Origin of the sequence: Paenarthrobacter sp. TA1.8, from assembly GCF_048595705.1 — a bacterium.
In the GTDB taxonomy this organism is placed as follows: Bacteria; Actinomycetota; Actinomycetes; order Actinomycetales; family Micrococcaceae; genus Arthrobacter; species Arthrobacter nitroguajacolicus.
This window is the reverse complement of record NZ_CP184287.1, coordinates 1,484,109-1,713,824: the sequence shown is the minus strand read 5'-3', so window position 1 is coordinate 1,713,824 and position 229,716 is coordinate 1,484,109. Positions and strand designations below refer to the sequence as shown.

The following is a 229,716-nucleotide window of genomic DNA, read 5'->3' as shown; positions in this document are numbered from 1 at the left end:
AGGCAGCTGACCGGATTTCCCGGAAAGCCAAGGAACGGAACACCATCAAAAGTGCCCAATCCCTGCGGTCCTCCTGGCTGCATGGCCACCGGAAGGAAATCCACCGGCTGGTTCGCCATGGCTTGCCGGACCACTTCATAGGCTCCCTTGCTCACTCCCCCGGTGGTAACAATGACATCGACGCGGCTATCCGCTTGCGCGGTGTGACGGCGGAGCACCGCCAGCAGCCTGGAGGGGTCGTCATCGGATATTCCAGTGCGGACCACGTCCAGGCCGGCCTGTCGCATGGAGGCTTCGAGCAGTGTTCCGTTGGAATCGAAAATCTTGCCGGTCGTGAGTTCTTCCCCCGGTTCCACTACCTCGTCCCCGGTGGTGACCAGCAGGACGCACCAAGGTTCGCGGACTTCGACGGTTGTCAGCCCCAACGCCGCCAAAAGCCCCAACTGCGCGGGTCCCATCCGGGTACCGGCAGGCAGCGCCAGTGTGCCTTTCCTGATGTCGCTGCCGCTGTCCCGCACGTAGGTGCCGGGAGCGACCGGAGGCAGTTCCACGACAGCCTCCACTGCGGCAGGGTCCGGAAAAGTGTTTGGCGTCGCCTTTTCAATGGGCACGACGGCGTCGGCTCCGTCGGGGATCATGGCCCCGGTCATGATGGGGGCGGCAAAGCCGGGCTTCAGTGCTTCCGGCGCGGCGCCTGCCGGAACCGGCTCCGCTACCTGGAGCTCCGCACCGCCGTCGGGAATATCTGCTGAGCGGACGGCGAAACCGTCCATTTGGGAATTGGCGAACGGGGGCAAGGAGAGCGGCGCGTAGACATCGACGGCGAGCGCTTTACCAAGCGCCTCCAGCAGTGGCAGGGTGATGTTGCCCTTGCCCGCAGAAACGTCGGTGAGCAGTTCCACCACTGCCTGGCGGTGGACTGCAACAGATCTGGGCACGGACATCCTCCTGGGTGGACACGCTGGCTTCCGGGAAATTCTCCGGACGTACCCAGACTAGGGCCTCAGCCCACCTTGACGTTGATGGTGTGATAGCCCGTGGCGCCATCGGGAGCTACTGGTGCCTTGTCTTCAGTTTGCGGTTCACCCTTGGAATCGGTGGCCCGGACCTGCACTTCGTACTCACCTGGCGTCAGGTCGATGCCGCATTGCCACTGGTACCAAGTGTCGGTGGAGATCGCGCCGGCCAGCGTAGCCTGCTGCCATGGTCCGCGATTGACGCGAAGCTCTACGCCGTTGATGCCCCTGTGCTGGGCCCACGCCACGCCGCCGAATTGGACCCTGCCTGCTTGGACGCTTCGGCCGTTGCGGGGGACATCGATGCGCGATTGCGTCTTGATGGGTCCGTGATCGCTCCAACCCCGAGTCGTCCAGTACGCGGTGTCGTCGGAAAAACGTGTGACTTTCAGTTCGGTTAACCATTTGGTGGCAGAAACAAAACCATAGAGTCCCGGCACAATCATCCGCACCGGGAAGCCATGTTCCAGCGGAAGTGGTTCACCGTTCATGCCGACGGCCAGGAGCGCATCACGGTCGTCGGTGAGGGCCTCCAAGGGAGTGCTGGCCGTCCAGCCGTCGTTACTGGTGGACAGGACCATGTCAGCACCGGCTTTGGGCCCTGCCATTGCCAATAGTTCCCTCACGGGCCAACCCAGCCATAGGGCGTTGCCGATGAGGTCACCACCGACGTTGTTGGACACGCAGGCGATAGTGACATGGCGTTCTGTCATGGGCTTGGCGAGGAGGGTAGCAAAGTCGATTTCAACCTCGCGTTCCACCATTCCGGTGACCCTCAGTTTCCAAGCAGGGGGGTCGATGGCCGGGACGGTCAATGCTGTGTCGATCCTATAGAAATCGGCATTTGGTGTAACCAAAGGGCTGATGCCATCCACGGACAGGGACGCGCCGGCCGGGATGGTTTGCAGCGGTGTGGCGGGTTCCGGGAGCGTCATGGAGCCCCGGAAGCCTGAAGCCACCTCTGTGGCCCGGGTAAGGACGGTGGTCACTGTTCCGGCTACGACGGCGGCAAGGGAAGTTCCAGCCAAGGCGTTCAGGAAGCTCCGCCGAGCCAGTGGCGCTTCCTCACGGCCGGGGGTTTCTTCCGACGGGGCCCAGGTTGCCAGCCGACGCAAGAGGTTTCGCAGCAGCACCATGGTGAGTACCGCGGCAACAATCGGCGCAAGCGCTGCCTGGGGACTGGCCTGGGCCCGGGTCACGACGGCAGTCAGCCCTGCGACACCCGCCAGTCCGGCGAGGGCCAGGCCCCAGCCATTGCGGCGACGCTCCAAGATACCGGCGAGCGCTGCAAGAATTCCTGCCACGCCCACGATGCAAGCTACTAACACGATCTTGTCTGCGGTTCCGAATAACTGCACTGCCAAGTCTTTGACCCCTGGCGGCACGGCGTCGATTACCGCTCCGCCAAGGGCCGTGACGGGCGAAACCAAAGGGCTCAAGAGGCCGGCGGTCAGTTCGCCTGCAGCGATCCCGGCTGCGCCGGCAGCCACACCCGCGGCAGCAGCCCACAGAGCAGGCTTACCCGTGAGGCGCCGCTGCTTGGTGGTACCGGGTGCGAGCGTGCTCATATCGTGCCTCCGAGGCGGTTGTCCATTGCGATGGGTTGATGGTCGGGAGGCATCGAAGACCCGGGTGGGGTTGCCCCGGCCGGAAGTGACAACGCAAAGCGACAGCCACCCTCGACGTTGTCCACTGTGACCGATCCGCCATGAGCTTTGACGATGCCGGCCACCATGCTGAGACCGATGCCGGCCCCGCTGTAGCTGCCCTGTAATGCTTCGCTGGTGCGGCGGGCGGGATCTTTCTGCCAGCCCGTTTCGAACAAGTGCGGGAGGTCCTCGTCCGGGATGCCGCCGCATTGGTCCTGGACGGCGATAACGGCATTTCCAGCGTTCTTCCCTTCAGGGCCGTCCCGTCCGACGCCGTCCCGTCCGACACTGATATGGACGTCGCTGCCTGGCTCGGTGTAGATGATGGCATTGAGGAGTATGTTCCGCACTGCCCGGGCGAGGCTTGGTCCGTCGGCGACGGCCATGCACTCACGTTCCCCGCCGCCGTCGAGCCTGATGCCGCGTTTAGCGGCCAGCGGCGCCAGGTCCGAAAGGGCATCGCTGACGAGGTCGTAGAGGTCCAAGGGTTCAGCGCGCAGGCGGAGGGTGCCGGCCTGGATCTTGGACAGTTCCGAGAGGTCGTTGACCATGGCCGTCATTTGTTCGGTCTGCCCGATGATCTTCCGGTAATAACCTTGCACATCTGATGCCATGCCGTCCTCGAGGGCTTCGGTCATGGCGCGCATGCTGGCCAGGGGTGTTCGGAGGTCATGGGAAATCCACGACACAAGCTCGCGTCGCGCAGTCTCCAGGGCGGCTTCGCGTTCCCGGGACTCGGCCAGGCTACGGCTGCTGGCCTCAAGTTCCTTGGCCAGTTCTGCGAGTTCGGACGTCATGGCCGGAGCGCTCCCCCGCCCCTGGCCCGCTGTGTGTTCCAGGGTTTCGCCTCGGCCCAGTCGCCGGGCGGCGTCAACCAAGTGGGCAGCGTTCCTGGAGACACCGGCACCCAGCATCAGGGACAGTGCAACGGCAACCGCCGAGGCAGTGGCCAGGATGTACCACATGACTTCGAGGTCCCTCGCGGAAATAAACATCGCATTGAAAGCACTGACCATGCCCGCCACCAGCACGGCGACAGTAGCCACAACCACCAAGCAGATCTGGGTGAGTACCGAGGCCCGGCGAAGCAGCCGGAGGAGCACCCATGTGGTGGCCCCGATGAGCAGGGCCCAGAACAGGACCCATGCGAGGATGGTCCACAGCTCACTGCCCTCCATGCTCACCTTCTTTATCGTCCAGGCTCTCAGGCCCGGCGGCATACCGCTTGCCGTCGAAGCGGTAGCCGACGCCCCATACGGTTTTCAGCAGCTCGGGTTTGGTGGGGTTGGCTTCGATCTTCTCCCGCAGGCGCCGGACGTGGACCGTGACCGTGGACAAATCGCCGAAGTCCCATCCCCACACGGCCTTGATCAGTTCTTCCCGGCTGAAGACCTGGTGGGGCCTTCGCATCAAAAAAGCCAGCAGGTCGAACTCGCGGACGGTCAGTGCCAGGGGAACTCCACCATGCGTGACTGTCCGGGAAGCGGGATCGAGCTCGAGACCTGCGGCTTCAACCCGCGGTTCCGGCGCGAATTCCTTGATGCTCCGGCGTAATACCGACTTCACCCGAAGGACCAGCTCCCGGGGAGAGAAGGGCTTGGTGACGTAGTCGTCAGCTCCCATCTCCAAGCCCAGAATCCGGTCGTCCTCGGTTCCCAGTGCCGTGACCATGATGACGGGCACGCTCATGCTTTGGCGGAGTCGGCGACACACCTCAACACCGTCCAGTCCCGGCAGCATCCGGTCCAGGATCACTAGATCAGGTTGTCGCGAGGCTGCCAGCTTGAGGGCGGTGAAGCCGTCCCCCGCCATGTCCACTTGGAATCCTGCTTTGAGCAGGTAATCGCGGACAACGTCGGCTATGGTCTGTTCATCCTCCACCAGGAGGATGCGACGATTCCCGGGCTCCGCTGATGATGCCGTATTAGTGGTCACGCTTTCAGCATAGGTTTGCGGACGTTGCGCAGCACCCGATCCGGGCCCTGAGGGCACAAGTGTATGGAATCCGTAAGAACTCAATGACTGTAATGGGTGTCACTGATCCAGCCGCGGTGGCGTAGCCTGAATTTATGAGTGTTCAGCTGGGCATGCCGGTACCCCCTTCGGGCGGTGCTGTGGGCAGCACGGAAAGCGGCGTGGCAGTTCCGCCCCCACGTCCCGCAGGTACGCCCGCCGGGCTGTGGGACCGCTATGGTCGGCGAGCGACGGATATGCGCCTGTCCCTGACGGACAAGTGCAATCTGCGCTGTACCTACTGCATGCCTGCCGAGGGGCTTGAATGGCTTTCGAAACAAGCCGTGATGACCAGGGACGAAATCGTCCGCATTGTCCGCGTGGGCGTCAATGCCCTGGGCGTTCGGGAGCTCCGGCTCACCGGCGGTGAGCCGTTGGTCCGCGCTGACTTGGTGGACATTATTGCCGGCATCCGGAACGACCACCCGGACCTCCCCATTTCCATGACCACCAACGGTGTAGGACTGGATAAGAAGGCCGCTGCGTTGAAAGCGGCGGGCCTCACCCGGATCAATGTCTCGCTCGACTCCCTCCATGAAGAGACATTTACCAAACTCACCCGACGCCCCTTCCTGGACCGCGTCCTGGCCGGCGTAGACGCCGCCTGGGCAGCCGGGTTGGGCCCGGTGAAACTGAATGCTGTGCTGATGCGCGGGATCAATGACGCGGAGTCACCGGACCTCCTGGCATGGGCTTTGGGCCGCGGCTACGAGCTTCGCTTCATCGAGCAGATGCCGCTGGACGCCGACCACGGGTGGACCCGGCGCAACATGATCACGGCCGCCGAGATTCGTGAACTGCTTTCCCGCGACTTCGTGCTGGACAACGACCCCCGTGAGCGGGATGGCGCGCCAGCCGAGCGCTTTGAAGTACGACGCCGGGACACGGCAACGGGCGTGGCTACGGGTCCGGTCCTCGGTACAGTGGGCATCATCGCCTCCGTCACTGAGCCGTTCTGTTCCGACTGCCGCCGTACCCGGATCACTGCTGAGGGCAAGATCATGAGCTGCCTTTTCTCCCGCGAAGAATTCGATCTCCTGGGCCTCCTCCGTGGGGGCGCCACGGATGACCAACTGGCATCGCGGTGGCAGGACGCCATGTGGGTCAAACCCAAAGCCCACGGCATGGATCACACAGGTCTCGGCGCAGCGGACTTCGTCCAGCCGGACCGCAGCATGAGCGCAATCGGAGGCTAAACCCTTGCTTGTCCGTTACTTCGCTGCCGCACGCGCGGCCGCCGGTGTGGAAGAAGAACTTCACGTCCTCCCGGAAGGCACCAGCCTGGAGGCGCTGCTGGAAGCTGCGCTCGCCGTCGAACGTCCACTGCCTCCCGAAGGCACCCCTCCGCTGGCCAGGATCGTGGCGCGCAGCAGTTTTCTCCGCAACGAGGTGGCTGTCCGGGATCGTGCGGCTCCCCTGGGAAGCGACGATATCATTGACGTCCTGCCCCCCTTCGCCGGGGGCTAGGCCAAGTACAGGCCCACCCACCAAAGACGGCCCGGGCATATCTTCTCCCGCAGCGCAGTCCTACTCTGGAAGCGTCATCAGGCAACGTCCGGGAAGGAACGCCATGTACACGCTCCAGATTGAGCACGGCATCAAAGATTTTGACATGTGGAAGGCAGCCTTCGACCGCGATCCTCTGGACAGGGCCGGTTCCGGTGTTCAACAGTTCCGTGTCAGCAGGCCAGCGGAAGACTCCGGGGTGGTTGTTGTGGAACTGGACTTCGACACGTTCGAAAAAGCCGAGGACATGCTTGTACGCTTACAGTCCACCGTATGGAATTCGACTGAACGCGCCCCCGCCCTCATCGGCGATCCGAAGACGCGCATCATGGAAACGGTTTACACCGGAAGCTATTAACCCGGATTACCGCCAGATCATGCCTTCCGGAACACACTTTTCAACAACGGGCTGAACTCGGCTGTTCCTTCGAGCCTCAAGTCAGCGGTGTGCACCAATACGCCGTCTTCGACGCGGAACGTATGCCTGGCTACGCCGTCGGCCGTTCTCCGGTCCAGGGTCAGCGTTCCTGCGTGCCATGTCCCGCGGACCGGGCTGGCTGGCGGCCGTCCCATGCTGTCCACGTAATACCACAGAGTGTCGCCGTGGTCCCGGTCAACCTTGAACATGCCGTGGCCTTCGAAGTGCGTGCCGTCGGCTTCGCGGTGCCTGTAGCTCTGGACCACGGCATAGCCGCCGGCGGCCTTGGTGAATACCGCTTCGGCCTCAGCTGTCCGCGCTGTTCCCCACGGTGACGCAGCAATCTCCGTAATGCCCCGCCAGTGACCGATGAAGTCCCGCAGCATCTCCGCAGCATGGCCGCTTGAGGGCAGATCCATCAGGTCTCCAATGTAGTCAGGGCAGCATCATCGTGTGATCATGCTGCCCTGTTTACAATGCGCGAGTCCAGAGATTCCGGACGGAATCTACTAAAGTCCGAAGGTCTCGGTTTCTTCGAAGGGACCAACCACGGTGATGGTGCGGGGCGCCGCTGCGAGTTCGCGGGCAAGTTCCTGAACGTCCTCCACCGTGACGGCTTTGATGCGGCCGAGGGTCTCGTCAATGTCCTGGAACTCACCGGACACCAGTTCCGCCCGGCCAAGCCGCGACATTCGCGAACCGGTGTCCTCGAGCGCGAGGACAATCCCGCCGCTGAGCTGACCTACAGCCTTCCGAAGCTCTTCGTCCGTGATGCCTTCCTTGGCGAGCTTATCCAGCTCGAGGCCCAGGAGTTCCAATACCTGGCGAACCTTGGAAGGCGTGCAACCGGCGTACATACCGAAGTATCCGGCGTCCGCATACGCTGCCGTGAACGAGTACGTGGAGTACACCAGGCCACGCTTTTCCCGAATTTCCTGGAACAGGCGGGAGGACATGCCACCACCCAAAACGGCGTTCAGTACGCTCATGACAAAACGGCGGTCATCCGTGGCAACGATCGTGGGGCAACCCACGATGATGTTGGCCTGCTCCACGGGACGCTTCACCACGTGCAGCCCTGATGTACCTGTGATGACTGCCCGGTCAGTACCCCGGCGCTCTACAGGCGCAGCACCATCATCAAGGTTCCACCCGGCAGCCTTGAGGGCATCAAGGACAAGCTGGCAGACGACGTCATGATCGAGGCCGCCGGCCGCGGTGATGACCAGTTCCTCCGGGCGGTAGTAACGCTGATAGTGCGCCCAGACTGAGTCCCTTGCCACGGCTTTGATGGCATCCGGGGTTCCACCGATTGGCCGCGCCAGCGGGTGATTGCCGAGGACGGCCGCTACGAATTTCTCGTGGGCTACATCCGTGGGGTCATCGCTGTCCATGGCGATTTCCTCAAGGATGACGTCGCGTTCCTGCTCCAATTCCGCAGGATCGAGCACCGCACCGGTGATCATGTCAGCGATGACATCAATGGCCATGGGAAGGTCCGTATCCAAGACCCGGGCGAAGTAGCAGGTGCTTTCCTTGGCGGTGGCCGCATTGGATTCGCCTCCTACCTCGTCAAAGGCGGAAGCGATCTCCAGGGCTGTGCGCCTCTTGGTGCCCTTGAACAGCAGGTGCTCAAGGAAGTGTGTGGAACCGTGCTGGCCGTCAGCTTCATCGCGTGAACCCACTGCCACCCAGAACCCGATGGTGGCCGAACGCTGACCGGGCATTGCCTCGGTCAGGACGCGCACGCCGCCGGGGAGGACGGAGCGCCGTACGACGGAACCGCCCTCGGCACCATGGATCAGTTCGCCGCCGGGAAGGGTTTGCTCCAGCGGCAAGGGTACGACAGTCATTAAGGCCTTTCAGGTTAAGGCCGGAAGGGCCGGTGGAGCTTTTTCAAGCCCACCGGCCCTGCCGGGTGTAATGCTTACAGACTACTCTGCGGACTCTTCAGCGGCCTCGGCCGGAGCGTCCTCGGAGGCTGCTCCTTCTTCCTCGGCAACTACCGGGGAGAGGGACAGCTTTCCGCGGTCGTCGATCTTGGTGATCTCGACCTGGACCTTCTGGCCAACGGAGACGACGTCATCAACGTTGTCCACGCGCTTGCCATTGGCCAGCTTGCGGAGCTCGGAGATGTGCAGCAGGCCGTCCTTGCCCGGGGTGAGGGAAACGAAAGCACCGAACGTGGTGGTCTTGACGACCGTACCCAAGTAGCGCTCACCGATTTCCGGCACCTGCGGGTTGGCGATGGCGTTGATGGCGGAACGGGCTGCATCTGCAGACGGACCGTTGGTGGCGCCAATGTAGACCGTGCCGTCATCTTCGATGGAGATGTCCGCGCCCGTGTCTTCCTGGATCTGGTTGATCATCTTGCCCTTGGGGCCGATGACCTCGCCGATCTTGTCCACGGGGATCTTGACGGCGATGACGCGCGGCGCGAACTCGGAGAGCTCGTCCGGGGTGTCGATCGCTGCGTTGATGACCTCGAGGATGTGGAGGCGGGCTTCGCGGGCCTGCTTCAGTGCTGCTGCCAGCACGGAAGCGGGAATGCCGTCGAGCTTGGTGTCCAGCTGGATGGCCGTGACGAACTCGGACGTACCGGCAACCTTGAAGTCCATGTCACCGAATGCGTCTTCGGCGCCGAGGATGTCGGTCAGGGCTGCGTAGCGGGTCTGGCCGTCAACCTGGTCGGAAACCAGGCCCATGGCGATACCGGCAACAGCTGCCTTCAGCGGCACACCTGCGTTGAGCATGGAGAGCGTCGAAGCACAGACCGAACCCATGGACGTCGAACCGTTGGAACCGAGGGCCTCGGATACCTGGCGGATGGCGTACGGGAACTCTTCACGGGTAGGCAGAACCGGTACCAGGGCGCGCTCAGCGAGGGCACCGTGGCCGATTTCGCGGCGCTTCGGGGAACCGACGCGGCCGGTTTCACCGGTGGAGTACGGCGGGAAGTTGTAGTTGTGCATGTAGCGCTTGCGCGTTACCGGCGACAACGAGTCGATCTGCTGCTCCATCTTGAGCATGTTCAGCGTGGTGACGCCCATGATCTGGGTTTCGCCGCGCTCGAAGATCGCGGAACCGTGAACGCGGGGCAGAACCTCTACCTCGGCGGTCAGCTGGCGGATGTCCGTCAGGCCACGGCCGTCGATGCGGACCTGGTCCTTGAGGATGCGCTGGCGCACAACGTGCTTGGTGACCGAGCGGAAAGCTGCGGACAGTTCCTTCTCGCGGCCTTCGAACTGGCCGGCAAGTGAGCCAAGGACCTCATCCTTGAGCTCGTCGGAGGCGTTGTCGCGGTCCTGCTTGTCAGCGATCTGGAAGACAGCAGCCAGCTTGTCAGCGGCAGCGGCTTCAACAGCGGCGTAGACATCGTCCTGGTAGTCCAGGAAGACAGGGAACTCAACCGTGGGCTTGGCAGCGCGGGCTGCCAGGTCTGCCTGTGCTTCGCAGAGTGCCTTGATGAACGGCTTGGCAGCCTCCAGGCCCTCGGAAACAACCTCTTCGGTAGGAGCGGTTGCGCCCTGTTCCTTGATGAGGTTCCAGGAGTTGTCCGTGGCTTCGGCCTCCACCATCATGATGGCGACGTCGTCACCGGCGATACGGCCGGCAACAACCATGTTGAACACGGCGTTCTCAAGCTGGGAGTGCTTGGGGAAGGCGACCCACTGTGAACCCTGTTCGTCGGCGATGAGGGCGACGCGGACGCCACCGATCGGGCCGGAGAACGGGAGACCGGAAAGCTGCGTGGACATCGAGGACGCGTTGATGGCGACGACGTCGTAGAGCTCATCCGGGTTGATGGCCAGAACTGTAACCACGATCTGAACCTCGTTGCGCAGGCCCTTCACGAAGGCGGGGCGCAGCGGGCGGTCCATCAGGCGGCAAGCCAGGATGGCTTCCGTGGAGGGGCGGCCTTCGCGGCGGAAGAACGAACCCGGGATACGGCCGGCAGCGTACATGCGCTCTTCGACATCAACCGTCAGCGGGAAGAAGTCGAAACCTTCGCGCGGCTGCTTGCCCGCGGTGGTTGCCGAGAGCAGTGCGGTGTCTTCGTCGATGTAGACCATCGAGGCGCCGGCTGCCTGCTTGGCAAGGCGGCCGGTTTCGAAGCGAATAACTCGCTTGCCGAAACGTCCGTTGTCGATAATGGCTTCGGAGAACTGGATTTCGGGACCCTCCATAGAGAGTCACCTCCGTTTCTGTTAGCGGAAGTCCGCCGCATCAACCCAGGCCTCTTCTTTATTCCTGGCCTGTACGACACCCGGTCATCGATCGAGATCCACGGGCTCATCGTCACAGATGGCTTCCCGGGAATCACTACCGAGGACCGCGAATGCGCGATGCGGTTGATTCCTGTTTTTAGTTGTTGGTAAAGAAGGCGGCCCGTTCCGATAAGGAGCGGGCCGCCCCTAAAGGCAGACTAGCGGCGCAGGCCGAGACGCTCGATGAGCGCACGGTAGCGGGCGATGTCAGTGTTCTTCAGGTAGGAAAGCATGCGCTTGCGACGACCAACCATGGCCAGCAGACCGCGCTGAGTGTGGAAGTCGTGCTTGTGCTCCTTCATGTGCTCAGTCAGATCCTTGATCCGCTGAGTCAGGACTGCAACCTGAACCTCAGGCGAACCGGTGTCGCCTTCAGAGGTTGCGTATTCCTTGATGATGGACTGCTTTACAGCGGCGTCAAGTGCCACGTGAACTCCTAGAGTTGTGCCGTGCCTCCCGGTGCAGCGCCTCGCTGACGGGTTGTCCTTGGTACGTTGCCGCACACAAAAACAGGTCCAGCCGCCACGGACTGCAGCCGGATCCACTCATCAGTTTACCGGCACGTCAGCGGTGTTGTCGAAATGCCCCTACTGCCGGGTCAACAGCTCATGGGCCTGGGCTACGTCCAGGCACATTTGTTCGACCAACGCTGCCGGCCCCCGGTAGGCCACCATGCCCCGGAGGCGCTGCGTGAATTCGACTGCAACGGTCTGCCCGTAGAGGTCAAAGTCTTCAACGTTCTCTTCAGGACGGTCAATCACGTGTGCCTCAACTTGTCGACTGACGCCATCGAACGTGGGGTTGGAGCCAACGGAGATGGCGGCGGGCCAGCGCGTGCCGGCCTGGTCGATCAGCCACCCCGCATAGATGCCGTCCGCCGGGACATAACCGGTGGAATCATGGGAAAGGTTGGCAGTCGGGAAACCAAGATCCCGGCCGCGGGCAGCACCGTGCACCACTTCCCCGCGCATGCGGTGGGGCCGGCCCAGTATTGCGGCAGCAGTAACCACGTCTCCTTCGGACAAGGCCTCCCTCACCCAAGTGGAGGAACAGCGGCGGTCGGTATCGCCGTCGTCGTGGACCGGAAAGCCTCCCGCGCCGTATTCGTTGACAACCTGCACCCCGAAACCGAGTTGATCACCCAGCTCCTGCATGGTGACTACGTCGCCGGCATTGCCGGCACCGAAGCGGAGGTCGTGCCCTACAACGAGGTGTGCGGCGTGAAGTCCGTCGAGAAGTACCTCCCGGACAAACTCCAGCGGGGTCATCGCAGCGAGGTCCAAGGTGTACTTCATCACCAGGACAGCATCCACGCCGGTATCGCCGAGGGCCTCAAGTTTGTCCTGAAGCCCCATGATGAGCTCCGGAGCAGAATCCGGCCTGTGGACCTGGGCGGGGTGGGGATCAAACGTCACGGCAACCGAGGGAATGTTGTGCCGCTTTGCCTTGTCGGTCAACTGCGACAGAACGTGCTGGTGGCCACGATGGACGCCGTCAAAGTTCCCGATGGTAACGACAGTAGGTCCGAAGTCCTTGGGGACTTCGGTGGGATCGTTCCAGATGTGGACCATCAACCTCGCCTTTTTACTGCAGATGTTCGTTCCGCCCCGGCAACCTCCCGGCGCCGGAACATTCTAAGGTTACCCGCTAGGGTGTTTGACTCAGGACGGCCGGCGTTTGTTGAGCCATAGAAGGCCAAGGACCGGCAGGACGAGCGGGACAAAGCCATAACCGCGGCCAAAGAGGGACCACACAGTGTCATGCGGGAAAGCAACAGGATCAAAGAGGCTGATCGCGCCAACCACCAGCACCCCCACGAGCTCAGTGAGCACGGCCGCCAAGGAAACCTTGAACCAGGTACGGCCCGGCTTTGCGAGCGAGATGGTGGCCACAATGTAAACGACGGCGGCGAACGCCGACAGGATGTGCGCCAACGGAGCTTCGGCGAATTTGGTGGCGATCTGGTAGCCGGCACGTGCCGTCGCGGACAACGCGAACACGGCGTAGACCGCGATCAGCAAGCGTCCGGGTCCTGTGTTCCGGGTGTCCTTCTGCCCGGCCTGCCGGTTCGCCGGATTGGTCTCGGTTCCAGTCACGTTGTGTTCTTCCTTCATGGTCAGTACCAGATCTGGTTCATGCGGGCAGCCATCACCAATGCGGTTATGCCCACCGCCGCAAGGACGAAGTTGCTCCAGCGGGTTCGTTCAAGGATGGCCCAATAGACGGCCCCCAGAGGAATCATCAGGGCAACAATGAGGTAGCCCCAGAACTCCCATGCTTCACCGGCCATCTGCTCACCCATGGCAACACGGACGATCGAGCCCACCAAATACACGACGAGTACAAGCTCGACGGCGAGCACGGAAAAGATGGTGGGGTCATTCGGGGCTTTCTTCATCAAGCCGGCCACGACGCACATGATCGTGGACACCAGTCCAACGATGAGGATGGCGTAGAAGTATCCGTCCATGCCTATTTTGCCTGCCCTGTTCCAGTTCCCGGAGCAAAGACCAGCACGGGTTTAGCGAAGCTGCCCGTGTCTGCCAGCAATGCCACGAGCTCCCCCGACGGCGCGAACGCGGCGGCAGGCTTATCGGCCGTGGCAGCGTCCGGCGTTCCTGCTCCCGGTCCGGCAGCGATGCGGCGGCCAAAAGATATCTCGGTGGTTTCTTCCTCGCTCAACTCCCGGTTGGGCATCAGCGAGCGTGCTGCCAAGGACATCTCCAAAACCTCGAGCTCTTCTGCCAGCTCCTCGAGCGTGCGCGCTTGATCGAGGGAGTACGGGCCAACCTGGGTCCTGCGCAGGGCTGTGAGGTGCCCACCGACGCCCAGGGCGTTGCCGAGGTCCCGGGCCAACGCCCTGATGTACGTGCCGGAAGAACACTCAACGGTGACGTCGACGTCAACTACCCTGCCGCCGTCGATCCTGGTGATGGAGTGGACATCGAAGCGGTGGATGGTGACCGGGCGAGCCGCGAGCTTGACCTCTTCGCCCGAGCGGACACGGGCGTAGGAGCGTTCGCCATTGACCTTGATGGCGCTGACGCTACTGGGAACCTGCTGGATGGGCCCGGTGAGCGCGGCAACCCCGACGGCAACGGCGTCATCAGTAATGTCCGCTGCGGTGCGGGCCTCCGTGACCTCGCCCTCGGCGTCGTCGGTGATGGTGGTTTCGCCCAGCCTGATAGTGGCGGTGTACGTCTTGGACGTGCCCACAATGTAGGTCAGCAGGCGCGTGGCCTTGTTGATGCCGAGCACCAGGACGCCGGTCGCCATGGGATCAAGCGTGCCCGCATGGCCCACTTTCCGGGTGCCGGCCAGCCGCCGCATCCGGCCAACCACATCATGGCTGGTCCATCCCTGCGGTTTGTCAACGATTACCAGTCCAGAAAGCACGCTTACCAGTATATGGGTGGCTAGGATGGCTCCCATGCCTGAGCTTGCCGCGCATGTCCGCGACGTCCCCGTGAACCAGATCCGTGAGATCACCGAAGCTGCGTGGTCCACCCCCGGCGCAATCGTCCTCAGCATCGGGGAGCCGGGCTTTGCCTTACCCCGGCACATCCTCGACGCCGGCATTGACTGCCTGGATCGGGATGAGACCAACTACACACCCAACGCCGGGATCCCCGCCCTCCGTGAAGCCTTTGCCGCCCGCTTCCGGGAACAGCAAAACGTGGATATCGGCGCGGATCGTGTGTACGTAGTGGACGGCGCCCAACAGGGACTGCACTTCGCCATGAGCCTCCTCCTCTCCCCCGGCGATGAGATTCTCATCCCCAACCCCGGCTACCCCACCTTCGCCATGACCAGCAGGTTGCTGCACGCCGTGCCGGTGCAGTATCCGCTATACCCGCAGAACGACTTCCAGCCGCGCATTGAGGACATCGAGGCCCTCATCACGCCAAGCACCCGGGTCCTTATGTTGAACTCCCCGTCCAATCCCTTGGGCGCCGTGTTCAGCGAAGAATCCACGCGCCAACTGGTGGAGCTTGCCGTTCGCCATGACCTTTGGATCATCTCCGACGAGTGCTATGAAGCCTTCACGTTCGATGTCCCCCATGTCAGCCCTGTGCGCTTCGACAGCGACATCCCCGGAGAAGCCCGGGTCTTCACTTCCCTGACACTGTCCAAGACCTACGGGCTAACAGGCCTTCGGATTGGAGCGTTGATCTGCCCGCCCGGGTTGGAGCCGAAGATGAACAACGTTATGGAGTCAATCGTGTCCTGCGTCGCGTCTCCTTCGCAGTACGCCGCCTTGGCCGCGCTGACAGGACCCCAGGACTATGTTTCCCAGGCTCGCGATCACTACCGGAGTAACCGGGACGCAGCCTCAGCTGTTTTGGCGAAGAAGGGAATTCCGTTCCTGGGCGCCCAAGGGGCGTTCTACCTTTGGGCCGACGTCTCGCATCTGAGCGGCGGGGATGTCAGGGCCTGGGTGCGGGCCTTCCTGGCTGAGTCCGGAGTGTCCTTCGCTCCCGGTACGGCATTCGGCTCGATCGGCGAGGGCTGGATCAGGATCGCCCTTTGTGGCGGTCAACAAGACCTGCTCGACGGCGTCAGCCGCCTCCCAGCCAAGGTCTAGTCGCGCTGTTTCTCAGTATCGGGCTCAGTAGCTCGTCCTGTGCGCGTGGCTCCGCCATGCCTCGAAGGGTTCATCTGAAGCGGCCAACTCGGCATGTTCCACGGGCAGCAGCTCCGGCCTGGTGCCTGCGAAGTACTCGTAGAACACAGCGTCGTCGAAGCCCGCCCTGGCCGCGCCGTGCCGGTCTGCCGCGAAATAGACATGTCCGATCCTGGCCCAGAGCGTGGCGGATAGGCACAGCGGGCATGGTTCACAGCTTGCGTAGAGAACGGATCCCGTGAGGTCGAACCTCTTGGTCGCAGCTGCGGCACGGCGGATTGCCACCACTTCGGCATGTGCTGTGGGATCGTGGTCCCGCGTGACCCGGTTGACTCCCTCATGGACGGTTCCGTCCGGGGCGACCACGACGGCGCCGAAAGGGCCGCCGCCGTCGGAAACGTTTTGCACGGCCAGCTTGATGGCCAGGTTCAGGTATTCATCACGTTGCTGAGCACTGTGCGGCGACATGCTCCCGATCATAGCGAGTTTGAGTACAGCAAATGCCCCTAAGAAGGCTTCTTAGGGGCATCAGTTGCTCAAAAACTAGCGGTTGGCGTCTTCGTCGAGTTCGTTATCGCCGGAGAGGTCAGTGTCCTCTTCGTCGAAGTCGTCCTCGTCAACGTCCTCCGGGGAGTCACCCTTGTAAGGGTCTGCCTCACCTGCGTGCTTGGCACTGGCAGCCAAAGCGGCTACCTCTGCGTCGCGACGCTTGGCTTCACGGAGGAGCTCCTCAAGGTTGGAGGCATTGACCGGAATCTGGTCAGCCACGAACTCGAGTGTCGGAGTGAGGCGAACAGTGATGTTGCGGCCGACTTCCTGGCGCAGCACACCCTTGGCCTTCTCCAGCGCCCTGGCAGCATCTGCCTGGGCTACATCGTCACCAAAAACGGTGTAATAGATGGTGGCGTGCTGAAGGTCGTTGGTGACGCGGGCGTCCGTGACCGTGATGGACTCGACGCGCGGATCCTTGACCCGGCGTCCGAGGGCCTCAGCGACGACGACCTTTATCCGCTGTGCCAGCTTGGCAGCGCGTGCGGGATCAGCCATGACTTCCTCCTGGTAAGTAGAAAAGGGGAAGGAACGGGTCCGCCGGGGCTACCCGACGGACCCGTTCCAAACGGAACCTAGCTACGCGGCTTTTCGCGCATTTCGAAGGTCTCGATGATGTCGCCTTCAGTGATGTCATTGAAGGAGCCAAGACCGATACCACACTCGAAGTCGGTGCGGACTTCGGTGGCGTCATCCTTGAAGCGCTTGAGCGTCTCAACGGTGAGGTTGTCACCGATGACCTTGCCGTCGCGGCTGACACGTGCCTTGGTGTTACGGCGGATGATGCCCGTGCGGACGATCGAGCCGGCGATGTTTCCGAACTTGGAAGAACGGAAGACTTCGCGAACCTCGGCAGTACCGAGCTGGACTTCTTCGTATTCCGGCTTGAGCATGCCCTTGAGGGCCATCTCGATGTCATCGATTGCTGCGTAGATAACCGAGTAGAAGCGCATGTCCACGCCTTCACGGTCAGCCAGTTCAGCAACACGCTCGGCCGGCTTGACGTTGAAGCCGATGATGATGGCGTTGTCCACCGTGGCGAGGTTGACGTCGTTCTGCGTGATGGCACCCACACCGCGGTGGATGACACGAAGCTGAACGTCGTCGTCTCCGACGTCGACCTTGAGCAAGGCGTCTTCGAGGGCTTCCACGGCACCGGACACGTCACCCTTGAGGATGAGGTTGAGGGTGTCGATCTTGCCTTCGGCAACGGCCTGGTCGAAGTCTTCCAGGCTGATGCGCTTGCGACGCTTGGCCAGTGCAGCGTTGCGGTCGGCAGCTTCACGCTTCTCAGCGATCTGGCGGGCCGTACGCTCGTCAGGGGTCACCAGGAAGGTGTCACCTGCGCGCGGCACGTTGGACAGGCCGAGGACCTGGACCGGGCGGGACGGCAGTGCGACATCGAGTGCCTCGCCGTTCTCGTCGAACATGGCGCGGACGCGGCCGTGAGCCGTACCGGCCACGATCGTGTCGCCCACTGCCAAGGTTCCGGACTGCACCAGGACGGTAGCAACGGCACCGCGGCCCTTGTCGAGGTTCGCTTCGATGGCAATGCCTCGAGCGTCCTTGTCCGGGTTGGCGCGCAGATCCAGTGCGGCATCGGCCGTCAGCAGGACGGCGTCGATCAGTTCATCGATGTTGAGGTTCTGGCGGGCAGAGACCTCAACGAACATGGTGTCGCCACCGTATTCTTCGGGAACCAGGCCGTACTCGGTCAGCTGGCCCTTGACCTTGTCAGGGTTGGCGCCTTCCTTGTCGATCTTGTTCACGGCGACGACGATCGGCACGTTTGCTGCCTGGGCGTGGTTGAGTGCTTCCACCGTCTGCGGCATAACGCCGTCGTCGGCTGCGACAACCAGGATCGCGATGTCGGTGACCTTGGCACCACGTGCACGCATGGCCGTGAAGGCCTCGTGACCGGGGGTGTCAATGAAGGTGATATCGCGGGCCGTGCCCTCGTGGACGTGGCTGATCTGGTAAGCACCAATGTGCTGGGTGATGCCACCATGCTCGCCGGCCACAACGTTCGAGTTGCGGATGGCATCCAACAGGCGGGTCTTACCGTGGTCAACGTGACCCATGACGGTGACAACCGGTGCGCGGGCCTCGAGGACGTCGTCGCCTTCGGCGTCGAGTTCGTCCTGGATGTTGATGTCGAACTGGTCCAGCAGCTCGCGTTCTTCATCCTCGGGGGAAACAACCTGGAGCTTGTAGCCGAGTTCGGCGCCAAGCAGGCCAAAGGTGTCTTCGTCCAAGGACTGCGTAGCCGTTGCCATCTCACCGAGGTGGAACAGAACGGTCACCAGCGATGCGGGGTTCGCGTCAATCTTTTCGGCAAAGTCCGTGATGGACGAGCCACGACGCAGGCGGATGATGGTCTCGCCATCACCGCGGGGTACTGATACGCCGCCCAGTGACGGAGCACTCATCTGCTCCAGTTCCTGGCGCTTCGCACGCTTCGACTTGCGCTGCTTGCCACGACCGGCGCCGCCCTTGCCGAAGGCACCCTGGGTACCACCGCGACCGCGGCCACCCTTGCCGAAGCCACCGCCGGCGGGAGCTCCGCCACCAGTGCCTGCACCAGGTGCGCCACCGGGACGACCGGGTCCGCCACCGGGACGGCCTGCGCCACCCGGACGGCCTGCGCCACCGGGAGCCGGACGCTCAGTGCGGTTGGGCATCATGCCCGGGGTAGGACGGTTTCCGGCACCCGGACCGCCGGCGGGACGCGGAGCGCCCGGACGGGGTGCTCCGGGACGCGGAGCGCCCGGACGGGGTCCACCGGTACCTGCTGCGGGACGGGGGCCGCCTGCGCCAGCCGCGGGACGCGGACCACCGGGGCGTTCGCCATCGTTGCGGCGTTCGCCCCGGGGCATGCCCTGGGACGGTGCAAACGGGTTGTTACCCGGACGCGGCGGACGGTCTCCGTCGCCACCACGGCCCCTGGGCATGCCCTGGGACGTAGCAAACGGGTTGTTGCCCGGACGGGGTCCGCCGGGACGCGGAGCCTGGCCACCTTGACGTGCCGGAGCCGGAGTCTCTGCCTTGGGAGCAGGACGGGCGCCGGGCTTGGCCGAAACCGGGGTGGATGCGGCAGGAGCCGCAGGGGCTGCCGGCGCGGGTGCTGCCGGTGTAGTGGCGGCCGGAGCTGCCGGAGCGGGGGCTGCAGGTGCCGGGGCCGGAGCCTTCGGCGCTGCAGGACCCGGTGCCGGAGCTGCCGGACGGGATGCTGCGGGAGCTTTGGGGGCTGCAGCGGGCGCGGCGGCTTTGGCAGCGCCGGCACCCGGGTAGGCGTCGCGAAGCTTCTTCACGACGGGGGCCTCAATTGTTGAAGAGGCGGAGCGAACGAATTCGCCCAATTCCTGCAGTTTGGTTACTGCATCTTTGGAAGTAATACCGAGCTCTTTGGCGAGCTCATGTACGCGGACCTTGGCCACATTTCTCCTGTCTCGGTCCGCACCGAGCCAGGCACGAACCGTCTACTTCTTACTGCGGGCCTTCGCCGCTTGCGCGATTGAAAGGCCCATTGCAGAGCGCAACAAAGTTGTCATCGTTACGCACTCATCGCTGGGAACTCATCGGGTTTCCATCAGTTTTCTGACCCGCTTTCAGGTTTGGACGGTTTTCCTGCGGCGGCCTGGGCCTCCACAAGTGGCGTACCGGACATCAGGTATCTCTCTACGGCGCGTGTATCAGATGCACCCGCAAGGGCCCTTCCGAAAGCTCGCCGCTTGATCGCCAATGCCAAGCACTTTTCGCTGGGGTGCAGCCACGCACCCCTGCCGGCCATCCGGCGTCGTTCATCCACCAGGACGGCGGACGAACCGCTGCCTTGGGCGACTAGCCGGACAAGCTCGGACCGGGAGCCTTGCTTCCGGCATCCGATGCACGTGCGAACAGGCCCGTGGCCATGTTCAAGCAGTTCAGCCACGACGTGTCCAACCTGCCTTACGCTACTGGCACCCGACGGGCCCCGGTCCTGCGCATGCAGCTGAGGCACGCCAAAGCGCGCGGATACCGGACGTAAGCCCGGTTCCATCTAGTCTAGCCCCCCGGCCCCGGTCTCCCGAAACCAAGTAAGCCACCAGCGCGGCGCAGAACCGGCGGCACGGCCGCCTGTTGAACCGTTAGTCCGTCTTGGCCGGAGCCGCGTCCGAGACGATATCAATGCGCCAGCCCGTCAGCTTGGCTGCGAGCCGGGCGTTCTGGCCTTCCTTCCCGATCGCCAGTGAAAGCTGGTAATCAGGCACAACCACGCGGGCGGAGCGGGTGGCTTCGTCCGTGATAGTGACGGAATTCACTCGCGACGGCGACAACGAGTTGGCAATGAAGGTCGCGGGGTCATCGCTGAAGTCCACGATGTCGATCTTCTCGTCATTCAGTTCGGTCATGACAGCCCGGACACGGGAACCCATTTCACCGATGCAGGCACCCTTGGCGTTGACGCCGGGAGTGTTTGCCTTCACTGCAATCTTGGTGCGGTGACCGGCTTCGCGGGCCAGGGCCACGATCTCCACGGAGTGGTCCGCAATTTCCGGAACTTCCATTTCGAACAGCTTCCGGACCAGGCCGGGGTGCGAGCGGGACAACGTGATGGATGGTCCCTTGGCCCCGCGGTGTACATCCACCACGAAGGCACGCAAGCGGCTTCCATGGAGGTACTTCTCACCCGGAACCTGCTCGGGCGGCGGCAGCAACGCTTCCACAGCTCCCAGATTGACCTGAATCATGTGCGGGTTGTTGCCCTGCTGAATCATGCCGGCTACAAGCTCGCCTTCACGGCCCTTGAACTCGCCCAGCACGTTATCGTCTTCCACGTCGCGAAGGCGCTGCAGGATGATCTGGCGCGCAGTGCTTGCGGCGATGCGGCCGAAACCGGCCGGGGTGTCCTCGAACTCGCCGATGGGCTCGCCGTCGTCGTCGATTTCCGTCGCCCAGATAGTCACGTGACCGCTCTTGCGGTCCAGTTCAGCGCGGGCCTTTTCGAAGGCGCCGGGCGTTTTGTGGTACGCCACCAACAGCGCCTGCTCGATGGTGGGAATCAGGAGATCCAGCGGGATTTCACGCTCACGCTCCAGGAGTCTCAGTGCGCTCATGTCAATATCCATTAGGCCTCCTCGGAAGGTCCATTGTGCTCGTCTTCCAGCGCAGCCTCGTGGAGGTGGCTGAATTCAATCTCGACTTTTCCTTGGCGGATCCTGTCGAAAGGAATAGTGATGGGTTCGCCCTGCTTGGGCTTCATGCCCTTTTTGACCTCATGCTCGGGGATGAGCGTCACGGCATCATCCCCAACCGATGCGATACGGCCCAGGAGGTTATCCCCTTGGATGACGTTGACCCTGACCATGCGGCCGCGGGCGCGATGCCAGTGACGCGGCTCTGTCAGGGGACGGCCTACTCCCGGGGAAGAAACCTCAAGGTCGTACGGACGGCCGTCGTCATGGGGATCGTTGTCCAGAATATCGGACAAGCCGCGGGAGACTTCCGCGATGGCGTCAAGGCTGACGCCCCCGGTCTCTTCCTGCGGAAGGTCCACGACGACGTGGACCGTGCGGTGTGAACCGGCAACGTGGATGGAAACATCCTCGAGGTAGAGCCTGCTGGCAAGGACAGCCGGTTCAAGCAGCGCCCTAAGCCTGCTCTCTTCCGGGTTGTGGATGGTGGCCGCTGAGTTCGATTCAGAACGGTCTGTTGAAGTCGTGGCTTCCGAGTCACTCACGTTGCCCGCCGCCTCCCTTTAGATGTTGTTGTGACTACTAGCCTAACGATTTTCCCGGGAACATGGTGCACGGACTTCCCTGCCCACGTGACACCATGGTCTGTTGTGAACGGGCAGACAAGCGAAAAAAGACGAACACCACCCTGGGGCCGGGTTTTGCTGGTTGCCGTGGTGGCGCTGCTTGTTGCGGGCACCGGAATGGTACTTATTCCGCGTGATTCCGGCACTCCCCCGGCGGTTCCCTTCTCCGAAAAGGCCCGCGTCGTGGCGCTGGAGGACACGCTCCTGCTGCGGGAATCGGCCGCCATGCTGGCGGACATGCCGGCTCCTGATACCGGAACTTCCACGCTCGGCAACGCTGTGACTTTGCTGACAACCCATGCGCAGGCCTTGCAGGGCCCTCACGCCGCTGCACCGCGCGCCACGTCATCCGGCAGTTCGGCCATTGCTGATCAGGACAGTGCAGCCACACCAACCAGCCGCACCTCTTTCCTGGCCGGGTTGGCCGGCAGCGGCCGGAAGCGACTCGACGACGCCCGCGAGGCCGACGGCGGGATCGCCCGCCTGCTCGCCGCCGTCGGAACCGCGCAACTGCTTCAGGCGGAAAGGCTGGCTGCGAAGTGGCAGCTACCGATTCCACAGCAGCCAACAGCAGCAGGCACCAAAGCTCCTGCGGCAACGCCCCTTGCGGCCTCCTGTCCGTCAGCCAGCCCCACCCCGGAGTCGACCTCCGCCACTACCGACACCGCCCTGGCTGCGGTGGTTCGCTCGCAGCAGGAAGCGATCTACGTTTACCAGGTGGCGCTGAAGCGGCTGGACGCTTCGAACTCGGCGGCTGCTGCCAAGTACTTGCAAATGCACGAGGTACTGCTCCAGCAGGCAGAATCGCTGACCAGCGCCAACTGCGCGGACGCACCTCCAGGCGAGGCGGGCTACCAGCTGCCGGAACAATTCGCCCAAGACCCGGCCGCTTTCCTGGGTTCCGTTGAACTTGCTTCCCTGCCTCGCCTCGGTGACCTGGTTGCCCTGACTACGGACGAGACCCGGACGTGGGCCGTTGACGGCCTCCTGGCCGCTGCCCGGAGGAGCGCTGCCTGGGGCGCGCCCCTGCCTGCGTTGCCGGGACTCATGCTCGACGCCGGCGAGCTGCCTTCCCTGCCCACGCCCACCACTACACCCACTTCCTCTTCCAATGGCGGATAGGCCAGCCTAGCCATGCTGGTCAGGGCGGACTGCCAGTGCTTGGCTTGATGCATGGCTTCCACAGAAACTGCCACCACACACGAGAACGAACCTCACCGGGACGATCTGGCCCACCGGTTGAACTGGTTGCGGGCAGGAGTCCTGGGTGCCAATGACGGCATCGTGTCCGTCGCCGCGATTGTGGTGGGTGTAGCAGGCGCCACGACCAGCACTGGCAGCATCCTCGCCGCAGGCACGGCCGGCTTGGTGGGTGGCGCCATCTCCATGGCTTTGGGTGAATACGTGTCAGTCAGCAGCCAAAGCGACACCCAAAAAGCGTTGATCGAAAAAGAAAAACGAGAACTGGCGGAGCAACCGGAGGATGAACTCGAAGAGCTGGCCGCGATCTACGAGGCCAAAGGGCTCAGCACCAAGACAGCCCGGGCCGTTGCGCAGGAACTGACCGAACACGACGCGTTGGCCGCCCACCTCTCGGCCGAGCTGAATATCAATGAGGACGACATCGTCAGTCCCTGGAACGCAGCCCTGGCTTCTGCCGTGGCATTCACCTTGGGAGCGGTGCTACCTCTGCTGGCCATCCTGCTTCCTCCCCCGGAGTTGCGGGTGCCTTTGACGTTCATCGCAGTTCTCCTGGCCTTGGCAATCACCGGCGCCGTTGGTGCTTGGATAGGCAGCGCTTCCCGCTTCCGCGCGGCAGTCCGGGTAGTGCTAGGCGGTGCTTTGGCGCTGGCCGCTACATACTCGATCGGAACCCTGTTGGGCGCCAGCGGCGTTTTCTAGGAGGCTCGCGTTGACTCGGAGTTAGGCTGTTGGCGTGAGCCTTCACGCGATGATTCCCATTCCGGGCGACCTCCACGCCCGGTACAACCGCGACTCCGCGGGCAGGGATTGGCTGGCCAGCCTCCCGGGGCTTATCGCGGCTGCTTTGGACCGCTGGCAGCTATCAGTGGACCTGGCGCCAGGCACTGAGCCTTGGAACGGTCACGGAGCCTTGGTGGTGCCTGTTCTTCAGAGCGGCGCACCCGCAGCACTGAAGATCGCTTTCCCCCATGAAGAAGCTCTGGTGGAGCGCCACGCGCTGGCGCTTTGGAATGGCCGCGGCGCGGTTCGCCTCCTGGCGTCCGACGACGCAAGTTGCTCCATGTTGCTTGAACGTCTGGACGCCTCACGCTGGCTCCAGGACGCCCCGTTGGACGAAGCCAGGGACGTATGGGGCACCATCATGCGCGAGCTCTCGATCCAGCCCGATGACCGACTTGAGTGGCGGGCTTTCGACCATGTTGCGGCAACCGCCGAGCGGTGGAGCGATGAGCTCCCTGCAGAATGGGAGCGTCTTGACCGCCCCTTCCCGAGGTGGCTCCTTGAAGCGGCACTGGAGGTGTGCCAGACGCGTGGAGCCGTGGGTCGCCGTTCCGGCACGGATGTCCTGGTGCACACTGACCTTCACTTCATGAATATCCTTGCCACCACAACTGCCGAAAGACTTTCCCTCCGCGGAGATTACCTGGCCATAGATCCCCAACCACAGATAGGCGAAGCGGAGTTCGCCGTCGCCCCCATCCTGTGGAACCGCATCCACGACCTTCCGCGGACCGACCCGGAGGCCGGGTTGCTGGAGCGGTGCCATGACTTCAGCCAAGCGGCTGGATTGGACCCTGAGGTTGCCCGGCAATGGAGCATCGCCCGAGAGGTGCAAAACGCTCTGTGGTATGCCGCCAAGCGTTCTGTACCTCACGGCGGTGACCTTGCCCGCTCCCTATGGGTCGCCAGCACCCTCGCCGGCAGCACACTGGACACCTTGCCATCGGCCCATGATCTCCCCGATCCCGGCGAAGCGGCCTGATCCCAAGGTCCTGCCATCCGCAGCGCTGCTACGCTGCGAAGTTCTCATTCCAGACGTCCATGCCAAGTTTGATGATCAGCGCCGCCACCACCACCAGGAAAACGAGGCGCACGAACTTACTTCCCTTCGCAACGGCGGTCCTGGCCCCGAGATAGCCCCCCGCCATGTTTGCCAGGCCCAGGACCAGTCCCACGCCCCAGAGCAATGAGCCGTGCGGGAGGAAGAAGATCAAGGCTCCGGCATTGGTTGCCATGTTGACGATTTTCGCTTTGGCGCTGGCCTCGAGGAAGGCGTAGCCCATCGCCGAAACGAGGGCAATCACCAGGAACGATCCAGTACCGGGGCCGATCAGGCCGTCATAAAAGCCGATGACGCCGCCAATAAGGCAGGCCACCACGTAATGCTTATGGCCATCGTGGCGGAGCGCTGTCAGTTCACCGGCGCCGGGACGCAAGGCCGTGAAAACAGCGACGGCGATCAGCGCCACCACAATGATCGGTTTGAAGACGCTGGCCGGAAGAGACGCAGCAAGGATGGCCCCACCGAAGCTCCCGGCGAGTGCGATGACCGCCATGGGAATCGCGGTCTTGAGATCCGGGCCGACGCGGCGATAGTAGGTGACCGCGCTTGTGGTGGTCCCGAAGATGGAGCCCATCTTGTTCGTGGCCAAGGCCTGGACCGGCGTGATGCCGGGGACCAGCAGCAGGGCGGGGAGCTGAATCAGTCCCCCGCCCCCAACTACGGCGTCAACCCAGCCTGCCGCGAATCCGGCCACCACAATGAGGATGAGTGTGGTGAGCTGGATCGATTCGAAGCCGGAAATCACCGGGTTCGTACAGCGTTGACCACGTAATCCACGGCTTTGTCCACCGAAATGTTCTCGGCTTCGCCGCTGCGGCGGTCCTTGATTTCAACCACACCGTCTACCAGCCCGCGGCCAACGGCCAGGATGGTGGGCACACCTACGAGTTCGGCGTCACCGAACTTCACGCCGGGAGATACCTTCGGGCGGTCGTCGAAAATGACGTCCAAGCCGGCAGCTTCGAGCTCAGCCGAGAGCCTTTCAGCGGTATCGAAGATCTCATCGCCACGGCCGACTGCCACGACATGCACATCTGCCGGAGCCACGGAGCGCGGCCACACGAGGCCGCGGTCGTCATGGTTTGCTTCGGCCAGCGCCGCGACAGCACGCGTCACGCCAACGCCGTAGGAGCCCATGGTGACAACCTGCTGCTTGCCGTTCTGATCCAGGACCTTCAGGTCCAGGGCCTCGGCATACTTACGACCGAGCTGGAAGATGTGGCCCATTTCGATGCCACGCGCGGTTTCCAGCGGTCCGGAACCGTCCGGGGCGGGATCGCCCGCGCGCACGTCAGTGCTCTCAATGACGCCGTCCCATGTGAAGTCGCGGCCGGCGACCAACCCGAAGACGTGCTTGCCGTCAGCGTTGGCACCGGTCACCCAGCTGGTGCCGGAGACAACGCGGGGATCCACAAGGAAGAGCACCTTGGAGGACCCTTCAAGGCCAAGGACGGGTTCGTCGAGGGACAGTCCCGGTCCGATGTAGCCCTTGACCAGCCACGGCAGCTTCTTGAGGTCCTCTTCGTTGGCAGCCTCGAGGCCGATTTCACCGGCGATGGGCAGGTGGGATCCGATGTTGGCTTCCACGCGCTTGAGGTCTACGCCACGGTCGCCAGGAACGCCAATAACCACGATCTGGCGCTCACCCGTGGGCAGCGTGACGGCAAGAACAACATTCTTTAGCGTGTCAGCGGCAGTCCAGGCACCGCCGTCGGCCTCGCTTCGGGGAGCGAGCTGGTTGGCGGCGTCCACCAGAGTATCGATGGTGGGGGTGTTCGGGGTGTCCAGGACCTCAGCCGCCGGAGCGTTGGTGAAGTCGATATCGTCCGGAACCACAGTGGTCACGGCTTCAACGTTGGCGTAGTAGCCGCCGGCCGAGCGTACGAACGTGTCCTCGCCGATCTCGGTGGGGAACAGGAATTCCTCGCTCTTGGAGCCACCCATGGCACCAGCGGTGGCGGCAACAGGAATGACTTCCAGGCCCAGGCGCGCAAAGATCTTCAGGTAAGCACCGCGGTGGGCGGCGTAGCTTGCGTCCAAGCCGGCGTCGTCAACGTCGAAGGAGTAGGAGTCCTTCATGATGAACTCGCGGCCACGGAGGAGTCCTGCCCGCGGACGTGCTTCATCGCGGTACTTGTTCTGGATCTGGTAGAGGCTCAGCGGCAGGTCCTTGTACGAGGAGTACAGATCCTTGACCAAGAGCGTGAACATTTCCTCGTGCGTGGGGGCAAGGAGGTAGTCCGCGCCCTTGCGGTCCTGGAGGCGGAACAGGCCTTCGCCGTATTCGGTCCAACGGTTGGTGGCCTCATAGGGCTCGCGGGGAAGCAGCGCAGGGAAGTGGACTTCCTGGGCACCAATGGCGGACATCTCCTGGCGGATGATCTCCTCCACCTTCCGCAGGACGCTCAGCCCCAGCGGCAGCCACGTGTAGATACCGGGTGCAGCGCGGCGGATGTAGCCGGCGCGCACCAGGAGCTTGTGGCTTGCGACCTCGGCGTCGACGGGATCTTCACGCAGGGTGCGCAGGAACAGCTGGGAAAGGCGAAGGACCACGGGTACGTATCCGTTTCTATGGCAGATGTGGCAAAAACAACTGCCTACTAATCTACCGGCTGACGGCGGGGCCGCTTGAACCGGGCCGCATGACGTTCGGGCAGCCTGAACACAGAAGAGCCACGCCGTCGCGTTTGGAAGCCCCTGGCCGCAACCGGCTGGTCATCCTGCGATGGCGTGGCTCAGCGGCCGGCCGGCCGCAGACTCTGTCCTGGGACTAGATCGCCGTTCCCTCCAGCGGAACGGGATCGCCTGCGGCTGGGAGGTATTGGTCACTGCCGAAAACACGGATGGCGCGGCCGCCAATGGCGCCCTTCAAGGTCTTGGTCATGATTCCCCCTGTACCACCCGCACCCCAACGACACGGCTTGGGAAGAACCTATGTGATAGCAGACACATTTTCAAGGACTGCCTTCTCTGGCGGGCCCCTTGACCTGCATCTTCGCTGGATCTAACTTTAATTCATCAGTTGGTGAATTAATGGAGCCATCGGAGGCCCTCATGACACCCGCACCATCGGCCGTCGAGGCTACCGGACTTCATGTCGCCCGTTCACGCACCAAGATCCTGCGAGGCCTGGACTTCACGGTTGACGCCGGTCGCATCACCGGGCTTCTGGGCCCTTCCGGCAGCGGCAAAACGACGCTCATGAGGGCAATCGTCGGCGTCCAGCGAATCACTCGGGGAACCGTTACCGTCCTCGGCCAGCCGGCAGGCAGCGCACCGCTCAGGCACGACGTCGGATACGTCACCCAAGGCGCGAGCGTTTATGGAGACCTCAGCGTCGAAGCGAACGTCCGGTATTTCGGAGCCATGCACGGCGCAACGGCGGCTGACGCCGCGGAGGCAATTGCCGCCGTCGGGCTTCAGGAGTTTGCCCGCCAGAAGGCGGCGGACCTGTCCGGCGGGCAATTCAGCCGGGTGTCCCTTGCTTGTGCGCTGGTGGGCCATCCGCGGCTCCTGATCCTGGACGAGCCCACTGTGGGGCTGGATCCCGTCCTCCGTGCCGAGTTGTGGGAGCGTTTCGCCGCCAAGGCTGCTGGCGGAACCACCCTGCTGGTGTCCAGCCACGTCATGGAGGAAGCATCCCACTGCTCGTCACTGCTGCTGCTGCGCGATGGCCTGCTCCTGGCGCAACTGACTCCCGCAGAGCTGGCCGAACGCGGCAGGAGCGACGATCTTGAGCGGGCGTTTCTGACCATCATCAAAGCCGCCGATCGTGGCCAGGAAGAGAGCCAGGTGACCCCGTGAATCTCCGCATGACATTTGCCACCGCCACCCGGGTCCTGCGACAACTGAGGCACGACCACCGGAGCGTCGCACTGATCCTCGTGGTCCCGGCGCTGCTCCTGACGGCCGTCTATTTCCTCTTCGAGAACGAAACCCTTCCACCAGGGTTCCCCCGCACCTTCGATCGCGTGGGCCTGATGATGTTGGCGATCTTCCCCTTCGTGGTCATGTTCCTGGTCACGTCCATCACCATGCTTAGGGAACGCACCTCCGGGACCCTCGAACGCCTTCTGACCACCCCAATCCACAAGGCGGACCTGCTGTTCGGCTATGCCGTGGCCTTCTCCATCATGGCCGCCCTGCAGTCCTTGGTGGCGACAGCGGTGGCTTACTGGATTTTCGATCTGGACATCAAAGGAAGTCCCGGCCTGGTGGTGATGATCGCTGTCATCAACGCCGTCCTGGGCGTCGCATTGGGGTTGTTGTGTTCAGCGTTCGCCCGCACCGAGTTCCAAGCCGTGCAGTTCATGCCCGTGGTGGTGGTGCCCCAGATCCTGTTGTGCGGCTTGTTCGTGGCCCGGGACGATATGAACGAGGTCCTGGAAGCGATCGCCGGTGTTTTGCCGCTCACGTTCTCCGTGGATGCCCTAAAGGAGATCGCCGGAAATGCCGACGCCACGTCGGTAATGTGGCAAGACGCCCTGATCATGGGCGGGATTGTTGTTGGAGTCCTGGTCCTGGCATCACTAACGCTTCGGCGGCAAACCCGATGAGCCTCCCGCAGGCGCGTCGGGGCCGCCGAAGTGCAGGAGATCATTCGCGGGAAGCCATCCTCGCAGCTGCACGGAAACTGTTCGCTGAACAGGGATTCGAAGGAACGAGCCTGCGGCAAGTAGCCCGCGAGTCATCGGTGGATCCGGCCATGGTCCACCACTTTTTCGGGGGCAAGGACGAGCTTTTTGCCGCCAGCGTGGAACTGCCCGCGGACCCGGCCGAGGTTCTTGCCGGCGTCGAAACCCTGGACCCGGCCGTAAGGGCGGAAGCGATTGTCCGGGCAGTGCTGCGGCTGTGGGAAAGCCCGGCCCAGCATGGCCTGGTTGCCTTTGTCCGGGGAACCATCGGCTCCAAGGCCAAGACGGCACTCATGCGCGAAATGGTGAACCGCACCATACTGTCCAGGATCATGGCGGGGCTGCCCGGTTCGCCCGAAGAAGTACGCGTGCGCGGCAATCTTGTGGCCACGCAAGTTGTGGGACTCATGCTGGTCCGCTACGTGATCCGGCTCGAGCCCCTGGCCTCGGCGGATCAGGAAGACGTGGTCCGCTTCGTCGCACCAAACATCCAGCGCTACCTCACAGGAGACCTTGACTCGTCCAAGTAGCTGTCAGTTGTGTCTAGAACAGGACCGTCGCGAAGGTGCCCACTTGTTCGAAGCCGACGCGCTCATACGTGGCGCGGGCTTTGGCGTTGTAGTCATTCACGTAGAGGCTCGTCACCGGGGCGAAGGTTCGGGAGAGATTCACGACGGCGGCCATGTAGCCACCGCTTTGGCCGCGGCCCCGCAATTCGGGGTTCATCCACACGCCTTGAACCTGAGTGACGTCCCGCGTGACTGCACCCAACTCGGCTTTGAAGACCACTGTGCCGTTGGCATCGATGTGGACCAAGGAATGGCCCTCACGAATAAGGCCTGCGACGCGCCTGCTGTAGAACTCCTGCCCTCCCAGGAAAGGCGAGTAGCCAACTTCTTCTTCGAACATGGCTGCGCAGGCGGGCAGGATGCGATCGAAGTCCGCCATGGTTCCGAAGGTCAGGGCAGGGTTGGCGCCGATAACCGGTGGGCTGGAAATGGTGAGTAGCGGTTGCTGGGAGCGAACTTCGTGGGCACCGTGACCCAATTGCTCGAACCGCGCATAGAGGGCCAAGACAGTTTCCGCCGGACCAAAAATGGACGCGTAGCGGCGGCCTGTTTCGTGTGCCGCGCCGGCCACATATCCCGCCAAGCCGGGGTCGAGTTGCACAGGGACCAGGTTGGCTCCCGCCCAACACGCGCCAAGGAGAGTTTCGCCGTCGAAGACTCCGAAAATACTGGCGCCGCCGCTGGTGGGCGCCGCTGTTCCGGTGCTTTCCAAGTGGGCGAGGATGAAAACGTTGGCTACCACGTCTTCCCTGGCCAGGGCGCGAAGAGCCAGGGTGTCGGCACTGCCGAGCACCCTGACTCCCAAGCCGTTCTCGTTACGAGACGCTAACCACGGGGCTACCCTTGACAGCATCTTCGCCATCGGCCTCCCCCATCTCTTCGGCGATGCGCATGGCCTCTTCGATCAGTGTCTCAACAATTTCGCTCTCAGGCACAGTCTTGATGACTTCGCCCTTCACGAAAATCTGGCCCTTGCCGTTTCCGGAGGCCACACCGAGGTCCGCTTCACGGGCCTCACCGGGTCCGTTGACGACGCAACCCATGACGGCTACGCGCAACGGGATCTCCATGCCTTCCAAACCTGCGGTTACCTGCTCGGCCAGCGTGTACACGTCCACCTGCGCGCGACCACAGGACGGGCAGGAGACGATTTCGAGCTTGCGCGGGCGAAGGTTCAGGGATTGCAGGATCTGGTTGCCCACCTTGATTTCCTCCACTGGCGGAGCGGAGAGGGAAACACGGATGGTGTCGCCAATGCCGCGGGACAGGAGGGCACCGAAAGCGGTTGCCGACTTGATTGTGCCCTGGAATGCCGGTCCGGCCTCGGTCACGCCAAGGTGCAAGGGCCAGTCGCCCTTCTCGGCCAACATCTCGTACGCGGCCACCATGATCACAGGATCGTTGTGCTTAACGGAGATCTTGAAGTCATGGAAACCGTGCTCTTCGAACAGCGAGGCTTCCCAGACTGCGGACTCAACAAGTGCCTCCGGGGTGGCCTTGCCGTACTTCTTCATGATCCCGGGTTCAAGGGAGCCCGCGTTAACGCCGATCCGAATGGATGTTCCATGGTCACGCGCGGCTGCAGCGATTTCTTTGACCTGGTCATCGAACTTGCGGATATTGCCAGGGTTAACGCGAACCGCCGCACATCCGGCTTCGATTGCGGCGAATACGTACTTCGGCTGGAAGTGGATATCCGCAATCACGGGAATCTGGGACTTGCGGGCAATGATCGGCAAAGCCTCGGCATCGTCGGCTGACGGGCAGGCAACACGCACAATGTCGCAGCCTGAAGCCGTCAGCTCAGCAATCTGCTGCAGCGTGGCGTTGATATCCGTGGTGGGCGTGGTGGTCATGGACTGCACGCTGATGGGCGAGTCAGAACCGACGCCAACGGACCCTACCTTGATCTGCCGCGTCTTACGGCGCGGGGCAAGAACGGGCGGTGGGGCTGCTGGCATTCCCAGGCTGACCGAGGTCACGTGGACTCCTTGGGTTGGGGTGGATCGTTGTGGTGGAGAACGTCCGGACTAGGACGCGTAGGCAGCCAGGACGCCGGTGTTAGGCGCCCATTCCGTGGTGCGGATGCCGGCGACAACTCCGGCTTCGGCGAACGGATCCTGCTTGAGGAGGTCATTGAGTTCGGCTTCGTCCGCGGACTTGAAGATCAGCAGGGCGCCTGCACCGTCACCGTAAGGGCCACTGGCAAGCAGTTTGCCTTCCTCGGCCAGGTCGCCGAGCCAGGCACGGTGTGCGGGGCGGGCTTCATCGCGGAGGGCGTCGGATTCGGCGACGTATACATACTCAACAGCGAAAACAGTCATGGAGCTAGCCTATCCCGCCTACTCAGCCGAAAATGTTCACGGGCTTCACGATGTCCGCATAGATCAGGAGGGCGCCCATGGCCATCAGCAGCGCTGCGACCACATAAGTGGCTGGCAGCAGCTTGGCGATATCGAACGCGCCCGGGTCCGGTTTACCCAGGAGCTTGGCCACCCGGCGTCGGGCCCCTTCGTAGAGCGCGCCTGCTACATGGCCGCCGTCGAGGGGCAGGAGGGGGATGAGATTGAAGATCGCCAGGGCAAAGTTGAGCCCGGCGAGCAACCCGATCAGGGTGCCTATGCGGGCTTGCATGGGTACCTGTTCCATGGCCGCGACTTCACCGGCAACCCGGCCTACACCCACCACGCTGATGGGTCCGTTCGGGTCGCGGGGCTCTTCGCTGAAGGCCGCTTTCGCCACACCAACCACCCTGGCCGGCAGGTTGAAGATCACACCGGATATCTGCTTGATGTTCTCTCCGGCCATGGGCAGAACGGCCGACGCCGGTTGGGGAACCAGTTCGCTTTGGGCCCCGATCCCAAGGAATCCGACTTCCTGGTATTTCAGCACCCCGTTGGAGTCCTGCTCAGGCCGGCCGTCGGTACCGACCACAGGCCGCGAGGAGAGTACGGGCGTCACTGTGGTTTCGACCGTTGATCCGTTGCGCTCCACGGTGATGGGCACGTCTTTTCCGGCGGACGCACGGATCCAGCTGGTGAGTTCGTCCCAGCTGGTGACGGCTTTTCCGTCGAAGGAAGTGATGGTGTCGTTCGGCTGGAGGCCCGCAGCCGCTGCGGGAGTCAGCTTGCAATCGGCCGAGTCGGGGTCAACGGTCTCCCCTGCCGCAACCTGGCACTTGGAAACGTCCGCGATGGTGGTGGTCGCTGTGGCCATGCCGAAGCCCATGAGCAGGACAGCCAGCAAAATCAACCCGATCAGCATGTTCATGGCAGGACCGCCGAGCATGACGATGATCTTTTTCCACACAGGCAGCTTGTAGAAGACGCGGTTTTCGTCTCCGGGTCCAACTTCCTCGTGCGCCATGGAGCGCGCCTCAGTGGCGAGCGTCTGGAACATGCCTGTGCTGGAGGGGCGGACAGCGCCGTCTTCCTTGTTCGGCGGGTACATGCCGATCATGGACACGTAGCCGCCCAACGGAAGCGCTTTGAAGCCGTACTCGGTCTCGCCCTTTTTCTTGGACCACAAGGTGGGTCCGAAACCAATCATGTACTTGGTGACGCGCACTTTGAACAACTTGGCAGGCACCAGGTGGCCCACCTCGTGAAGCGCAATGGAAACAGCTACGCCGATCGCGACGAAGACGACTCCGAGAATGAAGAGAAGGACGGGACTCATGCCGGTGGGACTGCTTCCATAAGGGTTGTGAGCTACAGGGCGCTGCTGGCTAAACGATCAAGGGTACGGGCGCGTGCCCACTTCTCAGCATCCAGCACGGACTCCACTGTTAGCTCAGAAGAGCCTGAATGTTCGCTGAGGACGGATTCAACGGTATCCACAATGTCCGTGAAGCGGATGCGACCGGCATGGAAGGCCTCTACGGCTTCCTCGTTGGCCGCGTTGAACACCGCGGGGAACGTACTGCCCTGCTTGGCAGCGTCCTTAGCGAGGTCCACTGCTGGGAAAGCCACGGTATCCAGCGGTTCGAACGTCCAACTGGTGGCCTGGGTCCAATCGCATGCCTGGGCAGCGTGGGGAACACGGTCCGGCCAGCCCAGCCCGAGCGCAATCGGCAGCCGCATGTCAGGGGGCGATGCCTGGGCAATGATGGATCCGTCCACGAACTGGACCATGGAGTGGACCACCGACTGTGGGTGGACCACCACATCGATCCTGTCCAAGGGAACGTCGAACAGCAGGTGGGCCTCAATGACTTCAAGGCCCTTGTTGACCAGGCTGGCTGAGTTTGTGGTGACCATGAGGCCCATGTCCCAGGTGGGGTGGGCGAGCGCCTCCTGCGGTGTGACGTCGTGAAGTTGTTCCCGTGTGCGGCCGCGGAAAGGGCCGCCTGACGCGGTCAGGATCAGCTTTTCAACTTCCCTGTCCGTGCCCGAACGGAGGCATTGGGCGATGGCGGAGTGCTCGGAGTCGACGGGCACTATCTGGCCGGGGCCGGCAGCGGCTTTGACCAGGGCACCGCCGACAATCAGCGATTCCTTGTTTGCAAGTGCCAGGGTGGCCCCCGTGCCGAGCGCGGCCAGGGTTGGGGCCAGTCCGATGGACCCGGTGATGCCGTTGAGGACCACGTCACACTCAATGGCTGCAATGACCGACGAAGCGTCAGGACCAACAAAAATCTCCGGAGCAAAGTCCCGCACACCAGCAATGGCGGCCTGGGCGTCGATCAGTCGCCGAAGCTCTCCTGGATCTCCTTGGGCAATGCCCACGGCTTGCGCCCTGGTGTGGACGGCCTGCTGCGCAATGAGTTCAAGGTTTCCTCCGCCGGCGCTGAGGGCCACCACCTCGAAACGGTGTGGGGCAGCATCGACGACGTCAATCGCTTGTGTGCCGATGGAACCGGTGGACCCGAGGATGACGATCTTGCGCGGCTGCATTGCTTAAGTATCCCAGTCGCCACCGGGGGCCGCGAACGGAAGCGGGCATAAGTGGAAAACCGGTACCGCTTGACCACCGCGTTCCCCCGCGTACCGTGGAATCGTGGAATGGATGTCCTGGTTTGATGCGCGGGACTACGAGTTCGCCCGGCAGGTCTTGCAGCGCGGCACCGCCGCGCTCTTTGCAGTTGCGTTCCTCTCGACGTTGAACCAGTTCCCGGCACTCCTCGGCGAGCGCGGTCTGTTGCCTGTACCGGCTTTCCTGGACATGGCCCGCAAGCTGGCCAGGCCCACACTGTTCCAGTGGCGTTACTCCGACGCGCTGCTCAAGGCCGTGTGCTGGACGGGGATCAGCGTTTCCATCCTGCTGGTGGCCGGCCTCCCCCAAATGGGTCCTCCGTGGCTGCCTATGCTCGCTTTCCTCGCCCTCTGGTTCCTTTACATGTCGATCGTTAACGTCGGCCAAACGTTCTATGGGTTTGGTTGGGAGATTCTTCTCCTTGAGGCCGGATTCACGGTGGCATTCCTTGGCTCGGACCAGACTCCGCCGCCCACAACCATCCTCATTCTCATTCTGTGGTTGGTATTCCGGCTTGAATTCGGTGCTGGAATGATCAAGGTCCGGGGTGGCCGCGAGTGGCGCGACCTGACGGCGATGTTCTATCACCATGAAACCCAGCCAATGCCTGGCCCGCTCAGCAGGCAGGCGCACCTTTTGCCGCGTCCGCTGCACAAGGTAGAGGTGGTGGGCAACCACTTCGCGCAGTTGGTGGTGCCGTTCTTCCTGTTCGCGCCTCAACCGCTGGCGAGTATCGCCGCGGGCATCATCATCGTGACGCAGCTGTGGTTGGTGGGTACCGGGAACTTTGCCTGGCTGAACTGGGTGGCGATCATCCTGGCTTTCGCTGCCGTCAGTGATCCCGTGGCCCATGCGGTTTTTCCGTTCATCCCGCTGGAGTGGCACCAAGGTGCCGCTACCCCGGTGTGGTGGCTTGCCGTCGTCGTGCTTGTCACTGTTCTGTTGCTGGTGTTCAGCTACCGGCCGCTCCTCAACCTGTTCTCCAGCCATCAGTTAATGAACGCCAGTTTCAATCGGTGGCGCTTGGTGAACGCCTACGGGGCTTTTGGGACGGTGACCAAGCAACGGATCGAGATCGTAGTGGAGGGCACCTTGGCTGAGGAGCCGGACGCACCGGACGAGCACTGGCTTGAGTACGGCTTCAAGGGCAAGCCCGGCGACGTGCGGCGACTCCCCCGGCAATGGGCGCCGTACCACCTGCGCTTGGATTGGCTGATGTGGTTCCTGCCGCTGCGGACCGTCCACGAGGACTGGTTTCATATGTTCCTGCACAGATTATTGGAGTCCGACAAGCCCACGCTTGGACTGCTGCGCCATGACCCGTTCGACGGCGAACGCCCCCACTGGGTGAGGGCGCGTAGCTACCTCTACCATTTCGCCAGCCGCGCGGAGTTCCGCGAGACGGGCGAGCGTTGGGTTCGGGTGCTGCTCTATGACGCGATCCCGCCGCTCTCGCTTAGTCCTCGACGGCGGCGGCTGCCCTAGCGTTCGACGCCCGCGGTGGAGCGGTGGACTCGCGGACAACAAGGTGCGTAGCCAACTCCACTCGTCGCGAGTCGATTTCCTCGCCATTTTTCTGTCGGAGGATAAAGCTCAGGGCCGATCTTCCCATCTCTTGCAAGGGTTGGGACACTGACGTCAGCGGAGGCACTGATTCCTCGGCTTGGTGGGTGCCGTCAAAGCCGACCAGGCTCATTTCCTCGGGAATGCGCACGTTCTGACGCCGCGCTTCAGCGAGCACCCCCAGCGCGATGCTGTCGCTGCCGGCAAAGATCGCCGTGGGTGGATTGTCGAGCGCCAAGAGGGCCTTCATGGCTCGCACCCCGTTTTCCGGCTTGAAGGGACCATCGGAAACGTACTCGTGGTCCACGGCCACTCCCTCCGCCATCAGGGCAGCCATGTAACCGTGCAGGCGGGCTTGGCTGCACTCCGCAGTGGATGGACCGCCGATGTAGGCAATTCTTCGATGCCCCAACTCCAGCAGGTGTGTTGCCGCAGCCTTGCCGCCGGCCCAATTGCTGGCCCCAACACTGAAGACGTCAGCTGGTGGCGGATTGAGCGGATCCACCACCACGATGGGGATCTGGCGCCGCTTGAAGGCCTCCAACTGAGCGGCACCGAAAGCGGAGGTCACCACGATCATGCCGGCACGGCCTTCGTCGATCAGGCGCTGCGCCCGTTCCTCCGGCCCAAGTGGCGAGCCCGCCTGCCTTCCGGTGATGGAGAGGATAACCTCCATGTCCGAAACTGCCGCGTGCTCCATTACCCCGTTAAGGACTTCCACCCCGTAAGCGGAATTCAAGGAATCGAAGACGACTTCCACTGCACGATGTTCGGGGATGCTCTTGCGTTGCAGCGGCGATTTGTAGCCGGTGCGCTGCAAAGCGGCCAAAACCCTGGCCCGGGTGGCTTCTGCCACGTCCTCACGGCCATTGACCACCTTGGAAACAGTGGGCGCGGAGACACCTACCTCGGCTGCCACCGCTGCAAGGGTGAGCTTGGACGGGCGGAGATCTCGTTCCACAATGCTCCTGTTTTCGAAATATTTCGGACGTTTACAGTGTGCGGGATCGCAACGATATCCGTCAATTGAAGCTAACATTCGTCTAAATCCGGAGGCAGATAGCCCTTGACGGTGATGCGGGTCACGGCTAAATTTGGTGGGCACTTCCGAAAGGATGTTCGAAATATTTCGAAATATCATTGGATGCGGGTGGTCGCAGTCGATCCCCTCACCGCGGAGTGTGGCTTTTTACACGCACACCGGGCAATCAGCGTCGAGCCCGAAGGACGAATGGAAACTGCACATGAATAATCTCAAGTTGCGCACCGCCGGAATGGCCGTTTCTGCAGCCGCTATGTCGATCGCGCTCGTAGCCTGCGGGTCCTCTGGCCCGGCCGGAACAGGAGCCTCCGCGGACTCAGCAACCATGTGGGGACTCACCGGTGGTGACCAGCCCGTGTTCCAAGCATCCATTGACTCCTGGAACAAGTCACACCCGGACTCCGCCATCAAGCTCGACTTCTTCGCCAACGATGCCTACAAGACCAAGGTCCGCACCGCCGTCGGTGCCGGTCAAGGACCCACGCTGGTTTACGGATGGGGCGGAGGGGTCCTCAAGTCCTACGTCGATGCCGGCCAAGTGGACGACCTGACGGGATTCCTTAAAGAAAACCCGGACGTCCAGAGCCGCTACCTTCCCTCCATCCTCGAAAGCGGCGTGATCGACGGAAAGACTTATGCACTGCCCAACAACAAGGTGCAGCCCGTAGTGCTCTACTACAACAAGGAAGTCTTCGACAAGATCGGGGCTGTTGCGCCCAAGACCTGGGATGAGCTCATGGCGCTGGTGCCCAAGTTCAAGGAAGCCGGCGTGGCACCCTTCTCCCTGGGCGGCCAGTCCAAATGGCCGGACCTGATGTGGCTTGAATACCTTGTAGACCGTATCGGCGGCCCCGAAGTGTTCGCCAACATCGCCGCCAACAAACCGGAAGCGTGGTCCCACCCCGCCGTGATCGAGGCCCTGACCAAGATCCAGGAACTGGTAGACGCCGGCGGCTTCATCAACGGATTCTCCTCCATTGCCGCCGACAGCAACGCGGACCAGGCGCTGCTGTACACAGGCAAGGCCGCCATGATCCTGCAGGGCAGCTGGATCTACCAAGGCATGAAGAAGGACGCCGCCGACTTCGTCTCCAGCGGCAAGCTCGGATACGTCCCCTTCCCCACCGTTGAGGGCGGCAAGGGTGACCCTGCGAACGTTGTGGGTAACCCGTCCAACTTCTGGTCCGTATCCTCCAAGGCCACCGAGGACCAGAAGAAGACAGCGCTGGAATACGTCAAAGACGGAATGTTCACGGATGAGAACGTTCAAAGCCTGATCGACTCAGGAGCTGTCCCTGTGGTCACCGGCATCGAAGACAAGCTCGCCGCCTCCCCTGACAAGGACTTCCTGAGCTACGTCTATGGCCTGGCCAAGGACGCCCCGGACTTCACCCTGTCCTGGGACCAGGCGCTCAGCCCCGCGCAGGGAGACGCCATGCTGGCCAACCTCGACCAGATCTTCCTGAAGAAGATCACTCCGGAGCAGTTCGCTTCCACCATGAACGCGACGATCGGGAAGTAACACGGTGTCCGTAACTACCACCACTCCACAACGGTCAGTGGGCGCGGATCGCGCCACAGGCACCCGACGGACCCTGGAAAAGGGTCCGTCGGGGTGGCTGGCCGTACCGGCGCTCGCGTTCTTCATGCTCTTCGCCATCCTCCCGCTCCTGGGAGTCCTGTTCCTTAGCTTCACCCGCTGGGACGGGCTCGGCGAGATCAAGCTCGACGGCCTGTCCAGTTGGAACACCGTCCTGGCCGATCCCGTCACGGGCAACGCTTTGTTGGTGACGGCCAAGATCATGTTTTTCTCCTTCATTGTCCAAGCACCCATCAGTCTTTTGCTCGGCGTATTCACTGCGGCCAACCAGAAGTACCGCGCGGCACTGGCCGTCCTCTACTTCGTGCCCCTGCTGCTCTCCTCTGCCGCCGTGGCCATAGCCTTCAAAGCGCTGCTGGATCCCAACTTCGGACTCGGGCCCGGCCTGGGTCTTCCGTTCCTCGCCCAGGACTGGCTGGGCAACTCGGATCTGGTGCTGTTTGTGGTGGTGTTCGTCATCGCCTGGCAGTTCGTGCCGTTCCACACCCTGATTTACCAAGGCGGCGTACGGCAGATTCCTGCCTCGCTGTATGAGGCTGCGCAGATCGACGGCGCCGGCCGTGTCCAGCAGTTCTTCAACATCACCCTGCCGCAGTTGAAGTACACCATGATCACCTCCTCCACCCTCATGGTGGTGGGCTCCCTTGCCTACTTCGACCTGATCTTCGTGCTGACTGCCGGCGGACCGGGCTACTCCACCAGGCTCCTGCCCCTGCACATGTACCTCACGGGCTTCAAAGCGAACGACATGGGAGCGGCGAGCGCCCTGGGCGTCATCCTCGTTGTCATCGGCCTGGCCTTGGCACTGTTCCTTCAACGACTCGGCGGCAAGAACCGCAACGCCAGCCAACTGGAAGGTGCGTAATGGCTTCCACCACCCAACTCCCCACAGCACCGGCAACGCTCCCTGAACCGGTGACCACCCGCCGTCGTCCCCCGAAGCTTGGCCGTTCGCGGCCAAATATCCTGGGCGGCCTGGGCGGCTGGCTCTGGCTGGCGATCATCATCGTGCCTGTGTACTACGTAGTGATTACCAGCCTGAAGAACCAGGCAGGGTTCTTCACGTCAAACCCGATGCTGCCACCTTCAGAGCCAACCCTGGACAACTACAAGCTCGTCCTGGAAAACGACTTCGCCAAGTACTTCACCAACAGCCTCATCGTCACGGTTGGCAGTGTGGTTCCGGCACTGTTCGTCGCTTTCATGGCGGCCTACGCCATTGTTAGGGGCAAGGGAAAGTTCCTCAGCTGGACCAATAACGTTTTCCTCCTGGGCCTGGCCATTCCGCTGCACGCCACGATCATCCCGATCTATTGGATGATCACCAAGGCCCATATGTACGACACCTTGTTGGCGCTGATCCTGCCCTCCATTGCGTTCGCGATCCCCGTGTCCGTGCTGATCCTGTCCAACTTCATGCGGGATGTGCCCAATGAACTGTTTGAGTCGATGCGTTTGGACGGGTGCTCTGACTGGGCCATGATGTGGCGCCTCGCTTTGCCGATGACCAAACCTGCCGTCATCACGGTTGGCATCTACAACGCACTCCATGTGTGGAACGGCTTCCTGTTCCCGCTCATTCTTACGCAAAGCCCGGACACCCGGGTTCTGCCGCTTTCACTATGGACCTTCCAAGGTGAGTTCAGCGTCAACATCCCGGCGGTACTAGCCTCCGTCGTACTGGCTACGCTCCCGCTGCTGGTGATTTACGTAGTGGCACGGCGGCAGTTGCTCAGCGGCCTGACTGCAGGCTTCAGCAAGTAGAAAGGACTTCCAATGACAGACCCTCAATCCCTGCGTGTCGGCATGGTGGGCTATGCGTTCATGGGCGCCGCCCACTCCCATGCATGGAGGACCGCGCCCCGTTTCTTCGACCTCCCGCTCGCTCCTGAATTGACCGCCGTGGCGGGCCGGAACGAGGAAGGTGTACGGGCGGCGGCCAACAAGTACGGCTGGGCCTCCACCGAGACAGACTGGCGCCGCCTCATTGAGCGCGACGATATCGATCTGATTGACATCTGCACTCCGGGCAACACCCATGCGGAGATAGCCATCGCAGCGCTCGAAGCCGGCAAGCACGTCCTGTGCGAAAAGCCATTGGCCAACTCAGTGGAGGAAGCCGAAAAGATGACCCTGGTAGCCCAGGCAGCTGCCGAACGCGGGGTGTTCTCCATGTGCGGCTTCAGTTACCGACGCACGCCTGCCCTGGCATTGGCCAAGCGGATGGTGGATGACGGTCGCTTGGGCGAGATCCGCCATGTCCGCGCCCAGTACCTTCAGGACTGGCTCAGCGATGCGGATGCTCCGCTGACGTGGCGGCTGGACAAGGCCAAGTCCGGGTCCGGATCCCTGGGCGACATCGGCGCGCACAGCATCGACGCCGCGCAATGGATCACCGGACTCAACATCACCGGGGTCTCGGCGCTACTGGAGACGTTCGTGAAGGAGCGCCCGGTGGGCGGCGACTTTGTGGGCCTTGGTGGTCACGGTGGCGCGGGCGGTCCACGCGGTCCGGTGACCGTGGACGATGCGGCGCTGTTCACCGCCCGCTTTGAGCCAACGCACGACGACGGCGCTGACGCAGGCTTACTCCGCAGCGGCGTCTCCGGAACCATCGGAATTTTCGAAGCCACCCGTTTTGCTTTGGGACGCAAGAACGCCATGCGCCTGGAACTCAACGGCACCACGGGGTCCATTTCCTTCGACTTCGAGGACATGAACTCCCTGCAGTTCTACGATTCCTCCCTGGAACCCGACGCAGGCTTCCGGAAAATCATGGTCACCGAACCGTCCCACCCCTACACCGCCAACTGGTGGCCCACCGGTCACGGCCTCGGCTATGAGCACGGCTTCACGCATCAGGTGGTGGACCTCGTGACCGCCATCGGCGCAGGAGAGCAGCCCACGCCGTCGTTCGCCGACGCCTTACAGGTGCAAAAGGTGCTGGCCGCCGTCGAGGCCAGCGCCGATAACGCAAGCCGCTGGCAGAACGTCTGAAAGGAAGCAACATGACAAGCAACAACAAGACAGCGCTGGTGGTTCGCGGCGGTTGGGATGGACACCAACCGGTGGAAGCCACAGAGCTGTTCATTCCGTACCTGAAGGACAACGACTACGACGTCCGCGTGGAGGAATCCCCCAAGATCTACGCCGACCCCGAATATATGGCCACCGTGGACCTGATCGTGCAATGCATGACCATGACCACCATTGAGAAGGATGAGTTCGAGGGCCTGCGCGCTGCGGTCGAAGACGGCACCGGACTGGCCGGCTGGCACGGCGGGATCGCCGATTCCTACCGCAACAACTCCGACTACCTGCACCTGATCGGCGGCCAGTTCGCCTGCCACCCCGGCAAACACGCTGACGAGCGGATCGGCGAGCAGTCAGACAACTACGTCCCCTACACCGTCAACATGCTGCCCGCAGCCTCCGAGCACCCCATCACGCAGGGAATCGGTGACTTCGACCTCGTCACGGAACAGTACTGGGTCCTGTCCGACGACTACATCGACGTCCTGGCCACTACCACCCAGAAAGTCCGCGAGTGGGACCCGTGGAACCGCGAAGTCACCTCACCAGCCATCTGGACCCGTCAGTGGGGCAAAGGCAAGATCTTTGTCTGCACCCCAGGCCACCGCGTGGAAATTCTCCAGGACAGCAACGTCCGCACCATCATCGAAAGGGGCATGCTGTGGGCAAGCCGCTAAATGTAGGGGTCATCGGCTGCGGTGCCATCATCGCCCAGTACCTGGCCAACTTCCGCCGGCTGGATTCCATTAACCTGGTGGCGGTTGCGGACCTTGATCCTGCCCGGGCACAGGCCGTCGCGGACTCATACGAGGGCGTCCGGGCACTGACCGTGGACGACCTCCTGGCCGCGGACGACGTTGACCTCGTCCTGAACCTGACCATTCCCGCAGCGCATGCCGACATCGCGCTCAGGGCTATCGCGGCCGGCAAGTCCGTCTACGGTGAAAAGCCGTTGGCTGCCACCACGGCGGAGGCCCGGGAAGTACTCGACGCTGCGGCAGCGGCCGGCGTTGTGGTTGGTTGCGCACCAGACACTGTGCTGGGTACCGGCATCCAGACGGCCCGGAAGGCGATCGACGACGGACTGATCGGTGCGCCGATATCGGCAACCGCCACCATGGCAACGCCCGGGCACGAACGCTGGCACCCGAACCCGGATTTCTACTACCAACCGGGGGGTGGACCCTTGCTGGACATGGGTCCCTACTACGTCTCGGCCCTTGTCACTCTGCTTGGACCCGTGGTTTCCGTGGTGGGCGCTGCCAGTCACACCCGCAGCGAGCGCACCATTGAGTCGGGTCCCAGGGAAGGCCAGAAAGTCCCGGTGGATATCGACTCGCACGTCACCGGAGTCCTGGTGCATGCGTCCGGAGCTCTATCCACCCTGTTCATGAGCTTCGACGCCGTCAAAACGAAGAGCCCTAACATTGAGATCCACGGTGAAACTGGTTCGCTGATCGTTCCGGACCCCAACTATTTTGACGGCGATGTGCAGTTGTTCGCACTTGGCGCCGAGGATTGGGAGACGCTCCCCGTCTCTGCCGGCTACGTGGATTCAGGGCGAGGCTTTGGAATCGCCGACCTCGCAACGACGCCGGCCGAACAGGAACCCCGCGCCGGCGGCCAACTCGCTTTCCATGCCTTGGAGGTCATGGAATCGGTGCTGGAATCGGCCAAGAGCGGGCAGTCGGTCGCGATCAAGAGCACGGCCTCCCGACCCGCCGTTGTTGAACTGACGGAACTGGTGGGGCTTACGGCAGCTACCGAACTCTCGACGCCGGCGCGCGCCTAGCGCTCTGGCCGCCCGCCGAGATGCCAGTTAACACCCATGTTTCCGCCGAACATGGGTGTTAACTGGCAACTCGCGGGTGCCCGGCCCGGCGAAGAGTCGCTTCGGCATGCTTGAGAATGGGTCCGTCGATCATCTTGCCCTTGAACTGGAACACTCCCGTGCCCGCAGATGCTGCCGCTTCCAGGAGCTCGGTGGCCTGGGCTATGACCTCGGGAGTGGGAGCGTAAGCCTCACGGACCACTGCTACCTGGTTCGGATGGATGCAGGCCTTCGCGCCGAAACCACTGGAAATGGCGTCCCGCGACTCAGCCAACAGGCCTTCGAGATCCGGGATGTTCACATACACCGAGTCGACGGCTTCCTTGCCCGCGGCTTTGGCGGCGAGCAGTACAGCGGACCGGGCGTGCAGGGCAACAGCCCGGTAGCCGCCGTCGTCGTTCCTGCTGGAGAGGCCACCCAGTGACGCCAACAAATCCTCGGCACCCCACATCAGCCCCACCACGTTCGGTTCGGCCGCGATAGCGGAGGCGTTAACGATACCCGCCGCAGTCTCGCACAGCGCGATGACCTGATAGCCCTCCAAAGACCTGAGCTGCTCCGCAGTCTCCGCCTTGGCCAGCATCACCGTGCGGTAGGGCGTTCTTGCCAGAGCCTCAAGGTCGAGGTCGAACTCGGGCGTCCCCACCGGATTGACGCGCACAATGATGCGGCTTGGATTCAGGCCACCCGTACCCGCCTGTTTCAGAATCGCTTCGCGGGCCCCCGGTTTGTCCGCAGGAGCCACGGCATCTTCCAGGTCCAGGATGACGGCATCGGATCGATCAGCGGCCTTGCCGAAACGCTCCGGACGGTCCGCAGGGCAGAACAAGAGGGCCGGGCCCATGGTGAACGGAGTCGCGTTGGAAGAAAGCATGGAGGTCCTTGCTGCTGGTGTCCTACAGAGTTTGGAAATGGCGGGCTAGGACTGCGCGGCGTGCGCTTCCTTGGTCCACATCAGGCAGGTCCGGGTTGCCAAAGCCACCACTGCACCGTCCTGATTGCGGCCGGTGTGCTGCATGGTCACCACGCCCTGACCCGGGCGGGACGACGACAACCTTTTTCCCGTGATCACCGTTTCCGTGTACAGCGTATCGCCGTGATACAGCGGGTGAGGGAAGGTGACATCCGTCAAGCCCAGCTGCGCGATGATTGTCCCCTGCGTCAGCTGGGTCACGGACTGTCCCACCATGGTGGACAGGGTGAACATGGAGTTCATCAGGCGCTGCCCGAACGGCTGCCCGGAACTCCAGGCAGCGTCCAAGTGCAGCGCCTGCGTGTTCATGGTCATGGTGGTGAAAAGGACATTGTCAGTCTCGGTGACAGTGCGGCCTGGTTTGTGGGCGTAAATCACGCCCTCTTCAAGTTCATCGAAGTACAACCCGCGTTGCTCAACCACCCGCGTCATACTGTGAGCTCCTGGTCTTCCTCGAACAGCTCGGCGCCGGTAGCAGCCAGGACGTCCTCAAGGGTGACGTTGGGTGCCAACTCACGGAGGACAAGGCGCGGGTCACCTTCGTCCTTCACGACGTCGATAACAGCCAAATCCGTGATGATCCGGTCCACGCAGCCTTTACCTGTGAGGGGGAGCGTGCAGTCCTGGACGATTTTCGGCTGGCCGCTGCGGTCTACATGTTCCATCATGACAATGACTTTCTTGGCGCCGAACACCAGGTCCATCGCACCGCCCATGCCCTTGACCATCTTGCCGGGAATCATCCAGTTGGCAAGGTCTCCGTTCGCGGCCACCTCCATGGCGCCCAGGACGGCAACGTCCACGTGCCCGCCGCGGATCATGCCGAAGGACGACGCCGAGTCGAAGAACGCCGCCCCCGCATTCGTGGTGACCGTTTCCTTGCCCGCGTTGATGAGGTCCGGATCCACCCTGTCCTCAGCGGGGTAGGGACCAACGCCAAGGATCCCGTTCTCGGAGTGGAGAATGACCTCCACACCATCGGGAATGTAGTTGGGGATCAGCGTGGGCATCCCGATTCCCAGGTTCACGTATTGCCCGTTGGTGAGTTCCCTGGCAACGCGGGCGGCCAGTTCATTGCGGGTCCAGCCTTTGGCCTCGTGATGTTCGACGTCGGCGCGACGGTACTCGTGCCGGACGGCTTCCGGGCGGGGCGGGATGTCGTGGTAGGTATTGTCGGTCATCGATCCGCTCCTACCGTCAGCGCTACAGTCCGCTTTTCTATCCGCTTCTCGTTCGACGTTGCCACCACTACCCTTTGGACGAAGATCCCCGGGGTGTGGATGTGCTCCGGGTCAAGCTCGCCAGGTTCCACCAACTCCTCTACTTCGGCAATGGTGGTCCTGGCCGCCATGGCACAGAGGGGGTTGAAGTTCATCGCTGTCGCGTGGAAGACCAGGTTGCCGTGCCGGTCTCCCTTCCAGGCGTGGACAAGGCCGAAGTCCGGGGTCAGGGACTCTTCCAGCACATAGTCCGCGTCGTTGAAGGTGCGCACCTCCTTCGGTGAAGAGGCCAGCGCGACATTCCCGTCGGCGTCGTACTTTTGCGGGAGGCCGCCCTCGGACACCTGGGTTCCCACACCTGCTTTGGTGTAAAAGGCCGGAATGCCGGCACCACCGGCGCGAAGCTTCTCAGCCAAAGTGCCCTGTGGAGTAAGGACTACTTCCAGCTCCCCCGCCAGATACTGCCGGGCAAATTCCTTGTTCTCGCCCACGTAGGAGCTGATGGTTCGACGGATACGTCCGTCCTTGAGGAGAATGCCAAGGCCCCAGTCGTCCACGCCGCAGTTGTTGCTGACCGTTTCAAGATCCGTAGTGCCCTGCTGGTGGACTGCATCGATCAGGGAAACGGGGATACCGCATAAACCGAAACCTCCGACGGCCAGCGAGGCACCGTCCGGGATGTCCTTCACCGCTTCCGCGGCGCTGGCAACAACCTTGTCAATCATCCTTGATCCTTCCCGTACGGTTACAGACCCAGCTCGCGGGCGATGAGCATCAATTGAACCTCGGTGGTGCCCTCCCCGATTTCAAGGATCTTGGAGTCGCGGTAATGCCGTGCCACCGTGAATTCGTTGATGAAGCCATAGCCGCCGAACACCTGGGTGGCGTCCCGCGCGTTGTCCATGGCTGCCTCGCCTGCGACCATCTTAGCGATGGCCGCTTCGGTCTTGAACGGCTTGCCTGCCAGCATCCTGGAGGCGGCGTCGTAATAGGCAAGGCGGGCAGTGTGGGCCCTTGCCTGCATCCGGGCGATCTTGAACTGGATGGCCTGGTACTTGCCGATGTTCTGCCCGAACGCGCTGCGTTCCTTCGCGTACTTCACGGACAAGTCCACGCAACCCTGGGCTGCGCCGGTGGCCAGTGCGGCGATGGCTATGCGGCCCTCATCAAGGATGGAAAGGAAGTTGGCATAACCCCGGCCGCGCTCGCCCAGGAGGTTCGCTTCAGGAACCCGGACATTGTCCAGGGTGAGCGGGTGAGTGTCGGAAGCGTTCCATCCCACCTTGTTGTACGGCTTTTCCGCCCTGAAACCGGGCGTTTCAGTCGGTACCAGGATGGTGGAGATTTCCTTCTTGGTACTGCCGTCAGCGTTCTCTTTATGGCCCGTAACTGCCGTGACGGTGACCAGCGTGGTGATGTCCGTGCCGGAGTTGGTGATGAACTCTTTGTTGCCGTTGATGACCCATTCGCCGTTTTCCAGATGGGCGTTGGTCTTGGTGCCGCCGGCATCCGAACCGGCTTCGCGCTCGGTCAGGCCGAAGCCGGCCAAGGAACGTCCGGACGCCAGCTGGGGCAGCCACTCCTGCTTTTGTTCCTCCGTGCCGAAGCGGTACACCGGCATGGCACCGAGCGACACACCGGCTTCAAGGGTGATGGCCACAGACTGGTCAACGCGGCCCAGCTGCTCCAATGCCAGCGCCAGGGCAAAATAGTCTCCGCCCATCCCGCCGAACTCTTCCGGGAAGGGGAGGCCGAACAAGCCCATCTCCCCCATCTGCTTCACAACCTCGTAGGGGAAGCTGTGCTCTTCGTCGTGCTTGGCGGAAACCGGTGCCACAACTTCGTCGGCGAATTCGCGGACGGAGTCGCTAAGGTCCTGGTATTCCTCATTGAGTTCAAACGTGCTCATCGCTGGACTTCCTCGTCTGTGCTGGTCTTGTCTACGTGAATGGTGGCGAGCACCTGGTCCGCTTTGACCAGGTCGCCGGGTTTGCTGGTGAGGTGGACGGTCCCCGCAACGGACGCCACCAGTTGGTGCTCCATCTTCATGGCCTCCACGGCAAGGAGCGCCTGGCCTTCCTCAACCAAGTCGCCGTCGACCACGGACACGGAAACCACCGTCCCGGGCATCGGCGAGCGCACCTCCGGGTCCGCCGCCCCGTCTTCACGCTCGATGCCGGCGAGCATCCGCCGCAGCCGCTCTGCACGATTCAGTACCTCGAGCCTGCAGGACCAGCCATCGTTGCCGACGTAAATTTCCTGGGCATCACCCTGGGTGACGCCCACCGCGAAGGTGACCAGGTCGCCGTCGAGCTCTAACGCGATGCTGGTAGCGGTCCGGTCCACCGCTTTGATGCTGGAGGGATTCCCGCCGTCGATGCTTGCCGTGACGGTACTGCCCTCTTCGGTGATGGACACCGCAACGACTCCACCGCCCGGAACACCAAAGGTGACTGTCCACGCGCCGCGGCCGCCGACGCGCCAGGAGTCGGCACTCTTCCACGCGTCACCAGCCAGCACCGCACCGGTCCGTTCCAGCCACAGGGTGAGCGCTGCGGCGATCAGTTCAGCGGGACCAACGTGCCTGAATTCCAGGGACGGCAGCTTGCGCTCGATCAGTCCCGTATCGAGGTGCCCGGCGCGGACCTCGGGATCATTGGCCAACAAACGCAGATATTCAACGTTCGTGTCGACACCCAGCAGTGTGTAACGGCCGAGCGCAGCGTCCAGGGTATCCAGCGCCGCGGCCCTGTCCTCGCCCCATGCAATGACCTTGGCGAGCATGGGATCGTAGTCCCCTGTGATCTCCAGCCTGTCCCGCATGGCGGAATCAATCCGCACGTTCGCATGCGCCTGTCGGTGCCCGGACACGGTTGCATCCGCTGCGCCCTGCTCTGCGAGCGCCACGATGCGCCCCATCGACGGCATGAAATTCCGCTCGGGCACCTCGGCGTAAACGCGCGCCTCAACGGCATGGCCGTTAAGTACGACGTCGGACTGCGCAACGGTGAGCACCTCACCGGCGGCGATCCTCACCTGCCATTCGACGAGGTCGATGCCCGTGACCATCTCCGTGACAGGATGCTCCACCTGCAGCCGGGTGTTCATCTCCATGAAGAAGAACTCGTCGGGGTGGTCGTCGGAGACCAGGAATTCGACGGTTCCCGCGCCGCTGTAGTTGACCGAACGTGCCGCGTTGCAGGCGGCCTCGCCGATGCGGGCCCGCTCCCCGGCGCCGTCGGGCAGTGATTCGAAGAGGGCGGACGGGGCTTCTTCGATGACCTTCTGGTGGCGCCGTTGGAGTGAGCACTCGCGCTCGCCGAGGTGGATGACGTTGCCGTGGTTGTCGGCCAGGACCTGGACCTCGATGTGCCGGGGCGCGCGAATGAGCCGCTCAAGGAAGAGAGTGTCGTCGCCGAAGGCGGACGCTGCCACGCGTCTTGCCGTGACGAGCGTGGAGGCCATGTCCTCGGGCCGTTCCACGATGTGCATGCCTTTGCCGCCTCCACCAGCGGACGGCTTGATCAGCAAGGGGAAACCGACCCCCGGCGCCGCCTCGATCAACTCCTGATCGGTGAGTCCTGGTTGTGCGATGCCCGGTACGCAGGGAACGTCGTAGGCCATCACGTGGTTCTTGGACCGGATCTTGTCGCCCATGACTTCAATGGCACCAACTCCCGGCCCGATGAACGTGATGCCGGCGGCGTCCAGCGCCTTGGCGAACTCCACGTTCTCGGACAAGAAGCCGTATCCCGGGTGGACTGCCTCCGCCCCGCTTCGACGGCACGCGTCGATGACGGCATCGATCTTCAAGTAGCTTTCCGAGGGCGCCGTGCCACCGATGGCGACGGCGGTATCGGCGAGGGCTACGTGCTTGGCATCTTTGTCCGCGTCCGAGTACACGGCCACGGAGCGGATGCCCATCTCCTTCAGGGTCCTGATGACGCGGCAGGCGATCTCCCCGCGATTGGCAACAAGGACGGCGCTGAAGGTACGGGCTTGGACGGCCGCGCTGGGTGGGGCTGTGGTTGTTGTTGGGAGGCTCATGGTCACATCCTGAAGAGACCGAAGGAGGTCTCGGGCAGTTGTTGGCGTGAGACGACGTCCAAGGCCATTCCCAGGACGCGCCGTGTGTCAGCAGGATCGATAATGCCGTCGTCCCACAGTCTTGCGGTGGAGTAATAGGGGCTTCCTTGGTCCTCATACTGTTGCTTGATGGGAGCTTTGAAGACTTCTTCGTCCTCCGCGGACCATTCCTGGCCCGCCGCCTCATATTGATCCCTCTTGACGGTGGCCAGGACGCTGGAGGCCTGGTTTCCACCCATCACCGAGATGCGGGCCGCGGGCCACATCCACAGGAACCGCGGCGAGTAAGCCCGGCCGCACATGGAGTAGTTGCCAGCGCCGAAGGAACCACCGATGACCACCGTCAGCTTGGGCACACGGGCAGTAGCCACTGCTGTGACCATTTTGGCACCGTTCTTGGCGATGCCGCCTTGCTCGTAGTCCTTGCCCACCATGAAGCCGGAGAGGTTCTGCAGGAAGATCAGCGGTATGCCGCGCTGATCGCAGAGTTCAATGAAGTGTGCGCCCTTCAGGGACGATTCGCTGAAGAGCACGCCGTTGTTGGCCACTATACCCACGGGATGGCCGTGCAGGTGCGCGAATCCGGTCACCAGGGTGGTGCCGTAGTTCTTCTTGAACTCGTGGAATTCGGATCCATCAACCAGCCTTGCGATGACTTCCCTGACGTCGTATTGGGCGTTGACGTCCGTGGGAACCACACCGTAGATCCCTGAAGGATCGACGACGGGCGGCAGGACGACGTCGGACACGTCCCAGGCCGGCTGCGCCGGCTTCGGCAACGTCGCCACGATGTCCCGAACGATCTCCAAGGCATGTTGGTCATTCTCGGCCAGGTGGTCCGTGACCCCGGAAATCCTTGAATGGACGTCGCCGCCGCCCAGTTCCTCTGCTGTGACGATCTCACCAATCGCTGCCTTTACCAGGGGCGGACCGCCCAGGAAGATGGTGCCCTGGTTCCGGACTATGACGGTCTCATCACTCATGGCGGGTACGTAGGCACCGCCGGCCGTGCACGACCCCATGACGGAGGCGATCTGCGGGATCTTGGCGGCGGACATTTTGGCTTGGTTATAGAAGATCCGGCCAAAGTGGTCCTTGTCCGGGAAGACTTCGTCCTGCTTGGGCAGGAAAGCTCCCCCGGAATCCACGAGGTAGATGCACGGAAGCTTGTTTTCCAAGGCGATCTCCTGGGCCCGGAGGTGTTTCTTCACGGTCATGGGATAGTAAGTGCCGCCCTTGACCGTGGCGTCATTGGAGATCACCAGAACGTGGCGGCCATGGACCAGACCAATGCCTGCAATAACCCCGGCGCCCGGGGAATCGTCGTTGTACATGCCATTCGCAGCCAAGGGTGCGATCTCAAGGAACGGGCTGCCGTCATCGAGCAAGTAGTCAATGCGTTCCCGCGGCAGCAGTTTCCCGCGGGCGATGTGCCGCTCCCGGGACTTGGCAGGGCCGCCAAGGGCCGCCGTCGCCAGGCGCTCCCTCAGTTCCTCCACCAAGGCCAGTTGCGCTTGCTGGTTGGTCTCAAAGGTGCCACTGGCGGCTCCCGTCAGACTGGCAATTGTCTCCATTGACCCCTGTTCCATTCCCGGCCGGAGGCCATTTCGGTTAGTGCCACGTAACTGAAATTTAGGTTAGTCTTTATTAACTGTGATGTCCAGCACAGGCGGTCCGGCAAGCGCTGGGCCGGACTGGCGCAAGGAGGAAGATGTGACCGCAGGTCAGGAAGCAAGCATCAACGGCACCCGCGCCGCCGCCACGCAACGCGGCCAGGCGAAGGAGCTCCGCAGATTGGCCTTGTTGTCCGCTGCCGCCGGACTCTTCGCGGAGAACGGTTTCACCCGCGTGTCGCTCGAGGACCTCGGAGCAGCAGCAGGCGTCAGTGGCCCCGCCGTTTACCGGCATTTTCCCGGCAAGCAAGCGGTCCTCGGAGAGTTACTACTCAGCGTCAGCCGTGACTTGCTGGACGGTGGATTGCGGGTGGTGTCGGAGTCCGAAGATCCCCGGACCGCGCTGAAGGGACTCATCCAGTTCCAGGTCGATTTCGCCCTCAGCAATCCTGACGTCATCCGTGTCCAGGACCGGGACTTCGGAAGTCTCAGCGACGCCGACCAGGCAGAAGTCAGATCCCTCCAGCGCAGTTACGTCGAAACGTGGGTAGACGTCTTGGCCCGCATTCACACGGACGCAGACGTCCCCGGCCTCCGTGTCCGTGCACACGCAGCGTTTGGTTTGATCAACTCCACACCCCACTCGGTGCGCCACCACGGCAGGAAGATCGCAGTGAAGTCCGCCAGACCCATCCTGGAGCAGATGGCCTTGGCGGCTCTCACTTCAGCGTGATCGCCACGCCTCGTTGGCGGACTCGCACACGGTGCGGGGCGCCCTGTTCACTCGAGTGATCCCTTGATGAGCGCGACGAGATCATCACCATGCGTCAGTTGCGGATGGTGCCCGGCACCCGGCACCGAGATCAGCTGAACATTCGGAAGTGACTTGAGCTGCTCAACCGCACCTGGGGCCAGGGGGTCATCGCCTCCCGTGACGATGCGGACCGTGCCGGTGAATCGCCCCAGCGCTTCCCGGAGCCCGGTACGCCACGGCTTCGATCCCGCAAGGGCCAGGTGCTCGGATACCCTCTTGGCGCTGCTTCGCTTGAGGTCACTGAGACTGGACTCCAGAGCAACAGCGCTCCCTCCTGACCCGGTCAGTTGGTGTGACAGCCGCGCCGGGTTGACGTGTCGCAAGTAGGCGGACACGAGCGGCCGCAGTCTGGCCGGGCCACCCATCGGGACCTGGAGAAAGAACGGTGCTATCAGTGTGAGGGACTTGACCTGCCCCGGGAGCCGGTCAGCCGCGACTACCGCCGCAGCCGCACCGATCGAGTGGCCAATGAGGTCAGCAGGTTCCCCACCCAACACAGCAGGCAGCCACTTTTCCCAGTCCTGAACGCCTGTTCCACCACTGAGGCCGAGTCCGGGCAGGTCTATAACCCGGGCGCCGATGCCCGACGCCACTTCGGCCCACGTATCTGCGTTGACCGGTAAGCCGGGAAAGACCACCCTGCTGGACCTGGCTACGCCGAGCTCAAATGTCCTTAGACCGCCAACGTCGGCGAATCGGCGACCGTCAGCCGTGACGGCGCCAAACCGATGCGCAGCCAGGTGGTCGGCCCACCGCTCCAGCGACACCAGCACATCCGGCATCGGGATCCCGTGCCTGGCGGCGAACTCGATGGCTGAATCTGTCGGATAGCGGTCAGCGGACATGAACGTCAGCGTCTCGGGATCTGCCTTGGTGATCCGCTGCGGGAGCCGCTTGATGACACCGATCGGCATTCTTACCCGCGGGACCTTGACACCGAGATGACGGCCAACGTGCGTGAGCAGATCTGCAAGCGGCGGGGTGGCGTCGTCGAGAATCCAATAGGCCTTGCCGTCAGCAACCGGATCGACCGCCGCTGCAGCCATGAAGGCCGCCAGATAGTCGACCGTGACGACCGGGAGGAACGTTTCTTGGTTTCCAGGCAGTGCGGCCATGGTGCCGTCCCAGATCTGTCCGATGGTGGTGGCCAGCCCGATGAGTTGATCGGACTCACCGGTCACGCTGTCCCCGATCACACTGGCCGGATTGACGATGGTCCAGGGGACTCCCCGCTCCAGCGCCCGGGCTTGAAAGATGGCGTCGGATTCCACCTTTGAGGCTTCATAGGCTCCAAGTTCCTCGTAGACCGCGGCGCGATGGTCCTCTGACCATGGAACGGTTGCGGGGTCCTGCCCGCCGACTCGGTAGCCCGAGACGTGGACGACACGCTGCAGATTGGGGAGTTCTCCGGCAAAGTCAATGAGCTTCTCGACGATGCCGACGTTCGCACTGCGTGCCTCCTGCGCGGTCATTCCGAACCGATACAACCCTGCGCAGTTATGGATCTCGGTGATGAACGGGAATGCCGAGGGACCGCCCTCGACGATCTCTGGAGCATCGAAGTCGACGATCGTCGTGCTGATGCTCCCCACCAAACCATGCTCCCTGGCCCATCCCTCGACCCGCGCTCCGGACTCTGGGGTACGAACTGCCGCCGTGACGTTAGCGCCAGCTTCAGCAAGGGACAGGACGAGGTGCCGGCCGACCATTCCCGAAGCCCCGAAGACCAGGGCGTGGCGGGATTCTTCGTGCGGTGTCATCGCGCCCCGCCAACGGTCTTGCATCGCTGGTTGATTAGCGCCGCCACGACGTCAGCGGCCGAAAACAGGGGTTGAGTGCTTTGCATGGCGCGAGAGACGATCACCGCCCCCTCGATCGTCGATACAACAACGGTTGCCAAGGAGCGGGCCTCCCCGGCGTCAAGACCACCGGCCTCGAGGAGCGCGGACGTCGGAGCTATCCACGACTCGAAGGCAGCGGCACACGCCTGCCTCAGCCGCTCGCTTTCCGCGCCCATCTCCAGGGTGACGACGGAGACCGGGCAACCAAGCCGGAAGTTGCTCTCACTGACGATGGCGGCTAAGACCTCAATCGCCGCGCGGGCAGCCTCAGCCGCACTCCCCGCGGACACTGCGGCCTCTGCAATCAGTGCTTCGAACTGCTTCGCGGCGAGCTCGACCGCTGCGACGCCCAGACCCTCCTTTCCATCGGGGAAGTGGAAGTAGACCGATCCCTTCGGTGCTCCGGCGTGTTCGATCACAGCATTCAGCCCCGTGCCGCTGTAGCCACTGGTCTGGATGAGCTGGAGCATGGACTCCGTGAGCCGTGCTTTTGTCAGGTTCCCTTTTATTGCCATAACCAAATAATAGACCGGTCTATATATTTTGCAAACTGACTGCCCTGCGCACAAGCCAGCAGTGGGTCGTTCCGTCGTACCTAGGACTCCCAGGGCCAGCCTGACAGGCTGTTTTCCGCCGCCGTGCCGCCTAGGCTGAAACTCGAACCCGTGTTGAATCTACAAAGCAACAGGCTGAGGTACCAGCCACTATCGAGGAGCGCCCCATGAGGATTGCAGTCACCGGCGGAAGCGGAAAACTGGGCAGGAGCGTGGTCCGACGTCTTACGCAGGACGGCCACGAGGTGCTTAACATGGACCGCGCAGGCACGCGCGGCCGGGGTTACGTCAACGTGGACCTCCGCAACTACGGACAGGTCCTGGATGTCGTCCTGGGCTTGGATGACCAACACGACGGCTTGGACGCGATAGTCCACTTGGCAGCCATTCCAGCGCCGGGGCTGGCCCCGGACGCTGCGATCTTTGAGAACAACATGGTGTCCACCTACAACGTGTTCCAAGCGGCACGGAGGGCGGGCATCAAGAAGGTGGTCTACGCCTCCAGCGAGACCGTGCTGGGACTCCCCTTCGACATCGAGCCTCCCTACATTCCCGTAGATGAGGAGTACGCGGCTCGACCGGAAAGCACCTACTCGCTGGTTAAGCACCTCGAGGAGCAGATGGCCATCCAACTGACGCGGTGGGATCCGGAACTGAGCATCACGGCACTGCGATTCTCCAATGTCATGGACCCCGAGGATTACGACGCTTTCCCTGCCTTCGACTCCGACGCAACGCTCCGGAAATGGAACCTCTGGGGCTACATCGATGCCCGGGACGGCGCCCTTGCCGTGGTGCGGTCCCTGGAGCATGGGGAACCGGGCTTCGAGACCTTCATCATTGCCGCCGCCGATACCGTGATGAGTCGAAGCAGCGCCGAATTGGCAGCCGAAGTCTTCCCCGGCGTCGAGGTCCTCAAGGAACTGGGTGAGCACGAAACCATGCTGTCCATCGACAAAGCCCGCAGGCTGTTGGGCTTTGAGCCTGAGCATAGCTGGCGCAACGTCCACTCCAACCGCACCACGCCAACCGAAGACTGACGCCGCCCACCGGCCGACGCGCGACGGCCCACCCCTTAGCTGCAGTTTCCTGCAAGCACTCGTAAAGGGATGGGCCGGCGCAGCTTCGGACGCGTCAGATCATGGTCATGACCATGGCAGGGTCGGCCAGGATTGAGCCGAGGTCCGCAAGGAATCGTGAACCCTGTTCCCCATCCACCAAGCGGTGGTCGAAGGACAGGCTGAGCGACATGACCTGCCGAACCGCGAGTTCGTCGTCAACAACCCACGGCGCCTTCCTCACAGCGCCAAGGGCCACAATCGCGGCCTCGCCCGGGTTCAGGATGGGAGTCCCGGCGTCGATGCCAAACACGCCGATGTTGGTGATGGAGATGGTGCCACCAGACAACTCCGACGGCGACGTCTTACCTGCCCGCGCCGTATCGGTCAGCTCAGTCAAAGCCGTGGAGAGCTCACGAAGCGTCAAGCGGTCCGCGTCCTTGATGTTCGGGACCGTCAGGCCCCGGGGTGTTGCGGCCGCGATGCCCAGGTTCACGTAATTGAACTGGACAATCTCCTGGTTGGCCTCATCCCACCGCGAGTTCAACGATGGGTTGTTCCGCAACGCCACCAGAACCGCCTTGGCCGCAATTGTCAGGGGCGTCAGCTTGTAGCCTTCGAATGCCTTATTGCCCTTGAGCCTGGCCAGCAATTCCATGGTTGCCGTGACGTCCACCGTGAGGAACTCCGTCACATGCGGGGCAGTGAACGCGCTCTGCACCATGGCTGCGGCCGTGAACTTGCGAACACCCTTAATGGGCGTTCGGGTTTCCCGCTCACCCTGTGCAGCAGAACCTGGAGCCTCAGCTGGAGCTTCCGGTGTACCGGAGAAGTTCTGAACATCCTCGCGGGTGATGAGCCCACCCGGCCCGGTCCCGGGAACGAGCTCCAGGTCGACCCCCAGGTCACGGGCGAGCTTCCGGACCGGAGGGGTGGATCGCGGTCGCTCGGAGGTTTCGGCCTCCGTCTGACGTGGCACCACGGGATCGGCGGCCGCGGGCGCCTCCGGCGCTGGGGCCTTCACGTTTTGTACCTGTACGCGGGCACGCCGCGTCGGGCGACCGGAATGTTCGACGACGGCGCCGTAACCGACCAGGTTCGGCTCGCGTTTCGCTGGGCTCCCCACCCCATCGGCGGGAGCGGCGGCACCATTGGCGGATGTCTCGACGGCGGCACGGTCACCTGCGGACCCCGTCCCGGCAGACTCTTTAACAGCAACAGGTGCGGCGCCCCCGTTGGAGGACCCGGCGTCGTCAACCTCGAACGAAACGATCGGCTTGCCAACCTCCACCACGCTGCCGGGCTGCTCGTGAAGTTCAGCCACCACGCCTGCGAAGGGCGAGGGCAACTCGACGACGGCCTTGGCGGTTTCGACCTCGGCGATGACCTGGTTCAGCGTAACGGTATCCCCCACCGCCACTTTCCAGCTCAGGATTTCCGATTCGGTCAGGCCCTCGCCCAGGTCCGGCAGCCTGAATTCCTTGATCATGGTGGCGGTCATCCTTCCAGTCCACTCAGGGAGTTGCGGCGGCCCAGGGCGCGGTCCACGCCGTCGAGAATTCTGTCCAAGTCCGGCAAGTGGTGCATTTCGAGCTTCGAGTATGGGTACGGAACGTCGAATCCGGTGATGCGGACGGGAGCGGACTCCAGGTAATGGAAGCAGCGTTCGGTGATGCTTGCAGCGATCTCGGCGCCGAGGCCACCGGATTGGCCGGCCTCGTGGGTGATGACCATCCGACCGGTCTTGCGGACAGAAGCTTCGACGACGGGATAGTCCACAGGGGCCAGGGAGCGAAGATCGATGACTTCCACGGAAATGCCTTCATCGGCCGCTGCCATGGCAGCGTCCTTGGCCGTTTTGACAAGTGGACCATAGGCAACCAGCGTGACATCGGAACCAGGGCTCACCACGGCAGCCTTGTCCAAAGGAAGCGCAGTGGAAAGGTCAATGGTCTCGTCCACGTCGCCCTTGTCGTGGTAACGCCGCTTGGGCTCGAAGTAGAGGACGGGATCATCGGACGCGATGGCCTGCTGGATCATGGTGTAGGCATCCTGCGGATTCGACACAGCTACAACCCGGAGGCCGGAAGTGTGGGTGAAGTACGCTTCGGGTGATTCGGAATGGTGCTCCGGCGATCCGATGCCACCACCGAACGGAACACGGATAGTGATGGGCATCTTGACTCGCCCTTGGGTCCGGTAGTGCATCTTGGCTACCTGGCTGACGATCTGGTCGAACGCCGGGTAGATGAAACCATCGAACTGGATCTCGCAAACCGGCCGGTAGCCACGGTAGGCCAAGCCAACTGCGGTGCCGATAATGCCGGACTCAGCCAGCGGCGAATCGATCACCCTGTGCTTCCCGAAATCCTTCTGCAGCCCATCCGTGACGCGGAAAACGCCACCGAGCGAACCGATGTCTTCTCCCATGAGGACTACTTTGGGATCGTTCTCGAGGGACTTCCGGAGGCCTGCATTGATGGCCCGGGCAAAAGTGAGCTTGGACATCAGAGTGCACCTTCCTCGACTGGCTGGTTGAAACTGTTCAGGTAGCGCGAGTAGTGGTCCTTCTGGCGTTCAATCCAGGAATTGGGGGTGCTGTAGACGTGGTTGAAAACGTCCAACGGCTGCGGGTCCGGCATGTCGATGCAGCTGGACCGAAGTTCCGCGGCCACCGCGTCAGCCTTTGCCTTCACCTGGGTTTCAACGTCCTCAGTCAGCAGGCCCTTGGCCTCCAGCAGTTTGCGCAGCCTCAGGATCGGGTCCTTGGCGGCCCAATCCTCCAGCTCGTTGGGGTCACGGTACCGGGTAGGGTCATCAGCGGTGGTGTGCGGACCCATGCGGTAAGTGACCGCCTCAATGAAGGTAGGTCCGCCGCCCTTGCGCGCCCGGTCCAAGGCAACACGAGTCGCAGCCATGACAGCCAGGACGTCATTGCCATCAACCCGCATGCTCGGGATACCGAATCCGGTGGGCCTGTCAGCCAACTGAACGTGGGACTGCACGCGCACGGGCTCGGATATTGCCCAATGGTTGTTCTGGCAGAAGAACACCACGGGTGCCTGGTAGCTCGCGGCGAACACCATGGCCTCGCTCACGTCGCCTTCACTCGTGGCACCATCGCCAAAGTAGGCAAGGACCGCAGTGTTGGCACCATCCAACTGGACGCCCATGGCATAGCCGGTGGCGTGCAGGCTCTGGGAACCTATGATGATCTGGGGCGTCGCCAGATTGATGCGCAGGGGATCCCAGCCATAGGAGGCGTTGCCTCGCCATACGCGGGCGATCTCGGAGAGGTGGGCGCCACGCACATAGGCCACGCCGCTTTCCCGGTAGCTCGGGAAAACGAAGTCGTCGTCCCGCAGGGAGCGGCTTGAACCGATCTGGGCTGCTTCCTGCCCCAGCAACGGGGGCCACAATGCCAGCTCGCCCTGGCGCTGCAATGCCGTAGCTTCCGCATCAATACGGCGAATAACCGTCATATCCTCATACAAGGAGCACAGTTGTTCATCGCTGATGTCCTTGACCCAGATATCAAATTCCGGGTGGCTGATGCGTTCGCCGTCCGGCGACACCAACTGGAGCATGTCGCCGCCGGTCCTCAAGGGATTTTGCGCACTATGTCCTGGGCGTGGAGCGTCATGGTGCACTCCCTTGCCCGCCTGATCCGTTAACACAGGTGATCGCAACCTTCCGGTTCGTTTTCGTCGGCGCTGGCGGGACTTGTGATCCTGTCGCAGACCGGCCCTCCGGCACCTTCGCCGGAGTTAATTGTGACCCTACTCACAACGCGCATCGGGTACAACTACCCTTGCTGAAATTGAGCATTCTGCCCTGTTTTGGACTCGGGCTCCGTGCTAATCTTGCGCATTATGCAACCCTTGGATGGCACTGACACCCGGCTCCTTTCCGCCATGGCCAAGGACCCCCGCGGGACGGTGGTGGCACTGGCGCAAAAGTTGGGTTTGTCCCGCAATACAGTGCAGGCCCGCATGGCCCAGCTCGAGAAGAAACACGCGTTCCTGTCATTCGAGCGGCGAATCAATCCGGTGGCCCTCGGCTATCCGTTGACGGCGTTCATCACGGTCCATGTGCAACAGCAGAAATTGGCCTCACTTGCCCAGGACCTCGCGGACATTCCGGAGATCCTGGAAGGTTTCGGCCTGACGGGCTCCGCGGACCTGTTGCTGCGGGTTGTGGCCCTGGATGCGGAAGACCTGTACCGGATCAACGGGAAGATCCTCGGCTGCGACGGCGTGGAGCGGACGGATACGGCACTGGCCATGCGCGAGATGATCCCCTATCGGGTGCAACCATTGCTGGGGCGGCGCACGAAGGCCTGAATTCCCTTTCTACCTGCAGTTATTCCTGGCGCGCTCTTGCCCATGGAAGCGGACATGCGATTTGATGCAAGAGAACGCATCGGGGACCGTCCAGAGGTTCCCGGCCAGGTGGTGGCGCTGCCGAAGGCTGCCGAAAGGGGCACTACCGTGAGCAATCCGCAAGAACCCAGCCAGCCGGATCACCAACCCGGGTATAACCCGCCGCCGGTTCCGCCGGGACCCGGGTACCCCCCGCAGAGTGGCGGCTCCCCGCAGTGGCAACAGCCGCCGTCGCCCGCTTCTCCCCAGGGCAACCCGCAATACGGCGTGCCGGGCCAGCCCCAAAACCAATACCAGCCGGGCCAGTACCCGCCCGGCCAGTACCCGCAAGGGCAATATTCCCCGGGGCAATACGGCCAGCAACCACCGAAAAAGAGCCGGAAATTGCTGTGGATCGTCCTCAGCGTTGTGGCGGGAGTTGTTGTGCTGGCTGTGGTGGGCATACTGGTGCTCGTCAACGTGGTGGGCAACGCAACCTCCAAGGCAAGATCCCTGGCCGATGAATTCACTAATCTGGTGGTGTCAGGCCAAACGGAGCAGGCCTACGACAACTACCTGAGCCAGCCGTTGAAGGATGAACTGGACAAGCAATCGTTCGTTGATGGCATTGCCAGCCTGGAGCTGGACAGCTCATGCAAACCAAACTACAACTCCGTGAACGTGAACTCGGAGAACGGAAACAACAAGGCGGACCTTGCCGGCAAGCTCCAATGCGACGGCAAGACCATCGATCTTCAATACATCTTCGAGGGCACCAACGAGCTGAAGATGAGCAGCATCCGACTCCGCCCCTAAGTGACTGGAAAATAATCCTTCCCACCACCCATCCACCTGCGCGAATGGTCCGAATCACTTCCTGAGAGCCCCACCCGGGGCTCAGCAGGACGGCCGGGATTTCCGGCCATCACCGGAAGGTTCGGACCAATGCGTACTTCGCCCAATCGCTTGATCGCCACCATCTTCGGAGCCGTTTACCTCTTGGTAGGCGTGCTCGGATTCTTTGTCACCTCGGGAATCGGCTTCTTCGCCACCGAGGGCGCCAACTTGATCATTTTCGCTGTGAACCCGCTTCACAACATCATCCACCTGGCCATCGGCGCTGCCCTTCTCTATGCCGGCATGAACAGCGTCACGCTGTCCAAATCCGTGAATACGGCTGTAGGAGGCGTCTACCTTCTGGTGGGTATCCTCGGGCTCTTCCTGGTGGGTTCCTCACTGAACATCATCGCCCTCAACGGAGCAGACAACGTGCTGCACCTTGCCAGCGCAGTTGTCCTGTTGGGTGTCGCACTGTCCCAGGACAAGGCCGCCGTAGCTTCCGCCCGCGCCTGATCACCCACTACGCGCCACTAAAAGCGAAAGGACGGCGGGAGCCATGGAAAGCAGAAATCACCCCACGTTGAAGGCAGCCAGCTTACTGTTCGTGTACTTCGCTGCCATGGCGGCCGGGATGGTCGAGCTTTCCCTTGCCGCCGGGTATCTCACCGGCATCAACCCGGTAACGCCCGGTTTGGTCATTGCCGGTGTGGCAACCCTCACGGCTGGCTTGGCCTTCCTGGCTTGGTCTCTGTGGGGCCTGCATCGCAACTCACTCATCTTCGCCCGCTATGCCGTTCCAGCCTTGGCAGTGGCTGCCTCGGCCCACGTCGCAGTCATGGCGGCAGGCGTCTCCACCCAGCGCTCACTTGACGTGAGCCACCTCGCCGCCCTCGGTCTAACGCTCATGGCACTTGCCGGAGCGGGCTGGTTGAGGCGGCAGCACAAGACCAACGACGGCGGCGCCCACGGCCAGCCAAGGACCGGGCGGCTTCTGGCAGCCGCGTTCGGAGCCGCCGTCGTTGTTGCAACAGTGGCAACACCCGGCCTGGCAGCCTCGATGGCCGGACAGCACGCCGTCCCCCATGGTGAACACGGCCAGTCGCCGGACGGAAACAACGGCCAGGGCTCCAATCCCGCCCTGGACCCGGGTCGCCACCACTAGGCGGCGACTGGACCGGCGCACCATTAACACTGCCCACTGTTGATGGTGCGCCTGGTTCGTGGATCATGGAGCCATGGATCCCATCGAGGCGCTCGACGAAATTTCCTTCTGGCTGGAACGAAGCCAAGCTCCCACTTTCAAGGTCCAAGCCTTCCGCAAGGCAGCCGACGCCGTCCGGCAGCTTGCGCCGGAAGATCTGGCGAAGCTTGTCAGCAGCGGGCGGATAACCAGCCTCAAAGGCGTGGGAAGCCGGAGTGCCGAAGTGATCACGCAGGCCATGGAGGACCGTACCCCCGACTATCTGGCCGATCTGCGTGAACGCGGAACAGAATCCTTGGCCGCTGGGGGCGACACCCTGCGGGCAGCCTTGCGAGGCGACCTTCACAGCCACAGCAACTGGTCCGATGGCGGCTCACCGATCGAAACCATGGTTGCCGCAGCCCGCACTCTCGGCCGGGAGTATCTTGCCCTGACGGACCACTCCCCCAACCTCACTATCGCCAATGGCCTCAGCGTCGAACGGCTTGAGAAACAACTGGGCGTGGTGGAAGGCATCAATGCCGCACAGGACGGCTTCCGATTGCTCAAGGGCATCGAGGTGGACATCCTTGAGGATGGAACCTTGGACCAGACACCGGACATGCTGGACCGTCTGGACGTAGTGGTGGCTAGCGTTCACTCCAAACTTCGGTCGGACAAGAAGACCATGACCACACGAATGCTGGGCGGCATCAGTGATCCCCATACCAACGTCCTGGGGCATTGCACGGGCCGCCTTGTCCAAGGATCGCGGGGTACCAGGCCTGAGTCTGAGTTCGACGCGGCCAAAGTGTTTAAAGAGTGTGCGGAATGGGGTGTGGCTGTAGAAATCAACTCACGGCCAGAGCGGCAGGATCCACCGGACAACCTCATCAACATGGCCCTCGACGCCGGCTGCCTGTTCAGCATCGACAGCGATGCCCACGCCCCCGGCCAACTCGACTTCCTGCAGTACGGTGCGGAGCGGGCGGAAGCCCTTGGGGTGCCGAAGGAACGGATTGTCACCACGTGGCCGCTGGAGCAGCTAAAGGAGTGGCTGAGCCTGAAGAAGTAACTGATCCGGACTCCAGAAGGCTCCTCCTGCCGTTCGCAGGAGGAGCCTTCTGTTGCGTTGGCCCTGTTTGGCTCGGTGTCGGCAGGGCTAGTGGTCTACAGCTTTCTCAGCACCGACGCCGGTCAGCGAGCGCACCTCCATTTCCGCCTGCTTGGCCGGATCCTCGCGCCGCTTATCCAGGACCGTACCCAGCCAGCCAAGGAAGAAGGCCAGCGGGATGGATACGATGCCCGGGTTGCTCAGCGGGAAGAAGGCAAAGTTTGCTCCCGGGATCATGGAGGTCTTGGCACCCGAAACTACAGGCGAGAAAGTGATCAGCAGGATGGCCGCAGCCAAGCCGCCATACATGCTCCAGACCGCGCCCTGGGTGGTGAACTTCTTCCAGAACAGGGAGTACACGATGGTGGGCAGGTTAGCCGAGGCTGCAACTGCGAAGGCCAAAGCCACCAGGAAGGCCACATTCTGGCCGTTGGCGAAGATGCCACCGAGGATAGCCAGGACGCCGATCACCAGTACCGTTCGTCGGGCCACTTTCACCTCGGTAGCAGCATCAGCTTTGCCCTTGGCAATGACATTGGCGTAGATGTCATGAGCGAAGGATGCCGCCGCCGTGATGGTCAGACCTGCCACCACCGCCAGGATGGTGGCGAAGGCAACCGCCGAAATGAAGCCCAGGAGCAACGGCCCACCCAAGTGGAAGGCCAGCAGCGGTGCGGCGGAGTTGACGCCGCCGGGTGCGGATTTGATGGTTTCTGCACCCACCAGGGCTGCTGCACCGTAGCCCAGCACCAGTGTGAACAGGTAGAACAGGCCGATCAGCCAGATCGCCCAGACAACGGACTTCCGGGCTTCCTTTGCCGTGGGAACGGTGTAGAAGCGCATCAGGACGTGCGGCAGGGCCGCGGTTCCGAGAACCAGGGCGAGTCCAAGGGACATGAAGTCGAGCTTGGAAGTTTCGGTCTTGCCATACTGCAGGCCCGGGTTCAGGATGGCCGGGTTGTTGGCGGCCTCGGCTGCAGAGCCCAGCAGGCTGGACAGGTTGAAGCCATAGATCGCAAGCACCATAGCCGTCATGACTCCGGCACCGGCAATCAGCAGGATGGCCTTGATGATCTGCACCCAGGTGGTGCCCTTCATTCCGCCGATCAGTACGTACATGATCATCAAGGCGCCGACGACGATGATCACCAAGGCTTGGCCACCCCAGTCGCTGATTCCCAGCAGGAGCGAAATCAAGCTGCCTGCACCTGCCATCTGGGCGAGAAGGTAGAAGAAGCAAACGGCGAGGGTGGACAGCGCCGCCGCGATACGGACCGGGCGCTGGCGCAAGCGGAAGGACAGGACGTCAGCCATGGTGAACTTGCCGGTGTTGCGGAGCAGTTCAGCCACCAGGAGCAGGGCAACCAGCCAGGCAACAAGGAAGCCGATGGAGTACAGGAACCCGTCGTAGCCGTTGATGGCAATGGCACCGGTGATACCTAGGAATGATGCCGCCGAAAGGTAGTCCCCGGCGATGGCCGTGCCGTTTTGGGAGCCGGTGAAGGACCGGCCGGCAGCGTAGTAGTCTGCCGCGGTCTTGTTGTTCCGGCTTGCCCGGAAGACGATCACCATGGTGACCGCCACGAAGAGGGCGAAGATGCCCATGTTGAGCAGGGTGGTGTCTTTCAGCGCTTCGACGTTGACTGCTGCCGGGACGATGGTATTCATTTTGCTGCCCCGCTGATCACATTGCCGTCCTTATCGAATTCGTGGCCCTCGATCTCGTTGCGGATTTCAGCAGCGATGGGATCCAGTTTCCTGTTGGAGTAGCTCACGTACCAGGCCGTGATGCCGAAGGTGGTGACGAACTGCAGCAGGCCGAGAATCAGGCCGACGTTGATGTTGCCCCAAACCTTGATGGACATGAAGCCGACTGCGTAGTCGGCCAAGAGAACGTAGGCGAAATACCAGAGCAGGAATACCACTGCCATCGGAAAGACAAAGCTGCGGTGCCGCTTGCGCAGTGTCTTGAACCGTTCCGTCTGTTGGACTTCCTGGAAGTCCACGGACGCCGTTGCGTCCTGGGGTTGGGCCTCATTACCCATGGTTCCTCCTGATTGTGATGTGTCCACATCAGCTCCACACGCATTGCCAATGTGACTGCAATCACTATCGAACGTTCTGTGGCACCTGTTCCAGAGAATCGTCCGCTGCCGTCGCCCAACGGTTGCGACGTTGCGCCAAACGGTGGCCGTGAGGGAGCATCAGGGCAAGCGGGCGGACCCCACCAGTGCGTCCGGCTACGCTGGCCTTATGCCCGATTCCCCGCTTTTCACCGCAGCAGCGATCGCCGTGATCGTGCTGGCAGTCGCCGTCGTCGTGGGCGTTGGCCTCAAAGTGATCCGCTCGTTCCGCGACCTTGGCACGGACGCCGAACGTGCAACCTACAACACACTCCATGCAGCCTCCAAGGCAGGGCAGCACCTTCGCGCTGGTCTCCACCCCGCAGGCGCAGCCAAGGCCAGCAAGCAATTACGGGCTCTGCTGGGCTGCGATGCCCTGGCCATCACGGACACCGACGCCGTGCTCGCCTGGGATGGTGCCGCCGAGGAACTCCGGCCATCGCTGATGCGGCTCGCGGAGGAAGTATTAACCACTGGCCGGACGGTGGTAGTAGCTGTCGGGTACCCCTCAGCCGCTAAGCCGGATCACGGCAACCACGACTTCAGCGCTGTCATCGCACCGATCCGGGCTGGATCCAGGGTTGTCGGCTCTGTGGCTGCACTCGCTCCCGCGGCCGGGGCCGGTTTGGTGAGGGCAACAAGCGAGGTGGCCGATTGGATTGCCGCGCAGCTGGAGCTCGCGGAGCTGGAATCATCGCGCACCCTCCTGATGGAGGCCGAGGTCCGTGCCCTGCGGGCCCAGATAAGCCCACACTTCATCTACAACTCGTTGAATGCCATTGCCTCGTTCATCAACACCGATCCGGCCCGGGCCAGGGAGCTCGTGGTGGAATTCGCCGATTTCACCCGGTACTCGTTCCGGAGGCATGGCGACTTCACTACTGTGGCGGAGGAACTCCGCTGCATTGATCGCTACCTCTTGCTGGAGCGCGCAAGGTTCGGCGAGCGGGTCCAAGTGAGCCTGCGGATCGCTCCGGAGGTCCTCAGCACGGTCATCCCGTTCCTTAGCCTCCAACCGCTGGTTGAAAACGCCGTCAGGCACGGCTTGGAGGCCAAGGAAGGACCCGGACACATCACCATTTGCGCGAATGATTCCGGTGCGTTCGCCGAAGTGACCATCGAGGACGACGGCGTCGGCATGGACCCGGAGCATCTGCGGTCTGTGCTCGCAGGGCACACGGACGGGATCCACGTGGGACTTCGCAATGTGGACGCCCGCCTGCGACAGGTCTATGGCGACGAGCACGGACTCATCATCGACACGGCCCCGGGCGAAGGAACCATGATCACCATGCGGGTGCCGAAATCGCAGCCCGGGCACGACGCCTGAGGCCGGTTAGTCTTTAATCATGATCAACGTCCTCGTCGCTGATGACGAACTGCCCGCCGTGGAGGAGCTCGCCTTCCTGTTGGGCCGGGATGAGCGGATTGGCGCCATCCACCGGGCATCGTCCGGCGCAGAGGCGCTACGGACCTTGGAAACAGAGTCAGTGGACGCCGTATTCCTCGACATCCATATGCCGGCGCTCTCAGGGTTGGACATCGCACGCGCCATATCCCGCAGCAGCAGTCCTCCGGCAGTCGTGTTCGTCACCGCAGACGAAGACTGCGCACTTGAAGCCTTTGACCTCGCCGCCATCGACTATCTGCTGAAGCCCTTGCGCGCTGAACGGCTTTCCCGTTCCGTGGACCGCATCAGTGAGCTCATCAAGGACGGAACCCCCGCGCCGGAGATGATCACGGTGGACCTCGGCAGCACAACCCGCATGATCCGCCGCGACGACGTAACCTACGTGCAGGCCCAGGGTGACTACGCAAGACTGCACACGGCCGAGGCCAGCTATCTGATCCGTGTTCCCCTCAGCGACCTTGAACAGAAGTGGGCAGATGCCGGCTTTATCCGGATTCATCGCTCGTATCTCATCGCCTTGAACCATGTGCAGCACCTCAAGCTTTCGGCCACGGGGCCGAGCGTGGCAGTTGCCGGCGCCGAGCTGCCCATCAGCCGCAGGCACTTGCCATCGGTAAGGGACAAGCTGCAGTCCACCCGCATCCGGCCCCAAGGATGACACGCGTCCGCGTCACTGCCCCGCGCCAATCAGCCACGGCGACACCGGGGGCCTCGGGAAAGTTACCGTACCCGGGGGAACTTGCCGAGGACTCCGATGCCGGCCGGATTTTCATCCGCTCGCTCATCCGCTCCCAGCTGCGGTTGGCCTTGGTGGTGGCCTGCGGGTTCCTGGTCATTCTTGCCGTGATCGCAGTATTCCTGGTCTATGGACCCGGGGTGGCGGAGACCCGCATTTTCGGCATTCCCCTGGACTGGCTGGTCCTGGGCGCGGGCATCTACCCCGTCATCGGACTGAGCGCTTGGCTCTACAATCGCGCGGCAGCCCGCAATGAGGCGCGTTACCAGGACCTTGTGGAGGATAAGTGAACCCTGCTGTTGGGCTCTTCGCTTTTCTGGCCGTTTCCATCGCGACTGCGGTCATTGGCTTCTATGGCTTGCGCATCTCACGCACAACCGGCGACTTCTACGTCGCCTCCCGAACAGTCCCCCCGTGGTGGAACGCATCCGCAATCGGCGGCGAGTACTTGTCCGCCGCCAGCTTCCTGGGCGTCGCGGGGCTGATCCTGCTTTCCGGAACTGACGCGCTTTGGTTCCCCGTGGGGTACACCGCCGGTTACCTGATGCTGTTGCTCTTCGTGGCCGCTCCCCTGCGCCGCTCCGGCGCCTACACCATTCCGGATTTTACCGAAGCCCGGCTGGACTCCAAGCTGGTCCGACGGGTGACAAGCCTGGTGGTGGTGGCCGTCGGCTGGCTGTACATCGTTCCACAGCTTCATGGCGCGGCGCTCACCATCCGGATCACCACCGGACTGCCGTCGTGGGTAGGTTCGACGGCGGTGGTTCTGGTTGTGTGCCTCACGGTGGTGGCAGGTGGAATGCGCTCGATTACTTTTGTCCAGGCCTTTCAGTACTGGTTGAAATTGACCGCTTTAGCGGTACCTGTCGTGTTCGTTCTTCTGGTGCTGGCAGGCAATGGCGCACAGCCGCAGGCGCCCTTGCCCCTCAACCCCACCGGCCAAAGTGCCGCCGGGGCATACCAACACATATCGCTCTTGGTGGCGTTGCTCTTCGGAACCCTGGGCCTACCGCACGTCCTGGTGAGGTTTTATACCAACCCGGACGGCCAATCGGCCCGCCGGACCACGCTGATCGTGTTGGGGCTGCTCTCCGTCTTCTATCTGTTTCCCACGCTGTCGGGTGCCTTGGGGAGGATGTTCGCACCCGACCTCGCGCAGTCCGGCCAGGCCGACGCCCTGGTCCTGTTGCTGCCCGGGAGGTTTGTAGGCGGTGTGGCCGGTGACATGCTGTCTGCGTTGGTGGTGGCGGGCGCCTTCGCCGCTTTCCTGTCCACGACGTCCGGGCTGGTGGTTTCGCTTTCCGGCGTCATCAGCCAGGACCTTTTTGGGGGAAGCGTAAAAGGCTTCCGCCTCGCGGCGTTACTCGCCGCCGTCGTGCCTTTGGGCTTTGCCCTGATGACTGACACACTTGCGCTGGCTGGAAGCGTCGGCTTGGTTTTCGCCTTCACGGCGTCCACCATCTGCCCGGTGCTGCTGCTCGGGATCTGGTGGCGTGGGCTAACTGATGCGGGCGCCATCGCGGGGATGCTGATTGGTGCGCTTCTTTGTGGCGGCGCCATGGTGGCGGGCACCCTCATGGGCCCAGGCAACGCGCCCGCGTGGTTGGCGCAGCCTGCAGCGTGGAGCGTCCCGGCCGCCTTCGCGGTGACCGTGACGGTGTCGATCATGACAAAGCACCGCGTACCGGCCTCGGTGAACCGGGTAATGTCACGCCTGCATGTGCCGGAGCGTCCGGTAGTCACGGAGCGATAGCGGCAGCAAGCCGTTGTCCGCGGCCCCTACAGGGTGGACAATGACGCCATGTCCGATGAAGCGGGTGCAGCGGGTCCCGAACCGCCGGCGCCCACGACGGAGCTATCTCCCAGCGTCCGGGCGCAATTGCTGGCCACGGAGCACTGGAGCCTGCTCGCTTCAAGGAGTACCACCCAAGGCGAAGTCCTCACCCGCATCAGCATGTTCCTGACGTTTACCTCGGCAAGCCTGCTCAGTGTGGCGCTTGTTGGTAACGCTACCCAATTTTCAGATGACTTCAGGGCCTTCGCGCTGACGATTCTCAGCATCGACGTCGTCGTAGGACTGCTAACACAGATCCGGGTCTTGAACGTCGGCATGGAGGACCTCATGTACGTCCTCGCCATGAACAGGTTGCGTGCCGCCTACGTCGAACTCGATCCCGGCATGGCGCGCTACTTGATGGCGGGCTACCACGACGACGAGGCAGGCTCGGAGCAGACGTACTACTTCCTGGGCGGGCGGGGCTCATTCAGCCAAGTAGCAGGCAGCAGCATGATGTTCATCATGACGGCCAACTCGGCGTTGCTTGCACTGCTGATCGGCTCTGTCTTGACTGTCCTTCAGGTCCCCACGCCCGTCTCAATCAGTGTGGCTGTGGTGGCCGCACTGGCCTTTTTCGCAGTCACCATGGTCCGCGGCGGGCGCCGGTATTACGCGGTGTGGAAGATCAACCAGCCAATCTCCCCCACCCCGCATTAGCCCGCCCTTCGAACTAATCGATGGCCGCCATGAGCTCTACAACACGGGCGAGAAAGGCATCTACCTGGGCCTCTTCGTAGCCATCGGCGCCCTTGGCCGCACGGAAAACAGCACGCCGCACTGTGTCTACGCTCAAGGCCTGATCGTGCTCGAGGTACCCAATAAGCTCGGAGCACAACGCATCGACATCCTGGACGTTGTAGCTGCGGGTCCTTTTCGCGGACGGGCGCCGGAAGCGCTCGCCGTCGGGCCGGTGCAGCCTGCCCCGCAGGATGCCGGAGAGCTTGCCGATCTCGCGCAGCCAGGCCTCTTCGCCCTGCTGGCTGATGAGCTCGTCCCTCTCCCGACGCGCAAACGCGTCCTCCAGCCGGTCCAGCGCAGCATCCACACTGTTGGCGTCGTAGCCGCCCTTGACGGGGTCGAAAGCCACGGCACGTACATCTACGCTGGCCACTTGGTCGGCCGTGCCCACAGGATTCTCAAACGACGTCCGGGCTCGCTGGAGGAACTCATCCACTTGCTTGGCGTTATAGCCGTACTTGCTCCGCTCCACGCGATCGAACGTTGCGGGAATCTGGCGTCGAATATCCAAGGCCACTAATTTTCCTTCATTGGTTGTCAGACGCCGCTCAGCAGCGCGAACAGAACATAGGCTACAGGGGCTGCGAACACGATGGAGTCCAAGCGGTCCATCACGCCACCGTGGCCGGGCAAGATGCTGCTCATGTCCTTGACGCCAAGTTCGCGTTTGACCATGGACTCGGCGAGGTCTCCGGCGGTTGATGCGGCGACCATGCCCACGGCCAGCACAAGGCCCACCCACCAAGGCTTGTCGAGCAGGAAGATGCAGGCAAGGACGCCGATGACCATGGCCCCGCCCACTGATCCCGCGAAGCCCTCCCAGGACTTCTTGGGGCTGATCTTGGGGGCCATGGGGTGCTTACCGAAAGTAGCACCAACGATGTAGCCGAACGTGTCATTCGAGACCACCAACAGCAACAAAGTCGCTATCTGCCACGCGCCGTCGGGTATCCCGTTCGGCCAAAAGCCGAACGGGGTGGCACCACCGGTGGCGTGGAGCGGCAATGCCGCGAAGCTGATGAGGAACGGAATCCAAGCCAGGGTGAAAACGCCGGCAAACACACTGCGCGGCGCCCCCGCAGCGCTCTCGATGGAGCGCCACAGCAAAACCGCCACCGAACTCGCCGTCATAGTGAAAAGCAAACCCTCAAGTCCGCCAAAGTAGGCCGACACCGGCATCACCAGGCTGCCGATCATCACGGGAACGATCGGCATCCTGGTTCCCTGCGCTTCAAGCGCCCGGAAAACCTCCCAAACACCCAGTACCGCGAAAGCAGTAGTGAGCAGGACGAATCCCAGCGGGAGGAAAAGCAATCCACCCAAAACGGCCAGAAGCATGGCAAGCCCGACGCCGATGGCCGCCGGAAGATTCCGGCCTGCCTTGGGTGTGGGGTTCTTCCGCACGCGCCTGACGCGCTTGGGGGTATCGCGTGTCGGGACCCGCTCAGCGGGTGCCGGCTCAGCCTGGTTCATCAGACCTCGAGCAGCTCGGCTTCCTTGCGCTTGAGCAGTTCGTCGATGCTGTCCACGTGCTGCTTGGTCAGGGCGTCGAGTTCCTTCTCAGCGCGTGCACCCTCGTCTTCTCCGGCTTCGCCGTCTTTGACGAGCTTGTCCAGGGAGTCCTTGGCCTTACGGCGGATGCTTCGGATGGATACCTTCGCGTCCTCACCCTTGCCCTTGACGATCTTCACGTACTCCTTGCGGCGCTCCTTGGTGAGCTCCGGTATGGTCACGCGGATGACGTTGCCGTCGTTGGAAGGGTTGGCGCCAACCTCAGAGTCGCTCAGTGCCTTCTCAATGTCGCGCAACGCTGTCTTGTCGTAAGGGGTGATCAGGATGGTCCGGGCATCAGGCACACCGAAGGAGGCCAGCTGTTGAAGCGGAGTAGGTGTGCCGTAGTACTCGACGATCACCTTGTTGTACAGGGCGGGGTTGGCCCGGCCAGTGCGGATCGACGCGAAATCGTCCTTGGCTACCTCCACCGCCTTATCCATCTTCTCGCCGGCTTCGAGCAAGGTCTCTTCGATCACGGGTTTCTCCTCAGAAATAGTTGCTACCCAACTGCAGGCGGCAATGCACAGTAAAGATCCGCCACCAGGGGCGGACGGTCCTAGAAATATCCTAGCCCTTGCTAGGGAGTAACCAAGGTTCCCAGCGTTTCGCCCAGGATGGCGCGGGTAACGTTGCCCTCACCCTCCATGCCGAACACCACCATGGAAAGACTGTTGTCCTTGCACATGGTCATTGCAGTCTGGTCCATGACCCGGATGTCACGGCGCAGGGCGTCATCGTAGCTGAGGACATCCAACTTCTCGGCTGTGGGGTCCTTCTTGGGATCGGCGGTGTAGACGCCGTCCACACCGCTCTTGGCCATGAGGACCACGTCTGCGTGCACTTCAAGGGCCCGCTGTGCCGCAACGGTGTCGGTGGAGAAGTAGGGCAAGCCGGCGCCTGCGCCGAAAATGACCACGCGGCCCTTTTCCATGTGGCGGATGGCGCGGCGGGGAATATAGGCCTCCGCGACCTGGCCCATGGTGATAGCGCTCTGGACCCTGGTCTCTACACCGGCCTGCTCCAGGAAGTCCTGCAGCGCCAAGCAGTTCATCACAGTGCCCAGCATGCCCATATAGTCGGCGCGGGAGCGATCCATACCGCTTTGCGACAGTTCGGCGCCGCGGAAGAAATTACCGCCGCCGACAACGATTGCCACTTCTACCTCGGTGACTGCTGCCGCGATTTGCTTGGCGATGGCGCGTACGGTCTCGGGATCGACGCCGAGCTTGCCTCCGCCGATGACCTCGCCGGAAAGTTTCAGAAGTACACGTCGACGGGTCTTCTCGGGCTGGATAGCAGTGTTGACGGTTTCCATGGTGCCTTCCCGTTGGTGGACTCTGGCTAGATTATCGTGCTGTGGGTCCGCGCAGGTACTACCCGGACGGGTGCATGAAAAAGGGGCGGCCACCGAAGTGACCACCCCTTTTCATGAATTACTAGTTTCCGACGCGGAAACGGGTTACTGCGGTTGCCTTGACGCCGGCTTCCTCGAGGACCTGTGCAACAGTCTTCTTGGAGTCCTTGGCGAATGCCTGGTCAACCAGAACTTCACCCTTGTAGAAGCCCGTCACGCGGCCTTCCACGATCTTGGAAAGAGCAGCTTCGGGCTTGCCTTCAGCCTTTGCGGTCTCTTCGGCGATGCGGCGCTCGGACTCGACCAGTTCGGCCGGGACGTCGTCGCGGGTCAGGTAGTTCGGAGCCATGGCTGCGACGTGGACAGCGATGTCGTGCGCGGCGGTGGCAGCGGCTTCGCCTTCACCGTCGACAGCGAACAGGACGCCGACCTGAGCCGGGAGGTCCTTGGACGTCTTGTGCAGGTAAGCGTCAACCGTGGTGCCCTCAACGCGGGAGATACGGCGGACAACAACCTTCTCGCCGAGGACTGCGCCCTCTTCGACAACAACCTCGGACAACGGCTTGCCGTCGACCTCGGTGGCCAGCAGGGTCTCGAGGTCGGCTGCACCGGACTCGACTGCAACGTTGAGGACCTTATCGGCCAGCTGGATGAACTTGTCAGCCTTGGCGACGAAGTCAGTCTCGCAGTTGACCTCGATCATTACGCCGACGCCGCCGTTGACCTTGGCAGCAACCAGGCCTTCAGCAGTGGAACGGCCTTCGCGCTTGGTAGCACCCTTGAGGCCCTTGATGCGGATGATCTCGATGGCCTTCTCAGCGTCACCGTTGGCTTCGTCAAGAGCCTTCTTGACGTCCATCATGCCGGCGCCGGTGCGCTCGCGCAGGGCCTTGATGTCAGCAGCAGTGTAGTTCGCCATGTGAACCCCTCTGTCTAGAAATTTGTGTGTTTACGGACTGACAGGACGGCAGCCCACCGTGTGAGCCGCCATCCTGTCAGTTGCCCCTGACGCTGTATCCAGCATCAGGGAAGGTCCAGATTTACTTGGCTGCTTCGGCTTCGCCGGCTGCAGCTTCAGTTGCTTCGGGAGCCTCGGCTGCGGGAGCTTCTGCTGCCGGAGCCTCGGTTGCCGCTGCTTCTTCGGCCTTGCTGCCTTCGAGGAGCTCGCGCTCCCACTCAGCCAGCGGCTCTTCCGGAGCTTCGGTGGTGCCCGTTGCGCGCTGGTTGCGGGCGATGAGGCCCTCAGCTACGGCGTCGGCAACAACGCGGGTGAGCAGGTTGACGGAGCGGATGGCGTCGTCGTTACCCGGGATCGGGAAGTCAACTTCGTCGGGATCGCAGTTGGTGTCCAGGATGGCAACAACCGGGATGTTCAGCTTCTTGGCTTCGTCAACAGCAAGGTGTTCCTTCTTCGTGTCAACAACCCAGAGAACCGAGGGAGCCTTGGTCAGGTTGCGGATACCACCGAGGTTGGATTCAAGCTTGGTGAGTTCACGCTTAAGGAGCAGGAGCTCCTTCTTGGTGTAAGCCGAGCCGGCGACGTCGTCGAAGTTGATCTCTTCGAGTTCCTTCATGCGCTGGATACGCTTGGCGACGGTCTGGAAGTTGGTGAGCATACCGCCCAACCAACGCTGGTTGACATACGGCTGGCCAACGCGGGTAGCCTGCTCGGCAATTGCTTCCTGAGCCTGCTTCTTGGTGCCAACGAACAGGACGGTGCCGCCGTGGGCGACAGTAGCCTTGACGAACTCGTAGGCGCGGTCGATGTAGGACAGCGACTGCTGGAGGTCAATGATGTAGATGCCGTTGCGCTCCGTGAAGATGAAGCGCTTCATCTTCGGGTTCCAACGACGGGTCTGGTGTCCAAAGTGGACGCCGCTGTCAAGCAGCTGGCGCATAGTTACGACGGGCATGCCGACGCTCCTTCCGGCAGGTCATTCATGAGAGAGCCCATGGGGCTGCTCTTACCCTGCCAATAGTTGACGGTTGTTTAGCCTTTGCCCGGTTGGGCGTGGCTCCTGGCATCCATTGCACTTCTCATCCGGCACGGAGCCTGAGCTCGGCCGGACCGCAAGAGGCGCAATCCTCCGCAGCATAAAGCCTTGAGGCTTACCTGGTGGAGGGCTGGATACGCGTAGTCAGCCTGGGACCCTCACATATCTGAATGAGACATGCTCCTGAACAAGCTTGAGGGCACAGCAAACTGCTCCACCAAGTGTACTACAGCGACCCCACCGATTTGACCGCGGGAAACCACCCGTTGTCCACATACGGCAGTCAACGTATCGCGTCGCCCGGGTTGCCCCGGGAGGCTGGTTCCATGACCGTTTTCAAGCTCACATTGACCACACTTCTTGTCTCCACCGTCGTTACTGGCGGCGCAGGCGCAGCTGCTCCAGCCGAACCACAGTGGAGTTGGCCGCTCTCCCCCAAGCCTTCCGTCCTGCGGACGTTCGACCCACCGGACAAACCGTGGCTCAGCGGGCATCGGGGTGTGGACCTGGGGCCAACTCACGACGGCGCTCCCGTTACCGCGCCGTCTGATGGCGTGGTGACCTTTTCCGGCGTCGTAGTTGATCGTCCGGTACTAGCCATCGAGCAAGGCAATGGCCTCCAGAGCAGCTTCGAACCTGTGACCAGCGAATTGAAAACAGGTGACGCTGTCCGCAAGGGACAGGTCATCGGCACCCTGGAACCCGGCCACTGCAGCAGCGCCACCTGCCTGCATTGGGGGGTGCGGCGCGGCGAGGACTACGTCAATCCGTTGGGCTTCGTATCGGACATGCGGCCATCCATACTGCTGCCGCTCCTCTGAGCCCTGGCAACGTCCAAGTCCCCGCCGCGTTCCCGCCGCATCTCCCCGCCAGGTCAGCGAATGTTCTAGACGATGGCCGAAACGCCTGTGATGGCACGTCCGGTCACCAAGGTGTTGATCTCGTGTGTGCCCTCGTAGGAGTAGATGGCCTCGGCATCCGAGAAGATCTTGGCCATGCCGTAGTCCGTGACGATGCCATTGCCGCCCAGGATGCTGCGTCCCAGGGCGACGCTTTCGCGCATGCGCGCCGTAGTGAAGGCCTTTGCCAGGGCTGACTGCTCGTCCTTGGCCACTCCGGCGTCTTCGAGTTGGGCCAGACGAACCATCATGCCCATGGAGGCCACAGTGTTTCCGAGGATCTGCACCAGTTGGTTTTGCACCAACTGGAACGCTGCAAGCGGACGCCCGAACTGCTGCCGCTCCACGGCGTAGCTGCGGGCGACATCGAAGGCAGCCATCTGCAGCCCCACGGCCTGCCACGCGACAGCCAGGCGGGTTACTTTGAGGACCTTGTTTGTGTCACGGAAGCTGTTGCCGTTGGCGAGCTTGAAGAAGTCCGGCACCACCACATTGTCAAGAACGATGTCCGCATTCTGCACTGTACGCAGGGAGATTTTGTTTTCAATCTTGGTGGCCGAGTAGCCGGGCAGCGAAGTGTCCACCAGGAACGCCTTTACCTGGTTGTCCGCCAAGTCCTTGGCGTAGATGACCACCCAGTCGGAGAACGTGGCGTTGCCGATCCACCGCTTGGCGCCATTGAGGATCCAGTTATCACCGTCGCGCCGGGCGGTGGTGCGCGTTCCACCTGCTACGTCCGAGCCACCCAGCGGCTCGGTCAGCCCGAAGGCGCCGATCTTCTTCAGGGAGTAAATGTCCGGCAGCCAGGCATCCTTCTGCTCTTGCGACGCGAGGGCTTCAATCGAGCCCGTGAAGAGGCCGTCGTGGACACCCATAAAGGTTGCAATCGAAGCATCCGCACGGGTCACTTCCGCATGGAGCATGCCGGCGAACAAGTTGGAGTACCCCTGGCGGCGGACGGGGCTGACAAGGTCCAGTTCGCCGAGCTTGGGAATGAGGTCCATCGGAAACTCGCCAAGGTTCCAGCAATCCACCGCAATGGGCTTGACCTCACGTGTAAGAAATTCGCGGACCTCCGCCAGGCGATCTTGCTCTTTTTCTGTCAGCATCTGCTCAAAGGCATAGAAGTCGCCGTCGGCATACGGAAGGTTTGCGGCGTCGAATGCAGCGTTGGACATATTCGCTCCTTCAAGGGTGGTCACCTGCGACCACATCAGATCCGGACCAACCGCGCTGAACCCAAGGGGCGCCAGGGCGGCCAAGTTACCGGCGAGTAGTAAGTTACTGATCAGTAACATACCGCAGGTTCTTCGTTCCCCGCAACGCTGGAGTTTTCCTTTCTGGTTCCAAAGAACTCTTGTCGCAACGGACAGTTCTGTAACGTCGGTAGTGCAACGGTGCAGATGAATTTGGGGGAAGCACAGTGATCAATCCACGTTACGAGGCGATTCTGGTCCGCAATCGTCACCAGAATGGCCTTGATGACAAGACCCCGGAGGTGACCGGGTATCGTCCCGCCGGTGCTTTCACGCACATCACCTTTAGTTCCGGAAAGACATACAAATACTCGGCCGACAAGGTCGTTGTTCTCCGAAATCCAGCGCCCATATTCCTCAAGCCGCGCGACACAGTCACGGTGCGGGGCAAGGTGTTTGAGGCCGTCACCGAGGTCCTCCGTTTCGATTCGCCCCACGGAACCTGGTTGCGCGTGTTTCACACGGGTGACGCAGGACCCGGATATGAAACCTGTCGTGACACCCAGATAACAATCTCCCAGCCGTCCGAGGAAGAAATAGAAGCCCAGGTCGTGCTGGATTATTGGCGTGACGTCGCCTCGAAACTGAGGGAGGACGATCCGCTACGCCGGCAATACGAGGACTTCAGGCGCGTCCCGGCAGGAAGCGCCCTTGAAGTCCTGCTCCAGCGCCAAACCCTGACTTCCCCCGAGAAGATTCAGCGGCATCCGATACTGCCTTTCTCGTCAAACATCAGCCAGCGCGAGGCTCTGCTGAAAGGACTTAGCAATCGAATAACGGTGATCGACGGTCCACCCGGTACGGGAAAAACCCAAACCATACTGAACCTTGTGGCCAACATCGTTACCGTTCCGGGCCAGAGAGTTGGAATCGTCTCCTTCAACAACGCCGCCGTGGAAAATGTCCGGGACAAACTGGCCGAGGAAGGCTACGGACACATCGTGGCTGACCTCGGTCGGAAGGAGAAAATTGCCGAATTCTTCGCCAGGCAGGAAGCCAGGAACGCCGCGGTCGATGAATTCGTCGGGCAATCACCTGCCGAGGCACCCCCGGCAGAATATGTGGCCGAACTCGACAGCCGCCTGCAGACCCTGCAAGGGACCGCCAGACAACTGGCCATGTGGAAGCAAGAGCTCGACGCCTACCAGCTCGAGAGGCGTCATTTCCTGCTCCAGGCCGATACCCGTGAGTTGCCCGCACTGGAAGGCGTCCCGCTACTGCGTGCTCCGTCCGCTCGGATCCTCGAATTCCTGGCCGATACCGCATTCATGCCTGTCGAGTCCGGACCGGTCCGAAAACTTTTCCGCCGCCTGAGACTTCGTCTCCGATACGGACGACTCGGACGAGTTGATCCCCACGACACTGACGTCGTTCTGCGGCTTCAGGGCGCCTACTATGACAGCAAGGTCAAGGAGCTTGAAGAGCGTATCAATCAAGCGGGGCAGCTGCTGGCGAATGAAGACTACGGACGTCTTGAGGAGGAGCATCGGCTGGCTTCCAGGCAGACGCTCGAAGCATCTCTCCATAGCCGCTACGCCCAGACGCGCAGGCGGGTCCACTCAGAAGCCACGTACAGGTCAACCTTCGCGGAATTCACCGCTGACTACCCGGTAATTCTGAGCACGTGCCACTCCCTGCGACGAAGTGTTCCTTCAGGACAGCTCCTCGATTACCTGATCATTGACGAGGCCTCCCAAGTTGATCTGCTCGCCGCTGGCCTGGCACTCTCCCGCGCCCGGAACGTCATTGTGGTCGGCGACCTTCAGCAACTGCAGCACATCGCCGATGAGAGAGCATCAAGGAACTCCAGGAAGGCCCCGTCCACCAGTGTGGACTACAGGAAGCACAATATTCTGTCCTCAATCATCGATCAGTTCGGCGATGACCTTCCCCGCACCATGCTTCGGGAGCATTACCGCTGCGATCCGGCGATCATCGACTTCTGCAACAGGAAGTTCTATGGCGGGAGGCTGGTCCCCTACACCTCCAGCGGGTCGGGCGGTCAGCCGTTGGTGGTCGTCCGGACAGCCGAGGGGAACCACATGCGGCAGCACAACAGCGGGGGCCGAACCAACCAGCGTGAAGCGGACGTTATTGCCAAGGAGGTCCTCGGGCAATTCGGCTCAGGTATCAGCAACGAGCAGATCGGCGTGGTGACCACGTATCGACGGCAAGTGGACAAAGTAACCGAGGCCTTGCTCAACAGGATCCACGCCGACACAGTCCACAAGTTCCAAGGGCGGCAGAAGGACGTGATCATCATGAGCACAGTCCTGGACGAGACAAACAGCGGTCACCAAGGCGTCAGCTTCGTCGATGACCCGCACCTCGTCAACGTCGCCGTCTCCCGCGCAGTGAAACGGTTCGTGCTTGTTACCAACAATGAGATGCTGCCGAAAAGCCGACACCTTCGAGACCTGGTGCACTTTATTCGCTACCGAAATCCGGAGGATGGCGTCTTCGACAGCAACGTCCTGTCCGTCTTTGACCTCCTGTACAGAGAATACTCAGCACTGCTGCGCCCTTTGGCCGCCCGGCTCCGGAACAGCTCCACGTACACGTCGGAGAATATTATCTGGACCCTCCTGTCGGAGATCCTCGAGGACGAACTGTTCTCCGACTTAGCTGTGGCGCCACAGGTCCTGCTGAAGAATTTGCTTCGCGATCCTGCGATGCTCACGTCCCAACAGGCTTCTTTTGTCCAGAACCGGGCAAGCCTGGACTTCGTGGTCTATAACCGCGTCACCAACATGCCCGTCCTGGCCATTGAAGTTGACGGTTTCGCTTACCATGAAAACAATCCCGCGCAGCAAGTCCGGGATGACCTCAAAGATGCCATCTGCCGTGCACATAAGATCCGTCTTCTGCGGTTGCCGACCACGGGAAGCGGGGAGGAAACCCGCATACGCTCCGAACTGGCAGCGGCATTGGGCTAAACGGCCAGCAAAAGAGCCGTGGGCGACGAAGAATGAATCGTCGGCCACGGCTCCCGTGTGAAATGTAGGGCTACTCGGACTTGAACCGAGGACCTTAGGATTATGAGTCCCGCGCTCTAACCAGCTGAGCTATAGCCCCGTGATGCCCGGGACAGCCGCCGCAAAGCAGCAGTTCCGGGCAAAGCACTCCAGCAATTCTAATAGGTGCCGGGGAGTGCTTTTGTCACACCACCATGTCCTCGTAAGAAGCGCCCCGGTAGAGGTCCTCAAATGTCTGGAGAGTGCCGTTGATGCTGTGCGGCTCCACCATCTCCCGGCTCAGCTTGCCCATGGCATCAAGCTCGTCCTTGGGAAGCTCCACGAGCTGGGTGATCTTGGCAGCGAGTTCGTTGCTGTCGTTGGGGGTGAAGAGGTAGCCGTTCTCCCCGTCACGAACAAGGTGCGGAAGCGCCATGGCGTTGGCAAGCAGCACAGGAGTGGAAGCCGACATTGCTTCCAAGGTCACCAGTGACTGGAGCTCGGCCGTACCGGGCATGCAGAAGATATCGGCCTTGATGTACGCCTCACGCAGGTCCTCGTCGCTCGCCAGCCCGAGGAACCTCACCCGATCTCCCAGGCCAAGCTTCGCAACCTGGGCCTCAAGGGCAGGGCGGACTTCGCCGCCACCCACGACTTCCAGGTTCACGTTCAGTTCGCGAGGGGTTTTAGCGACGGCGTCGATCAGCACGTTGATGTGCTTCTCTTCGGCAAGACGGCCCACGAACAGGACCGTGGGGTTGGCGTGGGGCTCGATGGTCTCACCGGGCTGGAGCTCATAGGCCGAAGAGTCGATGCCGTTGGAAAGGGGCAGGACCTTGCGCAGGAAGGCGTGCTGGTGCATGGCCTTGGCAGCAAGGGGCGTGGGCGTGGTGACCACATCCGCCTGGCCCATGACCTTGCCCATGTCCTTCCAGGAAATACGGCCAACGATGTCCTTGAACCACTGCGGGAACGGAAGGAACGGGTTGAGGTTTTCGGGCATGAAGTGGTTGGTGGCAACAATCCGGATTCCGCGCTTAACAGCCTCATAGAGGACGTGTTCGCCGATCATGTAGTGGCTCTGGATGTGGACGACGTCCGGTTGGACCTTGTCGAAAAGAAGGCTGATTTCCTTCTTGATTTCCCACGGGAAGCAGATCCGGAAGTACTCGTGGGTGAAGACGCCATGGGAGCGGAGCCGGTGAACCGTGGCTTCGTCACGGAACTCGGTGTAGCTCTTGCCCGTGTCCGGACGGCAGGCCAACACATGCACGTTGTGCCCACGTGCAGTCATCCCCTTGGCCAGGCGGTAGCCGAACTGGGCGGCACCGTTGACGTGCGGCGGGTAGGTATCCGCGGCAATCAGAATAGTGAGGGGCTTGTTGGTGTCGGGAATGGTCACGTGGAGAACTCCTGATGGTCACGGTGCGGACAGCATTGCTTGTGGCAATGCTGCGATGTCGCCGGGTTGCCGCCCGCAATAGGGGTGGCGCAAGGTAAAGCCCTGCCCTAAGCCTTCCGGCTGGCAGCCGCCTTCGCGTCCTTCTTGCGTTTGGTGACTTCCGGATGGTGCCGGCTCAGGGCAATAACCCCCACGATAGCAAGCGTAGCGGCCGCGGCCATGGCGATGGCCATCACGGCGTGGACATCGGGACGAAGCTCACCCAGGATCACGATGCCGATTGCAATGCCCACCATGGGGTCGATAACGGTCAGCCCGGCGATGACCAGGTCCGGCGGACCACCCGAGTACGCACTCTGCACGAACCAGGAGCCCAGCCCTCCGGCGGCCACGATGGCGATGAGGGTGTACCACTGGACGTTGAGCAGGAACAGGCCGTTGGGATCGAGCAGGTGTTTGCCGATGATCCGGGTCAGGACGGCAACAAAGCCGAACAGGACACCGGCACCCAGGATGTAGATAAAGGCACTCATGCGGTGCTTGAACATGACGGCCAGGGTTCCAAAAATGCCCACTGCAAGAGCCAGGAGGAGAACAATCGTCAGTTCGTCGTCGCTATTGACGTGATGATTCTCCTGCGTGACGTTGACTGCCAGCAGCACGAACAGCGCTGAACCCGTGACACAGGCGCTGATGGCAACCACAGTGGCACGGTTGATGCTCAGGCCTTGGTCCTTGGCGTTGACCACCGTGGTGATGACCAACGCGATGGCGCCGATCGGCTGCACCACGGTGAGGGGTGCGGACACCAAAGCTATAGCGTTCATCACCATCCCGAGGGCAAGGAACAACAGCCCGAGCATCCAGCGGGGATTACGCAGAAGCCTCAGGAAGCCATTGGAGCTGAGCGCAAGGCCCCCGGTATCGGCTTTCACCGCGCTGCCTTGCCGCTGGGCACCGATAGCGAGGAAGAAGGCACCAACTACCGCGAGAAATACCGCCAGCCAGACCATCAGCCTCGTCCGCCGTCGTCGGTTTTCAATTCTTTACCCTTACGCAAGATGGCCCAAAAATAGTTGTAGGCCGCAATCCAGTGGCCGATCAGGCCGAAGCCCAGGAACGTCCAAGCAGCCACGAAGTAGACCTCGGTAAAAGCAATGGGCAGCTTGGACAGGACAAGCAATGGAGTGCCGACCAGCAGCAGAGCCGTGCGGATTTTTCCGATGCTACTCACCGGCAGGTCCGGATGGCTGCGGAAGTAGATCAAAGATGCGATGGCCAGGACGGCGTCAGGCACCAGCAGCGCGGCCAGGTACCACCACTGCACGACGCCGGCAATCGCCAACGTGAACGCGACGGCAAGGAGGGCGGCCCGGTCGGCCATCGGATCCAGTATCCGGCCAAGTTTGGAGGTCTGGTCGAAGCGTCTGGCAATGTAGCCATCCACCCAGTCGGTGCTGCCCATGATCACCAGCACCAGTACCGCGAAGCCATACTCCTGCTCCGACAACACGAGCCAGACGAACAAGGGAACACCCATGAAGCGAAGGACCGTAAGGATGTTGGGGACAGTGAAGATGAGGTCATGATCAACCTGCGGCCGGTCGGGGTGCGACCCAGCTCCGATCAATCTCATCTTGTCCCCCCCTCCTCGTCTTCCGTGTTTGGCACCGACTGCAGTTGCTACTTCTTCAGCAACTTCCGCAGCGCAACAACGAAGACCACGGCCGCAGTGGCAAACGCTGCGAGGTCCTTCCACCGGGCGGCAAGCCGTTCGGTCAGGCTTTCGGGGACAGAGTCTTCAAGGGCAGCAAACTTCGTCGCAGCAAATTCCTTGCCCTCTTGGAACTTTCCGTTTGCGCTTTCCAGCAAAGCCTGGCCCTGCTTCTTGACGTCCAGCTGTTCACCAAGTTCATCGCGGACACCGGTCAGGTGTTCACGGCGCCGCTTCAGGCGCGAGCGAAGCTCAGCTTCGGTGGGCGCCTTGACGGCATCTGCTTCCTTGGCGGCTTCCTTCGCGGCCTTTTCTGCCTTGGCCTTCTCTGCCGCTGCTTCCTTTTCAGCCTTGGCAGCCTTGGCAGCAGGTGAGTTGGGATCCAGGATCGACTCGTCGAAGTCGGAACCTTCCTTGGCGATTCCGAGATCGTGCTTGATCCCCCGGATGGTGTCCTCTGGGACCAAGGGCATGGCCTTCTTGAACTTGGCGATGCCGATCAAGGATGCGATAGCCACAACTATCAGGAAAAAGGCTGCAACAATGAGTGCCGCGAGCCAACCGGGCATGATGGTGGCCAACCCCAGGATCGCCGCGACAACCAGCGCAATCACCAGTAGCGCCAGGAAGACAAGCGCTACTCCGAAGAAGGCGCCGGCAATGCCAACCTGAGTGGCCTTTCGCTTGAGTTCTACCTTCGCAAGGGCGATTTCGTCGTTGAGTTGCCTCGGAGCCAGCCTTGCTACGAGCTTGAGGGTCTTTGGCAAAGTACGAATGGCTGGTCCTTGACTGGGCCGGCCGGTGTGACGTCCACTCATGGGTTCCGCCTAACTGCTTCCTCTGGGCATCGTGTAGGGCGAACGCGGCGGAAAACCATTGCCACGGACACCTGTCCTCAAAGCTATCATTCAGGTTCCTGCTGAACTTTCGGGATCCCGCCGTGGCGCGCCTGTCATACATCCAATAAATATGATCCGGGCCATAGGATAGATGATCGTGACCCCTCCCATTGCTCCGGGCGATTCTCTGAGCCGACGCGAAAAACTTGTCTACATTCTCCTGCTGGGTGCACTGACTGCCCTGGGTCCTTTCACCATCGACCTGTACCTTCCGGCGTTCCCCGCCTTGGAAGAGAGTTTTGATGTCTCGGCGGCAGCAATCCAGCTCACTCTGACCGGCACAACGGTTGGCTTCGGGCTCGGCCAGCTACTGGTGGGCCCCTTCAGCGACAAAGTGGGGCGCCGGCTGCCCTTGATCCTGGCGACGGCTGTGCACATCGGATCTTCTCTGGGGGCGGCGCTGGCCACGGACATCGGGATGCTCTCCCTCTTCCGCGTGCTCATGGGAATCGGTGCTGCCGGAGGTGGCGTGGTGGCAATGGCCATGGTCCGGGACCTCTTCCACGGCTACTCCATGGTCCGGATGTTCTCAAGGATGTCACTGGTCAACGGCCTGGCACCGATCCTGGCACCGGTCATAGGGTCCCAACTGCTGCTGGCATTCCCCTGGCCGGGCATCTTCTACTTCCTGGCCGGTTATGGCCTGCTGGTGATCATTGCCTCCATCTTCTTCATTCGGGAGACACTTCCGGCAGCCCAGCGCGGAAAGTCCACCATCACAGTGGGACAACGCTACAAGACCGTCCTGACGGACAGGATCTTCGTGGGCATGGTTCTGGTAGGAAGCCTGAATTTTGGCGGGCTTTTCGCCTACCTCTCGGCTTCCACCTTTCTCTTCCAGAACGTCTACGGCTTTTCCCCGCAGGAATACGGCATCCTGTTCGGCATCAACTCCTTGGGTATCGTGGCAGGCGTGCAGATCAGCTCGCGCTTGATCCGGCGGGTGGCCCCGCAGTGGATCGTGGCGGGGGCCACGGTCTTCATGCTGTTCACTGCCCTGCTGATCGTGGCGCTTGACCTGTTCCATGTGGGGCTGTGGGGAATCCTCGTTCCGTTGTGGTTCTACATCTGCGCAACCGGCTTCATGTTCCCGTGCGTCCAGGTGCTGTCCTTGGCCAACCACGGCGCACAAGCGGGCACCGCTGCATCCCTCCTGGGCGCGTCCCAGTTCATGATGGCTGGAATTGTCCCGCCCGTCGTCGGTTGGTTGGGCGTCAGTTCCGCCGTCCCCATGGGCGCCGTTATGGCCGCATGCATCACCGGCGCGATTGCCGCGTTGTGGCTGGTAGTCCGTCCCCGCTCTGTTCCCTCCATCCATTAGCAGCAGCCCCGTAGGCTGTGACCATGACTAATAAACCGCACCGCAACGGCAGGGGCTTGTTCCTCGGTGCTTTGCTCGGCGCCGTCGCCGGTGCCCTTCTCGGTCGCGCCGCCGGCAGTGCGCTGTTTGGCGCCATCCTGGGTGCCGTGATCGGCGCCGCTGTGCTGTACCGCGTGAATCCTGGCCCTTGGAAGCGGGACTAGGCTAACTGCCACCGGCGACCCGCCGCCGTCGAGAGTTACCAAACCCTCCCCTAACCGCCTGCTGCAGGGCAGAATGGTGGCCAGCCGGGGTTACCGGTGCTGCAACCGGTGAAGGGGACATCACATGAGCACGGCTGTTGGATTTCGGGGCAACGTGCGCGGGCTGGCAACCGTGCGGAGGTTGCCGCTGACGCTGGGTCTCGTAGGGCTCTTCTGGGTGCTGGGTGCCGTCTCCGGTAGCCTCGTCAACGGCCCCGGCCAAGTCTTGTTGGATCAAGTGGGAATCGGCCTGGCGGTGGAACCCGGACCGTGGTGGTCCATCTTCACATCAGCATTCTTCGCCTCCTCCCTGCTCGATTATCTGGCCTGTACAGCCGCGATCCTGGTGGGTGTCGGCATCGCCGAACGCGTCATGGGCCCTTGGCTTGCAGTGGCCGCCTTCGTAGCCGGTTCAGCCCTCAGCGCCCTTGTGCTTGTAGCCCTCGTAACCTTCGGAACGGATGCCAGCGACCAATGGCTCAGTTTCCTGGGCGGCGAATACGTTGTGGGTGCCTACGGCGGCGCCGCCGCTGCGTTAGGGTGCTCGACGGCGGCACTCGAGGCTTTGTGGCGACGTCGCCTGAGGACGTGGCTGCTGGCCGCGACGCTGATGTTTGCCCTGTTCGTAGGGGTCGCGCAAACCCTGCAGGCTCTTGCCGGAGCCGTGATCGGCATCCTGGCGGGCTGGGTCATCCAGTCGCTGGTGCTGCGCCACCGGGCGGGATCGCTCCACTCCTCAAGTCTTCGCGAGACGCGCTTCCTGGTGGGCACCGTGGTGGGTGTCTTCGCGGTTGGACCTTTGCTCACCCAACTGACCGGAACGTGGGAAATCGGGCCCCTCTCCGTTGTTTCCGAGGTCATGCTCCAGGCCAGTCCCGACGCCGATGAGGTGCAGGAAGCGTGCAATAACGACAACAACTGTGTCACGTTACAGAGCATCGTCGGCGTCCAGAGCTTCGGAGCGGCGATCCTGACACTGATTCCGGTTCTTCTGCTGCTCGTCTGCGCCGAGGGGCTCCGGCGTGGCCGCCGGCTCGCATACAGGCTGACACTCGTTATCCAGCTGTATCTGGCTGCCGTAACCGTCCTGTCCATCGTCCAGTACGTTACAGATCCGGACGTCACGTTAGGCGACGACGACTTCGCGTACCTCCTCCTGTACGCGGTCCCCGCGGTCCTCGCCCCTGTCATCATCGTGGCGCTGCTTCTGGTAAACCGGCATAAGTTCCGGGTCGAGTCGAGCGACGCCGGTTACAGGGTCCTTGGCCGGACCTCGCTCATCCTCGCCGTTGCTGCCGTGATCTTCTACGTCGCGTTCTGGTTCATTGAAGGCAACCCGGGACGCTCCACGCTGCTGGATCTGGCCGGGCAGCTGACACACATTCTGGTTCCCTTCCCTGTCCCGTTCGTGGTGGCTCTCCCGCAAGGCCTGCTAAGCACGGTGGTGTACGGACTGGGCGGGGACATCATTTGGCTGTGCATCCTTGTACTTGTCCTGAACAACTTCCGTCGGTTCCGGATGCTCGCCACTGATCCGGCAGCAGATCTGGGCCATGCCAGGGAGCTGTTGCATGACGGCGGCGGAACGCTGTCCTGGATGGCTCTATGGGACAACAACCAGTACTGGTTTACCCCGAACAGGAAGGCCGGTGTTGCGTACCAGGTCCACAACGGCGTGGCCCTCACAGTTGCGGGGCCCTTTGGCGCAAGCGAACTCCATCCTGAGGCGGCCACGGGCTTCGTAAAGCACTGCTCCAGCCTTGGGCTGGTTCCGTGCTTCTACTCAGCCACGGCAGAGCTCGACGCTGCGCTGGTCCCCCATGGCTTCAGGAAACTGGAAGTAGCGGAAGAGACACTCCTCAACGTCCAGGCCATGACCTTCAAGGGGAAGGAATGGCAGAACGTCCGCACGGCACTGAACCGCGCAGACAAGCTCTCCATCAAGGACCACTGGTACAGCTACCCCGGGATGCCGCCGGGAATCAGGGCACAGCTCGCCGAGATTTCCGAAGAGTGGGTGGCTGACAAAGCACTTCCTGAGATGGGCTTCACCTTGGGTGGCTTGAATGAGCTCAAAGACCCCGAGGTGCTCTGCTGTGTAGCCGTGGACGATGATGGCTTGGTCCATGGAGTCACCAGCTGGCTGCCCGTCTTCAGCGACGGGGTCATCTCAGGGTGGACCCTGGACTTCATGCGCCGCCGCACCACAGGCTTCAAGGGCGTCATGGAGTTCCTTATTGCTTCTGCCGTGACGCACTTCAAAGAAGAAGTACCCCAAATCTCGTTGTCCGGCTCTCCGCTCGCCAATGCAGGATCCGATGCCGGGGAGGGAGACCACAGCGCCGTGGACCACAGCACCCTGGACCGGGTCCTTGCGCTTCTCGGGAACGCACTGGAACCCATGTACGGCTTCAAGTCGTTGGCCGCCTTCAAGTCCCGTTTCCAGCCTGAGCATCGGACCTTGTACATGTACTACCAGGACCCGTTGGCCTTGCCGTCCATCGGTATCGCTGTGGGTTCCGCCTATCTGCCGGGGCTCTCCCCCGCTCAAAGCGCGGGGCTGTTGCGGCAGATGGTAGCCAAGGAGCCCGCCGCATGACACCGAAGCGGGTCTCCCGGCCATGAACGACATTCTGAAGCTCGAGATCAGCGGACCCGTGGTCATGACGATTGCCGGGGTGATCGGCGTGGGGTTCTTCCTGCTGCTGTTCCTTAGGCCGTCCGCGCGCTGGGCCCTCACCGCGATCACGGCCGTCGTGGTCGCAGCCCTGTTGGGATGGTTGACCGTGTGGATCGTGGAGGACGTGATGGACGTCTTCCATGTGGGGCTCACCCCGCGGGTGTGGTTCTGGGCGATTTCCTGCTTCGCGGCCCTGGGTCTTGCCGTGGTTAGCTTCCGTCATAGCCCACGGTGGCGGAAAACGGTGGCTGCAGTGTCCATTCCAGTGTTCGTGGTGGTCGCGGCCCTAGGCATCAACACGGAGTTCGGACTGAACAAGACGTTGGGCTCGGCCTTGGGAATCTCTACGGAGGATGCCATTCAACTGGCCAAACCGGACCCGGACGCCTCCATTCCGGCGGGTCCCCTGTGGCAAAGCTGGAAGCCCCCGGCCAACCTGCACGCGAAGGGCGAAGCGGGCATCCAGGTCATTCCAGCCACCGCCTCCGGCTTCGATGCCAGACCCGCGGGCATCTATTTGCCCCCTGCCGCCCTGACTGCCAATCCGCCCAAGCTGCCCTTGTTCGTCCTCATGATGGGCCAGCCGGGACTCCCTGATCCGCAATACGTTTCGGCCGCCTTGGACGAGTTCGCTGCCAGGAACAACGGCCTGGCCCCTATCGCGATCGTCGCAGACCAGATAGGCCCGGACCAAAATGACACCCTCTGCCTGGACACCGCCAAGTACGGCAACGTGGAGAAGTACATCAACGAGGACGTGGTGAACTGGGCCAAAGCCAATTTGAACATCCTCCTTGACCGCGAACACTGGACCATAGCCGGGTACTCCAACGGCGGCCAATGTGCCATTTCCTTCGCGGTCAAATACCCGCAGATGTGGGGCAACGTGGTGGACATCTCCGGCGAAGAATTCCCTGGTGCAGAGGATCCGGCCGGCAACCTTGCCGCGATCTTCAACGGCAACCAGGCTGCCTACGACGCCCAGAAGCCCATCAACATCATGAAAGGCAGGCAGTTCCCCAATACGACGGCCGTTTTCACCGTGGGCTCGGACGACACAACCTACGTGGCGGCGGCCAAGGCGGTCTCCGCAGCCGCCCGGGATGCAGGAATGACTGTGACGTACTACGAGGTGCCCAACGGCGGTCACGTGGGCCTGGCGCTGAATGCGGGACTCACGAAGGGCTTTGAGGTTCTTTATCCGAGGCTGGGCCTGTCCAAGTAGGCCTTACCCTTTTCCGGCCCACGCCCGGGCGATAAAGTTGAGATGTGCCACATTGGCAAGAGCTGCAGCCGCTACCGGCACCGTGGCAGCGTCGGGATGAACGCATCCTGCCGCTGTGGTGGGACAGACTGTGCTCCGTGACCAGTCCCCAGTCGGCCGCCCTCTACGCCGCCGGGCTCTTTACAGACGACCGTCGCCGCCCCATTGCCCAGTGGTACAACCCCGAAACGGACGCCGCGCTCCTGGTCGCGCCGGAGACCTCACCTGAATGGCCGGTCCAGCGCTTCGGCATCTTCTATGCCCCGCCAGGTGGTGGCTTCACCCGCGTCTACTCGGCGCCCCACGAGTGGCATCCCCGCGAGCCTAGGACTCCGCCAACCGAGCAGGATTCATTCCTGGCTGCGGTGGCCGAGGCCGCCCGTTTCCTGCAAGTGGAGATGGATTTCGTCTGATAAAAGGCGGACCCCGCACCAGCAGTGATGCCGGCACGGGGTCCTTATGCTCCTCCGACTGGACTTGAACCAGTAACCCTTCGATTAACAGTCGAATGCTCTGCCAATTGAGCTACGGAGGAATGAAGCGGTTATGACTTTAGCAAAGGTTCTACCGGAATGCGAAATCGGCGCCGGATACCCCTAGGGGGTATAAAAATACCCCCGTTCCGAAAGATCGGAACGGGGGTATTGCGCGCTCCTCCGACTGGACTTGAACCAGTAACCCTTCGATTAACAGTCGAATGCTCTGCCAATTGAGCTACGGAGGAATGAAGCGGTTACTAGCTTAACAGGGGCCCGCCGGAAAACGAAATCGGGGCTTTTAGCCGTCCGAGCGTAGTGCCCTGCGCTCCATTTCAAGCTGCATCAGCTCCCTGTTCAGCCGCTGGAATTCCTCCGGATTGGCTCCTGCATCCAAGCGCTGCAGCTGCCCCATCTTGTCGGCCTTGATCCGGGTGATCTGCAATTCGAAGAGACGGGCCAGGATGTCGCGGCAGTATCGCTGCATGGCCTCGGGGGTGCTCGCCGGCAGGGGCGTTACGGCCAACTCCGAGACCAAAGGCCGTAGCGGTTCCGGGACTTCCTGGCGGACTTGTTCCACCCAGGCCACAGGGTCATCCGAGTGGGCGAGGCCCGCAGCCCGCACGGCAGTGTGGACGGCCGCATAAGCAGGCGTAGTGAAGTGTGAGGCCTCGAAGCGTTCCCAGGCTCCCCCGCCGAGCACTCCCGGCTCCTGGAGGACAACCTCGAGCGCTTGGCGTTCCATACCGGCTATGGGGTCCCTGGGGTCGGGTCGTTGGAAGACCGGGCCGCTCGACGGCGGTGCTGCCGCCGTCGTCGCCTGTCCGGCCGGGCCTGCAGTGCTGGCACCAGCGGCGCCGCCGGAAGCGGCTCGCTTGGCGGCCGCCCCGACGTAACCGCTGACTTCCTCGATGGGCATGCCCAACCAACCTGCCAGGTTGCGTGTGTAGCCAGGCCTGGTGGCGGAGTCCCGGATCTGTGCCACCACAGGGGCGGCTTCGCGCAGGGCAGCTACACGGCCTTCCACGGTGTCCAAATTGTGGCGGCGGAGAGTGGCCCGGATAGCAAACTCGAAGAGTGGCTTGCGGGTACTGATGAGCTCGCGCACCGCGGCGTCGCCCTTTAGTTGGCGAAGATCACAGGGGTCGGCGCCGGAGGGCTCCACTGCGACGTACGTCTGGGCGGTGAAGCGTTGGTCTTCCTCGAAAGCCCGCAGAGCCGCCTTCTGGCCGGCCGCATCGCCGTCGAAAGTGAAGATGACCTCTCCCCCGCTGCCGTCGTCCGAGAGCAGCCGCCGGGCAACCTTGATGTGCTCGGTACCGAAGGCAGTACCGCAGGTGGCAACCGCCGTCGTGACCCCTGCGAGGTGGCAGGCCATGACGTCGGTGTATCCCTCGACCACTACCAGTTGCCGTTCCTTGGCGATATTCCGCTTGGCGATGTCGATCCCGTAGAGGACCTGGGACTTCTTGTAGAGCGTGGTCTCAGGGGTGTTCAGGTATTTGGGGCCCTGATCGTCTTCGAAGAGTTTGCGTGCACCGAACCCGATGGTGTCGCCCGCGATGTCCCGGATGGGCCAGATCAGCCTGCCGCGGAAGCGATCGTAGATGCCCCGGTTTCCTTCGGAGAACATGCCTGTGAGCTTCAGTTCCGCATCAGTGAACCCGCGTCCGCGGAGGTGCTTGAGCAACGCGTCCCAGCCCTGGGGCGCGTATCCCACGCCAAAGTGTTCGGCAGCGGCGCGGTCAAAGCCACGGCCATCCAGGAAATTGCGCCCCTCGGCCGCGCCGGGGGTCAGCAGTTGGGCGCGGAAGAACTCATCGGCGATCTTGTGGGCGTCCAGCAGGCGCTGGCGCTTGCCCACTTCCTCACGACTGGGACCGGTGCCGCCGTCCTCGTAGCGCAGCTCGTAACCGATTCTGGCGGCAAGTTTCTCGACAGCCTCGTGGAAGGAACTGTGGTCCATCTTCTGCACAAAGGAGATGGCGTCGCCGTCCTCACCGCAGCCGAAGCAGTGGTACCTGCCCACCTGCGGGCGAACAGTGAAGGAGGGCGAGCGTTCGTCATGGAAGGGGCAAAGGCCCTTGAAACTGCCCAGCCCGGCGCCCTTGAGGGTGACGTAACCGTCAACGACTTCCTTGATATCCGTGCGCTGGCGTACTTCGTCGATATCTTCACGTTTGATCAGGCCAGCCACGTGACCATCCTAGTCGCTTGCCCCAAGAGTCCCCGCCGTTAACGGAAAGCAGGAAGGGTTACCAGAGCGACGGGAGGCTGCCCACAAGCCGCTCATACATGGCCAGGGCAGACACGTCCGTCAGCGACGCCACCTGGTCGATCACAACGCGCAAACGCGCACCGTCGTCGACGGCGTCACGCCAGTCCGCGGCGAACATCGGCTCAAGGTGACGGTCGCCCGTTGCATTCAAAACACCTACCAGCGCATGAAGCACTTCGCGTTGGCGCTCGTACACCGGCTGACGATGGTCTGTGGAGATCACGAAGGTGGTAGCCAAGCCCTTGAGGACCGCGATCTCGGTGACGGTGTCCTCGGGAACCATGAGTTCAGCGTCATAGCGGGTCAGATTTGCTGGTCCGAAATGAGCGCGCGTGGTTTCCATCGCGCTCTGGCAGAAGCGGCCGATCAGCTGGCTGGTCATGTCCTTCAAGGCAGCCATGGATTTCCGGCTGCCATCAGCTTCGCGGACCCAGACTTTGGTGGCCTCCAGCCGCGCAAGGGCGGCATCAATGTCAGCGGGATCGTTGTGTGGCAGGTACCACTGCTTGGTGTACCCCACCACGCGCGCACGATGGTCCGGGTTTTCCATCCATTTGAGCTGGAAATGGCCGGCGACAATCGCATCCTCGACGTCGTGGACCGAGTACGAGATGTCGTCGGCAAGGTCCATGACCTGGGCCTCGATGCACGAACGGTTGCCCGGTGCGCCTTCCCGGAGCCATTCGAACACCGGAAGATCGTCTTCGTACGCGCCGAACTTACTGGTGCGGTGGCCATGGATGACGGGGGCGTCGACGGCGGACCACGGGTACTTGGACGCAGCATCCAGGCTGGCGCGGGTCAGGTTGAGTCCGGCCGGCCTGCCATCCTCAGCGAGTACCTTGGGTTCTAGTCGGGTCAGCAACCGCAGGGTCTGGGCGTTGCCTTCGAAACCACCAATGGTGTGCGCTACTTCGTTCAGGGCGGACTCACCGTTGTGGCCGAAGGGCGGATGCCCGAGGTCATGGCTCAGGCATGCAGTGTCCACCACGTCAGGATCGCACCCCAGGGAGCGACCCAGTTCGCGGCCTACCTGGGCTACTTCGAGGCTGTGTGTGAGCCGGGTTCGGACAAAGTCGTCCGTGTCCGGTGCGACTACCTGAGTCTTGGCGCCGAGCCTGCGCAACGCCGAGGAGTGCAGGACCCTCGCGCGGTCCCGTTCAAAATCCGAGCGATAGTTGCTCTTGCGTGGCTCTTCGACCCACCGCGCGGAATCTGCCTCGGCGTAACCGGGGATGGCCAGCACAAAATCGTGAGCCGTCCCGTCTTGGCCAAGTATCGCTTCGGTTCCCATGGGTATCTGCCTCCTTCAAGCGCCGGGGTGTGGAGCTTCTTGAGTCAGTCTTACACGTGTGAGGCTAGCCGCCCGAAACGTCCAGCTCCGCGGCCGAGATATCCGCGCTCTGTTCAGCGTTCAGCTGACGGCTCACGAGCCAGTCTTTGGGCAGCGCAGGCTTCTTGGGCGAACCGGCGCGGCCGCGGGGTCCCTCGGAATCGACTCCCGGGTAGGGCGCGTCCATGTCCAGTTCGTTAAGGTATTCGCGCAGCACCTCGAGGGTGGGTACGGTGGCCAGCTTGGCGCGGAGCTCTCCGCCCACTACGTAGCCCTTGAAGTACCACGCCATGTGCTTGCGGATCTCGCGGAGTGCCTTGTATTCGTCGTTCCCGAACGTTTCCACCATGAGCTCGGCGTGACGATAGACGCCTTCGGCAACTTCGCGGAGACCCGGGCGGTGCCGCTGGTCGCTGCCTTCGAAGGCGGCCTGCAGGTCACCGAACAGCCATGGCCTGCCCTGGCAGCCGCGGCCCACAACCACGCCGTCGACGCCGGTCTCGCGCACCATGCGGACAGCATCCTCGGCTGACCAGATGTCACCGTTGCCCAGTACAGGGATGTCGGGGAGCGCCTCACGAAGCCGGGCAATGGCGGACCAGTCGGCCTGTCCGGAATAGAACTGGGCTGCGGTCCTGCCGTGGAGGGCAACGGCAGCCACTCCTGCGTCGCGCGCGATTCGACCGGCGTCGAGGTATGTCAGGTGGTCCTCGTCGATGCCCTTGCGCATCTTGATGGTCAAGGGAATATCGCCCTTGGACGCTTCCTTGACCGCTGTCTGGACAATGGAGGTGAAGAGGTCGATCTTCCAAGGCAGGGCCGAGCCGCCACCGCGCCGGGTGACCTTAGGCACCGGGCAGCCGAAGTTGAGGTCGATGTGGTCCGCACGGTCCTCTTCCACGAGCATCCGTACTGCGGCGCCTACCGTCACGGGATCAACACCGTAGAGCTGCACGGACCGGACTTTCTCGTCCTCATCATGCGAGATGATGCGCAACGATTCCGGCGTGCGCTCCACCAAGGCACGGGAGGTCACCATCTCGGCCACGTACATCCCGCCACCGTATTCGCGGCAGAGCCTGCGGAAGGCAGAGTTGGTAATGCCCGCCATGGGGGCAAGGATTACCGGGGTGTCCACGGTTATCCCACCGAGTTTCAGAGGAGGGAGCTCGAGCTTTGGTGCAGGGGGCGTCGCTACTACAGTCACCTATCCATTGTTGCAAAGCGGGGCAAATCGGCGGACAACCGGCCGAATCCCGTGCTTGTTCGCCCACGCGTCCGCAGTACGGCGGGTGTGGCGAACAAGAGCAGGGCTCGGGTTTAGGTGGCGTCGTTCGTGTCTCCGCGCCGCTCAGCTTCCCGCTGGGCACGGCGGCTGCCCGGCCGCGCCGGCTTGCCGGAATCGTCAAGGCGCGTACCGGCGTCGTGCTTGTCATGCTGACCCGAACCTACGACGGCGGCGGCTGCTGCCAGCGAACCGGTGTCGTTAAGCTCATCAGCAGTTACGGTCGGCCCACCGGCTGCGGCGATGCGCTTCATGCCGGTGGCTTTAACCACCAGGACGGCAATCAGCGTAGTGACCGGGATGGCGAGGACCAGGCCGATGGACCCCACCAGGGTACGGATTACTTCCTCGGACAGCTCAGCACTGGTCAGTGCTTCATCGAGGGGGCGGTCATAAAGCATCACGATGATGAGGATCGGAAGCGCGGCTCCGGCGTACGCAAAAGCGATGGTGTAGACCGTGGAGGCAATGTGGTCCCGGCCGATCCTCATGGCAGAGGAAAACAGCTTGCGGGCACTGGTGTTGGGCGCGAGTTCGTAGAGTTCCCACACCGCAGAGGACTGCGTAATGGTGACGTCGTTGAGCACGCCCAGGCCGGAGATGATGAGGCCGCAAAGGATGATCCCTGAAATGGAGATCTGGGGCGACATGTTCACCAGCGTGGACGCATCGTGGTTTCCCACTCCCGCCAGGTTGGCGGCGTCCGTAGCCCACGCCGCCAACAGGGCTGTGATGCTAAGCCCGAAAATTGTGCCCAACAAAGCGGTGGACGTTCGCGCCGAGAATCCGTGCGCGAAGTACAGGACCCCAATCATGATCACCGTGGATCCCACCAACGCCAGCAACAGTGGCGGCTTGCCCTCCACCAAGCCCGGCAGGATGAAGCTGACCAGGACGAAGTAGGCACCCACCAGGCCAAGAAGTGCCCGGAAGCCGCGCCAGCGGGCCACCGCGATGACGACCGCTGCGTACAGGATTGCCAGGAGCGCGATGGGGATGCTGCGGACAAAGTCCACGAAAACATAGGCAGGCGCGCCGCTTCCGGCGTTCGCACCTTGAACCGCGGACAGGTTGAGGTACCGGATGGAGTCCCCTACGTCCACGCCATGGGACATGGCGACGTCAGGGTTGATGACCACCTTGACTACGTCCCCGCCTTTGTCCGGCTCCGTAAAGGCGAAGGTGCACTGCGACCCGCCGGACTGGTTGTTTTGACCGGTGTCAGTCTGGCCGGTGTTGGGCTGGCCCGTGTCGCTTTGGCCCGTGTTGCTTTGGCCCGTCTGCGTGCAGCTTTCCACCACCACGCTCTGAATTCGACCGGTATCGAACGTGACCCCGGGGGCAGCCTGGTACGGGCTCGAGAACGAGATCCCTTCCCGACTGCCTGAGGGCCACATGACCATCATGGCAACGAGCGTCAGGACGCCCAGCGGAATAAGGATGGCCGCCAGAATCCAGTTGGCCCTCTTCCGCGATGCAAGAGCCTGCGGCGTTGGCTCGGAATTTTCAGAATGACCGTGGGAGTGGCCCATCAGCAGCAAAACCTCATGCCCTTAACCCTACGCGGGACCTAACACCCCACGACGCAGGACGCCCAAATTCCCCCTCGCCACAAAGACCGGCTTTGGACGCGCGGATTCAGAGGTCACCGGCCCGCTGCGGTGGCCCAAGCGAATATGGGTGTCGTACGGCGAAGCTTTAACGCAAGATCCCACGCGGCCCGCAGAAAACGGGCGGCGTGGGATCCTGGCGCGTGAAAGCTGTGATCAGTCGCTGACGATCAGGGTGTCGGCACCCCGCACGTGGGCTTTTCCGGATTCCAACAGCGGATCAAGAACCGTGCGCAGCGCCGTCATGGACTCGTCAACTTCCAGCAGGACCGGGTGTTGGTAGGCGATGAGCGCCAAGAGGTCACGCACTGCAAAAGCTGCTTCCTCAGCGGACAGCTGGGGGTCGTGTCCAAGGAAGACATCCGAAGGCTCATCCGAGTCGCCTTGGGCGTAACTGATGGCGAACGCCTGGATTTTGCCCTTGCGGCTCGCCGGAACGCCTTGGCCGAAGGCACTGGCCTTCGGCGCGCGCAGGACGATTGCGCCGTGGGCGCCAGTCAGGTCATGCAGGAACAAGCGCTGCACCGTGGGGATGCTGAGCTCCCCCGGGCTGTCCCAGTGGTGGACATACGAGTAGTACTTCCCCACCACATCGCTCAGCTCCACCGAACCCGTGGCCAGGTCCTCCACGCGCTCGGAAGCGGCTTCCTCGGAACCATCGCCGAACCGCGGCAATGACAGGGGTTCAGGTGCCACCACAACAAGCTGCGAACGCTGGATGGGCGCAAGCCCCGCAGCCGCAGCGAATGCCGCACCTGCGGTATCCGGCTCCACCTTGCTGCGCAGCTTGGAAACGCCCGACGGCGAGTTCCCGGCTTCGCGGCGAAGCATGGTCAGCAGGGTTGCACCCACGCCTTCACGGCGGTGGTCCTTGGCAACCTCGATGTAGGCCCAGAGTCGCTCCGGGTGCAGGGATGCCTCGTGGACAACGCCGGCGGCAACGGGAATCCGCACGCCGTCCACCACGTCCTCGGCCACGATGCAGCGGCGCCAGGGCTGGTTGCTGGACGGCGCCAGGGCTGCACGGAACTGCTCAGCGGGAAGGGTCTCCGGGCCGCCCCAGATTTCCAAGAGGGCGAGGTCGTCGCCCTCCTTCCATTCGCGGTACTCCAAAGCCACGACTAGGCGCCGATCAGGCGTGCAGCCAGGTAGCCCTCAACCTTGTCCAGGGACACGCGTTCCTGGCTCATGGTGTCGCGCTCACGAATGGTCACGGCCTGGTCCTCAAGGGTGTCGAAGTCCACTGTGATGCAGAACGGGGTACCGATCTCGTCCTGGCGACGGTAACGGCGGCCGATGGCGCCTGCGTCGTCGAAGTCGATGTTCCAGTTCTTGCGCAGCTGGGCGCCCAAAGCCTTGGCCTTCGGGGACAGGTCCTCGTTGCGGCTCAGCGGCAGGACGGCGGCCTTGACCGGGGCCAGGCGCGGGTCCAGCTTCAGCACTGTACGGACATCGACGCCGCCCTTGGCGTTGGGTGCCTCGTCTTCGGTGTAGGCGTCGATCAGGAAGGCCATGAAGGAGCGGGTCAGGCCGGCGGCGGGCTCGATCACGAACGGGGTGTAGCGCTCGTTGGTGGCCTGGTTGAAGTAGCTCAGGTCCGTGCCGGAAGCCTTGGCATGCGTGGAAAGGTCGAAGTCCGTGCGGTTGGCGATGCCCTCGAGCTCGCCCCACTCGGAGCCCTGGAAACCGAAGCGGTATTCGATGTCCGTGGTGCCCTTGGAGTAGTGGCTGAGCTTCTCCAGCGGGTGCTCGAAGAAACGGAGGTTGTCTTCACGGATGCCCAGGTCCGTATACCAGGACATGCGCTCCTTCATCCAGTACTGGTGCCACTCTTCATCGGTTCCGGGCTCGACGAAGAACTCCATCTCCATCTGCTCGAATTCGCGGGTACGGAAGATGAAGTTGCCCGGCGTGATTTCGTTGCGGAAGGACTTGCCGATCTGGCCAATGCCGAACGGCGGCTTCTTCCGCGAGGTGGTGAGCACGTTGTTGAAGTTCACAAAGATGCCCTGGGCAGTTTCCGGACGCAGGTAGTGCATGCCTTCGTCGCTGGCCACCGGGCCGAGGAAAGTCTTGAGCAGGCCGGAGAATTCCTGGGGCTCGGTCCACTGGCCGCGGGTGCCGCAGTTTGCGCAGGCGATGTCCGCCAGGCCGTTTTCTGCCGGGCGGCCCTTCTTTTCTTCGTACTCTTCTTCGAGGTGGTCGGCACGGTAGCGCTTGTGGCAGGACAGGCATTCAACCAGGGGGTCGGAGAAGACATCCACGTGGCCGGAGGCTTCCCATACCTGGCGGGGAAGGATGACGGAGGAATCCAGGCCTACAACGTCCTCACGGCCGCGGACCATGCTCTCCCACCACTGGCGCTTGATGTTTTCCTTCAGTTCAGCGCCGAGGGGACCGTAATCCCAGGCCGAACGGGAGCCACCATAGATTTCACCGGCCTGGAAGACAAAGCCCCTCCGCTTGGAGAGGGAAATGACCTGGTCAAGGACGGATTTTGCTGCCATGGGTAACTCCATTTGTTCTACAGGGCCGCTGGGTGCGGTCCGCGGTGGTTTGCCCCGGAATCCGGACGAGGTTGTCCGGCGGGGTTATGGGGGAAAGTTTGTTGATTCCTACCCTACCGGCCTTTGGGAGGGACTCTTCGTGCGAAAGCTCCCTTGGGCCAGGGCAGTGTGGCCACGATGATCGCGGCGAGCGTCAGGACCGTACCCAGCACCGTGGGCAAGGCGACCACTGCGCCGGGACTGGGGATCACGACGTCGAGCACCAGCGACCCCACCAACTGCCCGGCGATCATGCCCAAACCGGTGATCAGGACCCCAAGACTCCGGACCAGCAGCGCCGCCAGGCCGATGAAGAGGCAGCCCATGGGCCCGCCAAGGTAGTACCACCACTCGCTGGGAAGCGGATTTCCCGGCCCGGCCACAGCCAGCTTGATAATCCACGCGATCCACAGAATGAGTGATCCTGCAATGAAGTTGACCAGCGTGGCTGCGATGGGCGTCCCGTAATGAACAGTGGCAGTTCCATTCATTGCCTGCTGGAAGCTCATGAAAAAACCGGCGGCCAGCGGCAGGAGGACGGGCAAGACGAGCGAGGCGATGTCGGTGTCGCCGCTGAAGCGCGGGGAAACTGCCCAGGCGACGGCGGCCACCGTCAGGACACTGCCCAGGACCCGGACTCCCGTGATGGCGCGTTTTCCTCCCGGGCCGATGCCCATTCGGTCCACGAGCAGTCCGCTCAACGTCTGGCCGGTCACCGCTGCGACTGTGAACAACGCGACACCCAGCAGGGCAACAGTGAACGACTGGGCAAAGACGAACAACGCGCCGATGGCACCGGCCATCACGTAGAACCGGGGGAAGCTGCGGTTCCGGACGGCAGGAATGATGCGCTGGAGCCCTGCCCTGCCCTTGGGGGTGGCAAGTGAGATGGCACAAATGAGCAGGAGTCCTGTGGTGAAGCTCACCACAGCCGCGGCGATGCCGTCGTCCAGTTTGGCGCCGAGGGCCCCGTTGATCCTCCCTTGAAGCGGGATCACCAGGCCCGTCGCTACTGCAATGGGAAGGCCAATGACCAGCGGAAGGGCGGGACGGGGAGAAGGCTGCGGCACCGTCACCACACTACTTCAGGCATCATTGCTGTATGAGCAACCCCGAAATTGAAGAGATCCCCATCCGCGACGACATGATCCGACTCGGCCAGCTGTTGAAGCTCGCCAACTTGGTGGAGGACGGCGTTGAAGCCACGGAGCTCATCAAGAACGGCTTGGTCAAAGTCAACAACGAAATCGATGACCGCCGCGGACGCCAACTCCACGTCGGCGATACCGTGACCGTCAATGGCCAGACGGTCCGGATCACCGCCGCCTGACACAACGGAAACCTCAGTCAGTGAGCACCTTGTGGGTGAGGAATTCGCCCACGTGTCCGATCTCCTGCTGGTTGATGCCGTGCCACATCCCCGTGTAGAGCACTTTGGTGAGGTCGACGTGCTTGCGCACCCAGCCCATGGTGTATTCGATTTTGTCCTGGGTGATGACGGGATCCTGCTGGTCGCGGCCCCAGAACATCGGTAGCGTTCCGTCCAGTTCGTCGTCCCGGAATGCGGCGTCAGCGCCGGCGTCGATCACAAAGCCTGAAAGCCCGACGACGGCAGCGAAGTCCGCGGGACGGTAGCGGAGCATGGTGGTGGCCATCGCCATGCCCATGGAGAAGCCCAGCAACGTCACGGACGAGTGGTTGGCTTTGACTGTGTCCAGCCACTCGAGGGCGTACTCAGCTGCCTGCTTTACAGCTTCCAACGAATAGTCGATGGAAGCCGTAAGGGGAAACCACGTGAAGCCCGGCCCCATGGGCATCGGTGCTCGAAGGGCGGCCACCACAAAACCCTCGGGCAGCAATCCGGCCAGGCTGAACAGGTCGTCCTCGTTGGAGCCGTAGCCGTGCAGCAGGACCAGGAGCGGCTTGCCTGCACGCTCGGATTCGTCGTGGGACCACAGGACAACGGGAGCGGGAAATGTGGGTGCTTCAGTCATGGATCCATTCTTACAGTTACCCACCAGTAACAACCTACGGTGGCGTAGGGTCGACGTCACGGTGCAGGATATGAGCGTGAGTGAGAACAATCCTTTACTGAAGCCGGGCGAGCCCGTTCAAAAACACCCTTGGACCCGTTATGTAGCCCTGGGTGACTCCTTCACGGAGGGCATCGGCGACCCCGAGCCGCAGAACCCCGGCGGTTATCGTGGTTGGGCGGATCGGGTTGCCGAGGAACTGGGCCGCAGCCAGGAAGATTTCGCCTACGCCAACCTTGCTATCCGTGGCAGGTTGCTGCAGCAGATTGTTAATGAACAAGTTGGCCCCTGCTTGGAACTGCAGCCTGACCTCGTGTCCATTTCAGCCGGCGGCAACGACCTCATCCGTCCCGGCGGCGATCCCGACCTGTTGGCGGAGAAACTCGACGCCGCAGTCGCGGAGCTGAGCTCGGGAGGTGCCACCGTGGTGCTTTTTAATGGCCCGGACACGGCAGCATCAGTACTCGGGCGGATCCGCGGCAAGGTGGCCATTTACAACGAGAACCTCAGGACGGTAGCTGCGCGGCACGATGCCATCATCGCGGACATGTGGTCCTTGCGGCAGTTGGCGGATCCCCAGATGTGGAACGTTGACCGCCTTCACTTCTCGCCGCTGGGCCACCACACCATCGCCATGATGGTTTTGGAGGCGTTGAACGTCGAGCACACGCTTGAGCCCCTGATGCCCAAGCCCCTTCCGCCGCGCACGTGGCGTCAGGCCCGGTCTTCCGACCTTGTCTGGGCACGTGAATTCTTTGTCCCATGGGTGATCCGGCGCCTTCGGCATCAGTCCTCCGGCGACGGAATCACGCCAAAGCGTCCGACGCCGGGACCCGTCTTCGGTTCCACCGGCACCTTGCTGCCGCGCCGCTGACGTGACGTCGGGTGCCAGCTCCCTGCATGGGGAGGCTATTCGGAGGATTCGGTTGCGGCGGCAGCAGCTGCGGGCTCCCTACGCCGGAAGTCCCGGGGACGTGGTCCGCAACCTCCTGGCCGTCCAATCGCAGGAGTTCCCCTATGCGAGGTGGACTCTCGCACAGAGAAGCTCCACCAGCACTTCATCGATGGTCACTGCCTTAAGCGTTGAGCAGGCGGTAGCCGACGGAACCATCCTGCGGACCCATATTCTCCGGCCCACGTGGCATTTTGTGCATCGGGACGATCTTGGCTGGTTGATGGCGTTGTCCGCAGATCGCCTCCACCAAGGCAACAAAGGCATGTACCGGCAAACAGGAATCGATGAGGACTCTGCTGCCAAGAGCGGCCGAATCCTCGCCGCCGCTGTGGCCGATGGAGCGCACAAGACGCGCGAGGAACTGGCCGAAGTCCTGGGACAGTCCGGATTTCCCAGCAAGGGCCTGGGCTTCATCTACCACCTCATGCACGCGGAAATCAGCGGTGTCCTGGTCAGCGGCTCACCCGTCCGTTCTGCAGGCGGCGCCCTGAAACAAACGTATGCCCTGTTCGACGAACGGGTACCCGGTTCGGCTCTTAAGCCTCTGACCGCCGAAGGCCGCGAACAGGCTCTTGGACGGTTGGCACTCCGATACTTCACCAGCCGGGGGCCCGCCACGGTCAAGGACTGTGCGGCGTGGTCCGGGTTGACCATGAAAGACGTAAAGCGGGGAATCGAGGTGGCGGGTGACATGTCCCCCGGGAGTCTGGAGGCGGCGCAGTGTGATGGTTTCGACTTTTATCTGGCTTCCGAGGAAGCGGACGCTCTCGCGGGTGGTGACAAGCCTTTGCCCGCCGAGGATCCCGGGCTTCCCCGCGTCGACCTCATCCAGTGTTACGACGAATACGTGATGGGCTACTCACAGTCCCGGCACTTCCTTGGTGGCACGGCGCCCATCTTCCCCGAGGACAACGGACCCATGCACGTGGTCCTGCTGGACGGCAGGTTGGCCGGATGGTGGCGCCATGGCTTCTCCGGCAGAACCTGCGAAGTGGACGTCCGAATGAACCGGCCCACCACCGCAAAAGAGCAGGAGGCCTTGCAGTCGGAGGTGGATCGCTACGGCCGGTTCCTGGGCATGCAGACCGAGCTGGTCTGAAGCAGCCGCAGTGGTTTTGCTGGTCAGGACTAAGCTGGGATGAGACCTAGGAGGCCTGCACTGTGAACAATCTGATCTTCTGGATCATCGTCTGCTCTTGGCTGATTCCACTCGGGATCCGCATGTACAACCGCTCCCGGGCGCGTCGGATCCAGGACAATAACTTCCGCGACCCCGGCTACCCACAGCAGAATCTGCCCGGACCAGGGTATCCACCACAGAATTACCCGCAGCAGAATTATCCAGGTCAGGGATACCCGACGCAGGGTTACCCAGGTCAGAATTACCCCGGGTACCCTTCCGAGCCGACCGTCATCCGCCCCGCGGATTCGACACCGCAGGCCGGGCCGCCGTCGAACCCTTCATCCCCGGCACCGTTCCCCTCAGCGGGCGCTTCGGAGCCGCAGGGATTCCGCGCCCGCAAGTTGGCGGAGCTGGACACGAAGTTCAGCAACGGCGAGATCGCCATGGAGGATTACATGAAGCAGCGCGGCGAAATCATGAACGGCTAGGGCTAGGCGAAGAATGATTCGCGGAGTTGTGCTGAGAGCTGGCCGATCTCAGTGAGGAAGCCATCGTGACCAATCGGAGCCTCAATGAGGTGGACCGGCACATTCCCAGGTAGCGCCGCGGCAAGTTCCCGCGACTGTGCCGGGAAGTAGAGCCTGTCGCTGTCCACCGCCGCCACGAAGAACTCAGCCGTAGCGCGCGACAACGCCTGTTCCAGCGGGCCGCGGCCCCTGGCGACGTCGTGGGACATCAGGGCTTCGGTGATGGCGATGTAGCTGTTGGCATCAAAACGGCGGACCAGCTTCGTTCCCTGGTGGTCCAGGTAGCTTTCCACCTGGTAGCGGCCACGCTCCCCCAACACCGCGGCGGCGAGTGGTGTCTCCTGGTGCTGGGCTTCCCTGCCGAAGCGGAAATCCAACTCCAAGGCTGAGCGGTAAGTGATGTGGGCGATGCGTCGGGCCAGTGCCAAACCATGTTCAGGTGCAGTGCCGCCGTAATAGTCACCGTTATTGAAGTTCGGGTCCTGCCTGATGGCCAAGGTTTGGGCTTGAGCAAAGGCAATCTGCTCGGCCGTACTGTAGGCGCCCACCGAAATTACGGCGCAGCGTTTGACCCTGTCAGGGAACGTAACAGCCCATTCAAGGGCCCTGGCGCCGCCCATGGAACCGCCCAGCACAGCGTGCCAGGCATCGATTCCCAAGGCATCGGCGAGGCGCGCCTCAGCCTCCGTGCTGTCGCGCAGCGTGACCAACGGAAAACGTGAGCCCCAAGGACGTCCGTCCGGTGCTTCTGACGATGGGCCGGTGCTGCCATAACAACCGCCCACGATGTTGATGGAGATGACAAAAAACTTGTTGGTGTCGATGGTGGCACCCGGCCCAACGAGTTGCTCCCACCAACCTTCCTCGTCGGTGGCTCCACGGGCTACGTGAGTGCTGCCCGTGAGCGCATGCTGGATGAGGACGGCATTGGAGGCCTCGGCATTCAGCTGCCCCCAGGTCTCATAAGCGAGGACGACATCGGGGAGGAATCCGCCGGCCTCAAGTTCCAACGGCCCGATGCCGGCGTACTTGACGGTTCCGTCTTCTTCTCCGGATTTGGGAAGGGCTGTAGCAGTAATGGTCATTCCTTTGACACCTTAACCTCGCGCTTGCCCGTCGCCTTGCGTGCGAACAGGCCAGGTCTTCACCCGGGGCACCCCACCGCGTAGGAGGGTTGCCGGCCAGCAAGCCGGGGCTGTGTGCTGGCACTCATGACCTAATACCAAGAGTCTAGGAAATGCAGGGTGGTTCTGGCGAAGAATGTGACAACAGTGTGACGGTTTAGGGCGTCTTCGTTCACGAACGAGCACCCGGAACTGCCGCCCGGCGAATAATCGTCGACGCGGGCGGCAGCCGGGCTGTGACTCAAAGCCGCGGCGTTAGGCGCCCTTGGCGGCCCGGAAGCCCGCTTCGAGGTCGGCGATGATGTCATCAACGTGCTCGATGCCCACGGACAAGCGCACGAGGCCGGGGTTGACGCCGGCGGCGACCTGCTGTTCCACCGTCAATTGGCTGTGTGTAGTCGACGCCGGGTGGATGACCAGCGAGCGGACATCACCGATGTTGGCAACGTGCGAGTGCAGCTCCAGGCCGTCCACGAAGCGCTTGCCGGCTTCGACGCCGCCCTTGATGTTGAAGGCAACGATGGCGCCTGTGCCCTTGGGTCCGTACTTCCGGCCGCGGTCGTACCACGGGCTGGACGGCAGGCCCGCATAGGCGACCGATTCGACGTCGTCGTGGTTTTCAAGCCATTCGGCCACCTTGGTGGCGTTGGCAACATGGCGTTCCACGCGCAGGCTCAAGGTCTCCAGGCCCTGGGCAATGAGGAAGGCGTTGAACGGGGACACGGCAGAGCCGAGATCGCGAAGCAACTGGACTCGGGCCTTGAGGATGTAGGAGAGGTTCGCGCCCAGTGCACCGTCCTTGCCGAGGTCCCGGGCGTAGACCAGACCGTTGTAGCTGGGGTCCGGGGTATTGAAGCCAGGGAAGCGGTCCGGGTCCTTGCCGAAGTCGAAGTTGCCGGAGTCCACAATCACACCGGCGATTGCCGAACCGTGACCACCCAGGTACTTGGTCGCGGAATGGACCACGATGTCCGCTCCCCACTCGATGGGACGGATGAGGTAAGGCGTGGACAGGGTGTTGTCCACAATGAGGGGAACGCCGGCCGCATGTGCGGTGCGGGCGATGCCCTCGATGTCCAGGACATCCTGGCGCGGGTTGGAGACGACCTCGCCGAAGAACAGCTTGGTGTTCGGCCGTACGGCGTCACGCCACTGGTCCAGATTGTCCGGGTCCTCGACGAACGTGACCGAAATGCCGAACTTCTTCAGCGTGTGCGCCAGCAGGTTGTATGTGCCGCCATACAGGCTGGGGCTCGCTACGATGTGGTCGCCCGCCTCGGCGATATTCAGGATGGCGAACGTCTCCGCAGCCTGTCCGGAGCTGAGCAAGAGGGCACCCAGGCCACCCTCAAGGCTCGCAACCCGCTGCTCCACCGCATCCTGCGTCGGGTTGCCGATTCGGGTGTAGATGGGAGCGAGCTCGGCCAGGGCAAAGCGATTGGCGGCGCTCTCGGCACTGGGGAACACGAAGGACGTGGTCTGGTAGATCGGAAGCGAGCGCGCCCCTGTGGCGGCGTCGGGCTCTTGACCGGCGTGGATCTGGCGGGTTTCGAAAGACCATCCTTGGGACATGGAGTTCTCCTGTTCGTGACGCATGGGTTTGGCGGGCAAGGTGAAGCGGTGCGAGCTGGGGCCAGTCTAGGAACTGTCCGGAGGCGAAGACAGCTTTGTGACGCCTGGGGAATCTTTCGGTCTTCCCGCGTCCCTCCATGACGCCCCTTACCACCGGTTATATACATCCCACCTTAGTTAGGCTTGACTTAGCTGAGACCCCGATCACAAAGTGCCAAGATGAAGCCATGCGCATGGATCACGTCTCTTACGCCTGTGAACGAGATGGCCTTTTGGCCACTACCGAACGAATTTCCGCGGCACTGGGAGTGGACGCTGTCCGGGGCGGAGTGCACCCGCGCTTCGGTACCCGGAACATGATCATTCCCCTTGCGGATAACAAGTACCTGGAAGTGGTGGAGGTCCTGGACCACCCCGCTTCCGACAAAGCACCCTTTGGCCAGGCCGTCCGTGCCCGCTCGGCTGCCGGTGGTGGATGGATGGGCTGGTGCGTCGCCGTTGACGACCTTGCACCGTTCGAAGACCGCCTTGGCCGCTCGGCTGTTCCGGGCAACCGCAAGTTCCCCGACGGACGCGAACTGGTGTGGCAGCAGATTGGCATCCTCGGCCTGATCGCGGACCCCCAAGTGCCCTACCTGCTCAAGTGGGAGGGCGACCCCTCGCTGCACCCGTCAAGGATCTACGAGAGCGACGTCAAGATGTCCAGCCTCACCATTGCGGGCTCGGCTGAACGCGTCACCGAATGGTTGGGCGAACCAGTGGAGAAGCCGCTTGAGGATGTCGCCGTCCAGTGGATGGCACCGCACGGGACTCCAGGCATCCTCGCTGTAACTTTCGAAACCGCCTCCGGAGCCGTCACCATCTGACCGATCCAATCCATCCGGGCTGGTCCCGGCCCCGGTCAGCCATGTCCGGAGTCAATCATGTCCGGGCTAAGCTTCGGCCGCCATCAGCGGGTGCCAATGACGTCACCCACCGATGGCGGCCGGATACTTTTAACGGACCACTACCCCAGTCCCATTGCCTTGCCGAACAGGCTGAATCCAACGAACGCCACGATGTCCAGCAGTGCGTGGGCAATCACCAGGGGCATTACCCGCTTGGTCTTGGTGTAGATCCAAGCGAACAGCAGGCCCATGACCACGTTCCCTATGAACGGCCCAAAGCCTTGGTACAGGTGGTAGCTTCCCCGCAGGACGGCACTGACCACAATGGCCACCGGCATGCTCCACCCGAATTTACCGAAGCGGTCCATGAGGTACCCCACCACGATCACTTCTTCCACGATCGCATGGCGCATGGCCGAAAGGACCAGCACCGGCACCGTCCACCAGTAAGCGTCCAAGCCGCTGGGCACAATTGCAGTGGTGATTCCCAGCGCACGACCGGCGGCATACAGGCCGAGCGAGGGGATGCCGATCGCAGCGGCCAGGCCAACACCTTGGAGAAGGTCCTTGCCGGGCCGGGCAAAATTGAAGCCAAGCCGGGCGAACGCCGAGCCGCCCCCACCTTCCCGGCCGCCAGGTGCATGGGTGGACAGGAAGTAGAACACCAAGGCCACGGGCACCAGAGCGAACACGATGTCCAGCAACTGGTAGGTGAGGTCGAAGTACTCACGCGTGCTTTGGGACCTGTTCAGCGTTGACGTGGCATCCGCCAAAGGCGCCCTCGTCATCTTGTCCAGCAGCTGAACTACGGAGTAGACGGCTGATTGGCCCAAGGACAGGCCCAGGACAATAAGTACTTCGGCGCGCAGCCGGCGACGGGAAGCAAGGAACATATACCCACCCTATGCTTGGTGGGATGGGTGCCCCTGAGAGAATCTTCATGATCCGGCATGGCCAGTCTGCCGCGAATGCCGACACGTCCATCTACAACCGTGTGCCGGACTACCGGATCCCGCTGACGGAGCGCGGAGTGGAGGAGGCACGGATTGCCGGGGAGGACCTGCGCCGCAAGCTCGATGGAGAACAGGTCTGCGTCTACGTCTCCCCCTACTTGCGCGCGTACCAGACCCTCGAAGCCATGAACCTCGGTCCCCTGATCGAGCGGGTGATTGAGGAACCCCGGCTTCGCGAGCAGGACTGGGCCAACTTCCAGATCGCCGGGGAGATCGAGGACCAAAAGGAACTGCGCAACCTCTACGGCCATTTCTTCTATCGGTTCCGCGAGGGCGAGTCCGGTTCGGACGTTTATGATCGGGTGTCATCCTTCATGGAGACGCTGTACCGGCACTGGCAGAAGCCTACTTACGCACCAAACACGCTCCTGGTTACGCACGGGCTGACCATGCGCCTTTTCTGCATGCGTTGGTTCCACTGGACGGTGGAGTACTTCGAGTCGCTCAACAATCCGGACAACGCCGAGCTTCGGACCCTGATCAAGAACGACGACGACCAGTACAGCCTGGATATACCGTTCAGCCAGTGGGTGCCCCGGGAGGTAGACGACTCAGTGCTGCACGCACCGAGGATGCGCTTCTAGCCCTTCCAGCTCAGCCGGCGGGTCTCAGCCGGCGGGTGCGACGATGACTTCGGTGCCCTTGGCCTCGAACGCAGCTTTATGTTCGGCACTGATGCCGGAGTCCGTGATGAGGTGCCTGAAGTCGTAGCCTGCCATGGCGGCAAAGGAGCGGCGGCCCACTTTGGAAGAGTCGGCCACCACATAGGACTCGGTGGCACGGCGTGCCATGACCGTGTTGACCATGGCTTCGCCTTCGTCGGTGATGGTGGGGCCGAGGTCCGGGTCGACGCCGTTGACGCCGATGAACGCAATATCGAGGGCAACTTTTTGCATGATGACGTCTGTATACGGACCCACCAGCTCGTAGGAGCGCGGATTCAGGATTCCACCGGTGACCATGATCTTGATGTTCGGCCGGACTGCAAGCTGCGAGGCGATGTTGATCGCGTTGGTCACCACCGTCAGCGTGGGCGTGTGGGACGGCGCGTTGAGGTCCTCGCGGGTGGACAGCAGCTGAGCCAAGGCGGTGTTGGTTGTTCCACCGCTGAGCCCGATCACAGCACCGGGACGGATCAGCGCAGACGCCGCCAGAGCGATTTCCTGCTTGGCCACGGCGTGGTCGTCCCTGTTGTAGCGCCCTGGGAGGTCATAGGCCACGGAACCAGTGGTGGCGCCGCCGCGGGTGCGGCTGAGCAGCCGCTGCTTGGCAAGACTGTCGAGATCCCTGCGGGCCGTGGCAGGTGAGACGCCCAGGCGGGTCACGATGTCCTCGACTTCCACATGGCCGGACTCGGCCAGGAGGTCGAGTATGGCAGTGAGCCGATCGGTGCGGGTCATGACGAGCCTTTCGCGGGTTTCCAGCTAATTCGCTTTGGCGAACAGCGTCAGCATACGTGCGGACTCCAGCACAAGGGCATCCCGGCCGGCCTTGACGTATTTCCGGGAATCCACCACTGCAGGGTTGGCATCGAGGTACTCACGGACGGCGCGGGTAAAGAACCCGTTCAAATGTGTGGATACGTTGATCTTAGTCATACCCGAACGGATAGCGGCTATGAGCATGTCATCTGTCACACCGGAGGAGCCGTGAAGGACCAGTGGCTTTCCCACCGCCGTCTTCAGTCTGGTGATGAGGTGCAGGTCCAGCGCGGCGCTGCGTTCGGTCATGGCGTGGGAGGAGCCGACAGCAACGGCGAGCGCGTCCACGCCGGTTGCCTCAACGAATGAGTGGGCCTCGCCGGGGTCTGTTCGGACACCGGGAGCGTGGGCTCCGTCCTTGCCACCCACTTTTCCAAGCTCGGCTTCCACGTAGACACCGCGCTCGTGGGCATACTTTGCCACCCGCTGCGTGACTTCCACATTCCATTCGTACGGCAGGTGCGCGCCGTCGTACATGACGGAACCGAAACCAAGGTCCACGGCGGCGATCGCGAGATCTTCGGATTCTGCGTGGTCCAGGTGAAGGGCAACGGGTACAGCGGCGGAGCGCGCGATTGCCAGGGCTGCCGAAGCGATGGGTTCGAGTCCGCCGTGGTACTTGGCGCAGTTTTCGGAAATCTGGAGAATCAGTGGGACGCCGGCCGCTTCGGCGCCTGCCACCAGGCCCTCGGCAGTTTCGATGTGGATGATGTTGAACGCACCTTGGCCTGTGCCCGCGCCGGCGGCCCTGTCCATCAGTTCCCGAGTGTTGACCAGGGTCACCGGGTCTCCTTCCATGTCACGATCAATTGGTCCTGGAGTTCCTGGTATCGCGGCGAGATTTCACCTGCGGCAGGCATGAGCACGGCCGCGGCCGACCATGCGGTGGCCCGGCGAAGGATTTCGCGGGGCTCGGTGATGCCTTCGGCGAGTGCGACGGCGGCAGCCGCCACACCGGCGTCGCCTGCCCCTGTGGGGTTGCCGCTGAGCGCTTCCGGTAAGCGGGCGCTCCAGTAGCCGCCCGGGGCGGCGTGGTCGAAAGCGAGCATGCCGTCCGCGCCGGCGCTGACGAGGACCATGCGGGCACCCATCTCGATCAGGGCGAGGGCGGCTGCTTCAAGGCTGGATTCGCCCGTTGCTTCGGCCAGCTCGTGATGATTCGGCTTGAGGATGTCGGCGCCGGCTTTGGCCGCAGCGATGATCCCGGGGCCGGAGGTGTCGATGATGGCCGGGATACCGGCGTCGTGGGCCAGGCGCACCAGTTCCGGGTAGAAGTCCGCGGGAGCGCCCGGCGTCAGGCTTCCCGAACCGACCAGGACGGAGGCCGGCAGGTTTCGGTTCCCGCTCACGGCCTCCACTACGGCGATCCGCAGTGAGCGCCAGTCATCCGGAAGAAGGGCCTGCCCCTCCTCGTTGAAGATTGACGTTTCCCCTGCAACGGTGTCCACCAACGCGATGCTGCGGCGGGTTTCAGCTGCGACTCCCACCAGGGTGTGCGGCACGCCGCTGGTCCACAGTTCGGCTGCGAGGGTCTGCCCTGCCGCACCGCCGGTGGGGGCAATGGCGAGCACGGGGTACCCCAACTGGTGAGTGACACGGGCTACGTTGATGCCTTTGCCTCCCGCACGGCTCAAGGGCGTGGGTACCCGGTGGCTGGAGCCCTCGGTGATTCCGTGGACGGTGTAGGTCATATCGATGGCCGGATTCGGAGTGACGGTAATAATGCGGTTCACGTTGGCTCGCTTCATCGTGTGCCTCCCAAAAGTGCCCGGGCGTTCAGTGCCGCGCCGAGCAAGCCGGCGTCCTGCCCCAGTTGGGCACGGATGAGATGGGGCCTGCGCTGGAAGTCCAGGATGGCGTCAACCCGCTTACGGAGTGGCTCGAGCAGCTCGTCGCCTGCTTCAGCGAGGCCTCCGCCGATCACCACGGCTTCTGTTCCCATGATGTTCACGCACTGGCAAATAGTGAAGGCCAGGGCATCAACAGCATCGGCCCAAACACGTGCGGCCACCGCATCTCCCGCGCTTGCCCTGAGCAACACACCTCGTGCACCGTCCACCGGGTTTCCCGATGCCCGGTGATAACGCTTGGCAATTGCGCCTGCTGAGCCCACTGCTTCCAGGATGGTGGAGCCTGTGGCGTCCGGCCCGGCGTCGGGGTCCGGGACCTGGGCGTGGCCGAGTTCTCCGGCGAATCCCCCTGCGGTAACGGCCTTGCCGCCCGAGAACACAGCTGCAGCAATGCCGGTTCCCACCACCATCACCACAACATCGTTGAACTCTTTGGAACCGCCAAAGCTGTGTTCCACAGCTGCAGCGGACCGGACGTCGTGATCGAACGCGACGGGTATGCCGAGCCGCCTTTCGGCTTCGGCTTTGAACGGGAAGTTGCGCCATCCAAGATTGGCGGAGTAGACACCCACACCGGCCACGGAGTCCACGATTCCGGGGACGATGATACCTGCTGCCTTGGCGGGGGCTTCCGGAAACTCCGAGGCCAACTCGGCTTTAAGCCCAGCTAGCCTGTCCAGGACCGCTTCGCCGGGGCGGGCCGGATCCAACGGTGTAGGGACACGGCGCATGCCCAGGACGGTTCCACGGGCGTCCACCAAACCAGCCTTGATGTCCGTCCCGCCAACGTCGAAAGACAGGACCGGTGATTCTGCGGCTCCGAGAACCATGATCGACTGCCTAGGCCGAGGCGTCGAGAATAACGGAGCGCGTCAAGTTGCGGGGCAGGTCCGGATTCAGCCCACGGACGCGTGCACGCTCCAAGGTGACTTTGTGGACACGTGCCAGTTCGGCCAGGGGGTGCTTATCCGTGTGGACGTAAAGGGCGCCGGTGACGGCCATGTCGCTGTCCAAACCCTCGGGCTGGGTTCCGAACAGCCAGGTGACCCGGCCGGGGGCAGCGATGGAGATGGGGCCGTGGCGGTATTCCATGGCAGGGTATGACTCGGTCCAACCCTGCACGGCTTCGCGCATTTTCAAGCCGGCTTCGTGGGCCAGCCCAACCGTCCAGCCGGTGCCGAGGAAGGTGAATTGCTCGGCGTCCAGGAATTCCTGGGAGACCTCTGCCGTCACTGCGTCACGGGCATCCTCGATTGCCTGCTGCACATCGATACCAAGGCTCGTCAGCATGTAGACCAGCGCCGTGGTGGCGAAGCGGGTCTGCACCACGGAGCGCTCATCGGCGTAGTGGAGGCCCACCACGGTGTCTGCCAGCTCCACGATCGGTGAGGAGGTGTCGCCAATGATGGCAACGGTGGGGACAATCCCCTTCAACTCAGCCAGAATCTCGAGCACCTCAGTGGTGGTACCCGACCGGGTGATGGCCACAACGGCGTCGTACTGGCGATCGACGCTGTTGCTGTTCAGGAAAGCCTCCGACGCGGCGAACGCATCGGTGACCCCCTTACCGGCGGATTCGCGGGCAGCGGCGTAGCTCTGGGCCATGAACCACGATGTGCCACAGCCGATGACGGCAATGCGCTTGCCGTCCGCTGGAAGCAACTGCTCCGTACGGGCCTGCTCCACGGCGCGCTGCCAAACCTCGGGTTGGGAAACCAGCTCTTCTTCCATGAAGGCACCCAGTGTGTTCTCGCTCATCGTGTGTTCCGCTCCCGCTCAGCTAAATGACGTTTTCTGATCTATAGAAACACTAAACGATCATTTTCGATCTCACAAGGATCATCCGAGTGCAAAGACTGTTCAGTAACTGCGCGTCATCGGCGGGGAGCGCGAAACCCGAAAAAGAAGGGCTGCGTTCCAACTGGAACGCAGCCCCTCTTTCTTGTTCTTAACTTGTCCTTAGACAGCCCGGACGCCGGCCCGCCACACCGAATGAGTCAACGGAATCCCCGGACGGTACGCCAGATGCGTGGCCGACGGAGCCTTCAGCATGTGCAAATCTGCGCGATTTCCGACGGCGAGCGAACCCACCGCCCGTTCGCCGTCGACGTCGTTCCCGGCCTCACGGCCCAGCGCCAAAGCGCCGCCGTACGTCGCCGCACGGACGGCTTCATGAACGCTCAGGTGCATCTGGAGCACAGCCGTGGTGACGCAGAAGGCCATGGAGCTGGTGTACGAGGTCCCCGGGTTGCAGTTGGCCGCAAGGGCGATTTGAACGCCGGCGTCGATCAATTCACGGCCTGGCGCCAGGGGCTGTCGGGTGGACAGATCACAAGCGGGAAGGCAGGTTGCGACGGTACCGCGATTACCCGTGCCACTGGCCGGGTCCCAGCTCTCCCACGTTTCCGCGAGCGCCGCGATGTCCTTTTCCGAGAGATAGTTGACGTGGTCCACGCTCGCCGCCGCAAACTCAACAGCCAGCGCCACCCCCGGGCCCTCCCCGAGCTGATTGCCGTGGACCCTGAGGCCCAGCCCGGCGTTGCGGGCAGCAGTGAGGACCCGACGCGACTGATCCTCCGTGAACGCACCCCGTTCGCAGAAGACGTCAGCCCAGCGGACATGCGGCAGGACTGCTTCCAGCATGGGGCCACACACCAGGTCCGTATACTCCTCAGGATCGGAGCCGTTCGGAACCAGATGCGCGCCCAGATAGGTGACCTCGTCCACTTCGGCTGCTGCGATGCGGGCGCTGCGGGCCTCGTTCTCCACGTCCAACCCGTAGCCGGTCTTGCTCTCCAAGTACGTGGTTCCTTGCGAGACCGCTTCGGCTACACGATCCCGCACGAGGCGGGTAAGTTCGTCGTCGCTGACGCTGCGCGTGGCACCCGTGGTGACGGCGATCCCGCCAGCGCTGTAGCTTTCGCCGGCCATGCGGGCCTCGAACTCGGCAGTGCGGTCACCTGCGAAGACGAGGTGCGAGTGCGAGTCAACCCAGCCGGGCAGGACGGCGCGGCCTTCGGCGTCGATCCTTTCGTCAGCGGACGGGGCGTCTTTGGCAGTGCCGATCCATGAAATCCGTTCGCCTTCGATCACGATGGCGGCATCCTTCAGGACCCGACGCTCCAGGTCCTGGGTCATCAGTTCGCCGATGTTGGTAATGACGGTGCTGCTTTTGTTCCCGCTCGTGATTCCGCTCATGCCCCTATTGTTCAGCGTCGGATGGACCAGCGTACGGCCGCAAGCTGCTCCGCTGTCCGGGATTCCGGACTGTCCTCCTTCACCTCGCCGAGGATCAGCGCTGCGGCCAGCTCGGCAATGGCGGAGGATGTTTGGAAACCGTAGCCCCCTTGACCGGCGAGCCAGAAGAAACCTGGCGCTTCGGCGTCGAAACCCACTACCGGGATTCCGTCCGCCGCTTCTGTCCTGAGTCCCGTCCAGGCACGGTCCACGGAGCGGATTCCAAGGGAAGTGACCGTGTTGAGTTTGCCGATCAATGCCTCCACGTCCCCGGCATAGGGTTTGGCGTCCTCGGCTCCGCTGGGCACGGTTTCCGACGGCGAAATCAACACCTGGTTGCCCTCAGCGCGGAAGTAGAACGAGTCATCAGCGGCACACACCATGGGCGTTTCCGGCGACAATGGATTCTCAACGTTCACAATCGCCGCAGTCCGGCGGTACGGCTGCAGTCCCAGCTTTTCCACACCGCTGATGACAGCCAACTCGTCCGCCCAGGCACCTGCTGCGTTAACCACGACGCCGGACTGGAAACCCTCCGTACCCGCGCCCAGCTGCCAGCCGATCCCCAGCCGCTGCGCTGAGTGCACTTTGGCCCCGGTGATGATGTCCACGCCCGCAGATTCCGCCGTCCGGCGGTGCTCCTCGAGAAGCAGGGGCGCGTTGCAGCCGAAAGAGCCGTTATCCAGTCCTGCTGCTGTGAAGGATGCGGGCTTCAGTGCCGGGCACAGCTTCATCGCCTCGTCGTGGGTAATGGTGTGCATATTGCCGCTGGCCTCGGCCTGTACCGTTTCTTCGTCGCCCACCAGCATGAAGCCACGGGGTGTGAGGATGGGCGTTGTTGCCTCCGCGTCCCGGGCGGCCAGCATGTCCAGTGTGCGGATGGTCAGATCCTGGACCACGGCCGGACCGTAGCTGGGGATCAGTTGCCGGGCAGAGCGGGAGGAAGTGTGGAAAGCCAGGGACTGCTCGGCCTCGACAAGGGCCACAGTGCACTTGCCTGCCAGCGCCGCAGCCAAGGACAGTCCACCGATGCCGCCGCCAACGATTACCACGTCATAGTTCGAAGCCATGGCTCCATCCTGACAGACCGGACACTCTCTCACATCCCTACCCCTTCAGCCGGACCCTCGCTCACTTTCGTCAAGAAAGTGAGAGACGGTCCGCCCCAAACCCGCGGGACGTGAGAGAAGGTCCGCCCCAAACCCCAGGGACGTGAGCGAGCGTTGCTTAGGCGACCGCGGCGCGACTCTTGACGAACGCCTGAACGCACGCTTCGACGTCGTCCGCGCTGTGTGCAGCGGAGAGCTGCACGCGGATGCGGGCCACACCCTTCGGCACCACAGGGAAGCTGAAGGCCGTGACGAAAACGCCGTTGTTGAGCATTTCGTCGGCAATTTTTGCAGCAACCACGGCGTCGCCGAACATCACGGGGATGATGGCGTGTTCGCCCTCGAGGAGTTCGAAGCCTTCTTCGCTCATGCGGCGACGGAACAGCGCTGCGTTCTCGAACAGGCGGGTACGGAGTTCGCCGGACTCCTGCACGAGTTCGATCGCTTTGATGGTTGCCGCAACGATGGCCGGGGCAAGCGAGTTGGAGAACAGGTACGGACGCGCCTTTTGACGGAGCATCGCCACAATTTCGCCGCGGCCGGAAACGTAACCACCCGAGGCGCCGCCGAGAGCCTTGCCGAAGGTGCCGGTGTAGATGTCTACGCGCTCGGAAACGCCGGCGTGCTCAGGGGTGCCGGCGCCGGTGGCGCCCATGAAGCCGACGGCGTGGGAGTCGTCCACCATGACCAAGGCGTCGTGCTTCTCGGCGAGGTCGCAGATGGCCTCAAGCGGAGCGAGGTACCCGTCCATGGAGAAGACGCCGTCCGTGACGATGATCTTCCGGCGGGAGCCCTCGGCCTCAACCAGTTTGGCTTCGAGGTCTGCCATGTCCTGGTTGGCGTAGCGGAAGCGCTTGGCCTTGCTCAGGCGGATGCCGTCGATGATGGACGCGTGGTTCAGGGAGTCGGAGATGATGGCGTCTTCAGGACCGAAGAGTGACTCGAACACGCCACCATTGGCGTCGAAGCAGCTGGAGAAGAGGATGGTGTCCTCGGTCCCCAGGAACTTGGAGACGCGGTTCTCAAGCTCCAGGTGAAGGTCCTGGGTTCCGCAAATGAAGCGTACCGACGCCATACCGAAGCCGCGCTCGTCCATCGCTGACTTGGCGGCGGCGATGATGTCCGGGTGGTCGGCCAGGCCCAGGTAGTTGTTGGCGCAGAAGTTCAGGACCTTGTTGGCCGGCTCGCCGAGCTGGCCCGCTGCGATGTGGCTGGCCTGCGGGGAATCGATGTGGCGTTCTGTCTTGAAGAGTCCGGCGCTGCGGATCTCGTCCAGTTCGCCCTGCAGTTGGTCTTTGATGGCTGAGTACATGGTGCTCCTAAAGTCTTTTGGGGATCCGTTGGCAGTGCGTTCCGTTACAGTTCGGTCCAGTCGAGGACCACTTTGCCGCCGGTTCCGTTGCGGGCAATTTCGAAGCCCTTTTCCCAGTCGGCTGCGGACAGTTTGTCTGTGACGACGGCGGAGATGCTGCGGTGCAGCACGGGGTTGGAGGACAGCATGGCGCTCATGGCGTACCAGGTCTCGAACATTTCACGGCCGTAGATGCCCTTAAGCGTGAGCATGTGGGTCACTACCTTTCCCCAATCAATGTCGATGGACTGGCTGGGTAGGCCAAGCATGGCGATGCGGCCGCCGTGGTTCATGTTGTCGATCATCTCAGGCAATGCCGTGGGGTGTCCCGACATTTCCAGTCCGATGTCGAAGCCTTCGCGCATGCCCAGTTCCTGCTGCGCTTCGCGAACGCGCATCTTTGAAACGTCGACTGCAAGGTCCACGCCCATCTGGCGAGCCAGCTCAAGGCGCGGTGCGGACACGTCCGTAATCGCGATCTTGCGGGCACCTGCGTGGCGGGCGACGGCGATGGCCATCAGTCCGATGGGCCCGGCACCGGTGATCAGCACGTCTTCGCCGACCAGGGGGAAGCTCAGTGCGGTGTGGACGGCATTGCCGAAGGGGTCGAAGATGGCGCCGAGTTCAGGGGTAACTGACTCGTCGTGGTGGACCCAGACATTGGTTTCAGGGATGACGACGTATTCAGCGAAGGCACCGTCGCGCTGCACGCCGACGGAGACAGTGTGGATGCACATCTGGCGACGTCCAGCACGGCAGTTGCGGCAGATTCCGCACACCACGTGGCCTTCGCCGGAGACCTTGTCCCCTACCTTGACGTCACGGACATCCTCACCGATTTCCACTACTTCGCCATAGAACTCGTGGCCGGCAATGAGGGGCGTTTCGATGATGCCCCGCGCCCAGGCGTCCCAGCTCTGGATGTGGAGGTCGGTGCCGCAGATACCGGTGGTCATCACACGGATCTTGACGTCGCCGGGGCCCGCTTGGGGCTCTGGACGTTCGACGAGTTCGAACCCTGCGTGGGGTCCGGATTTGTAGAGAGCCTTCATGGAATTCCTCACTGCCGGGGCTGCTTCACTGCTGCTGAATCCATTAGAGCCCCACGCATGATTTAGCACAACTAGAATCTTCTCAATCAACGATTTAGTATTTGCTAATGGAAATTCATCAGTTGCAGATGCTTCGCGAACTCGGAGACCTGGGAAGCGTGAAGGCTGTTGCTGAGACTTTGATGGTGACTCCGTCGGCAGTTTCACAACAGCTCGCACTGCTACAGAAATCCGTGGACGTGCCGTTGACGCGCAAAGAAGGCCGGGCTCTGGTGCTCACGGATGCAGGCCGCGTCCTGGCAGAGGCGGGTGCCGCCGTCGTGAACGCCATGGCAGACGCGCGGGCCGCGATCGGCGCCTATCACGACGCTCCGGACGCGCCGGTGAGCGTCAGCGCTTTTCACAGCGCGGGGCAGGCGCTGTTTGCGCCTTTGGCGGCACTGTTGGCGTCCGACGGCGGGAGGTCGCCCCGCCTGCGCCTCTCCGATGAGGATGTGGCCCAGGAGGATTTCCCGGGGTTGGCCGCACGGTACGACCTCGTTTTGGCTCACCGCATGGACAACAGCCCGTCCTGGCCGGAAGACAAGGTAGCGGTGATTCCACTCGCCGATGAGCCTCTGGACGTTGCGCTCCCCGCGGATCACCCGCTGGCATCCCGGCGCGAACTGGAGCCGTCCGACGTCGTGGGTGAATCCTGGGTGACCAGCCGCGACGGCTACTCCCCTGCAGACGTCCTTGCCGCCATCGTTGCTGTGAGTGGACGACCGGCAGAGGTACTGCACCGCATTAACGACTATTCGACGGTGGCGGCGCTGGTGTCTGCCGGTGGCGCGATCGGGCTGTTGCCGCGGTTCACGGCACGCCGTGTGTTGGACGCCGGAGTGCTGCTGCGTCCGCTGTCGGGAGTGAATTCGGTGCGCAAGATCGACATCCTGGCCCGGCCGGAGACACTGAAGCGAAAATCGGTCATGACGGTTTGCGAGTCACTTCAAACCGTCATGACCGAGCTTGTCGAACTATCGAGCCCCCGCTCACCCAACTAGGTAGCAGCAGAGCGCGTTTTGAGCGCCCAAAACGCGCTTAAGTGCGACCTACTTGGGTCCGTCGCGGACGAGGGCGGGCTGGCCGGCGTCGAAGTACTCCACCAGTTCGGCCGGGAGCTCCGGTACCTCGCGGGCCGAGCCGTCACCGCGTAGGGATTCTGCCGCGAGGATGCCGGCCACTACGGCCTGTCGAGCTGCAATCGGGCTTGTCTGGGTCTGGCCGCCGTCGGAGGCAAAGCGCAGGAATTCCTCGATCAACCGAGGATCCGCTCCGCCGTGGCCACCTTCACCGTCCTGAATGGTGATGACCTCGTCCGGAGCCGCATAGCCGGACGTCCGGCTGGTCCACACGTTGATGGTTTCCCCCGGTCCATCGCCAAGGTTCTCGATCCTGCCCTTAGTGCCGATGACGGTGTAGTTCCGCCAGTAGTCCGGCGTGAAGTGGCACTGCTGGTAGCTGGCCAGGACACCGTTATCCAGCACCATGTTCATCATGGAAATGTCCTCGACGTCGATCACCTCCGCCAGGTCCTTCTGCTCGGTGGGCGGCCAGTTGTCCATGGAGAACCAGTCCCCCATGCGCTTGCCGGCGTTGTTGCTGCGGTTGGCCACGTCGCCGTAGACGGCAAGATCTCCGACGGCGGCAACCCGCTTGGTGTATCCGCCCGCCAGCCAGTGGATCACGTCGATGTCGTGGGCACCTTTTTGGAGGAGAAGGGACGTGACGTTGGCGCGCTGGGCGTGCCAGTCCTTGAAGTAGTAATCTCCCCCGTGCCCCACAAAGTGGCGGCACCAGACCGCTTTGACGTCGCCGATCCTGCCGTCCTCGATCAGTTGGCGCATCTGGACCACCACGGGCATGTGGCGCATGTTGTGGCCCACGTACAAACGCGTCCCGGTCTCGTAGGCCGTCTTCAGGATCAGGTCCGCAGCCTCCACTGTGATGTCCAGTGGCTTTTCGCAGAAGGTGGGGATGCCCGCCTTGAGCGTTCGGACAGCGACGGCGGCGTGCTGGTAATCGGGGGTCAGGACCAGGACGGCGTCGATCCCGCTGCTCAGCAGCTCCTCAAGATCCCCTGTGACGCGGGCCGACGGGATGCGCTCAGCGGCGTCTGCCCGGCCACGTTCGCTGAGGTCACAAACAACAGTGACCTCGGAGCCTTGGCCCGGCTTGTGGACGTGCTTCCACAGCCCTGAACGCAGGCCGAAACCCACGATGCCGACCTTTAAATCCTTTTCCATGATGTGCAATTTCCTTCTGCTGATTCCTAGTAAAGCTTGGTTGCAGCGCTGCGGTGCGGCGCCGATTCCCGCACGAACAAGTGCCAGGGGAAGTCGAGGACGCCGGGTGACTCCGGCGCGGGGTGACCTGTTGCCCGCCGTAGGAGCAGCCGGGCGAGTTTGTCGAAGAAGTCAACAGGGCCCACGGTGCTCAGTGACGGTGACATCCGTTCGCCCTCCACGGTGTTGCCCACACCGATGATGTCCACGTCGGTGCCCACGGCGAGGCCCAGGCGCTGGGCTGCGTTGATGGCACTTACTGCTGCGTAGTCCGTGGTGGCATAGATGGCGGTGGGACGGTCCGGCAGGCTCAACAGTCGCGTTGCCGCCGCGTAAGCCCCCGCGCTGGTGCCGTCGAACAGGCCCACGTAGTCGTCCCGTTCCTGGATGTTCGCCGCGGCCAAGGCATCCGAGTAGGCCCGGTACCTGGTCCCGCCAGAGGTGCCCGCTGCCGTTGCCGGGGTCAGGCAGGCAATCCTCCGGTGGCCGTGGAGCAGATGCTCCACGGCCATGCGGCAGCCGGGTCCGGCGATGGAACGGATGACATCGAAGCCGTCCGCTTGTACCTCTTCGTCAAAGACCACCAGCGTGGTGCCGTGCTCGGCGAGCTTGCGCAGGGCTTCCCGCTGATCAGGACGGACCGCATCCACGAACACAGCATCGGCATTATGAGTACCCAGAACTTTGACCCAATCGGCGTCACCCAGGATCATCGGTGTGACGCCCAGCGGGACTGCCGCCTTCTGAACAGCCTCAATGACGGACAACGACCACGGATCGGACAGCATGGTCAATGACAGGATCACAGTATTCGTGCGTCCCGTCCGGATGGCCCGGGCCGCCTGGTTGGGGCGGTAGCCAAGCCGCTCCGCAGCGGCCTTAACCTTTTCCGCCGTCGGATCCGACACTCCTGGTCCGCCATCACCGCGGCGACCCGAAAGCACGTAGGAAACCGTGGCCGTGGAGACGCCCGCCAGTTCGGCCACCATGCGGATGGTCGGCCTGACTCCTGTGCTGCTCGCTTTTGCCATGGTTCCCCCTGCTGTGTTCTTCGTATCTGCGTGTTGGTTCGTTGTTGGTTTGAGGCTAGCTCCTGAATACCGGCGCATTGGGGTCCAACGCGGCCTGGTATTCATCGCGCATCTTGTCGCCGCCTTCGCTCTTCCAGCGCTTGACCGCGTCCTTGAGTTCGTCGATCTTGGCGCGGCCGGTAATGATGTCCACTACCTTGTCGCGCAGCTGCTTGGTGATCTTGGCGCCCACCTTGGCGTTGGTGTCCGAGTAGGAACCGTTGGTGGGGTTACGCCACGCGAACTCAAGCAGCTTTTCTTCCTGCTGGCTGACGTAGCGTGTGTCGTCGTCGAAACCCGGATTGAAGATGACGTTCTCCGGGCTGGACATGATGTTCAACGCCGAAACCAGGCCGGGCGCATTGGTGGTGCCTGTTTCGGTGCGCGCCGGGTTGCCCGCGGCGTCGATGGTGTAGTCCTGGCCCAGCTCGCCGAAGTTCTTCTGCATGTACTCCACCGTGCCGAACGGCGCCGACAGGTAGTTGATCAGCGCCAGCAGCTCGCGGATCTTGCCCTCTTCAGCCTTCTTGAACGGGGTGAAGCCCACGGTTCCGTAGCCCATGTCGTAGACGGGCTTGACCTTGCCGTCTGCACTGAACGGAATCAGGATGTCGAACCGGGCGTCTTTGTTCAGGGCACGGTAGCTGCGGATATCGTGCGGACCCACCACCACTTGAGCTGCCACGCTGCCGTTGGCGACGCGCGACCGGATGTCCGTCGCTTTGGAGTCAGGGTAGAAGACTCCCGCTGCGAACATCTTGGCGGTGAACTCGACGCCGGCCATGTATTCGTCGGTTTCGTACAGGTGGGTGAGGGTGCGGTCCTTATTGACGGCCCAGCTGTTCGGGGCACCAAACCATTCAGTGACCATGTGGAGGGCATTGATGTACGCGGGTTCCAGCGCGTACTTCTGGTCGCCGGGACGGGTCAGTTCCTTGGCTTTTTCCAAGAATTCTTCGGCACTGGCAGCTTCGAAGCCACCCACCTGGGCCCACATCTCGTGGTTGCCAAGGTACACCTGACCGAACGGGGTGCTGGGGATGGGAGCTCCCCAGATCTTGCCGTTCACGACGGCGGTCTTCCAGGAATCGGGCTTAAGTGCGGCCAGGTTGGGGTACTCAAGAACAGCGTCACCGGAGAGGTACGGCGTCAGGTCCTGGAATTTGGCCTCCAGCATGGGTCCGACGTTGGGGATGCCCTGGTTCGGTGGAACCCACATCATGTCCGGAAGATCGTTGCTGGCCAGGACAGTGGCGAACTTTGCCGGGTAACCGTCTCCGATGTCTTCGGCGATTTGCAGCTCCAGGTCGCCGCCGAGCTTGGAATTGAGGCGCTGCCAGAAGGGGTTGTCCTTCAGGCCCGGGCTCATGGTGTCGAAGGTTTCGGTCAGGCCGGTGACCTTGCCCTTAAGCGGCGGCGTTTTGACGGACTGCACAGCAGTGGGCAGTTTGAAGTAGCCGGCTTGGAGGCCCTTGGCGTTACCGGCGATGTCCGGGGTGACACCCGTGAATTCCTTGTACGTTGGCAGCTTGACCGACGCGGAGGCAGCAGCGCCTCCGTTGCTCGCGGCTCCGCCACCACCGCAGGCGGACAAACCTGCAGCGGTCACGGCCAGGCCGGCAAGGCCAAGGAAACCGCGGCGGCTGAATCCAGCCTGAGAGGTAGTGCTCGTCATGGCATAACCCTTTCTGGTTACTTGCTTCATTTCTGAGGAGTTTGAGTTTCAGTCATTGAGGAGCTGTATCAGCCCTTGACGGCGCCAGTGATGACGCCCTTGGCAAAGTGCTTTTGGAGGAACGGGTAGACCATCAGGATCGGGACGAGTGCCACCACCACAACGGCCATCTGGATGGACTGCGGCGGCGGAGTGGTGGTGATCCCCAACTGGTCCGCTGCACCGCTGCCCTGCACCACGAAGTTGCGGAGCAGCAACTGGATGGGCCACTTGCTGTGATCGTTGATGTAGAGCAGGGCGTTGAAGAACGAGTTCCAGAACCCGACCGCGTAAAACAGTCCGACGACGGCGATCACGGCTTTGGACAGCGGCATCACAATTCGCCACAGGATTTGCCAGTCGTTGGCGCCGTCGATCCTGGCACTTTCGATCAGTTCACCCGGGATGTTCATGAAGAACGAACGCATCACCACAAAGTTGAAGGCCCCGAAGATTCCCGGGAGGATCAGCGACCACAACGAATCCAGCAGACCGAGTTGGCGGATCATCAGGAACGACGGAATCAGGCCCGGCGCAAACAGGAGAGTGAACAGGACTGCGAGGATCACCGGCCGGCCGAACAGAACAGTGCGGCTGGTGGCGTAAGCCATGGTGATGGTGACGAACAGCGCCAGGATGGTGCCAACCGCTGTGACCAGGATGCTGACCCCGAGTGATTGCAGCACCATGGGTCCCTTGAAGATGGTGGCGTAGGCCTCCAAGGTTGGACGTTCCGGCCAGAGCACGAACCCGCCGGCCTCCACGAGCTGTTCGGTGTCGGCTAGGGAGGTTGAGACCACCAGCAGAATGGGCGTCAGGATGGACAAGCTGAAGACAATCAGGACTACCGCTTTGACCGTTTGATACAGGGCGGAAGGTTTTTCCTTCCACACGGGGCGCTTGGGGTTGTAGCTAAGCTCCCGGGGTTTCTTGGTGAAAAGTGTTGTTGCCATGGGGTTCTCCTTGTGCGACAGGCGCGCGGGTCAGCGTGGCTTTCAGCGCACTTGTTTTGCGAAGATTCCGTCTTCGCCGAAGCGGTGGGCAAGTTTGTTGGCGCCGTAGATCAGCAGCGCGCTGACTACGCCCTTGGCCAGGCCGGCTGCCGCGCCCGAGCTCCAGCCGCCTCCTACCACGCCGGTGTAGTAGGTGAAGGTGTCCAGCACTTCCGCGGCTCCGGCTCCCACGGCGTCCCGCTGCAGGATGAACTGTTCAAATCCGACGGAAAGAATGTCGCCGATGCGAAGGATGAGGAGGAGGACGATCACGGGCCTGAGGCCGGGCAGGGTGATGTGCCACATCCTGCGCCATCGTCCCGCGCCGTCAGCCGCTGCAGCTTCGTAGAGCGAAGCATCAATGCTGGCCAACGCAGCGAGGAAGATGATCATGGCCCAGCCGGCGTCTTTCCAGATCATCTGGACCACCACCATCACCGGGAACGTCTCCGGGTTGGTCATGAAGGGAATTGGCTCCATGCCCCAGTCCCGGAGCAGGTTGTTGACGAAGCCTGCACCGCCCAGCATTTGCTGGAAGAACGCGATCACCAACACCCAGGACAGGAAATGCGGCAGGTAGGCGATGCTTTGGAAGATCCGCCGAACCCTGGTGCTGATCAGTGAATCCACAATCAGCGCCAATACCAGCGGCACGGGGAACAGGAAGACCAGCTGCCAGGCGGCGAGGTACAGGGTGTTCCAGAAAGCGTGAACGAAGTCCGGATTGCCGAAAAGGTCTACGAAGTTCTGCCAGCCGACCCACAGGCTGTCACCGATGCCCAGATAGGGCTGGTAGTCCTGGAACGCTATGACGTTGCCGAGGATCGGTATGTAGAAGAAGAGCAACAGGAAAGCCACCCCCGGGAGCATCATGAGCAGCATCTGCTTGTCACGTCGCAGGCGCGATCGGAAACTCTGCTGCGGGACCTTGCTCCTCTTCCGCTTCTTAGGACCGGGTCCGGAGGCGTTTCCGCCTGGCGGACCCGGGACTCGGCGAGCTTCGGGCAATGCCGGAGCCTTTTCCGTCGTCGAGTTCATGCTGTCTCCTCAAGTGCTGAGCCGAAACCACCAATGTGATTTAGACCACGCTCGTTAACCGTTTAACAAACCATAAGTGACGCGCATCGCTTTTTGCAAGATGATGATCGAAACTGAGCAAAGAAATCACTTTTCATCACTCTGCGCGTGTGGGGCTGCCCGATGCCCGCACCCGTTCCCGCCGATCGCCCCCGTAAGAACGGGTGCGCCCGGCGGAAAACGGTGCGCCACAGGCGTATGAGTGGTGCGCCCGGCGGAAAGGGGTGCGCCACAAAGCGTACGAGGATGCGCCTAGCCGCAACGGGTGCGCTCGCTGGATGGGTGCAGCGTGTGGCAGGCAACCGTGCCCCGCTAAAGTACTAGCAGGTGGAATTCAGACAGAAGGTTGAGATGGCAGATTGCTGTAGCCCCGGTGCTGCCGCCCGGGCGCACTCCGAGCCGGGGCCGGGACTCCCCCTTCGAACAGCCGGCGACCATCCGACGGCGAGCACCGCCGTCGAGCCTTCCGCCGCAGTCGGCGCCTCACACGTAGGCGAAGTCAATGACGTCGAGATTCCCGCGGGAACCTTCGCCATGGGCGATCCCTTCAACGAGGGCTACGGCGACGACGGCGAGTCGCCTGTGCACGAAGTGTCCGTCTCAAAATTCCGGATCAGCGCCACCACCGTAACCAATGAAGAGTTCGCCGAGTTCGCCGACGCCACTGGCCACCGCACCGAGTCGGAAACCTACGGAACGTCAGCGGTGTTCCACCTTGCCGTGAAAGCAGACCCACGCGACATCCTCAACAGGGTCAACAACGTCCCGTGGTGGTTCAACGTCCGTGGTGCCGACTGGGCGCACCCGGCCGGACCACTCTCCAGCTGGACAGACATCCCCGACCATCCCGTCACGCATGTTTCGCACAACGATGCCTTGGCGTACTGCCATTGGGCCGGCCGTCGCCTGCCCACGGAAGCCGAGTGGGAATACGCGGCCCGCGGCGGGCTGTCCGGGCAGCGCTACCCCTGGGGCAATGACCTGCACAACGAAGCGCCCGACCAAGCCGCTCATAACTGCAACATTTGGCAAGGGGAATTCCCATCCCGCAACACGATCGACGACGGTTACCTCACCACCGCGCCCGCCAGGTCATTCCGCCCCAACGGCTACGGGCTGTACCAAACCAGCGGAAATGTCTGGGAGTGGTGCAGCGACTGGTTCCTTCCCAAGTACTACAAGACGTGCCTGGCACAAGGAACAGTGGAGAACCCGCAGGGGCCCAGCGTCGGCCGCGGAAGGGTCATGCGCGGTGGCTCCTACCTCTGCCACGACTCGTACTGCAACCGCTACCGCCTCGCGGCGCGGAGCTCAAACACGCCGGACTCTGCCAGTGGCAACCTGGGCTTCAGGACTGTGGCGCTCTAAAACTTGGGGCCGTGGCCGCGCTTTGGTCCGTGACCCTTGACGCCCGCGGGCAGTTCTCCTGACACGATCTTTGTCGCTGTCACGGCATCGCCGTCCTTGGCGCCGCTGACTCTTACTTTGTCGCCGGCCTTGAGATCGGCAACGGTGGCAGCAGGCAGCGATGGCCTGCCCCTGCCGTTCCTGAGCTCGGAGAGGTCGGTGGGAACCTGGGTGATCCGTGTATCCGCGGTGATCAAATAGCGTTGCGCGAAGCTGTCTTCGCTCTTCACGGTCATTTCGGTGCCGCTAACCGATTCGATGGTTCCGGCTTGCGTCACGACGATGCGGTAGCTCCCGTCCTGCTGCTTCACCACGTGTTCGCCGTGGATAGCCTGCCCACGGCCTTCTGTGGCCTTGGCCTTCCCTGATGCGGAAGAGCCGGGAGAAGTAGAAGAGCTCGACGGCGAAGGGCTGGGTTGGGTGCCCGCCCACACAGCGGCGGCCCCGCCGCCGGTCAGGGCGACAGCGATCCCGCCGGCAAGAAGGCCCTTGCGAAGGCCCGGTTTGAGAGTGGCCATGCATCCATTGTGCGCCCTCTCCACACAAAAGCAGCTCGCAGTTGTGGCTGTTCTGAGCTTTCAAACAACAACCACAACTGCGAGCTACCTGGGCATCAAACTGCGGGACTTAGCCCTCGACGCCGAGCTTCTCCAGGATGAGTTCGCGGACACGTCCGGCGTCGGCCTGGCCACGGGTGGCCTTCATGACGCCGCCAACAATCGCGCCAATGGCCTGGACCTTGCCACCACGGATCTTCTCCGCCACGTCAGGCTGTGCTGCCAGTGCTGCGTCGATGGCTTCCAGGAGCGGACCGTCGTCGGACACAACCGCGAGGCCGCGCTTCTCGACAATCTCCGCCGGGGTGCCTTCGCCGGCGAGCACGCCGTCCAGGACCTGGGTGGCCATCTTGTTGTTGATCTTGCCGTCTTCAACCAGCTTGTTCAGCTCGACGATGACCTGCGGTGTGACACCCAGCTCGGAAGGATCGACGTCGGCAACCTTGGCGCGGCCTACGATCTCACCCATCCACCACTTGCGGGCAACATCCGCGGAGGCACCTGCTGCGATGGTTTCCTCGATGGAGTCCATGACGCCGGCGTTCACAACGTCGCGGAACTCCAGATCCGAGTAGCCCCAAGCTTCCTTGAGGCGCTTGCGGCGCTCGGCCGGCGGCTCGGGAAGGGTGGCGCGGAGTTCCTCCACCCACTCACGGGAGGCGACGACGGGAACCAGGTCCGGCTCCGGGAAGTAGCGGTAATCGTCAGCGTCGGACTTGGGACGGCCCGACGTCGTCGAACGAGTGTCCTCGTGCCAGTGTCGCGTCTCCTGGATGACCGGCTCGCCGGAATCGAGGACGGCAGCGTGGCGCTGGATCTCGTAACGGACGGCGTGCTCGACGGCGCGCAGCGAGTTCACGTTCTTGGTCTCCGAACGGATGCCGAACCGTTCCCGGCCGTGCGGGCGCAGGGAAACGTTGGCGTCGCAACGGACGTTGCCGCGTTCCATCTTGGCATCGGAAACACCAAGGTTCTTCACGATCTCACGGACTGCGGCGACGTACGCCTTGGCCAGCTCAGGCGCACGGCTACCGGCGCCCTCGATCGGCTTGGTGACGATTTCAACCAGCGGTACACCGGAACGGTTGTAGTCCACCAGTGAGTAGTCGGCACCCTGGATACGGCCCGCAGCACCACCCATGTGGGTCAGCTTGCCGGCGTCCTCTTCCATGTGGGCGCGCTCGATCTCCACGCGGAAGACCGTGCCGTCCTCAAGCTCGATGTCGAGGTAACCGTCGTAGGCAATCGGTTCGTCATACTGCGAGGTCTGGAAGTTCTTGGGGGTGTCCGGGTAGAAGTAGTTCTTCCGGGCGAAGCGGCAGGACTCGGCGATCTTGCAGTTAAGGGCAAGGCCGATCTTGATGGAGGACTCCACGGCCGTCTTGTTCACCACGGGTAGGACGCCGGGCATGCCCAGATCAACCTCATTGACGTTGGTGTTCGGCTCGTCGCCAAAGACGTTCGGTGCGGAGGAGAACATCTTGGTCTTGGTGTTGAGCTCCACGTGGACCTCGAACCCCAGGACAGGATCGTACTTCTCCATAGCCTCTTCGAAGCTCAGGGTTGCATCGACGGACATTAGTTGGAACCTCCGGCGGTGGTTGTGGCAGAACCAAGAACAGGCGCCTGCGCAAGCATCGGGCCGCCCCACTTCTCTTCAAGGATGGATTCGAGGACAGCACCCACGCGGTACAGACGGGCATCCTGGCGGGCAGGAGCCAGCAGCTGGATGCCGACGGGCAGGCCGTCTTCGTCAGCAAGGCCGCCAGGCAGGGACAGACCCGGGATACCAGCAAGGTTGGCCGGGATGGTGGCGACGTCGTTCAGGTACATCGCCAGCGGATCGTCCAGCTTCTCCCCCAGCTTGAACGCCGTAGTGGGCGCCGTCGGGGAGATCAGGACATCGGCCTTCGCGAAGGCGGCGTCGAAGTCGCGCTGGATCAGCGTCCGGACCTTCTGTGCTGAGCCGTAGTAAGCGTCGTAGTAGCCGGCGCTCAACGCGTAGGTTCCCAGGATGATGCGTCGCTTCACTTCGTCGCCGAAGCCGGCAGCACGGGTAGCACCCATGACGCGCTCGATGGTCATGGGACCATCCTTGGGCAGCACGCGCATGCCGAAACGGACGCCGTCGAACTTGGCCAGGTTGCTGGACACCTCAGACGGCATGATCAGGTAGTAAGCGCCCAGGGCGTACTTCAGGTTGGGGCAGGAAACTTCGACGATTTCAGCGCCGGCATCCTTCAGCAGTTGAAGGGACTCGTTGAAACGGTTCTCGACGCCGGCCTGGTAGCCCTCGCCGTGAAGTTCCTTGACGATGCCGATCTTCATCCCGGCAACGTTGCCCACGCGCGCGGCAGCAACAAGATCGTTGAACGGATCGGTCAGCGACGTGGAGTCAAAGGGGTCGTGGCCGCCAATGACTTCCTGCAGCAGCGCCGAGTCCAAGACCGTACGGGAAACCGGGCCGATCTGGTCCAACGACGACGCCATGGCAATGGCACCGTAACGGGAAACAGCACCGTACGTCGGCTTCACGCCAACGGTTCCGGTGACGGCACCCGGCTGGCGGATCGAGCCACCGGTATCGGTACCGAGCGCCAGCGGCGCTTCGAAAGCGGCGACGGCGGCAGCAGAACCGCCTCCCGAACCGCCGGGAATCCGGTCCAGATCCCACGGGTTGCGGGTGGGGCCGTACGCCGAGTGCTCCGTGGAGGAACCCATGGCGAATTCGTCCAGGTTGGTCTTACCCAGGATGGGCATCTTAGCTGCGCGCAGCTTCTTCACCACGGTAGCGTCGTACGGGCTGTGCCAGCCCTCAAGGATCTTCGAACCAGCCGTGGTGGGCTGGCCGATCGTGACAATGAGGTCCTTCACTGCGATCGGCACACCAGCGAGGGCATGCAGCTCCTCGGCAGCGGAACCACCGGCGGCGCGGGCAGCGTCAACCTCGGCGGCAACGGCCAAAGCCTCTTCAGTATTGACGTGCAGGAAGGCGTTAACCTGACCATCGACGTCGGCAATGCGGTCAAGATGCGCCTGCGTCACCTCGACGGCGGTCACCTCGCGGGCGGCCAGCTTCGCAGCGAGATCGGCAGCGGAGTGGTGGATGAGTTCGTTCTTCAGCTCAGTCATAGTGATTAGTCCTCATCCAGGATTGCCGGGACCTTGAAACGGTTCTCGTAAGCATCCGGAGCGCCGGACAACGCCTGCTCAGCCGTGAACGTGTGGCCCACAACGTCCTCGCGGAACACGTTGGTCAACGGAATCGGGTGCGACGTCGCCGGGACGTCCTCTCCCGCAGCTTCGCTCACGCTCTTTACCGAATCCACAATGACAGCAAGCTCAACAGCCATCCTGTCCAGTTCTTCGGCACTCATTTCAATGTGAGCCAGACGCGCAAGATGCGCGACGTCGTCACGGTTGATCGCAGCCATGGATCTCCCCTGCAAAGTTCAAATGGTTTTCCGGACCAGTCTACTTGGCTGTGGGTCGCCTTCGAACTGATGCGCTGACGCGCAGGGCGGCTGGTCGCCTTACGGCGGCTTGCCGGGGACGATCCCTTAGCTGCTCGCTCGTTCCTCGCTTAGACGCAGCCTGCGCGATGTCCCCGACCGCCGCCTAGTGGCCAGCTCACCTTGCGGTCTGTGGCCACGCCACTCCGGGACCCGACAACCAAAAAGACAGCCGAGCGGACCATTCGCGCTTTGCTGTCTCGTTGGGTTAGGGACGTGGGCTGGGCGGGCTCTTAGCGCAAAACTGAACCCGGCATCCGGTTGAGCCTTAACGCGAAACGAACCAGGCATCCGGAAGCTTGCGTCAAAGCGACGAAGGAGGGAGCAAGCGGAGGATGTCTGGTTCGTTTCGCGCCGCGGCGCGGAGGATGTCTGGCCCGGTTTTGCACCTCAGGTGCAGACGGGTGCTTTGGGAACGGCAGCCTAGCCGATGCCGATGGCTCCGGTCAGGACGCCGACTGCCAACATGACCACCGAGATGACTGCCGTGCGCCAGAGGACCTTTTTGTGGTGGTCGCCCAGGTCTACCTTGGCGAGGGAGACCAGCAGGAGGATCGCCGGAACAAGGGGGCTTTGCAGGTGGAAGGGCTGCCCGGTGATGGAGGCGCGGGCCATGTCCACTGCATCTACGCCGTAGTGCGCGGCGGTTTCGGAAAGGACCGGCAGGACTCCGAAGTAGAAGGCGTCGTTGCTCATGAAGAACGTCATCGGAATGCTGAGGAGGCCGGTGATGACCGCCATGAACGGGCCCATCTCGGCGGGAATGATCTGGACCAGCCACTCGGACATTGCCTTGACCATGCCCGTGCCGTTGAGGACACCGGTGAGGACGGCGGCGGCCATGACCATACTGACGACGGCGACGATGGACGGCGCGTGGGCGATCAGCTGTGCGCCTTGGTCCTTGACCTTGGGGAAGTTGACCAGCAGGGCGATCGCGGAGCCGACCATGAAGACGAACGGCAGCGGAACGATGTTGGCCACCAGGACCACCATGACGGCAACGGTCAGGCCCAGGTTGAACCAGAACAGCTTGGGACGCAGCGTTGAGCGGTTGGGGTCAAGGGCAGTGTCTGCCATGGCGGTGTCGTGATCGTCCACCAGCGTGGCCGGGTCTTCAAGAACCGCGACGCCGGAACCTCCGCCGCTGCCAGGCTTGCCTGCGGTTGCGCCGGTGCGGCCAAAGCCGAAACGACCAGCGCCAAATCCTGAACCCGAACCCGAGCCCGCGGCAACCGAACCGCCGCGGCCCGTGCCGCCGTCGAACGCTTCCGAAGGATCGGCGACGTCGCCCCAGATCTCGGGGGCAGTGGTACGGAGGCGGTTGCGTTCCTGAAGGCCGAGCAGCCACGCGAAGACCATGACCACAATGAGGCCGACGATCAGTGAAGGGACCATAGGCACGAAGACGTCGTTCACATCAAGCTTAAGCGCGGTGGCTGCACGCGCCGTGGGGCCGCCCCAGGGCAGGATGTTCATGGTGCCGTTGGCGAGGCCCGCCACACAGGTGAGGACCACTGGGCTCATCTTGAGACGCAGGTAGACCGGGAGCATGGCAGCCGTGGTGAGGATGAAGGTTGTGGATCCGTCGCCATCCAGGGAGACAGCCGCCGCCAGGATGGCGGTGCCGAGGACAACCTTCGCGGGGTCGTTGCCCAGCTTGCGCAGGATGAACTTCACCAGGGGGTCGAACAGTCCGACGTCGATCATCAGGCCGAAGTAGATGATGGCGAACATGAGGAGCGCGGCCGTGGACGTCATGGACTTCATGGAGTCCATCACCATGTCGCCGATGCCGAGGCCCGCTCCGGCGAAAAGGCCGAAGACTGTGGGGACGATGATCAGCGCCAGTACTGGCGTCAATTTTTTGGTCATGATCAGGACCATGAATACCGCAATCATTGCGAATCCAAGCAAAACCAGCACGGCCGGCTCCTTACTACTGTGAATGGCGCCACGTCGGTGTGATGCGCACTACAGACGATATGGTGGCGGCCGTCACGGGCAGGGGTTTCCGGGAATTGTTGGGAATACTGCTCGTTGCGAACGTTTTGCGCATTGTGCTCAGTGATTCAATGGATCAGGAGGAAAGGAGCAAAGGTGCCGCGCAACAGCCGGGTCAGCATGCGTTTCTCCACCCAAACCCTTCTCCTGCAGTTGGGGGTTGTCCTGCTGGTGGTCCTGCTCAGCGGCACGGTCCATGCCTGGCTGGTGTACGAACGGATCGGTACCGAAGCCGAAAACCAAGCACTCACCCTTGCAAGGACGGTCGCCGCGGATCCGGATATAAGGTCCGGCGTCCAAGCCATCAGCAAAGATGAAGGAACGCCTCCCCCGGATGTCCTCGCCGGCGGCACGCTGCAGGCCGCGGCCGAAGCGGTTCGGATCCGGACCGGGGCCCTGTTCGTGGTGATCACCGATGAAACGGGGCTGAGGCTGGCCCACCCGGACACGGCACGATTGGGCGAACGCGTCAGCACGGATCCATCAGTTGCACTCGGCGGGCAGGAAATCACCACACGCAACACGGGAACGTTGGGACCATCGGCAGGGGCGAAGGTCCCGGTGTTCGCGCCGGAGAGTTCTGACTCGATCGTGGGCGAAGTCAGCGTTGGCTATTCCGTGGAGTCGTTCAGCAACAGCCTGGCCCGCGACATCGTGCCCATTGCACTCACCGCCGGCGGTGCACTTCTTGCCGGCGTCCTGGCGTCCTTCCTGCTCAGGCGCAGGCTGCAGCGGCTCACGCTCGGCCTGGAACCGGAAGAAATCAGCACCCTGGTCCACGACCAGGTTGCCGTGCTCCAAGGTGTGGATGATGGCGTGATCGGCATCGCCGCAGACGGCCGCATCTCGGTGTTTAACGCCGCCGCTGCACGACTCTTGGACATGCCCGACGCCACAGGTCAGGACTGGGCGTCCGCCGCCGTTCCCGAGCAACTCAAGCAGCTCACCCAGCCCGCAGCCCGGGACGCCGAAGCCGTGGAAATTGTTGCCGGCGGACGCGTCCTGGTCGCCAGCGCGCGCAAAGCGTGGCACCGGCAGGAGGACCTGGGCTGGGTTGTCATGTTGCGCGACCGTACGGAATTGCAGCAACTCACCCGCCAGCTCGACGCCGTGGGGACCATGTCCACGGCCCTCCGCGCCCAGCGCCACGAATTCGCCAACCAACTGCATACCATCGCCGGTTTCATGAGCATCGGCCAGCACGATGCCGCCAAAGAGTACCTCGCCCGCATCTCGGCCACAGGGCCATTGAAGTTCCCGGTGGAGCAGGCCGAACTGCTCCAGGACACGTACCTTCAGGCGTTCATTGGCGCCAAGGGGGTGGAAGCATCCGAGCGCGGGGTATCCCTCCGCATCGGACCCGAAACGCTGGTTCGTGGACACGTGGCCGATCCCCAGGACGTGACCACCGTGCTCGGCAACCTGATCGACAACGCGGTGAGTGCCGCCGTCGGCGGTTCTTCAACGGAACGTTGGGTGGAAGTTGAACTGCTGGATGATGTCACCCAAACCGGTGGAACCCTGCACATCGTGGTGGGCGATTCGGGCGACGGCTTGGGGAACCTGGAACCGGATGAGGTTTTCGCCGAGGGATTTACGACGTCGGAACGACCGGTACGCTCCGGGGCTGGACAAGGTTTGGGGCTGGCGCTGGTGCGGCAGCTTGCGCGGCGGCGCGGAGGTGATGTCCGCGTTCTGGAGCCCGGCAGCCACGGCGGACCGGGGGCAGTGTTCATGGCCACCATCCCCGGCGTCATGGATTCCGCGGAGCACGCGGGCGCAGGGGCGGACTTAACGTTGAGGGAGGACAGCAATGGCTGAGGATTTGCGGGTATTGATCGTGGATGATGACTTCCACGTGGCAAGACTTCATGCAGCCTATGTGGATTCCGTGGCCGGCTTCATGGCCTTGGCGCCGGCCGGGTCGGTTTCCCAAGCGCTGCAGGCGATCCACAGCCTGCGTCCCGATCTGGTGCTGCTGGACGTGTATTTGCCGGACGGCTCAGGCTTGGACCTGCTGGGTCAGCTGGACGTTGACGCGATCATGCTTACTGCTGCCTCGGACGCGCAATCCATCAAGGTTGCACTGCGGCGCGGCGCCTTGGGATACATGCTGAAGCCGTTCACGGCCGAGTCCCTTTCCCAACAGCTCCGGTCCTACGCCCGGTATCGCCGGATCCTGGGGCAGCAGACAGCCGTTGACCAGACCACCATTGAGCGAGCCAAGCGGTCCCTGATTCCGGGCGATGTAACACCGTCAGCCAAGCCGCGGTCCGCGACGGAGGCGGCGGTTCTGGAATCGTTGCTTCCCGGAGAGCAATATTCGGCCGCCGAGGTTGCTGAGCGGGTAGGCGTTTCCCGGGCCACAGCGCAAAGGTACCTGTCCTCGCTAGCGGACGATGGCGCCGTCGAAATCCAACTGCGCTACGGAAGCACAGGCCGCCCCGAACACCGCTACGGCGTCCCGGGCTAACCCAACTAGGTCGCATTTGTGCGCGTTTTGAGGGCTCAAAACGCGCACAAATGCGACTCAGTTGGGTGCGGTAGGTGGGTTACGCGGACTTCTGCGCCACGAGCTCGATCTCCACCAGCATCTGGTGATCCAGGAATGGCAGGACGTGCACCAAGGCCAGCGTGGGACGGATCTCGCCGAAGACCTCACCGTGAGCGCGGCCGGCGTCCTCCCATTTGCTGATGTCCGTCAGGTACAGCTTGGACTGGACCACGTCCTCGTAAGAGAACCCGGCGTCTTCGAGCACAGCGCCGAGCTTCTCCAGGATGTACTTGGTCTGCGAGTAGAAGTCATCGCCAACAATCGCCTGTTTGCCATCAACGAGCCCTGAGGCAGCCGTGGCAGAAATGAAGAGTGTGTTGTCCACCTGGACTGCGCGGGAGTAACCCAGAGTCTGCTCCCAGACTGAACCCGTGCCGAATGTCTTGCGCATGCCGCGCCTTCCTGTCGCTTTCGCACGGTCCGTTGACCGGCGTTTACGAAGGAAACTTTATGACCGCGGGAGGTCCAGCCGGTAAACGAACAGCTTTATGTCGGTGCCGGGAACGAACCAGTCGCGGTGCGGGGCCCGCTCAAAACCCGTCCGCGCATAGAGGGCGTTAGCGCTTTCCCATGTGGCGCCCGTAGTAAGGGACACAGCCTTGATGCCATTCATGGCTTTGGCTTGGTCGACGACGGCCTGCACCAACGCGCGGCCCGCACCGGAGCGCTGGACTGCCGGATCCACCACGAGGGTACGCAGTTCAAGTTCGTCTTCCAGGCCGATGTCGGAGAAGCCGCCGCCTGCCGGTGCTGCCGTCACGGAGCCGATGACCTCACCGTTGCGCTCTGCCACCAGGATCTCTGCGTGCTCCGCGCGTCCGGCCACGTCCTGGAGCTTCTTCAGGTACGGGTGATCGGCGTCGCCGTAGTACCCCGCGGTGACGTAGGAGTCCTGCGTAATGCGGGCAACGGCGTCGTAGTCTTCGGGCAGGGCGGGACGGACGGTAATCTGCGAAAGCACCTACCAATGGTAGTCGCCCTTCACGCACCAACAACGCTAAATGCGCCTTTCCGTGATGGAACTATCAGTCACGAACGGAACGCACGACGCCGGATGGTTGAGGTGCGCTGTTCGCCTGCGGTGCCGTTGGTCTCCCATTTTGTGTTGCCTCGCATGGCGTCCAATTGAGCCGCGTTGCGTGCCGTGAACCCCGGTTTCCTGCTGTTGCGGGCAAATGTCGGGCCGCTGGCAAACGTCTTGGGCACCGTGTTTGAGTTGCCACACATCGGCCCCAACGTCCTGACTCCGAGGAGAAACCATGACCCTGCCAGACCGCCAACTGCACCTCAACGCGTTCCTGATGAGCACCGGGCATCACGAAGCATCGTGGCGTCTCCCTGAAAGCGACCCGCTTGCCCCTACCAAAGTGGAGCACTACCAGCATCTGGCGCGCACAGCTGAACGCGGAAAGCTGGACTCCATCTTCTTCGCGGACTCCCCCGTTCTCTTCGGGGAGGTGGGCCGGCGTCCGGCCGGGAAGTTGGAGCCCACAGTGCTGCTGACAGCCCTCGCCGCAGCGACCCAAAAGATTGGCCTGATAGCTACGGCGTCCACCACTTACAACGATCCTTTCAACCTTGCCCGCCGCTTCGCGTCCGTTGATTGGGTCAGCGGAGGCCGCGCCGGCTGGAATGTTGTCACCACGGCTGGGCCCGATGCCGCCCGAAACTTCGGCGTGGACGACCAACCGGCACACGCGGTCCGGTATGAACGGGCCGCCGAGTTCATTGAAGTGGCCCAAAAACTCTGGGACAGCTGGGAAGACGACGCCATCTCGGCAGACAAAGCCGGCGGCGTCTGGGGTGACGACACCAAGATCCGCACCATCGACCACGAAGGGAAGCACTTCCGCGTCCGCGGACCGCTGAACGTCCCCCGCTCCCCGCAAGGCCACCCGTTGATCGTGCAGGCGGGGTCCTCGGAAAACGGCAAAAACCTGGCGGCTAAGTACGCGGAAGCCGTCTTCACAGCGCATCAAACGCTGGCCGACGCCCAAGCCTTCTACTCCGATTTGAAAGCACGCACGGCGGCTGCCGGACGCGATCCGGAGGGCATCAAGATCCTGCCGGGAATTGTTCCGGTGATCGGCTCCACCGAAGCTGAAGCCCTCAAACTCGAGCGCGAACTGGACCAACTCATCAAGCCCGAGTATGCGCGGGTGCAGTTGGCCAAGACTCTCCGATTGTCTCCCGAGGACCTTCCGTTGGACCGCCAGCTACCTGCTGACCTGCCCTCAGAAGATGAGATCGAGGGAGCCAAGAGCCGCTACACCCTGATTGTGGAGCTGGCCAGGCGCGAACAGCTCACTGTCCGGCAGTTGATTGGGCGCTTGGGCGGCGGACGCGGTCACAGGACCTTCTCCGGCACGCCGGAACAGGTGGCCGATGCTATCCAGGACTGGTTCCACGCCGGCGCAGCTGACGGTTTCAACATCATGCCGCCCGTGCTTCCTTCAGGCCTTGAAGTCTTCGTGGACCACGTGGTGCCCATCCTGCAGGGGCGTGGGCTCTTCCGGACCGAATACACGGAGTCCACTCTCCGGGGACACTACGGGCTCTCACGTCCGGAGAACCGCTACGCCGGGAGCGCCGTGCAGGAGCTCACGTCCATCGGCTCCGCGTTCTGAACCGGACGTAACTTCTCAACGCTTGGGCCAGCTCCACAACGGACCTTCCAGCGGTCCCAAGCCCTTGATCCTGGTCTCGCCCAGATCCTTGTAGAGCTCATGCTCGTGGGCAACTCCGCTTTCGCGAAGTGCCTTGAGCAAGGCCTCGGAGTGGGTCACCACGATCATCTGGCTGTTGGCACTGGCCTGGACAATCAGTTCGGCCAGTGCCGGCATCAGGTCAACGTGCAGGCTTGTCTCGGGTTCGTTGAGGACCATGAGCTCCGGGGGCCGCGGAGTCAGCAATGCTGCGGTGAGCAGGAGGAAGCGCAACGTTCCGTCCGAAAGTTCAGCGGCTTTCATGGGCCGGAGCATGCCCGGCTGCCGCAACTCCACACTGAACCGGCCGTCGCTGACGGCGATCTCCAGCCGGCTTCCGGGAAAGGCGTGGTCGACGGCGGCATCCAACTGCCGCTCGAAGCCCACCTCGCGCAGCGTTTGGAGTGCGGCGGCGAGATCCTTGCCGCTGTGATGCAGCACAGGGGTGCGTGTCCCGAGCTGCGCCTGACGTGCAGGAGCCTCGGCATCAGTGCGGAAATGATCGTAGAAGCGCCATGAACGAACCGAGTCACGGACCCTCAGGACTTCCGGCGCCCGGTCCTGGTCCGAGACCTCTGTCAGCATGCTCTGGAAGGTGTCCAAGCGCCGGGACAGTTCGGTCCACTGGCCATCCGGTCCGCGCAGCTTGGCGAGGCTGCCCTTGCGGTCCACCAGCAGCGAACCGGGCCGTGCCACGGGACCGGAAAAGATTTGTTCCCGTTTGATCTCCGGATCCAGGCCGAACGCCGAAGGGCGGGAACGGCCGGTTTCCGGGTCAAACCCGGCGCCGCTGGATGCCGGCATGCCTAGGTCCACCAGATAACCGAAGTCGTCACTGGAGTAGCCCAGCTTCAGGTTTACCGACTCCCGACGGACCGTCCCTTGGACGGGTACTTCACCACGGCGCATAGCCTCACTGATGGACTCGGGCCCAGCCCACAGTGTGGAAGCCAACCCGCCGTCCCGGGCCAGGGAGCCCACCACGTTTCCGGAATCACCGCCGGCGCATTCGGCGAGCAGCCGAAGTGCCCGATAGAGGGAGGACTTCCCACTGCCGTTGGCTCCGGTCACGATGTCCAGGCCATGCAACTCGATGGCGAGATCCCGAATGGAACGGTAGTTGGCGATGGCGAGTGATTTGATCAATGGTTGATGGTCACTATCTGATGGTCACTGTCTGACAGTCACAACGGGAATTTGCCGGAGAGTTCCAGGGGCCCTGCACACATCCAGGCCGATAACCGGTCTTTTGTGCTCGGTCCGCCTTCCAATGGACTCTCCAGGCGTGGCCGGCGCACCCAGCAACCGGCTTCTTCCGCAATCAGCGCACCTGCAGCGAAGTCGTGCTCGTTGAGGCCCCGCTCACCGTAGGCGTCGAAGGTTCCGTCCGCAACCAAGCAGAGGTCCAGTGCAGCCGACCCCAGGCGTCGGACGTCGGCAAATCCGTCCATGAGCCCTGCGAGGCCTTCAGATTGGCTTGCCCGGGTAGCGGGATCGTAGCTGAAGCCGGTGGCCAGGATGAGGCCGGTGCGCCCGGGAACCGGACCCGCCAGGCGCGTCGCCTCTCCCCCGGCTTCCATCCACGCGCCATGTCCGCGGGCCGCGGAATAGATGCGCCCCAACGCCGGCGCGTGAACCACGCCGGCCTGCCAGACGCCGTCGGAATCTGCTACGGCAACGGAGGTGGCGTAGTAGACGATGTTGCGGATGAAGTTGGTGGTCCCGTCTAGGGGATCGATGGACCAGCGGTATCCCGAGGGCTGTTCCGGCCGGGTAGTACCGTGTTCCTCCCCCGTGATGGTGTCGTGGGGCCGTTCGGTAATGATCGCTTCACGGACCGCGTTCTCAGCTGCGACGTCAAAAGCGGTGACCCAGTCACCGGCCTCGCCCTTGTTGCTGGTTTCCAGACCGTCGCCGCCCGTGCCGGTGGCGGACCGCTGTGCAAGGACAGCAGCGCCCGCAGCCGCCGCACGTTTTGCTACAGCAAGCAGTTCTCCGGCGTCCGTCATTCGGAGGCCGCTTCCGCTGCTGTTTCATCCACTACGGTTGCTTCATCCGTTGCGGCTTCAGCTTCCGTCCCGTTCTGTGCCGGCCCGTTGGCCAGGAGCTCGCGGAAGCCGTCCTCGTCCAGCACCGGTACGCCGAGTTGCTCGGCCTTGTCCAGCTTGGTGCCGGCACTTTCACCGGCCACCAGGTAACTGGTGTTCTTGGAGACGGAGCCGGAGGCTTTGCCGCCGCGGATGATGATGGCTTCCTTGGCTTCGTCGCGGCTGAAGTTAGGCAGCGTACCGGTAACTACCACCGTGAGCCCCTCAAGGGTCCGGGGCACCGAGGTGTCCCGTTCATCCTCCATGCGCACCCCGGCGGACGCCCAGCTGTCCACGATCTCGTTATGCCAGTCCACGGCGAACCATTCCTTGAGCGCCACGGCAATGGTGGGTCCGACGCCGTCAACGTGAGCCATTTGCTCTTCCGTGGCACTGCGAATGGCATCCATGCTTCCGAATGCGGTGGCAAGAGCACGCGAAGCAGTTGGCCCGACGTGCCGGATGGAGAGCGCTACCAGTACTCGCCACAGCGGCTGCGTCTTCGCCTTTTCCAGCTCCACGAACAGTTTTTCCGTCGTTGCAGTGGGCTTGGAGGGAGACTTGGCCGTTCCCTTGGTGTAGAAGTACGGGACGAGCTCGTATTCGCCCGTTCCCACGCCCTTGGACCGCTTTTCCCTGCGGATCTTGACGTCCGCCAGGTCTTCACGCGTCAGGCTGAACAGGCCGGCCTCACTGGTGAGGGGCGGCGTCTCAGGCTCAGCCGGCTGTGTGAGGGCAATAGCTGCCTCCCAGCCGAGCGCTTCGATATCGAACGCGCCGCGGCCCGCGAGGTGGAACACGCGCTCCCGCAGCTGCGAGGGGCAGGACTTGGCGTTGGGGCAACGAATGTCCACATCGCCTTCCTTCGACGGCGCCAACGGCGTGCCACATGACGGGCATTCCGTGGGCATCACGAATTCGCGAACCGGCGGATCCTGCTTGTCACGCAGGGCCAGCACCGGGCCGACGATCTCCGGAATGACGTCTCCTGCCTTACGGAGAACGACGATGTCGCCGATCAGGACACCCTTGGCCTTGACCACGTCCTGGTTGTGCAGGGTAGCCATTCCCACCGTGGAACCGGCCACCTTCACCGGCTCCATCAGGCCGAAGGGAGTCACACGCCCTGTTCGGCCAACGTTCACGGCGATGTCCAGGAGCTTGGTGTGGACTTCTTCGGGCGGGTACTTGTAGGCAGCAGCCCACCTGGGAACCCGGGAGGTGTAACCAAGTGCACGTTGGGTGGCGAAGTCATCGATCTTGACCACGATGCCGTCGATCTCATGCAGGAGCTTATGCCGGCGCTCACCATAGTCGGCGATGAACTTCAGGACGTCGTCGAACGTGTCCAACACCTTGAGATATGGGCTGACCGGGAGCCCCCATTCTTCAAGGAGCCTGTACGTTTCTGACTGGCTCTTCGCTTCGAGCCCTTCACGGGCGCCGATGCCGTGGACGAACATGCTGAGCGGACGCTTGGCAGTTTCAGATGGATCCTTTTGGCGAAGCGATCCAGCGGCGGCGTTGCGGGGGTTGGCAAGCGGTGCTTTGCCGGCGGCGACGAGTGTCTCGTTGAACTCGACGAAGGCCTTGGAGGGGATGAACACCTCGCCACGGATTTCTACTTCCGACGGATAGCCTGAACCGCTGAGCTGCCGTGGGATCTCTTTGATGGTGAGGACGTTGTGAGTGATGTCCTCACCTGTGGTGCCGTCGCCCCGGGTGGCGGCACGGACCAGTTTCCCGTCCCGGTACAGCAGATTGACGGCAAGGCCATCGATCTTCAGTTCAGTAAGCCAGGCGATGGGCGGGACGGAATCGCCGAGCTTCGCCACCGACGCTGCAGCCTTGCGGACCCAGGCTTCAAGCTCGTCCAAGGAGAAGACGTCGTCAAGGCTGTACATCCTCTGCAGATGCTCCACCGCCGCGAAAGCGGACGAGACCTCGCCACCAACCTCCTGGGTGGGCGAGTCATTGGAGACGAGCTCCGGGTGCAGTGCTTCCAGTTCCTCCAGCCGGCGGTAGAGTTCGTCGAACTCCGCATCGGAAACCGTTGGCGAGTCTTCCTGGTAGTAGGCATACCGGTACTTACGGACCAGGTCCGCTAATTGCTCGTACTCATCCCGCAGGGACTCCGACGGCGGAGTCCCTTCCTCCGCGACGATTGCCGCAGCGGCGTCTTGGGTTGTGGTGTCGACCGGATCCGGATTCTCTGGTGTGCTCACAGGTCTATCTTGCCGTAACCCACGGACATTAAAGAGTTGCTAGTGGGACGACAGCCGGTTCTTGCTCCATAACGCGAATGCCAGCCCGCCCAGACCAACTACCAGGACGGCCCCCAGGAGGCCGAACAGTCCGAGCATGTTGGGACCCGAAAATGAGCTTGAAGCCACCGTGCCCGCTTCCGTCTCCTTGCCCTTATCCACCGGCGTGTTCCAGTTGGACGACTTGCCCGGGCTTGCGCTTGCGAAGCCCGTGGACGGAGAGGGCGACGGCGTTGCTGACGCCGACGTCGTACCAAGGGTTGCGGTGGGTTCGGACGAGTTCGACGCCGCACCGGTCGCCTGGGGCGCCACAGTGACGAACCGGGTCACCGCCGGTTGTGGCGGAACCTGAACAGGTTGCGGGGCTTGCACCGGTGCTTGAACCGGCGGTGCTTGAACCGGCGGGGCAGGCGCAGGAGCAACCACAGGCTCCCTGACCCGGGTCGGCTCCGGTTTGGATGACGGGATCTTGTCCGTTTCCGGAGCGAGCCCGGGCTGCGTGGGTTCCGGTTCCGTGGGCGCCCCCGAGGGCAGGCAGAGGATCTTCCCATCGCACGGCGCAGCGTGTGCAGGAACAGCGGGCGCAAACAGCATTCCAACAGCCAGCACGACGGCTGGAATTACGGGGCGTCGCATGTAGGCAGCCTCCTAGCTACGGTTTTCAGGCGGCATGGCGATTTGCAGCTTGCGTACCTTTCCACGGCCCACGATGTACCCGCGGCCCGGGATGAAGTCCTTGCTGATGCGGCCCAAGGAGGTGTTGAGGAGGCTGTCGCCTTCCACATCTCCGGGGTTGAGCAGAAGCCCGCGGCGTCCGGATTTGAACGGCTGTGCCAGGGACCATGCCTGGGACCATGTGGAGGTCTCAGACTCGCCCACCACCCACTGATCAGCCTTGATTGCGGCCGTGACCAAACGTCCCACGCCGGATTCGGCCAAGGTGTCCGTGAACTCGGTGAGGCCCTCGATGAAGATGGCCATGGTGCCAGGGTTGTCCGAGGCTTTGTCGATCAGGTCATCCACTACGTCCGAGACCTCGTCCGGCCCCACCAATGACCTGCTCCAGATGTTCAGTGATGCCACGGCGGAACGCCGTGAACCGATGTAGATCAAATCAGTGCGCGGGTTGGAACGCCGCAAGGCGTAGGCCAAGGTGACCAGGGCGACTGTGCGTCCGGCGCCTGGGGGGCCAGCCAGCAGAAGTGATCCCTTGGCGGCGATGGCCGCCGAACCCAGTGTTTCGTCGTCGACACCAATCACTGGGTTGTCCGGGGCGCCGGTGGGCAGGATGTCCAGGTCCACCAGTTCCGGAAGCCGCTGGATCTGCGGTGCTTGCTCGAGTCCCTGGCGGAGCATCGCCTGGCTGAGCTTGGCCACTTCCCGGGCCTGGAGCGCGAGGTTCGAGTTCCCTCCCAACACGGCGAGCTGAACTTCCAGCCCGTCCAGCAGGCCACGCCCGGGAGGCGATGCAGCGTTGAGGACATCCTTGGGGACGTCCAGGGTCATGTAGTCGTCTTCGGAGCTGAGGCGCAGGACCAGCCGCTTCTGGATGGAGGCAAGGAGCGACGCCGGAACAGAGTTGGTGCGGTCACCGCTGACTACCAGGTGGATGCCCAAGGGACGTCCGTCGGTGGCCAGAGTAAGGAAGATGTCCCACAGCGCAGACAAGTTGCTGTACTCGTAGGATTCACGGAAGGAAGACATACCGTCCACCAGGATGAAGATGCGCTTCTCCTCCGGGCGGTTGGCCAGCTGCCGGTATTCGACGATGGTGGAGGCCCGAACCTCAGCGAACCGTGCTGCCCGGTCGTCCGCCACTTCCTTGAGCCAGCGCAGCAGGCGCCCAACGCGCTCCACGTCGTCGCCGTTAATGATCTCGCCTACGTGCGGAAGACCGTCAAGCATCTTGAGTCCCGAGGAACCACAGTCGATGCCATAGACGTGAACCGGCCCACCACGCGGTGTGACAGCCGCGGCGATGGCGATCCCGCGCAGTGCCGCCGACTTACCGGATCCGCCCGTGCCGTAGACGGCCATGTTGCCGTCTTTGTCCGGCTCATAGAACACTGTGGGCTGGTCCTGATGGGCGGGGTCATCCGCCACGCCGAGCAGGAGCCGCTCATCGGTCCGCGGGTTGGGAAGCTTGGAGAAATCGTAAGTTGTAGCGAGTTCGTTGAGCCAAGGCTTCCGGGGAGGCTCGATGGACAGGACGTCAGCTGCCCGGATGATGTTTCCGGTCATCCTGGCAATGTCGTTGGGTCCGGCGGGTTCTTCTTCAACCTGCGACACCAAGGGCGGTTCCCATGTGGGGCCGGACCCGAACGCCATCTCTACAATGTCGATGCGGGGCCGCTGCGGCTTTTCAGTGGTCCAGCCGCCGGCGTAGCCGGTCTGGAAACCCTGGATGCGGCCGGGACCTGTCTTCGCGGCACCACGGCCGGGAATGGACGGATCAAAGTAAGCGGCCGTCGGGACGCCAAGGATGTCCGTTGCGTCCACTTCATCGGCCATGCGCAAGGCAACGCGGAGGTTGGTGTTGGCACGCAGGTTGTCTTTGATGACACCGGCGGGCCGCTGCGTGGCCAGGATCAGGTGCAGGCCCAAGGACCGGCCACGGGCGGCGACGTCCACCACACCGTCAACGAACTCGGGAACTTCGGTAGCCAGCGCCGCGAATTCGTCCACGATGATGATGAGGTACGGCGGTGCCTCGGGATCGGCTTCGCGTTGCAGCGCCAGGAGGTCCTTGGCTTTCTTACGGTTCAGGAGCCGTTCACGGTAGTGGAGTTCTGCCCGCAGGGATGTCAGCGCACGACGAACCAGGTGCGGGGACAAGTCGGTCACCAAGCCAACGGTGTGCGGCAAGTGCAGGCAGTCGGCGAATGCGGCGCCGCCCTTGTAGTCCACAAACAGGAAGCTGACACGGTCCGGGCTGTAGGCGGCCGCCATGCCCATCACCCAGGACTGGAGGAACTCGGATTTACCGGCACCCGTGGTTCCGCCGACCAGTGCGTGCGGACCTTCGTTCTTGAGGTCAAGGTAGAACGGCTCCACACCTTTGGAACCAACCAGCGCGCGGAGGCTGCCGTTGTCCTTCCGGTTAGGTACGGCCGTGGCATGGACAGAGTTGTTCTCCTGCCAACGCTCGGCCACGGCCTGTGGATTGTCCATCAGATCCTTGCCGATCAGCGTGGCGTAGGAGACAGCGCGCGGGAGGTCGGAGTCGTCGTCGAGCGGGTTTCCCACATCCACCAGCGGCGACATCATGCGTGCCAGCTGCGTGGCGAGGTCCGCATCGAGGCTTTCACAGCTCACCGGGTACGTGTGGCGGCCCAACCGGACCTGGCCGGTGGTGGTGCCGTGATCGCCGTCCACCGAGAGGAAGTCACGGCATGCCGCGGGAAGGGACTGTACGTTGGCCGCCACCCACATGACGTGCACGCCGTAGTCGGGGCCGCGTTCCACCAACCGCGTGAGACGGCCACGGTCCACGGGGGCGTCGTCTTCAACGATCACCAGGACGGCCGGAACCACGGGACCGGGAACTTCTTCATGCTCGTTCTTCAGTCCAGGCCGCGGATGCGGGCCCGGCTCCTTGGCCATGGATTCGCGTTCTTCCACGAGGTTTTCGAGCCGCGACAACAGGGCAGCACCGGCACCGGGGCCGGCAGCGAGATGATCGCCGGATATGGGGCTGTGGCCTGAACCGACATGCGGGAGCCACTGCAGCCAGTCCCAGCGCTCACGGGAACGGGCCGAGGTCAGTGCCGTGAGGACAACTTCGGCCGGTGAATGGAGTCCCACCAGCTGGAGGACCATGCCGCGGGCCACGTCGTCCACCACGCTGCGGTCCCCCGCCACGCCAAAGGATCCCGAGGTGCGCAGCTGCGACACGATCGGAACGCCTTCAATGACCCGGACCTGCTGCAGGCACTCCTGGATTTCCCGCATGTACTGCGGTTCAGTTTCATTGGCGCCGGGTTCGTCGAACTGGATGCGCGATGGTGCGGAGCCCAAACCGAAGCGCACCCCCAGGAAATGCTGATGCTCCGGGCGGTGCGTCCAGAGAAGGGGCCCGAGTTTGTAGATCGCGTCCACGGTGTCGCTCACGGACGGTGCTTCCTGGAGCCTGACAGCGCGCTCAATGTTCTGCTGCTTGTCGATGTCCTCACGGAACGCCAGCATGGCGGCTTTGAACTGTTTGTGGCCTTCCTTGGCCTGCCGCTTGCTCTGCATTTTGTGGTCCACATAGTGCCCCACAATGAACAGCGGCATCATCGCCATGAAAATCACGGAGAGCAGGTTCTGCGTGAAAGCGAAGAGCACGCCGCCCATCAGGAGCGGCGCGATCAGCATGATGTACGGGAAGGGCTGGTGTTCCGGGCGCTTCGGCCCCGCAGGCGGCACGCGCTTGGGCGACTCGAACCTGGGCAACACGCGCGGCGAGCGATTGAAATCCACCAGCGGCGACGACGGAGCCCCGCCGTGGTTCCGGGAAAGGGCAACGACGCCCACGGAAGTATCACCCAAAGTAACGGTGTCGGAGGATTCGAGTGTTGCCCGGGTTACCGGCAGCCCATCCATGAGGAGGCCGTTGGCGGAGTTCGTGTCCACGATTTCCACGGTTTCGCCCACCGTGATCCGCGCGTGGCGCTTGGACGTCAGCGGGTCCGACAAACGAATGTCGGCGTCACGGTCCCGGCCGATGTAGCTGGTGCCGAAAGGCAGTGAAAATTCGCGTCCGACGTCGGGCCCTGACATGACGCGCAACGTCGCCGCTGCCGGTCCCCTGCCATTGCCGTTGGCGTGCCCGTTGGATGCGAACTGCTCGCTGACCTGCGCGAGTGAGACCTTGGACCCTGGCCGCAGCCCCGACTCCAACAGGTTGTCCGTCGGCCGCAGGACGTGCCCGGAGAGCCCGCCGCCAACGAAAGCCTCGTCCACGCTGATGGACAGGTTCGACGGCGGTTCGGTCCCCTTTCGTGCGGGGTCGGCAGCCCAAAGTTCGGTGGCAATATCAGCCACGGTGGCACGACCATCCACCGTTACGGCGAGGTCCTTTGCTTCCGCAGGGTCACGCCGCAAGGTCAGGCGGAACTTCATCCTTCGTCGACTCCACTCATTTTTTCAAGGAGATGCAGGTCAGCCGGAGTCACAAGATGTGATGTCACGGCGTGTTCCACCAGGCGCGCCCGGCGGTTGGTGGCAAGTTTTCCAACCCCGCCGCGGAGGCCCACGACGCCTACGCGGTCAAGTTTGTCGCAGACGTTGTCCAACTTGCGGTTGAAACGGGTCAGGGCCCAGCCCAGTCGCTTCGCGGCCTCGGCAGATGACGGAATGGCGCTAAAGCCGGTGCCATCGCGCCGCAACATGGGTTCGGCCAAGGCAACGATGAGCGCCTTTTGCGAATCGGTGAAGACCACGGGTCCGATCGTGGTGTCCCCCGCTTGGTCGTCATCGCGTGCTTCGTGCCGGAAGGACGGTGTCTTCAAGTGAACAGCGAACTCGTAGGTGGTAGGTCCGGCCGTGAAAATCACGTTGGTGTGGCTGAAGACCAGCGGGATCCTCGCCCCGGGCGCAAGCCAGGCCTGCATGCCGCCGGAGCCGTCAGCAATGGTGGCGGACAGCATGCTGCCGACGTTGCTGAGCCACCACATGCCGTCGTAGCGCGCGATCTGCAGGAAGCGTCGGTGCAGATAAGGGTTGTCATCCACTTCCAAGTCACCTTCGCGTCCGATATCGAAGATGTCCTCGTCGGATGGTTCGTACCATTCCCCACAGAAATCTATTGCTAGATCCCCCATGATCTGTGCCTCCTCAGTCGGCGGTAAGTAAGTCTCATGTGCCGGTTAGTCGTTCAGGCAGGCGATGGAATCCGGCCCGCCAGGTGAGGCACTGCCGTCAGCCCGGACAATAATTGCCTGCACGCAGATGGGTGGGTCAGCCAGCGCGCCGAGGAACGCCTTTCCAGTGGACGTGGTCTCATAGGCGCCTTCGGATTTTGCCGACTTGACCCGCCATTTGAACGTGTCTCCGGGCAGCGGGTCCGGGTTTGTCCAGGAGAAGACAACGATATTCCGGTCCTTGGTGTCCCGCGCCGCAGACATTCCCGCGACCTCGGGAACGCCGCCATCCCCGAGGGGGTCGACGGGCTGCTGGCTTGTCGTTTCTGTGGGTGCCACCTTGGGCTGCGCCTGGGCGCCCAACACCACGCCCACCACGATGGCCACTACCAGCACGGCAGCGCCGGTGGCGGCAAACCACAGGTTGCGCTTGCTGTGATCTGCCGGCGGAGCATCCTCCTGCGTGACCGGAGAGGCCCCGGAGGGAGCGTTGGAGCGGCTGACGGTTGCGCCAAGATCGTCCTGGGGACGCGAAGGCTGCCAGCCACGCAGCACTGTGGACTCTGCCGTGTCAGGCTCGGCCGGAGCGTTTTGGCTGCCGGGGGCTGTGTACGATCCCGGTGCAGTGTACGAACCCGGTGCCGTGTATCCCGATGCCGGAGCGTGAAACTGCGGTGGGGCCGAAGGCCCGGTGTGGGACGGGACCGTTTGCGGAGGGTTGGCGGACTGGGCCGGTTGTTGTGTCGGCTGCTGGGTGGCGCCGGGAACGGTGGACGGGAAGGTTCGCGCCGGGAAAGTGGGCGCTGAGCCTGTGGTGGCGGTTCCTGAGGCGTCGGGATCGATCGAAGCGATGCTCCGGACCCGGGTTTCCTCGAAGTTGTCGTCCGGGTGCTGGTCGTCCCCGTGCCCGGGTTCCTCCAGAACCTCGAATGGCGTCACGGACAGGTTCAGTTCAGCCTGGATCCGCTGCAGTGCCAGCGCGAAAGCGTGCGCCGAGGAATAACGGGATTCCGGTGACTTGGCCATGGACGTGGCAAGAACGAGTTCCAGGGACTCCGGAACGTCGGCACGGCCCAGCCTGGGCAGTGGTGAGTTGGTGATGCGGGAGATCAGTTCCCGCTGCGAGTTGTCCTGTCCCGGGAGGACAAACGGCGAACGACCCGCCAGCAGCGTGTACAGCGTTGCACCCAGGGCCCAAATGTCCACAGGAACACCATCAACGGCACCTCCGCGGAACTGCTCCGGCGGAGACCACGGGATGGACATGCCGGCGTCGTCCTCGGTGTCAGCGCCGATGGTTCCGGAGATACCAAAGTCAGTCAGGGCAGGCCGGTTGTAATCGGTGACGAGGATGTTGGCAGGCTTGATGTCCCGGTGCACAATTCCGGCCCGGTGAGCGGTCTCGACGGCGGAAGCCACCTGGATGCCGACGGCCAGGACCTCATCCACGCTGAAGCGCTGACGACGATAACGGACGTCGAGGCTCGGCCTGGAGCAGTACTCCATGGCGAGGTACGAGTGTCCGTTCTCGGTGATCTCGGCTTCGAAAATGGTCACGATGTAAGGGTGCGACGACAACTGCGCCATGAGGTTCGCTTCGGACTCGAAACGGCGGCGGGCCCCTTCGGTCTTCAAATCGGACAACAGCACCTTGACCGCTACTTTTCGGCGCGGTCGATCCTGCTCATAAAGGTAGACATCCGAGAAGCCACCGGAGCCGAGCAGGCTGATGTACTTGAAACCCGGGATGGGTGGAGGCGGCGCGGGGGGCCTCTTGGAACTCAAAGAATCTCCTCGAAACGCAATGAAATGTTGTCGCCCAGCTCGGCGATGTCGCCGTCCAGCAGGATGGCCATTTCGTTTTGGGCAAGCCGGCGGGGTGCCTGGCCTTCCCGGATGAGCACGGTGCCGTTGGTTGCCTTCAGGTCGCACAACATGACGTGCCAACCCTCAAGCCGGACCTCCACATGGGAGCGGGAAATATCCCCACCAGGGCTGTCCACTTGGACCAGACGCGGCATGGTGCCGCCTTGCACACGGGAAACCGACGGTTGGCGGCCGATGATGAGCGACTGGTCAAGATCAATCAACTCACCCGTAGACAACCGCATCCGGCCCAGCCTTGGACGTGGGACGTGGATGGCGTCGCCGGAAACGGCAACACCGCACACCGAACACTGCGGGTACGTTGGCGGGTTGGCGTGGCCTTGGGAGCACATCCGTGCCAAAACGCTCGGCCCGTTGACGGCTGACGCCTCCGCGCGTCCAACAACAGCCTTTGCGCCGGGCTCGTCGGTGGGAAGGCTACTTTTCATGATGGTCTGTCCGTCATGGTCAGAGTCCTCGTCCGCGGCCATGGCCGCCGGAGCCGACGACCAAGCGGCCGGCACTTGGGCCGCAGGATCGGCTACGGGCTTGGACGGAACTGACTGCTGCTCACTGCCCGGTTCAGGGGCCGAGGAACCGCTGCGCAGCCAGGGAACGGAGTCAATCAGGCCACTTGGTGCTTCGGCGGACGGGGTTGGAGACAGGTTCACCGGCGCCGGCGACATCTGTTCCATAGCTGGTGGTGCATCCGGTGTAGCGGATGCAGGCGAGTCATGGTCGTCAGACCCTTCGTCCGTGCGGACTGCAGCGTCCTCGATGTTGCGCATCACCGTCTTGTCCCACAGGTGGTCATAGTTTGTGGTGTTTTCCAGCGACGGAAGGATTGGATCAGTGGTACTCGTGTGGACGGGCACCTCGGATGCGTCCGTATCTGCCTCGCTGGATGGTTCCAGCTCCGCATCCACGGGAGAAACCGACTGTGCCGGTGCAGCATCCCCGGCCTGCTCAGGCGCTTCCCCGGCCACCTGATGCGGCGGCGCCGCCGCTTCCTCAGGAACAGGTAACGCGGCGACCTCATTCTCCTCTACGGCCGCCTGCACTTCGCCAACAGCCGGTTCCCGGGCAATGAAGGGCTCGCTTGCGGAAGGCTCGCTGCTGGAAGGCTCGCTGGCGGGGATCAAATGACCCGGTGCGATCGTCAGGCCCAGGTCCGCTTCCGCGTAGCCAATCATGGTTTCATCGGATACGGCTGCGGGCCGGACCTCAGGTTTACTGTCAGCGGGGGCGGCAGCCCGGGCCGAGGCCTCGAGCGAGGCCAGGAGCACCACACCCTCTCCCAGCGGAAGACTGCTCAGGGGCGAGCCTTTCAGCGGCAGGCCTCCACTCGACGTCGGAATTCCCGCTGACGGGGCAGGCTTGTTCCCTATCCGGACGCTGTAAGAGTCGGCGTCTGCAAGGCGCCGTTCAGTCCAGGTGGTGACGTCACGCCCTGTGAGGTGTTCCTCGCCGCCGGCCATCTGCACAACGAGTTCGAGATCCCCCCGAAGGAACACACGAAGTGCGTCCTTTGAGTCGATGATTCCGAAAGGCGGGATGCGGCTGAGGGAAACTCCAAAGGCATCCGTCACCTCATGAAGGACTTCGTGGGCCTCGGGTGCGGACGCCAGCAACTCCCAAACGGTGTCGATCAGTGCGTGCGGTGTGTCAGGGCCCAGAAGCACCACGGTTCCGTTCCGCACTACGCCGAACCAGTCACCCTGCTGATATCTGCTCAGCGAAAGGTGGTTACTGCTTGCCATCGGCGCCTTCCTCCTGCCCATCCCCTGCGATCTCGTCGGTGCCATTCACCCAGGCCCTGGGAAGAGTATCTTCTTCAACCTCGGACGCAACCTCGGGGCGCGGCGCAGTGGTGGCGATGCCGGCGTCGTTCAGGACGTTCTTGGCGTCCACGACGATGACGGTGACGTTGTCCCTGCCACCGCTTCTCAGGGCTGCCTGGATCAGTGCGTCCACGGCATCCTGCGGATGGGCAACGGTGCTAAGGATGCGGAACATGTGGTCATCGCCCAGCTCCCCGTTGAGACCGTCCGAGCAGATCATGATCCGGTCACCTTCCTGGATGGGAAGCAACCAGAAATCGGCCTCGGTTTCGTCGCCGGTACCCAGGGCGCGGGTAACAACGTGGCGGCGCGGGTGGACGGTAGCCTGCTCCGCTGTGATATCCCCGGAATCCACCAGTTCCTGCACCTCGGAGTGGTCAACGCTTACCTGTGCAAACTCCCCTTGGCTGAGGCGGTAAGTCCTGGAATCGCCGATGTTCATGACCAGCCAGTAGGGCAGGCCCATCTGCTCCACGACCACGACGCCGGACAGCGTAGTCCCGGCGCGCGCTCCCGTTGCGTTGCGGATGGCAGCGTCGGCCTTCAGCAAGCATGACTGAAGGTCGGCCGCTGAAGCGGTGCGCACGCCGGCCGACAATTCAGGGGCGCTGCCCAAAGCCCTGACGCACATGCCGCTGGCGATCTCGCCCGCCTCATGCCCGCCCATGCCGTCGGCAACGGCGAAGACGGGGTCTGACGCAATGAACGAGTCTTCGTTCAGTTCGCGGCGAAGCCCGCGGTCCGTTCCGTACCCGTAGCTGAGCCGAAAAGAGGATCCGCCTGCGGCGGGACCCGCCTCGGCGTTGGCGGGTGTGGCCGGCTGTGAATTCATGCTTGTCCTAGGTGGAAGGAACGGTCCCCAAAGTGAACGGTGGAACCGGGACGGACAAAGCTCGCTTCGCCCGGGTGGAGCCTGGTCTGGATGCCGTCAGGGGTGGTGACAGCACTGCCATTGGTGGAGTTACGGTCCGTGACCCAGACGCCGTCGCCATCAACGCGCAGGTGCAGATGCGTTTTGGAGATGGACCGACCGGGGTCTGACACGGGCAGCAGTTGTTCCACGGTTTCCCCGGGCTGGGGCGCCGGGTTCCGGCCGAGGAGGACAGACCCGCCCAACTGGACGTCCTGGCCGTCATCGATCCGAATCCGCAGGACGGCCTGGGCACGGGCTGCCCCGGGGCGCATCTGGGTGCGCTCCACGTCGTCGTCCGGATGGGCGGCGGCCGCGGGTAACTGCTGTGGTGCGACCACGGCGGGGCTCGATGACGCTGGTGCGATCGGTGCTGCTGGTGCGTGCGCTGCTGGTGTGCGGGGTGCCGGCGTGAAGGGCGCTGTGGGTGGGCGCCACTGGTTCGGATCATGCGAAGGCTGGCCAGCCGGTGCCGCAGGAGTGGCCTGCGCCGGAGCCGGCAGTGGATTCGCGCTCGGACGCGCGCCCTGTGAGGGCCCGGAAGGGACCGGGGAAGCGACGGGCTGAACCGGAGGGAGGTCCATCGGGGCGAAACTGTAGGGACCTTGGATGCCACCCGTGGTCACCGGATTGCGACCGGCGTTCACATCGAACACCAAGGACTTTGCCACTTTGTCCTGCCAGCCACGCAGCTTGCCATTGGTGTCCCAGGCGTTGGATACGACTACAAGGAAAGCCCAAACTACACCGAGGAACATCAGCGGCAGGGCGATCCACAACACCAGTCCGATCTGTCCAAGCGCCGAGAAGATGACGGCAACAATGGACCCCAGCAGCAAGAGGCCGCCAGTAAGGATCCCCCGAACAAAAACAACACCAGCGCCTGGCGCATAGCCATCAGAATCCGCACTGCGGATGCCCATGAGCTGGTTGCCGATGGTATTTCCTGACTTCGCCTCCAGACCGAGAAGGACAAAGGTGTACACCACGGTCACGCCTAAACCGATGCTCCCCAGGAGAACCAACAGGCCAGTGTCATAGACAATGAAGCCGTTCCGGCGGGTCTGCGTGATGCCAGCGATTCCCAGAGCGAACGTGGTGGCAAGCACGGCAAAGGGTCCCAGCCAGTCCAGCACAGCTGCACCCAGGCGTTTCCCGGCAGAGGCGGGCGCCAATTCGAGCTTGGTGATCATTGTGGTCCCTCCCCCTGGCCCAGGCATACGGTCCGGCATGGTTTTTCCTCCGTGCTGCATCGGCGACGCCGGAGCCGACACTACCGAGATACTACCGGGATCGGAGAAGCCGTGCCGGTTGGCGAACTCCAACGCCGCCTTCTGGGCATGGTTGATGTTGCCTTCCTTGCGGGCACCACGGTTATTCAGGGGTGAACCGCACTGCGTGCAGAACGTCGCGCCCGGGCGAACCGGATGCCGGCAAGCCGGACAAAGTTCTGTCTCATTGCTCATCGGTGGTGTCCTTCTTGAACGGCAATGTGAAGCGGCGCTTCGCAGGATCGGTGGTGCCCTGTTGACGGCGACGAAGGGCCGCGCGGCCATCGGACAGCAACGAGCGCGGCGAGAACCGTGCCTGCTGCCGTTTCCAGAAGCCGACGCTTCCCGTAATGTCCGTCAGCGATGTATCAACGATCTCCCAGTACTCCTTGACCTGGTCCTCACTGGGCTGGCCCGCGCCGAACACAGCGGCGTCCGCCCGGTGGGCAAGCAGGGTGGTGGTAGTTCCTGTAGTGGGGAACGCGTCAGCAATGACCGAGGCCGACTCGCGCCTAGTGGACTTGGTGTCAATCGAGGCACCCATATCGGTGACCAGGCTCAGCACTTCGTTCCATCCGGCGCCAACCCGCTGGGCCGGGTGGCCATCACGGAAACGGGCCTTCCGGCGTCGTGATTTCAGCAGGAGAATCAGCAGCAGCGGCAAGGCGAGTATCCCCAACGGAATCAGTGCCACGCCAATAGCCGCGAGCAGCGGACCCCAGAAAAGCCACGGGTTGTTTTTCTTCTCGTCTGCGTCCAGGGCATCCGGGGTGGAATCCGGCGGCAGGTCAGCGGGCTCCTGCGGCGGGGGCGGCGGCTGCAGTACCTGCGGCTTGGGTTTGGACTTGTTTTCCGGGTCCGGCGGGATGGGCACATTGTCCTTGGGCGGGGTGGGATCGAAGGCAACCCATCCCACGCGGTCAAACGCCACCTCAACCCAGGCGTGGACGTCCTTGCCCGTGATCTTGATATCCCCGGCGCCGTTCTCAGGGCTCTTCGGGTCAGGATAGAACCCCATGACCACGCGGGAAGGAATACCAAGGTGGCGGAGCATGAGGGACATGGACACGGCGTATTGCTCGTCGTCCCCCAGCATCTGCTTGGCCGAGAGCATGTTGCGGACGCGCGCAGCACTGTGGCCGGGAAGGCTCGGGAGCTGCCCTTCGGCCACAAGGCCATTGCTGAAAGCACCGCTCTTCTGGAAATGTGCCTCAATCTGCCGGACACGGTCAATGGCAGTCGGTGCATCCGCGGAAATCTGGTTCGCCTGGGAAGCCACGATCGGTGGCACTTCCTCCGCTTCCGGCAACGTGAGCTTCGCGAAGTCGTACTGCGTGAGCTGGCCGTGCTCCAGCGTCCCGGGGTCCGAGACCTGCACGGTGTAGTTCTCGCCCTTGGACAGGCCCTTGGTGGTCACGGCCGTGTCCGTGCCGGCGTTGAAGTAGAGCCCGGAAGCGGCCCCCGAAGTGTCCGCGAAACTCATACCCGTGGTGTGCCGGCCACCAGGCACGAAGTAGCCTTGGTAATCCTCCACGGTGATGTCCAGTGTGTAGTTGGTGCCCTCCACCGGGCTCCCGGAATCGGCCAGGGTGTTCAGCGACCGGGCATCGCCCACCTTGCTGAAGTTGCCTGAGCTGTTGGGATCCATGGTGTAGTTCAGGCCGTTGAAGGCGTCCAGTGCAGCCAGCCGTACCCGGGCATCCTTGGGCAGTCCCTTGACCGTAAACAGCGTGCTGTCCTTCTCATCCTTGACGAAGCTGCGGAAGCTCGCCAGCGGCGTGATGTAGTCCCGAGGGTCGAACGGCGGAACGATCGTGTTGCGGAGCACCTTTCGGTCATCGCTCGCGGTTACCAACGGCGAGGCAATCGCGGTAACGCCCACCGCTACAGCGATCACGGCTGCAGCAGTCCCCAGGCGGCGGAGCTGGCCGCGGCGGGCTGTGGCGGCGTCGGAACCAGGCCTGTTGGCCGAAACGGCCTTGGTACTGTTCCGCCGGAGCACGTCACGGCGGAACGTCGCCCACACAATGGACACAATGGTCAGCGAGACGCCGCGCTCCACATTGAGGAAACCCGCGCTGGTACTGAAAGCGATGCCCGTGACAAAGAGGACCAGCACCGGCAGCAACGGCCAGTACGGGCTCTTCAAACGCCACGTCAGCAGACCAGCGGCCAGGGCGGTCACCAGTGAACTGAGGAACGGCACAATGAGCATGCCATTCGCTGTGCCCACAGGAACGCCCACGGTGAGCATGTCCTTCCAGGCAAACACGACGCCCAGCAGGAGCGTACGCAAGGAGTCGAGGCTGGGCAGGAATCCGAAGACAGCCGAATCCGGCACGGCCAATGCCGAGCCAAACACCATGTAAGCGCCGAAGGTCACGGCAGCCGTGATGAGCAGTCCCAAGTGGAAGCGCACGTTGAGGACAGCGATGCCCAGCCCCAGCAGCACACCACCCAGACCTGCGATGAGGTAATGGGCGTCTCCCCCGAAGCTAAGGGTGAAACCGAGGACGCCAAGGAACAGCAGCACCAGGAGCGCCCCACAGTCGACGGCGAAATGCCAGGCTGGCCTGCCGTCGTCGAATATCGACCCTCCGGCGCCGCGGGCGGCGGACCGGGTTGCCTTAGCTGCGCGGGGACGCACCCGGAGATGGGGAGCGGTGCTCATGCTGCCGCCTTTCGAAGAACTATGGCGAGATCGTCCAGGTCGCCGACTGTGAGGACCGTCAGGTCCGCGATGTTGGCCCTCGACGGCGCCGCTCCGGGTTGGACACGGACCGCCAGGCTCCGCACACCCGGGGGAACGGACGAGGCCGCGGAGCGCAGTTGCGTGGCTGTCACGTGGCTGCCCACTACGAAGAACACCACGGAGGCGTTGGGGACAGTGTCCGAAAGGGTGCGGGCGAGGTCGACGGCGGTCTTCCGCATGGGTGCCCCGACAATGCGGGTCATGTCGTCCAGCAAGTTCCGGCCGGTTTCGCAGCGGAGCGGCCCCTTCTGGGTCAGGACATCCAACTCACGCTGCTCGCGGATGGCCTGCCTGCCAATGGAAGCGGCCACAGAAATGGCCATTTCGAACTCAGGCCCGGAGTCATACTCGTCCGTGTTGATGGAGAGCGAGATGGCCAGGTGCGCGCGCCGGGTCTCCTCAAACTGGCGAACCATGAGCTTATTGGTGCGGGCCGTGGTCTTCCAGTGGATGTGCCGCCGATCGTCCCCGGGAACGTAATCGCGCAAAGCATGGAAGGAGACATCCGCGCTGGACAACTCCGTGGTGGGCATGCCCTCAAGGTCGCGAATGAAACCTGCGGCCGAGCTCCCCAGCGATACGGTCCGGGGGTGCACGAACAGGTCCACCGGGTCGGTCCACATCACGCGGCGCCGCAGCAGGTGGAGTGGGTCGGCGCGAACAGAGCGGACCGGACCCACGACAATCACTGCACGCCGGGCCGTAGGGATGGTAAAGAGATCCTCGTGCACCTGTGCCGGCTTCATGCGGGGCAAATGGAAAACGGCCGTGTTGGAACCCACAGGCAGCTCCAACGCTGCAGGCAGCAACGGCCTCGTGGACACGTTGGACACGGCAATGCTGCCCACAGCGTCGTCCCCCACAGCCACCCGTGTGCGGGCGAGGTCCAGAACCACGCCGTAGGCCGAGCGGCCCACGATGAAGCCGATGGCAAGGAGGAACAGCAGGAACGCCACCATGGCAGCTGACTTGGCTTCCTGCCAACCCCACGCCTGTCCCGCCCACCAGAGCCCGATGGAGGCAGCCAACACTACCCAGCCGAGCAGGCTCACTACCGCGAGGACGGGCCACACGTACTTCAGCCAGACAGCCCTGACCTTGTTCCACCCTGGCGCAAGGAAGTCGCCTGCGGTTCCGGCTGCTTCCGACCATACGGCTGCCGGGTGGAGCTTGCTGGTTTTGCCGCGTTGGCTTGACCGGCCGGGGCGCTTGCCCGGCTCGTTGCCAGGGCCGCGCAGGGAACGCATCTTGCCGCCAACAGCGGACGTAGCGCGTTTCAACGAGTCAGCAGCCCTGTTCAGGGGTGTGCTGGAGGACATGTCTGGGCCTTTGTTCGAGCTGGGTGCGGTGGGGAGTAGTGTTTAGGCGCTCGCGCGTTGCTGCGGGGCCGCGACGTCAGCGAGGACGCGGTTGAGCACCACCTCGGGTGTTGCGCCGGAGAATTCGGCTTCGGGGTCCATCACCAAACGGTGCGTCCACACCACTGGGGCGAGCTCCTTGATGTCATCCGGCAGAACGAAGTTGCGGCTCTGGCTGGCGGCCCACACCTTCGCAGCGCGGACCATGGCCAAAGCGCCACGAACAGAAACACCAAGCCGCGTTTCAGAGGCATTGCGGGTCTCTTCGCAGAGGCGGGAAATGTACTCGAGCACCGCGGTGTCCACGTGGGTGGTGGCTGCCAGATCTGCCATGTCCGCTACGGCCTGAGTGGTGATCAACGCGCTGAGGTCCTTCGAACGGTCCTTCAGGTTGGCCCCGCCCAGCAGCCGGACGGTGGAAGCGTGATCCGGGTAGCCGATGGAGGTTTTAATCAGGAAGCGGTCGAGCTGGGCCTCGGGCAGGCGGTAGGTGCCGGCCTGTTCGATGGGGTTCTGGGTTGCCAGGACCATGAACGGGCGGCCGGCCTCGTACGTAGTGCCGTCCACGGTTACGCGGGATTCCTCCATGACTTCCAACAACGCGGACTGCGTCTTAGGAGAAGCACGGTTGATCTCGTCAGCCAGGACGATGTTGTTGAACACCGGGCCCTTGTGGAATTCGAACTTCTGGGTCTTTTGATCGTATATGGTCACACCCGTCACGTCAGACGGCAGGAGGTCAGGCGTGAACTGGATGCGGTTATGCGAACCCTGGACCGTCGCGGCCAAGGCACGGGCGAGGGAGGTCTTACCCGTACCCGGCGCGTCTTCAAACAGGACATGGCCTTCGGCCATCATCGCCGTGAACGTCAGCCGGATGACGTGTTCCTTGCCCAACACGGCCTTGCCCACGTTGGCAACGAGCTTCTCGAACGTTTCTGCAAACCACGCGGCCTGCTCGTTTGTCATGGTCATCGGTTGATCCTGTTCCTTGGGTAGGTGTGCGAATGGAGTTGTTGAACGGCCTGTCGGAGCATCAGCAGCCACCGGGCTCATTGCCAAAGCGGTCCACCGTTATGGCCTTGACGAACCATCCGGGGTGGCTTCCCTCCGTGACTCGATACCACTTGGTGCTCCCGCCGTAAATGTTCTTTGTGCAGTCGATCTTGAGGCGTCCTTCAGAGCGGGAGACCCAGCCAACTCCACATGTCGGCCCGCTTGGGTTGTAGGTATCCGGCTGGTTCGGTTTACCCGGGCATGTGTTGTTGTGCGCCTGAATCGTTGTGGACGGAGGCGGTGGGGGCGGGGGTGGCGTGGGGTCGTCGCCACTTGTCGCGTTGACTTGGCCGCTATGTGCGCCAGCCACTACTGTGAAGGCCCGGACGTTGAGCTTCCTTGTCTTGTCCCACCCGCCACCTGCGGCGTCGAAGCTTGTTGCCTTGCCCACGCTGGTCCAGCCGCCGCCGTCGAGATTGACCTCGTAGTGGTCCAGGGCGCGGCCATTCATGTTCGGTGGATTCCAGTTCCAGTGCACCTGACCGTCGCCCTTGGCGGACTTTCCGCCCGAGACATTCGGCGCATTTGGGGGCGCATAGGGGTTACCTGTGCCGATCGCCTTCGCATCGCCGGCCATGCCGTTCTTCACCGAAGTGGCGATGATATTGACCACCACGTCGGTTCCATTAGGCTGCCCACCGATGATTCCGCCTCCGCGGGCAATCTGCCCGGAACCATGAGCGGTCTGCCAGCGGTAAGTGATCTCATTGTCCTGTGAGCCGTTCCGCTCGGCTGCAGTAAGCGGCGTGAAGGCAACCTCGAGCCGACCAGAGTCGCCGGTCGCTTTTACGGATCCACTCCCCACCATCCCGGGCTTGCCTGCAGCCCGGATTGGGGCCGACTGTTGGCTGACACCACTGACGCCGGCCTTGTTTGTGGCTGACACCGTGAATGAGTAGTCCGCTTCGGAGTTCGCCACGGTGACGTTCTGCGAGGTGGCCCCCACAGATTGGGTAGCTACGACGGCGCCGCCCATGTACGTGGTCAACGTGTAGGCGGACACAGCGTCACCGTTGTTGTTCGGTGCTGCCCAGCTGACCTGCAACTGGCTCTGCGTTCCCACGGATCCGGCACCCGCAACTGAAGGAGCCGCAGGGGTCGCCGGCACTCCAGCAGGAGTTTCGGCAGCAGAGTAAGTACTCCATTCCGAGGGCTCCTTGGCGTCATTCCTGGCCAGGACCCGGACCTTGTAGGCCACGCCATTGGTCAGACCGGTCCAAACATGGCTGTTGGCCGTGAGGTTCTGGATCTGAGGGTTCTGGCCCGCAGGCGCAGGCGAGATCTCAAGGTCGTAGGACTTGATGGGCGAGCCCTTGCTTGCGGGAGGAACCCACGCCACGGACAGCTGCTTGTCGCCGAACTTCAGCGTGGGTGCAATCGGGGTGTCGGGCTTGACGTCCGGACGGACCTCGGCCGACACCGGAGATCGCTCGGATTCATCGATCGCATTCGTGGCAGTGACTGCAAAGTGGTACTTCACATTGTTGGTCAATCCGGTCAACGTACAGGTATTCGCGGGGCAGTCCTGCTTAAAGCCGTTCTCGCCGTAAACCGTGTACTTGTTGATCGGCGAGCCACGATCAGCCGGCGCGTTCCATGTGAGCAGGGCGGTTTGGTCGCCCACGGACTGTGCAAGCGGCGTGGTTGGTGCTGCCGGCTTGTCCTTGACGGTCAAACGGATGCGGGCAGTGGCGTACCGGGAGATCTCGCCGGTCTTATCCTCCACCGTGTATGCAACCACCATGGTTCCGGTGAATCCGCTTGCGGGTGTGACGGTCACGCTGTCCCCGCCGGCTTCAGCCGTTCCCTGGCCCGTTTCGGTGACGGCTGAAGCGATTTTCAGTGGTGTCTCCGGGAATGGGTTGGAATCATTTGCCAACACGTTGACCGTCACGGGCTTTCCGGATTGGGCATCCGGCTCAGCATCGTCATTGGCTACCGGTTTTGGCCGGTTGGAGGCCGACAGGGACAACTTGTACGTTGCGACAGCTTCGAGCCCGCGGCGGTCTTTTGCTTTCACCTGGACGGTGCCCGACTGCCCAATCTGCACGGAATCATCCGCGGAGACCTTGAGTGTCTTGCCCTCCACGTTCACCTTGAAGCCGCCCTGGGCTGCGCCCACCAGCTCGTAGCTCATGTTTTGCACGTCATCCTGGTCCGGATCCGACGTCAGCTTCTCCAGGTCGAGGCTTGCGGAATCGCCCTTGGGAACTTCCACGTCGCTGCCCAGCAGAACCGGCGGGTTGTTCTTATTGGGGTCGGGCAGCACTTTGGTTCGGATGCTGAGCGTCGACTTCAGACCGTTGGGATCGTCCGGGCCTGTTCCATCAGTGACTTCAAAACTGATGGATCCGGGGCCGACGTACTCTGCACCTGCCGTGTATTTCAGGGCAGTGCCACCGTTGGCCACGGGGTCGCTGCCGTCGGCACCGATGAGCTTGATGCGGTCAGTCTGGGTCAGGCGGGGTGAGCGTCCTTCACGGACCTTGACCCACTCCGACAGGTTCACCGTGACGGACTGGCCTGAGACGAGTTCAACTACCTCGTCCTTGGCGAGCGTGGGAACCTGCTGGCCAATACCGGGAACCCAAATGATGGCCGTGGACTTCTGTCCGTCCACGTCCTCCACGGTGTAGGGCACCAATTGCGGCTGCTCGGTGAGGTCAACAATGACGTTGCCCTCGGGACCGGGACGCGCGGTTTCCAAACCGGTAGCGACCTTGAGGTTCTCCCCCACCCCGTCCGGATCTTCGTCGTTCTTCAGGACAGGAACATCCACGGCCGTTTTGCCGAGCGTTTGTGCCGAGGTCACGCGGTCATCGCGGGCAATCGGCGCCTGCAACGGCAGGTCGTTCTGGACTACCACCCGGATACTGGCCTGTCCTACGGCATCGCGGTCGTCGGCAACGGAATAACGAACGTTGACGGTGCCCTCCGCAGCGGGAGCGGTTACCAGAATCCGGCCACTGGTCTGGCTGACCTTGGCGTCGAGGCCTGCGTCAGCTTCGATGCTGTCCGTCAGGATACGGATGATGTCACCATCGGGATCGGTATCGTTGGCGGTCGCGTCCACAGCGATCTGGCGGCCAGGGCGTACCTTGACTTCGTCATCGACGGGAGCTGGTTTCTGGTTGTCCTCGCCACGCGGCGCGACGCCCACCGTCACCGTTCCGGTGTTGACCGCACCTTGGCGGTCGATCACCTTGTACCGGAACGTGTCGGTACCGGCGCCGTCACCGGCGGCGACGAAATCAATGAAGCTGCTGCCCGCCGTCGCGGTTCCCATGGTGGGTGTGCTGTCGATGCCGGTGAGCTGTACCGAGTCGCCGTCGGGGTCTATGCCGTCCAGCGGAACCGGGATCCGGACGCTGCCGCCCGCCACAACGCGTGCCGTCAGGTTTTGCGGCTGCGGACGCGAATTCTGGGTACCTTCCAGCGGAAGGATGTGGATGGTGACTGCCGCGGCGCTCTTCTGCCCCTGCGGATCCACCGCGTTGTAAATGGCCCGCACGGTTTTGGGCGTGGGTCCGGCAATAAAACGCAGGGTCTTCTCGGAGATGAACGCTTTGCCGTCCTCTTCCGGGATGCTCTGCGCCAGCACCGGATCCACGGACAGTTCCTCACCCTGCGGGTGGGTGTCGTTGTCCAGGACCGGAATGGTCACGACGTCGTTCACGCGGACATTGACTTCGTCGGGTTTTGGCTGGGGAGCCTCGACGACGGCGGGAGCCGGCACCGGGACAACGCCCACTGTGCCGGTGGCAGACGCGCGGCCGTTCGACATCGTGTAGCTGAAGACGAATGGTTCCTTGGCTCCGAGAACGTCGGTAACGCGAAGGACGCTGTGGTCGATCACGCTCACGGATGCCGAGGAGCTGTCGGGGACGGTGACGGATTGGAGAACCAACACGCCGCCCGAAGGATCGGAGTCGTTGGCCAGCGGATCAACCAGCACGCTGCCACCCACCGGGAGCAGTGCGACGTCGTGGACTGCGACGGGAGCTCCGGCATCCTTGCCGGACTCGACGTCCACACGGATCAGCCCTTGGCTGCTCTGGGGGCCATTGCTGGCGATGTAGGTCAAGTAGATCGGGCCAGGGGTGGTGCTCCGGAACGTGAACGTGCCGCCGTCGGTTACGGGGCCGAGCTCAGCGGGGCCTGCGGCCTCAACATGAGCAACACGTAGGGCGCCGCCGTTGGGGTCCACATCGTTCTTCAACGGCGCGATGACCAGGTCCTGGCCCACCACTGCGGTGACGTGGTCAGCGTTGACCACGGGTGCGAGGGCACCCGGCGGCTGCACGTTGACCACGATGCGGCCGGTGGTGGTGGCCCGGCCGTCCCACACTGTGATGGTGACGTTCTTCTTGCCCGGTGCTGCGCCGGAATCCTGGTACGTCAGGAGACCGTCGCGGCGTACCTTCACCTGGTCCTGGTCGTTGTCAGACTTTGCATCCAGCAGGACGAGATCATCGCCGTCGGGGTCCATCCAGTCGGTCAGGATGTTCTGGCTGACGGACTTGCCCTGTTCCACCAGCATGGTGGTGGGCTCGCCTCGCTTGAAGGACGGGGGTTTGTTCTCTTCCGGAGCCACTACCCGAAGTGTGACCTTGCCGCCGGCGGACAAGTCGCGGCCATCGGCGGCGTTATAGTCGAAGACTTCCGTGCCCGGTTTCGCATCTGCCGGGACCTTGATCTGGAAGGCGGATCCTCCGTAGATGTTTTCCAGGGCACCCATCTTGGGGCCGTTGGCGCCCACCGACGCGGTGAGGACATCGCCGTCGGGATCTGAATCGTTGTCCAGCACGCTCAGGATGGAAGTCCGGCCCGGTCGGACACCGAACTCGTCCGGTTTGGTCTCGGGCGGACGGTTGGGCTTGGTGCGGTCCGGGAGGACGTTGATGGTGTTGTTGTCCGCTGACTCCTGGTCCTGGTCGTCAGACTGGTTTTTGGGCGGGACAACGTCGTCCCAGTTGTTCACCAGCTGCATGTTCTGGTTGACCAGCCACACGCTGCCCGAGTTCACGTCGTTGAGGACAACCAGGTCCCTGTTGACGCGGAAAACGTAGCTTGGGGAGGCACTGGCTTTGGGAACGTCGTTTTTCTTGTCGTCGGCGTCGTTGTCGCAGTCGCGGACGTACTTGTTGGCGCCGGACCACGCTGAGTGGACACACTTGCTGACCTGAACCGGAGCTGCGGGGACGCCTTCACCGTCAGCATTCACGGTTGCGGCTGTGGACCCGTCCAAGGGCTGCTTCAGCAGGGCCTTTCGTGTGGCAATGGCGACGTAGCTGCTGTCTTCACTGCTCTGCTGGAGCTTGGCTTCGCGGGCATCCTGAAGTTGCAGCTTGCGGCCGCCAGGCAGGAAGAGGTTGCCGGAGGCGGCGTCAAGGACCACGGGCTTATCGCCCACCACGGCCAGTTGAAGGTCGCCGGCGCCCTTGAGCTCGTCCACCTTGCTGACCTGTGAGTCAGTGCGTTCCCCGTTAGGGTCCACCGTGGTGACTATGATTTCGCCCTTACCCGGGTCTGCTGTGTAGATCCGGTTGTCGGATCCCACGGCAGAGACCATGCCCGGGGAACCTGTCAGTACGGGTTCGGTTCCTTCTTCGTCGAAGCCGTTGACGGTGGAGGGAGACAGTGCCCACACTTTCCCCCGGGCGGGGTCGGTCACCGAGAGAACGGTGGAGCCATAGCTGACTTGCGACGACGACGGCAACTGCTTATCGCCACCCAGCTTCAGGTTTGCTGCCGATACCTGGTTGATGGTTGAGCCGGATTCGTCGTCCACGAAGACGTTGCCATCATGCTGCAGCACATCAAAGGTAGTGGTACCGGGGGTGACGGCACCATCCAGCACGCGGGACGGATAGTTCAACCGGCCCACAGCGTTCTTGGTTTTGCTCACGACCCACACGCCGCCGTCATTCAAGTCCACCTCGGTGGTCTTGAACCCTGGGTACAGAATCGCCCCGGTGATCAGCAAAGCGCCCGCCGCGGTAGCGGCAGTTCCCGCTATGAATTTCTTGTTTTGACGCTTTTTCAGCCCCAGCTTGCCGAAGAAAGTTGTCACAGCCCCAGAATTCCCTTTGTGTTCAGCCGCCCCCCAGTGGCTTCCAAGCCAACCGGCAGATGCCGGCGGCCGTACATTTCGCAGTACCCCCATGCGGCGGCGGAAATTTCAGTCCCTAAGACTATCCCACGCGCCCCACGGCCGACCAAGGAAACCCGAGACCGGGCTATCCATTGGCTTTGACAGCGTACTGTCTCCCTGCTCCGGGGCGCGATGGGGACAACTGCCCGGCGCCCCGGCGTCGGTTGAGTCAGCATTGCGGAATCTGATGGGGTCCGGGGTCTCCCAAGGTGGTGTTGCCTTGGGCGATGAAACGGCCTGCATTAGCGCCGCTGGTCAGGCGGTACCAGGCCGCATAGTTCAAGTACGGGGTGCTGCGGTTGATGTAACAGTTAACCGTGAATGTGCCATTGGACTCGTACTGCCATGGGGCTCCATAGACCACGCCATCGCAGCGGTGCCCCGGAGTGTTGGGGTCCCAGGACGTCTGACCGGATGGCGCGGTGTCCGTGCACGTACGGAAGCTGCCGGATGGCAAGGTCGCATCCCAGGAGGTCTTCTGCGGCCCGCTCTGAGCACTTGCGGTAGCCACGCCTCCGCCTTGGCCTATGGAGTTGAACGTCTGGACCTCAATGGTGCGGGTCTGGTTGTAGCCACCGGTGTTGACTACCCGGCTGCCGGACGCCGATGCAGTGATCCAGCCGTCCGTTTCACCGTCACTGATCCTGATCTTGGTGACGGCGACGTCGTTGCTGCCCGTGGACGGTGAGGACCAGCTCAGGGTCAACGTGGTCTGGTTTTGCCCGCCGTTGGCACCGGAAGCGGACGGCGTACCAGGCGACCCGTACGGCGTGGTTGTTGCCGGTGCGCTGGCATTGGAACTTGGCGCCACGGAGGACACGGCCGTGACCGTGATGGAGGTAGCCTGCCCATTGGCGAAACCACCCACCGTTTGCCCGGGCGTGATGGGACCGGACTGGCCGGTACTCGCCAGGTAGCGGTAGCTGACTTCGCTCTGCGTGGATCCGTTTCGTTGCTTGTCGTCAAGGACCGCAAAGTTGATGGTGACTGCCCGGCCCGCTCCCCCGGTATTTGCCGGTGTCGCTGTGACGTTGTTAACGGTGCCGAGCTTGCCTGTGGCACGGCGAGGGGCTGAGGCGGCACTGACGCCACCCTTCCCGGCCTTGTTCTCAGCTTGCACTGTGAACGTGTAGCCGGCTTCGGCGTTCTGGGCGGTAAAGGTGGCTGACCGGACGTTTCCCGGGATTGTTTGGGTCTGGGGCACGCCGTTTCCACCGCTCATGGTGACGTAGTACGTCTTGATGGGATCACCATTGATATCGGGTTCGGCCCAATCCGCGCGGATCTGGTTACTTGTTCCCACGGACTCCACCACAGCGGTGGTGGGGGCAGCCGGGGCCGCCGGAAGACCAGCGGGGTTGTCCTCAAGGGAGTACATGCCCCAATCCGACGGCCCGAGCTCGTTGACAGCCTGGGCACGAACCTTGTACTTCACTCCATTGCTGAGCCCGGGCCATGTGTAGCTCAGTCCGGTGACCTCGTTCTTAACGGCTATGCCGTTGGCCGGAGGCGGCGAGATCTCCAGGTTGTAGTGCTTCACAGGAGAGCCCTCGGTCTTCGCAGGGGTCCACGTAATAGCCATGCTCTTGTCCCCGGCTTTGACCCCGGGCGCTTCCGGCGGCGACGGCTTCTCGTCCGGGCGGATCTCATTGGACGCGATTGACGCAGGCGAGTCTCCCACCTCATTGGTGGCGAATACCGTGAACACGTACTTCACGTTGTTGGTCAGTCCCGAGAGCGTGCAGGTAGTGGTGGGACACGCCTGCTCAAAGCCGGCCGCCTTCACCGTGTACTTGGTGATGGCTGCGCCATTGTCCGACGGCGGTGCCCACTTGAGCACCGCGGTGCGGCTGCGGACGTCGGTTGCTACGGGCGCCGACGGAGCGTCGGGCTTGTCCCGGACTGTGATCCGGACACGCCCGACGGCCTGCCTGGATGGGTCCTTGGTCTTGTCCAGCACTGTGTACCGCACCACCATGACGCCTTTGAAGCTGTCAGCAGGGGTCACTGTGACCGAATCACCGGAGACCGTCGGTTGACCAGCCGCAGAGCCTGTTTCCACGGCGGCGCTCTCGATGGTCAGCGGTGAGTCATTGAAGGGGTTGAAGTCGTTGGCCAGCACATTGATGGTCTCGGACCGTCCGGCGTTGGCTTTCTCAACAGCATCATCGTTGGCTGCAGGACGCGGCCTGTTGGACGAGACAACCGTTGCCGTCACTGTGGCACGAACAGCGTCAGAGCGGCCGTCCGTGACCTTTAGCGGGAAAGTGCCCACAACGCCCGGATTAGCAGAAAGGTCGGGGGTGACTTTGAGGACGGTTCCCTCCACCTTGGTTTGGAAGCCCGCGGGTTGCTGTCCGTCGAGCTCAAACTTGAGGTTTCCCTGATCCCGTTCGTCCACATCCTTCGCGAGGTTTGCCAGTTCCAAGTCCGTGGTTTCCCCCTTGGGTGCCTCGATCGAAGCGCCGCTGAAAGTGGGGATGTGGTTCGCGTTGGGGTCCGGGATCACCTTGGTGATGATGGTCAACGTGGACTTCAGCCCCTCCGAGTCGTCCGGGCCCGATCCGTCAGTCACCTCGAAGGTGATGGACCCCGGGCCAACGTAGTCCGTCTGTGCCGCATACCGCAGAGCATTTCCGTCGCCCGAAATAACGTTGTTGGGATCGGCTCCCTGTACACGGATCTTGTCCGCCACCGTAAGCCGGGGTTGGCGCCCGTCCCGCACGCGGACGTATTCCTCGAGCGAAAGCGTAATTTCCTTGCCGGACATGACCTCAACGGGCTCGGTCTTGGCAAGCGTTGGATACTGCAGGCCTTGTCCGGGGACCCACATCACTGCTGTTGCTGACTGCCCATCCATGTCCGTCACGGTGTACGGAATCAGCTGGTCCTGGGGAGTAAGAGTCACCACAACGTTGCCGGCGGTCCCTACCCTGGCGTTCGGGGTCGCATCCGGCAACGTGATGGTCAGGTCTTCCGCAACGCCGTCCGGATCAGAGTCATTTTTCAGTACCGGGACGTCCACGGCGGTCTTGCCCAGCGTCTCAGCCAGGGTGATGCGATCGTCTACCGCAATCGGAACGTGGAGGGCCGCCGTCGGGCTTGTTTGAACCCTGACAACAGCGCTTGCTTCAGCCTTTTTGTCGTCCTGGATCCGGTAGCTGATGCTCTCGTTTCCGGCAACGCCGGGCGCCGTCAACAGGATCTTGCCGGTGGCAGCCTCAACCTGCAGTTCCGGATTGGCTTCGAAGGAATTCACCAGACCAAGGGGATCGCCGTCGGGATCCGAGTCGTTTTTCAACGCATCTACTGCAATCCGACGACCTGGCCGGACGTCAATTGCATCGTCCACGGCAATCGGCTTCTGATTGTTCGCTTCTGCCGGTGCGATGCCCACAATCACGGTGCCGGTGTTTTCGGCTCCGATTCGGTCCCGAACGCGATAGCTGAACGTGTCAGTCCCGGCAGAATTGGCGGCAGCAGTGAACTCCATGTATCCATCCCGCACCACGGCTGTGCCAAGTGCGGGCGCTTTGTCGACGCCAATGAGCTGCACCGAGTCGCCGTCGGCATCGATGCCGTCCAACGGTACGGGGATCTTGACGGTCATGCCCGCCACCACACGTGCGGTCAGGTTTCGCGGCTCGGGGCGGGTGTTCGTGGCGTCGTCCCTGGCGCGGATACGGATAGTGACTTGCTGCGAATCGGTCTGGCCCGACGCGTTGCTGACCTTGTAAATGGCATAGACGGTCTTGGGAACCTCGCCTGCGATGAAGCGCAGGGAATTGCCAGCGATGAAAGTCCTGCCGTCCGCGGCGTCGGGCTGTTGCGCCAGTGCGGGATCAAGGGTGAGCTCTCCGCCGTTGGGGTCCGAATCGTTCTCCAAGACCGGGATGGTCACAACGTCGCCGACGCGTACCGATACTTCGTCGGGCTTGGCCTGTGGGGCCTGCAGCTTGCTCGGCGCCGGCACCACCTGCACCGAGATGTCTCCCGTGGCCGACGCTTTGCCGTTCGAAATCGTGTACTTCAAGGACAATTGTCCGGTCGCATGGATGTCGGTGACCTTGACCACTGAATGGTCCAGAACCGCTACCGTGACCGGCAGGCCGTCCTCCGCAGTGACCGACTGGACAACCAGCACGCCGCCGGCCGGATCCGAATCATTGCCCAGCACGTCCACCACGGTGCTGCCGCCGCTGGGCAGAAGCGCGATGTCGCGGACCGCAACGGGAGCGCCGTCGTTATTTCCGGACACTACATCCACGCGCACAAGCTGCTGCGCACTCGCGGGGCCGTTGGTGACCATATAGGTGACGTAGTGAGGGCCGACAGTCGTGGAGTTAAAGGTAAACGTCTGCTGGTCCGGACCGATGACAGCCGTGGCTTGTTCGTCCGGCTGGGCCTGGGCCAGCCTCAGAGTGCCGCCTTGTGGATCAGTATCGTTTTTGAGTGGGGCGATCACCGTGTCCTGGCCTGCCACCGCCACCACGTGATCGGCGTTGGCGATGGGCGGCAGGGCACCAGGGGCACGAACGTCCACACTGATGCGCCCCTCAGTGCTCAGTGCGCCATCCGAAACCGTCACGGAAATGGTCTTCTTGCCCGGCCCTGCCCCGGAGTCCTGGAACGTCAGTAACCCGTCCGGCCGGATGCGTACTTGGTCGGCGGGATCGCTGCTGCTGGCAGCAACCGCGAAGATGTCATCGCCGTCGGGATCTATCCAGTCACTGAGGATGTACTGGTTGGCGATCTTCCCGGATTGCACCACCAAGGCGTTGTTCCTGTTGGGCTTCTGCTGGGGTGCGTTGTTCTCACCGGACGGCACGATCCGGAGGTCAACGTTCGCTGCGCCGGTTCCGCCACGGCCATCGTCCACGGAGTACTTGAAAGTCTCGGCCCCGGATTGCTCCGCAGGGACGGAGATCTGGAAACCCGTCCCGCCGTAGACAGGCGCCAACGCGCCCGACTTCACGGCTTGGTCAGCGGAGACCGTCAGGACATCGCCGTCGGAATCGGCGTCGTTGTCCAAAACCGGCAGGAGGGTCGTCTTTCCGGCGCGCACTCCAAAGGCGTCCGGCTTGGCCACAGGCGGGGTGTTGGGTTTGCTTCTGTCCGGCAGGACCGTCTGCTGGACGTCATCCGCGGAGTCCTTGTCGGCGTCGTCCGATGTCTGCTGGGGCGGGATAACGTCGTCCCAGTTGTTGACCAACTGCATGTTCTGGTTGACCATCCAGACGTTGCCGGAATTGACGTCGTTCAGAACCACAAGGTCGCGGTTTACGCGGAAAACGTACGACGGCGACGCACTCGCCTTGGGAACGTCGGCGCGGCGGTTGTCAGCCGCGTTGCTGCATTCGCGAATGTACTTGTTGGCACCGGACCATGCTCCGTAAGTGCAGGTGCCCAGCTGGACGGGCGCCGCGGGAACGCCTTCGCCGTCGGGCCGGACGGTTTTGGCTGTACCACCATCCAACGGCTGAAGCAGAAGGGCGTTGGTGGTGGCGATGGCCACGAAATCCGCGGCGGGTCCGCTTTGTTGGAGCTTCGCGTCCCGGGCGTCATCCAGGTGAACGGTTGCGCCGCCAGGGAGAACGATGTTTCCGGTAACTTCATTGAGCACAACGGCCTTGTCACCCACGGCGGTGAGCTGCAGGTCTCCGGCGCCCTTGAGGGCATCATCCTTGCGGACCTGCGAATCCACTGACCTGCCGTTGGCGTCCACTTTGGTTGCGGTCACGCTGCCGGACTCCGGATCCACAGTGTGAATGGTGTCGTCTGCGCCCACCACCGAAACAATTCCGGGCGATTGCTCGAACAGTGGCTCTGACTCGTCGCTGAAGCCGCCCACTGATCCGGGCGACAGTGCCCAGACCTTGCCTTTTGAGGGGTCGGTAACTGCCAGCACTTTGTGGCCGAAACTTACATCTGCGGAGCCGGGCAGTTTCTGGTCTCCGCCCAGGCGCATATTTGCGGCGCTGACCGGGTTGATGGTGGCACCTTCAGGGTCATCAATGAAGATGTCACCGGCCTGCTGGAGGATGTCGAAATCCTTGCTTGCCGGTGTCACTGCACCGTCCAGGGACTTGGAAGGGTAGTTGAGCCGGCCGGCGGCATTCTTGGACTTGCTGACCACCCAGACGCCGCCATCATTGAGGTCCACCTCAGTGGTCTTGAACCCCGGGTAGAGGATCGCGCCGGTCACCAGGACTGCGGCAGCAAGGGAAAATGCGGTTGCCGCAATGACCTTCCGCCGGCGATTCTTGGCACGGCGGTTTCCGGACCCGTCAGGCAGAGCCATCCACATTCCCCCACAATTTAGGCAGCCCGAGGCAGCCGCCGCCGACCCCCACGGCAAAATACGACACAAACAACGCTAAGACTACCGGGTTAATCCATCGTTTTGCTAAGTCGTGACGCAGTTCTCAGCAACCGCAGATATTTCCAACGCTCTCTCATATAACAGCCCTTAAGCCGGATCGCTCTCTTACTTTCCTGAAGAAAGTGAGATAGCGAACGGCTGAAGCCCGAGGGACGTGAGAGAGCGTGCGGCCCAGACGGGCTGTCAGCAGCTTGCCTAGTCCAGCACCAAACCCTTGCCGCGTCCGCGCGCGAGCATCACGGGATGGATCTCACCGAAGCCACGGACGTTCTCCGACTTCTGGGGAACCAGGACGAAGCGGTCATCCTGTCCAAGGGCGGCCGCAGTCATGGCGTCCACGAGAACCGTCCCGGGCTGCGCCAGCGTAGTCAGCCGTGCAGCCAGATTAACGGTGGGCCCGTAGATATCGCCAAGCCTGGAAAGGATTCGGCCCCACACCATGGATACACGGCATTGCGGCAGGATCTCATCCTCAGTGAAGGCCTGTGCCAGTGCCAAGGAAATCTCCGCTCCAGCAGCGGGGGTTTCAGCGATGTAGAGGACTTCGTCGCCCACGGTCTTGACCAGTCGTCCGCCACCCACGGAAATGATCTCGGCGCATTTGTTCTCAAAACGCTGCACCAACTGGGCGAGCGTTTTCTCGTTCATGCGGCGCGACAGGCTGGTGTAAGAGACAAGGTCAGCGAATCCCACGGCACGGGCCAAGGGCAACGGCGAATCGTCTTCGTCACCCTCCCGACCCTCCTCGCTGGCCTGCAGCCCCGCCTCCGCCCGAACGGCAAGCCGCTGAACGCCGGCGTTGAGCTGGCGGCGGTAGGAGTACACCAGGATCTCTTCGAGGGAATCGACCAAGGCAGGCAGCTGCCCGACCAACTGTTTTCGGGCCACGGCATCAGGGATTCCCTGTTCGGAAACCATGTCCTCCACCAAGGCTTCGATTTGCCACACCACCATGCGGTCCGTCATTTGGCCGATGGAACGGGTAACTGAGATCGCGGCTTCCTCCGTCAGGAGCCCTGCACGCACCAAGTCCAGGATGCTGGATAAGGCAGCTTGGTCGCGTTCAGTAAACGCCACGTCCTCGTCCCCAAAGTTAGGGAATCCCAGCGCGCGCCAGATTTTGCGTGCCGACAGGATGGACACGCCTGCACCGGCCGCAACTTCACGACGCCGGAGCTTTCGTTCTCCGCCAAGGAGCTTCGCCTCAAGCGCTTTAATAGCCAGACGCTCCGCGGACATCACGCCAGTGGGCGGACCTGTTTGCACCGACGCCGGAGCAGGCCCGACCTCAGTCTCCTCGTCGACGGAAGGTTCCGGTACGGCGTCGAACTCCTGGTCCAGGTCCTCGCCGGACTGCTGATCCTCAACGCTCATCTCTTCCACCTTCTCTCAACTCCCATGGCAATTCTTCAAAATCCCTCAGTACTTCACCCTCAAAAACCTCACCTTGCGGGAGTTCGTCCATCGCGTCAAGAATGAATCCCCGGAACTTCCCCACTTCGGGGACATCGGCCAGGACGGCTATTCCGGAGTGCCCGGTATCCAAGGATATATTCCCTGAGTGCAATGCCCGTTGGAGCATGCTTTGCTGGACACCAACGTTGCTGACGGCCATCAGCGATACCTGCCAATCACTCCGCCGAAACATTCCGTTCCTGGCAAGTACACGCCTGCTCGTCAGGACGTACTTGATCGACCGCCACCGCAACACACGCTTGAGGCTGTACGCGGCGAGGAACCACCCCGCGAGCACAACAACGGTCCCCACTAGCCAAGGCGTCCATTCGGCAGTGATGAACGGCACCAGGCGCTGGGGGTTTTCCCTGACGATCCAGGCACAGGCAAAACCCGTCAGGGCGGGTACCACGATGAAGGCCAGCACCGGAAAGAAGAGCGAACGGCCCTGTTGGCGCGTAATCGTGATGACCTGCTCCCCCGGAAGTAACTCTTTACGCATAACCGCTTTCTGTGGCGCGCAAGTGCACCACATCTCCGGCTGTCACTACGTGCTCCCTGCCGCCGTGGTCAACCACCAACAACGAGCCATGCTCGTCCAGGCGCGAGGCGTGGCCCACGAGTTCGTGGTCCCCAGGCAAGTGAGCGCGCACTTCCCGGCCCAACGTCACCATGGCCGACTCGACGCGCTTGTGCAGGGACGGGCCGCCTACCAAACCGGCCGCAGGATCTCCCTCGGAGTTGCAGAAACTGCGGTACAACCTGGCAAAGCGGGAAAGGTAGCTTTTCAGCAGCGCGGTGCGGTCCGTCGTCGTGGCCCCTTCGAGGGCAAGCGAGGTCGCTGTGGGAACCGGAAGTTCCTCCTCGGCCAAGGACACGTTGAGGCCAACACCCAAGATGACAGCCGGAACGGAGCCATCGCCCAGCGGAGTCATCTGGGCCAGGATGCCAGCCACCTTCCGCCCGTTGACCAGCACGTCATTGGGCCACTTGATCTCCGCGGTGATTCCGGCGGTTTCCTGCAGGGCCTCACGCAGGGCTACTGCAGCAAGGAGCGACAGCCAGGAGTAGCTCTGCGTCGGGACCGGCATTCCTTCTGCCGTAACGGGGCGCAGCACCATGGAAACGGACACCGCCGACCGCTCGGGTGATTCCCAGTGGCGGTCCAGACGGCCGCGCGCCGCCGTCTGGTGTTCGGCGGTCAACACGGAAAGGTCGGCCCACTTTTTCGGCTCCACCGTCACAGCCCTTACGAGGTCCTGGTTGGTGGATCCCGTGGAATCGACAATCTTCAGCTGGGAGATGCCGGTAGCCGACAGGAAGTCCGACTGGAGCAGAGCATCACGGTCCAACGCCCTACGATCCACAGAGGAACGGGAGTGCCCGGAAGTGACCCCTCCGGACAAGACCTGGGGTTCGCTGCTCTCTGGCTGTTCGGCATCCATAGCTGAATCCTATCCAGTTGCGACGTCCCCGGATGATGGCTGCGCTGAAAAACGGCTATGAATCTCCCTAAAGGAAGATGTCCGGCACCAAGCGATCTTCGGGCGCGCCGAGACTATACGGAGTGAAGTCCGAAACGCCGGCAGCGCGCAGCACCTCTTCGTCTGTATAGAAATTCCCGGTAGCACCCGAACCCGTCAGCACGGCGTGCGCGGCATCGGCCATGATCTCCGGTCCGCGGGCCGCCTGCACGATCTGCTGCCCACCGGGCATGTTCCGGATCGCAGCCGTGTCAATCAAGGTGCATGGCCAGAGCGAATTGACCGAGACGCCGTCGTTCTTCAGCTCTTCGGCGAGTCCCAGCGTGGTGAGGCTCATCCCGTACTTGGCCATGGTGTAGGCCAAGTGCATACCGGCCCATTTCGGGTCCAGGTTAAGGGGAGGAGACAAGGTGAGGATGTGGCCGTGGCTGGATTCGCGCAAGGCGGGCAGGGCCAGCTTGGACAACAGGAACGTGCCGCGGACGTTGATGTCCTGCATGAGGTCGTAGCGCTTCATGTCCACGGCGTCGGTGCGGGAAAGGTCGATCGCCGAGGCGTTGTTAACCACGACGTCGATGCCCCCGAAACGCTCGACGGCGGCGGCGACTGCTGCGGCGACGTCGTCATCATTGCGGACGTCCCCGACGAGCGGCAGCGCCTGGCCGCCCGCTTCGACCAACTGTTCCGCGGCGGTAAAGACGGTCCCCTCGAGTTTGGGGTGGGGGTCGCCGGTCTTGGCCATGAGCACGATGTTGGCGCCGTCGCGGGCCGCACGGGTGGCGATGGCCAGGCCGATGCCACGGCTGCCGCCGGACATAAGGATGGTCTTGCCCTTGAGCGAAGCGGAGGCAACATAGGGGCTGGTGCGTTGCGTGTGACCCTCTGTTGAGGCGGAGGAAGCGCCGTTGCTTGAAGTCATGGGGACACTCTAACCCAACTATGTTACTGGCGGGTAACATAGTGTTGGCTTTGGCTTGGGCACGGAAAATTGTAGGGTTTCTACAGCGGTTCGCGGCAAAGGCGTCACTAGACTGGCCTGCGGGGCCTGTTCTTTGTACGGAAGCTACTTAAGTCAGCTACTTGTCCGTGCCGGGGATTGCGCCAGCGAATATCAGCTACAGAGCCGGAGACACTTGATGAGCCACGATCTGACAACGACAGCGGGAAAGATTGCCGACTTCCGCGACCGCCAGGCCCGTGCAGAACAGCCTTCCGGCCCGGAAGCAATCGAAAAGCAGCACGCGCGCGGCAAGAATACCGCCCGCGAACGCATCGACCTCCTGGTCGATCCCGGATCGTTCGTCGAGTTCGACGCCCTCGCAGTCCACCGCTCCACCGCTTTCGGCATGGAAAAGAAGAAGCCGCTCGGCGACGGCGTGGTCTCCGGATACGGAACCGTGGATGGCCGCCTCATCGCCATCTACAGCCAGGACTTCAGCGTCTACGGCGGCTCGCTGAGCCAAGTCAACGGTGAGAAAATCGTCAAGGTCCAGGAATTCGCCCTCCGGAACGGTTGCCCGGTTGTCGGGATCAACGACGGCGGCGGCGCACGCATCCAGGAAGGAGTTGCTTCGCTGGCGATGTTCGCGGACATCTTCCGCAACAACGTGCACGCTTCCGGCGTGGTCCCCCAGATCTCCCTCATCATGGGCCCGTGCGCCGGCGGCGCTGCCTACTCCCCCGCGCTGACTGATTACGTGGTCATGGTGGACAAGACATCCCACATGTTCATCACCGGACCTGACGTCATCAAGACAGTCACCGGTGAGGACGTGGACATGGAAACCCTCGGTGGCGCGCGGCAGCACAATGCCACCACCGGCACCTCCACCTACCTGGCTTCCGACGAAGCCGACGCGATCGAATTCGTCCGCGAACTCCTGGACTTCCTGCCCTCCAACAACCTGTCCGAGGCCCCCGTGGTGGAGCACGACCAGGAACTGGAACTGAACGACGACGACCACGCGCTGGACTCGCTGATTCCCGACTCCGCCAACCAGCCGTACGACATGCGCAAAGTCATTGAGCAGATCGTGGACGACGCCCACTTCCTGGAAATGCAGTCGCTCTACGCTCCCAACGTGATGATCGGCTACGGCCGCGTTGAGGGACACACCGTGGGCATCGTGGCCAACCAGCCCATGCAGTTCGCGGGAACGCTGGACATCTCTGCCTCGGAGAAGGCTGCCCGCTTCGTCCGTCACTGCGACGCCTTCAACATCCCCATCATCACGCTGGTTGACGTCCCCGGCTTCCTGCCCGGCAAGGACCAGGAGTTCCAAGGCATCATCCGCCGCGGCGCCAAGCTCCTCTACGCTTACGCTGAAGCAACCGTTCCCAAGCTCACCGTCATCACCCGCAAGGCCTACGGTGGCGCGTACATCGTGATGGGCTCCAAGAAGTTGGGCGCTGACCTGAACCTCGCTTGGCCTACGGCCCAGATCGGCGTCATGGGTGCCCAGGGGGCAGTGAACATCCTTTACCGTCGCGATCTCGCTGCCGTTGCCAAAGCCGGCGGCGACGTGGAAGCCAAGCGCGCCGAAATCATCCAGGGCTACGAGGAAGAGCTGCTCAACCCGTACCAGGCGGCGCAGCTGGGCTATGTTGACGCAGTCATCGCTCCCTCGGATACCCGCCTGCAGATCATCCGCGGACTCCGGGCCCTCCGCGACAAGCGCGCGAGCCTGCCCACCAAGAAGCACGGAAACATCCCGCTGTGATGGCGCCCAAGCATCGCGCCGATTTGGCGCCTGACGGAGCAGCCGCCGCATCGCCTGCCGAACCGATGTTCTCGGTGGTCAAGGGCGAACCGACGGCCGAAGAGCTCGCGGCGCTTGCCGCCGTCGTGGTTTCGTTGGGAGTCCGGCAGGAAGAGGCCTCGTCCAAGCCGAACGTCCGGCACTGGGTGCGTCGCCAACAACTCCGCCTGGACCCCACACCGGGTCCAGGTGCTTGGAAGCGCAGCCGGGGTTAGTTCCCTCCTCTGTAGAAAGTTCAACAACCCTTTCACGTAAGCGTTGTCGCGGCTAGGCTCTGTGGGTGACTACTGCAAACACTCCCGTACGCCCTAAGTCCGCCATCGATGCCGTGGCTGACGCGTACACAGAAAAGCTGATCGAACTCAATCCCAGCTTCGCCACCACGCTGGGCTTGCCGGGACACGAAACGGAATACCAGGACTACTCGCCTGCCGGGGCTGAGGCGCATGCGGAGGCCACAAGATTGGCCTTGGATGCCCTGGCAGGCCTTGAACCGTCCGATGATGTGGACGCCGTCACCCTGGACGCGATGCGCGAGCGGCTCGGCTTGGACCTGGAGATCCACGAGTCCGGCTGGGATGAGGCCGACCTCAACAACATCGCCTCCCCCGCCCAGGACATTCGTGCCATCTTCGACCTCATGCCCACGGACACGGTGGAACAGTGGGAACACATCGCCGGCCGTGCTGCGAACGTTCCTGGTGCGATTGAGGGCTATATTGCATCACTTCGCTCGGCTGCTGCCGCCGGAAAAATATCCGCCGCCCGCCAAGTGCGGATCGTCATTGAGCAGACCGGCAGGTACGCGGCAGAGGATGGTTTCTTCGCCAAGATGGCGTCAACGGCCGCCGTTGGTGATCAGCCGCTGCCTGCGGACGTTCAGTCAAAGCTCGACGCCGGGACTTCGGCCGCGCGTTCTGCGTACAGCGCCTTGGGCGACTTCCTTCGGGACGAGCTCCTCCCCGTAGCCCCGGAGAAGGACGCTGTGGGCCGTGAAAGGTATGCCCTGGCGTCCCGTTCGTTTATTGGCGCCGAAGTCGACCTGGAAGAAACGTACGCCTGGGGTGTCCAGGAGCTCGAGCGGCTCATCAGCGAGCAGGAAAAGGTTGCCGGCCAGATTAAGCCGGGCGCCTCCATTGAAGAAGCCAAGAGCATTCTCAATAACGATCCCGCCCGCCAGATCAAGGGCACGGACGCCCTCAAGGCCTGGATGCAGGAACTCTCCGACCGTGCAGTCTCTGAGCTCGCCGATGTCCACTTCGACATCCCCGACGTCATGAAAACCCTCGAATGCATGATCGCCCCCACCGATGAAGGCGGCATCTACTACACCGGCCCTTCCGACGACTTCTCCCGGCCCGGCCGCATGTGGTGGTCCGTACCGGCAGGTGAAGACACTTTCACCACCTGGTCCGAAACCACCACGGTGTTCCACGAAGGCGTTCCCGGGCACCACCTCCAGGTAGCTACGGCCACGTATCGCCGCGAACTCCTCAACAACTGGCGCCGCAATGTCTGCTGGGTGTCCGGCCACGGAGAAGGCTGGGCACTCTACGCCGAGCAGCTCATGCTTGAACTGGGCTACCTCAAGGACCCGGGCGACCACATGGGTATGCTCGACGGCCAGCGCATGCGTGCTGCCCGCGTGGTGTTCGACATCGGCGTCCACTTGGAACTGCCCGTCCCCGAACGCTGGGGCACCGGCACCTGGACACCCGATAAGGGCTTCGACTTCCTCAAAGCCAACCTCGACATCAGCGAAGGCCAGCTCCAGTTCGAATTCACCCGCTACCTTGGATGGCCGGGCCAGGCCCCGTCCTACAAGGTGGGCCAGCGGCTCTGGGAGCAGATCCGTACAGAGCTTGAATCCCGCGAAGGCTTCGACCTCAAGTCCTTCCACAGCAAGGCGTTGAACATCGGTTCCGTGGGTTTGGACGTACTGCGCCGGGCGTTGCTGGGCTAGTTTTCCTGTGCGCACCCCTTCGGCGCCGGGATCGCACCCGTTTACCCATTTCGCACCAGTGGTTACGGGTGCGATCGGCGCAAACGGGTGCGGGGGTCAGCACCTTGGCCAGAGATCATCGCCACACGTCATGCGGGAATAACTTCACAAACCTCCCGCCCGCTGCCGCGAAATGGGGCATCCGTGGCCTGAAGGGGTTTGGGGACGGCGTAACATTTCTCAACGTCCGTTCGCTATGTTATTTGCGATGCACCTAACGTGTTCCGGTGAGCACCTCAACCAACACTTCCCCAGCAGCTGGCAAGACCGGCTTCCGGCTCCCCAAGTGGGCCGGTTCCTTCGGCGTCCAGATCATCGCAGCCCTTATCATCGGTCTCGTCCTTGGCCTCATCGCCAAGTACACGGGCAGCACCAAGACTGCTCCCAACGGCCTCGGCGCTACTCTCCAGACGATTGGCTCCAGCTACGTATCGTTGCTGCAGACCGCCGTCGTTCCTTTGATTTTCACCGCCGTGGTGAGCTCCATTGCGAACCTGCGCCAGGTCTCCAACGCCGCGCGGCTGGCGTGGAACACTCTGCTGTGGTTTGCCATTACCTCGCTGGTATCGGTACTGATCGGCATCGGCCTGGGTGTGCTCCTGCAGCCTGGTGCAGCAACCGGCATCACCGAAGAAGCCAAGTACGCCGGCAAGACCGGCGACTGGTGGGCGTTCCTGATCGGCCTGTTCCCCAAGAACTTCCTTGGACTCGGCGCCAGCTCCACCGTCACCGAGAGCGCCAACGCCGCCACCACCGTCAGCACCGCCGTGAACTTCAACGTGCTCCAGATCCTGGTGATCGCAATCGCAATCGGCGTTGCCGCCCTCAAAGTGGGCAAGCAGGCCGAAGCCTTCCTGACCTTCAACGCATCCGCGCTGGCAGTCATCCAGAAGGTCCTGTGGTGGATCATCCGCATCGCCCCGCTGGGCACCATCGGCCTGATCGGCAACGCTGTGGCCATCTACGGCTGGGACACCATCGGCTCATTGGGCAAGTTCACTGCCGCTATCTACATTGGCCTGGCACTGGTGCTCTTCGTCCTCTACCCCATTTTGGTCCGCGTCCACGGCCTGTCCGTCAAGCAGTACTTCTCCGGTGTTTGGCCGGCGGTCCAACTGGCGTTCGTCTCCCGTTCCTCGATCGGCACGCTTCCGCTCACGCAGCGCGTCACCGAGCGGAATCTGGGCGTCCCCTCCGGCTATGCGTCCTTCGCTGTGCCGCTGGGCGCCACCACCAAAATGGACGGCTGCGCAGCGATCTACCCGGCCATCGCTGCAATTTTCGTGGCACAGTTCTTCGGCATCAACCTCGACTTCAGCCAGTATCTGCTGATCGTTCTGGTCTCCGTTCTCGGTTCCGCTGCTACGGCAGGCACCACCGGCGCCGTCGTCATGCTCACGCTGACCCTGTCCACGCTGGGACTCCCGCTTGCCGGCGTCGGCCTCCTCTTGGCGATCGACCCGATCCTGGACATGGGCCGCACCGCCGTCAACGTCGCGGGCCAGGCACTGGTCCCGGCCATCGTGGCCAAGCGCCAGGGCATCCTGGATGAGTCGCTGTACAACGCACCCCGCAACGGTGCAGCGTTCGCGGATGAGTTCGCAGCCGACAAGGCAGCGGCAGAAGTCAACGAGCGCGAACTGGCCGATTCAAAGGCCTAAGACTCAGCCGCTTCGCAAGGGCACAAATCCCCCGGGGAGTTCTCCCCCGGGGGATTTCCCCGTTTAAGGGGTCGAGTCTGGATAGGCTCGGACCATGTTGATCGTCACCTCCAACGAAATCCCAGGCCACCGCATCGATGCCGTCTTCGGCGAAGTCATGGGCCTCACTGTCCGTTCACGCGATATCGGGTCGCAAATGCTTGCCGGCTTCCGCTCCCTTGGCGGAGGCGAGCTGCCCGAAATGACCAAAGCCCTCTACGAAAGCCGCCAGGAAGTCATGGCACGCATGGTCAACGAAGCGCAGCAGCGTGGAGCCAACGCCATCGTGGCCATGCGCTTCGACACCTCGGAAATGGGCACCAACTGGACCGAAGTGTGTGCCTACGGAACCGCGGTCTACGTGCTGCCGCTGGGTGAGGGTGAGCCCGGAGCAACGGGCCAGTCCATCTACCTGACCAAAACCGCAGCCCAACAGTCATCCCAGCAGGGTCAGCCGACTCCGCCCGCTCCCCCGGCGCCCCCAACACAGTTCTAGCCCCACGCTTCCGAGTCCCGCTCTGGTTCGTCCGCCACCCCGTTCAACGGTGGGCTGGACGAACCAGGGCGGGACTTTTCGCGTGCCCCAAGGACCGCCAAATTGCGCAGAGTGCAAACTTGCACTTAGTGTAAGTATGTGACCCAAACCAGTAGCCAGGAAGCCACTGCGGAGTCGTCCACCACTGCTGAGCCCGCTACCCCTTCACGGCGCGAACTCAACAAGGCGGCCACCCGCAGCTCCATCGCCTCCGCAGCCCTGGACCTTTTGCGCAGCAACGGGCCCGGAAATTTCACCGTAGAAGACATCGCGGCCAGCGCGGGTGTCTCACGGCGAACCTTTTTCAACTACTTCCCCAGCCTCGAAGCTGCCCTGGCCTCCGTTGCCGACGGCTTTATGGACCACGCGCTGGAGCAGTTCCGGTTGCGCCCCGCGGACGAGTCCATCCTCGAATCCGCGCAGGCCGCCCTCATGGCACTGGCCGATCCCATGTCCGTGGCTCCGATGGCCGAGCTGTTCAGCCTGACCCAGGACAACCGCCAGCTGGCCCGCTCCGAACTTGAGGCCTGGGAGCACTGCACCGAGCAGATCATTGACGCTGCCCGCGGCAGGCTCGGCGCCGGCATCAGTGAGCTCTACCTCCATGCCCTCGCAGGCTCCGTCATCTCCTGCGGCAAAGCGGCAATGACCGTCTGGTTCGCCGAACACGGACCGGACCTTTCCCCCAAATCCCTCGCCGTCCTCCGCCAGCACCTCATCGATGCGATGGGCCTTCTCGGCACCGGCTTCGCGCCGCCGTCGGACGCGTCCTTGCACGCCTCAGCAGCCTCAACTTCCGTTTCAACCACCAAAGATCGGTTCTGACATGGCCTCGTTCCTCTACCGTCTCGGCAAATTTTCGTATCGCCGCCGCTGGCTGGTCATCTCCATTTGGCTGGCCGTCATGGTGGCAGTGGGCGGCTCGGCCGCAGCGTTCCACGGCACCATGTCCAACAACTTCACCATCCCGGGCACCGAAACCCAGCAGATGGCGGACAAGCTGAAGGATGCCCTGCCCGATTCGTCAGGCGGCTCGGCCAGCGTAGTTTTCGACGCCGGAGATGCCGGATTCGACCAAGCCAAGAAGGACGCAGTTGCGGCTGCGCTTACCAAGCTGGAAGCCATGCCGGACGTGCAGGGCACGGTAAACCCCTTCACCACGCAGGAGCAACTGGATAAGGCCGCCGCGGACATCGCCGCCGGCGAAGCCAAGGCTGCCGAGGGCCAAACCCAGTTGGACGCCGCGCGCGCCCAGCTGACTGCAGGCGAAGCCCAACTCGCAGGGGCTGAGCAGCAACTGGCCGCAGCTGGCCTCACTCCGGCACAGATTGAAGCGCAGCTGGCTCCGCAGCGCGCCGAACTCGCCGCGGGGAAGGAAAAGCTCGACGCCGGAACCAAGGAAGCAGCCGACGGCGCCGCCACGCTGGCCCTCGGCAAGCGACAGCTTGAGGCCTCTGAGGGCATGCGATTTGTCTCCAGCGACAACAGAGCTGCAATCGCGCAGGTCCAGTTCAAGACCTCCATCAACGCCGTTGACCCCGCCGTCCGCGAGGAAGTCCAGGAGATCGTCCACGGAGTCTCTTCCGCCGGTGTCACTGCCTACGCCAGCAAGGAAATCACCGAGGACGTCTCTGAGATCTTCGGCATTGCAGAAATCGTGGGCGTCGTAGTGGCTGCCCTTGTCCTGATCCTGATGCTCGGCACGCTTATCGCGGCTGGCCTGCCTCTTTTGATGGCGCTGATCGGCGTCGCCGTGGGTGTCGGTGGAACATTCGCGCTCACCAGCGTGATCGACATGAGCTCCATCTCGCCCATGCTTGCCCTGATGCTCGGCCTTGCGGTTGGCATCGACTACTCCCTCTTCATCGTCAACCGCCACCGCACGCAGCTCCTGTCCGGTATGGACGCCGAGGAATCTGCAGCTTTGGCCACCGGTACCTCCGGTAACGCCGTGCTATTTGCCGGCCTCACGGTCATCATCGCCCTCGCCGCGCTGGTGGTTCCCGGGTTGCCCTTCCTCGCAGTGATGGGTGTTGCGGCCGCAGCGACAGTCGGCGTGGCCGTCGTCGTAGCTTTGACCCTGACGCCCGCCGTCCTGGCCCTGATTGGCCGCCGACTCATTTCCAAGCGCGCTTGGGCCAAGGCCGCAAAGCACAACGCCGAGCCCGGCCACGAAGCTGCGGACCGGGAACGCGAGGAGAAGCGCAGCAGCGGTGGCTGGGGCGGCATGGTCACGCGTCACCCGTGGGTTGCCCTCGTGGCAAGCGTCGCCCTGCTGGGTGCCTTGGCGTTGCCGGCATCGCAGCTGCGGCTGGCACTTCCCGACGGCGGCTCCGAGCCGGTGGATTCGCAAGCCTTCAAGGCGTACGACCTCACGCGCAGCAGCTTCGGCGAAGGCGTAACCGGGCCGATCGTCGTTGTGGGCGAATTCCCCGAAGGCCTCAGCGAGAACGATGCCAGGAACAAGCAGTTCGACGTCGCGGACCAGCTTCGCAGCGTTGAGAACGTCATCGCCGCTGTTCCGGTTGCCTTGAGCGAAGACCGCCGCACCGCCGTTTTCCAGGTCATCCCGAAGGAGGGTCCCGCCAGCGCCGGCACCGTGCAGGTGGTGTCCGATCTCCGCGCCAAGGGCTCAGCAATTCATGACGATTTGGATGCGACCATCGGCCTGACGGGCCAAACCGCAGGCAACATCGATGTGTCCAACAAGCTCGGCGCGGCTCTGCCGCCCTACTTGGCGATTGTCGTGGGACTCTCCCTCCTGCTGTTGCTGCTGGTATTCCGCTCCATCGTTGTGCCCCTGCTGGCAACCGGCGGATTCCTGCTCTCGCTGGCCGCTGCTTTCGGCGCCGTGGTTGCCGTGTACCAGTGGGGCTGGCTGGGAGGCATCTTCGACGTCGCCAATCCGGGTGCTGTGCTCAGCTTCCTGCCCATCATCCTGATCGGCGTGCTGTTCGGCCTGGCGATGGACTACCAGGTGTTCATTACCTCCGGCATGAGGGAGTCCTTCATGCACGGTGAGTCCGCCAAACATGCTGTCCGCTCCGGGTTTAGCCACGCTGCAGCAGTGGTCACCGCGGCCGCGATCATCATGGTCAGCGTGTTCTCCGGCTTCATCTTCAGCCACCTCACCATGGTCCGACCACTCGGCTTCGCGATGGCATTCGGTGTGCTGATTGATGCCTTCGTGGTCCGCATGACGATTGTTCCCGCCGTGATGTACCTCCTGGGCGAGAAGGCCTGGTGGCTGCCCAAGTGGCTGGAACGGATCCTTCCGGATGTGGATGTGGAAGGCGCCAAGCTGGACCGCAGTGATCGCCGGAAGGCCTCTGCCGAGGAACTCGTCCACTAACCCTCTCTCACGTAACAGCCAATATTCTCGAACGCTCTCCCACTTGCGTGACGCAAGTGAGAGAGCGTTCGGTTTAAGCACGCGGGATGTGATCGAGCGTCGGGGGGGAAGCACGCGGGATGTGATCGAGCGTCGGAGGGAAGCACGCGGGATGTGATCGAGGGCCGTATTAGGCTGGGACTGTGACCCGATTGATCCTTGCCTCCCAGTCCCCCGCCCGCACCAAGCTCCTCACGGAAGCCGGGATCCGGCATCACGTCCTGGTCTCGGACGTCGACGAGGATGCGGTGCAGGCAAAGTACGGCGTGACTGACGCCCACGACACCGCGCTCTTGCTGGCCCGCGCCAAGGCCGAGGCCGTTGCCGCCCTCCCCGAAGCTGAGGGTGCCTTAGTGATCGGTTGCGATTCGGTATTCGAGTTCGACGGCGAGTTCCACGGCAAGCCCTACACCGCGGAGGTGGCGCGGGAACGAATGCTGCGGATGAGCGGCTCGCAGGGAGTGCTCCACACGGGCCACTGGCTCGTTGACTGCCGGGACACCGCCGCTGACGCGGACGAAGAAGCAGGCGCAGATGAAACTCCCGAAGGCACGGGCGCCACCGTTGGCGCGGTATCGAGCGCTGAGGTCCACTTCGCCCGGATGAGCACGAACGACATCGATGCCTACATCGCCACCGGAGAACCCCTTCACTGTGCCGGTTCCTTCACCATCGATGGCTTGGGCGGGGCCTTCATCCGCAAGGTCGACGGCGACCCGCACGCCGTCGTCGGGCTTTCCATCTCCACCCTTCGGGACCTGCTGGTCCATGCGAACGTGGGCATCACGGAGCTGTGGGACACGGATAACCAAGAGAAGTAGTTTGTAGCAAACCTACAAAGGAACATCGCATCACACACGGAATCCCCCATCAATATGGGCGGAACCCTCACAATCGCGCTAGGCTCCTCAAGGACAGAAGGAGTCAACAACTTGTCAGCTAACCCGGCGCAGCCCATTTCCAGCCCTCTCACCAAGGTCTTGATTGCCAACCGCGGCGAAATCGCGGTCCGCATCATCCGAGCCGCCCGGGACGAAGGCATCGCCTCCGTAGCCGTTTACGCCGACCCCGACCGTGACGCCCTCCATGTCCGCCTCGCCGACGAAGCCTACGCTTTGGGCGGCAACACCGCAGCCGAGTCGTACCTGGTGATGGACAAGATCATCGACGTCGCCAAGCAGTCAGGTGCCGACGGTATCCACCCCGGCTATGGCTTCCTGGCCGAGAACGCCGAGTTTGCGGCCAAGGTCATCGACGCCGGCATCACGTGGATCGGCCCCTCCCCAGAGGCCATCTCGGCCCTGGGCGACAAGGTCCAGGCGCGCCACATCGCCGAAAAAGTAGGCGCACCCCTCGTCCCCGGCACGGCCGACCCTGTGGAGTCCGCCGACGAAATCCTGAAGTTCGCCGAGGAATTCGGCCTTCCCATCGCGATTAAGGCTGCCTTCGGCGGCGGTGGACGCGGCATCAAGGTCGCCCGCACCATGGACGAGATTCCCGAGCTCTACGAATCAGCCGTCCGTGAAGCAGTGGCCGCTTTTGGTCGCGGCGAATGCTTCATTGAGCGTTTCCTCGACGCTCCGCGGCACGTCGAAACCCAGTGCCTGGCCGATGCTTTCGGCAACGTTGTGGTGGTTTCCACCCGCGACTGCTCCCTGCAGCGCCGCAACCAAAAACTCGTTGAGGAAGCCCCGGCTCCGTACCTCAGCGAAGAGCAGAACAAGCGCCTGTACGAGTCCTCCAAAGCAATCCTGAAGGAAGCCAACTACCTCGGCGCCGGCACCTGCGAGTTCCTGGTGGGCCAGGACGGCACCATTTCCTTCCTCGAGGTAAACACCCGCCTCCAGGTGGAGCACTGCGTGTCCGAGGAAGTCACGGGAATCGACCTCGTCCGTGAGCAGTTCCGCATCGCCCGTGGTGAAGCCTTGGGCTACGACGACCCGGAAGTCCGTGGCCACTCCTTCGAGTTCCGTATCACCGGCGAGGACCCGGGCCGCAACTTCATGCCCGCCCCCGGCACCATCACCACACTGAAGAACCCGACAGGCCCCGGCGTCCGGATCGATTCCGGCATTGAGCAGGGCGACGTCATCAGCGGCAACTTCGACTCCATGCTCTCCAAGCTGATCATCACGGGCGCCACCCGCGAGCAAGCCCTCCAGCGTTCACGCCGGGCGTTGGAGGAGATGGTGGTTGAGGGCATCCCCACTGTCATCCCCTTCGACCTCGCAGTAGTCACCGATCCCGACTTTGCTCCGGCGGAAGGACCCTTCAAGGTTCACACCCGCTGGATCGAGACCGAGTTCGTCAACAGCATCCCGGCATGGTCTGCCAACGGCGCGGGCGCTGAAACGTCCGACGCCGGTGAGCGCCAGCGCGTCGTCGTCGAGGTCGGTGGCAAGCGGCTTGAGGTCGTCCTGCCGTCCGGCCTGGGCGGTAGCATCGCCGCGGTTTCCGGCGGTTCGGGCACCAAGTCCGGCAAGTCCAAGAAGCGCTCCCGTTCAGCTGGTGCAACGGCTGCGGCTGCGGGCGGCGACGCACTGACGTCCCCCATGCAGGGCACCATCGTCAAGGTGGCAGCTTCGGAAGGCGACGTTGTGGCTGAGGGCGACCTGATCGTGGTTCTCGAAGCCATGAAGATGGAACAGCCACTGACCGCCCACAAGGCCGGTACCGTGCGCGGCCTCGCTGCCACCGCGGGCGAGACCGTCGCCGCAGGTGCAGTCATTGCCACCATCGAGGACTAACGCCAGGAACCTCTTAACGACGTCGGCCCCGCACCGTTTGGTGCGGGGCCGACGTCGTTATTTGGCTACTTAGGCAACGTTGTTCTCGTAGTCCGTGTCCTTGGTTTCACGCGTGAGCCACAGCGCGACGAAGGTGACCACAGCGGCGGCTGCCATGTAGGCGCCCACCAGCCAGGTGCTGCCGTCGGCTACAGACCAGAGGGCAATGGCTACGAAGGAGGCCGGTGCCGCTCCGATCATGGAGGACAGGTTGTACGCCACTGCTGAACCCGTGTAACGGACGTTGGCCGGGAACAGCTCGGGAAGAATGGCCGCCATGGGGCCGAAGGTCAGGCCCATGAGGGTGAACCCCACAATGAGGCCAACCATGGCCGCTGCCTGGCCGGGGCCAAACATGGTGAACCAGAGCGCACCGAAGACGAAGATGCCGGCGGTGACGCCCAGCAGGAACTTGCGTCGGCCCCACTTCTCGGCGAGCGGCCCGGAGACCATCGTGAAGATACCGAAGAAGACGACGCCGATGATCAGCATCCAGAGGAAGTCGGACCTGGTGATTCCCAGGCCGGGGACGAATGCTGCGACCTGCTCCGGGGTCATGGGCGTACCGGCCTTCTCCGCTGCTGCCTGGGCGCCGGCCAGCGTGGGCTTGGTGCCGTAGGACAGCGTGAACGTGGTCATGATGTAGAAGAGCACGTAGGTGGCGAACATGATGAACGTACCGGCCACCACGGGGCGCCAGTGGCTCTTGAGGGTAGCCGCGAGGGGCAGCTTCTGCACCTTTTCCTGCTGAATCACCTTGGTGAAGGACACGCTCTCCACCAGCTTCAAACGGACGTAGAGGCCCACGATGACCAGGACCGCGCTGAGCAGGAACGGAACCCTCCAGCCCCAGGCGAGGAATTCTTCGGCACTTAGGGACACGTTCATCCAAATGAAGATGACGTTGGCGATGATGAAGCCGATGGGTGCGCCCAACTGCGGGAACGTTCCGTAGATGGCCCGCTTTCCCTCGGGCGCGTTCTCCGTGGCGAGCAATGCTGCGCCGGACCATTCTCCACCCAGGGCCAGGCCTTGGAAGAAGCGCAGGATGACCAGCATGATCGGCGCCAGGATGGCCCATCCCGCCATGGAGGCCGTGGGCAGGAGGCCGATGAGGAACGTTGCAATACCCATGGTCAGCAGCGACGCAACCAGGGTGCCCTTCCTGCCGATCTTGTCACCAAAGTGGCCGAAGACCACGGCGCCGACGGGACGTGCGAAGAAGGCAACACCGAAGATGGCGAACGCACTGAGCAGCGCGTTGATGTCAGTGGCGTCCGGGAAGAAGAGCTTCGGGAAGACGAGTACCGACGCGGTGGCATAGGCGTAGAAGTCGTAGAACTCGATCGTCGTGCCGATCAGGCTCGCGAAGATCACCTTGCCCCGCGAGTTCACTGGCTTAGTGGACTCGCCTTCCTTGGATGGTGCAGTGGAAGACATGTATTTGCAGCTTTCTTTCACGCCGGCCGATTCTCCATGAGACACCCGGCGAAGGATTATTCGAGAGTTCAATAATAGTTCCCGCTGTCCATTGAATGGACAACAAAGTCCAACATGCGGACGAACGGAAAAATCTCATCTTGTGGTCCGCGCCACATTACCTCACCATCGCCTCACGCGCCGGTGACCCCGCCGATAGGGAAATGTCACAGCACGTTTACAAACGGCGCCCGTCCACGAAATGCGCGAAACCTACCTTGGAATAACAACGTCCCCCACCAAGGAGGCACTCCGTGACTGTTGACCGCTCCGCAGATGAACTGGCCCCCGTCCAGTCCACTGCCACCGCCGCCCCCGCCCTTGAACACCGCCCCGGCCGCTGGATTGCCAACTGGGATGCCGAGGACAAGGGCCAGTGGGAAGCCGAAGGCCGGTCCATCGCCAAACGCAATCTCTACTGGTCGATCTTCGCCGAATTCCTCGGATTCGTCGTCTGGCAGCTGTGGTCCATTGTGGTGGTCCAGCTCCCCGCAGCCGGCTTCCAGTTCGATACCAACCAGATCTTCTGGCTCATCTCCATCCCCAGCCTCGTAGGCGCCACGCTCCGCATCCCCTACACGTTCATGGTTCCCAAGTTCGGTGGCCGGAACTGGACCATCGTCTCGGCGCTGCTCCTGCTGATCCCCACCACAGGCCTTGCCATCTGCGTATCCAATCCGGAAACACCTTTTGGTGTCATGCTCCTTATGGCCGGCCTCGCCGGTTTCGGTGGCGGCAACTTTGCCAGCTCGATGGCCAACATCACCTTCTTCTACCCTGCCCGTGAAAAGGGTTGGGCACTGGGCCTGAACGCTGCCGGCGGTAACCTCGGTGCCGCCGTCGCACAGCTTGTTGTTCCTATCGCCATCACGCTGCTGGCTGCCGGGACCGTCAACCTGCCGATGGCAGGCATCATCTGGATCCCCCTGATCATCATCGCCGCCTTCGGCGCCTACAAATACATGAACAACCTCACCAGCGCCAAGGGTGATGTGGCTGGTTCCCTGGCTGCCCTCAAGGAACCGCACCTGTGGATCATGGCGTTCCTCTACATCGGTACGTTCGGCTCGTTCATCGGCTTCGCGGGCGTCTTCCCCAAGCTGATCAAGGACTACTTCCCGGACTTCTCCTCCATCCACGTCGGCGCGGTGGCACTCTCGCTGGCCTTCCTGGGCCCGCTGGTCGGTTCATTGGCCCGCCCCTACGGCGGACGCATGGCAGACCGCATGGGCGGTGCCCGGATGACCATCGCATCGTTCGCTTCCATGGCTGTCATCACGCTGACCATGATCTGGACGCTGCCCCTGAAGAACTTCTGGATCTTCCTCACCTTGTTCCTGCTGCTCTTCCTGGCCAGCGGCTTCGGAAACGGTGCAACGTACCGCATGATCCCGGTCATCTTCGCAACATCCAGCCGGGCAGCCCGTGCGGGTGCCCCGAGCGCCACCACTGCACGACTCGCTTCTTCCTCACTGGGCCTGATCTCCGCGATCGGCGCCTACGGCGGGTTCGTGATTCCCCAGGTGCTCAACGCTTCCAACACGGCCAGCGGCTCCTACACCCCGGCGTTCTACGGATTCGTTGGAGCCTATGTCCTCATGCTCACCGTCTGCTGGGTCTGCTACATCCGCCCCGCCCGGAAGCGCAACACGATCGGACACATCTAGATGCCCAACGGCGCCGATACCCACTGCCCGTACTGCGCGCTCCAGTGCGCCATGACGCTGACCCCGGCTGCACCTGCAGCCGGGGCAGTGCCCGCGCCGGAGGCAGAACCCGCCCCGCCCTTGGAAGTATCCGGGCGCGACTTCCCCACCAACCGGGGCGGGCTGTGCCGCAAAGGCTGGACATCGGCGTCGTTATTGCGTCACAACGGCCGCGTCACCGAACCGATGCTCAAAGGTTCCGACGGCCTGCATCAGCCCATCTCGTGGGACCAAGCACTCATGTTCATCACCGCTGCGGTCAAGGACACCCAGAAGCATTACGGGAATGACGCCGTGGGCGTATTCGGCGGCGGCGGCCTCACCAACGAGAAGGCGTATCTGTTGGGCAAGTTCGCCCGGCTGGCCTTGCGCACCTCACGGATCGACTACAACGGCCGCTTCTGCATGTCTTCGGCCGCAGCTGCGGGCAACCGGGCGTTCGGCGTGGACCGCGGCCTTCCCTTCCCTGTTACGGACCTGGACACCGCGTCCGTGATCCTCATGCTCGGTTCCAACGTTGCCGAGACCATGCCTCCGTTCGTCCAGCACCTGCAGGGCGCACGCGACGCCGGTGGGCTGATTGTGGTGGACCCCCGCCGCTCGGCTACTGCGGCGTTCACGTCCGACGGCGGCGGGCTCCACTTGCAACCGACGCCCGGCACCGATCTGGCTCTCCTTTTGGGCATTAGCCACGTGGTGGTCCACGAAGGACTGGCCGATGCTGAGTACATCGCGGCCAACACCAGCGGCTACGCCGCGGTGGTGCGCAGCTTGTCCGCGTTCTGGCCCGAGCGCGTGCAGTCCATCACCGGCGTCCCCGCCACCTTGATCCGCGAGACCGCCCGCCGCTTGGCGCAAGGAGCCCGCGCTGGCGGCAGCTATATCCTCAGCGGCCGCGGAGTGGAACAGCATGTGGACGGGACGGACACCGCCACTGCGGCGATCAACCTGAGCCTCCTCCTGGGCCTGCCCGGCTCGGCCCGCAGCGGCTACGGCACGCTCACCGGCCAAGGCAACGGTCAAGGTGGCCGCGAACACGGGCAGAAAGCCGACCAGCTTCCCGGCTACCGCAAGATCACCGATCCCGCCGCCCGCGCGCACGTCGCCGGTGTGTGGGGCATCGACGAGTCGCTGATCCCCGGCCCCGGCCTCCCCGCCGTCGAACTTCTCAAGTCCCTCGGAAAGCCCGACGGCGTCCGGTGCCTTTTCGTGCACGGCGCCAATGTGGTGGTGTCGGCGCCCGATACCAACGCAGTGATCCAAAGCCTCCGCAGCCTGGACTTCCTGGTGGTTTGCGACTTCTTCATGTCCGAGACCGCAGCTGAAGCGGACCTGGTTCTGCCTGTGACCCAGTGGGCCGAGGAAGAGGGCACGCTGACCAACCTTGAGGGTCGCGTGATCCGGCGCCGCCGAGCGCTGACTCCTCCTCCGGGCGTTCGCAGCGAGTTGTGGCTCATGGCGCGGCTGGCGGAACTGCTGGACGCCCCTTCAACCTTCAGTGACGATCCCGAGACCGTTTTCGAAGAGCTTCGCCTGGCTTCTGCCGGTGGTTTGGCCGACTACTCGGGCATCGATTACGCCATGCTGGACCGGGACGAAGCTGCCTACTGGCCCTACCCCGTGGGCAGCACCGGGACGCCGCGACTCTTCGCCGACGGGTTTGCCCATGCCGATGGCCGGGCCGTCATGGTTCCGGTGACGCCGTCCAAGCGGGCTGTTCGTTCGTTCGCGGATGATTCACTGGCGCTGGCAACCGGCAGGCTTCTGGAGCACTACCAATCCGGTGCGCAGACCCGACGCGTGAGCGAGCTCCTGGCGTCGCAGCCCCAGGCCCGGCTCCTCATTCACCCGGGAACGGCGGCTTCACGCGGCATTGCCGACGGCGACTACGCCACCGTGACAAATGAGCGCGGTGAAGTGCTCTGCCGTGCCGAGCTCAGCAACTCGGTCCGCCCTGACACTGTCTTCCTGCCGTTCCACTTCCCCGGCCAGGAAAACGCCAACCGCCTCACCGAGGCGACCACAGATCCTATTTCCGGCATGCCGGAGTTCAAGACCAGCCGGGTATGGGTCCGGAAGGCAGTCTCCACCCAGGAACGGGTTCCAGCTGGAACCCGGCTGCCACTGCACGTCAAGGAGGCATCATGAGCGAGCGCATTGTTGTTGTTGGATTCGGGCCCGTAGCTGCCCGTCTCGTGGACGAACTGCTCCCCGCCGTCCGCTCGGGACTGGTGCAGCTGCTGGTGGTGGGCCAGGAAACCGAGGCAGCGTACAACCGCGTGATGGTGGCCGAGCTGGGCGTCGGCCGCACCACAGCCGAGGCTCTCGCGATGGCTGATGCGTCCGAGCTGGAAGCCGACGGCGTGGAAGTGCGGTTGGGCGTCAAGGTCAAAAGGATCGACCGTGCCCGTCAAAACATAGTTCTGTCCGATGACAGCACTGAGCACTATGACCGACTGGTGTTCGCCACCGGGTCCCGTCCCGTCATTCCAAACCTCACAGGGCTCAACCCGGACCCTTCCAGGCCGGTGCTTCCGGCCGGCGTCACGGCATTGCGTGATCTACAGGATGCTGCGGTACTTCGGGCGGCGGTGGCCGACGGAAAGCGTGTGGTGGTGCTGGGTGGCGGCGTGCTTGGCCTGGAAACCGCCTTGGCTGCCTCGGAAGAAGGCGCCCAAGCAACTGTGGTTCACAATGGCCCCTTCCCCCTCGGCAGGAGCATTGACCGCGGCAGTGGATCCGTCCTCATCAACAGTCTGCGAGCCGGCGGTGTCCGGATGGCAGGGAATGCACGTTCTACTGGTGTGGAGACGGCAGGACCGGGCGGCAGCTTCTCGGCTTTGCTGCTGGATGACGGCTCGGCGATCGACGGCGACCTGCTGGTTCTGTCATGTGGTGTGCGCCCCCGCATCGAACTGGCGGAAGGCTGTGGCTTGCCTGTTGCGACAGGGATCCTCGTGGACCACCACCTCCGGACCTATCACGAGCCCCACATGTTCGCGATCGGCGACTGTGCTGAAGTGCGTTGCCCCGACGCTGCCTGCGTTGATTGCCGGACAGCCGCTGGGCCCTCCGGCCTGGTGGGTCCGGGCTGGCGGCAGGCTGAGTGGTTGGCCGAGTACCTCGTGGTCCTGGCCCGGGATGGCCAGGACGCCGCAGATGCCTTGGAGGCGCTGCCCATGGAGAAGCCCGGGGTGGTTGTCCTGAAGGCACGCGGCATCAACCTGGCCGTGGCGGGCGATAACCAGGCCGATCCATGGGACGAGGAGTTGCTGGAAGCAGGTGCCGCGTCCGGGCGTGCCCGCCGGCAAATCTCCCAGTGGGCCGATCCCGAACACGGCCGCTACGTGAAGATGACCACCCGCGGAGGAGTGCTGGAAGGCTTGGTGGCCGTAGGTATGCCCCGGACTGCTGCCGAGCTGGTGGTGCTCTTCGAGCGTTCCTCGGAGCTGCCCGCGGACCGGTCCTTGCTGCTCCGCCTGGACGGACCTGACCAGCTGGATGCCGGCGCCACGAGCAACGATCCCCAAAGGACCGTGTGCCGCTGCGCCGGGGTGAGTGCGGCCAGCATCGAGGACTCCGTGGTGGAAGGCTGCAGCACCGTGGGCGAGGTATCCAAGGCCACCCGCGCAGGAACAGGCTGCGGAGGGTGCCATGAGGACATCAAGGGGATCATCGAAAAACACTTCCAAGCGGCTGCCGCCTGAAGCCGCTTAGTCCTCGCTCCGATTCGGGGGTTCCCTGCGGATCATGCCGTGCGCACGGCACGATCCGCAGCGGGCCATCGAAACGGGCGCCACGCTGGTCAGCGTGGCGCTACATGTGCACGTGCAAGCGCCGCGCAGCCTCCGAGATGGAGCCGGTCAGCGACGGGTACACCGTGAAAGCGCTGGCTACGTCATCAACGTGCAGCTTCTGGGTCACCGCGACGGAGATCGGGAAAATGAGCTCCGAAGCGTTCGGCCCAACCACCACGCCACCGATCACGGTGCCGGATCCCTTGCGCGCGATGATCTTGACGAAGCCGTCCTTGGTGTTCCGCATCTTGGCGCGGGCATTGCTGAGCAGGGACAACATCACCACGTCGCCCTGGTACTTGCCGGACGCGAGGTCGGCCTCTGAGACGCCCACGGAGGCGATTTCAGGGGACGTGAAGATGTTGGACGCCACCTGGTTGAGCTTCAGCGGCTTGACGGCATCACCCATGAAGTGGGCAATCGCAATGCGGCCCTGCATGGCTGCAACGGATGCGAGCGCGAAGACGCCGGTGCAGTCGCCGGCGGCGTAAATGTTGGGGGCAGTGGTGCGGGAAACGCCGTCCACCTTGATGTGCCCGGACTCGGTCAGGGTGACGCCTGCTTCTTCAAGGCCGATGCCCGCGGTGTTGGGGATGGAGCCAACACACACCAGGCAGTGCGAACCTGTCACCACCGATCCATCACCCAGGGTGACCTTCACGCCGTCGTCGGTTCGCTCCACTGTGTTGGCGCGGGACTTCGACAGGACGCGTACGCCACGGCGTTCGAAAACGCCTTCCAGCAGCTTGGCGGCATCTGTGTCCTCGCCGGGCAGAACCTGGTCACGGCTGGAGATCAGAGTGACCTTGGAGCCCAAACCGTTGTAGGCGGATGCGAACTCGGCGCCAGTAACGCCCGAACCCACAACAATGAGTTCTTCGGGAAGCTCGTCCAGGTTGTAGATCTGGGCCCAGTTGAGGATGCGTTCGCCGTCGGGCTTGGCGGTGGGAAGTTCACGCGGGTGAGCACCAACAGCCAGCAGGATCGCGTCGGCGTCGATGGTGCGTGTTCCTTCGAGGGTGAGGACCTCGATGGTGTTGTTGTCCAGCAGCTTGCCGGAGCCGATGACGATCTCCACGCCCAGGCGCTCGAGGCCTGCACGGATGTCGCCAGACTGGCCATGAGCCAAGGTCAAGACGCGATCGTTGATGTGTTTGAGGTCGGCACGCGGCTTGGAGGCCGTGCCGTCGCCGTCGAACTTCACTCCGAGTTCGTCCGCCTCACCGACGCGCGTCATGAGGTCGGCGGTGGCAATAAGGGTTTTGGAAGGCACGACGTCGGTCAGCACCGCGGAGCCGCCGAGGCCTGCCCGTTCGACGATGGTGACGTGCGCGCCGAGCGAGGCGGCAACCATGGCAGCTTCATATCCGCCGGGACCACCTCCAAGGATCGCGATACGGGGGGCACTGAAGTCAACTTGGGTGGTCACAATGCTCAATTCTCGCTCATTGCCACGCCGGTTGCCACCCAGCCCAACCTCACTCCGCTCCGATCCCTACCAAAGTCCTGTAGCGCAAGGTAGCTTGTACCAGTGAGTAACACTGAGCTGATGAACACTGACCCCTTTGAGGCCGCGAAGGCCGCCGCGGCCTTCATCGCCGCGGAGACCGGCGTCGAGTCCCATGACGTAGCCCTGGTGCTCGGATCCGGATGGGCGGAGGCCGCCGACCTGATTGGTGAAACCACCGCCACACTGAACGCCTCCGAGGTTCCCGGTTTCCACAAACCAGCGGTGGTGGGCCATGTTGGCACCATCCGGTCCGTCCTCACCAAGGAGGGCAAACGAGCCCTGGTCCTGGGCGCCCGGACGCATTACTACGAAGGCCGCGGCGTGCGGTCCGTAGTCCATGGCGTACGCACGGCCGCAGCAGCCGGGTGCAAGACGCTGGTGCTCACCAACGGTTGTGGCGGGCTCAATGAAGATTGGACCCCCGGAACTCCGGTGCTGATAAGCGACCACATCAACCTCACCGCAACCTCACCGCTTGAGGGCGCAACGTTCGTCGACCTTACGGACCTCTATTCCTCACGGATCCGCGACCTGGCTCGTGAAGTTGATTCCTCCCTGCAGGAAGGGGTGTACGCACAATTCACCGGCCCGCACTACGAGACGCCGGCAGAAGTCCAGTACGCCAAGCGGATCGGCGCAGACCTGGTGGGGATGTCCACGGCGCTGGAGGCAATCGCCGGCCGCCACGCAGGGATGGAAGTTTTTGGCATCTCCCTCGTCACCAACCTTGCAGCCGGCATCAGCCCTGTTCCCTTGAGCCACGCGGAAGTCCTTGAAGCCGGTCACGCAGCGGGTAAGCGGATCTCCAAGCTCCTGGCCGAGATCATCGCCAAGCTCTAGGGGCGAAACGTCTGCAGAATGCGGGGTCACCACCAAAGGTGGCCCCGCATCGCTATTTAAGGGTTTGCGCTAACAATTCCGGAGGAGAAGTAAACGCACAGTAAATTCTCAGGATAAATCTGATTTGTTGCGAAACATTTGATTGAAGCCGCCCGGATGTGTCACGCGCGCACGTTGCCAATGTAAGCGCTTGCGCAAGTACTGGCGAGTAACCGAAAAAGCCCGCGAAATGCCCTTTGCCCTCAGACCTAACACGTGTCTAGCGTGGAGAGTGCCCCGGTAAGTCGACGTGCCGGAGCCACCGCGGCGGATAGCTACAAAGCTCCCCCGCACCTCGAAACGATGGCGTCCCTCGATGACGCCTACAGCGGATCGATGGACGCCTGAGTAGAGAACCCCCAACAGGGGGTCAGGGCATGCGCCCCACTCCACGAAGTCCAACACTCCGCGAGAAGAGCAAGCATGAACACGCACTCAACCCCTCCACGGCAGCGCCGCCGGCTGCGCCAGGCAGTAGCCCTCGCAGCTGCGGCCGGCGTGGCCGGCAGCATCCTGCTGGTGACGCCGGCTGCGCAAGCCAACCTGCCGGCCGACCCGCCGTCGAGCACCATGCCGGCGCCCACGCCCGGCTTCCCGCTGCCAACCACGCACACCCAGCAGGCGTACGATCCGGCAGCAGACTTCACGTCCAAGTGGACGCGAGCCGACGCCAAGCAGATCATGGCCCAGAGCAACCCCAACGTTGCCCCGGGCGAGAACTCCATGAGCCCCAACGTCACCATGCCGGAAATCCCCAAGGACTTCCCGGCCATGAACGACGACGTCTGGGTTTGGGACACCTGGTCGCTGACAGACGAAAACGCCAACCAGATCAGCTACAAGGGCTGGGATGTCATCTTCTCCCTGGTTGCTGACAGGCACGCAGGCTACGGCTTCGACCAGCGCCACTGGAACGCAAGGATCGGCTACTTCTTCCGCAAGACCAACGCTGATCCCGCCAAGGACAAATGGAACTACGGCGGACACCTGTTCCTGGACAACACGTCCATCGGCAACACGGAGTGGTCCGGCTCCACGCGCCTCATGCAGGGCAACAAGATCAACGTCTTCTACACGGCCACCACGTTCTACGACGTCGCCGAGCGGAATGCAGGCGGCGGCGGAATCGCTCCGGACGCTGCGATCGCCAAGGCATTGGGTAACATCCACGCCAACAAGGACGGCGTGACCTTCGACGGCTTCCAGCACACCAAACTGCTGGAGCCGGACGGAAAGATGTACCAGAACAAAGCCCAGAACCCCGGCTTCGCGTTCCGTGACCCGTACACCTTCGCGGATCCCGCCCACCCGGGCAAAACCTTCATGGTCTTCGAAGGCAACACCGGCGGCACCCGCGGCTCCTACAAGTGCAAGCAGGAAGACCTCGGCTACCAGCCGGGCGACCCCAACGCCGAGACTTTGGCACAGGTCAACAGCACCGGCGCCTGGTACCAGACTGCCAACGTTGGCCTCGCCGTGGCGGATAACAAGGACCTCACCAAGTGGAGCTTCCTGCCGCCGATCCTTTCGGCCAACTGCGTCAACGACCAGACCGAACGTCCGCAGATCTTCATCCAGAACGAGAACGGCAAGAACAAGTACTACCTGTTCACCATCAGCCACCAGTTCACGTACGCGGATGGAATGCGCGGCCCTGACGGCGTGTACGGCTTCGTCGGCAACGGTGTCCGCTCCGACTACCAGCCGGTCAACAACAGCGGCCTGGCCCTGGGCTCCCCCACGGACCTGAACATGCCGGCCAACGCGCCGGAGGGTCCGGACCCGCGGCAGAACGGCCGTCAGTTCCAGGCCTACTCGCACTACGTGCAGCCGGGCGGCCTGGTCCAGTCCTTCATCGACAACGTGGACGGTGTCCGCGGCGGTTCCCTGTCCCCCACCGTGAAGATGAACTTCAAGGACGGCGTAACGCAGGTTGACCGCAGCTTCGGCCAGAACGGCCTCGGCCCGTTCGGTTACCTTCCCACCAACGTTCGCGTTGGCGGCGAGGGCCTCTATAAGTAAGCAGTAACACCCCGGCCGACAGGCCACGGCAGGGGTGCCGGACCCACGAGGACCGGCACCCCTGCTACCCCCAACCCCAGGATCTTCCCCATGACATTTCCCAGCCCCCACCTGTCCCGCCGCCAAATGCTGGCCGCAAGTGCCGCCGTCGTGGTCGCCTTCTCCGCCGCATCCTGCACGCAAGCGGAAAGCCCGACGCCGGTTCCCACCCCGGCGGGTCCGGCACCTACCCCTTCAGATCCGTGGCGGCCCGTTGCGCACCTCACCGCTGAGAAGAACTGGCTCAACGATCCCAATGGCCTCGTCTACCACGACGGCACTTACCACGCCTTTTACCAGTACAACCCGCAGGGCAACTCGTGGGGCAACATGTCCTGGGGGCACTCCACCAGCAAGGATCTGGTGCATTGGGAGCAGCAGCCCGTGGCCATGGAGGCGAGCCCCGAAGAGGAAATCTTCTCCGGCTGCATCGTGATGGATAAGAACAATGCCTCAGGTCTTGGCTCGGCGGAAACCCCACCCATGGTGGCCCTCTACACCAGCGCCTATGGCAAGAACGGCGCTCTGCCTCAAGGCTCCCAGGCACAATCCGTCGCGTTCAGCCTGGACAACGGGACCACGTGGCAGAAGTATCAAGGCAACCCGGTCCTGAATCTTGCACCCACCAACAACAACTTCCGCGACCCAAAAATCACCTGGTACGAACCCGGCCGATACTGGGTGATGACCACCGTGGTTGCCGACGCCCAGGTAGTCAAGCTGTTCAAGTCCACAGACCTCCTCCGTTGGGAATACCTGAGTGATTTCTCCGGTGTCGGCGCCCAAGGAGGCCTGTGGGAGGTGCCGGAACTCCTCCACATGGACGTGGAGGACTCCACGGCAAAGAAGTGGGTCATGCTGCTGAGCATCAACCCCGGCGGCATTGCGGGCGGCTCGGGTATGCAGTACTTCGTGGGCGAATTCGATGGAAGGCGCTTTACGGCGGAAAACGCGGCAGCCCCCGGCGCCCCGCTCACCGAATCCCAATGGCTGGACCACGGCGCAGACTACTATGCCGCCAACTCCATCTCCGGCGCGCCCGGGGACAAGCCCGTTCTCCTGGGATGGATGGGCAACTGGGACTACGCCCAGGATGTGCCCACCACCCCGTGGCGCGGCTCCATGGCTATTCCCCGCGAACTGACTTTGGTTCGGGGGGCGAAACGGCTTGAGCTCCGGTCTGCCATAGCCGGCGCGGCGCGGGAAACGCTGGACCGCTCCGGTGAAGTGAAGAGCAAAAACCTCACCGTTGGCTCCTCGCCCCAGGACCTTGGCCAGGAGTTCCGGGGACGTACCCAGCTGATCGAACTGGACATGGACCTGAAGTCGGCGCGTGAAGCCGGTGTTCTCCTCCGCCACTCATCCTCCGCTTCCGAGACCGGACTGCGGATCTCCTATAACAAGGAAACAGGCAGTGTCAGGGTGGACCGGTCACAGGCCGGAACCAGCAACTTCTCCGGAAAGTTCAGCCCATTCCATGAAGTAGCCCTGCCGTCCCCAGGCAGCAAGGTCCATCTCACGATCCTCCTCGATTCGTCCTCGGTGGAAGTCTTCGCGGCGGGTGGAACTGCGGTGATTTCGGATACGTTCTTCCCGGACTGGGACAACACAGGTTCCTCGGCGTTCAGCATGGAAGGCGACACGGACTTCACCGTCACGACACGCGGTCTTTAAAGGCCCGCCCTAGGGCGGGATCTCACCCTTTACAACCGCTCTTGAGGACGAGATCCAACTCCTCGTTGCCCGGGAAGCGCCCATTGAGGATAGTTTTGTCCCTATGACATCCAGCGATGCCGCATTTGAACAGCTGCTCACCGACGCCCGCCAATGGGCTTCCCAAGACCCGGACCCGGCGACGTCGGCTGCTCTCATTGAGTTGGCCGGGCTTGCCAGCGGCGGTGATGCGGGAGCAGCCCAGGAACTGGGCGACAGCTTCAACGGCACCCTGCAATTCGGCACAGCCGGCCTCCGCGCAGCGCTCGGCCCCGGCCCCAACCGAATGAACCGCGTTGTTGTCCGCCGTGCAGCTGCAGGCCTGGCGGCCTTCCTCACCGAATCTGTAGCCGCAGCTGCACCGGGAACCCGGCCGCGCGCCGTCGTCGGCTTCGATGCCCGGTACAACTCGGACATCTTCGCCCAGGAAACCGCTGCAATCTTTACGGCAGCGGGCATTGAAACCTTCCTGATGCCGGCAGCGCTTCCGACGCCGTTGCTTGCCTATTCGGTCAGGTCACTGGATTGCGACGGCGGTGTCATGGTCACAGCGAGCCACAACCCGCCGCAGGACAACGGTTACAAGGTCTACTTGGGACGCCATGCAGTATCTGAGAGCGGGCGCGGGTCTCAGATCGTGGCGCCGTACGACGCTGAGATCGCCGCGAAGATCGAGGGCGTGGGGGCGCTGGATTCCATTGAACTCGCAGAAAACGGCTGGACAGTGCTGCCCACGTCCGTAGCCGCAGAATATGAAGCTGCGATGGCGGGACTGGTGGATAGGGAACACTTCCCGGCACGGGACCTCAAGATCGTCCTGACGCCCATGCACGGTGTCGGCGGTGAAACGGCCGTCTCCGTCCTGAACGCCGCCGGTTTCGCCGATGTCACGCTCGTGGCCGAACAGGCCGAGCCGGATCCGGACTTCCCCACCGTCGCTTTCCCTAATCCGGAAGAGCCCGGGGCGCTGGACCTGGCCCTTGCCGCTGCTGCGGACTCGGATGCGGACATCGTTTTGGCCAACGACCCCGACGCCGATCGGGCCGCGGTTGCCGCGTTGGATCCCGCCACGGGAAGCTGGCGGATGCTTCGCGGTGACGAAGTGGGGGCGCTGCTTGGTGCGCACGTAGTAGCGCGAATGGCTGCCGGTGCCGGGGACGAGCCGCAGACCGGAGTGTTCGCCAACTCGATCGTGTCCTCCCGGCTGCTCTCACGCATCGCCGCCGCAGCGGGCTACGCCCACGAGGAAACACTCACCGGCTTCAAATGGATTTCACGGGTTCCCGGCCTCACCTACGGGTACGAGGAAGCACTGGGATACTGTGTGGCGCCTGACCTGGTGCGCGACAAGGACGGCATTTCAGCGGCTGTGCTGATCGCCGAACTCGCCGCAACTGCCAAGGCCGAGGGCAAGACGATCTTCGACACCCTCGATGACCTGTATCTAGTGCACGGACTGCATGCGAGCGACCAACTCAGTATCCGGGTGGCCGATTTGGGACTGCTCGATGCCATGATGAACCGCCTGCGGGTCAACCCGCCGGAAGCGTTCGGAGGCTCCGCCGTCGAGGTTTCAACCGATCTTGCGGAAGGAAGCGAAGCCCTGCCTCCCACGGACGGCCTGCTGTACCTGACCCGGGACCAAAGTCGTGTCATCATCCGTCCCAGTGGCACCGAGCCCAAGCTCAAGTGCTACCTGGAAGTCATCCAGGCCGTGGAAACTGCGGCGGAACTTCCCGCAGCACGCCAGGCAGCGCGGACATCCCTGGATGATGTTCTCAGGGACGTCCGCGAAGCCTTGGGCTTATAGGACTCCTAGAGTTCAACCTCGATGAAGCCGTCCACCAAACGGGTGGCGAACGCGTCGAGCTTGAGTTCCGGGTTGGTGAAGCATTCACCGGTTTCAAGGTCGTAGACCTCTTTGTGCAGCGGCGACGCGATGGTCGGCCGGCTTCCGCGGGATCCAATGATCCCCCGGGCCATAACGTTGGCGAGCGTCGCCGGGTCCTGCTGTGCCACAGCGAAGACCTCGGTGGGCGCTGTGCGGAACAGCGCAACCTGACGGCCGGCGATCAACGCAGCCTCGCCCCAAGCCAGTTCGAGTTCGTCCACCCGGCAAACACGGTGCCATGTGGCGGTTGTGGTCAGGTCCTCGGCACGGTCCAGAATTACGGTCATTTCAGCCCCTCTCACTGTGTCCGGGTGTTGGCTTTTCCACCGTCACTCCCCCGGACCGGGCCACACTTGCGGCCACTACTCCAAGCTAGGACCCGGGTGTTTCATCGGTTGTCCGCGTTTGTGTCGAACGCGTAAAAGAGACCTCACACCTCACGAAATGCGTTCGTGATGCAGAAGTTAAGATCACGAAACAAAAGGGAAACTGAAGCGAAACTGCCCGTCCCTAGGCTGGAACCACAAGTTGCGGAGATCCGTCTGCAACATCTGCGAAAGGCCCACCAGTGACCGGACACACTTCAAGTACAGAGAACCCGCGCCGCATCGTCGTCGTCGGCGGCGGCCCCGCTGCCCACCGTTTCGCCGACGCCATGTTCAATCGCGGACTTGAAGGTTGGCAGGTTACGGTGCTGACCGAAGAGGCACACCTCCCGTACGACCGCGTTGCGCTGAGCAAGGCCCTCACGGAAACCGGCGTGGACCTCACCTTGGGCGATGCATCCATGTGGGACCACGAAGCCCTGACTTTGGTCACCGGCGAGCGCGCCGTGAAGATCGACTCCGTGGCCAAGAGCGTCCTCACCGCCGCCGGCAACAAGTACGAATACGACCACCTGGTAGTGGCTTCGGGTTCCGACGCGGCCCGGCTCCCCATCCCCGGTTCCGAGCACACCCACGTTTACCGCACCCTCGAGGACGTCTGGGCCATTAACAAGGCCATCGCCGGGCTGCGCGAGAAGCTCGGCCGCAAAGTCAACGCGGTCACCATCGGTGGTGGCTTGCTTGGACTTGAGTCCGCTGCCGGCACCGAACAGCTGGGCGCCACACCGATCGTCATCAACGGCGCACCGTGGCTGATGAACACCCAGCTGGATGAGGGTGCCGGCCAGGCGCTCGGCCGCCTGATTGAGGCCAAGGGCTTCGAAGTCCACGGTGGCGTCTTCCCCTCCGAGGTAGTCACGGACGACGACGGCAACGTCACCGGTGTCCTGATGGCTGACGGCCGGACCATCGACGCGGACCTCGTAATCGTGGCTATCGGCGTGAAGCCCCGGGACGACCTCTTCCGCGCGGCAGAAGGTGAAGAGCAGCTGTTTAGCCTGGGCCAGCGCGGCGGCGTTGTCATCAATGATTTCTGCGCCACGGAAGTGGACGGCATCTGGGCCATCGGCGAGGTGGCCAACTTCGAAGGCATGTGCTTGGGCCTCGTGGCTCCTGCCAACACCATGGCCGAGATCGTTGCTGACCGCCTGCATGGTGGCGAAGCAACCTTCCCGGGCTTTGACACTGCCACGAAGCTCAAGTTGTCCGGTGTTGACGTTGCCAGCTTCGGCGACGCGTTTGCCCGCACCGAGCACTCCCTGGAGATCGTCTACGCCGACCCCGCGCGTGGGGTTTACCAGAAAATTGTCACCACAGATGATGCCAAGACCCTCCTGGGTGGCATCTTCGTGGGCGATGCCTCCCCGTACATGAGCCTCCGCCCGCTTCTGGGCCGCGAACTGTCCGCCGAACCGGGTGCCTACCTGAGCGCTGCCGGAGGTGGCGAGGCCCCTGAAACCGAACTTCCGGACGACGCCATCCTGTGCTCCTGCAACAACGTGGCCGCCGGAACTATCCGTGACACCATCAACGGCTGCGGTGCCTGCGAGGGCAACTCCCCGGTGCAGGAGCTCGGCGAGCTGAAGGGCTGCACCAGGGCCGGCACCCAGTGTGGTTCCTGCGTTCCCATGCTCAAGAAGCTCCTTGAAGGCGAACTGAAGAAGTCCGGCATTGAGGTCTCCAAGGCACTGTGTGAGCACATCAGCCTTTCCCGGCAGGAACTCTTCGATGCCATCCGCGTCCTTGAGCTCACGTCCTTCGAAGACATCATGGCCAAGTACGGCACCGGAGCGGGCTGCGATATCTGCAAGCCGACCATTGCCTCCATCCTGGCCAGCCAGCACTCCGCCTACGTTCTGGATGCCGGTCGCGGTGCGCTGCAGGACACCAACGACCGCGCCTTGGCGAACATGCAAAAGGACGGCACCTATTCGGTGGTCCCCCGCATCGCTGGTGGCGAGATCACGCCAAAGGGCCTGGGCGTCATCGCGGCCGTAGCGGAGAAGTACAACCTGTACACGAAGATCACCGGTGGCCAGCGCATCGATATGTTCGGTGCCCGCCTGGAGCAGCTGCCGGACATCTGGAAGGAACTGGTGGACGCCGGCTTCGAATCCGGACAGGCCTACGGCAAGAGCCTTCGTACCGTGAAGTCCTGCGTTGGTTCTACATGGTGCCGCTTTGGTGTGCAGGACTCGGTGGCAATGGCCATCGCCTTGGAGCTGCGCTACCGCGGCCTCCGCAGCCCCCACAAGCTGAAAATGGGTGTCTCCGGTTGCGCCCGTGAATGTGCCGAAGCCCGTGGCAAGGATGTTGGCGTGATCGCCACGGCCGACGGTTGGAACCTGTATGTAGGCGGTAACGGTGGCGCCACCCCGGCGCACGCCCAGCTGCTGGCCAAGGACCTGGACGACGAAACCCTCCTGAAGTACATCGACCGTTACCTCATGTACTACATCCGCACCGCTGACCGCCTCCAGCGCACCGCGCGCTGGCAGGAAGAGCTCGACGGCGGAATCAAGCACGTCGAGGAAGTAGTGGTCAACGACTCCTTGGGCATTGCCGACGAGCTTGAAGCCGCCATGGCCAAGCACATCGACACCTATGAGGACGAGTGGGCCGAGACCCTGAAGGACCCGGAGCGCCTCCGCCGTTTCCGTTCGTTCGTCAACGCTCCCAACCAGAAGGACGAATCCATTTCCTTTGTTCCGGAGCGCGGCCAGATCCGTCCGGCCACCAACGAGGAAAAGGGCGGCGTGCTCATCGCTTCCACTATCCCGGTCCGCAGCGAAACCGTCGGCGTAGAAAACTAGGGGTTCACCATGCAGCTCACCATTGATCTCACCGGCCGTGACGTCCTTGTCACGGGATCTGAAAAGTCTGCCCGCCAGGCGGTCCGCCGCTACCAGAGCGCCGGTGCCAACGTGTACCGGCTGAGCGCCCCGGAAGGTGTGCCGGGCGACGGCCAGCTTCCCGAGCGCCCGTTCCTGGTGGCGGTAGTGGACGACGGCGGGTCCGGCTGGCTGCCGCTGGTGGAACGCTGCCGCGACGCCGGGATTCCCCTAGCCTTCGAGCCTGCACCCGGCGCCGAGGGCCACGTGACCCTGGTGGGTGGAGGCCCGGGAGCCCTGGATCTGCTCACGGTGGGTGCTGTGGACGCCCTGCGCGATGCCGATGTGGTGTTTTACGATCGGCTTGCGCCCTATCAGGAACTGGCTGATCTGACCTCTGCGGAGCTCGTGGACGTTGGAAAGCAGCCCGGGCTTCACAAGGTGACTCAGAGGGACATCGAGAAGCTGATGGTGGAGGCTGCACTGCTGGGCAAGAATGTGGTCAGGCTCAAGGGCGGCGATCCGTACGTGTTTGGCCGCGGCGGCGAAGAAGTGGCTGCGTGTGTTGCTGCCGGCGTCCCGGTGAGGGTCATCTCCGGTGTCACCAGTGCTATTTCCGTTCCCGCTGCAGCCGGAATCCCGGTGACGCACCGCGAGGTCAGCCACATGTTCACCGTGGTATCCGGCCATGCCCCGTTGACGGAGAAGGAACACACCCACCTTGCCGGACTGGGCGGGACTATCGTGGTCCTCATGGGCATCGGCACCCTGCCCCAGCTGGCGGCCGGGCTCCGCCGAGCGGGGATGAATTCGGACATGCCAATGGCCGTGGTGGAACGTGGGTACCGGCCGGGACAGCGCACCACCATCGCTGACCTCGGTACCATCGAAACGGCAGCCACCGGCTGCAGCAACCCGGCCGTGTTGGTCATCGGCGAGGTGGTCCGGGTTGCTGAAGCCAACCGGAATCATGCCGAAGCATCCGCTGAACTGAGCCGACTCGCGGCTTCGCTCCTTGAAGCCTGAAGGTAAGAACACATGACTGTTGCACGTGCCATCGAAGTCCAGGACGCTACTGCCGCGCCGGAAGTTGCCGAAGCCGTAGAAGCGCCGTTGGACGGATTCCGCATTGGCGTCACCTCGCACCGCCGCTCCCGCGACCTCATTGAGGCACTGGAGCGCCGCGGTGCGAGCGTTTTGCACGCACCCGCCCTGAAGATCGCCCCGGTGCAGGAGGACATGGTCCTCATCGAGGACACCCGCACCATCATCGAGGCCAAGCCGGACATCTGCATCGCCACCACCGCCTACGGCATGCGCCGCTGGTGTGAGGCCGCTGATTCCTTTGGCATCGGCGAGCAACTGCTGGACACGCTGTCCGCCTGCCGCATGTTCGTCCGTGGCCCCAAAGCCCGCGGTGCCGTTCGGGCGGCTGGCCTTGCCGACGTCGGAATCAGCAGTGACGAAACCACCGCCACACTGGTGGACATGCTCCTGGCCGAAGGCGTGCGCGGCAAGACCGTGGCCGTCCAGTTGCACGGCTACACGGACGTCCGCCAGCTGGAACGGCTGCGTATGTCCGGAGCTACTGTCTTGACGGTGACTCCGTACCGCTGGGTGAAGCCCGACGGCGAAGACAAACTGCCGCGCCTGATCGAAGCCGTGGTCAGCGGAAACCTCGATGTCCTGACGTTCACCAGCGCCCCGGCAGTGGACGCCATGTGGAGCACCGCACATGAAATGGGCCTGTACCGCCAGCTCATCGAAGCTCTCAAGGGCCCGGTAACCGTTGCGGCCGTCGGTCCGGTCACCGCTCAACCGCTGGTCGACGCCGGGCTCACCCCGTTGATCCCTGATCGTTACCGCATGGGTGCGCTCATCAGGCTGGTTACCGAACATCTTTCGCTGAACCACGTGCGGCGCTTGGAAACCAAGAGCGCCACCATCGAGCTCCGTGGACGCTGCCTGCGGATCAACGGTGAGGTGGTGGACCTTGCACCGGCTCCCCTCCTGCTGCTGCGGGCGCTGCTCGGCGCGGGTGGGGCTGTCCTGTCCAGGGAAGCTCTCTCCGACCTGCTGGACCTGCGCGGTTCCGTACACGCTTTGGACATGACGGTCAGCAGGCTCAGGTCTTCCCTTCCTGATGGCAAACTTGTGGAAACCGTAGTGAAGCGCGGCTACCGGCTGCGGGCTTAGGTGTGAATGTTGGCGATAAACGGCGGTCTTTTGCGGAGCTAAATGTCGCCCTGCTGGTCCCCAAGCACTCCTGACCGCCTGTAGAACGTCGCTCGGGACTTCCCGGGATCCCGCGGAGTCGAACTTTTCTCCGTCGAACTCTTCATTGTCACGGGTTCTCTGTCGTAGGAGACTTGAGGCGACGGCATCCCATCTCGGACCGCCCGCGGGGCCACCCGGCTGCGGGGCCTCACAGCACCTTGTAGCGGCCTGGTGGATCAATGAGTTCCATGACACCCCCCGATAAGGCCGCTCGGCGGTCGCGCCATCTCTTGCCCTTGGTGACTTTCGCACTGATTGGATGTCTCGGTGGGTGCGAGTATGAGTCTTACGACGCATCCCTGCCGTCTGCCAGTTCTCCGATTACGGAGGCTCGCACGGACCCACCGCTGCCGGAGAGTCGCGACCCTCGCACGGTTCCGCCGCTGCCGAAGAGTGGCGATATCGACGCCGGCACATATCTAGTCCCCGTCGACGGCTACAAGGAGCCTTTCCAGATCACCGTCCCAGGCGGCTGGTCTGCTCTCGACGGCAATAGCCTGCGAAAGGATGACCCGGATCACCCGGCTGAATGGGCCGTCTACCTGACTCTTGGGTCCGCGTTCTATGTGTCGATGGATGCATGCAACTGGAGGGGTGCCCTTGCCGATGTCGGTCCTGCGGACTGGGCCTTCACTAGGGCTATGGCGGCGCAGTCGTCAACGGCAAGCACTCCTCCTGTCAAGGTCATGGTGGGCGATTACTCCGGCTTCGAGTTCGACCACTCCGTCGAGGGCGACGTGGACATCACGGCCTGCGACAGCGGCAAGTTCTGCATCCACTCAGAAATGATGTACCACTGCACACACTGGTACTCGAATCAGAATGAACACGAGACCTACCGGGTGGTCGACCTGAACGGTAAGCGGGTTGTCATCGCGGTGGGCCATATCGACGAATCGATCAATCCGGAGCTGATGAGAGAGGCACGCACCGTCTTCGACTCGATCGTGTTCGAGTCCTACAAGTGATCGGCTGATCCGATGGCCAATCCCGCTCGCTGACACGTTAGGCCGCCTTCACCAAAGGAAGCTCGTCCCAGTTGGTGGTGTAGCGGGGGCTGAGCATGTCGCGTTTCATGGACCAGTCCGGGCCGCCTTTGATGCCCGCATGGCCCAAACCGATGGAGCCACGGCCATAGCGCTTGCTGACCTGCTCGAGCAAGGGGCCTATGCCCCGTTCTTCATGCCGGTTCTCGAAGATTTCCAGCGGTTTCTGGTTGCCGCTGGGTCGGAGGTCCGTGACCATGATTCCAGCTTTGGCGTACCTCACGCCTTCCTGAATTTTTGGAACCAGCGCATGCGCGGCCTTGGTCAGCAACACCGGATCCGAGGTGGGCATTGGCAGCTTGACGTTGACAGTGGGGAACGATTTGTCGTTGGGGTTGTAGACCGATGTTGCCGCAAAGGCAGTCAGCAGCTTGGCTTGCAGGTCATGCTTGGCCAGCCTGGCACTGGCCATCTGGCCATAGACACTCAGTACCTGCCGCAGCTCGGCTGCTGAGGTTATTGGTGTGGAGAAGGACCGGGAGAAGATCAGTTGATCCCGTCCGATCCGTTCCTCCTCCATGGGGATGCAGGGGGTGCCTTGCAGTTCCAGCACAGTCCGCATCATGACGATGGAGAACTTGTCCCGCAATGCCACGGGGTCGGCACGGACCAGGTCCAGGATGGAGAAGATCCCCATCGCGTTCAGGCGTTTCGTGAGCCTGGTGGCGACGCCCCAGATTTCGATCACGGAGAGCCGTGCCATGAGTGCTTCGCGTTGGGGCTCCGGGATGGAGTCCCACCGGCACACGCCATTGAAGGCCGGGTTGTGCTTTGCCCACTTGTTGGCCAGCTTGGCAAGCGTCTTGGTGCGCGCGATTCCTACGCAAACGGGAACCCCCACGTGTCGTTGGCAGGCAGCTTTGATGGTGCGCCCTAGCTCCAGCAGATCCTCGGGTTGCCCTTTGACTCCGAGGAACGCTTCATCAATGGAGTACACCTCCTGCCATGCTGAGTACCGGGCCAGGAGCTCCATCACCCGCGAGCTGATGTCTCCATACAGTTCATAGTTGCTTGAGAGTGCAATGAGTCCCCATTCCTTGGCGCGTGGAGCAAGCTTGAACCAAGGCTCGCCGAGTCCGATTCCCAGTCTTTTGGCCTCAGGCGACCTGGTCACGGCGCAGCCGTCGTTGTTGGACAGGACGATCAGCGGCTTGCCCTCCAACGCAGGATTGAAGGCACGTTCTGCCGACGCATAGAAGCAGTTGATATCCACGTGGGCGATCTCCTGCATGCGATGCATGAGCGCTGGCTTGGACATTCCGCTCCTTGGCTCGCACTAGCACGCGTCGCCCGCATCCGAGTGCGCGACACGCCATACATTCGAACATATATTCGAATACCTTCACTGTACCGCCAGCCCCTGACAAGAAGACATCCCGCCCGCAGGACTACGGGAGTCCGGCGGGCGGGATGCCAACGCTGCGGAGTTCTAAGAGGTTGCTGCCGGTTCCTTCTTGTGCACCAGGTAGATGGCACCGGTGGTCACATCTTCTTCGAGTGCCTCCAAGGTGCGTCCGCGGGTTTCGGGAACCTGCGTGTAGATGAAGACGAGGGCCAGGATTCCAACAATCCCAAAGAGGAAGAACGTTCCCGTAATCCCCACGCCCGCCACCAACGTGGGGAAGAAGAGGCCGAGGAGGGCATTGGCGATCCAGAGGCAGAATACCGACAGGCCGATCGCGAAGCCGCGAACATGCAGCGGGAAGATCTCGGACAGCATCACCCACACGGCGATGTTGAGGAATGTCTGCATGGATCCTACAAACGCCACCACCAGGAACAAGATAACGAAGGGGCGTGCGGCATTGCCGACGGGCAGGACGATCGAGGCGATTCCGATGAGGAAGTGGCAAACGGTGGTCAGCGTGAATCCAAGGAGCAGGGTGGTGCGTCGATTAATCCGTTGCATGAGCGTCAAGGCAATGACGCCACCGACCACCGCAATGACACCGGGGGCAATGTTGGCAATGAGGGCTCCACTTGAGTCGAAGCCGGCTTCAACCAGCACGGACTGCCCGTAATACATGATCGAGTTGATGCCGGTTAGCTGCTGAGCCACGCCCAAGCCGATACCTACCAGCACAATGCGCAAAATCCATTTGTCCTTGAGTGCTCCCCAAGAGGTTGCTTTTGAAGCTCGTTCCTCGTCAGCCAGGTGCTTCACATCGGCCATTTCAGCCTCGGCTCGCTCCACGGATCGAATGGTCTTCAGCACTTCCAGCGCTTCTTGCGACCGCCCCTTGGAAATGAGCCAACGCGGCGACTCAGGCATGCGCAGCATACCGAAGAACAGAGCTATGGCGGGCAGGGCTGCGACCGCAAGCATGATGCGCCAGACTCCCCCGAATTCACCCCAGACATTGCCGATGATGGCGTTGACTACGAAAGCCGCGAGCTGCCCAATGACGATCATGAGTTCATTCCGTCCGGCAAGAGAGCCACGAATTTCATACGGCGCCAGCTCGGCAAGGAACACCGGGACCACGGTAGAGGCGCCACCGACAGCCAAGCCGAGGATGACCCGCCCCAGCACCATTACTTCGAAGCTCGGTGCGAAGACGCAGGCAATGGTCCCGGCAAAGAACAGGACGGCCAACAGGATGATCGTTTTGCGGCGACCCCAACCATCTGACAAGCGCCCACCGCCAACCGCTCCGGCAGCCGCTCCGAACAAAAGGGAGCTGGTGACGATTCCTTCTGTCAGCGGCGTCAATGCGAGGTCCATGGTCATAGGCCTCAGTGCGCCGTTGATAACGCCGGTGTCGTAGCCGAAGAGAAGACCGCCGAAGGTGGCTACCAAGGCAACGAGGCCGAGGCGCTTTCTGTGCGGACCATTTGTCAGCGGAGGGAGTAAGGCGCCATCGGCGGCTCCCCGCTGCCTTTGTGTGGCAGACATCAAGACTCCTTTGTCAGTGTGGTGCGGGTCGTATTCACCCGTTCTGAATACAGACTAACGCGCGAAAGGCTTAAATGTAAGGTCAAACTAACAAATGTCTGGGTTCAAGACTTTCCGCCATGGGAGGATGAGGGCATGGTTATCGACAACCGCCATCGTTCGGCCACCCAAAGCGACGTCGCCAAGGAAGTCGGCGTCTCCCGAACCCTCGTGTCTTTTGCCTTCCGCGGTGCGCCGGGCGTCAGCGAGGAAACCAAACAGGCGATCTTCGATGCCGCAAAGCGTCTGGGCTACCGACCCAACGCAGTAGCTGCCGATCTCGCACGAAAGCATCGGTCCGCCGTCGGGCTCCATCTCCTGGACATCCGCAACGAGGTCTACGCTGACATCCTCAGCGGCGTCCGCATGGCACTGCCCCAGGACGGCAACCGGCTCATCCTGAGTGTCTCCCGGTCTGTTGACGGCGAGGACCACGGCGCGCTGGAATCACTGATTGAGGCGCGAGTGGGGATAATCATTGCCGCCACCCTGCTGGATTCCGACGAACGGGTCCATGAATTGGCCAAGATCGTTCCACTGGTCAGCGTGACGCGTCCCGTGGATGGCGTGGACAGCGTCTATTCAGACGATGCCGCCGGCGCCCGCGCAGCCACCGAACACCTCATCAGGCTGGGCCACACGAGAATCGCCCACCTGGCGGGCCCCGTCTACGACGGCCATACGGTCCGCAGGCAGAGTTACGCACAAACCATGCGCGACGCCGGGCTGAAGCCACTATCGCTCGAGGCCGATGACTTTACGCAGGACGCCGGACAGCGGGCGGCCGCAAAATTGCTCGCTATGACTGACCGGCCAACGGCAATATTCACCCACAACGACCAGCTCGCCTTGGGCGCCCGCGAGGCTGCGTACGCGCTGGGCCTTTCGTTGCCGTCCGAGCTTTCCCTTGTGGGATACGACAACTCGAGGACCTCCGGACTTCACGGCATCGACCTCACATCCGTTGACCTCCATGCTGTTGAACTCGGGCAGATTGCGGGAACCGTTGCTCTGGAACGCCTCAGCAATCCCGATGGGCCCGCCGCAGACAGGCGCCTCACACCGCAGCTCGTGGTGCGAAACTCGACAGCCCCGCCAGTTGGAAACCGTCATATCGGTAACTAGCGTTATTCATTTTTGCGCTATTCGGGCTTTGACGACCGATCGAGGGGCGGCCGTGTGGGCGTTGGTGCGAGGCAAAGGGGGCTCCGATAGCGATGCTGATGGTTCTTCTCCCGAGGACTCTAGGGGTAACCCCTGACATCTAGGCCTGTGCCTCCGCATCACGTGGGCGGGCGGGGGACAATGGTCACATGCGAGTGGAACTGCTTCATATAGATGAGTGTCCCAACACGGTCAAGGCGTACGAGCGTCTTGAAGAAGCATTGCTGGCCTTGGGGCGTGCGGAGGTTGAGGTGCACGTGCGTCTTCTTCAGTCAGCAGCCGATATCAAGGACACCGGGTTTGCAGGTTCGCCCACGATCACTGTCGACGGGGTCGACATCTTCCCTGGAGGGGCGCCCTCAAGCGAACTGGCCTGCCGTATCTATATGACTCCCCGGGGCTTTGCCGGCCTGCCTACAACTGAGCAGCTAACGGAAGCTCTCACGAACAGTGGAATCTGACGCCGCCGCCTGCTCTTGCTGTGGCAGGGTGATGGGCCGCAGGAAACTGCACGCCATCGGGTCGGAACCTGCCTACATTTGTCGCCGCTGTGGCTTGTGGATTGCGCTCCGGTTCCGACCGGATATCACAGAGACCTCTGCGCGTCCCCGTCACATCGAAACGAACGCCAACGAAGAACGCATGGACTGATACTTTTCGATTCATGAAAAGCACAGTTCAGTCGCTGTCGATCCAGGGACCGGCACGACGTCATTCTCCGGCCCTGGTCTTCCTCGCCGGCGCCATCATTGGCGTGCTGGGCGGCATGATCGGCCTGGGCGGTGCGGAGTTCCGGCTTCCGTTGCTGATTGGGGTTTTCGGCTTCGCTGCGCTGCAGGCCATCATCATGAATAAAGCCATGAGCCTGATCGTCGTCATGACAGCGCTGCCGGCCCGGCTTTTCGCGATCCCGATCGGGGATCTTTCCCCGTACTGGTTTATCGTCCTGAACTTGTTGGCCGGAAGTCTGGTCGGGGCCTGGATCGGCGCCCATTGGGCTACGCGGCTGAAGTCAAAGACCCTCTACCGCGTGATCGCGGTGCTGCTCGTACTCATCGCAGCACTGCTTTTCTACACGCATTTCTTTGCCGTTGATCCGCTCGCAATCGCGGAGGGTCCTCGGACCATCGCGGGCATCGCGGCCGGGGTCATCATCGGTGTCGTGGCCGCTCTCATGGGAGTAGCCGGCGGAGAACTGCTGATCCCCACGATCGTGCTGCTCTTCGGAACCGACATCAAGATCGCAGGTAGCCTCTCACTGGCCGTTTCGCTGCCGACCATGCTTGTCGCGTTTGCCCGCTTCAGCAAGGACAAGAGCTTCGCCGTACTCGGAGGGAACAAGCGTTTCCTCATCGCCATGACCCTGGGCTCCATCACCGGAACAGTGATCGGCGGGCTTCTGCTGGGGGTTGTCCCCTCACTGGTCCTCATCCCGTTGCTCGTCCTGCTCCTGCTCCTGTCCTCCATCAAGGTCTGGAACCACGACTAGGAATCCCACGTCGGTTCGCCGGAAGGTCCGTTGTCAAAGAAAGGACAGGGCGAAGCAGTTCGTGGTGAAGATAGGCGTATGCCCCGGGACCTGGATGATCCCGGGGCATACGTTGCCGCTGGCGGCAATTTTGTTTCTGGAAGGCGCGGACTAGGGCGTGTTCTCGATGAGTTCGGTGTAGAGCTTTTGGACACGGTCCTTGATGTCGTCGCGGACCAGGCGCATGCGTTCCATGCCTTCGATGCCGCGTTCGGAGGGTTCATCGGTATCCCAGATTTCGAAGCGTTTGCCGGCCGGTGGGTCGAGTTTGGCTTCGGTTCCGAGGACGATGACGGCGTCCACGGTGTTGAGGACTTCATCGGTAACCGGTTTTGGATACTCGCCGGTGACGTCGATGCCCAGTTCGGCCAGGGATTCCACGGACTGGGCGTTCAACGCCGCGCCGGGTTTGGTGCCGGCTGAGTAGACCGTAACGTCATCCCCGGCCAGGTCGCGCATGAGGCCTGCGGCGAGCTGGGATTTGCCGCCGTTCTTGCTGCAGATGAACAGGACCGCGGGGTGTTCGGAGGTCATTAGAGTGCGGCTTCTTTCGTGAGGGAGGCGACCAGGTTTTTAACGCGGTCGTGGATTTCATCGCGGATTTCACGGACGGTGTCGAGGGGCTGCTCGGCCGGGTCGGTGAGTTCCCAGTCTTCGTAACGCTTGCCGGGGTAGATCGGGCAGGAGTCGCCGCAGCCCATGGTGATGACCACATCGGAGGCGCGGACGACGTCGTCGGTGAGCGGCTTGGGGTATTCCTTGCCCAGATCCAAGCCCATCTCGTTCATTACTGTCACGACGTTGGCGTCGAGTTCTGATGCGGGTAGGGACCCGGCGGAGCGGACACGGATTTTGCCTTTGGCTTCGACGGTGAGCAGGGCCGCGGCCATTTGGGAGCGGCCGGCGTTCTGCACGCAGACGAACAACACTTCCGGGACTTCGGAGGCCAGGGAGCCTTTGGACTTGGCCAGGGCGTGGAGCCTGTCGTTGGCGAAGTGCTCGGTTGTCGCGGGCAGGTAGGCGCTGACTTTCGCTGTGCGGGCCAGGGCCGTGTAGGACTCGAAGACGTAGCGTTCGACGGTTTCTGCGGCGAAGATCCCTGCGTAACGTCCGGCGAGCCGGTCACTGATGCGATGGAGTACTTCGGTGTTGTCCTGCAGGCCGAGCGTGGTTTCCTGGTGGTCGGTCATGACAGTGCTCCAATGTTGGTTTGGTGACTGGCTATTGGTTGCTGGTGCCGGAGCGGCCATGTGCGAGCCCGGTCGGGAAGCCGACGAATGCCGGTTCGGGTGCGGCACAGCAACCGCCCTGGGCCTCGGGCTCCTGCGTTGTGACTGCAGCCGGGACGTCGCAGCTGGTGCCGGCGTCCGCGGAGCAGACCCCGGTTTCGGGCAGTTCAAGGTGGACGGTGTCAGCAGCCTGCTGGTCACCGGCGAGGGCTGCGGCGACGGAGCGGACTTGCTCGTAGCCGGTGGCGAGCAGGAAGGTCGGTGCCCGGCCGTAGGACTTCATTCCGACGATGTAGAAGTCCTTTTCGGGGTGGGCCAGAACCTTCGCACCATGCGCCGGGACCGTGCCGCAGGAGTGGAATTCAGGGTCGATCAGCGGCCCGAGCTCGGTAGGGGCTTCAACAGCGGGGTCCAGGTCCAGGCGCACTTCACGCAGGATCTCCAGGTCCGGGCGGAAGCCTGTGCAGGGGACGATGACGTCGGCGTCAATGGTGCGTCCATCCACGGCTTCGACGCTCACGTGCGAGTCGAGGTTTTTCAGGGCAGCGATGCCGAATCCGGTGTGCAGTTCGATGGTTCCGGCTTCGACCAGGCGACGGAGGCGGGAGCCGAGCTGGCCGCGCGCAGGCAGCCCGTCAGCGTCCCCTCCGCCGTAGACCTTCTCAGCCGAAGCGCCGCGGACGGCCCAGAGGATGCGGGTATCGGGCTCGTCCTTGGCCAGGTCGGCGAGATTGATCAGGGTGTTCGCGGCCGAGTGACCGGCCCCGACGACGAGGGCGCGGCGACCGGCGAAGGAGGCGCGGTTGCGGCCAGCAACGTCGGGCAGGGGCGAGGAAATCCGGTCAGTGGCTGTGGTCTCGCCGATGGCGGGCAGGCCTGAGGTGCCGAGCGGGTTGCGGGTGGCCCAGGTGCCGGAGGCGTCGATGACGGCGGCCACGGTGTGGTCCCGTATTTCTCCGCCGTCGTGCTCGACGCGGACGACGAAAGGAGTAGTGTCGCGGTCCCGGACGTGGGTTTTGTCCATGCCCTGCCGGGTGACGGCGATGACACGGGCACCGGTCTGGAGCAGGGAAGCGATCTGGGGTGTTGCTGCAAGCGGGGTGAGGTAGTTGTCGATGAGTTCGCCGCCGTAGGGCAATGCGGTGGGGCGGGGTGATTCCCAGCCAGTGGGTTCGAGCAGGCGGACCGCTGCGTCGTCGAGGTTGAACCGCCAAGGAGAGAACAGCCGGATGTGGCGCCATTGTTCGATGGCGGCGCCTGCAGTGGGGCCGGCTTCGAAGATGACCGGTTCGAGTCCGCGTTCGAGCAGGTGCGCCGCTGTGGCGAGTCCTACCGGGCCTGCGCCGATCACTGCGATGGGAAGGTTCTTCACTGAATCCATGCTGTCCTCTTGTTCATACGTTGGTATCGGCGGCTCGGTCGGGGTGCCTGCCGGTCCTTGTGGGGCCGGCAGGCCGGGGCGGCGCTGTTCAGCAGCAGTCCAGATCGTCCTCGTCGCAGCAGCCCGTGTCGGTGCAGCATCCGGTGTCCATCCAGTTCACCCCCTTCCCGTTTCGCGTGGTTAGGCGTGGGTTGGTTCTTCAACCAGGGCCGTGGCGATGCTGTCGGCATCCGCCAGAGCGGCGAGGAACCGTTCGGCGTCCAGCGCGGCGGCGCAGCCGGTTCCGGCTGCGGTGATGGCCTGGCGGTATCGGTGGTCCACAGCGTCACCGCAGGCGAAAACGCCGGAGAGGTTCGTGACCGTGGTGGGTGAGTCGACCTTGATGTAGCCCTCGTCGTCCAGGTCAACCTGTCCGGCGACCAGCTCGGTGCGGGGAAGGTGGCCGATGGCAACGAAAATGCCCGTGGCGGCCTGTTCGCGGGTTTCACCGGTGCGGGTGTCAGTCAGGGTCACGCCGGTGACCTTGGTGTCGCCGTGGATCTTGGTGATGGCCGAGTTCCAGGCGAAGTTGATCTTGGGGTTGTCCTTGGCGCGCTGGGCCATGATCCGTGAGGCACGGAGTTCGTCTTTGCGGACCACGACGGTGACGGTCTTGGCGAAGCGGGTCAGGAAGGTCGCCTCTTCCATGGCGGAGTCACCGCCGCCGACGACGATGATGTCCTGTTCGCGGAAGAAGAATCCGTCGCAGGTGGCGCACCAGGACACTCCGTGGCCGCTGAGTTTCTTCTCTTCCGGCAGGCCGAGTTCCTTGTAGGCCGAGCCTGTGGCCAGGATGACCGCCGGTGCTTCGTGGGTTTGGCCGGCGCCGGTGACTACGCGCTTGAGGTGACCTTTCAGGTTAACTTCGGTGACGTCGTCGAACACGATCCGCGCGCCGAACCTTTCGGCCTGTTCCTGGAGCCCGTCCATGAGCTCCGGGCCTTGGATCCCGCCGGGGAAGCCGGGGAAGTTCTCCACTTCGGTGGTGTTCATCAGCGCCCCGCCGGCGGTGACCGACCCGGCGAGGACCAGCGGGTTCAGGCCTGCCCGGGCAGCGTAGATCGCCGCCGTGTATCCGGCGGGGCCGGAGCCGATGATGATCAGCTGTTCGGTCTGGACGTCGGTGCTCATCTGAGTCTCTCCTGGTAATCGAAAATGTGGGTTACTTAGCGGCCGGGACGAGGGAGGCGATCAGGCCCTCGATGCGGGTCTTGATTTCGTCGCGGATCGGGCGGACAGCCTCGACGCCTTGGCCGGCGGGGTCTTCCAGGACCCAGTCTTCGTAGCGCTTGCCGGGGAAGTACGGGCATTCATCGCCGCAGCCCATGGTGATGACGACGTCGGATTCCTTCACGGCCTCGGTGGTGAGGACCTTCGGGATTTCAGCGGACATGTCGATGCCGAGTTCAGCCATGGCCTCGACGGCGGCCGGGTTGACCTTGTCGGCGGGCTGGGAGCCGGCGGAGCGGACTTCGATCTCCCCCTTGCCCAGGGTGGTCAGGAACGCGGCGGCCATCTGGGAACGCCCGGCGTTGTGAATGCAGACGAACAGTACGGAGGGCTTCTTGGTGGTTTCGGTGCTCACGGGTTTCTCTCCTGGAATCGTTGTGTGAACGGGTGGTGGGTTTGAAGCGGTGCGCCCGAGAAGGAAGCTCTCCGTAATGAACATTGATGATGATCGATATAGAGAGTATCGGACGGTAGATTGATGAATGTCAATATTGCAACTGTCGCCAGGTGGTTAGGCGGCGGTGATGCGGGGTGCGAGGTCGTGGATGCGGTGGGTGATGTCGTCGAAGGCCTGGTCGAAGGCGGCGGCTGTGTCCAGGCGAAGGGGGTCCGGCACGGACCAGTGGATTCCGCCCAGCCCGGTCAGTTCTTCGTGGGCGTTGTCGCAGACGGTCACGACCAGGTCCGCCTCGCCTGCAACCTCTTCCAAGGTGCGCGGGGCAATGTCCGGCAGGTCCAGGCCGTGGCGTCGGGCGGTCTCGATGGCTCCGCGGGCGATACGGTTTGCGGGATGGGTTCCGGCCGATGCTGCGGGGATGTCGCTTACCTGTCGCCAGAGGGCGGTGGCCAACTGCGAGCGTGCACTGTTGCGGGTGCACACGAACAGGACGCGGGTTGCCGTATGCGCAGCCCCGGGGGCGAGTCCATCCAGGGCGCCGGTGGCGAGGCGGAGGTAACTGCGGCGCTTGTCGGCTTCGGAGCGCTGCCGGGTTGCCAGTCCGGCGTCCTCCAGTGTGCGCAGGTGGTGGGAGAGCAGGTTGGCCGGCATGCCCAGTTCGGCCTGCAGCTCCGAGGGCGAGAAGTCGCCCAGGGTTAGCAGGTCCACGATGCGCAGGCGCGCCGGATCGGCAAGGGCCGCGTGCCTGGCTACCCGTGCCTGGAATGTGTCAGCTGCTTCAATATTCATTGATTCAATTTTGACTGAGTTAATTCTTTGCGTCAAGCTGTTGGCATGACTTCACTCCAGCCGCCCCTGTGGCGCCGTGCCATCGCTGAATTCCTCGGCACCGCTTTGCTCGTTGCCATCGTCGTCGGCTCGGGGATCGCTGCAGCCCAACTCTCACCCAATGATGTGGGCCTGCAGTTGCTACAAAACAGCACGGCGACGGTGCTTGGGCTGACGGTATTGATCCTGGTGTTCGGGCCGGTCAGCGGCGCCCACTTCAACCCCGTGGTGTCCCTGGCCGACTGGTTCCTTGGGCGGCGCAGCGGATCCGGCCTGTCCTTGCCGGACCTCGGCCTCTACGTCCTTGCCCAAATCGCCGGCGCCATCGGCGGCAGTGTCCTCGCCAACGCGATGTTCGAAGTCGCCACCTCTATCTCGACCAAGGAGCGGGCGGCAGCGGGTCATCTGCTGGCCGAGGTGGTCGCGACCGCCGGCCTGGTCCTGCTGATCTTCTCCCTCGCAGCCACCAAACGCGGCGCCTTGGCCGCCCCCGCCGTAGGTGCTTATATCGGTGCCGCGTACTGGTTCACATCTTCGACGTCGTTCGCGAACCCGGCCGTGACCATCGGCCGTATCTTCAGCGACACCTTCGCCGGAATTGCACCGGGTTCCGTCCCACCGTTCATCGCCGTCCAGCTCCTCGGCGCGGCCGTCGGCATGGGACTTCTGCTCCTGCTCTTCCCGCATGCCGGCCGGGACGCCGATGACGTCGTCATCCCTCACTCCGAAGCAGCCAAGCACTAGAGCCGGCGTCGACATCGGCCTAAACATTGATGAATGTCAATGTTGCGGCATAATAGGTAGATGACCTCGCTGCCCCTGCTTGAACCGGACACGCAGACCACATGCTGCCCGCCGGCCGCCCCAACCCTTGGCGCTGAGGAAGCTCAGCGCCGGGCCGTGGTGTTCAAAGCGCTGGCAGACCCCAACCGGCTGCGGCTGCTCTCCATCGTCAAGGCCGCCGACGGCGGGGAGTCCTGTGTCTGCGACCTCACCGAACCGCTGGATCTCGGTCAGCCCACTGTCTCCCACCATCTGAAAATCCTGGTCGAGGCTGGTCTACTGCATCGCGAGAAGCGCGGCACCTGGGCGTACTACTCGCTGGTCCCCGGAGCCTTGGACGACGTCGCCGGAACCCTCGCAGCCCTATGAACCACGGGTTTGGAGTTCGGACCATGACGCCAACCGATTGGCCCGCCGTGCAGCGCATCTTCCAGGAAGGTATCGAGACCGGGCACGCGACCTTTGAAGAGAAGGCCCCCGATTGGGAGTCCTTCAACACCTCCAGGTTGCCGGCGCACAGGCTCGTCGCCGAAACCGCCGGGCAAGGCGTTCTGGGATGGGCCGCCGTCTCCGCCGTCTCGTCCCGGCCTGTATACGCGGGCGTGGTCGAGCACTCCATCTACGTTGCGGCCGAAGCCCGCGGCCTCGGACTCGGCAAAGCCCTCCTTCAGGCCCTCATCAACTCCACTGAACAAGGTGGAGTGTGGACCATCCAATCCAACATCTTCCCGGAAAATCACTCCAGCCTCCGGGTCCACGAAGCCGCCGGCTTCCGGATCATCGGCAGCAGGAGCCGCATCGCCCGCATGACATACGGCCCCGCCGCCGGCCAATGGCGGGACACACTCCTGCTCGAACGCCGTTCACCGGCTGTTAGCTGAGCTGTCGCAGCAAATCACACACGCCCTTTCAGCGTCGGGTTCCCCATGCCTGCCGGGGGCATTAACCGGGAAAACTTGGGACTAAGCCATTGAAATCCAAGCCGCATAGGGTGTTCGGCAAGCTGCTTGAGGAGCAATGACGCCAGCGTCAGACCGAGACGGCTTGCCATTTAACGGAAAAGCGCGCACTAAATGTGATGCAGGCACGTGGTGGCGACACCCCAAATGGTCAACTCCGACATTGCAGGGACGCGAATGTCCGGATACTTGGGATTATCGGCCTGCAGGACTACGCCCGAGGACGTGACCCGTAGCCTTTTGATGGTCAGCTCGCCATCGAGGACAGCCACGACGACGGACCCGTCCTTGGGCTCCAGCGCGCGGTTGACGATCAACTCGTCACCGTCGCTTATGCCGGCGCCCTCCATTGACTCGCCAGTCACCCTCACTACGAAAGTGCTGGTGACATCCTTGATCAGGTGCTCGTTGAGATCGATTCGACCATCAAAATAGTCCTGGGCGGGCGACGGATAGCCCGCAGCCACGGGGATAGGCGCCAGCAGCACTGACATAAGGGAAAAGCCCGCATCTATCACGCGGGGGCCGACTATCACGCCCACAACACACCTTTATTCGAATATATGTTCGATAGTTCAGTGTACAGCGGGTGACAGACATTGTGTCCACTCCTCAACGAGCGGCCTCGTTCGGCACCTCGACCATAGGCCCGTCACGACCGCCGATGACAAATTTCCCAATCACCTCTTTCCCGTTCACGTCGTAGACAGGAATCGCCACAGCTCTGTTACCGCGCGCCTCCTGCCAAGCCAAGGCGTCCGCAGGGCTTCTGAACGTCCTTCCAAGGCGGGTGCGGGCTGGGCAATCCCATTCAATGCTCTCTTCATTCGTTGTCGCGGCCTGTGCGTGCGGGACTTCGCCGCTTCGGGAACGGCCAAAAGGTTTCACGAGCCTCGAAAAAACTGCTCTATGGCGTTGCTACCCTTGCGGAGCAGTACACGGGCTTCAGTGGAGGTGCGCCGTACCCACTAGCGAATTGCCCGATACCGCACATGCGTCACCAGGCCAGTCCCGCGTACCTCTGCCTGTTCAAGTTCCAGGTTTCCCACGCCGTCGAGCAATCGCTCACCACCACCCAGGACCATGGGTGAAATGTGGAGCCGCAGCTCGTCCATGAGCCCGGCCGAAAGATACTGGCGGGCGGTCTGCGCTCCGCCGGCAATGGCTACATCTTTGTCCCCGGCAGCTTCGCGGGCCTGCGCCAGTGCCGATTCGATGCCGTCGGTGACGAAGTTGAACGTTGTCCCGCCTTCCATCTCCAACGGCTCACGGCCATGGTGGGTGAGCACGAAAACGGGTGCGTGATATGGCGGTTCCTCGCCCCACCAGCCCCGCCATTCCGTGTCCCACGCCGCCGGTCCGGGCCCCGCAAACATGTTGCGTCCCATGATGAACGCACCAGCCGCGAGAATCCCTGCGATCTCCGGCGCGTTCGTCTCCGGCTCTTCGAACATCCATCTGTGCAGGAGCTCTCCCCCGTCGCCCAAGGGCTCCTCCAGGCGCTGGTTGGGGCCAGCAACAAATCCATCCAGTGAAACAGTCAGATCGCATGTGACTTGGCTCATGCGCCCATCATGCCACCACGGCGGCCGGGGCAGAACGGTCCGCACGCGCAATGTGATCCACGTTATTACCGGCCGGTAAACAGCACGCTACGGATCGGCCAAAGATGGCAACAGCGGCGAAACACCCGCGAAAAACCGGCCCCCTACGCTGATGATCAACAGCAGGTCACATGAGCGAAAGGGCCAAACATGTCCGCCATCCCGTCCGCACCTTCCCTCCACATCGTCATTGCAGGGGCAGGTCCCGCGGCCCAGGCTCTGGTGCGGCGGCTAGCCGGAGCGTCCGAATCCCGGCAGCGCGCTTTCCACGGAACCATCACTGTGCTCAGTAACCGCGACGAGTGCCCGGACGTCCTGTTGGAACTCGCCGAACTCCCCCAGGTCTCGGTCCGTTTCGGGCAGGCAGCCAGCTTCATCGACGCCGATGCAAGGATTGTCACCACCGTGGATGGCATGGAGTTCTCCTACGACCAGTTGGTCATCGCCACCGGCTCGGCCCCGGCCCTTCCGCCGGTGCCAGGCGCCGAATCCAGCCTGAGTTACTCCACCATCGACGACGCCGCGAACATCGGCGAAGCGGTCAAGGACGTCACCCGCCTGGTGGGCCGCCGTCCCCTGGGAATCCTCGTTGGGAACGGACCGGCGGCGGGCCAGGCCGAGGCTGTGCTGCGTGCACGCGGGGTCCGCCCCGTCCGCACAACCCTCCGCCCCACCGCCGTCGTGCCTTCCGCCAGCACCGGCACGGGTGCGCAGGGTTCCATGCTGCCGGCCACCGGCATCCTCTTCGAAGACGGCAGCAGCATGAAAGGCGACCTGGTGGTACTGGCCGAGGAACGCACCGCCCGCAACGACCTCGCCGAAAGCGCCGGGCTCACAACCGCTCCCGACGGCGGCATCTCGGTAAGTCGCGACCTCGCCACGTCCGTACCAGGCATCTGGGCGATTGGCGATGCCGCGTCCTGCGACGGACTACGACTGGGCCTGCTTCTGTCCGCCGAGTCCTCTGCGATGCTGTGCGCCTCAGGCCTGCTCTTGAGTGCGGGCAAAGACGATCAGCAGGCGTTGATCGCGGCCTGACGCCCCTTTGGCGGCGGCCCCAGTGACCTCCGGCGCATGTGGCAAGATGGTCCTTTGATGGGCAGTGACAACCCTGCGGCCACCGGGCCGGCCACGCCCTGCACGGAAGGATCCCATGAGCAACGAAGCCGTCGCGCAAGCAAATATTGCCTCCTACATTGACCACACACTGTTGAAGCCTGAGGCCAGTCAGGCCGACGTCCTCAAGGTGTGCGCCGAGGCAGTCGAGTACAAGTTCAAGTCGGTGTGCGTGAACCCGGTTTGGGTCAAGACCGTCACCAAGGCCCTCAAAGGTTCGGGCGTGCTCACGTGCTCGGTCATCGGCTTCCCCCTGGGTGCCACCCCCAGCGACGTCAAGGCTTTCGAGGCCCGCGGAGCCGTACTGGACGGCGCGGATGAAATCGACATGGTGATCAACATGGCCTCCGCCCGCGCCAACGACAAGGGCGCGCTGGTGGACGACATCAGGGCCGTGTCCGAGGCAGTCCACGCCGGGGAGGCCATCCTGAAGGTGATCATCGAGACCTCCATGCTGACCGATGAGCAGAAGGTCATTGCCTGCGAAGCGGCCGTGGAAGCCGGGGCGGACTTCGTCAAGACGTCCACCGGATTCAATGGCGGCGGTGCCACCGTCGAGGACGTTGCGTTGATGCGCAAGACCGTGGGGCCGGAGGTGGGCGTGAAGGCCTCGGGTGGAGTGCGCTCCCTGGCCGATGCACAGGCTATGATTGCTGCTGGTGCAACACGTATCGGAGCGAGCTCCGGAATTGCCATTGTCAAGGGTGAACAGGGTTCATCCGCCTACTAAGGCTTCCGCTGCCGTCAGAGATTTTTGAGCCCTGCGGGGCGAGGAGGAATGAATGTCCAAGAACGCCACAAGCGCCCCCATTGAAAAAGAGAACAGCCTGGGCACCAGCATTGTGCTGTTCCTTGTCATGATCGTGCTCTTCCTGGGTGCCATCTACTCGCTTTCCTTCCTCACGCTCGATAACCCGTGGCCGATGGCCGTCTGCCTCGGCCTGTTCGCGCTGGCGTTTTGGATCCCGCAGACCATTTTTGGTCGCTCTGATTCTGCCGGCGAAAGCTAGACCCCGCTGATGACATTGAATGGCCCGGGCTCCCGCCTGGGCCATTCCTTTATGTTGGCCGTTTCCTTGGCGACCACGCTGTTTCTCACTGGCTGTGCTTCAGCGGGTGCCCTCAGCAAGCCGGATGCACCCCAACGCGTGGAAGCAGCCTCCTGCGATGCGTTGGGAAGCAAGGCAACCAGCGTCAAGGAATGGGTGGTGGAGGGATACCTCGACCCCGAGGACACCTCCAAATCCCTGCAACATGCCATAGATTCCGCGTCCAAGAGTGGCGGAGCGATCGTGCAGTTGCCTGAGGGCGTCTTCACCTTGGAACGTCCTTTGGTTATGAAGAGCAATGTATCCCTCAGGGGAGTCGGGCCAAGCACCGTGCTGAAAGCAGGTCCGGACTTCCTTGAATTCGAGGGGCCATTCGGCGGCCACCCCATGATCACCACCAACGGCGCACAAAACGTCACCGTCTCACAGCTCACGGCGGACCAAAACGGTGCGGAGCTGGATGGGAACCTTCCAGGACGCCTGCATGAGTATTTAGTGGACGTCCGCCACTCCAGCAACGCCTTGGTGGAGGGTGTCTCCACCCGGAATCCCTACACGTACTCCATCGCAGTGGTGGCCAGCAGCAATTTCTGCGTCCGTGATAACAACACACTGGTGACCAGCAGCGGCCGATACGATCAGTTGGACGGCATTCACATCACCGACTCCCATGGAGGGGTGGTGGAGGGCAACACCGTTGACCAGCGCCAGGGAGCTGACGGAGACGACGGCCTCGTGGCCCAAACCCTCGGCGCGTCAGTTCATGACGTGTCCTACCGAAACAATGACGTGCGGGGCGGATCCCACGGTTCGGGATTGCAGCTGGCCGTTGGCGAGCATGAGATCTACAACATCAGCGTGGATGGCAACCGCTTCCGGGGTTCTCCCGATGGCGTCAAGATCGGATACTACGACGGCGGCACCGCGGCGGTTCACGACGTAGCGGTCATAAACAACGAATTTTCCAATCTTCAAGGCCCGTGGCTCAATTTCCACGGCGACCTGGGCAACATCGTTGTGACGAATAACGTAACCTGTCAGGCCGGCACCATCATGCTCGAGGACGCACCCGGAAACATTGTGGCCAACAACGGCACGAACTGCTGACCTGGACTCCCATCAGGGAAGTTGCACTACGCCGCCCAAGGCCGCCAGAACGCCGGGCCAATGCTGTTGTGCCAACGTCCATGCGGCGGCCCCCATGCCCACCATGGCGTAACCGCTGACAGGGATGAGGACCAGCCATTCACGTCGGGAACCGGCCCGCCCCAGCAACGGGATGGAGAAAGCGCCATTGGGACGCCAGATTCCCCGGATCATGGATTTTCGCAGGAACTTCGGGGGTTTGATGACGATGGGCCAGAGAAGCGGCACCCCGCCGACAGTGATCATGTCCCCCACGATGTGCACCACCACCCCGGTGAGCATGGACAGCGGCAGCCAACCCCATTGATCCGGCGCAAACCACGTCACCAGGCCGGCCATCACCAAAGCGAACAGCCAATTGGTAATCCAGCCGGACTTTGGAAACAGGTTCAACGCCTTGGCCGCCAAGTTGATCATGAACATGCACAGCAGCCCGGCTCCTATGGAGAGCTTGCCTACCGGCGTCACCATTTGGAACTGGGCCGCCATGGCTGCGAGCACCACAAAGGCGGAAGCCCCCAACAGCGAGTGTGTCCCTTGGCGGTGCCCTCCGCTGGCTTTTTCGATCCCCACGGCAATCACATTGGACAGCGGCGGCAGCGAATTCGCGATGGTGCTGTGGCGGTGGTCCCAGTCGACCACCAAAGCAGTTCCCGCCGTCGCCATGGCGCCGATCAGGATCCCGGTGGAGTCCAACGGGTACCATCCCAGGGCGTACGGGCCTGCCGAGGCAATAGCAATCCACGCCGCGGCTCCCGACGCGGCGTGATGTCCTCCCATCATGCAGTTAGCCAGCCTTTACAGGTACTTCAGCGAAAATCGCTTCAATGACGTTATTGGCCCATTGCAGGATCTCTGCGTCCTGAAGATCGCGTCCGCCGATCCTGGCCGTCTTGGGCTTGGGAATCAGCACCGCATCCAAGGCTGGCTTCACCTGCGAACCCGGATACATGCGGTTCAGGCGCATGGTTTTGGACTCGGGCAGTTGCGCCGGCGAGAAGCGGATGAAGTTGCCCTGGAGTGCGACGTCGGACAGGCCGGCTTCGCGGGCACCCACCCGGAACCGGGCCACGGCGATGAGGTTTTGGGCGGGCAGCGGTGGTTCGCCGTAACGGTCCACGAGTTCGGCCAGGACTTCATCGATGGCCTCGTACGTGATGGCGGAAGCCAGCTTCCGGTACGCTTCCAGCCGCAGCCTTTCGCCGGGCACGTAGTCGTGGGGCAGGTGGGCGTTGACTGGCAGCTCGATCTTCATCTCGGCTGCCTTCTCCTCTGCCTCGCCACGGTACTCGGCAACAGCCTCGCCCACGAGCCGGATGTACAAGTCGAACCCAACACCCTGGATGTGGCCGGACTGCTCACCGCCCAGCAAGTTGCCGGCGCCACGGATCTCCAGGTCCTTCATGGCCAGCTGCATACCGGCACCGAGCTCGTTATGGGCCGCCACGGCTTTGAGGCGCTCCAATGCTACTTCGCCCAAGGGTTTCTCCGAGGGGTACAGGAAGTAGGCGTAGGCCCGCTCCCGGCCACGGCCAACACGGCCGCGCAGCTGGTGGAGCTGCGAGAGACCGTATTTGTCGGCCCCGTCCACAATCAACGTGTTTGCATTGGAGATATCCAGGCCGGTTTCAATGATGGTGGTGCAGACAAGGACGTCGAAACGCTTCTCCCAGAAGTCCACGATGATCTTCTCCAGCCGGCTCTCCGACATTTGCCCGTGAGCTACTTCAACCCGGGCTTCGGGGACCAGCTCGCGGATCTGCGCAGCGATGCGTTCGATGGACGAGACGCGGTTGTGAACGAAGAACACCTGTCCCTCGCGCATGAGTTCGCGACGGATCGCGGCCGACGTCTGCTTGTTCGTGTACGGGCCCACGTAGGTCAGCACAGGGTGGCGTTCCTCCGGGGGCGTAGCCAAGGTGGACGTTTCG

195 protein-coding genes, 3 tRNA genes and 1 riboswitch (2 of these 199 running past the window's edge) are annotated in these 229,716 nt (G+C 62.9%); of the genes, 79 read left to right on the top strand and 119 right to left on the bottom strand.

All coding sequences use genetic code 11. The features are described from left to right. The 4 genes in view from glp to ACNAOT_RS08015 are tightly spaced (at most 59 nt apart) and all read right to left on the bottom strand, a layout consistent with a single transcriptional unit that may run on beyond the window. Positions 1-944: the 5' portion of a gephyrin-like molybdotransferase Glp gene (gene glp, locus ACNAOT_RS08030; protein WP_420180668.1), read on the bottom strand. The gene continues 283 nt to the left of window position 1, outside the view; the window shows 944 of its 1,227 coding nt (coding positions 1-944); it begins with the start codon at positions 942-944; the stop codon falls past the left edge of the window. Positions 945-1,003: 59 nt separating this feature from the next. Continuing rightward, entirely contained in the window at positions 1,004-2,584 is a 1,581-nt protein-coding gene (locus ACNAOT_RS08025; RefSeq protein WP_420180667.1) for a molybdopterin-dependent oxidoreductase, read from the bottom strand. Beyond that, a complete protein-coding gene (locus ACNAOT_RS08020) occupies positions 2,581-3,843 on the bottom strand; it encodes a sensor histidine kinase (RefSeq protein ID WP_420180666.1) in 1,263 nt (420 codons plus the stop codon). Before ACNAOT_RS08020 ends, ACNAOT_RS08025 begins: the two co-directional genes overlap by 4 nt. Then, entirely contained in the window at positions 3,830-4,600 is a 771-nt protein-coding gene (locus ACNAOT_RS08015; protein WP_420180665.1) for a response regulator transcription factor, read from the bottom strand. The genes ACNAOT_RS08020 and ACNAOT_RS08015 overlap by 14 nt, the downstream gene beginning before the upstream one ends. Positions 4,601-4,734: 134 nt before the next feature. Here ACNAOT_RS08015 and moaA point away from each other — a divergent pair, with 134 nt between their 5' ends. From moaA to ACNAOT_RS08000, 3 genes are all read left to right on the top strand, one after another. Further along, positions 4,735-5,874: a GTP 3',8-cyclase MoaA gene (gene moaA / locus ACNAOT_RS08010; RefSeq protein WP_178996327.1), complete on the top strand. Its 1,140-nt coding sequence runs from the start codon at positions 4,735-4,737 to the stop codon at positions 5,872-5,874. Between the two features lie 4 nt (positions 5,875-5,878). Then, positions 5,879-6,145 (top strand): MoaD/ThiS family protein, encoded by a 267-nt coding sequence (locus ACNAOT_RS08005; protein WP_017198026.1) that lies wholly within the window; start codon positions 5,879-5,881, stop codon positions 6,143-6,145. A gap of 103 nt (positions 6,146-6,248) precedes the next feature. Next, entirely contained in the window at positions 6,249-6,542 is a 294-nt protein-coding gene (locus tag ACNAOT_RS08000; protein WP_420180664.1) for a hypothetical protein, read from the top strand. A gap of 17 nt (positions 6,543-6,559) precedes the next feature. Here the strand turns inward: ACNAOT_RS08000 and ACNAOT_RS07995 are convergent, their stop codons facing one another. The 8 genes from ACNAOT_RS07995 to truB form a co-directional block, all read right to left on the bottom strand. Beyond that, entirely contained in the window at positions 6,560-7,021 is a 462-nt protein-coding gene (locus ACNAOT_RS07995; RefSeq protein WP_420180663.1) for a DUF1579 family protein, read from the bottom strand. A gap of 90 nt (positions 7,022-7,111) precedes the next feature. Further along, complete coding sequence (locus ACNAOT_RS07990) at positions 7,112-8,455, bottom strand: M16 family metallopeptidase (RefSeq protein ID WP_420180662.1); 1,344 nt, start codon at positions 8,453-8,455, stop codon at positions 7,112-7,114. A gap of 81 nt (positions 8,456-8,536) precedes the next feature. Further along, entirely contained in the window at positions 8,537-10,789 is a 2,253-nt protein-coding gene (locus ACNAOT_RS07985; RefSeq protein ID WP_017198029.1) for a polyribonucleotide nucleotidyltransferase, read from the bottom strand. Between the two features lie 239 nt (positions 10,790-11,028). Continuing rightward, entirely contained in the window at positions 11,029-11,298 is a 270-nt protein-coding gene (gene rpsO / locus ACNAOT_RS07980) for a 30S ribosomal protein S15 (protein ID WP_017198030.1), read from the bottom strand. 159 nt (positions 11,299-11,457) lie between these two features. Beyond that, positions 11,458-12,441, bottom strand: a complete 984-nt coding sequence (locus ACNAOT_RS07975) for a bifunctional riboflavin kinase/FAD synthetase (protein ID WP_420180661.1) — start codon at positions 12,439-12,441, stop codon at positions 11,458-11,460. Between the two features lie 90 nt (positions 12,442-12,531). Next, on the bottom strand, positions 12,532-12,984 hold the full coding sequence (locus tag ACNAOT_RS07970; protein WP_420180660.1) for a hypothetical protein: 453 nt from the start codon (positions 12,982-12,984) through the stop codon (positions 12,532-12,534). 2 nt (positions 12,985-12,986) lie between these two features. Beyond that, complete coding sequence (locus ACNAOT_RS07965; protein WP_091466448.1) at positions 12,987-13,340, bottom strand: hypothetical protein; 354 nt, start codon at positions 13,338-13,340, stop codon at positions 12,987-12,989. 2 nt (positions 13,341-13,342) lie between these two features. Then, positions 13,343-14,266: a tRNA pseudouridine(55) synthase TruB gene (gene truB, locus ACNAOT_RS07960; RefSeq protein ID WP_420180659.1), complete on the bottom strand. Its 924-nt coding sequence runs from the start codon at positions 14,264-14,266 to the stop codon at positions 13,343-13,345. 34 nt (positions 14,267-14,300) lie between these two features. Here truB and ACNAOT_RS07955 point away from each other — a divergent pair, with 34 nt between their 5' ends. After that, complete coding sequence (locus tag ACNAOT_RS07955) at positions 14,301-15,455, top strand: pyridoxal phosphate-dependent aminotransferase (RefSeq protein ID WP_420180658.1); 1,155 nt, start codon at positions 14,301-14,303, stop codon at positions 15,453-15,455. A gap of 24 nt (positions 15,456-15,479) precedes the next feature. Here the strand turns inward: ACNAOT_RS07955 and ACNAOT_RS07950 are convergent, their stop codons facing one another. From ACNAOT_RS07950 to rimP, 6 genes are all read right to left on the bottom strand, one after another. Next, positions 15,480-15,962 (bottom strand): nucleoside deaminase, encoded by a 483-nt coding sequence (locus ACNAOT_RS07950; protein ID WP_420180657.1) that lies wholly within the window; start codon positions 15,960-15,962, stop codon positions 15,480-15,482. 75 nt (positions 15,963-16,037) lie between these two features. Then, complete coding sequence (rbfA, locus tag ACNAOT_RS07945) at positions 16,038-16,541, bottom strand: 30S ribosome-binding factor RbfA (RefSeq protein ID WP_091466440.1); 504 nt, start codon at positions 16,539-16,541, stop codon at positions 16,038-16,040. A 77-nt stretch (positions 16,542-16,618) separates the two neighbouring features. Then, positions 16,619-19,480, bottom strand: coding sequence for a translation initiation factor IF-2 (gene infB, locus ACNAOT_RS07940; protein WP_420180656.1), 2,862 nt, complete (start codon positions 19,478-19,480; stop codon positions 16,619-16,621). Between the two features lie 152 nt (positions 19,481-19,632). Then, a complete protein-coding gene (locus tag ACNAOT_RS07935; RefSeq protein ID WP_420180655.1) occupies positions 19,633-20,082 on the bottom strand; it encodes a YlxR family protein in 450 nt (149 codons plus the stop codon). 88 nt (positions 20,083-20,170) lie between these two features. Continuing rightward, positions 20,171-21,151, bottom strand: a complete 981-nt coding sequence (gene nusA / locus ACNAOT_RS07930; RefSeq protein WP_091466435.1) for a transcription termination factor NusA — start codon at positions 21,149-21,151, stop codon at positions 20,171-20,173. Then, positions 21,151-21,762: a ribosome maturation factor RimP gene (gene rimP / locus ACNAOT_RS07925; protein WP_178996349.1), complete on the bottom strand. Its 612-nt coding sequence runs from the start codon at positions 21,760-21,762 to the stop codon at positions 21,151-21,153. The genes nusA and rimP overlap by 1 nt, the downstream gene beginning before the upstream one ends. A gap of 30 nt (positions 21,763-21,792) precedes the next feature. Between rimP and ACNAOT_RS07920 the strand changes: the two genes are divergently transcribed. Genes ACNAOT_RS07920 through ACNAOT_RS07910 form a run of 3 tightly spaced genes read left to right on the top strand, consistent with a single transcriptional unit; the run spans position 21,793 to position 24,808 of the window. Beyond that, positions 21,793-22,965 carry a DUF4439 domain-containing protein gene (locus ACNAOT_RS07920; protein WP_420180654.1) on the top strand — a complete coding sequence of 391 codons (1,173 nt, stop codon included), beginning with the start codon at positions 21,793-21,795 and terminating at the stop codon, positions 22,963-22,965. Positions 22,966-23,016: 51 nt separating this feature from the next. Continuing rightward, the gene (locus ACNAOT_RS07915; RefSeq protein WP_420180653.1) at positions 23,017-23,745 is read left to right on the top strand and encodes a VIT1/CCC1 transporter family protein; all 729 of its coding nucleotides are present in this window, start codon (positions 23,017-23,019) and stop codon (positions 23,743-23,745) included. 49 nt (positions 23,746-23,794) lie between these two features. Beyond that, complete coding sequence (locus ACNAOT_RS07910; RefSeq protein WP_414698813.1) at positions 23,795-24,808, top strand: aminoglycoside phosphotransferase family protein; 1,014 nt, start codon at positions 23,795-23,797, stop codon at positions 24,806-24,808. Between the two features lie 28 nt (positions 24,809-24,836). On the opposite strand, the gene ACNAOT_RS07905 is transcribed toward ACNAOT_RS07910, so the two are convergent. Together ACNAOT_RS07905 and ACNAOT_RS07900 are read right to left on the bottom strand one after the other, a co-directional pair. Next, positions 24,837-25,634, bottom strand: coding sequence for a sulfite exporter TauE/SafE family protein (locus tag ACNAOT_RS07905; protein ID WP_091466426.1), 798 nt, complete (start codon positions 25,632-25,634; stop codon positions 24,837-24,839). Next, positions 25,631-27,442 (bottom strand): proline--tRNA ligase, encoded by a 1,812-nt coding sequence (locus tag ACNAOT_RS07900; protein WP_420180652.1) that lies wholly within the window; start codon positions 27,440-27,442, stop codon positions 25,631-25,633. The genes ACNAOT_RS07905 and ACNAOT_RS07900 overlap by 4 nt, the downstream gene beginning before the upstream one ends. Positions 27,443-27,943: 501 nt before the next feature. On the opposite strand from ACNAOT_RS07900, the gene ACNAOT_RS07895 reads away from it, so the two are divergent. Genes ACNAOT_RS07895 through ACNAOT_RS07885 form a run of 3 tightly spaced genes read left to right on the top strand, consistent with a single transcriptional unit; the run spans position 27,944 to position 30,053 of the window. Next, complete coding sequence (locus tag ACNAOT_RS07895; protein ID WP_420180651.1) at positions 27,944-28,693, top strand: ABC transporter ATP-binding protein; 750 nt, start codon at positions 27,944-27,946, stop codon at positions 28,691-28,693. Positions 28,694-28,701: 8 nt separating this feature from the next. After that, on the top strand, positions 28,702-29,445 hold the full coding sequence (locus tag ACNAOT_RS07890) for an ABC transporter permease (RefSeq protein WP_091466422.1): 744 nt from the start codon (positions 28,702-28,704) through the stop codon (positions 29,443-29,445). Then, a complete protein-coding gene (locus ACNAOT_RS07885; RefSeq protein ID WP_091466420.1) occupies positions 29,442-30,053 on the top strand; it encodes a TetR/AcrR family transcriptional regulator in 612 nt (203 codons plus the stop codon). Before ACNAOT_RS07890 ends, ACNAOT_RS07885 begins: the two co-directional genes overlap by 4 nt. A gap of 13 nt (positions 30,054-30,066) precedes the next feature. Here the strand turns inward: ACNAOT_RS07885 and ACNAOT_RS07880 are convergent, their stop codons facing one another. The 5 genes from ACNAOT_RS07880 to dxr are packed head-to-tail and all read right to left on the bottom strand — an operon-like array spanning position 30,067 to position 34,987. Continuing rightward, on the bottom strand, positions 30,067-30,945 hold the full coding sequence (locus ACNAOT_RS07880; protein ID WP_420181138.1) for a GNAT family N-acetyltransferase: 879 nt from the start codon (positions 30,943-30,945) through the stop codon (positions 30,067-30,069). Next, a complete protein-coding gene (gene ispG, locus ACNAOT_RS07875) occupies positions 30,908-32,074 on the bottom strand; it encodes a flavodoxin-dependent (E)-4-hydroxy-3-methylbut-2-enyl-diphosphate synthase (protein WP_011774258.1) in 1,167 nt (388 codons plus the stop codon). The genes ACNAOT_RS07880 and ispG overlap by 38 nt, the downstream gene beginning before the upstream one ends. 48 nt (positions 32,075-32,122) lie before the next feature. After that, positions 32,123-32,416, bottom strand: a complete 294-nt coding sequence (locus tag ACNAOT_RS07870) for a YciI family protein (protein WP_054808403.1) — start codon at positions 32,414-32,416, stop codon at positions 32,123-32,125. Between the two features lie 22 nt (positions 32,417-32,438). Beyond that, positions 32,439-33,770: a M50 family metallopeptidase gene (locus ACNAOT_RS07865; protein WP_420180650.1), complete on the bottom strand. Its 1,332-nt coding sequence runs from the start codon at positions 33,768-33,770 to the stop codon at positions 32,439-32,441. Between the two features lie 32 nt (positions 33,771-33,802). After that, the gene (gene dxr, locus ACNAOT_RS07860; RefSeq protein ID WP_420180649.1) at positions 33,803-34,987 is read right to left on the bottom strand and encodes a 1-deoxy-D-xylulose-5-phosphate reductoisomerase; all 1,185 of its coding nucleotides are present in this window, start codon (positions 34,985-34,987) and stop codon (positions 33,803-33,805) included. A gap of 103 nt (positions 34,988-35,090) precedes the next feature. Between dxr and ACNAOT_RS07855 the strand changes: the two genes are divergently transcribed. Further along, on the top strand, positions 35,091-36,551 hold the full coding sequence (locus ACNAOT_RS07855; RefSeq protein ID WP_420180648.1) for a lipase maturation factor family protein: 1,461 nt from the start codon (positions 35,091-35,093) through the stop codon (positions 36,549-36,551). On the opposite strand, the gene ACNAOT_RS07850 is transcribed toward ACNAOT_RS07855, so the two are convergent. Continuing rightward, complete coding sequence (locus ACNAOT_RS07850) at positions 36,523-37,590, bottom strand: LacI family DNA-binding transcriptional regulator (protein ID WP_178996370.1); 1,068 nt, start codon at positions 37,588-37,590, stop codon at positions 36,523-36,525. The genes ACNAOT_RS07855 and ACNAOT_RS07850 overlap by 29 nt on opposite strands. A gap of 283 nt (positions 37,591-37,873) precedes the next feature. On the opposite strand from ACNAOT_RS07850, the gene ACNAOT_RS07845 reads away from it, so the two are divergent. Genes ACNAOT_RS07845 through ACNAOT_RS07820 form a run of 6 tightly spaced genes read left to right on the top strand, consistent with a single transcriptional unit; the run spans position 37,874 to position 44,096 of the window. After that, positions 37,874-39,193, top strand: coding sequence for an extracellular solute-binding protein (locus ACNAOT_RS07845; RefSeq protein ID WP_178996372.1), 1,320 nt, complete (start codon positions 37,874-37,876; stop codon positions 39,191-39,193). A 4-nt stretch (positions 39,194-39,197) separates the two neighbouring features. Further along, a complete protein-coding gene (locus ACNAOT_RS07840; RefSeq protein WP_091466411.1) occupies positions 39,198-40,136 on the top strand; it encodes a carbohydrate ABC transporter permease in 939 nt (312 codons plus the stop codon). Beyond that, positions 40,136-41,035 carry a carbohydrate ABC transporter permease gene (locus tag ACNAOT_RS07835; protein ID WP_091466409.1) on the top strand — a complete coding sequence of 300 codons (900 nt, stop codon included), beginning with the start codon at positions 40,136-40,138 and terminating at the stop codon, positions 41,033-41,035. Before ACNAOT_RS07840 ends, ACNAOT_RS07835 begins: the two co-directional genes overlap by 1 nt. A 12-nt stretch (positions 41,036-41,047) precedes the next feature. After that, complete coding sequence (locus ACNAOT_RS07830; protein ID WP_420180647.1) at positions 41,048-42,268, top strand: Gfo/Idh/MocA family protein; 1,221 nt, start codon at positions 41,048-41,050, stop codon at positions 42,266-42,268. Positions 42,269-42,279: 11 nt separating this feature from the next. Further along, positions 42,280-42,981, top strand: coding sequence for a ThuA domain-containing protein (locus tag ACNAOT_RS07825; protein ID WP_420180646.1), 702 nt, complete (start codon positions 42,280-42,282; stop codon positions 42,979-42,981). Beyond that, positions 42,966-44,096 carry a Gfo/Idh/MocA family protein gene (locus ACNAOT_RS07820; RefSeq protein WP_420180645.1) on the top strand — a complete coding sequence of 377 codons (1,131 nt, stop codon included), beginning with the start codon at positions 42,966-42,968 and terminating at the stop codon, positions 44,094-44,096. Before ACNAOT_RS07825 ends, ACNAOT_RS07820 begins: the two co-directional genes overlap by 16 nt. A gap of 58 nt (positions 44,097-44,154) precedes the next feature. On the opposite strand, the gene ACNAOT_RS07815 is transcribed toward ACNAOT_RS07820, so the two are convergent. The 7 genes from ACNAOT_RS07815 to ACNAOT_RS07785 are packed head-to-tail and all read right to left on the bottom strand — an operon-like array spanning position 44,155 to position 51,988. Then, positions 44,155-45,009: an HpcH/HpaI aldolase/citrate lyase family protein gene (locus ACNAOT_RS07815; RefSeq protein ID WP_420180644.1), complete on the bottom strand. Its 855-nt coding sequence runs from the start codon at positions 45,007-45,009 to the stop codon at positions 44,155-44,157. Positions 45,010-45,054: 45 nt separating this feature from the next. Beyond that, a complete protein-coding gene (locus tag ACNAOT_RS07810; RefSeq protein WP_091466399.1) occupies positions 45,055-45,540 on the bottom strand; it encodes a MaoC family dehydratase in 486 nt (161 codons plus the stop codon). Next, positions 45,537-46,289 (bottom strand): CoA transferase subunit B, encoded by a 753-nt coding sequence (locus tag ACNAOT_RS07805; RefSeq protein ID WP_420180643.1) that lies wholly within the window; start codon positions 46,287-46,289, stop codon positions 45,537-45,539. The genes ACNAOT_RS07810 and ACNAOT_RS07805 overlap by 4 nt, the downstream gene beginning before the upstream one ends. Further along, complete coding sequence (locus tag ACNAOT_RS07800) at positions 46,286-47,053, bottom strand: CoA transferase subunit A (protein WP_420180642.1); 768 nt, start codon at positions 47,051-47,053, stop codon at positions 46,286-46,288. The genes ACNAOT_RS07805 and ACNAOT_RS07800 overlap by 4 nt, the downstream gene beginning before the upstream one ends. Before the next feature lie 20 nt (positions 47,054-47,073). Continuing rightward, a complete protein-coding gene (locus ACNAOT_RS07795) occupies positions 47,074-48,237 on the bottom strand; it encodes an acyl-CoA dehydrogenase family protein (protein ID WP_091466394.1) in 1,164 nt (387 codons plus the stop codon). Continuing rightward, a complete protein-coding gene (locus ACNAOT_RS07790; protein WP_420180641.1) occupies positions 48,234-50,375 on the bottom strand; it encodes a biotin carboxylase N-terminal domain-containing protein in 2,142 nt (713 codons plus the stop codon). Before ACNAOT_RS07790 ends, ACNAOT_RS07795 begins: the two co-directional genes overlap by 4 nt. A gap of 2 nt (positions 50,376-50,377) precedes the next feature. Beyond that, positions 50,378-51,988, bottom strand: a complete 1,611-nt coding sequence (locus ACNAOT_RS07785; protein WP_420180640.1) for a carboxyl transferase domain-containing protein — start codon at positions 51,986-51,988, stop codon at positions 50,378-50,380. 139 nt (positions 51,989-52,127) lie between these two features. Between ACNAOT_RS07785 and ACNAOT_RS07780 the strand changes: the two genes are divergently transcribed. After that, positions 52,128-52,760: a TetR/AcrR family transcriptional regulator gene (locus ACNAOT_RS07780; protein WP_091467621.1), complete on the top strand. Its 633-nt coding sequence runs from the start codon at positions 52,128-52,130 to the stop codon at positions 52,758-52,760. A gap of 47 nt (positions 52,761-52,807) precedes the next feature. Here ACNAOT_RS07780 and ACNAOT_RS07775 read toward each other — a convergent pair whose 3' ends face one another. Further along, complete coding sequence (locus ACNAOT_RS07775; protein ID WP_420180639.1) at positions 52,808-54,601, bottom strand: alpha/beta fold hydrolase; 1,794 nt, start codon at positions 54,599-54,601, stop codon at positions 52,808-52,810. Further along, positions 54,598-55,197: a TetR/AcrR family transcriptional regulator gene (locus ACNAOT_RS07770; protein ID WP_420180638.1), complete on the bottom strand. Its 600-nt coding sequence runs from the start codon at positions 55,195-55,197 to the stop codon at positions 54,598-54,600. Before ACNAOT_RS07770 ends, ACNAOT_RS07775 begins: the two co-directional genes overlap by 4 nt. Positions 55,198-55,403: 206 nt before the next feature. On the opposite strand from ACNAOT_RS07770, the gene ACNAOT_RS07765 reads away from it, so the two are divergent. Continuing rightward, the gene (locus tag ACNAOT_RS07765; protein WP_091466385.1) at positions 55,404-56,276 is read left to right on the top strand and encodes an NAD-dependent epimerase/dehydratase family protein; all 873 of its coding nucleotides are present in this window, start codon (positions 55,404-55,406) and stop codon (positions 56,274-56,276) included. A gap of 94 nt (positions 56,277-56,370) precedes the next feature. On the opposite strand, the gene ACNAOT_RS07760 is transcribed toward ACNAOT_RS07765, so the two are convergent. Genes ACNAOT_RS07760 through pdhA form a run of 3 tightly spaced genes read right to left on the bottom strand, consistent with a single transcriptional unit; the run spans position 56,371 to position 59,971 of the window. Continuing rightward, on the bottom strand, positions 56,371-57,795 hold the full coding sequence (locus ACNAOT_RS07760; RefSeq protein ID WP_420180637.1) for a dihydrolipoamide acetyltransferase family protein: 1,425 nt from the start codon (positions 57,793-57,795) through the stop codon (positions 56,371-56,373). Further along, positions 57,792-58,802 (bottom strand): alpha-ketoacid dehydrogenase subunit beta, encoded by a 1,011-nt coding sequence (locus ACNAOT_RS07755; RefSeq protein WP_179019045.1) that lies wholly within the window; start codon positions 58,800-58,802, stop codon positions 57,792-57,794. The genes ACNAOT_RS07760 and ACNAOT_RS07755 overlap by 4 nt, the downstream gene beginning before the upstream one ends. Further along, positions 58,802-59,971: a pyruvate dehydrogenase (acetyl-transferring) E1 component subunit alpha gene (gene pdhA, locus ACNAOT_RS07750; protein ID WP_364305610.1), complete on the bottom strand. Its 1,170-nt coding sequence runs from the start codon at positions 59,969-59,971 to the stop codon at positions 58,802-58,804. Before pdhA ends, ACNAOT_RS07755 begins: the two co-directional genes overlap by 1 nt. Positions 59,972-60,166: 195 nt before the next feature. Between pdhA and ACNAOT_RS07745 the strand changes: the two genes are divergently transcribed. From ACNAOT_RS07745 to ACNAOT_RS07725, 5 genes are all read left to right on the top strand, one after another. After that, the gene (locus tag ACNAOT_RS07745; protein ID WP_091466379.1) at positions 60,167-60,637 is read left to right on the top strand and encodes an Lrp/AsnC family transcriptional regulator; all 471 of its coding nucleotides are present in this window, start codon (positions 60,167-60,169) and stop codon (positions 60,635-60,637) included. 54 nt (positions 60,638-60,691) lie between these two features. Continuing rightward, positions 60,692-61,471 carry a hypothetical protein gene (locus ACNAOT_RS07740; RefSeq protein WP_420180636.1) on the top strand — a complete coding sequence of 260 codons (780 nt, stop codon included), beginning with the start codon at positions 60,692-60,694 and terminating at the stop codon, positions 61,469-61,471. A gap of 129 nt (positions 61,472-61,600) precedes the next feature. Further along, the gene (locus tag ACNAOT_RS07735; protein WP_011774231.1) at positions 61,601-62,008 is read left to right on the top strand and encodes a DUF4383 domain-containing protein; all 408 of its coding nucleotides are present in this window, start codon (positions 61,601-61,603) and stop codon (positions 62,006-62,008) included. Positions 62,009-62,051: 43 nt separating this feature from the next. Further along, entirely contained in the window at positions 62,052-62,657 is a 606-nt protein-coding gene (locus ACNAOT_RS07730; RefSeq protein ID WP_420180635.1) for a hypothetical protein, read from the top strand. A gap of 73 nt (positions 62,658-62,730) precedes the next feature. Next, entirely contained in the window at positions 62,731-63,750 is a 1,020-nt protein-coding gene (locus tag ACNAOT_RS07725; RefSeq protein ID WP_420180634.1) for a PHP domain-containing protein, read from the top strand. A gap of 87 nt (positions 63,751-63,837) precedes the next feature. Here the strand turns inward: ACNAOT_RS07725 and ACNAOT_RS07720 are convergent, their stop codons facing one another. Both ACNAOT_RS07720 and ACNAOT_RS07715 read right to left on the bottom strand, forming a co-directional pair. Next, on the bottom strand, positions 63,838-65,457 hold the full coding sequence (locus ACNAOT_RS07720; protein ID WP_420180633.1) for a cation acetate symporter: 1,620 nt from the start codon (positions 65,455-65,457) through the stop codon (positions 63,838-63,840). Then, positions 65,454-65,834: a DUF485 domain-containing protein gene (locus ACNAOT_RS07715; RefSeq protein WP_017199418.1), complete on the bottom strand. Its 381-nt coding sequence runs from the start codon at positions 65,832-65,834 to the stop codon at positions 65,454-65,456. Before ACNAOT_RS07715 ends, ACNAOT_RS07720 begins: the two co-directional genes overlap by 4 nt. A gap of 208 nt (positions 65,835-66,042) precedes the next feature. Here ACNAOT_RS07715 and ACNAOT_RS07710 point away from each other — a divergent pair, with 208 nt between their 5' ends. From ACNAOT_RS07710 to ACNAOT_RS07690, 5 genes are read left to right on the top strand one after another with little or no spacing between them, the layout of a single operon-like run. Further along, complete coding sequence (locus ACNAOT_RS07710; RefSeq protein WP_420181137.1) at positions 66,043-67,242, top strand: sensor histidine kinase; 1,200 nt, start codon at positions 66,043-66,045, stop codon at positions 67,240-67,242. A 19-nt stretch (positions 67,243-67,261) separates the two neighbouring features. After that, complete coding sequence (locus ACNAOT_RS07705; protein ID WP_091466370.1) at positions 67,262-67,981, top strand: LytR/AlgR family response regulator transcription factor; 720 nt, start codon at positions 67,262-67,264, stop codon at positions 67,979-67,981. After that, positions 67,978-68,349, top strand: coding sequence for a hypothetical protein (locus ACNAOT_RS07700; protein ID WP_091466368.1), 372 nt, complete (start codon positions 67,978-67,980; stop codon positions 68,347-68,349). Before ACNAOT_RS07705 ends, ACNAOT_RS07700 begins: the two co-directional genes overlap by 4 nt. Next, a complete protein-coding gene (locus ACNAOT_RS07695) occupies positions 68,346-69,812 on the top strand; it encodes a cation acetate symporter (protein WP_364305623.1) in 1,467 nt (488 codons plus the stop codon). The genes ACNAOT_RS07700 and ACNAOT_RS07695 overlap by 4 nt, the downstream gene beginning before the upstream one ends. Positions 69,813-69,860: 48 nt before the next feature. Beyond that, positions 69,861-70,553 carry a hypothetical protein gene (locus tag ACNAOT_RS07690; RefSeq protein WP_420180632.1) on the top strand — a complete coding sequence of 231 codons (693 nt, stop codon included), beginning with the start codon at positions 69,861-69,863 and terminating at the stop codon, positions 70,551-70,553. A gap of 13 nt (positions 70,554-70,566) precedes the next feature. On the opposite strand, the gene ACNAOT_RS07685 is transcribed toward ACNAOT_RS07690, so the two are convergent. The 6 genes from ACNAOT_RS07685 to rpsB form a co-directional block, all read right to left on the bottom strand. Beyond that, on the bottom strand, positions 70,567-71,151 hold the full coding sequence (locus ACNAOT_RS07685) for a DivIVA domain-containing protein (protein WP_420180631.1): 585 nt from the start codon (positions 71,149-71,151) through the stop codon (positions 70,567-70,569). A gap of 20 nt (positions 71,152-71,171) precedes the next feature. After that, entirely contained in the window at positions 71,172-72,107 is a 936-nt protein-coding gene (locus tag ACNAOT_RS07680; RefSeq protein ID WP_091466361.1) for a phosphatidate cytidylyltransferase, read from the bottom strand. Then, positions 72,107-72,664 carry a ribosome recycling factor gene (frr, locus tag ACNAOT_RS07675; protein ID WP_011774219.1) on the bottom strand — a complete coding sequence of 186 codons (558 nt, stop codon included), beginning with the start codon at positions 72,662-72,664 and terminating at the stop codon, positions 72,107-72,109. Before frr ends, ACNAOT_RS07680 begins: the two co-directional genes overlap by 1 nt. Before the next feature lie 101 nt (positions 72,665-72,765). After that, positions 72,766-73,503 (bottom strand): UMP kinase, encoded by a 738-nt coding sequence (gene pyrH, locus ACNAOT_RS07670; RefSeq protein ID WP_014921238.1) that lies wholly within the window; start codon positions 73,501-73,503, stop codon positions 72,766-72,768. Between the two features lie 121 nt (positions 73,504-73,624). Further along, positions 73,625-74,461, bottom strand: a complete 837-nt coding sequence (tsf, locus tag ACNAOT_RS07665) for a translation elongation factor Ts (RefSeq protein ID WP_026541489.1) — start codon at positions 74,459-74,461, stop codon at positions 73,625-73,627. A gap of 121 nt (positions 74,462-74,582) precedes the next feature. After that, positions 74,583-75,455 (bottom strand): 30S ribosomal protein S2, encoded by an 873-nt coding sequence (rpsB, locus tag ACNAOT_RS07660; RefSeq protein ID WP_017199410.1) that lies wholly within the window; start codon positions 75,453-75,455, stop codon positions 74,583-74,585. A gap of 407 nt (positions 75,456-75,862) precedes the next feature. Here rpsB and ACNAOT_RS07655 point away from each other — a divergent pair, with 407 nt between their 5' ends. Beyond that, on the top strand, positions 75,863-76,357 hold the full coding sequence (locus tag ACNAOT_RS07655) for a M23 family metallopeptidase (protein WP_420180630.1): 495 nt from the start codon (positions 75,863-75,865) through the stop codon (positions 76,355-76,357). A gap of 65 nt (positions 76,358-76,422) precedes the next feature. On the opposite strand, the gene ACNAOT_RS07650 is transcribed toward ACNAOT_RS07655, so the two are convergent. After that, positions 76,423-77,613, bottom strand: a complete 1,191-nt coding sequence (locus tag ACNAOT_RS07650; protein ID WP_420180629.1) for an acyl-CoA dehydrogenase family protein — start codon at positions 77,611-77,613, stop codon at positions 76,423-76,425. Between the two features lie 245 nt (positions 77,614-77,858). On the opposite strand from ACNAOT_RS07650, the gene ACNAOT_RS07645 reads away from it, so the two are divergent. Then, positions 77,859-80,627 carry an AAA domain-containing protein gene (locus ACNAOT_RS07645; protein ID WP_420180628.1) on the top strand — a complete coding sequence of 923 codons (2,769 nt, stop codon included), beginning with the start codon at positions 77,859-77,861 and terminating at the stop codon, positions 80,625-80,627. Positions 80,628-80,692: 65 nt separating this feature from the next. On the opposite strand, the gene ACNAOT_RS07640 is transcribed toward ACNAOT_RS07645, so the two are convergent. The 5 genes from ACNAOT_RS07640 to ACNAOT_RS07620 all read right to left on the bottom strand — a co-directional run bounded on the left by ACNAOT_RS07640 (position 80,693) and on the right by ACNAOT_RS07620 (position 84,579). After that, a tRNA-Ile gene (locus ACNAOT_RS07640) sits at positions 80,693-80,766 on the bottom strand. An 84-nt stretch (positions 80,767-80,850) separates the two neighbouring features. Then, positions 80,851-82,047: a glycosyltransferase gene (locus ACNAOT_RS07635; protein WP_420180627.1), complete on the bottom strand. Its 1,197-nt coding sequence runs from the start codon at positions 82,045-82,047 to the stop codon at positions 80,851-80,853. A gap of 107 nt (positions 82,048-82,154) precedes the next feature. Next, positions 82,155-83,060, bottom strand: a complete 906-nt coding sequence (locus ACNAOT_RS07630; protein WP_091466355.1) for a DMT family transporter — start codon at positions 83,058-83,060, stop codon at positions 82,155-82,157. Further along, entirely contained in the window at positions 83,060-83,683 is a 624-nt protein-coding gene (locus ACNAOT_RS07625; protein ID WP_420180626.1) for a CDP-alcohol phosphatidyltransferase family protein, read from the bottom strand. Before ACNAOT_RS07625 ends, ACNAOT_RS07630 begins: the two co-directional genes overlap by 1 nt. A gap of 47 nt (positions 83,684-83,730) precedes the next feature. Beyond that, positions 83,731-84,579 (bottom strand): phage holin family protein, encoded by an 849-nt coding sequence (locus tag ACNAOT_RS07620; protein WP_420180625.1) that lies wholly within the window; start codon positions 84,577-84,579, stop codon positions 83,731-83,733. A gap of 172 nt (positions 84,580-84,751) precedes the next feature. Between ACNAOT_RS07620 and ACNAOT_RS07615 the strand changes: the two genes are divergently transcribed. The 5 genes from ACNAOT_RS07615 (at position 84,752) to ACNAOT_RS07595 (ending at position 90,580) form a co-directional block, all read left to right on the top strand. Further along, complete coding sequence (locus tag ACNAOT_RS07615; protein ID WP_179019066.1) at positions 84,752-85,981, top strand: multidrug effflux MFS transporter; 1,230 nt, start codon at positions 84,752-84,754, stop codon at positions 85,979-85,981. Between the two features lie 23 nt (positions 85,982-86,004). Further along, the gene (locus ACNAOT_RS07610; protein ID WP_017199401.1) at positions 86,005-86,184 is read left to right on the top strand and encodes a glycine zipper domain-containing protein; all 180 of its coding nucleotides are present in this window, start codon (positions 86,005-86,007) and stop codon (positions 86,182-86,184) included. Positions 86,185-86,308: 124 nt separating this feature from the next. Then, positions 86,309-88,822 carry a bifunctional lysylphosphatidylglycerol flippase/synthetase MprF gene (locus ACNAOT_RS07605; RefSeq protein ID WP_420180624.1) on the top strand — a complete coding sequence of 838 codons (2,514 nt, stop codon included), beginning with the start codon at positions 86,309-86,311 and terminating at the stop codon, positions 88,820-88,822. 22 nt (positions 88,823-88,844) lie between these two features. Beyond that, positions 88,845-90,128, top strand: a complete 1,284-nt coding sequence (locus ACNAOT_RS07600) for an alpha/beta hydrolase (protein ID WP_420180623.1) — start codon at positions 88,845-88,847, stop codon at positions 90,126-90,128. A gap of 44 nt (positions 90,129-90,172) precedes the next feature. Then, positions 90,173-90,580: a hypothetical protein gene (locus tag ACNAOT_RS07595; protein WP_011774207.1), complete on the top strand. Its 408-nt coding sequence runs from the start codon at positions 90,173-90,175 to the stop codon at positions 90,578-90,580. A gap of 49 nt (positions 90,581-90,629) precedes the next feature. Here ACNAOT_RS07595 and ACNAOT_RS07590 read toward each other — a convergent pair. The 9 genes from ACNAOT_RS07590 to ACNAOT_RS07550 all read right to left on the bottom strand — a co-directional run bounded on the left by ACNAOT_RS07590 (position 90,630) and on the right by ACNAOT_RS07550 (position 100,774). Beyond that, positions 90,630-90,702: transfer RNA gene (locus ACNAOT_RS07590), tRNA-Asn, on the bottom strand. 116 nt (positions 90,703-90,818) lie between these two features. Continuing rightward, a tRNA-Asn gene (locus ACNAOT_RS07585) sits at positions 90,819-90,891 on the bottom strand. Between the two features lie 53 nt (positions 90,892-90,944). Further along, the gene (gene dnaG / locus ACNAOT_RS07580) at positions 90,945-92,840 is read right to left on the bottom strand and encodes a DNA primase (protein ID WP_420180622.1); all 1,896 of its coding nucleotides are present in this window, start codon (positions 92,838-92,840) and stop codon (positions 90,945-90,947) included. Between the two features lie 58 nt (positions 92,841-92,898). Next, entirely contained in the window at positions 92,899-94,215 is a 1,317-nt protein-coding gene (locus ACNAOT_RS07575; RefSeq protein WP_091466343.1) for a deoxyguanosinetriphosphate triphosphohydrolase, read from the bottom strand. 64 nt (positions 94,216-94,279) lie between these two features. After that, positions 94,280-95,461, bottom strand: a complete 1,182-nt coding sequence (dusB, locus tag ACNAOT_RS07570; RefSeq protein WP_179019072.1) for a tRNA dihydrouridine synthase DusB — start codon at positions 95,459-95,461, stop codon at positions 94,280-94,282. Positions 95,462-95,574: 113 nt separating this feature from the next. Beyond that, complete coding sequence (locus tag ACNAOT_RS07565) at positions 95,575-97,071, bottom strand: YibE/F family protein (protein ID WP_420180621.1); 1,497 nt, start codon at positions 97,069-97,071, stop codon at positions 95,575-95,577. A 234-nt stretch (positions 97,072-97,305) separates the two neighbouring features. Then, entirely contained in the window at positions 97,306-98,268 is a 963-nt protein-coding gene (locus ACNAOT_RS07560; RefSeq protein WP_420180620.1) for a GNAT family N-acetyltransferase, read from the bottom strand. Positions 98,269-98,270: 2 nt separating this feature from the next. Further along, positions 98,271-99,656, bottom strand: a complete 1,386-nt coding sequence (locus ACNAOT_RS07555; protein WP_420180619.1) for a glycine--tRNA ligase — start codon at positions 99,654-99,656, stop codon at positions 98,271-98,273. 113 nt (positions 99,657-99,769) lie between these two features. Then, positions 99,770-100,774 (bottom strand): DMT family transporter, encoded by a 1,005-nt coding sequence (locus ACNAOT_RS07550; RefSeq protein WP_420180618.1) that lies wholly within the window; start codon positions 100,772-100,774, stop codon positions 99,770-99,772. Between the two features lie 23 nt (positions 100,775-100,797). On the opposite strand from ACNAOT_RS07550, the gene ACNAOT_RS07545 reads away from it, so the two are divergent. Continuing rightward, positions 100,798-101,025, top strand: a complete 228-nt coding sequence (locus ACNAOT_RS07545) for an RNA-binding S4 domain-containing protein (protein ID WP_062067368.1) — start codon at positions 100,798-100,800, stop codon at positions 101,023-101,025. Positions 101,026-101,038: 13 nt separating this feature from the next. On the opposite strand, the gene ACNAOT_RS07540 is transcribed toward ACNAOT_RS07545, so the two are convergent. Further along, entirely contained in the window at positions 101,039-101,689 is a 651-nt protein-coding gene (locus ACNAOT_RS07540; RefSeq protein ID WP_091466330.1) for an alpha/beta hydrolase, read from the bottom strand. A 70-nt stretch (positions 101,690-101,759) separates the two neighbouring features. Between ACNAOT_RS07540 and ACNAOT_RS07535 the strand changes: the two genes are divergently transcribed. From ACNAOT_RS07535 to ACNAOT_RS07525, 3 genes are all read left to right on the top strand, one after another. Continuing rightward, positions 101,760-102,602: an SGNH/GDSL hydrolase family protein gene (locus ACNAOT_RS07535; RefSeq protein WP_420180617.1), complete on the top strand. Its 843-nt coding sequence runs from the start codon at positions 101,760-101,762 to the stop codon at positions 102,600-102,602. Between the two features lie 52 nt (positions 102,603-102,654). Next, a complete protein-coding gene (locus ACNAOT_RS07530) occupies positions 102,655-103,782 on the top strand; it encodes a winged helix DNA-binding domain-containing protein (RefSeq protein ID WP_420180616.1) in 1,128 nt (375 codons plus the stop codon). 62 nt (positions 103,783-103,844) lie between these two features. Beyond that, positions 103,845-104,294 carry a hypothetical protein gene (locus ACNAOT_RS07525; protein ID WP_091466325.1) on the top strand — a complete coding sequence of 150 codons (450 nt, stop codon included), beginning with the start codon at positions 103,845-103,847 and terminating at the stop codon, positions 104,292-104,294. Between the two features lie 2 nt (positions 104,295-104,296). Here ACNAOT_RS07525 and metX read toward each other — a convergent pair whose 3' ends face one another. Together metX and ACNAOT_RS07515 are read right to left on the bottom strand one after the other, a co-directional pair. Next, positions 104,297-105,418: a homoserine O-acetyltransferase MetX gene (gene metX / locus ACNAOT_RS07520; RefSeq protein WP_420180615.1), complete on the bottom strand. Its 1,122-nt coding sequence runs from the start codon at positions 105,416-105,418 to the stop codon at positions 104,297-104,299. A 15-nt stretch (positions 105,419-105,433) separates the two neighbouring features. After that, positions 105,434-105,550: riboswitch (SAM riboswitch) on the bottom strand. 162 nt (positions 105,551-105,712) lie between these two features. Continuing rightward, on the bottom strand, positions 105,713-107,029 hold the full coding sequence (locus ACNAOT_RS07515; protein ID WP_091466322.1) for a bifunctional o-acetylhomoserine/o-acetylserine sulfhydrylase: 1,317 nt from the start codon (positions 107,027-107,029) through the stop codon (positions 105,713-105,715). A gap of 227 nt (positions 107,030-107,256) precedes the next feature. Between ACNAOT_RS07515 and ACNAOT_RS07510 the strand changes: the two genes are divergently transcribed. Then, positions 107,257-107,895 (top strand): VOC family protein, encoded by a 639-nt coding sequence (locus tag ACNAOT_RS07510; RefSeq protein ID WP_026005588.1) that lies wholly within the window; start codon positions 107,257-107,259, stop codon positions 107,893-107,895. Between the two features lie 140 nt (positions 107,896-108,035). Here ACNAOT_RS07510 and ACNAOT_RS07505 read toward each other — a convergent pair whose 3' ends face one another. Next, complete coding sequence (locus tag ACNAOT_RS07505) at positions 108,036-108,809, bottom strand: CPBP family intramembrane glutamic endopeptidase (protein ID WP_364305666.1); 774 nt, start codon at positions 108,807-108,809, stop codon at positions 108,036-108,038. Between the two features lie 23 nt (positions 108,810-108,832). On the opposite strand from ACNAOT_RS07505, the gene ACNAOT_RS07500 reads away from it, so the two are divergent. Then, entirely contained in the window at positions 108,833-109,513 is a 681-nt protein-coding gene (locus tag ACNAOT_RS07500) for a histidine phosphatase family protein (protein ID WP_243836729.1), read from the top strand. A gap of 24 nt (positions 109,514-109,537) precedes the next feature. On the opposite strand, the gene ACNAOT_RS07495 is transcribed toward ACNAOT_RS07500, so the two are convergent. From ACNAOT_RS07495 to tdh, 9 genes are all read right to left on the bottom strand, one after another. Next, entirely contained in the window at positions 109,538-110,329 is a 792-nt protein-coding gene (locus tag ACNAOT_RS07495) for a DeoR/GlpR family DNA-binding transcription regulator (RefSeq protein ID WP_178996457.1), read from the bottom strand. Positions 110,330-110,353: 24 nt separating this feature from the next. Beyond that, entirely contained in the window at positions 110,354-111,208 is an 855-nt protein-coding gene (locus ACNAOT_RS07490) for a class II fructose-bisphosphate aldolase (protein ID WP_420180614.1), read from the bottom strand. Next, positions 111,190-112,158, bottom strand: a complete 969-nt coding sequence (locus tag ACNAOT_RS07485) for a 1-phosphofructokinase family hexose kinase (protein WP_420180613.1) — start codon at positions 112,156-112,158, stop codon at positions 111,190-111,192. The genes ACNAOT_RS07490 and ACNAOT_RS07485 overlap by 19 nt, the downstream gene beginning before the upstream one ends. After that, entirely contained in the window at positions 112,155-113,090 is a 936-nt protein-coding gene (locus ACNAOT_RS07480) for an ROK family protein (protein WP_420180612.1), read from the bottom strand. Before ACNAOT_RS07480 ends, ACNAOT_RS07485 begins: the two co-directional genes overlap by 4 nt. 10 nt (positions 113,091-113,100) lie before the next feature. Then, positions 113,101-114,018, bottom strand: coding sequence for an SIS domain-containing protein (locus ACNAOT_RS07475; protein WP_420180611.1), 918 nt, complete (start codon positions 114,016-114,018; stop codon positions 113,101-113,103). 201 nt (positions 114,019-114,219) lie between these two features. After that, positions 114,220-115,458 (bottom strand): imidazolonepropionase, encoded by a 1,239-nt coding sequence (gene hutI / locus ACNAOT_RS07470; RefSeq protein WP_420180610.1) that lies wholly within the window; start codon positions 115,456-115,458, stop codon positions 114,220-114,222. Positions 115,459-115,469: 11 nt separating this feature from the next. Next, positions 115,470-116,567 (bottom strand): NAD(P)/FAD-dependent oxidoreductase, encoded by a 1,098-nt coding sequence (locus tag ACNAOT_RS07465; RefSeq protein WP_420180609.1) that lies wholly within the window; start codon positions 116,565-116,567, stop codon positions 115,470-115,472. A 157-nt stretch (positions 116,568-116,724) separates the two neighbouring features. Continuing rightward, positions 116,725-117,918 (bottom strand): glycine C-acetyltransferase, encoded by a 1,194-nt coding sequence (locus ACNAOT_RS07460; RefSeq protein WP_420180608.1) that lies wholly within the window; start codon positions 117,916-117,918, stop codon positions 116,725-116,727. Positions 117,919-117,962: 44 nt separating this feature from the next. Beyond that, the gene (gene tdh / locus ACNAOT_RS07455) at positions 117,963-119,009 is read right to left on the bottom strand and encodes an L-threonine 3-dehydrogenase (protein WP_420180607.1); all 1,047 of its coding nucleotides are present in this window, start codon (positions 119,007-119,009) and stop codon (positions 117,963-117,965) included. 107 nt (positions 119,010-119,116) lie between these two features. Between tdh and ACNAOT_RS07450 the strand changes: the two genes are divergently transcribed. Continuing rightward, positions 119,117-120,052, top strand: coding sequence for a LysR family transcriptional regulator (locus tag ACNAOT_RS07450; RefSeq protein WP_420180606.1), 936 nt, complete (start codon positions 119,117-119,119; stop codon positions 120,050-120,052). Between the two features lie 48 nt (positions 120,053-120,100). Here the strand turns inward: ACNAOT_RS07450 and ACNAOT_RS07445 are convergent, their stop codons facing one another. The 5 genes from ACNAOT_RS07445 to ACNAOT_RS07425 form a co-directional block, all read right to left on the bottom strand. After that, positions 120,101-121,303, bottom strand: coding sequence for a Gfo/Idh/MocA family protein (locus ACNAOT_RS07445; protein ID WP_420180605.1), 1,203 nt, complete (start codon positions 121,301-121,303; stop codon positions 120,101-120,103). Between the two features lie 17 nt (positions 121,304-121,320). Continuing rightward, positions 121,321-122,364 (bottom strand): LacI family DNA-binding transcriptional regulator, encoded by a 1,044-nt coding sequence (locus ACNAOT_RS07440; RefSeq protein ID WP_420180604.1) that lies wholly within the window; start codon positions 122,362-122,364, stop codon positions 121,321-121,323. Between the two features lie 55 nt (positions 122,365-122,419). After that, positions 122,420-124,078: a sugar ABC transporter substrate-binding protein gene (locus tag ACNAOT_RS07435; RefSeq protein WP_420180603.1), complete on the bottom strand. Its 1,659-nt coding sequence runs from the start codon at positions 124,076-124,078 to the stop codon at positions 122,420-122,422. A gap of 68 nt (positions 124,079-124,146) precedes the next feature. After that, a complete protein-coding gene (locus tag ACNAOT_RS07430) occupies positions 124,147-125,070 on the bottom strand; it encodes a carbohydrate ABC transporter permease (RefSeq protein ID WP_420180602.1) in 924 nt (307 codons plus the stop codon). Positions 125,071-125,112: 42 nt separating this feature from the next. Further along, the gene (locus tag ACNAOT_RS07425) at positions 125,113-126,147 is read right to left on the bottom strand and encodes an ABC transporter permease (RefSeq protein ID WP_420180601.1); all 1,035 of its coding nucleotides are present in this window, start codon (positions 126,145-126,147) and stop codon (positions 125,113-125,115) included. A 390-nt stretch (positions 126,148-126,537) separates the two neighbouring features. On the opposite strand from ACNAOT_RS07425, the gene ACNAOT_RS07420 reads away from it, so the two are divergent. Next, on the top strand, positions 126,538-127,554 hold the full coding sequence (locus tag ACNAOT_RS07420; RefSeq protein WP_420180600.1) for a formylglycine-generating enzyme family protein: 1,017 nt from the start codon (positions 126,538-126,540) through the stop codon (positions 127,552-127,554). Here the strand turns inward: ACNAOT_RS07420 and ACNAOT_RS07415 are convergent. The 5 genes from ACNAOT_RS07415 to ACNAOT_RS07395 all read right to left on the bottom strand — a co-directional run bounded on the left by ACNAOT_RS07415 (position 127,551) and on the right by ACNAOT_RS07395 (position 133,588). After that, the gene (locus tag ACNAOT_RS07415; protein ID WP_420180599.1) at positions 127,551-128,111 is read right to left on the bottom strand and encodes a DUF5666 domain-containing protein; all 561 of its coding nucleotides are present in this window, start codon (positions 128,109-128,111) and stop codon (positions 127,551-127,553) included. The genes ACNAOT_RS07420 and ACNAOT_RS07415 overlap by 4 nt on opposite strands. Positions 128,112-128,220: 109 nt before the next feature. Continuing rightward, positions 128,221-129,729: an Asp-tRNA(Asn)/Glu-tRNA(Gln) amidotransferase subunit GatB gene (gatB, locus tag ACNAOT_RS07410; protein ID WP_089594286.1), complete on the bottom strand. Its 1,509-nt coding sequence runs from the start codon at positions 129,727-129,729 to the stop codon at positions 128,221-128,223. Beyond that, positions 129,729-131,282 carry an Asp-tRNA(Asn)/Glu-tRNA(Gln) amidotransferase subunit GatA gene (gatA, locus tag ACNAOT_RS07405; protein ID WP_178996480.1) on the bottom strand — a complete coding sequence of 518 codons (1,554 nt, stop codon included), beginning with the start codon at positions 131,280-131,282 and terminating at the stop codon, positions 129,729-129,731. The genes gatB and gatA overlap by 1 nt, the downstream gene beginning before the upstream one ends. Positions 131,283-131,287: 5 nt before the next feature. After that, positions 131,288-131,584 carry an Asp-tRNA(Asn)/Glu-tRNA(Gln) amidotransferase subunit GatC gene (gene gatC, locus ACNAOT_RS07400; RefSeq protein ID WP_017199363.1) on the bottom strand — a complete coding sequence of 99 codons (297 nt, stop codon included), beginning with the start codon at positions 131,582-131,584 and terminating at the stop codon, positions 131,288-131,290. Positions 131,585-132,085: 501 nt separating this feature from the next. Then, entirely contained in the window at positions 132,086-133,588 is a 1,503-nt protein-coding gene (locus tag ACNAOT_RS07395; protein ID WP_091466290.1) for a CitMHS family transporter, read from the bottom strand. A gap of 198 nt (positions 133,589-133,786) precedes the next feature. On the opposite strand from ACNAOT_RS07395, the gene ACNAOT_RS07390 reads away from it, so the two are divergent. Beyond that, a complete protein-coding gene (locus tag ACNAOT_RS07390; protein ID WP_420181136.1) occupies positions 133,787-135,487 on the top strand; it encodes an ATP-binding protein in 1,701 nt (566 codons plus the stop codon). Then, positions 135,480-136,139: a response regulator gene (locus ACNAOT_RS07385; protein WP_420180598.1), complete on the top strand. Its 660-nt coding sequence runs from the start codon at positions 135,480-135,482 to the stop codon at positions 136,137-136,139. Before ACNAOT_RS07390 ends, ACNAOT_RS07385 begins: the two co-directional genes overlap by 8 nt. 79 nt (positions 136,140-136,218) lie before the next feature. Here ACNAOT_RS07385 and ACNAOT_RS07380 read toward each other — a convergent pair whose 3' ends face one another. Both ACNAOT_RS07380 and ACNAOT_RS07375 read right to left on the bottom strand, forming a co-directional pair. Then, on the bottom strand, positions 136,219-136,611 hold the full coding sequence (locus ACNAOT_RS07380) for a RidA family protein (RefSeq protein WP_420180597.1): 393 nt from the start codon (positions 136,609-136,611) through the stop codon (positions 136,219-136,221). Positions 136,612-136,668: 57 nt separating this feature from the next. Beyond that, the gene (locus ACNAOT_RS07375; protein ID WP_420180596.1) at positions 136,669-137,181 is read right to left on the bottom strand and encodes a GNAT family N-acetyltransferase; all 513 of its coding nucleotides are present in this window, start codon (positions 137,179-137,181) and stop codon (positions 136,669-136,671) included. A 298-nt stretch (positions 137,182-137,479) separates the two neighbouring features. Here ACNAOT_RS07375 and ACNAOT_RS07370 point away from each other — a divergent pair, with 298 nt between their 5' ends. Then, on the top strand, positions 137,480-138,847 hold the full coding sequence (locus ACNAOT_RS07370) for an LLM class flavin-dependent oxidoreductase (RefSeq protein WP_420180595.1): 1,368 nt from the start codon (positions 137,480-137,482) through the stop codon (positions 138,845-138,847). Positions 138,848-138,862: 15 nt separating this feature from the next. Here the strand turns inward: ACNAOT_RS07370 and ACNAOT_RS07365 are convergent, their stop codons facing one another. Genes ACNAOT_RS07365 through ligA form a run of 3 tightly spaced genes read right to left on the bottom strand, consistent with a single transcriptional unit; the run spans position 138,863 to position 143,237 of the window. Next, positions 138,863-140,071 (bottom strand): AAA family ATPase, encoded by a 1,209-nt coding sequence (locus tag ACNAOT_RS07365; protein ID WP_420180594.1) that lies wholly within the window; start codon positions 140,069-140,071, stop codon positions 138,863-138,865. 38 nt (positions 140,072-140,109) lie between these two features. Then, positions 140,110-140,934: an inositol monophosphatase family protein gene (locus tag ACNAOT_RS07360; protein ID WP_420180593.1), complete on the bottom strand. Its 825-nt coding sequence runs from the start codon at positions 140,932-140,934 to the stop codon at positions 140,110-140,112. Next, entirely contained in the window at positions 140,931-143,237 is a 2,307-nt protein-coding gene (gene ligA, locus ACNAOT_RS07355) for an NAD-dependent DNA ligase LigA (RefSeq protein ID WP_420180592.1), read from the bottom strand. The genes ACNAOT_RS07360 and ligA overlap by 4 nt, the downstream gene beginning before the upstream one ends. A 136-nt stretch (positions 143,238-143,373) precedes the next feature. Here ligA and ACNAOT_RS07350 point away from each other — a divergent pair, with 136 nt between their 5' ends. After that, on the top strand, positions 143,374-143,628 hold the full coding sequence (locus tag ACNAOT_RS07350) for a hypothetical protein (RefSeq protein WP_420180591.1): 255 nt from the start codon (positions 143,374-143,376) through the stop codon (positions 143,626-143,628). 296 nt (positions 143,629-143,924) lie between these two features. Here the strand turns inward: ACNAOT_RS07350 and ACNAOT_RS07345 are convergent, their stop codons facing one another. The 15 genes from ACNAOT_RS07345 to ACNAOT_RS07275 form a co-directional block, all read right to left on the bottom strand. Further along, positions 143,925-148,379, bottom strand: a complete 4,455-nt coding sequence (locus ACNAOT_RS07345) for an FtsK/SpoIIIE domain-containing protein (RefSeq protein ID WP_420180590.1) — start codon at positions 148,377-148,379, stop codon at positions 143,925-143,927. Next, complete coding sequence (locus ACNAOT_RS07340) at positions 148,376-149,080, bottom strand: hypothetical protein (RefSeq protein ID WP_017199350.1); 705 nt, start codon at positions 149,078-149,080, stop codon at positions 148,376-148,378. The genes ACNAOT_RS07345 and ACNAOT_RS07340 overlap by 4 nt, the downstream gene beginning before the upstream one ends. A gap of 45 nt (positions 149,081-149,125) precedes the next feature. Next, positions 149,126-150,904 (bottom strand): protein kinase domain-containing protein, encoded by a 1,779-nt coding sequence (locus ACNAOT_RS07335; RefSeq protein WP_420180589.1) that lies wholly within the window; start codon positions 150,902-150,904, stop codon positions 149,126-149,128. Beyond that, positions 150,901-152,745 carry an FHA domain-containing protein gene (locus tag ACNAOT_RS07330; RefSeq protein ID WP_420180588.1) on the bottom strand — a complete coding sequence of 615 codons (1,845 nt, stop codon included), beginning with the start codon at positions 152,743-152,745 and terminating at the stop codon, positions 150,901-150,903. Before ACNAOT_RS07330 ends, ACNAOT_RS07335 begins: the two co-directional genes overlap by 4 nt. Further along, positions 152,732-153,658, bottom strand: coding sequence for a PP2C family protein-serine/threonine phosphatase (locus tag ACNAOT_RS07325; protein ID WP_420180587.1), 927 nt, complete (start codon positions 153,656-153,658; stop codon positions 152,732-152,734). The genes ACNAOT_RS07330 and ACNAOT_RS07325 overlap by 14 nt, the downstream gene beginning before the upstream one ends. Then, entirely contained in the window at positions 153,655-155,202 is a 1,548-nt protein-coding gene (locus ACNAOT_RS07320) for an RDD family protein (RefSeq protein WP_420180586.1), read from the bottom strand. Before ACNAOT_RS07320 ends, ACNAOT_RS07325 begins: the two co-directional genes overlap by 4 nt. Beyond that, positions 155,192-157,678, bottom strand: coding sequence for a transglutaminase domain-containing protein (locus tag ACNAOT_RS07315; protein WP_420180585.1), 2,487 nt, complete (start codon positions 157,676-157,678; stop codon positions 155,192-155,194). The genes ACNAOT_RS07320 and ACNAOT_RS07315 overlap by 11 nt, the downstream gene beginning before the upstream one ends. Continuing rightward, on the bottom strand, positions 157,675-159,078 hold the full coding sequence (locus ACNAOT_RS07310; protein WP_420180584.1) for a DUF58 domain-containing protein: 1,404 nt from the start codon (positions 159,076-159,078) through the stop codon (positions 157,675-157,677). Before ACNAOT_RS07310 ends, ACNAOT_RS07315 begins: the two co-directional genes overlap by 4 nt. 42 nt (positions 159,079-159,120) lie before the next feature. Then, entirely contained in the window at positions 159,121-160,092 is a 972-nt protein-coding gene (locus ACNAOT_RS07305) for an AAA family ATPase (RefSeq protein WP_091466258.1), read from the bottom strand. Positions 160,093-160,153: 61 nt separating this feature from the next. Then, a complete protein-coding gene (locus ACNAOT_RS07300) occupies positions 160,154-166,246 on the bottom strand; it encodes an Ig-like domain-containing protein (RefSeq protein ID WP_420180583.1) in 6,093 nt (2,030 codons plus the stop codon). A 250-nt stretch (positions 166,247-166,496) separates the two neighbouring features. After that, a complete protein-coding gene (locus ACNAOT_RS07295; RefSeq protein ID WP_420180582.1) occupies positions 166,497-172,628 on the bottom strand; it encodes an Ig-like domain-containing protein in 6,132 nt (2,043 codons plus the stop codon). 276 nt (positions 172,629-172,904) lie between these two features. Next, positions 172,905-174,083 carry an adenylate/guanylate cyclase domain-containing protein gene (locus ACNAOT_RS07290; protein WP_091466255.1) on the bottom strand — a complete coding sequence of 393 codons (1,179 nt, stop codon included), beginning with the start codon at positions 174,081-174,083 and terminating at the stop codon, positions 172,905-172,907. Continuing rightward, on the bottom strand, positions 174,073-174,666 hold the full coding sequence (locus tag ACNAOT_RS07285) for a PH domain-containing protein (protein ID WP_420180581.1): 594 nt from the start codon (positions 174,664-174,666) through the stop codon (positions 174,073-174,075). Before ACNAOT_RS07285 ends, ACNAOT_RS07290 begins: the two co-directional genes overlap by 11 nt. Then, positions 174,659-175,609 carry a biotin--[acetyl-CoA-carboxylase] ligase gene (locus ACNAOT_RS07280; RefSeq protein ID WP_420180580.1) on the bottom strand — a complete coding sequence of 317 codons (951 nt, stop codon included), beginning with the start codon at positions 175,607-175,609 and terminating at the stop codon, positions 174,659-174,661. The genes ACNAOT_RS07285 and ACNAOT_RS07280 overlap by 8 nt, the downstream gene beginning before the upstream one ends. Before the next feature lie 67 nt (positions 175,610-175,676). Further along, a complete protein-coding gene (locus ACNAOT_RS07275; RefSeq protein WP_178996525.1) occupies positions 175,677-176,567 on the bottom strand; it encodes an SDR family oxidoreductase in 891 nt (296 codons plus the stop codon). Positions 176,568-176,784: 217 nt separating this feature from the next. On the opposite strand from ACNAOT_RS07275, the gene ACNAOT_RS07270 reads away from it, so the two are divergent. The 9 genes from ACNAOT_RS07270 (at position 176,785) to ACNAOT_RS07230 (ending at position 188,782) form a co-directional block, all read left to right on the top strand. Beyond that, positions 176,785-178,368 (top strand): acyl-CoA carboxylase subunit beta, encoded by a 1,584-nt coding sequence (locus ACNAOT_RS07270; protein WP_420180579.1) that lies wholly within the window; start codon positions 176,785-176,787, stop codon positions 178,366-178,368. Next, positions 178,365-178,622 carry an acyl-CoA carboxylase epsilon subunit gene (locus tag ACNAOT_RS07265; RefSeq protein ID WP_420180578.1) on the top strand — a complete coding sequence of 86 codons (258 nt, stop codon included), beginning with the start codon at positions 178,365-178,367 and terminating at the stop codon, positions 178,620-178,622. Before ACNAOT_RS07270 ends, ACNAOT_RS07265 begins: the two co-directional genes overlap by 4 nt. Before the next feature lie 65 nt (positions 178,623-178,687). Next, positions 178,688-180,370: a DUF885 domain-containing protein gene (locus ACNAOT_RS07260; RefSeq protein ID WP_420180577.1), complete on the top strand. Its 1,683-nt coding sequence runs from the start codon at positions 178,688-178,690 to the stop codon at positions 180,368-180,370. A gap of 266 nt (positions 180,371-180,636) precedes the next feature. Further along, positions 180,637-182,070: a dicarboxylate/amino acid:cation symporter gene (locus tag ACNAOT_RS07255; RefSeq protein WP_091466240.1), complete on the top strand. Its 1,434-nt coding sequence runs from the start codon at positions 180,637-180,639 to the stop codon at positions 182,068-182,070. Positions 182,071-182,164: 94 nt separating this feature from the next. Beyond that, on the top strand, positions 182,165-182,605 hold the full coding sequence (locus ACNAOT_RS07250; protein WP_091466238.1) for a YbjQ family protein: 441 nt from the start codon (positions 182,165-182,167) through the stop codon (positions 182,603-182,605). 138 nt (positions 182,606-182,743) lie between these two features. After that, the gene (locus ACNAOT_RS07245) at positions 182,744-183,469 is read left to right on the top strand and encodes a TetR/AcrR family transcriptional regulator (RefSeq protein ID WP_420180576.1); all 726 of its coding nucleotides are present in this window, start codon (positions 182,744-182,746) and stop codon (positions 183,467-183,469) included. A 1-nt stretch (position 183,470) separates the two neighbouring features. Continuing rightward, positions 183,471-185,996 carry an MMPL family transporter gene (locus tag ACNAOT_RS07240; RefSeq protein WP_420180575.1) on the top strand — a complete coding sequence of 842 codons (2,526 nt, stop codon included), beginning with the start codon at positions 183,471-183,473 and terminating at the stop codon, positions 185,994-185,996. A 182-nt stretch (positions 185,997-186,178) separates the two neighbouring features. Next, positions 186,179-186,856 (top strand): Maf family protein, encoded by a 678-nt coding sequence (locus ACNAOT_RS07235; RefSeq protein WP_420180574.1) that lies wholly within the window; start codon positions 186,179-186,181, stop codon positions 186,854-186,856. 54 nt (positions 186,857-186,910) lie between these two features. Beyond that, positions 186,911-188,782, top strand: coding sequence for an acetyl/propionyl/methylcrotonyl-CoA carboxylase subunit alpha (locus tag ACNAOT_RS07230; RefSeq protein WP_091466233.1), 1,872 nt, complete (start codon positions 186,911-186,913; stop codon positions 188,780-188,782). A gap of 69 nt (positions 188,783-188,851) precedes the next feature. On the opposite strand, the gene ACNAOT_RS07225 is transcribed toward ACNAOT_RS07230, so the two are convergent. Then, the gene (locus ACNAOT_RS07225; RefSeq protein ID WP_091466231.1) at positions 188,852-190,261 is read right to left on the bottom strand and encodes an MFS transporter; all 1,410 of its coding nucleotides are present in this window, start codon (positions 190,259-190,261) and stop codon (positions 188,852-188,854) included. Between the two features lie 293 nt (positions 190,262-190,554). Here ACNAOT_RS07225 and ACNAOT_RS07220 point away from each other — a divergent pair, with 293 nt between their 5' ends. Genes ACNAOT_RS07220 through ACNAOT_RS07210 form a run of 3 tightly spaced genes read left to right on the top strand, consistent with a single transcriptional unit; the run spans position 190,555 to position 195,713 of the window. Further along, entirely contained in the window at positions 190,555-191,967 is a 1,413-nt protein-coding gene (locus ACNAOT_RS07220; protein ID WP_420180573.1) for an MFS transporter, read from the top strand. Further along, positions 191,968-194,154, top strand: coding sequence for a molybdopterin oxidoreductase family protein (locus ACNAOT_RS07215; protein WP_420180572.1), 2,187 nt, complete (start codon positions 191,968-191,970; stop codon positions 194,152-194,154). Further along, positions 194,151-195,713, top strand: coding sequence for an FAD-dependent oxidoreductase (locus tag ACNAOT_RS07210; protein WP_091466226.1), 1,563 nt, complete (start codon positions 194,151-194,153; stop codon positions 195,711-195,713). The genes ACNAOT_RS07215 and ACNAOT_RS07210 overlap by 4 nt, the downstream gene beginning before the upstream one ends. 109 nt (positions 195,714-195,822) lie before the next feature. On the opposite strand, the gene ACNAOT_RS07205 is transcribed toward ACNAOT_RS07210, so the two are convergent. Continuing rightward, a complete protein-coding gene (locus ACNAOT_RS07205) occupies positions 195,823-197,232 on the bottom strand; it encodes an NAD(P)H-quinone dehydrogenase (RefSeq protein ID WP_420180571.1) in 1,410 nt (469 codons plus the stop codon). A gap of 120 nt (positions 197,233-197,352) precedes the next feature. On the opposite strand from ACNAOT_RS07205, the gene ACNAOT_RS07200 reads away from it, so the two are divergent. The 5 genes from ACNAOT_RS07200 (at position 197,353) to ACNAOT_RS07180 (ending at position 203,776) form a co-directional block, all read left to right on the top strand. After that, positions 197,353-198,153: a purine-nucleoside phosphorylase gene (locus ACNAOT_RS07200; protein ID WP_420180570.1), complete on the top strand. Its 801-nt coding sequence runs from the start codon at positions 197,353-197,355 to the stop codon at positions 198,151-198,153. Between the two features lie 255 nt (positions 198,154-198,408). Further along, complete coding sequence (locus ACNAOT_RS07195; RefSeq protein ID WP_279586718.1) at positions 198,409-198,540, top strand: hypothetical protein; 132 nt, start codon at positions 198,409-198,411, stop codon at positions 198,538-198,540. A gap of 75 nt (positions 198,541-198,615) precedes the next feature. Further along, positions 198,616-200,214: a glycoside hydrolase family 68 protein gene (locus ACNAOT_RS07190; protein WP_420180568.1), complete on the top strand. Its 1,599-nt coding sequence runs from the start codon at positions 198,616-198,618 to the stop codon at positions 200,212-200,214. 90 nt (positions 200,215-200,304) lie between these two features. Beyond that, the gene (locus tag ACNAOT_RS07185) at positions 200,305-201,927 is read left to right on the top strand and encodes a glycoside hydrolase family 32 protein (RefSeq protein WP_420180567.1); all 1,623 of its coding nucleotides are present in this window, start codon (positions 200,305-200,307) and stop codon (positions 201,925-201,927) included. Positions 201,928-202,030: 103 nt separating this feature from the next. Next, positions 202,031-203,776 (top strand): phospho-sugar mutase, encoded by a 1,746-nt coding sequence (locus ACNAOT_RS07180; protein WP_420180566.1) that lies wholly within the window; start codon positions 202,031-202,033, stop codon positions 203,774-203,776. A 5-nt stretch (positions 203,777-203,781) separates the two neighbouring features. On the opposite strand, the gene nirD is transcribed toward ACNAOT_RS07180, so the two are convergent. Further along, complete coding sequence (nirD, locus tag ACNAOT_RS07175; RefSeq protein WP_420180565.1) at positions 203,782-204,144, bottom strand: nitrite reductase small subunit NirD; 363 nt, start codon at positions 204,142-204,144, stop codon at positions 203,782-203,784. Between the two features lie 281 nt (positions 204,145-204,425). Between nirD and nirB the strand changes: the two genes are divergently transcribed. From nirB to ACNAOT_RS07155, 4 genes are all read left to right on the top strand, one after another. Then, the gene (gene nirB / locus ACNAOT_RS07170; protein ID WP_091466217.1) at positions 204,426-207,056 is read left to right on the top strand and encodes a nitrite reductase large subunit NirB; all 2,631 of its coding nucleotides are present in this window, start codon (positions 204,426-204,428) and stop codon (positions 207,054-207,056) included. Between the two features lie 9 nt (positions 207,057-207,065). Beyond that, positions 207,066-208,100: a uroporphyrinogen-III C-methyltransferase gene (gene cobA / locus ACNAOT_RS07165; RefSeq protein ID WP_420180564.1), complete on the top strand. Its 1,035-nt coding sequence runs from the start codon at positions 207,066-207,068 to the stop codon at positions 208,098-208,100. A gap of 12 nt (positions 208,101-208,112) precedes the next feature. Further along, positions 208,113-209,270 (top strand): uroporphyrinogen-III synthase, encoded by a 1,158-nt coding sequence (locus ACNAOT_RS07160; protein ID WP_091466214.1) that lies wholly within the window; start codon positions 208,113-208,115, stop codon positions 209,268-209,270. A 260-nt stretch (positions 209,271-209,530) separates the two neighbouring features. Continuing rightward, complete coding sequence (locus tag ACNAOT_RS07155; RefSeq protein ID WP_420180563.1) at positions 209,531-210,319, top strand: hypothetical protein; 789 nt, start codon at positions 209,531-209,533, stop codon at positions 210,317-210,319. 37 nt (positions 210,320-210,356) lie between these two features. Here ACNAOT_RS07155 and ACNAOT_RS07150 read toward each other — a convergent pair whose 3' ends face one another. After that, positions 210,357-211,655: a Y-family DNA polymerase gene (locus ACNAOT_RS07150; protein ID WP_420180562.1), complete on the bottom strand. Its 1,299-nt coding sequence runs from the start codon at positions 211,653-211,655 to the stop codon at positions 210,357-210,359. A 171-nt stretch (positions 211,656-211,826) separates the two neighbouring features. Beyond that, complete coding sequence (locus tag ACNAOT_RS07145) at positions 211,827-213,293, bottom strand: sugar porter family MFS transporter (protein ID WP_420180561.1); 1,467 nt, start codon at positions 213,291-213,293, stop codon at positions 211,827-211,829. Between the two features lie 135 nt (positions 213,294-213,428). On the opposite strand from ACNAOT_RS07145, the gene ACNAOT_RS07140 reads away from it, so the two are divergent. The 3 genes from ACNAOT_RS07140 to ACNAOT_RS07130 all read left to right on the top strand — a co-directional run bounded on the left by ACNAOT_RS07140 (position 213,429) and on the right by ACNAOT_RS07130 (position 215,985). After that, positions 213,429-214,457 (top strand): LacI family DNA-binding transcriptional regulator, encoded by a 1,029-nt coding sequence (locus tag ACNAOT_RS07140; protein WP_420180560.1) that lies wholly within the window; start codon positions 213,429-213,431, stop codon positions 214,455-214,457. Positions 214,458-214,645: 188 nt separating this feature from the next. After that, the gene (locus tag ACNAOT_RS07135) at positions 214,646-214,957 is read left to right on the top strand and encodes a thioredoxin family protein (RefSeq protein ID WP_420180559.1); all 312 of its coding nucleotides are present in this window, start codon (positions 214,646-214,648) and stop codon (positions 214,955-214,957) included. A 203-nt stretch (positions 214,958-215,160) separates the two neighbouring features. After that, positions 215,161-215,985 carry a sulfite exporter TauE/SafE family protein gene (locus ACNAOT_RS07130; protein WP_420180558.1) on the top strand — a complete coding sequence of 275 codons (825 nt, stop codon included), beginning with the start codon at positions 215,161-215,163 and terminating at the stop codon, positions 215,983-215,985. 150 nt (positions 215,986-216,135) lie between these two features. Here ACNAOT_RS07130 and ACNAOT_RS07125 read toward each other — a convergent pair whose 3' ends face one another. The 6 genes from ACNAOT_RS07125 to ACNAOT_RS07100 all read right to left on the bottom strand — a co-directional run bounded on the left by ACNAOT_RS07125 (position 216,136) and on the right by ACNAOT_RS07100 (position 221,089). Then, positions 216,136-216,558, bottom strand: a complete 423-nt coding sequence (locus ACNAOT_RS07125) for a low molecular weight phosphatase family protein (protein WP_420180557.1) — start codon at positions 216,556-216,558, stop codon at positions 216,136-216,138. After that, positions 216,558-217,214, bottom strand: a complete 657-nt coding sequence (locus tag ACNAOT_RS07120; RefSeq protein ID WP_420180556.1) for an arsenate reductase ArsC — start codon at positions 217,212-217,214, stop codon at positions 216,558-216,560. Before ACNAOT_RS07120 ends, ACNAOT_RS07125 begins: the two co-directional genes overlap by 1 nt. Positions 217,215-217,245: 31 nt before the next feature. After that, complete coding sequence (locus tag ACNAOT_RS07115; RefSeq protein ID WP_420180555.1) at positions 217,246-218,634, bottom strand: FAD-dependent oxidoreductase; 1,389 nt, start codon at positions 218,632-218,634, stop codon at positions 217,246-217,248. Between the two features lie 180 nt (positions 218,635-218,814). Continuing rightward, on the bottom strand, positions 218,815-219,804 hold the full coding sequence (gene trxB / locus ACNAOT_RS07110) for a thioredoxin-disulfide reductase (protein ID WP_420180554.1): 990 nt from the start codon (positions 219,802-219,804) through the stop codon (positions 218,815-218,817). A 31-nt stretch (positions 219,805-219,835) separates the two neighbouring features. Beyond that, positions 219,836-220,258, bottom strand: coding sequence for an arsenate reductase ArsC (locus ACNAOT_RS07105; protein ID WP_420180553.1), 423 nt, complete (start codon positions 220,256-220,258; stop codon positions 219,836-219,838). A gap of 156 nt (positions 220,259-220,414) precedes the next feature. Further along, positions 220,415-221,089 carry a helix-turn-helix domain-containing protein gene (locus tag ACNAOT_RS07100; protein ID WP_420180552.1) on the bottom strand — a complete coding sequence of 225 codons (675 nt, stop codon included), beginning with the start codon at positions 221,087-221,089 and terminating at the stop codon, positions 220,415-220,417. 45 nt (positions 221,090-221,134) lie between these two features. Between ACNAOT_RS07100 and ACNAOT_RS07095 the strand changes: the two genes are divergently transcribed. The 3 genes from ACNAOT_RS07095 to ACNAOT_RS07085 are packed head-to-tail and all read left to right on the top strand — an operon-like array spanning position 221,135 to position 222,792. Beyond that, on the top strand, positions 221,135-221,872 hold the full coding sequence (locus ACNAOT_RS07095) for an MIP/aquaporin family protein (RefSeq protein WP_420180551.1): 738 nt from the start codon (positions 221,135-221,137) through the stop codon (positions 221,870-221,872). A gap of 60 nt (positions 221,873-221,932) precedes the next feature. Next, the gene (locus tag ACNAOT_RS07090) at positions 221,933-222,280 is read left to right on the top strand and encodes an ArsR/SmtB family transcription factor (protein ID WP_420180550.1); all 348 of its coding nucleotides are present in this window, start codon (positions 221,933-221,935) and stop codon (positions 222,278-222,280) included. A gap of 23 nt (positions 222,281-222,303) precedes the next feature. Then, positions 222,304-222,792 carry a GNAT family N-acetyltransferase gene (locus ACNAOT_RS07085; protein ID WP_420180549.1) on the top strand — a complete coding sequence of 163 codons (489 nt, stop codon included), beginning with the start codon at positions 222,304-222,306 and terminating at the stop codon, positions 222,790-222,792. A gap of 188 nt (positions 222,793-222,980) precedes the next feature. On the opposite strand, the gene ACNAOT_RS07080 is transcribed toward ACNAOT_RS07085, so the two are convergent. Further along, positions 222,981-223,412 carry a LexA family protein gene (locus ACNAOT_RS07080; protein ID WP_017199306.1) on the bottom strand — a complete coding sequence of 144 codons (432 nt, stop codon included), beginning with the start codon at positions 223,410-223,412 and terminating at the stop codon, positions 222,981-222,983. 426 nt (positions 223,413-223,838) lie between these two features. Then, positions 223,839-224,435: a dihydrofolate reductase family protein gene (locus ACNAOT_RS07075; RefSeq protein ID WP_420180548.1), complete on the bottom strand. Its 597-nt coding sequence runs from the start codon at positions 224,433-224,435 to the stop codon at positions 223,839-223,841. 189 nt (positions 224,436-224,624) lie between these two features. On the opposite strand from ACNAOT_RS07075, the gene ACNAOT_RS07070 reads away from it, so the two are divergent. The 4 genes from ACNAOT_RS07070 (at position 224,625) to ACNAOT_RS07055 (ending at position 227,746) form a co-directional block, all read left to right on the top strand. Further along, positions 224,625-225,512, top strand: coding sequence for an FAD-dependent oxidoreductase (locus ACNAOT_RS07070; protein ID WP_178997962.1), 888 nt, complete (start codon positions 224,625-224,627; stop codon positions 225,510-225,512). Between the two features lie 115 nt (positions 225,513-225,627). Beyond that, positions 225,628-226,320: a deoxyribose-phosphate aldolase gene (deoC, locus tag ACNAOT_RS07065; protein ID WP_420180547.1), complete on the top strand. Its 693-nt coding sequence runs from the start codon at positions 225,628-225,630 to the stop codon at positions 226,318-226,320. 52 nt (positions 226,321-226,372) lie between these two features. Next, positions 226,373-226,600, top strand: a complete 228-nt coding sequence (locus tag ACNAOT_RS07060; RefSeq protein WP_091466197.1) for a hypothetical protein — start codon at positions 226,373-226,375, stop codon at positions 226,598-226,600. A 9-nt stretch (positions 226,601-226,609) separates the two neighbouring features. Further along, a complete protein-coding gene (locus ACNAOT_RS07055; RefSeq protein WP_420180546.1) occupies positions 226,610-227,746 on the top strand; it encodes a right-handed parallel beta-helix repeat-containing protein in 1,137 nt (378 codons plus the stop codon). A 12-nt stretch (positions 227,747-227,758) separates the two neighbouring features. On the opposite strand, the gene ACNAOT_RS07050 is transcribed toward ACNAOT_RS07055, so the two are convergent. Both ACNAOT_RS07050 and mfd read right to left on the bottom strand, forming a co-directional pair. Further along, positions 227,759-228,568, bottom strand: coding sequence for a metal-dependent hydrolase (locus ACNAOT_RS07050; RefSeq protein ID WP_420180545.1), 810 nt, complete (start codon positions 228,566-228,568; stop codon positions 227,759-227,761). 4 nt (positions 228,569-228,572) lie between these two features. After that, positions 228,573-229,716: the final stretch of a transcription-repair coupling factor gene (gene mfd / locus ACNAOT_RS07045; RefSeq protein WP_420180544.1), read on the bottom strand. 2,489 nt of this gene lie beyond the right edge of the window; 1,144 of the gene's 3,633 nt are visible here — the last part of the coding sequence; the start codon falls outside the window, past its right edge; it ends in the stop codon at positions 228,573-228,575.

Excerpts from the sequence above, each read along its gene's own strand:
- ACNAOT_RS07715 (WP_017199418.1), bottom strand. The coding sequence starts at position 65,834 with ATGGGTAATGAGGCCCAACCCCAGGACGCAACGGCGTCCGTGGACTTC.
- ACNAOT_RS07140 (WP_420180560.1), top strand. The coding sequence starts at position 213,429 with ATGGTTATCGACAACCGCCATCGTTCGGCCACCCAAAGCGACGTCGCC.
- ACNAOT_RS08020 (WP_420180666.1), bottom strand. The coding sequence starts at position 3,843 with ATGGAGGGCAGTGAGCTGTGGACCATCCTCGCATGGGTCCTGTTCTGG.
- ACNAOT_RS07775 (WP_420180639.1), bottom strand. The coding sequence starts at position 54,601 with ATGACACCGCACGAAGAATCCCGCCACGCCCTGGTCTTCGGGGCTTCG.
- gatA (WP_178996480.1), bottom strand. The coding sequence starts at position 131,282 with ATGACTGAGCTGAAGAACGAACTCATCCACCACTCCGCTGCCGATCTC.
- ACNAOT_RS07125 (WP_420180557.1), bottom strand. The coding sequence starts at position 216,558 with ATGACCTCCGAACACCCCGCGGTCCTGTTCATCTGCAGCAAGAACGGC.
- ACNAOT_RS07360 (WP_420180593.1), bottom strand. The coding sequence starts at position 140,934 with ATGACGGACGCCGGAGAACTGCTTGCTGTAGCAAAACGTGCGGCGGCT.
- ACNAOT_RS07415 (WP_420180599.1), bottom strand. The coding sequence starts at position 128,111 with ATGGCCACTCTCAAACCGGGCCTTCGCAAGGGCCTTCTTGCCGGCGGG.
- ACNAOT_RS07460 (WP_420180608.1), bottom strand. The coding sequence starts at position 117,918 with ATGTACTCAGCCATCAAAGACCAACTGCAGGGCGAACTGGACGAGATC.
- ACNAOT_RS07545 (WP_062067368.1), top strand. The coding sequence starts at position 100,798 with ATGAGCAACCCCGAAATTGAAGAGATCCCCATCCGCGACGACATGATC.
- ACNAOT_RS07305 (WP_091466258.1), bottom strand. The coding sequence starts at position 160,092 with ATGACCATGACAAACGAGCAGGCCGCGTGGTTTGCAGAAACGTTCGAG.
- pyrH (WP_014921238.1), bottom strand. The coding sequence starts at position 73,503 with ATGGAAACCGTCAACACTGCTATCCAGCCCGAGAAGACCCGTCGACGT.
- ACNAOT_RS07555 (WP_420180619.1), bottom strand. The coding sequence starts at position 99,656 with ATGGCAGCAAAATCCGTCCTTGACCAGGTCATTTCCCTCTCCAAGCGG.
- ACNAOT_RS07310 (WP_420180584.1), bottom strand. The coding sequence starts at position 159,078 with ATGTCCTCCAGCACACCCCTGAACAGGGCTGCTGACTCGTTGAAACGC.
- ACNAOT_RS07865 (WP_420180650.1), bottom strand. The coding sequence starts at position 33,770 with ATGAGTCCCGTCCTTCTCTTCATTCTCGGAGTCGTCTTCGTCGCGATC.
- ACNAOT_RS07990 (WP_420180662.1), bottom strand. The coding sequence starts at position 8,455 with ATGACTGTCGTACCCTTGCCGCTGGAGCAAACCCTTCCCGGCGGCGAA.
- ACNAOT_RS07880 (WP_420181138.1), bottom strand. The coding sequence starts at position 30,945 with ATGCTGTCAAGGGTAGCCCCGTGGTTAGCGTCTCGTAACGAGAACGGC.
- ACNAOT_RS07475 (WP_420180611.1), bottom strand. The coding sequence starts at position 114,018 with ATGAGCGAGAACACACTGGGTGCCTTCATGGAAGAAGAGCTGGTTTCC.
- ACNAOT_RS07115 (WP_420180555.1), bottom strand. The coding sequence starts at position 218,634 with ATGGATTCAGTGAAGAACCTTCCCATCGCAGTGATCGGCGCAGGCCCG.
- ACNAOT_RS07420 (WP_420180600.1), top strand. The coding sequence starts at position 126,538 with ATGGCAGATTGCTGTAGCCCCGGTGCTGCCGCCCGGGCGCACTCCGAG.
- rpsB (WP_017199410.1), bottom strand. The coding sequence starts at position 75,455 with ATGCCCGTCGTAACTATGCGCCAGCTGCTTGACAGCGGCGTCCACTTT.
- ACNAOT_RS07810 (WP_091466399.1), bottom strand. The coding sequence starts at position 45,540 with ATGACGCGGGTGGTTGAGCAACGCGGGTTGTACTTCGATGAACTTGAA.
- ACNAOT_RS07740 (WP_420180636.1), top strand. The coding sequence starts at position 60,692 with ATGCGATTTGATGCAAGAGAACGCATCGGGGACCGTCCAGAGGTTCCC.
- ACNAOT_RS07755 (WP_179019045.1), bottom strand. The coding sequence starts at position 58,802 with ATGTCCAAGCTCACTTTTGCCCGGGCCATCAATGCAGGCCTCCGGAAG.
- ACNAOT_RS07540 (WP_091466330.1), bottom strand. The coding sequence starts at position 101,689 with ATGACTGAAGCACCCACATTTCCCGCTCCCGTTGTCCTGTGGTCCCAC.
- ACNAOT_RS07120 (WP_420180556.1), bottom strand. The coding sequence starts at position 217,214 with ATGACCGACCACCAGGAAACCACGCTCGGCCTGCAGGACAACACCGAA.
- tdh (WP_420180607.1), bottom strand. The coding sequence starts at position 119,009 with ATGAAGGCTCTCTACAAATCCGGACCCCACGCAGGGTTCGAACTCGTC.
- ACNAOT_RS07805 (WP_420180643.1), bottom strand. The coding sequence starts at position 46,289 with ATGACCGACAATACCTACCACGACATCCCGCCCCGCCCGGAAGCCGTC.
- ACNAOT_RS07885 (WP_091466420.1), top strand. The coding sequence starts at position 29,442 with ATGAGCCTCCCGCAGGCGCGTCGGGGCCGCCGAAGTGCAGGAGATCAT.
- ACNAOT_RS08025 (WP_420180667.1), bottom strand. The coding sequence starts at position 2,584 with ATGAGCACGCTCGCACCCGGTACCACCAAGCAGCGGCGCCTCACGGGT.
- ACNAOT_RS07345 (WP_420180590.1), bottom strand. The coding sequence starts at position 148,379 with ATGAAGTTCCGCCTGACCTTGCGGCGTGACCCTGCGGAAGCAAAGGAC.
- dxr (WP_420180649.1), bottom strand. The coding sequence starts at position 34,987 with ATGCAGCCGCGCAAGATCGTCATCCTCGGGTCCACCGGTTCCATCGGC.
- ACNAOT_RS07435 (WP_420180603.1), bottom strand. The coding sequence starts at position 124,078 with ATGACGAGCACTACCTCTCAGGCTGGATTCAGCCGCCGCGGTTTCCTT.
- ACNAOT_RS07440 (WP_420180604.1), bottom strand. The coding sequence starts at position 122,364 with ATGGCAAAAGCGAGCAGCACAGGAGTCAGGCCGACCATCCGCATGGTG.
- ACNAOT_RS07800 (WP_420180642.1), bottom strand. The coding sequence starts at position 47,053 with ATGATTGACAAGGTTGTTGCCAGCGCCGCGGAAGCGGTGAAGGACATC.
- metX (WP_420180615.1), bottom strand. The coding sequence starts at position 105,418 with ATGACCATTACTGCTACAGCCCTTCCCAAATCCGGAGAAGAAGACGGA.
- ACNAOT_RS07270 (WP_420180579.1), top strand. The coding sequence starts at position 176,785 with ATGAGCCACGATCTGACAACGACAGCGGGAAAGATTGCCGACTTCCGC.
- ACNAOT_RS07895 (WP_420180651.1), top strand. The coding sequence starts at position 27,944 with ATGACACCCGCACCATCGGCCGTCGAGGCTACCGGACTTCATGTCGCC.
- ACNAOT_RS07230 (WP_091466233.1), top strand. The coding sequence starts at position 186,911 with ATGGGCGGAACCCTCACAATCGCGCTAGGCTCCTCAAGGACAGAAGGA.
- ACNAOT_RS07465 (WP_420180609.1), bottom strand. The coding sequence starts at position 116,567 with ATGGCTTCGAACTATGACGTGGTAATCGTTGGCGGCGGCATCGGTGGA.
- ACNAOT_RS07620 (WP_420180625.1), bottom strand. The coding sequence starts at position 84,579 with ATGAGTGGACGTCACACCGGCCGGCCCAGTCAAGGACCAGCCATTCGT.
- gatB (WP_089594286.1), bottom strand. The coding sequence starts at position 129,729 with ATGTCCGTCGATGCAACCCTGAGCTTCGAAGAGGCTATGGAGAAGTAC.
- ACNAOT_RS07130 (WP_420180558.1), top strand. The coding sequence starts at position 215,161 with ATGAAAAGCACAGTTCAGTCGCTGTCGATCCAGGGACCGGCACGACGT.
- ACNAOT_RS07915 (WP_420180653.1), top strand. The coding sequence starts at position 23,017 with ATGGCTTCCACAGAAACTGCCACCACACACGAGAACGAACCTCACCGG.
- ACNAOT_RS07725 (WP_420180634.1), top strand. The coding sequence starts at position 62,731 with ATGGATCCCATCGAGGCGCTCGACGAAATTTCCTTCTGGCTGGAACGA.
- ACNAOT_RS07625 (WP_420180626.1), bottom strand. The coding sequence starts at position 83,683 with ATGAGATTGATCGGAGCTGGGTCGCACCCCGACCGGCCGCAGGTTGAT.
- ACNAOT_RS07350 (WP_420180591.1), top strand. The coding sequence starts at position 143,374 with ATGTTGGGACCCGAAAATGAGCTTGAAGCCACCGTGCCCGCTTCCGTC.
- tsf (WP_026541489.1), bottom strand. The coding sequence starts at position 74,461 with ATGGCGAACTACACTGCTGCTGACATCAAGGCCCTGCGCGAGCGCACC.
- ACNAOT_RS07075 (WP_420180548.1), bottom strand. The coding sequence starts at position 224,435 with ATGAGCCAAGTCACATGCGATCTGACTGTTTCACTGGATGGATTTGTT.
- ACNAOT_RS07450 (WP_420180606.1), top strand. The coding sequence starts at position 119,117 with ATGGAAATTCATCAGTTGCAGATGCTTCGCGAACTCGGAGACCTGGGA.
- nirD (WP_420180565.1), bottom strand. The coding sequence starts at position 204,144 with ATGACCGTAATTCTGGACCGTGCCGAGGACCTGACCACAACCGCCACA.
- ACNAOT_RS07655 (WP_420180630.1), top strand. The coding sequence starts at position 75,863 with ATGACCGTTTTCAAGCTCACATTGACCACACTTCTTGTCTCCACCGTC.
- trxB (WP_420180554.1), bottom strand. The coding sequence starts at position 219,804 with ATGAGCACCGACGTCCAGACCGAACAGCTGATCATCATCGGCTCCGGC.
- ACNAOT_RS07600 (WP_420180623.1), top strand. The coding sequence starts at position 88,845 with ATGAACGACATTCTGAAGCTCGAGATCAGCGGACCCGTGGTCATGACG.
- ACNAOT_RS07150 (WP_420180562.1), bottom strand. The coding sequence starts at position 211,655 with ATGTCCAAGCCAGCGCTCATGCATCGCATGCAGGAGATCGCCCACGTG.
- ACNAOT_RS07085 (WP_420180549.1), top strand. The coding sequence starts at position 222,304 with ATGACGCCAACCGATTGGCCCGCCGTGCAGCGCATCTTCCAGGAAGGT.
- ACNAOT_RS07825 (WP_420180646.1), top strand. The coding sequence starts at position 42,280 with ATGACAAGCAACAACAAGACAGCGCTGGTGGTTCGCGGCGGTTGGGAT.
- ACNAOT_RS07500 (WP_243836729.1), top strand. The coding sequence starts at position 108,833 with ATGGGTGCCCCTGAGAGAATCTTCATGATCCGGCATGGCCAGTCTGCC.
- ACNAOT_RS07320 (WP_420180586.1), bottom strand. The coding sequence starts at position 155,202 with ATGAGCAATGAGACAGAACTTTGTCCGGCTTGCCGGCATCCGGTTCGC.
- ACNAOT_RS07190 (WP_420180568.1), top strand. The coding sequence starts at position 198,616 with ATGAACACGCACTCAACCCCTCCACGGCAGCGCCGCCGGCTGCGCCAG.
- ACNAOT_RS07955 (WP_420180658.1), top strand. The coding sequence starts at position 14,301 with ATGCCTGAGCTTGCCGCGCATGTCCGCGACGTCCCCGTGAACCAGATC.
- cobA (WP_420180564.1), top strand. The coding sequence starts at position 207,066 with ATGCAGCTCACCATTGATCTCACCGGCCGTGACGTCCTTGTCACGGGA.
- ACNAOT_RS07515 (WP_091466322.1), bottom strand. The coding sequence starts at position 107,029 with ATGTCCCAAGGATGGTCTTTCGAAACCCGCCAGATCCACGCCGGTCAA.
- ACNAOT_RS07700 (WP_091466368.1), top strand. The coding sequence starts at position 67,978 with ATGACACGCGTCCGCGTCACTGCCCCGCGCCAATCAGCCACGGCGACA.
- ACNAOT_RS07155 (WP_420180563.1), top strand. The coding sequence starts at position 209,531 with ATGAGTTCCATGACACCCCCCGATAAGGCCGCTCGGCGGTCGCGCCAT.
- ACNAOT_RS07200 (WP_420180570.1), top strand. The coding sequence starts at position 197,353 with ATGAACACTGACCCCTTTGAGGCCGCGAAGGCCGCCGCGGCCTTCATC.
- ACNAOT_RS07380 (WP_420180597.1), bottom strand. The coding sequence starts at position 136,611 with ATGCGCAAGACATTCGGCACGGGTTCAGTCTGGGAGCAGACTCTGGGT.
- ACNAOT_RS07160 (WP_091466214.1), top strand. The coding sequence starts at position 208,113 with ATGACTGTTGCACGTGCCATCGAAGTCCAGGACGCTACTGCCGCGCCG.
- ACNAOT_RS08000 (WP_420180664.1), top strand. The coding sequence starts at position 6,249 with ATGTACACGCTCCAGATTGAGCACGGCATCAAAGATTTTGACATGTGG.
- ACNAOT_RS07370 (WP_420180595.1), top strand. The coding sequence starts at position 137,480 with ATGACCCTGCCAGACCGCCAACTGCACCTCAACGCGTTCCTGATGAGC.
- ACNAOT_RS07720 (WP_420180633.1), bottom strand. The coding sequence starts at position 65,457 with ATGAATACCATCGTCCCGGCAGCAGTCAACGTCGAAGCGCTGAAAGAC.
- ACNAOT_RS07425 (WP_420180601.1), bottom strand. The coding sequence starts at position 126,147 with ATGAACTCGACGACGGAAAAGGCTCCGGCATTGCCCGAAGCTCGCCGA.
- ACNAOT_RS07090 (WP_420180550.1), top strand. The coding sequence starts at position 221,933 with ATGACCTCGCTGCCCCTGCTTGAACCGGACACGCAGACCACATGCTGC.
- ACNAOT_RS07185 (WP_420180567.1), top strand. The coding sequence starts at position 200,305 with ATGACATTTCCCAGCCCCCACCTGTCCCGCCGCCAAATGCTGGCCGCA.
- ACNAOT_RS07535 (WP_420180617.1), top strand. The coding sequence starts at position 101,760 with ATGAGCGTGAGTGAGAACAATCCTTTACTGAAGCCGGGCGAGCCCGTT.
- ACNAOT_RS07070 (WP_178997962.1), top strand. The coding sequence starts at position 224,625 with ATGTCCGCCATCCCGTCCGCACCTTCCCTCCACATCGTCATTGCAGGG.
- ACNAOT_RS07745 (WP_091466379.1), top strand. The coding sequence starts at position 60,167 with ATGCAACCCTTGGATGGCACTGACACCCGGCTCCTTTCCGCCATGGCC.
- ACNAOT_RS07845 (WP_178996372.1), top strand. The coding sequence starts at position 37,874 with ATGAATAATCTCAAGTTGCGCACCGCCGGAATGGCCGTTTCTGCAGCC.
- ACNAOT_RS07240 (WP_420180575.1), top strand. The coding sequence starts at position 183,471 with ATGGCCTCGTTCCTCTACCGTCTCGGCAAATTTTCGTATCGCCGCCGC.
- ACNAOT_RS07705 (WP_091466370.1), top strand. The coding sequence starts at position 67,262 with ATGATCAACGTCCTCGTCGCTGATGACGAACTGCCCGCCGTGGAGGAG.
- ACNAOT_RS07935 (WP_420180655.1), bottom strand. The coding sequence starts at position 20,082 with ATGGAACCGGGCTTACGTCCGGTATCCGCGCGCTTTGGCGTGCCTCAG.
- ACNAOT_RS07950 (WP_420180657.1), bottom strand. The coding sequence starts at position 15,962 with ATGTCGCCGCACAGTGCTCAGCAACGTGATGAATACCTGAACCTGGCC.
- ACNAOT_RS07790 (WP_420180641.1), bottom strand. The coding sequence starts at position 50,375 with ATGAGCCTCCCAACAACAACCACAGCCCCACCCAGCGCGGCCGTCCAA.
- ACNAOT_RS07680 (WP_091466361.1), bottom strand. The coding sequence starts at position 72,107 with ATGAACCAGGCTGAGCCGGCACCCGCTGAGCGGGTCCCGACACGCGAT.
- ACNAOT_RS07505 (WP_364305666.1), bottom strand. The coding sequence starts at position 108,809 with ATGTTCCTTGCTTCCCGTCGCCGGCTGCGCGCCGAAGTACTTATTGTC.
- ACNAOT_RS07060 (WP_091466197.1), top strand. The coding sequence starts at position 226,373 with ATGTCCAAGAACGCCACAAGCGCCCCCATTGAAAAAGAGAACAGCCTG.
- ACNAOT_RS07890 (WP_091466422.1), top strand. The coding sequence starts at position 28,702 with ATGACATTTGCCACCGCCACCCGGGTCCTGCGACAACTGAGGCACGAC.
- ACNAOT_RS07295 (WP_420180582.1), bottom strand. The coding sequence starts at position 172,628 with ATGGCTCTGCCTGACGGGTCCGGAAACCGCCGTGCCAAGAATCGCCGG.
- ACNAOT_RS07965 (WP_091466448.1), bottom strand. The coding sequence starts at position 13,340 with ATGGACGGATACTTCTACGCCATCCTCATCGTTGGACTGGTGTCCACG.
- ACNAOT_RS07285 (WP_420180581.1), bottom strand. The coding sequence starts at position 174,666 with ATGCGTAAAGAGTTACTTCCGGGGGAGCAGGTCATCACGATTACGCGC.
- ACNAOT_RS07490 (WP_420180614.1), bottom strand. The coding sequence starts at position 111,208 with ATGGAAGGAGACCCGGTGACCCTGGTCAACACTCGGGAACTGATGGAC.
- moaA (WP_178996327.1), top strand. The coding sequence starts at position 4,735 with ATGAGTGTTCAGCTGGGCATGCCGGTACCCCCTTCGGGCGGTGCTGTG.
- ACNAOT_RS07340 (WP_017199350.1), bottom strand. The coding sequence starts at position 149,080 with ATGGGGGATCTAGCAATAGATTTCTGTGGGGAATGGTACGAACCATCC.
- ACNAOT_RS07510 (WP_026005588.1), top strand. The coding sequence starts at position 107,257 with ATGCGCATGGATCACGTCTCTTACGCCTGTGAACGAGATGGCCTTTTG.
- ACNAOT_RS07315 (WP_420180585.1), bottom strand. The coding sequence starts at position 157,678 with ATGAGCACCGCTCCCCATCTCCGGGTGCGTCCCCGCGCAGCTAAGGCA.
- ACNAOT_RS07275 (WP_178996525.1), bottom strand. The coding sequence starts at position 176,567 with ATGACTTCAAGCAACGGCGCTTCCTCCGCCTCAACAGAGGGTCACACG.
- ACNAOT_RS07605 (WP_420180624.1), top strand. The coding sequence starts at position 86,309 with ATGAGCACGGCTGTTGGATTTCGGGGCAACGTGCGCGGGCTGGCAACC.
- ACNAOT_RS07330 (WP_420180588.1), bottom strand. The coding sequence starts at position 152,745 with ATGGCAAGCAGTAACCACCTTTCGCTGAGCAGATATCAGCAGGGTGAC.
- ACNAOT_RS07575 (WP_091466343.1), bottom strand. The coding sequence starts at position 94,215 with ATGGGAACCGAAGCGATACTTGGCCAAGACGGGACGGCTCACGATTTT.
- ACNAOT_RS07970 (WP_420180660.1), bottom strand. The coding sequence starts at position 12,984 with ATGAAGGAAGAACACAACGTGACTGGAACCGAGACCAATCCGGCGAAC.
- rbfA (WP_091466440.1), bottom strand. The coding sequence starts at position 16,541 with ATGGCTGATCCCGCACGCGCTGCCAAGCTGGCACAGCGGATAAAGGTC.
- deoC (WP_420180547.1), top strand. The coding sequence starts at position 225,628 with ATGAGCAACGAAGCCGTCGCGCAAGCAAATATTGCCTCCTACATTGAC.
- ACNAOT_RS07975 (WP_420180661.1), bottom strand. The coding sequence starts at position 12,441 with ATGGTCCACATCTGGAACGATCCCACCGAAGTCCCCAAGGACTTCGGA.
- ACNAOT_RS07485 (WP_420180613.1), bottom strand. The coding sequence starts at position 112,158 with ATGAAGCGAGCCAACGTGAACCGCATTATTACCGTCACTCCGAATCCG.
- ACNAOT_RS07630 (WP_091466355.1), bottom strand. The coding sequence starts at position 83,060 with ATGGTCTGGCTGGCGGTATTTCTCGCGGTAGTTGGTGCCTTCTTCCTC.
- gatC (WP_017199363.1), bottom strand. The coding sequence starts at position 131,584 with ATGGCTGCGATCAACCGTGACGACGTCGCGCATCTTGCGCGTCTGGCT.
- ACNAOT_RS07985 (WP_017198029.1), bottom strand. The coding sequence starts at position 10,789 with ATGGAGGGTCCCGAAATCCAGTTCTCCGAAGCCATTATCGACAACGGA.
- ACNAOT_RS07055 (WP_420180546.1), top strand. The coding sequence starts at position 226,610 with ATGACATTGAATGGCCCGGGCTCCCGCCTGGGCCATTCCTTTATGTTG.
- ACNAOT_RS07480 (WP_420180612.1), bottom strand. The coding sequence starts at position 113,090 with ATGGTTCTCGGAGCCGCAGAATCACCGGTCCTGTCTTTCGACGTTGGC.
- ACNAOT_RS07615 (WP_179019066.1), top strand. The coding sequence starts at position 84,752 with ATGATCGTGACCCCTCCCATTGCTCCGGGCGATTCTCTGAGCCGACGC.
- ACNAOT_RS07565 (WP_420180621.1), bottom strand. The coding sequence starts at position 97,071 with ATGGGCCACTCCCACGGTCATTCTGAAAATTCCGAGCCAACGCCGCAG.
- ACNAOT_RS07815 (WP_420180644.1), bottom strand. The coding sequence starts at position 45,009 with ATGCTTTCTTCCAACGCGACTCCGTTCACCATGGGCCCGGCCCTCTTG.
- ACNAOT_RS07100 (WP_420180552.1), bottom strand. The coding sequence starts at position 221,089 with ATGAATATTGAAGCAGCTGACACATTCCAGGCACGGGTAGCCAGGCAC.
- ACNAOT_RS07650 (WP_420180629.1), bottom strand. The coding sequence starts at position 77,613 with ATGTCCAACGCTGCATTCGACGCCGCAAACCTTCCGTATGCCGACGGC.
- ACNAOT_RS07050 (WP_420180545.1), bottom strand. The coding sequence starts at position 228,568 with ATGATGGGAGGACATCACGCCGCGTCGGGAGCCGCGGCGTGGATTGCT.
- ACNAOT_RS07280 (WP_420180580.1), bottom strand. The coding sequence starts at position 175,609 with ATGGATGCCGAACAGCCAGAGAGCAGCGAACCCCAGGTCTTGTCCGGA.
- ACNAOT_RS07610 (WP_017199401.1), top strand. The coding sequence starts at position 86,005 with ATGACTAATAAACCGCACCGCAACGGCAGGGGCTTGTTCCTCGGTGCT.
- hutI (WP_420180610.1), bottom strand. The coding sequence starts at position 115,458 with ATGAGCGGAATCACGAGCGGGAACAAAAGCAGCACCGTCATTACCAAC.
- ACNAOT_RS07765 (WP_091466385.1), top strand. The coding sequence starts at position 55,404 with ATGAGGATTGCAGTCACCGGCGGAAGCGGAAAACTGGGCAGGAGCGTG.
- ACNAOT_RS07385 (WP_420180598.1), top strand. The coding sequence starts at position 135,480 with ATGGCTGAGGATTTGCGGGTATTGATCGTGGATGATGACTTCCACGTG.
- ACNAOT_RS07290 (WP_091466255.1), bottom strand. The coding sequence starts at position 174,083 with ATGAGCGTTGAGGATCAGCAGTCCGGCGAGGACCTGGACCAGGAGTTC.
- ACNAOT_RS07690 (WP_420180632.1), top strand. The coding sequence starts at position 69,861 with ATGTCCGATGAAGCGGGTGCAGCGGGTCCCGAACCGCCGGCGCCCACG.
- ACNAOT_RS07795 (WP_091466394.1), bottom strand. The coding sequence starts at position 48,237 with ATGAGCACGTTTGAACTCAATGAGGAATACCAGGACCTTAGCGACTCC.
- ACNAOT_RS07325 (WP_420180587.1), bottom strand. The coding sequence starts at position 153,658 with ATGAATTCACAGCCGGCCACACCCGCCAACGCCGAGGCGGGTCCCGCC.
- ACNAOT_RS07225 (WP_091466231.1), bottom strand. The coding sequence starts at position 190,261 with ATGTCTTCCACTGCACCATCCAAGGAAGGCGAGTCCACTAAGCCAGTG.
- ACNAOT_RS07710 (WP_420181137.1), top strand. The coding sequence starts at position 66,043 with ATGCCCGATTCCCCGCTTTTCACCGCAGCAGCGATCGCCGTGATCGTG.
- ACNAOT_RS07495 (WP_178996457.1), bottom strand. The coding sequence starts at position 110,329 with ATGACCCGCACCGATCGGCTCACTGCCATACTCGACCTCCTGGCCGAG.
- ACNAOT_RS07135 (WP_420180559.1), top strand. The coding sequence starts at position 214,646 with ATGCGAGTGGAACTGCTTCATATAGATGAGTGTCCCAACACGGTCAAG.
- ACNAOT_RS07785 (WP_420180640.1), bottom strand. The coding sequence starts at position 51,988 with ATGGAGACAATTGCCAGTCTGACGGGAGCCGCCAGTGGCACCTTTGAG.
- ACNAOT_RS07910 (WP_414698813.1), top strand. The coding sequence starts at position 23,795 with ATGATTCCCATTCCGGGCGACCTCCACGCCCGGTACAACCGCGACTCC.
- ACNAOT_RS07180 (WP_420180566.1), top strand. The coding sequence starts at position 202,031 with ATGACATCCAGCGATGCCGCATTTGAACAGCTGCTCACCGACGCCCGC.
- ACNAOT_RS07145 (WP_420180561.1), bottom strand. The coding sequence starts at position 213,293 with ATGTCTGCCACACAAAGGCAGCGGGGAGCCGCCGATGGCGCCTTACTC.
- ACNAOT_RS07210 (WP_091466226.1), top strand. The coding sequence starts at position 194,151 with ATGAGCGAGCGCATTGTTGTTGTTGGATTCGGGCCCGTAGCTGCCCGT.
- ACNAOT_RS07095 (WP_420180551.1), top strand. The coding sequence starts at position 221,135 with ATGACTTCACTCCAGCCGCCCCTGTGGCGCCGTGCCATCGCTGAATTC.
- ACNAOT_RS07250 (WP_091466238.1), top strand. The coding sequence starts at position 182,165 with ATGTTGATCGTCACCTCCAACGAAATCCCAGGCCACCGCATCGATGCC.
- nusA (WP_091466435.1), bottom strand. The coding sequence starts at position 21,151 with ATGGATATTGACATGAGCGCACTGAGACTCCTGGAGCGTGAGCGTGAA.
- ACNAOT_RS07390 (WP_420181136.1), top strand. The coding sequence starts at position 133,787 with ATGCGTTTCTCCACCCAAACCCTTCTCCTGCAGTTGGGGGTTGTCCTG.
- ACNAOT_RS07735 (WP_011774231.1), top strand. The coding sequence starts at position 61,601 with ATGCGTACTTCGCCCAATCGCTTGATCGCCACCATCTTCGGAGCCGTT.
- ACNAOT_RS07995 (WP_420180663.1), bottom strand. The coding sequence starts at position 7,021 with ATGGATCTGCCCTCAAGCGGCCATGCTGCGGAGATGCTGCGGGACTTC.
- ACNAOT_RS07760 (WP_420180637.1), bottom strand. The coding sequence starts at position 57,795 with ATGACCGCCACCATGATCAAGGAATTCAGGCTGCCGGACCTGGGCGAG.
- ACNAOT_RS07430 (WP_420180602.1), bottom strand. The coding sequence starts at position 125,070 with ATGGCAACAACACTTTTCACCAAGAAACCCCGGGAGCTTAGCTACAAC.
- ACNAOT_RS07870 (WP_054808403.1), bottom strand. The coding sequence starts at position 32,416 with ATGACTGTTTTCGCTGTTGAGTATGTATACGTCGCCGAATCCGACGCC.
- ACNAOT_RS07835 (WP_091466409.1), top strand. The coding sequence starts at position 40,136 with ATGGCTTCCACCACCCAACTCCCCACAGCACCGGCAACGCTCCCTGAA.
- ACNAOT_RS07770 (WP_420180638.1), bottom strand. The coding sequence starts at position 55,197 with ATGGCAATAAAAGGGAACCTGACAAAAGCACGGCTCACGGAGTCCATG.
- ACNAOT_RS07730 (WP_420180635.1), top strand. The coding sequence starts at position 62,052 with ATGGAAAGCAGAAATCACCCCACGTTGAAGGCAGCCAGCTTACTGTTC.
- ACNAOT_RS07830 (WP_420180647.1), top strand. The coding sequence starts at position 41,048 with ATGACAGACCCTCAATCCCTGCGTGTCGGCATGGTGGGCTATGCGTTC.
- ACNAOT_RS07215 (WP_420180572.1), top strand. The coding sequence starts at position 191,968 with ATGCCCAACGGCGCCGATACCCACTGCCCGTACTGCGCGCTCCAGTGC.